We start from the raw sequence: 223445 nt of genomic DNA on the forward strand, positions 1-223445 counted from the left end.
CCTTCGGCCCGGAGGCGGACCTCGGCGACCTGGAGGCGGAGCTGGCGGTTCCCGCCTTGACGCGGCGCCGCCGGCCGTAGTCACAATCGGGCTTCGGGGTGCCGGAAGGAAACAGCCAGAACCGCCACCCGAGTCCGGAAGACAACCCAGCGCGAGCCAAAGCGCCGCACAGCCCGGAAGACCACCGAACGCGGGTCAAAGCCACCGCGGTCCGGAAGAGCACCCGAAGCCACCGCCCGATCCGGCAGTCCACCCGAAGCGGGCCGAAGCAACCATGCCCCGCTGACCGGGAACCACCCCCACCAGCACCGCAGCCCACACCCCACCTCCCACACACCCTTAATTCGGGTTGAAAAAAAATGACCACCCAACGGTTGCCCGGCTTGTCTGGACCATGCATACTTTGTTGCCAGGCACAACAAAGCGCCCGCCGTTGCTCGCCGAGTCCGACCCCGCCCAGGACAGCGAGCGCCGGCTGATCGGTCGCGCCTGCCGCCGCCCCGGCATGCGAGGCCAACCCCCTCCCCGCGTTCCGTGCTGCGCGCGGAACGCCGTCCCCCACGGTGAGAGAGGCGACAACGATGTCCACCTCCAAAAAGAAGCGCTGGGCGGCACTCTTCGCCGCCTGCTCGCTGCTCCTGCTCGGGCAGCAAGCCCTCACGATGGCCCCGGCGGAAGCGGCCGCCACCTTCACCGACGACTTCAACGGCCCCGCGGGGTCCGCCGTCGACGGGTCGAAGTGGCAGCTCGAAACCGGCGACAACGTCAACAACCACGAACGGCAGTACTACACCTCCGGCACCAACAACGCCCAGCTCGACGGGCAGGGCCACCTCGTCATCACCGCCAAGAAGGAAAACCCCGGCAACTACAACTGCTGGTACGGCCGCTGCGAGTACACCTCGGCCCGGCTCAACACCGCCGGCAAGTTCAGCCAGGCCTACGGCCACTTCGAAACCCGCATGAAACTCCCGCGCGGCCAGGGCATGTGGCCCGCTTTCTGGATGCTCGGCGGCGGGAACTGGCCCACCGACGGCGAGATCGACGTCATGGAGAACGTCGGCTTCGAACCGAACACCGTGCACGGCACCATCCACGGCCCCGGCTACTCCGGTTCCGGCGGCATCGGCGCGGCCTACAACGGCCCGAACTTCTCCGACGACTTCCACACCTACGCCGTCGACTGGGCGCCCAACCAGATCAAGTGGTACGTCGACGGCAACCTCTACCAGACGCGCACCCCGGCGGACCTCAACGGCAACCGCTGGGTCTACGACCACAACTTCTTCATCATCCTCAACCTCGCCGTCGGCGGGTACTGGCCCGGCGACCCCAACAGCAGCACGCAGTTCCCGCAGCAGCTGATCGTCGACTACGTGCACGTGACCAACTCCTCCAGCCAGGGCGGCGGCCGGACCGGCACGATCACCGGCATCGGCGGCAAGTGCGTCGACGTCGCCGGCGCGAACACCGCCAACGGCACGCCGATCCAGATCACCGACTGCAACGGCAACGCCGCGCAGAGCTGGACCGTCGGCACCGACGGCACCATCCGCGCCCTCGGCAAGTGCATGGACGTCTCCGGCGCGGGCACCGCGGACGGAACAGCCGTGCAGCTCTACGACTGCAACGGCACCGGCGCCCAGCAGTGGGTCGTGACCGGCGCCAAGGACATCGTCAACCCCAACGCGAACAAGTGCCTCGACGCCACCGGAAACTCCAGTGCGAACGGCACCCGCCTGCAGATCTGGACCTGCGGCGGCACCGCCAACCAGAAGTGGACCACTCCCTGATCGCCCGGGCCGGGAGCGCGTAGCTCCCGGCCCGCTCCCCAAGGAGAACTACCAGTGCGGCGAATCCTCGTCGCGCTAATGGGCTGTGCCCTGTTAGCGCTTTCCTTCCTCACGACCGGCTCCGCGCAGGCGGCGGTGAACGCCGGTCCGTCGGCGAGCCAACTGCTCGCCAAAACCCAATCCTGCCAACAGATCTCGAACGGGAAGTATTCCTTCGACGAAGGCGGCGCGGCCACCGTACCCGTCTGCCAGGCGAACGGTGCGGTGTTCTTCACGGCCGACATGGACATCGACTGCGACGGCGTCCGCACCACGCAGTGCAACGAGAACACCGACTGCTGCTTCTACCCCGACACCGCGTTCCACACCTCGACCGACCAGCCGCTCAACGCGGCGCAGCTGCCGTACATCGTGCTCCCGCAGCCGACGTCCACTTGGGACTACCGCAACTACGGCATCGACGGCGGATCGGTCGTCGCGGTGATCTACAACAACCAGGTCACCTACGCCGTGGTCGGTGACACCGGCCCGACGAGCATCATCGGTGAAGCGTCCTACGCCACCGCCGTCAGCCTCGGCATCAACCCCGACCCGAAGAACGGCGGCACCGAGGGTCCGGTGACGTACATCGTGTTCCCGAACACGCACGTCAACCCGATCGAGAACCACGCCAACGCGGTCAGCCTCGGCGAGCAGGTCGCGACGCAGTTCGCGGGCGGCACGACACCGCCGCCCACACAGAACGCCGGTGCGATCACCGGTATCGGCGGCAAGTGCGTCGACGTCGCCGGGGCCAGCAACGCCAACGGCGCCGCCGTCCAGCTCTACGACTGCAACGGCACCAGCGCTCAACAGTGGACGGTCAATTCGGATGGTTCCGCCCGCGCGCTCGGCAAGTGCCTCGACGTCACCAGCGCGGGCACCGCGAACGGAACGCAGATCCAGCTCTGGGACTGCAACGGCTCGGGTGCCCAGAAGTGGACCGCCAACTCGGCGAAGAACCTCGTGAACGCCGGCTCGGGCAAGTGCCTCGACGCGACCGGCAACTCCAGCGCCAACGGGACCCGGCTCCAGATCTGGACCTGCGGGTCCGGCGCGAACCAGAAGTGGACTCTGCCATGAGAAAGCGTTCTCTCCTCGCGGCGACAGCTGCCGTGGCGCTCACCGCGGCCACCTTCGCCGTCCCCGCGCAAGCCGCGGGCGAAACGGTCAACGTCTGGCTCACCACGACCAGCGACTCCGGCGGCCGGACCGTCACCCGCGGCCTCCAGCAGCAGACGCCGGTGACGTTCGCCGCCGGCACCGGCAGCGGCGGCGTGACCATCAACGTCAACGAAAACACGACCTACCAGCAGTTCGAAGGCGGCGGGGCGTCCTTCACGGACACCGCGGCGTGGCTGCTGAACTCCAGTGGCGCGCTGTCACAGGCCACCCGCGACGACACCATGCGCAAGCTGTTCGACCCGAACAGCGGCATCGGGCTGAGCTTCATCCGCAACCCGCTCGGCGCGTCCGACCTGGCCCGCTACAGCTACACCTTCGACGACATGCCGGCCGGCCAGACCGACCCGAACCTGACGCACTTCTCGATCGCGCACGACCAAGCCGACGTGCTGCCGCTGACCAAGCAGGCCAAGCAGCTCAACCCGCAGGCCAAGGTGATGGCGTCGCCGTGGAGCGCGCCACCGTGGATGAAGGACAACGACAGCTACTTGCTGGGCTGGGTCGAATCGCAGTACTACCCGGCCTACGCGCAGTACTTCGTCAAGTACCTGCAGGCCTACCGGGACGCCGGTGTGCCGATCGACTACGTCTCGATGCAGAACGAGCCGACGTGCTGCTCGAGCTACCCGTCGACCAACTGGAACGGCGCAGGCCTCGCGTACTTCGCGAAGAACAACCTGCTGCCCGCGCTCCAGAACGCCGGTCTGTCCACAAAGGTCCTGGCCCTCGACTGGAACTGGGACACCTACGCCTCCTACGGCGCGCCCACCCTGGACGACGCGGCCATCCGCAACCACCCGAACTTCGGTGGCGTGGCCTGGCACGGCTACGGCGGCGACATCGCGCAGCAGACGACCACGCACAACCAGTACCCGAACGTCAACGCCTACTCGACCGAGCACTCCGGTGGCACCTGGATCTCGAACCAGCAGGCCGAGGACATGAACAACATCGTGGACTACACCCGGAACTGGTCGAAGAGCTTCGTCAAGTGGAGCCTCGGCGTCGACCAGAACATGGGCCCGCACAACGGCGGCTGCGGTACCTGCACCGGCCTGATCACCGTCCACAACGGAGACTCGCGCAGCGGGCAGGTCGACTACACCGTCGAGTACTACACGATGGGTCACCTGACGAAGTTCGTGAAGCCGGGCGCGTACCGGATCGACTCGAACGACAACTCGACCGTCCGCAACGTCGCCTGGAAGAACCCGGACGGCTCGAAGGCCCTGATCGCGTACAACTCGAGCACGGGCAACCAGAGCGTGCGCGTCAACTGGGGCAACTCGTCGTTCACCTACACGCTGCCCGGCCACACCTCGGCGACGTTCACCTGGAACGGCACCCAGGGCAACGGCGGCACCACCGGCAAGACCGGCCCGATCACCGGTGTCGGCGGGAAGTGCATCGACGTGGCCGGGGCCAGTAGCACCAACGGCACCGCGGTCCAGGTCTACGACTGCAACGGCTCGAGCGCCCAGCAGTGGACCGTCGGCACCGACGGCACGATCCGCGCGCTGGGCAAGTGCCTCGACGTCACCGGACAGTCCACGGCGGACGGTGCGCAGCTGCAGCTCTGGGACTGCGGCGGGACGGCCAACCAGAGGTGGGCCGCGAACGCGGCCAAGGACCTCGTCGGCGCCGGCTCGAACAAGTGCGTCGACGCGACCGGCAACTCCAGCGCCAACGGCACCCGGCTGCAGATCTGGACCTGCACCGGCGCCGCCAACCAGAAGTGGAACGTGCCCGCATGAAGAAACTCGCAGCATTCGGTGCTCTCGTAGCAGCGGCATCGGCGCTGGTGCTCGCCCCCGGCGTCGCGCAGGCGGCGACCGGGCCCATCACCGGCATCGCCGGCAAGTGCGTCGACGTCAACGCGGCGAGCACCGCCAACGGCACGGCGATCCAGCTGTACGACTGCAACGGCACGAACGCCCAGCAGTGGACGGTCGGCTCCGACGGATCCCTGCAGGCGCTGGGCAAGTGCCTGGACGTCACGAGTGCGGGCACCGCGAACGGCACCACGGTCCAGCTCTGGGACTGCAACGGCTCGGGCGCCCAGAAGTGGACAGCCAACTCGGCGAAGAACCTGGTCAACGCCGGGTCCGGCAAGTGCCTCGACGCCACCGGCAACTCCAGCGCCAACGGGACGCGGCTGCAGATCTGGACGTGCGCGAGCACGGCCAACCAGCAGTGGACGCTGCCCAGCGGCGGCACCACCCCGCCGCCCGGGCCCGGGGTGATGGCCGTGGCGCCGTACCTCTACAACGGCTGGGGCGACCCGCCCAACCCGGCGACGATCCAGAACGCCACCGGCGTCAAGTGGTTCACGCTGGCCTTCATCCTGTCCAACGGCTACTGCAACCCGCAGTGGGACGGCGGCCGCGCGCTCACCGGCGGCGTCGACCAGAACACGATCAACACCGTCCGCGCGGGCGGCGGCGACGTCATCCCGTCGTTCGGCGGCTACTCCGGCAACAAGCTGGAGTCCTCCTGCGGCAGCGCGGGCGAGCTGGCGGCCGGGTACCAGAAGGTGATCAACGCCTACGGCCTCAAGGCGATCGACATCGACATCGAGGCCGACGCCTACAGCAACCCGACGGTGCAGCAGCGCACGGTCGACGCGCTGAAGACGGTCCGCGCGAACAACCCGGGCATCAAGATCTACGTCACCTTCGGCACCGGCCAGTCCGGACCGGACAACAGCCTGGTCAACCGGGCGGCGCAGGCCGGGCTCACGGTCGACGGCTGGGTGATCATGCCGTTCGACTTCGGCGGCGCGGGCCAGAACATGGGCACGTTGACGCAGCGGGCGGCCGAGGGCCTCAAGAACGTCGTCAAGAGCGCGTACGGCTACGACGACGACACGGCCTACCGGCACATGGGCATCTCGTCGATGAACGGCATCACCGACAACAGCGAGACGGTCACGCTCGACGACTTCACCACGATCCTGGGCTACGCGAACTCCCACCACCTGGCCCGGTTGACGTTCTGGTCGGCGAACCGCGACCGCCCCTGCCCCGGCGGCTACCCGAACAACGACACCTGTTCCGGTGTTTCCCAGCAGGCGTGGGACTTCACCAGGATCTTCGCCCGCTACGCCGGCTGACCCCGGCACCAGGAAGGCCCGGCCGGGTTCCGGCCGGGCCTTCGTGCGGTCGGGCTGCCGGGCCGCGGCCCTGGGGAAGCGGCGACCCGGCAGCGAGGGGCTCCGCCTGCCGCTGGGGGTCTCCGGCGGCGGAACCGCCACCGAGGTTATCGACCGCGTGTACCCCGCGGCGGGTGCTCGGACCGTCCGGACGCCAACCGTGCCCGAACTGACCTACTCCGCCGCCGCGCTGGCCGCCCGGGCCGCCTCGGCACGGTCGGCGTACGCGCCCACCAGCTGTTCTTCGGCGTCTTCGAGGTACTTCAGCAGCAGCTGCTCCGCGCCCGCGCCGTCGCCGGCCTCGATGCGGTCGAGGATTTCGTGGTTGCGCGGCAGGTAGCGCTCGTGGAAGCGCCGCGGCTCGGCCATGATGTGGAACACCAGCCGCAGCTCGGCGGTCAGCCGCCCGACCAGCTCGTTGACCCGCTCGCTGCCGGACAGCGCGGCGAGCTCCTGGTGGAACCAGACGTTCGCGGTACCGAGGTCCTTCCAGTTGCCGCTGCGCGCGGCCTCGTCCCCGATGTCGACCTTCTCCTTGATCCGCGCGAAGGACGCCGGCTTGGCCGTGACCCCGCGGACCGCCGCGCACTCGATGATCTTGCGCACCCGGTAGATGTCGGTGACGTCTTCGACGCTCGGGATGCGGACGAAGACCCCGCGGTTGAGCTCGTGTGCCAGCAGCCGCTCGTGCGTGAGCAGCCGGAACGCTTCGCGGAGGGTGTTGCGGGAGACCCCGAGCGCGTTGCCGATGTCCTGCTCCGAGAGCCGCCCGCCGGGGAGGAAGAAGCCCTCCGCGATGCGCTTGCGGAGGACGCCGGCGACCCGCTCGGCCGTGCTCTTGCGCGTGACCAGGCCGCGGTCGGCTTCGAGGCCCGTGACGACGCTGTCTTCGATGACCACGAGGACAAGGCTACCCGCCACTCGGGGGACGATCCAATTGGCATCTTGTGGAATTGTTCAACAATCCCTACCGTGTGAGGCACGCCACGATGAGAGACACTGGCCAGGAGGTGCCCCATGACTGCCACAACCGCAACCGAGGCCCGGCCGTTCGACTGGTTCCGCACACTCGGGAAACGTGGCCGCCGCGCCTTCCTGGGCGCGTTCGGCGGGTACGGCCTGGACTCGTTCGACTACCAGACCCTGCCGCTCGGCCTGGCCGCGATCACCGCCTACTTCGGCATTTCGAGCGGTGAAGCCGGCCTGCTCGGCACGACGACGCTGGTCGTGTCGGCCGTCGGCGGCGTCGGCGCCGGCATGCTGGCCGACCGGATCGGCCGCGTCCGGACGCTGCAGATCACCATCGCGATGTACACGATCTTCACCGTGCTCTGCGGCTTCGCGCCGAACTTCGAGACGCTGCTGGTCTTCCGCGCGCTGCAGGGCCTCGGCTTCGGCGGCGAGTGGGCGGCCGGTGCGGCTCTGGTCGCCGAGTACTCGCAGGCGAAGTACCGCGGCCGGACCGTGGCCTTCGTGCAGAGCGCGTGGGCGGTCGGCTGGGGCCTGTCGGTGATCGTCTACACCGTCGTGTTCAGCGTGGCCGGCGACGACGTTGCCTGGCGGATCATGTTCTGGACCGGCGTCATCCCGGCGCTGCTCGTGCTGTGGGTCCGCAAGAGCGTCCAGGACGCGCCGCGCGCCGAGGAGCGGCTGAAGGCCGAGCGCCCGAAGGGGACGCTCAAGCAGATCTTCAAGGCCGATCTCCTGCGGACGACGTTCTTCGCCGCGCTGCTGGCCACCGGCGTCCAGGGCGGGTACTACACGATCTCGACGTGGCTGCCGTCCTACCTGAAGAAGACGCGCGAGCTGACCGTGATCGGCACCGGCGGCTACCTCGCGTTCCTCATCACCGGCGCCTTCGTCGGGTACGTCTGCGGCGGCTACCTGACCGACCTGCTGGGGCGCAAGAAGACCTTTCTGACGTTCGCACTGCTGTCGGCCGCCCTGATCGTCGCGTACACGCAGATCCCCAAGGGGGCCAACGGCCTCGTGCTGGTGCTCGGCTTCCCGCTCGGCTTCTCGATGTCCGCGATCTTCAGCGGCTTCGGCGCGTTCCTCGCCGAGCTGTACCCGACCGCGCTGCGCGGCACCGGGCAGGGCTTCACGTACAACTTCGGCCGCGCGGTCGGGGCGATCTTCCCGACCATCGTCGGCTTCCTCGGTGCGGGCGGCGCGATCGTGTTCGGCGCGCTCGGGTACGGCATCGCGGTGCTGGCCCTGCTCGGGCTGCCGGAAACCCGCGGTATCGAACTCGTGGACTGAGGGGGCGAAATGACGACCTTCGACGAACCGGCCACCTACACCCCGGCGCAAGCGCGGGCGGCGTTCCGCACCGGCACCGCCCACCCGACGACGGGCTGGGCCAGCGGTTTCACCCAGACCAACCTGATCGCCGTACCCGAGGACTGGGCCTACGACGTCCTGCTGTTCTGCACCCGCAACCCGCAGGCGTGCCCGCTGCTCGACGTCACCGACCCCGGTGACCCGGCCACCAAGCTCGCCGAGGGCGCGGACCTGCGCACCGACCTGCCGCGCTACCGGATCTGGCAGAACGGCGTCCTGGCCGGCGAGGTGTCGGACGCGACCGGCCTGTGGCGCAGCGACATGGTCGCCTTCTCCATCGGCTGCAGCTTCACGTTCGAAACGGCGCTGGCCGCCGAGGGCGTCCCGCTGCGGCACGTCGACCAGGGCCGCAACGTCGCGATGTACGTGACGAACCGGCAGTGCGAGCCCGCCGGGCGCCTGTTCGGCCCGATGGTGGTGTCGATGCGGCAGATCCCGGAGGACCGGGTCGCCGACGCGATCCGGATCACCCGCGCGATGCCCGCCGTGCACGGCGGCCCGGTGCACGTCGGCGATCCGGGTGCGCTGGGCATCACGGACCTGTCCCGGCCGGACTTCGGCGATCCGGTGGCCGCCGAGCCCGGCGACGTCCCGGTGTTCTGGGCCTGCGGGGTCACGCCGCAGGCCGCGCTGATGGCGTCCCGGCCCCCCTTTGCGATCACCCACGCACCGGGGTACATGTTCATAACCGATCGGTACGACAGCGAATACCGGGTGGGCTGAAATGGACCTGAACAGCGACCTCGGCGAGGGCTTCGGCGCCTGGAAGATGGGCGACGACGAAGCCATGCTCGACATCGTGACCAGCGCGAACATCGCGTGCGGCTTCCACGCCGGCGATCCGTCGGTGATGCGGCGGGTGTGCGAGCTGGCGGCCGCGCGCGGCGTCGCGATCGGGGCGCACGTCGGCTACCGCGACCTGGCCGGCTTCGGCAGGCGCGCGCTCGACATCGCACCCGAGCAGCTGGCGGACGAAGTGCTCTACCAGATCGGCGCGCTCGACGCGTTCGCGCGCGCGGCCGGCAGCCGCGTGTCGTACGTGAAGCCGCACGGCGCGCTGTACAACACCGCGGCGGTGGACGTCGAGCAGGCGGCGGCGATCGTCGAGGGCCTCCGCCGGTACGACCCCGAGCTGGCGCTGCTCTGCCTGCCCGACTCGGAGATGCAGCGCGAGGCGGAGCAGGCCGGCGTCGTCGCGTACGCGGAGGCGTTCGCGGACCGGGCCTACACCGCGAGCGGCAAGCTCGTCCCCCGCGGGCAGCCGGGCGCGGTCCTGCACGACGCCGACCTGGTGGCCGAGCGCGCGGTCGGCATGGCGACCGGCGGCGTCGTGACGGAGAGCGGCGAGAAGCTGGAGCTGCGCCCGGACTCCCTGTGCGTGCACGGGGACACCCCGGGTGCGGTCGAGCTGGCCCGGCGGATCGAGGCCGCGCTGAGCGGAGCGGGCGTCCAGCTGGGCGCGTTCACCGGATGACCGTCCGGTTGCTGCCCAGCGGACGGCGCGCGGTGCTGGTCGAAACCACCGACGTGCTGGGGTTGCAGGCCGCGTTGACGCAGGCGCCGCCCGACGGCGTCGTCGAGCTCGTCCCGGCCGCGCGGACCCTGCTGGTCCGGTTCGACCCCGCGGTGACGAACCCGGACCGGCTGGGCGCGCTGCTGCGTCGGGTGTCCCCTGTGGACAGTGCGCCGACCGGCGCCGGCGAGGTGGTGATCCCGGTGGTGTACGACGGCGAGGACCTGGCGGACGTCGCCGCGGAGACGGGGCTGAGCGTGGCTTCGCTGGTCGCGCGGCACACGGCGGGTGCGTACGTCTCGGCGTTCTGCGGCTTTGCGCCGGGGTTCGCCTACCTGACCGGCTCGGATCCCGCGCTGCACGTGTCCCGCCGGTCGTCGCCGCGCACCCGCATCCCCGCGGGATCGGTGGCGATCGCCGGCGAGTACAGCGCGGTCTACCCGAGCGCGTCCCCCGGCGGCTGGCGGTTGCTGGGCCGGACGGACGTGCCGGTGTGGGACGTCGAGCGCGACCCGCCGAACCTGCTGCCACCGGGTACTCGCGTGCGGTTCGAGGCGGTGCGGCCGTGAAGCTCGAAGTCGTCCGGCCCGGGTTCGCCACGACGGTGCAGGACCTCGGCCGCCCGGGCCACGCCGCCCTCGGCGTCGGCCGGTCCGGCGCGGCCGACCGCGGGTCGTTCCGGCTGGCCAACCGGCTGGTCGGGAACCCTCCCGGAGCCGCTGCGCTGGAGGTGACGCTCGGCGGGCTGGTGCTGCGCGCGTCGAGCGTGACGACGGTGGCGGTCACCGGCGCCGCCTGCCCGCTCTCGAAGGGCGGCCTCGACGGGCCGATCACGCTGTGGCCCGGGGAGGAGCTGTCGCTGGGCACGGCGGTGTCGGGCCTGCGGTGTTACGTCGCGGTGCGCGGCGGCATCGACGTGGCGCCGGTGCTCGGCTCCCGGGCCACGGACACGCTCGGGAAGCTGGGGCCGCCCCCGGTGACGGCCGGGATGCTGCTGCCGATCGGCCCGGCGCCACGGGAGTTCCCCGCGGTGGACCTCGCGCCGCGGGCGCCGCTGCCGCCGGAACCGGTGTTGCGCGTGACGCCGGGCCCGCGGCGCGACTGGTTCACCGCACCGGACGCGCTGCTGTCCACTGTGTACACGGTGTCACCGGACTCCGACCGCGTCGGCATCCGGTTCACCGGCCCGGCGCTGGCCCGCGCCCGCCACGACGAGCTGCCGTCGGAAGCGTGCGTGCCGGGATCGCTGCAGGTGCCGCCGTCGGGCCGGCCGATCCTGTTCCACGCCGACCACCCGACGACCGGCGGGTACCCGGTGATCGCCGTCGTCGAGGAAGAGGACCTCGACCTGGCCGCCCAGCTGCGGCCCGGCCAGACCGTGCGCTTCCGTCCCGCGTCGTGAGTGGCAGGCGGTCAGCCCCGCCTGCCACTCACGGCCACCAGCCAGGCGACGTTCGTGACCGCGATCGCGAGCCACGCCGCCGTCATCAGAGATCTTTTTCGCAACTTTTCCCGCGCACGGCGATCACGAAGTTGCCCGAACAGTAACCGTACCAACATGGCCCCCGACATCACGAGGAGAGCACCGGTACCTCAGCTTCCATTGGAGCAGACTAGGGATTGCCATGTCGTATAACCTCGCCGACCGGCTTGTCGTAGGAGTGGCCTCAAGCGCGCTGTTCGACCTCAAAGAGTCGAACGCGATCTTCGTTAATCAAGGAGAGGACTCCTACCGCCGACACCAGGAGGAAAATCTCGAAAATCCGCTGACGCCAGGCGTTGCCTACCCTTTCATCAAACGACTACTGTCGCTAAATAACCTGGCTGTCCCTGAAGATCCACCAGTGGAAGTCATTGTGCTATCAAGGAACGACCCCGACACCGGAATGCGAGTGATGCGATCCATCGACCATCATCACCTTCCCATCACAAGAGCAATATTCACCCAAGGCCGCTCGCCATACAGGTACATGCACGCACTGAACATGTCGTTGTTTCTATCCGCCGATGACTCGGACGTGCGCGACGCGATCAGCCTAGGGCTCCCGGCTGGCCGAGTCATGGAGTCTTCTTTCGTGGACGACGACGACGAAGACTTGCGCATCGCCTTCGACTTCGACGGCGTCCTCGCAAGCGACGAATCAGAGCGAGTGATGCAGTCTGGGACGCTGGAGGATTTCCACAGCTACGAAGTAGCAAACTCAGTGACTCCCCACGCACCAGGACCACTCCATGACTTCCTGACCAGCATGAATCGTCTGCAACGCCTCGAGGAAGAGCGAAGACTGAATGACCCTTCCTATAAGATTCGTGTACGGATCTCAATTGTGACCGCACGAAACGCTCCTTCCCACGAAAGAGCCGTCACCAGCCTGAAGTCATGGGGCGTGACCGTCAATGAGGCGTTCTTCCTGGGCGGAATCGACAAGAGTGTCATCTTGGATGTAATGAAGCCCCACGTATTCTTCGACGACCAGGCACGACACCTTCGGAAGACAACTCAGATTCCCAGCGTCCACGTACCGTTCGGAGTTATCAATGAGCGATCACCCTTCGAACAGGAAAGCGATCAGTAAAATAGGACGTCGACGTTCGACGTAACGATCAACTATCACTTTTCACGCAAGACTCGTTCACGAAAATTTAATTCCGTCTTTCAGACGAACCAACATAAGGTCAGCCTGTCCGATTCCACGGCAGCGAATACCCCAGGTTCGCGACGGCGATCGCGAGCCACGCCGCCCAGGCCGCGCCCGGGACCAGCCAGGTGGTGGCGACCCCCAGTGCCACCGTCACCACCACGGGCCACGCGCGCCGCGGCCGCGGTGCGCCTCGCTCGGCGAGGTAGGCGTCCAGGGCCTCGGCGACCTGGTCGTCGATCTCGTCGCGCAGCCGCGCGTCCAGCTCAGACATGCGCCGGCACCGGCCGCGGCGGGGCGACCGACAGGCAGGCCAGCAGGCACGGCCCCGCGGCCCGGAAGAGCTTCTTCATGCGAACCCCCCAGTTCTCTCCCGACCCAAGGTAGCGATTGCAGAGATCCTTTGCAAACAATCTCTGTAGTAGTCTGGCGGCATGGTCGAACGTCCCGAGAAGCGCGTCCTGACCGGCGCGGACCTCAAGGCCTTCTACAAGGCACTCGCCAACCCGGTGCGCCGGGACATCCTCAGCTACCTGGGCAAACACGGCGAAGCGAACTCGACGAGCGTCGCGAAGGCCCTCGGCGAGAGCACCGGGACGACCAGCTACCACCTCCGCAAGCTGGCCGACCTGGAGCTGATCGAGGAGCTCACCGACCGCGGCGACGGCCGCGAGCGCTGGTGGAAGTCACGCTCGAAGGACATCTACACCCCACCCGGCCTCGAGCTGGCGCCGGACGAGCGCGAGGCGATGCTCAAGCTGGGCGCGCTCAAGCTGAGCCACGACCTGGGCCTGGTCACGCGGGCGTACGCCGGGTACGAGACTTCGGAGGGCTGGAACCAGATCCACCGCGCCGGGCTGCACCTGACGAAGGAGCAGGTCACCTCGTTCGTCGAGGAGTACCAGAACCTGGTGTGGAAGTACGCGACCGAGCCGGGGCAGCACCCGGCGGGTTCACGGGCGGTGGCCGTGCGGTTCATCGTGGTACCCGAAGAGGAGTCCACTGAGGACTAGAAGCCGGACACCCGTAGCGTGATGTTCAGCCGCCCGTTCAGGCCCAGTGCCGGGTCCGCGGTGCCCGGCAGCGTCTTCGGCACGCCGTGGTAGGCGAGCCGGGACTCCCCGCCGAACACGAACACGTCGCCCGAGCGCAGCTCGACGTCGGTGTACGGCCGGCCGCGAGTTTCGGTGTTGCCGAAGCGGAACACGCAGGCGTCACCGAGGCTGAACGACACCACCGGCTCCAGGCTGCGCTCGTCCTTGTCCTGGTGCAGCCCCATTTTCGCGGTGGCGTCGTAGAAGTTGACCAGCGCGATGTCCGGCGCGTACGACTCGGCAGGCTCGCCGTACGCGGCCGCCAGCGCCCGGCGGCCGAGGTCGCCGAGCCAGTCCGGGAACGGCAGCACCGGCTTGCCATCGCCGGTGGTGCGCGAGTAGCCGTACGCGTACCAGTGCCAGCCGAGGCAGACCGACTTCACCGACATCACGCCGCCGTTGGGCAGCCGCGTGTGGCAGTAGCCGGACCAGCCGCGGCAGGCGGCGACCAGGTCACGCTGCTCGTCGAAACCGAGCCAGTCGGGCAGGTGCACGGCTCCGGGCGCCAGTTCGGCGCGCGGGCGCGGCAGGAGGGCGTCCATCACCTCGATTGTGCCGGAGACTTCCGCCGGGCACGTTCGGTGATCGTCGAGGGCACGACCCGGTGGCCACGGAACGTGATCCCGGCGGCGGTGAACAGCCGCAGGGCCCGCCCCAACGGACCAACGGGACGGTCCTGCGGCCGCGTCCCCTCGCCCTGGGCCACCATGGAATAGACGTTCCCACACCTGAATGTCACAAGCCAGCGTGGATCAGCTACGAACGGGTCTCTTGACCGCGGCGCGGCCGATCAGTCACCGAAGGTGACGACGGTGACGCCCGCCTGCGCCGGGACGGGGTCGTTCATCGCCGCGAGCGCGGCCGGGACGTCGTCGAGGCCGATGCGCCGTCCGATCAGCGCGGCCAGGTCGATGCCCGCCGTCTCGACCACGCGCAGCAGCTCCGGGTACTCGTGCGCCTGCAGGCCGTGGATGCCGACCAGCTCCAGCTCGCCGCCGATGACGCGGTGCATCGGGATCGGCGCGATGCCCTGCGCGGGCGGCATCAGCCCGGCCTGGACGTGCCGGCCGCGCTTGCGGAGGCTGCCGACCGACGCCGCGCAGGTCGACGGCGAGCCGAGGCAGTCGAGCGAGACGTGCGTGCCGCCGCCGGTCAGCTCGCGGACGTGTTCGGCGACGGCTTCCGGGCCGTCGAACGCCGAGGAATCGACGGTGACCGCGGCTCCCGACTTCGCGGCGAGCTGCAGCGCCGCGGTCGAGACGTCGACCGCGACGACCTTCGCGCCCGCCGCCACGGCCAGCAGCACCGCGGAGATCCCCACGCCGCCGCAGCCGTACACCGAAACCCACTGGCCCGCGGTGACCCGGCCCTGCCGCAGCACCGCGCGGAACGCCGTGCCGAACCGGCAGCCCAGCGCCGCGGCCTCGGCGGCGCCGAGCGAGTCCGGCAGCGCGACCAGGTTCGTTTCGGCGTGCTCGATGGCGACGCGCTCGGCGAAGGACCCCCAGTGCGTGGCGCCGGGCTGGAACTCGCGGTCGCAGATCTGCCGGTCGCCGCGGGCGCACTGGGCGCAGCTGCCGCACGCGCAGACGAAGGGCACGGTGACGCGCGCGCCGAGTTCCCAGCCGCGGACGCCGTCGCCGAGCGCGACGATCCGGCCGGCGAGCTCGTGCCCGGCGACGTGCGGCAGCGTGACGGCGGTGTCGTGCCCCTGCCAGGTGTGCCAGTCGCTGCGGCAGACGCCGGTGGCGTCGACCTCGATCACCGCACCGCCCGGCGCGGCCACCGGCTCGGGCACGTCCCGCACGACGGGCGGGACGCAGAACTCCTCCATGACGACAGCTCGCATGCCGCGAGCCTAGCCGTCGCTCAATTGAGCGCGTGGAACCTCGTTCTGGCCCGCGGCGGGCCGAGCAGCTTGCTGAGCGAGCCGTCGGGCACGTTCAGGATGTCCTCGAGATTCCGCAACGCCTCCAACGATTCCGGCCGCTCGGGACGGCACCGCCCGGACTGCCAGTGGCTGAGGGTGGCCAGGCTGACCGTGGTTCCCCTGCCGCGCAAGCGATAGCGGATCCGCTCGAGGCCGAGGCCGCGGGCCCGGATCGCCGCCCGCAGGGCCACGTCGAACGGTCCGGCTGCCAGCAGCCGGCTCAGCTCCGCCTGTTCCCCCCGGTCGATGGTGCGTGTTCGCTGACCGGTCATCACAACGCTCCGAACCACTTCCGTTTACAGAACATTGGAGCGTAGGCGCAGCTTCCCAAGATCGGAAGGGCCCTCACCCACCTGCCTTGCGGGTCTCGTCGGCGATCGCGGCGAACGGTTCCGCGTAGCCGGAGTTGATCGTGACGTAGGAAATCCCCCACCGTTCCCGCCACCGGAGAAGGGTTTCCGTCGCCGCACCGGGATCCTCGGGCAGCACGGTGACGGCCCCGCCCGCGGCGAGCTCGGGCACGTCGACCCCCGCCCACCTCGCGATCCCCGGCGACGGCGCGGTCCCGACGGCCATCAGGTTCAGGCCGAGCTCGATCCCGGGGAGCCGTTCCCCGGCCAGTTCTCGGAATCGATCCACAATGGACTGCGCCTCGGTTTCGGTGGTTTTCGGCATCCAGGAGAACGTGACGGTGTCGGCTTCTTGCGCGGCGAGCGCCAGCATTTTCGGCCCCCCGGCGGCGAGCATCAACGGCGGCCGATCGGGTGTTCGCTTCAGGTGCGCGATGGTGGCGGCCATCCGTGTGATGCGCTCACCCGGTGAGGGGAACTCCCGCCCGAGGCTCTTCGCGTGTTCGCCCGCCCCGGGCCGCCCGACGCCGAGCCCGAGCTCGAACCGCCCGCGCGTCTGCCGGTGCAGGGTCTGCGCCTGCCAGTCGAGCGCTTCCGCGCTGCGGAAGGGGTCGGCGAGCACGAAGGTGCCGACGGTGAGATCGATGGTGACCGCGGCGGCCGCCCCGAGCAGCACGAAGGGATCGGCGGCACCGACGGGATCGGTGGCGAGCAGGGTGTCGAAGCCGAGCTTCTCGACCCGTTCGGCTTGGGCGGTCCAGGAGGTCAAGTCGGGCGCGTAACCGGCGACGACGCCGAAGCGGAAGGGTTTCATGGGGTGATGGTCGCGGGGCGGAGGTGGTCACCACATCCGCTTCACGACGTCACCCGCGCGTACGCCCCTCAGCGCAGGGTGACCGACAACGCCTGCGCGATCTCCTTGCCGATCGCGTGCGTCGCCGCGTCCGGCGGGGACCCCACCTTGACCACCATCGGTCCCCCGAACGGCTGGCGCTCCACGACCTCGATGCGTTCGCCCAGGTTGATCGCGTGTTCCGTCAGGTACCTCAGCAGCTCCGGGTCGGTGTCCCAGACCCGGACGATCTCGCCGACCGCACCCGGCGGGAGGTCGTCCAGGATGCGGACCGGCAGCTCCTCGACGCTGCCGTCCGGGGCCGGGATCGGGTCGCCGTGGGGGTCGCGGACCGGGTTGCCGAGCTTCGCCGCGATGCGCTCGACCAGCCTGTCCGACACCGCGTGCTCCAGCGCGTCCGCCTCCGCGTGGACCTCGTCCCACGTGTAGCCGAGCTCCGACACCAGGTACGTCTCGATCAGCCGGTGGCGCCGCAGCACCGAGCGCGCCAGGAGCCTTCCGTCGGCCGTCAGCTCGATGCCGCGGTACGGCACGTGGGTGACCAGGCCCAGCTGGGACAGCTTCGTGACCATCCCCGACGCCGAGGACGGGCTGACCTCCAGGCGGCCGGCGAGCGACGCGTTGGTGACCGCCTCTCCCCGCTCGACCAGGCCGTAGATCACCCGGACGTAGTCCTCGACCGACGAGGACCTCCGGACCGAACCATCTCCCATACCGCATACGATACGGGGCCGGGTTCTTTCTCGTGAAAGTTCACGGCCGCCAGCGGTAGCGGATCCAGCCGGGGACCGGCTCCGCGCCGAGCTGGGCGTAGAACGCCTCGCCCTTTTCGTTGCCCTCCTGCATGTCCCACTCGACGCGGCCGGTCGTGCGGTTGCGCAGCTCGTCCAGCAGCTCGCCGCCGAGGCCGTGGCGGCGGTGCGCGGGCCGGACGAACAGGTCGTCCAGCCAGATCCCCGGCCGCGCCTCCCAGGTGGAGAAGTTCCAGCTGCAGAAGGCGAAGCCGGCCACCGTTCCCGGCTCGCCCGGCGGGGTCGCGATCAGCACCCACGCCTTCGGGTCCGGCCCGAACAGGTGCCCGCTCATCTCGGCGCGGTCCAGCTTCAGGTCGTGGTTGTCCTCGTAGACGGCGTGCTCCTCGATGAGCGCGCAGATTTCCTCGATGTCTTCGAAGACGGCGTCGCGGACGGGCATCTCGCCTCCCGGTTTTGTCGGTGGTGGTCGTTACGGTCGTGGTCGGAGGTGGTCGATGGCACCAGAGGAGAAGTTCGAGGACCTGGTCGACGAGTTCACCGGACGTCCGGGCATCACGCCACCCGGCACGACCGGCGGGTTCGGGCGCACGGCGCTGCGCGCGCACGGCCGGATCTTCGCGATGTTCGTCCGCGGGCAGCTGGTGCTCAAGCTGCCCCGAGGCCGGGTGGACGAGCTGGTCGAAGGTGGGCACGGGGTGCGCTTCGACGCCAACAAGGGCACCCCGATGAAGGAATGGCTGGCGCTCGACCCGGGGTCGCCACACCCCTGGGCCGCACTGGCCGAGGAAGCACTCGAGTTCGCGGAGAGGAAGTGAGTCATCACGCTTGATAACGCAGTTCGCCGCCGACGGCGGTGCCTTGCACGCTGAGTTCTCCGGAAGCGAGCGCGTCCACAGCGGACTCGTCCAGCGGCGAACCGGACAGCACGGCGAAATCGGCGAGCTTGCCGGGCTCGAGCGTGCCCAGGTCGCGCTCGGCGAAGGTCGCGTAGGCCGAGCCGTACGTGTACGCGCGCAACGCCTGCTCCGGCGTCAGCGCCTCTTCGGGTGCGAAGGGCGCGCCTGACGCCGTGCGCCGACGCACCATGTCGGCCAGCGCGAGCAGCGGCGCGCCGTTCACGACGGGCCGGTCCGAGGACGCGGGCAGCACGCACCCCGCGTCGAGGACGCTGCGCAGCCGGTAGCACCACGGCACCCGGGCTTCCCCGAGCGCGGCGCGCATGCCGTCGCCGAGCTCGTTGACGAACCGGCCCTGCGGCGACGGGATGATGCCGAGCGACGCGAGCCGGGCCAGCTCCGCGGGCTGGAGCACCGCGCAGTGCTCGATGCGGTGCCGGTGGTCCGTGCGCGGCGAAGCGGCCAACGCGGCTTCGTAGGCGTCGAGGACGACGGTGATCGCGCGGTCGCCGATCGCGTGCGTCGCGATCTGCCAGCCCGCCTCGTGGGCGCGGCGGATCGTGCGGGTCAGCTCGTCCTCGGGCACCTGGAAGTAGCCGCGGTTGTCCGGCTCGCCGTCGAACGGGTCGTGCATCGCGCAGGTGCGCCCGACCAGGGAGCCGTCGGCGAACAACTTCATCGGGCCGATGCGCAGCCACTCGTCGCCGAGGCCGGTGCGCACGCCGAGGTCGAGGCCGAAGCCGGCGTCGTCGGGCAGGTCGTGCAGCACGCTCGCGGCGACCATCACCGTGCTGCGCACGCGCAGCACGCCGCGGTCGCGCGCCTGCTGGTAGGCGGCCAGTTCGGCGGGCGTCTCGCCGACCAGGCCACCGCCGATCCCGGCTTCCTGGACGCTGGTGATGCCCTCGCTCAGGTACCGCTCGGACGCGCGCTCGAGCCCGCGCACCACCCGGTCGGTGGGGGTCGGGTAGGTGAGCGGCCGCAGCAGCAGCTGGGCCTGTTCGCGCAGCAGGCCGGTCGGCGAGCCGCCGTCGTCGAACACGACGTCGCCGCCGACCGGGACGTGCGCCAGGTCGAGCCGGTCGAGCACGGCCGAGTTGACCACGGTCATGTGCCCGGACGTGTGCTTGAGCCGCACGAGCATCCCCGGCGCGGCGCGGTCGAGGCCGTGCCGATCGGGGTGGCCGCCCACGAGCTTGTTCTGGTCGTACCCGCTGCCGACCACCCAGCTCCCAGCCGGGAGCGTCGCGGCGCGCGCGGCGACGGCGTCGTAGACCTCCTCGACGCTGCGGCAGTCGCTGAGCGGGACGTCGTCGAGGCCCATGCCGAACCACGCCATGTGGTTGTGCGCGTCGTGGAAGCCGGGCACGACGAAGCCGCCGGCCAGGTCGACGCGGGTGCGCGCGGACAGCTCCAGGGCGTCGTCACCCAGCGCGACCACGCGGCCGTGCAGGACCGCGAGGGCGCTGGTCAGACCCGCGCCCGTCCAGACGGTGGCGTTTTCGTAGACCGCATCGACTCGCACGAGTCCAGAGGCTATCGATCGATCGATCGAACGTCTAGCATCGCCCTCATGCCCACCGTGGAGTTCGCCGTCGAGGACGGCATCGCGCAGATCCGGCTGAACCGGCCCGAGCGGCTGAACGCGGTCGCCGCCGTGCTGGTCGACGACTTCCTCACCGCCCTCGACGCGGCCGCGCGCAGCGACGCCCGCGTCGTCGTGCTGTCCGGCAACGGGCGCGCCTTCTGCGCCGGTCACGACCTCAAGGAACCCACCCCCGCGGGTGACTCGCGGACGCGGCTGGACCGGCTCCAGGACGTCACGCGGCGGCTGCGCGGGCTCCGCCAGCCGGTGATCGCGGCGGTGCACGGCTACGCGATCGGCGCCGGCGCGGAGTTCGCGCTCGGCTGCGACCTGATCCTGGCCGCCGAGGACGCCGTGTTCGCGTTCCCGGAGGTCTCGCTGGGCCTGAGCGTCACCGGGGCGGCGTCGCGGCTGCTCCCGCTGCTGGTCGGCCCGCTCAAGGCGAAGGAGCTCCTGCTGCTCGGCGAGCGCTTCGACGGCCGCAAGGCCGCCGAGCTGGGGATGGTCAACGCCGCCGTCCCGGCCGAGCAGCTGCAGGCCGAGGCGCTGAGCTGGGCCAAGCGGATCGCCGAGCACCCGCCGGCCGCCGCCGCCATGGCGAAGCGGGTCCTGGACGCGAGCACCGACCTCGAGCCCGCCCTGGAACTCGAGGTCAGCCACGCCCTGATCACCGAGCACTCGGCCGCCGTCGCCGCGTCCACCGAAGCGTTCCGGAGCCGGGCGTGACTCCGCTGGCGGAGATCGGGACGCTCGCGCAGCTCGTCACGCGGGCCGCCGCGCTGTGGCCGGAGCGCACGGCCTGGATCTTCGACCACCTGGACCGGACGTTCACGTTCGCCGAGGTCGACCGCGAAAGCTCCCGGATCGCCGCGGCGCTCGCCGAGCGCGGCATCGGCCCCGGCGACCGGGTCGCCGTCATGCTGCGCAACCAGCCGGAGTTCCCGCTGACCTGGCTGGCGCTGGCGAAGATCGGCGCGCAGCTGGTCCCGGTCAACACGAACTACCAGGAGTTCGACGGCGCGCACATCCTCCGGCACTCCGGTGCGAAGCTGGTCGTTGCCGCGGCCGAGTTCACCGAGCTCCTCGGCCGGATCGGCCTGACCGAGGTGATCACCCCGGACGAACTGCGCACCGACGCCACGCCGCCGGACTTCACCCCGGTGCCCGAACTGCCGGTCAACATCCAGTACACCTCCGGCACCACCGGCGCGCCCAAGGGCTGCGTCCTGCCGAACCGCTACTGGACGACCCTCGCGGTCAGCCTGGCCACCGACTTCCCCGCTGTCGGCGAGGACGACGTCATCCTGACCGCGCAGCCGTTCCACTACATCGATCCACAGTGGAACGTCGCACTGGGACTGGCCGGCGGCGCCACCCTCGTCGTCCTCGACCGCTTCCACCCCAGCACGTTCTGGGCGAAGGTGCGCGAGCACGGCGTCACCTGGTTCTACTGCCTCGGCCTGATGCCGACGCTGCTGCTCCGGCAGAAGCCGTCGGAAGCCGACCGCGACCACCGCGTCCGCGCGATCTGCGCGTCCGCGATCCCGCACGACCTGCACGCCGAACTGGAGGCCCGCTGGGGCGTGCCGTGGTACGAGGCGTTCGGGATGACCGAAACCGGCGGCGACATCCGGATGACCGCCGCCGACCACGACGAGACCGTAGGCACCGGCTGCATCGGGCGGCCGTCCCGCGACCGCGAGGTGCTGATCGCCGGCGACGACGGGAAACCGCTGCCGCGCGGGGAAACCGGGCAGCTGCTGATCCGCGGGATCGGCCTGATGCACGGCTACCACGACGATCCGGACGCGACGGCGAAAGCGTTCGAAAACGGCTGGTTCCACACCGGCGACCTGGCCAGGATGGACGCGGCCGGCCGCGTCCACTACGTCGGCCGCACGAAGGACATGATCCGCCGCAGCGGCGAGAACGTCTCCGCCGACGAGGTCGAGCGCGCCCTGCTGCTGCACCCCGCGGTCAAGCTGGCGGCCGTCGTCGCGGTGCCCGACGAGCTGCGCGGCGAGGAGATCAAGGCGTACGTCGTGTGTGACGGCGACCGGCCGGACCCGGCCGAGCTCGCCGCGTTCTGCGCCGGGAAACTGGCCTACTTCAAGGTTCCGCGGTTCTGGGCGTTCGCCGACGCGCTGCCGATGACGCCGTCGGAGCGGGTGGCCAAGGGTGAGCTGCGGAAGGTCGCCGACCCGCGCGCCGGGTCGTGGGACGCGAAGGCGGGAGCGTGGCTGTGAGCAGCCGGGAGCGGGTGCGCGCGGCGGCGGTGAAGCTGTTCGCCACCAAGGGCTTCCACGGCACCGGCATCCGGGATCTCGCGCAGGAGGCGGAACTCTCCTCGGCCAGCCTCTACCACTACATGGGCACCAAGGAGGATCTGCTCGCGGAGATCATGCACACCGCGCTGAACCGGCTCCTCGACGCCGCCCGCGAAGCGACCGCGGGCGGCGGGGACCCGGTGCACCGGCTGCGGACGCTGGTCGCGCTGCACGTCCTCGCGCACGCCGTGGGGCCGGCGGAAACCCGGGTGGTGGACAACGAAGTCGACGTGCTGTCCCCGGCCGCGCGCGAGCCGGTCGTCGCCCTGCGGGACGCCTACGAACGGCTGTGGGCCTCGACGATCGACGAAGGGGTGGCCGCCGGGGTGTTCCGGGTGGCGCACCCGGCGGTGACCCGGCTCGCCCTGCTCGAGATGTGCAGCGGTGTCGCGAGGTGGTATTCCCCACGTGGCCCGCTGGCGCTGGACGAGCTGGCCGAGCACTACGCGGAACTGGCGTCGAGGGCCCTGGGCTGCACGTCCACGCCCGGCGTCACCGACTTGCGACGGTGCCGGGAAATCGTCGCGAAAGAGTGGGGCGTGTCCGTTTAGCGGCGCTTTTACCTGTGTACGCCTTGCTCAGACGGCGCGGGTGGGGGACGCTCGAAGGGTGACTGAGGAAACGATCCAACTGGAACTGGACGACTCGGGTCTCGCGCCGGGCCTCCCGGCGCCGGCACACCCCCGCGATCAGGTGCAGGATGTCCCCTATCGCCCCGTCGAGTTCCGTGACGACGATCTCCCCGCGGCTCTGGAGCGCTGCGCCAAGTGGCTACGTCAGGCTCAGGAGTGGCTCGGTGAGCCGCTCGACGTCCTGGCCATCCACCTCGACTACGACGACCGTCAGGGTTCGCCGTACTACGACGTGAAGCTCTTGTGCAACGAAGAGGACCTCGCGGGCGTCCCGATCGCCATTCGCAACAAGAAGTAACCAGGTTGGACAGCCGTCAAGACCGCCGCGAAGGCGGTCTTGACGGCTTCTCGCGTTTCTGAGCGGGGTCAGCCCAGCGTGCCGCCGACCTTGACGTGCCCCTTGAGCAGGTTGCGCGCGATGGTCCGGCGCTGGATCTCGTCGGTGCCCTCGTAGATGCGCAGCAGCCGCAGCTCGCGGTACCACCGCTCGACCGGCAGCTCCCGCGTGTAGCCCATGCCGCCGTGGATCTGCAGGACGCGGTCGACGATCTCGTTGGCCTTCTGGCCGCCGTACAGCTTCGCCATCGACTGCGCGTGCCGCGAATCTAGGCCCTGGTCGACCTGCCACGCGGCGTGCAGCACCAGCCAGCGCAGCGCTTCCAGCTCGACACCGGAGTCGGCGATCATCCACTGGATGGCCTGCCGCTCGGCGATCTTCTGCCCGAACGTCTCGCGGGTGTTGGCGTGCTCGATGGCCATCGAGATCAGCCGCTCGCACGAGCCGATCGCGCGGGCGGGCAGCAGGTAGCGGCCCTGGCCGATCCACTGCATGGCGAGCTCGAAGCCGCGGCCCTCCTCGCCGAGGATCTGCGTCTCCGGCACGCGGACGTCCTGGAAGATCAGCGACGCCGGGCCCCATTCGCCCATGGTGTCGATGTACTCGGACTTCCAGCCGGCCTCGCGGTCGACGAGGAAGCAGGTGACGCCGCCGTTCGCGCCCTTCTCCGGGTCGGTGATGGCGAAGACCATGGTGAAGTCGGCCTCGTTGCCACCGGTGATGAAGGTCTTCTCGCCGTTGATGATCCAGTCGGTGCCGTCCTTGCGGGCGGTGGTCCGGATGGCCTTGGCGTCCGACCCGGCGCCCGGCTCGGTGATCGCGAAGCAGGACTTGCGCTCACCCGAGATGGTCGGCAGCAGGTAGGTCTGCTTCTGCTCTTCGTTGGCGTGGAACAGGATGTTGTCGGCGGCCCCGCCGAACCGGAACGGCACGAAGGTGCGGCCGAGCTCGGCCTCCAGCAGCGCGGCCATCACCGCGGACAGGCCCATGCCGCCGTACTCCTCCGGGGTCAGCACGCCCCAGAAGCCGGACTCCTTCGCCTTGAGCTGGAGGTCCTTCAGCTCCTCACCGGTCAGGCCGGGCTGGTGCGCGCGCTCGCGGCGGAGGACCTCCTGCTCGAGCGGCACGAGCTCCCGCTGGACGAACGTGCGGACCCAGTCGCGCACTTCCCGTTCTTCGGTGCTGAGAGAGAAATCCATGGCCTCGTTGCTCCTCCGACATGACTAAGCGCTCGCTTAGGGCCAGGGTACCTCCGGGTCGGGCATAACCCCAGACCTCGGCCGGAATTCGTGACAACGGCTGCCGGGCCCGGAAAGATCGGGGGTGTGATGGAGATCGAGGTCCGCTGGTCGTCGCCGTTGCCCACCGAAGATCGCTTCATGCGCCTGCTCGACGACGTCGAGCAGGGGCGGTTCGAGGCGTACCGGCAGGAGGCGGACAAGCGGCGATTCCTCACCGGCCGCGTCCTGGCGAAGACGGTCGCGGCCGAGCGGCTCGGCCTGGCCGTGGAGGCGGTGAAGTTCGACGCGACCTGCGAAGACTGCGGCAAGCCCCACGGACGGCCCCGCATCCCGGGCGCGGACCTGACGCTGTCGATCTCGCACTCGGGCGACCTGATCGGCCTGGCGGCGACCCCGTCGGTCCCGGTGGGCCTCGACGTCGAGACGGCCACCCGCCGCGCGGACGAGGGCCTGATCGAGTACGCGCTGAGCCCGGCGGAGGCGGCGCACCTGGCCGGCCTGGACGCCACGGAGAAGGCGGCGGCGTTCTTCGTCTACTGGACCCGCAAGGAAGCGGTGATGAAGGCCACGGGCAAGGGCCTGCGCATCCCTCTGCAGAGCATCACGTTCTCCCGCTACGACGAGCCGGCGAGCTTGGTGTCCTCAGGCGACCCGGCCCTCGACCCGGCAACAACCCGCTTGGCGGACCTGAAGGCAACGGACGGCTACCGGGCGGCCATCGCGGTGCTGACCACCGAGGAGCTGTCGGTCACCGAGGAGCACTGGCTACCGCGGCTATAGTTGCGGCATGTCCACACCGGCGAGCACGGACGAGCCGAAGTACCCGTCGGGCACCTCACCCGCGGCCATCCGGGCCGCGCTCCTGCCCGAGGACGTACCCCGGTTCGACCGCGACTACCGGCATGCTCTCGACGTCGCCCGCGAAGCTCTGAGCCTGACAGACCTCGTCGAAACGCTGGAGTCCTGGCGACGGATCGCCTGGAGCACCCAGGCGGACCCAGCCGCCCACCGGCGCATGGTGCAGGCGGCCGAGCACACTCAGCGCACCGGAGAACCGCCCGCCGGCACCCGGCCGTGGAACTCGCTCAAGTCGGAGCTCGGTCTGTAGCAGTGGCGTACGACATCGAGGTGTATCCCGACGTCCAGGACCAGATCCGCGCGTTGCCACAGCAGGCGCTCCACGCCTTGGCCGAGGCCATCTGCGTACTGGAGCTGGTACCCGGCAAAGGCGATCCGTACCACCGGTCGAACCCGGACGGCTCGATGCGCAACCTGGCGTTCGGGCCGCACGGGGAAGGGCTCCTCACGTACCTGATCCTGGAGGATCAGCACCGGGTCGACCTGCTTCGCGTCCTCTGGACCAGCTAAGCGACGTCCTCCAGGCCCATCGCCGTCAAGAGCGTGCGGAACTTCGCCGTCGTCTCGTCCAGTTCCGCCTGCGGGTCCGACGCCGCCACGATCCCTCCGCCCGCGTACAGCCGCATCGATGTCGATGCGATCTCCGCGCAGCGAATCGCCACCGCCCACTCGCCGTCGCCCGCCGCGTCCACCCAGCCCACCGCGCCCGCGTAGTAGTCGCGGTCGAACGGCTCCAGCTCCTTCACCAGTTCGCGGGCGTCCTCCGTCGGGGTGCCGCAGATCGCCGGGGTCGGGTGCAGGGCCGCGGCCAGGTCCAGTGCCGTGATCTCCGGGTCCGCCAGCTCGCCGGTGATCGGCGTGCGCAGGTGCCAGATCGCCGGGGTCGTCACCAGCTCCGGGCCGGCCGGGACGTCGAGAGTCCGGCAGAACGGCCGCAGCGCCTCGACCAGGTAGTCGATCACCACCGCGTGCTCGAGCTGGTCCTTGCGGGACGTCCGCAGCGCCTCGCCGTTCGCGCGGTCGGCCACCGGGTCCGCCGAACGCGGCATCGAGCCGGCGTGCGGTGAGGAGAACACCGTGCGGCCCGTCCGGCGCAGGAGCAGCTCGGGCGTGGCGCCGACGAGCGACCGGCCGCCCGGCAGCTCGGCCGCGTACGTGAAGTGCCGGGCATTCCCGACGGCCAGGTTGCGCACGATGCTCTCGGCGGGCACCGGCGCCGCGAAGTCGAGGTCCAGGGCACGGGCCAGGACGGCTTTGCGCAGGTCACGAGCAGCCAGCGCGGCAACCGCGGCGCGCACCGCCTCCATGTGCAGCACCGGAGACGGCACCGCACGTACCCGCACGGGCGCCGGGAGGGTTTCACGCGGGAAAGAAGGCGTCCCCGAGGAGCGGTGGACGGTCCGGGGCACGACGAGGTGGCCCGGCACCTTCGTGTCGGGCCCGGTGTCGAACGGCAGGACACCGACGGCCAGCGGGGCACCGGTCTCGGCGAGGACGCCGGGGATCGCCGAAGCGAGCCTTCGCGGGTCCGTCTCGGTGACGGTGCGGATCGCGCCCTGCGCGAGGAGTGCGCGCTCGGCCGTGGTGAAGAGGAAGTCGCCTCGCTGGTAGCGGGCGGCGAGGTCGAGTGCCGGGGTCGCCGGTTCCAAAGAACTCACAACTCCCAGCGTCCCAGGCTGCGGGAAATCCGCGAGGGAAGTGTCGCGAGCGACACTCCCCTCGCGGTCAGCTCCGGGTGACGAGCTACTTGAGCGCGTCGATGAGCGCCTCGCGCTGGCGCTCGCCCAGGCCGGCCGCACGCCGGTCCGGGTCGATGCCGGCCTGCTCGAGCAGGGCGGCGACCTTCACCGCGCCGAGGCCGGGGACGGCCTTCAGCAGCTGGGTGACCTTCGTCTTCCCGATGGTCTTGTTCTCCTTGGCCTGCTTGAGCACCTTTTCGATGCTCTCCTGGCCGGACTTGATCGACGCGAGCAGCTCCGAACGCGCCTTGCGAGCCTCGGCGGCCTTGGCCAGGGCCTCGGCGCGCTGCTCCGGAGTCAACGTAGGCAGAGCCAACGTAGTGTCCTTTCCTCTCAGTCTCCGCTTTCGCGGCCGACAGCTTTTGTGAGTGCTTGCTCCTGCAAGCGCTGCTCAGCCGTCTCTTGCCACGGGCCCAGTAAACGCCACCCGCTTCGTGGCCGTGCAACCGACACGCACTTATTACCCCCGGAGGTGATACCGGGCAACCCGCTCCGGCCTGCGGAAACGCTCCCAAGAAGGGCCCCGGGTGGCCCATCTCACCCGGAAGTGGAGCCTCCGTTACGCGCTGTTCTCGTGCACATTTCTTGGCACATAAGGGAAACCCGAAAAACGGATGATCTTGATCATCATCCGGTCGTCGCCCGATCGCGCGACGACCGTGACCGAACGGAGCCGTTGTTGACCATGCCCGCTTCACCCGATCCGCACTAGAGTCGGCGCAACCCCAGTTCACCGGCGAACGACCCCCGGGAGCGACCATGTTGAGCACCATGCAGGACGGCCAGCTGTCGCTGGCGAACCTGCTCCGCCACGGCACGTCGGTGCACTCGGCGAGCGAAGTCATCACCTGGACCGGTTCAGAAGCCCGGCGCGAGACCTACGGCGACCTGGGCAGGCACGCCGCCCGGCTGGCGAACGCCCTCCGCAGCCTCGGCGTGACCGGCGACCAGCGCGTCGGCACCTTCATGTGGAACAACGCCGAGCACATGGCCGCCTACCTGGCCGTCCCGGCCATGGGCGCCGTGCTGCACACCCTGAACATCCGCCTGTTCCCGGAGCAGCTGACGTTCGTCGCCAACCACGCCGAGGACCAGGTCGTCATCGTCGACGGCACGCTGGTCCCGCTGCTGGCCAAGCAGCTGCCGGAGTTCAAGACCGTCCGGCACGTCATCGTGGCCAACGGCGACGCGGCGGCGCTGCAGGCCCCGGACGGCATCCAGGTGCACGCCTACGCCGAACTGCTGGCCGGGCAGCCGGACACCTTCGACTGGCCGGACGTGGACGAGCGCTCGGCTGCCGCGATGTGTTACACGTCGGGCACCACCGGTGACCCCAAGGGCGTCGCCTATTCACACCGGTCGATCTGGCTGCACTCGATGCAGGTGTGCATGAGCGACAGCATGAACCTCGCGCAGAGCGACAAGGCACTGGCCATCGTGCCGATGTTCCACGCGATGGCGTGGGGCCTGCCCTACGCGGCGCTGATGGTCGGCGCGTCACTGCTGATGCCGGACCGCTTCCTCCAGCCGGCGCCGATCGCGGCCATGCTGGCCGCCGAGAAGCCGACGTTCGCCGGCGCGGTCCCGACCGTCTGGCAGGGCCTGCTCGCCCACCTCGAAGCGAACCCGCAGGACATCTCCCACCTGCGCGAAGTCGTCGTCGGCGGGTCCGCGGTGCCGCCGTCGCTGATGCACGCGTTCCAGGAGAAGCACAACGTCTCGATCCTGCACGCCTGGGGCATGACCGAGACGTCGCCGCTGGGCAGCGTCGCCCGGCCGCCGGCGGCCGCGACCGGCGACGAGATCTGGAAGTACCGCTACACGCAGGGCCGCTTCCCGGCGTCCGTGCGGGCCCGCCTGATCGACGACGACGGCGCGGTCCTGCCCTGGGACAACGACGCCGTCGGCGAGCTCGAGGTCCAGGGCCCGTGGATCGCGGCGTCCTACTACGGCGGCTCGGATGTCGACCCGGACAAGTTCCACGACGGCTGGCTCCGCACCGGCGACGTCGGCAAGATCAGCGCCGACGGCTACCTGACGCTCACCGACCGCGCGAAGGACGTCATCAAGTCCGGCGGCGAGTGGATCTCCTCGGTCGACCTGGAGAACCAGGTGATGGGCCACCCCGCGGTGGCCGAGGCCGCGGTCGTCGGCATCCCGGACGAGAAGTGGGACGAGCGGCCGCTGGTCGCCGTCGTGCTCAAGGAAGGCCAGAGCGTCACGCCGGCCGAGCTGCGCGACTACCTGAGCGACAAGGTCGCGAAGTGGCAGCTGCCGGAGAACTGGACGTTCGTGGACGAAGTCCCCAAGACCAGCGTCGGCAAGTTCGACAAGAAGCGCATCCGCGCGTCCTACTCAGAGGGAAAGCTCGACATCGCCCAGCTCTAACGGGTAAATCTCCGGCGAGTCTTCACGCTTCGAACGGCCACCTTGCGGGAACCTACCCCCAAGGTGGCCTTCGGAGCACGTCGGAGGGGTTCTGGGGATGCAGCGAAACAGGCGGAGCTTTCTGGCGCTCGCGGGCATGGGCGCGCTGGCGACGGCATGCGGGTCGAACACCGGGCGGCAGGGTGACCCGCCGCCCTCGACGGCGTACTCGGCGGGGCCACCACCGTCGGACGCCCCGAAGGTCCCGCTCCAGCAGTGGTACCACGCGTACGGTGAGGAAGGCGTCCAGGACGCCGTCAAGCGGTACGCCGCGAGCTACCCCGGCGCGGCCGTGACCGTGCAGTGGAACCCGGGCGACTATGACTCGAAGATCGTCACCGCGCTGCAGAACAGCAAGGTGCCCGACGTCTTCGAGGCGCAGGTCAAGATCGACTGGGTCCGGCAGAACCAGGTCGTCTCGCTCGACGACGTCATCGCGCCCGTGAAGGGCGACTTCAGCCCGGCCGTGCTGGCCGCGCAGACCGTCGAGGGCAAGGTCTACGGCATTCCGCAGGCCACGGACACGCAGGTGCTCTTCTACCGCAAGAGCCTGCTGCAGGCGGCAGGCGTGCAGCCGCCGCAGACGGTCGACGAGCTCGTCGACGCGGCCGCGAAGCTCACCAAGGACGGCGTCAAGGGCTTCTTCGCGGGCAACGACGGCGGTGTCGGCGTGCTCACCGGCCCGCTGCTGTGGTCGGCCGGGCTCGACTACCTGAAGAACGGCAACCGCGAGGTCGGCTTCGACGACCCGCGCGCGGCGACCGCGCTGGCGAAGCTGCACACCCTGAACGCCAACGGTTCCCTGCTGCTCGGCGCCCCGGCGGACTGGTCGGACCCCGGCGCGTTCATCGACGGGCTGACGGCGATGCAGTGGACCGGGCTCTGGAACGTGCCGAAGATCCGCCAGGCGTTCGACGACGACTTCGGCGTCCTGCCGTTCCCGAAGCTGGACGGCAGCGGGGCGCCGTCGGTGCCGGTCGGGGCGTACGGCGCGATGGTGAACGCCAAGAGCGCGCACGTCGCCGAGGCCAAGGCGTTCGTGAAGTGGCTGTGGATCGACCAGACGCAGGACCAGCTGGAGTTCGCGACGAAGTTCGGCTTCCACGTGCCGGCCCGGCAGAGCCTGATCGGCCGCGCGGACAACCTCAAATCGGGCCCGGCCGCCGACGCGGCCCGGTTCGTCAAGGAGAACAGCCACCTCGTCGGCGGTCCGGTGTGGACGCAGCAGTCGAACACCGCGTTGTCCGATGCGGTCGCGAAGATCGCAAAGGAGGGCGCGGACCCGGCGGCGCAGGTGAAGACGGCGGTCGAAGTTGCGAAGGCCGAGCTGAAGCGTCTCTTCGGATGAGCTGCGAGACTTATTCAGCCGTCGGCCGACGCAAGCCGGCGGTCGAGCTGTGAGCGCCAGTCCGTCGCGCCGGCCTAACCAGAATAAGTCTCGGCGCGATGCGCGCGCGTTCTGGCTGTTCGTCGGGCCGTTCCTGATCGGCTTGGCGGTCTTCGCGTACCTGCCGATCGGCTGGAGCGCGTACCTGTCGTTCTTCGACGCGCGCAACACGGTGACACCCACGGACTTCGTCGGACTGGACAACTACGGGCACATGCTCACCGACGAGCCGTTCCTGTCGGGCCTGGGGACGTTCAGCGTGTTCGCGCTGTTCATCGTGCCGCTGACGTTCGTGTTGTCGCTGGCACTGGCCCTCGGCGTGAACCAGCTGAAGTTCGCGCGCGCGTTCTTCCGGTCGGTGTTCTTCCTGCCGTTCGCGTGCTCGTACGTGGTGGCATCGCTGATCTGGAAGACGTCGTTGTTCTCGGGTGTCCGATACGGACTGGCGAACACCGTGCTCGGCCTGTTCGGCGCCGACCCGGTGGCCTGGACCGGGACGGTCGACCCGCCGCTGTACTGGATCGTGCTGGTGACCGCGCGGCTGTGGCTGCAGCTCGGTTTCTACATGATCCTGTTCATCGCGGCGTTGCAGCGCATCCCGCAGCACCTGTACGAAGCGGCGTGGCTCGACGGCGCCAAGCCGGGCTGGCAGGTGTTCCGGTACATCACGCTGCCGCAGCTGCGCGCGACGGCGGTGGCGGTGCTGCTGCTCAACCTGATCAACGCCTACCAGGCCTTCGACGAGTTCTACAACATCATGGGCGACGCCCGCGGGTACCCGCCGTTCGCCCGGCCACCGCTGGTCTACCTCTACTACACGTCGCTGGGTTCGGGCGGCCAGGACCTCGGCCGCGGCAGTGCCGGCGCGGTGATCCTGGCGCTCATCATCGCGCTGGTGACGGTGCTGCAGGGCCGGGTGCTGCGGTTCGGGCGGGCGTCATGAGGGCGGTCCTGCGCTGGGCTTGTCTCGTGCTGGCGGCGGTGCTGTTCCTGCTGCCGTTCTACCTGCTGCTGCGCAACGGCTTGGCCGCGCGCGCGGACCTCACTTCTCCACAGTGGACGTTCTTTCCGTCCACAGTGCACTGGGAGAACTTCTCGCGGCTGTTCTCGCTGTCGGACGTCCCGTTCGCCCGCAGCCTGCTGAACTCGGTGGTCGTGGCGGTCCTGCAGACCCTCGGCCTGCTGGCGATCTGCTCCCTGGCCGGCTACGGCCTCGCGCGGATCCCGTACCGGCATTCCGGGATCGTGTTCTACGCGGTGCTGGCGACGCTGATGATCCCGACGTCGGTGACGTTCGTGCCGAGCTTCGTCGTGGTGTCGTCGCTGGGCTGGCTGTCGGACTTCCGCGGCCTGGTGATCCCCGGGCTGTTCAGCGCGTTCAGCGTGTTCCTGTTCCGCCAGTACTTCCTCGACTTCCCGCGCGAGCTGGAGGAGGCGGGCCGGGTCGACGGTCTGACGCGCTGGGGCGTGTTCTGGCGGATCGTGGTGCCGAATTCGAAAGGCTTCTTCGCGGCGATCGCGGTGATCACGGTGATCGGCAGCTGGAACGCGTTCCTGTGGCCGCTGATCATCGCCCAGTCACCGGATTCGTGGACGGTCCAGGTGGCGCTGTCCGGGCTGCTCACGGCCCAGAACCCCCAGCTGAACCTGCTGTTCCTGGCGGCGGTGGTGTCGATCCTGCCGATCGTGCTGCTGTTCGCGTTCCTGCAGCGGTACCTGGTGCGCGGGGTGACGGAGTCCGGTTTGGGCGGGTCGTAACAAGCGGCGGCGCGGCGGCGACTTGGGGGCGTCTCTCAGGAAGCAGGTGTGCCATGACCAGTTCGACCCCCTACCCGCCGACCAACCCGGACGACCCGCAGTACCCCGCGTCGACGCCGATGCCCGTGCCGGCACCGGCCTACCCGGCGCAGTACGCGGCGGCACCGAGCCCGTACCCGATGCTGCGCAACAGCGGACTGGCCATCGCCGGCATGGTGGTCGGCATCCTGGCGCTGATCGGTTTCTGGATCCCCATCGGTGACGTGGTCATGGGCCTGATCGCGATCGGGCTGTCCTGGGCCGGCCTGCAGCAGAGCTCGCAGCCCGGCTACACCGGCCGTGGCATGGCCGTCGCCGGCCTGGTCTGCGGGGGCATCGCGATGATCCCGGCGATCATCGTGATGATCCTCTTCTTCACCGCGGCGACCGCCGTGACCACCTGCGGCGCCTTCTGCTGAGGCGCCTCACGGCGGAAATGACCACAACCTTCGGCGGTACACCCCCTCCCCGGGACTGTGACAGGGTGGACTGAACTGTCACGGTGAATGTTTTTCACGTTCACCTCGCGTCCACCCGAGTCCGGCAGCGTGCCGGTCAACCGAGAACACTGGGGAGCGAACTCATGGCCGAACTCACCCGGCGCACCTTCGCCACCGCGGGCGCCGCCGGTGTCGGGCTCCTGCTCTGCACGCCCACCGCGAACGCCCTCGACCGCGCCCTGCGGCTCACCAGCGCCCGTTCGGTCACCACCGCCGGCACCACGCTCGAACAGGTCGCCACCGGCGGGGGCACCGCCACCTACAGCCGGCTCGGTGCGGGCCCGGGCTGGCCGCTGGTCGTCCGGACCGACCTCGCCGCGGCGCAGAGCGGGCGCGACGACCGGCGCCGGGCGCTGTCCGCCTTCGTCCAGTTCACCGACCTGCACATCACCGACGCCGAAAGCCCCGCGCGCTTCGAATACCTGCACCCGTACATCGGCTCCGCGCACCGGCCGCAGGAGGTGCTCGGCACCGTCGCCACCAGCGCGCTCGTCGAGCGGGTCAACAGCGTGCGGCAGGGGCCGTTCACCGGGCGGCCGTTCGACCTGATGGTGACCACCGGCGACAACACCGACAACCACGAGCTGATCGAGCTCGACTGGTTCCTCAAGGTGCTCAACGGCGGCACGGTCACCCCGAACTCCGGCGACGCGAACGCCTACGAAGGCGTCCAGAGCTCGGGCAACGACGAGTACTGGAACCCCTCGATCCCCGGCGTGGGCGACAAGTACTCCGCGAAGGGCTTCCCGCAGCTGCCCGGCCTGCTCGAAGCGGCCACGCGGACCTTCACCGCGCCCGGCCTCGACGTCCCGTGGTTCTGCACGTTCGGCAACCACGACGACAGCATCGTCGGCTCGCTGCCTGCGCAGATCCCCGGCATCGACGCCTGGTACACCGGCCGGTACAAGGTGATCGGCAAGGACGAGACCACCGCGAAGAAGCTCGCCGACGCCATCCGCAAGCCGGGTTCCAGCGTCCCGGTGGCGGAGCTGTTCGGCGGCAGCGGCACCATCCGCGAGGTGACACCGGACCCGCGGCGGCGCCCGTTCAGCACCGCCGAGTTCGTCCGCGCCCACCTCGACGCGGCCAACACCGGCCCCGGCCCGGCCGGGCACGGCTTCACCAGCGCCAACGCCGACGGCAAGAACGTCTACTACACCTTCCGGATCGCGCCGGGCATCACCGGGATCAGCCTCGACACCACGACCGACGCCGGGTTCGCCGACGGCTCGATCGGCCTCGCGCAGTACACCTGGGTCGAGTCGACGCTCAAGCGCGGCAGCTCGACGTACTACGACTTCTTCGGCCGCAAGCTCACCCACGCCGTCACCGACGAGCTGTTCATCCTGTTCAGCCACCACACCAGCGGCTCGATGGGCAACCTGCTGCCGGACTCGCGCCACCTGCTCGACCCGCGCCTGGACGGCAACGCCTTCGTCGCGCTGCTCAAGCGGTTCCCGAACGTGCTGGCCTGGGTCAACGGCCACACGCACCTCAACAAGATCACCGCGCACGCCGGGGCGACGCCGCAGCAGGGCTTCTGGGAGATCAACACCGCCTCGCACGTCGACTTCCCGCAGCACGCGCGGATCGTCGAGGTCGCGGACAACGCGGACGGCACGTTGTCGCTGTTCACGACGCTGATCGAGGCCGAAGCCCCGTACGCCGTGGACTACGACGCCCGGACACCGCAAGCGCTTGCGTCGCTGTACCGCGAGCTGTCCTACAACGACATCCACACCAACCTGGGCCGCGTCGGCGCGGCCGAGGACCACAACACCGAGCTGCTCCTGGTGAACCCGCTGAGCTGAGGACCGGCGTGGAGTGGGGGGCCCGCCCCCCACTCCGCACCCGGGCGAAAACTGGTCAAAATGTTGACTCGAAGCGGGCACAAAGCCGTCCGTTCCGTTTCTTCTGCACACCGCGCGTTCGCTTCGCTAGACTGATTGGCCCGAGTCGGCGAGGTGAGCTTTGGTAAACCATGATCGTCCCCCGCATCGCGATCCCGGAATAGGCTTCTTCGACGAAGCCGACACGAAGGCCGCCATCCGGAAGATTGCCGGTGCACACAGGCTCACGATCTTCACCGGCGCCGGCATAGCGGCGGATCTTCACGTTCCGAACTGGTCCAAACTCGTATCCCGCCTGTTGGAGAACCTCGAGTCACGGTCCTATCGAGACGATCAGGAGTGTCGCGACACCGTCCACCAGGCCGTCGACTTCTTTCACCAGATGCCTGCAGCGTCGATAGTCGATGCGCTGTACGAAGAACGATTCCCTGGACACGCCAACGAACAACGCAACAAGGACATCGCACGCATCCTCTACGCCGGCCGGACCTCGGACCACGAAGCGGTCCCGGAAGACTCTCTGGCGGTGTACGTGCTTCGACTTGCGATAGCCAAGCGCCTGGCAGGCTGCGACATTCACATCCTCACCACCAATTACGACGACATGCTCGAGCAGATCGCGAACCACGACGTGACGTTCAGCGATCTGCATCTGAACGGCGTCGAGGTGTACACCAACTGGGACCCGGACGACAACCCGGCCTCCGGGGTGCCCATATCCCATCTTCACGGGTTCATTCCCCGTACCGGGACCGCTCGATCGGTGGTCTTCTCCGAGAGCGAGTACATCAAGTGGGACAGAGAGAGCACCTGGCGGGACTACCTGGCCCAACGGGTGACCGGAGAAGGGTTGATGCTCTTCGTCGGGGCGTCGTTGCGGGACTACAACATCGCCGCGATGATCCGCCGTTTCAGCAAAGGCGAGGTCTATGCCCTCCTGCCGGTGGAAGACGAGGTCGCGGACGCTCAGTCGAGGAGAAAACCGTGGTCGCCCCGCAGCGCGCGGTACGCCACCCTTCGTGGTCTCCACCTCGGCGTCAAGGTCCTGCGACCGGACTTCTACGGCCAAGTCTGCCAGTTCCTGAACGAGGCGACCATTCCGGCGGATTCCCGGATACCCGACTACTCGACCCGGCTGCGGAAGTGGTGGACGTCCTGGTCGGCACAGGAGCACGAACCGCAGGGACTCGAGTACCTGATCACTTGTTCGAAAGCTCTTCGGCAGTTCGCGTTCGACGAAGAGCAGCAACTCGATCGAGCGCCGTACGTCAAAGCGGAAGTGTGGGTCCGCCACAACCCGGATTCGCGCAGGCTCAGTCTCTACGCTTCGTCGCAGAGCGTGGTGCTGCCCGGCGAGGGGTACTGGCCGCACTCCGCGAAGATCGAACACCTTTCCCGCTACGCCGCCGTTTCGGCTTTCGCAGCACGTCAAGCCACCCAAGGGACGGTCGAATACCGGACCGATGGCCGGTGGACCCACTTCTTGGCGGTGCCCGTCATCCTGCCCGAGGCGCCGTATTACGAACTCCCGGTCGGGGTGGTGATCCTTCTCCTGCACGCACCGGACGTCCAGGACGACGTCTACTTCGGCGAAGCCGACAGTGAACGCATGCTCGATCTCTCGGTGCGGATGAAGACTCTGGGCCAGAACTTCCTGCGGCCGATTACTTCGCCTTGACTCCGTACCGTTCTTTCAACACCTCGCGAAGCCCGTCGGTACCGACCCGAGGTGTCGCCACCTTGACGACCCGGACCCCGGGCCGCTCCTGGCTTCGCATGCGCACCCGGCTGCCGGTCTCCGCCGAGAGCACCGGACGGTACTCGTAATCCTCGGCAGGTGCAGCGGCGTCGTCCATTCCGCTCACGCTCCATCCCGCAGCCAGCCCGAAACAGAAAACATCAACTCTACAGTACGTCAGCGCACGACGAAACCATGGAGCCGCGGCCGCACCCCACCGGAGTATTTCAGCAATCAACCCGCCGGGCCGACCGCGTTACCCCGGACGTAATCGCCCTCGGGCCCAGCCGTGCGGCACAGTGACCGCATGACCGATCCCGAGGGCACGCAGCTGTTCCACCGGTCCATGCCGTTCTCCGAACGCCTCGGTGTCGAGGTGCTGGAACACGGGCCGTCGCTCGTCCGCAGCCGGCTGAAGTGGGATGAGAGCCTCTGCACGCTCGGCGGTGCGCTGCACGGCGGCGCGCTCATGGCGCTGGCCGACTCGACCGGTGCGGTGTGCGCGTTCCTCAACCTGCCCGAGGGCGGCCAGGGCACGACGACCGTCGAGTCGAAGACGAACTTCCTGCGTGCGGTGCGTTCGGGCTACGCCGTTGCGTCGTCCAGACCACTGCACGCCGGGCGCAGGTTCGTCGTGGTGGAGACCGAGATCCACGACGACGACGGCAAGTTGGTCGCGAAAGTGACACAGACGCAGGCCGTGTTGTAGGTACCTGTTTACATACCCGGCCGAAGCGGCGAAAATCCCTGGCTACTGGGTGGGTCGATCAGGGAGCCGCGATGCGCGCACGCAAGTTGTTCACCTTATTGTCAGTGGTTGTGTTGTCCGCGGTAACCACGCAGGTCGCGGCGGCCGGCCCGGTCCGGCCCCGCGACGACGAGGCGATCGACTACCACGAGTGGACCGGCGGCCGCTTCCACGAAGGCGGCTTCGCCGGGCTCACGCTCACCCGCGACGGCCTGCGCATCACGCACCCCGTCGGCACGGTCGAGCACACCGAGCCCGAGCTGGGCACGACGAGAACGTACGAATACGGCCAGTGGACGTCACCGGAGTACCGGCAGGGCTTCGGTGCGACGCAGCTGGTCGCGTCGTGGAACGCGAAGACGCCGGCGAAGACCTGGCTGCAGGTCGAGGCGCGGGGCCGGACGTCGGCGGGCGCCGAAACCGCGTGGTACGTGATGGGGCGCTGGGCCGGCGGCGACGCCGACATCCTGCGCACCAGCGTCGACGGCCAGGACGACGCGAACGCGCTGGTCGACGTCGACACGCTGGTGCTGAAGACCGGCGTGACGCTGAAGTCGTACCACCTGCGGGTCAGCCTCTACCGCGAACGCGGCTCGGGCGCGACGCCGACGGTGAGCCTGCTGGGTGCGATGACCTCGGCGGTCCCGGACCGCTTCGACGTGCAGACGACGAAGCCGGGACGCGCCGCCGGGATCGAGCTGAAGGTGCCCGCGTACGCGCAGAACCTCCACAAGGGACAGTTCCCGCAGTACGGCGGGGGCGGCGAAGCCTGGTGCAGCCCGACGTCGACGGAGATGGTGGCCGAGTACTGGGGCAAGAAGCCGTCGGCCGAGGAGATGTCGTGGATCCCGGCGGACTACGTCGACCCGCAGGTGGCGTTCGCCGCGCGCTACACCTACGACCACGCCTACGACGGCACCGGCAACTGGCCGTTCAACACCGCGTACGCCGCGTCGCGCGGGCTGCGCGGCCACATCACGCGGCTGCACTCGCTGAACGAGCTCGAGGACTACATCGTGCGCGGCATCCCGGTGATCACGTCGCAGTCGTTCCTGTCCTCGGAGCTCGACGGCGCCGGCTACGGCACGTCGGGCCACATCATGGTCGTCGTCGGCTTCACCAAGGACGGGGACGTGATCGCGAACGACCCGGCTTCGAGCAGCAACGACCGCGTCCGGAACATCTACAAGCGCGACCAGTTCGAGAAGATCTGGCAGCGGACGAAGCGGTACCGCGCGGACGGCACCGTGGCGGGCGGCCCCGGCGGCGTCGCCTACATCATCACGCCTGCGTGAGCGGGCTCGGCGGGGCGCCGCGACCGGCGCCCCGCCGGGTTCACCAGGTCTTGCCCGCCTGCTCCCGGACCGCGCGGTTGATCCGGTTGAAGAAGCCGGTGAGCGCGATGTGCAGGACGATCGCGGACAGCTGCTTTTCGTCGAAGTGCGCGGCGGCGGCCGCCCAGACCTCGTCGGTGACGCCGGGCTGCCCGTCCTGGATCCGCGTCGCGGCTTCGGTCAGTTCGAGCGCGGCCCGCTCCGGCTCGGTGAAGAACGGCGTCTCCCGCCAGGTGACGACGCTGTGCAGCCGGTCGTCGGTCTCCCCCTGCTTCTTCGCGGCCTGGACGCCGGCGTAGGTGCAGGGCGCGCAGCCGTTGATCTGGCTGGCCCGCAGGTGGACCAGCTCGAGCAGCAGCGGATCGAGGCCGGCGCCGTACACGACCTTGAACAGCTGCTGGACCGCGCCGGTGACCTCGGGACTGCTCTGGCTCTTCAGCCGTGGTTCCATCGGTTTCCTCCATCGTTACCTGTGCCCCTCCGGGCCCGTCATGTCCACGACGGAGCGGGAGCGAGGAAGGTAACGACCATGTCCGACAGGTTGGCTTCGGTGTTCGAGGGACAGCGCGACCGGCTGCACGCGGTGGCCCGCCGCGTCCTGGGGTCCCAGACGGACGCCGAAGACGTGGTCCAGGAGGCGTGGCTGCGCCTGTCCCGCCAGGACGAGGCGACGATCGAGAACCTCGAAGGCTGGCTGACGACGGTGGTCGGCCGGCTCAGCCTGGACGTGCTGCGGTCACGCCGGGCGCGTCCGGAAGCGGCGTACGAGGAGGTCGTCGTGACGGTGGCCTCCCCGGAGGAGGACGCGGAGCTGGCCGACTCGGTGGGGCTGGCGTTGCTGGTGGTGCTGGAGTCACTCGGCCCGAGCGAGCGCCTGGCGTTCGTGCTGCACGACCTGTTCGCGGTCCCGTTCGAGGAGATCGGCCGAATCCTGGGCAAATCCACGGCGGCGGCCAAGATGCTGGCGAGCCGCGCCCGCCGGAAGGTCCGGACGCCCTCGCCGCCGACGGGGTCTTCGCAGCACGAGGTGGTTGAGGCGTTCTTGACGGCGGCCCGCGACGGCGACTTCGAGCAGCTGCTGAAGCTGCTGGACCCGGAGGTCCGCTTGACGGTCGACACCCCGGACGGAGTGGTGGTGGTCTTGGGGGCGACGAACGTGGCGGCCGGAGCCCGCATCGGCGCGGCCGCGGGCGGCCGGGCGGTGCTGGTGGGCGGGTTGCCGGGGGTGGTGGCGTGGCGCGAGGACGGGACGCCGATGTCGGTGGTGGCCTTCACGGTGGTGGACGGGCGGATCGTGAGCATCGCTTCGGTGGCGGACCCGGTGAAGCTGGTGTCGATGGAGCTGCCGGAGCCGCCCGGAACTGTCCGTGGTGGGCGATAAGCTGGCAGCCGGGGGCGGAGGCCCGCCCGCCGTGCCAGACTGCCGAGACCATGCGCCCGCCGCTGTTCCTCGACGTCGACGGCCCGCTGATCCCGTTCGGCCGCGCTGCCGGCGGCTACGAAACCTTCACGGACGCCGACCACGGCAATCCCCTGCTGTCCCGCATCGACCCGAGCCTCGGGCCGCGGCTGCTGGCCCTCGGGTGCGACCTCGTCTGGGCCACCACGTGGCTCGAAGACGCCAACGAGTGCATCGCCCCGCTGCTCGGCCTGCCCCCGCTACCGGTGCTCGACTTCCCGGACGAAGACCCACCCGGCGAGAACCTTCCCACCGCCGGGCCGCACTGGAAGACCGGCCCGATCGTCGCGTGGGCGGCCGGCCGCCCGTTCGCCTGGGTCGACGACGAAACGACCGACGCGGACCGGGCCTGGATCGCGAGCCACCACCCGGAGCCGGCCCTCCTGCACACCGTCGACCCGGCCACCGGCCTCACCGGCCAAGACTTGGCCACCATCGCCGCCTGGAGCGCCCACAGTTGCGCATGACGCAACACGTTGCACGAGCCTCACTCATGCGGATGTCGCCATCCCCGCATGATCCGTGATTAGCTGCGGGCAGGACGAGCCGGAGCCGGAAGGTGGATTCGCATGCCGTACGAGGTCCAGGGGGTTGTTTCGCGGGCGAAGGGCGAGCCCGTCTCGCTGGAGACCGTCCTCGTGCCCGATCCGGGGCCCGGCGAAGCCGTCGTGAACGTGCAGGCCTGCGGGGTCTGCCACACCGACCTGCACTACCGCGAAGGCGGGATCAACGACGACTTCCCGTTCCTGCTCGGCCACGAGGCCGCCGGGGTCGTCGAGGCCGTCGGCGACGGCGTCACCGATCTCGAACCGGGCGACTACGTCATCCTCAACTGGCGTGCCGTCTGCGGCACCTGCCGGGCCTGCCGGCGCGGCAAGCCGTGGTACTGCTTCTCCACCTTCAACGCCACCCAGCCCATGACGCTGAGCGACGGGACCAAGCTCTCGCCCGCCCTCGGCATCGGGGCCTTCCTCGAGAAGACGCTCGTCCACAGCGGACAGTGCACGAAGGTCGACCGGGCCGCCGAGCCCGCCGTCGCCGGGCTGCTCGGATGCGGTGTCATGGCCGGGCTCGGCGCGGCCATCAACACCGGCGCCGTCACGCGCGGGGACTCGGTCGCCGTCATCGGCTGCGGTGGGGTCGGCGACGCCGCCATCGCCGGAGCCAAGCTGGCCGGCGCCACCACCATCGTCGCGATCGACATGGACGACCGGAAGCTCCGCTGGGCCGAGGACTTCGGCGCGACCCACACGATCAACAGCCGCGGGCTGGCCGAAGACCAGGTCGTCGAAGCAATGCAGGAGGCCACCAACGGGTTCGGCCCCGACGTCGTGATCGACGCCGTCGGCCGCCCCGAGACCTGGCGGCAGGCGTTCTACGGGCGCGACCTGGCCGGCACGGTCGTGCTGGTCGGCGTGCCGACGCCGGAGATGCGGCTGGACGACCTCCCGCTGATCGACTTCTTCTCGCGCGGCGGCTCGCTCAAGTCGTCGTGGTACGGCGACTGCCTGCCCAGCCGCGACTTCCCGATGCTCGTCGACCTCTACCTGCAGGGCAGGCTGCCGCTGGACAAGTTCGTCACCGAGCGCATCGCCGTCGACGGCGTCGAGCAGGCCTTCGAGCGCATGCACCGCGGCGAGGTCCTGCGCAGCGTGGTGACGTTCTGACCCTGTTCACCGACGACGAGTACCCGGCCGAGCCGTACCCCGGCACCCGGCCGGGCCACTCGTTCGTGCACGTCGACGGCGCCGGGCTCGCCGCGGTGTGGGCGGCCGGCTTCCGCGTGGCCGACGACCAGCCGGCGGTCCTGGACCGCTGCGAAGCGGCCCGGCTCGAAGGCGTCGCGGCCGACGGCCACGGCGTGCCCTGCGAAGTGCTCACACCAGCTTCCCCGGGTTGAGGATCCCGGTCGGATCCACAGCGGACTTCGCCGCGCGCAGCACCTCCACGCCCAGCGAGCCGATCTCCGCGCTCAGGTACGGCGCGTGGTCGACCCCGACGGCGTGGTGGTGCGAAATCGTGCCCAGGCCGGCGATCGCTTCGCAGGCCGCCGCCTTCGCGCGCTGCCACTGGCCGACCGGGTCCGCTTCGTCGCGGGCCGTCAGCACCGTGAAGTACAGCGACGCGCCCGTCTCGTACGCGTGCGAAATGTGGCACATCACGATCGCACGGCCCAGCGAGGCCGTCAGTGCCGCGCGGACGTCGTCACGCAGCTCGTCCACATTGGACCAGTAGGCGGCCGTTTCGAGCGTCTCCACGCAGATGCCCATGTCCAGCAACGTATCGCGCTGCCGCGGCCCGGCGAACCGGCCGTGCCGCCACGATTCGCCGAGCGCCTTGCCGACGCGCACGGCGCCCGCGGCCTTGAGCCGCCGCGTCGTCTCGCGGCGGCGCAGCGCCACGTCGTGCGCCGTGCCTTCCCAGCCCACGATGAGGAAACACGGCCTTCGGACGCCGCGCGCGGCGAGGTAGCGGCGCAGCGCCGCCGTCTTCAGCCCGGCGTTCAGTGCGAGCGACACCTCGGTCTCGTCCACATCGGACAGCCGGGTGACGTCGGCGAGCGCGTGGTGCTGCGCGAGGTCCCGCACCGCCTCGGCGCCGGCCGCCCAGCCCGGCAGCGCGTACCCCTCGTAGCGCCGGACCGCGGGCGCCGGCCGCACCCGCAGCGCGACCTCGGTGATCACGCCGAGCGTGCCCTCGCTGCCGACGGCGAGCTGGCGCAGGTCCGGCCCGGCCGCGGACGCCGGCGCGACGCCGAGCTTCCACGGGCCGCGCGGGGTGGCCAGCCGGACGCCGGTGACCATGTCTTCGAACCGCCCGTAGCCCGACGACGCCTGACCGGCCGAGCGGGTCGCCGCGAAGCCGCCGATGGTGGCGCGCTCGTAGGACTGCGGGACGTGCCCGAGCGTCAGGCCGTGCCCGGCGAGCAGCCGCTCGGCTTCGGGGCCGCGGACGCCGGCCTGCAGGACGGCGATGCGTGATTCGGCGTCCACCGACACCAGCGCGTCGAGCCGGACGAGGTCCAGCGCGATCACCGCGGTCTTCTCGCCGGGCAACGCCGAGACGCCGCCGACCACCGACGTCCCGCCGCCGAAGGGCACGACTCCGACGTCGTGCCGCACGCAGACGTCGAGGACCGCCTGGACCTCGTCCGGGTCGGCAGGCAGCACGACCGCGTCGGGCACCGGGAAGTCCGCGGAGGGCGAACGGCGCCGCAGGAGGTCGAGGTAGGACAGGCCGGTCGCCCGCGCGAGCCGCGCCGCGCCGTCGACCAGCACGTTCTCCGCGCCGACGACCTCGGAGAGCGCTTCCCCTGCAGATTTCGACAAGTTCGGTGACGGTATTTTCACCGACACATCCGGCGCGGAGGCGGCGCCGGGGGCCGTCGGACCGATACGCTGTTCAAGCCACTTGGCCGCCCGCGCGGGCAGCGGGGCGGCGCCGGCGGCTTCCGCGGTCCACGACTGGCGGAGGCGGTGGTCAATGAGCGCGTTCACGACTACAGTGTGACACATGGACGTAAAACGTCACACCACGCAGACCGCGGGTTCCTCCGCGCTCGCCGACACCCGCAGCCGCCAGACGGCGACCCGGGTGGCCGATGACGTGCTGCTCGACGCCGCGCGCTCGTGCGTGCTGGCCGTCGGTGTGCGCCGCACCACACTCGCCGAGATCGCCCGCACCGCCCGGGTCAGCCGGATGACGGTCTACCGCCGGTTCCCGGACGTCCGCAGCGTGCTCGCGGCGCTGATGACCCGCGAGTTCAGCGGGCTGCTGCGCACGGCGAGCGAGCGCGGCGCCGACGCGGCGCACAGCCGCGACCGGCTCGTGCTGATCGCGGAGGCCGGCGTCCGCGCGCTGTCGACCGACCCGCTGTTCCGCACGCTGCTCGACGTCGACCCGGAACTGGTCCTGCCGTACATCGTGGAGCGGCTCGGCGCGACGCAGAAGTTCGCCGAGCAGGCCCTGCACCAGCTCCTGGAGGCCGGCCACCAGGACGGCTCGATCCGGCGGGCGCCGGTCGCGGTGCAGTCCCGGTCGGTGCTGCTGGTCGTGCAGTCCTTCGCGTTCTCGCTGCGGCCGGCCACCGCGGACCTCGACGAAGCGGCGCTGATCGCCGAGTTCAAGCACGTGCTCGACGCGGCCCTGCGGCCATGACGCCGGGCTCGCTCAACGCGCGGCGCCGCGAACGCGAACTGGCGGAGCTGGCCTCGGGCGAGCGCGTGGACATCGTCGTGGTCGGCGGTGGCGTCACCGGCACGGGTATCGCGCTGGACGCGGCTTCGCGCGGGCTGTCGGTGGCCCTGGTGGAGGCCCACGACCTGGCGTTCGGGACGTCCCGCTGGTCGTCGAAGCTGGTCCACGGCGGCCTGCGGTACCTGGCGCACGGCGAGCTCGGCCTGGCGCACGAGAGCGCGGTGGAGCGCGGGATCATGATGACGCGCACGGCACCGCACCTCACCCGCGCGATGCCGCAGCTGTTCCCGTTGTACCCCAGCACATCCCGCACGCAGGAGAAGGTGGTCGCGGCCGGCCTGCGAGCCGGTGACCTGCTGCGCCGGGCGGCGCGCACGCCGTCGTCGGTGCTGCCGCGGCCGCGTTCGATCCCCCCGGTGGAGGCCTTGGCGCTGGCGCCGGGCCTGTACGCACACGGGTTGCGCGGCGCCCTGCTGGCCTACGACGGAGCGTTGGTCGACGACGCCCGCCTGGTGGTGACCCTCGCCAGGACGGCGGCCTCGTTCGGCGCGCGGATCCTCACGCGGCTTTCGGCCACTTCGCTCTCGGCGGACCGCGTCCAGGCCCGCGACGGCCTCTCCGGCTCCACAGTGGACATCCACGCGCGGCAGGTGGTCAACGCGACCGGCGTGTGGGCGGGAACGCTGACGGGCGCGGTGCGGCTGCGTCCGTCACTGGGTTCGCACCTGGTGCTGGCGCCGGGGACGGTGCCGATGGGGACGACGTCGGTGAACATCGGCGTGCCCGGGGAGACGAACCGGTTCGTCTTCCTGCTGCCCCAGCCGGACGGCCGGGTCTACCTGGGACTGACCGACGAGCCCGTTTCGGGCCCGATCCCCCCGGTGCCGGTGGTTCCGGAGTCCGATGTGGACTTCCTGCTGACGCTGGCTTCCTCGGTTCTGTCGCGGCCGCTCACGCGCGCCGACATCGCCGGGTCGTACGCGGGCCTGCGCCCGCTGGTAGAGGGCGGCGGCCGGTCGGCCGACCTGTCCCGCAAGCACGCCGTCCTGGTGGGGTCCGATGGGCTGTTGACCGTGGTGGGCGGCAAGCTGACGACGTACCGCCGGATGGCCGAGGACGCCGTCGACGCGGCGGTTCGCCTCGCCGGGTTCGCGGCTCCCCCGTGCCGCACGGCCCGGTTGCCGTTGCTGGGCGCGGCTCCGCGGTCGGAGTTGTCCCTTGTGGACGCTTCGCCGCGCCTGGTGGCGCGGTACGGCACCGAGGCGCCGCGCGTGGCGGCACTGGGCGAGCTGGACGCGGAGTTCGCGACCCCGGTCGGACCGGGGACGGAGATCACCGCGGCCGAGGTCGTCTGGGCGGTCCGGAACGAAGGTGCGCTGGACGTGGCGGACGTCCTGGAGCGCCGGACGCGGCTGGCGCTGATCCCGTCGGACGCCGAAGCCGCGCGGGCACGGGTGGCGGAGCTCGTCGACAAATCGCTGGCCGGCCTCGGCTGAGCGTCAACCGGACTTGAGGTTCCCTTAAGTTGACGCGTCGTTGGGTTTTTGCAACAGTACGTTCATGAGTCCGGTCAGACGCGGCAAGGAGCTGCCGATCTACAACCGGCTTCCCGTGCTCCGGGCCGAGCGGGGGATGACCCGGGCCGCGCTGGCGAGCGCCGTCGACGTCAACCCGCAGACCATCGGCGCGCTCGAACGCGGTGACCACTACCCGAGCCTGGACCTGGCGTTCCGGCTCTGCGCGGTGTTCGACCTGCCCGTCGAGGCGGTCTTCAGCCGCGAACCGTTCACGCCTCTTTCCACCCAGGTCTACCGCGAGGGGGGAGCATGACCGAGCAACCGGGCCGTCTCGCTGCCTACTGGGAACGTCAGCTGGACAAGATGGACGCGCGGGAGCTGCGGCACGCCAAGCGGCTGCCCGGCTGGCGCACCCGGCGCCGCCGCCGGGCCCTCGCCGCGCTCCTGGGGCTCGCCGACCTCGGCCTGATCGCCGGCGCGTCGGTCTTCCCCACGGGCGGCGACGGGCTGTTCGGCGCGCTCTGGCTGGGCAGCGTGGTGGTCGGCGGCAGCACGTTCGTGCTGCTGCGGATCCTCACCGGCCGGATGAGCGGCGGCTTCTCCCGGCTGCTGGACGAACGCGAACGCGAGTGGCGCCACCGCGTCACCTACGTCGCCTTCCAGATCCTGAGCTACCTGATGATCGCCGCGATGATCTACAGCATCGTCGTCGCCCACACCGAAGAAGGCGGCCTGCGCGGCGCGATGATGCTGTCGGCGCTGCTGGTCACCGGCACCACCGTCCCGGCCATCGTGCTGGGCTGGGCGCTGCCGGACGACGACCCCGAGGATTTCGAAGAGGGGATGGGGAATGCCTGAGGGGACACTGGAGATCGACGGGATCTCCAAGCGCTACGGCGCCAAGGTCGCGCTGGACGGCGTCTCGTTCGACGTCCGCGCCGGCGAGCTGTTCGGCTTCGTCGGCAGCAACGGCGCCGGCAAGACCACCACCATGCGGATCGCGCTGGGCGTGCTCGCCTCCGACGGTGGCGAGGTCCGGTTCGACGGCAGGCCGGTCACCCACGAGACGCGCACCCACATCGGCTACATGCCGGAGGAACGCGGGCTGTACCCGAAGATGAAGGTGCTCGACCAGCTCGTCTACCTCGCCGAGCTGCACGGGCTGAGCGCGAACGAAGCCCACCGCAACGCCGAAACCTGGATCACCCGGCTCGGGCTGGCCGAGCGCCGCAAGGACGAGGTGCAGAAGCTGTCCCTCGGCAACCAGCAGCGCGTCCAGCTCGCCGCGGCGCTGGTGCACGACCCCGCCGTGCTGGTGCTCGACGAGCCGTTCTCCGGCCTCGACCCGCTCGCCGTCGACGTGATGAGCGCTGTCCTGCGGGAGAAGGCCGCCGCGGGGGTGCCGGTCGTGTTCTCCAGCCACCAGCTCGACCTCGTCGAGCGGCTGTGCGACCGGGTCGGGATCATCCGCGGCGGCCGGATGGTCGCCGTCGGCACGGTCGCGGAACTGACCTCCGGCGCACGCAGCAAGCTCGTCGTGACGGCGCCGGCCGCGGCCAACGGCTGGGCCGCGGGCCTGCCCGGGGTGCGCGTGCTGGAGCAGCACGGCACCACCACCGTGCTCGATCTCGAACCGAGCGCGGACGACCAGGCCGTGCTCGCCGCCGCGCTGGCGACCGGGCCGGTCACCGAATTCAGCCGGCGTCGCCGCTCGCTCACCGAGCTCTTCCGCGACGCCGTGTCCGCGCCGGCCGAGGGGGAACCGCGATGAGGACGTTGAGTGGCCGCCGCGCCGTCTGGCTCGTGCTGAAGCGCGAGCTGAACACCCGGCTGCGCACGAGGTCGTTCGTCGTCGGCACCGGCGTGCTGCTGGTGCTGCTGCTGGGGTACGTCTTCTTCCAGACGTCGCTGGCCAAGTCGTCGGACAAGAACACCGTCGGGCTGACCGGCCAGGCGATCGGGATCGCCCGGCAGCTGCAGACCGAAGCGGCGCTGTCGGGTCGCGAGATCAGCACGGTCGTCGTCACCGACCCGGCGGACGGCCGCAAGAAGGTCGAGGACGGCGACCTCGACGCGCTCGTCTCGGGCAGCGCGGCGCAGCTGACCGCGACCTACAAGTCCTCTTTGGACGACCAGCTGCGCCGGGTGCTCGACCAGGTCGCCCAGCAGCAGGTGCTCGACGGCGTGCTGTCGTCCGCGCAGCTGGAGCCGGCCGAGGTGATGGCCAGGGTCAACGGCACCCACGTGCAGGACGACGCGCTCTCGCCGCAGCCGGCGGATCAGACGCAGCGGCTGGTGGTCGGGCTGGTCGTGGCGTTCCTGCTGTACATGAGCATCATCACCTACGGGATGATGGTGGCACAGGGTGTGGTCGAGGAGAAGTCGAGCCGGGTCGTGGAGATCCTGCTGGCCAGCGTCCGGCCGTGGCAGCTGCTGCTGGGCAAGGTGATCGGGCTCGGCCTGGTCGGGCTGACCCAGCTGGTCATCCTCGCGGTGGTCGGCCTGGGCGCGGCGACGGCGACCGGCGTGTTCACGCTGTCCGGCTTCGCGACGGGTGCGGTGCTGTGGGGCCTGCTCTGGTACCTGCTGGGCTTCCTGTTGTACGCCACGATCTACGGCGCGCTCGGGTCGCTGGTGTCCCGGCAGGAGGACACCCAGTCGGTGGTCGGGCCGCTGAACATCATCCTGGTGGTCGGGTTCATCGCGGGGTTCAACCTGCTGGTCCAGAACCCGGCGGGCTCGGCGACGAGGATCGTCTCGCTGATCCCGCTGCTCTCGCCGATCCTGATGCCGGCCCGGATCTCGACGGGCGCGGCGGCGGGGTGGGAGATCGGGCTGTCGCTGGGGCTGACCGTCGCGTTGGTGGCGGTGCTGACTTGGGTGGGCGGGAAGATCTACGGCAACAGCGTGCTGCGGATCGGCAGCCGGATCAAGCTGTCGGAGGCTCTGCGCGGCTGACCCTCGTGAGGGCTCAGGAGGGTTCTGTCCTCCTGAACCCTCACGACGTGATCTTGCCGTACCGCTCCAGGGACACCTGGCGCTCGTGGCCGTGGTCGACCATCGGCTCCGGGTAGTCGGCGGGACGGTCCTTCAGCTTGTGCACCGCCTTGCCCGCCACCGATCGCAGCTCCGGCACGTACTTCCGCACGTAGTCCCCCTGCGGGTCGAACTTCTCCCCCTGCGTCGTCGGGTTGAAGATCCGGAAGTACGGGGCCGCGTCGGTGCCGCAGCCCGCGACCCACTGCCAGTTCAGCTGGTTCGAGGCCAGGTCGCCGTCCACCAGGTGCTTCATGAAGTGGCGGGCGCCCAGCCACCACGGCAGGTGCAGGTCCTTCACCAGGAAGCTCGCGACGACCATCCGCACCCGGTTGTGCATCCAGCCCTCGGCCAGCAGCTGCCGCATCCCGGCGTCCACGATCGGGTAGCCCGTGCGGCCCTCGCACCACCGCGTGAACGCCTCGGGGTCGTCGTCGTGCTTCATGCCGTCGAAGCGCTTGTCGTAGTTCTGCCGCGCCGTTTCCGGGCGGTGCCACAACACGTCGGCGTGGAATTCCCGCCAGCAGATCTCGCTGCGCAGCGACTTCGCGCCCACGCGGTCGTCGCCGGACAGGTCCGCCAGGATCGTCCGCGGGTGGATGCAGCCCCAGCGCAGGTACGGCGAAAGCCGCGTGGTCCCTTCGCGGTCCGGGCGGTCGCGATCCTCGTCGTAGGTCTCGATGCCGTCTTCGAGGAACGCGTGCCAGACGTCCAGCGCCGCCTTCTCCCCCGGCTCGGGCAGCGCGGCGGAGACCTTCGGCGCACGCGGGACCTTCAGCGAGCGCGGCGGTTCGACCCAGTCCACAAGGGACGGTCCGGTGTCGGCGGGCGAGTGCCAGCCCCGCGCGGTCCAGGCGCGGAAGAACGGGGTGAAGACGCGGTACGGGCTGCCGTCCGGCTTGGTGACCCGGCCCGGCGTCACCGCGTACGGCGAACCCGTCTCGACCCAGTCGATGTTGTGCTCCGCCAACGCTTTCGCGACCGCGTCGTCCCGGCGGCGGCCATAGGGACCGGTGTCCGCGCTGACGTGCACCGCGGCGGCGCCGATCTTGCGCGCCGCGCGGACGACCTCGGTCGCCGGGTCGCCGTGCACCAGCATCAGGCGGCCGCCGAGCTGGTCGTTCAGCTTTTCGAGACACCCGTACAGGAACGCTTCCCGCGGCGCGCCACCCGGCTTCAGCAGTGCCTCGTCGAGGACGTACAGCGCGAGCACGTGCTTGCTGTGCTTCGACGCCTCCAGCAGGGCGGCGTGGTCACCCAGCCGAAGGTCACGACGGAACCACAGGACAACGGGGGCTTCTCGGGTCACGCCGGTAAACGTAAACGTCCCGCCGGGCAAATGCACGGCGGGACGTTCGCTTGAATCGAATCAGCGCTCCGACCTCGGGACGTAGTCCCGGGTCGCGTGGCCGGTGTAGATCTGCCGCGGGCGGCCGATCTTGGTGGCCGGGTCGTTGATCATCTCGCGCCAGTGCGCGATCCAGCCCGGGAGCCTGCCCAGCGCGAACAGCACCGTGAAGAACTTCGTCGGGAAGCCCAGCGCCCGGTAGATCAGGCCGGTGTAGAAGTCCACGTTCGGGTACAGCTTGCGCGAAACGAAGTAGTCGTCGGAAAGCGCGACCTCTTCGAGCTTCTTCGCGATGTCGAGCAGCTGGTCGCCGCCCTTCAGCTTGCCGAGGATCTCGTCCGCGGTGTTCTTGATGATCTTCGCGCGCGGGTCGTAGTTCTTGTAGACCCGGTGCCCGAAGCCCATCAGCTTCACGCCCTTTTCCTTGTTCTTCACGCGCTCGACGAACTTGGCGACGTCGCCGCCGTCGGCCTGGATGCCCTCCAGCATGTCGAGCACCGCCGCGTTCGCGCCGCCGTGCAGCGGGCCGAACAGCGCGTTGATGCCGGCCGAGATCGAGGCGAACAGGTTCGCCTCGGACGAGCCGACCAGGCGCACGGTCGAGGTCGAGCAGTTCTGCTCGTGGTCGGCGTGCAGGATGAACAGCAGGTCGAGCGCCTTGACGACGTCCGGGTCGACGTCATACGGCTCGGCCGGGAAGCCGAAGGTCATCCGGAGGAAGTTCTCGACCAGGCCGAGCGAGTTGTCCGGGTACAGCAGCGGCTGGCCGACCGACTTCTTGTACGCGTACGCGGCCAGCGTCGGCACCTTGGCGAGCAGCCGGATCGTCGACAGCTCCACGTTCGGCTCGTCGAACGGGTTGAGCGAGTCCTGGTAGAAGGTCGACAGCGCCGACACCGCGCTCGACAGGACCGGCATCGGGTGGGCGTCGCGCGGGAAGCCGCTGAAGAACGCCTTCAGGTCCTCGTGGAGCAGCGTGTGCCGCTGGATCTTCTCGGTGAAGTCGGCCAGCTGGGCCTCGGTCGGCAGCTCGCCGTAGATGAGCAGGTAGGAGACCTCGATGAAGGTCGACTTCTCGGCCAGCTGCTCGATCGGGTACCCGCGGTAGCGGAGGATCCCGGCGTCACCGTCGATGTAGGCGATGGCGGACGACGCGGCACCGGTGTTGACGAAGCCGGGGTCGTAGGTGATGTACCCCGTCTGCGCCAGCAGCTTGCCCAGCTCGATCCCGGGCGCGCCCTCGACCGGGTGAACGATCTTGAACTCGTGCTCGCCACTCGGCAGGGTCAGCTTCGCGGTTTCGCCGCCGGACTGCCCCGCAGTCGTCGCGTCGGACATGCAAGTCCCTCTCACGTTGGGCACGGGCCGGCGGCGCCTGTACGTTCCACAGGTAGCCACGTGTTCACGCGAGGAAACACTGGCGCCTCGCTGCACACCGCCCCGCTGGGGTATGAAGAATGCCCCTCAACGTTAGTCGAGAAACCCGCCTTCGCGCAGCGGTGACGTTGCTCCCGGGGCCCCCTTTGGGACCAGGTTCACACGGTAGCCGCCATGTCGGCCGACGTGGGCGGCTCGGCGCCGCTGCGGGACACCGTGATCGACGCCGCTTTCGCCGCGAACGCGAGTGCCTCCCGCCACGCGCCGGCGTCGAGGGAGCCCAGGTCGGTGACCTCGCGGGTGTGCAACCAGGCCAGCAGCGCGCCGTGCACGGTGTCGCCCGCCCCGATGGTGTCCACGACGGTGACCTTCCGCGACGGCACGTGGGCCAGCTCACCTGCGGCGGTGATCACCGAAAGCCCGTCGGCGCCCCGGGTGAGCACCACGGCGTCCACACCGGACTCGATCCACGTCTTCGCGGCGGCGACCGGGTCGGCGCCTTCGGTCAGCCACGCGGCGTCGTCGTCGGAGATCTTCAGCAGCCGGACGTCCGGCAGCCAGGACGCGAACCGGGCCCGGTAGGCGGCCGGGTCGGCGATGAGCGCCTCGCGGATGTTCGGGTCGAGCACGGTCAGCACGCCGCGGGCCGCTTCGCGCCGCAGCATCGTCTCGTACGCCGAAGCGCCGGGCTCGAGGACCATGCCGAGCGTGCCGAGTGAGAGCGCTGTCACATCTCCCGCCAGCGGCCCGGGATCCGCGACCAGCCGGTCGGCGGTGCCCTCGACGTAGAACGTGTAGCGCGCGGCGCCCTTCGCGTCGAGCGCCACGACGGCCAGCGTCGTGGGCTCGTCACCGCGCTGCAGCAGCGACGTGTCGACGGCGGAGGCGTGCAGCCGCTCGACCATCGCGTCGCCGAAGCGGTCGGTCGAAACGCGCGAGAGGAACGAAGCCGGGACGCCGAGCCGCCCGGCGGCCAGCGCGACGTTGTACGGGCCGCCGCCCAGGCGGGGCAGCAGCGCGCGCAGCCCACCGTCCACAGTGGAATCCAGGGGGTCGCCGGGAACCAGGTCGACCAGAGCTTCTCCGCCTACGACGATCACGCCGGGAGTTTAATGGAGTTCCGGCTGACAATTCCTGTCCGCTATTTGTTCAACCCGCCGAGGAGCAGTTCCCCCAAAGCGGTGAACGCCTCGGCGTCGGAGACGTCGAGCCGGCCGCCGAGCACGCCGGTCTGGATGCCCTCGATGATCAGCCCGGCCATCTCGGCCACCAGCCGGGCGTGGACGTCGCGGAACACCCCGTCGGCGACGCCCTTGTCGATGAACTGCCGGAGCCGCCGCGCGGCGAACCGGCTGTTGAGCTGGTAGGCGTCGCGGGCCGGGCCGAACTCGGCGAGATCGCGCATGAAGGCCGCCGACGCCCGGTTGAGCTGCTCGGCGACCCCGGCCAGGTACTCGCCGATGAGCTTGCGGGCGTCGTCGATCCCGGCGACGCGCTCCTCGATCCGCTCGGCGGCGCCCCGGAAGAACCGGGTGACCACCTTGACGGCGAGCTGCTCCTTGCTGGGCGCGAGCGCGTAGAGGGTCGACTTCGAGCAGCGCAGGCGGCCGGCGAGGTCGTCCAGGGTGAAGACGGCGAAACCCTCGGCCAGGAAGAGCGCCTCGAGCTCGCCGAGCAGCGCCTGCTGGCGGGCGGTCGGCCGTCGTCGGGGTTCGGGGCGCATCGGCTCACTATCTCCTACGTCTTCCGGCGTCCCCAGTCCTGCCGTACAGTACTCTGAACTAGCCCACAGTACTGTTTTCAGTACCGTTTTGGAGGACGACGATGCCCGCCGAACGCCTGCTGCCTTCCTCGGAGGCCGAGGACCTGGTCGCCTTGGCCACCGAGATCGCGCGCGACGAGCTTGCGCCCCGGGCAGCAGCGGCCGAAGAGGCCGAGCAGTTCCCGCGCGAGCAGTTCCGGCTGCTCGGCAAGTCCGGCCTGCTCGGCCTGCCCTACCGCGAGCGCTGGGGTGGCGGCGAGGTGCCGTACGAGGTCTACCTGCAGGTCCTGGAGGAGATCGCGACGGCGTGGATGACGGTCGGCGTCGGGCTGTCGGTGCACACGATGTCCTGCTACGGGCTGGCTGAGTACGGCACCGACGAGCAGCGCGACCGGTGGCTGCCGGACATGCTCGAAGGCTCGCTGCTGGGCGCGTACGCGCTGTCGGAGACGAACGCGGGTTCGGACGCGGCGGCGCTGTCGACTCGCGCCCGGCTCGACGGCTCGGACTACGTCGTCAACGGCACGAAGGCGTGGATCACGCACGCGGGCGTGGCGGACTTCTACACGACGATGGTCCGCACGGGTTCGGACGAAATCTCGTGTCTCCTGGTCGACTCGTCGACTCCGGGGCTCTCGGCCGCACCCCGCGAGCGGAAGATGGGCCTGACCGGCTCCCCGACGGCCCAGATGATCTTCGACGGCGCCCGCGTGCCCGCCGAGCGGCTACTGGGCGACCCGGGTGCCGGGCTCCGCATCGCGCTGTCGTCGCTGAGCTCGGGCCGGCTCGGGATCGCGGCGTGCGCGGTGGGCCTGGCGCAGGCGGCGCTGGACGAAGCGGTGGCGTACGCGAAGGGGCGCTCGCAGTTCGGCCGCCCGATCATCGACTTCCAGGGCGTCGAATTCCTGCTGGCGGACATGGCGGCGGTGGTGGAGTCGTCCCGGGCCTGCTACCTGGACGCGGCCCGGCGCCGCGACCGCGGGATGCCGTTCCAGCGCCAGGCCTCGATCGCCAAGCTGGTGGCGACGGACGGCGCGATGAAGGTGACGACGGACGCGGTCCAGGTCCTCGGCGGCGCCGGGTACACGCGGGACTTCCCGGTGGAGCGGTACATGCGCGAGGCGAAGGTGCCGCAGATCTTCGAGGGGACGAACCAGATCCAGCGGATGGTCATCGCGCGCGAGCTGAAGAAGGCGTAACCCGATCCAGCGACCCGTGTCGCGCCTCGGTGACGGCTAGCGTTGTCCCATGGCCCTGCTGACCATCGAGGAGTACGCGGCGCTCGACGGCACCGGTTTCACGGAGCTGGTGGAGGGCCGCGTGGTGCCTTCGCCCGGCTCCGGCCGCCGTCACGACTTGGCGGTCTGCCTGCTGGCGGGCGCGCTCGAGCGGCAGCTGCCGCTCGGACTGGCGTTCGTCGTGGCCAGTGACCTGGATCTGGGGTTGTCTCCGGACGGCGGGCCCGGCTTCGCCCGCCGTCCGGACCTGCTGGTGATCGACCGGGCGGCGGTCGGCCGCGACGATCGGCTGTTCCGTGCGGAGGACGTGGTCCTGGTGGCCGAGGTGGTGGCACCGGGGTCCCGGCGGACGGATTACCGGGTGAAGCGGGACGAGTACGCCGACGCGGGGATTCCGCACTACTGGATCGTGGATCTCGGCGAGCCGGTGTCGCTGGTCGCCTGCCGGGGTGGCGGGTCGGGGTACGTCGACGCGCCGGCGGTCAGCGGGACCTTCACCACCGATGTCCCGTTCCCGGTCAAGATCGACCTCGACACCCTCCTCGACTGATCGGGCAGCACGCCGGAACCGCCCGGTCACCGGCGTGCCGCCCGAAGCTCAGCGGGTCTCCCGGTACCGGCGGTCCTTCGACACGCCCTCGCCCGTCGACTCGTCGAAGTGGTACACCTCGTCGCCGCGGATGAACACGCGCAGGGCTCGGTTCATCACGTCCAGCGGGTCGCCCGACCACAGCACCACGTCGGCGTCCAACCCCGGCGTGAGCGCACCGATCTGCTCGTCCAGCCCCAGCATCGACGCCGGGTTGACGGTCAGCGAACGCAGCGCCGTCGCCGGGTCGAGGCCGTCCTTCACCGCGAGGGCCGCCTGGTAGACCAGGAAGTTGATCGGGATCACCGGGTGGTCCGTCGTGATCGCGATCTTCACCCCCGCCCGCGCCAGGATGCCCGCCGACCGGAGGGTGCGGTTGCGCACCTCCACCTTGGACTTCGTGGTGAACAGCGGCCCCAGGATCACCGGCACCTCGCGCGAAGCCAGCAGGTCCGCGATCAGGTGCCCCTCGGTGCCGTGGTTGATCACCAGCTTGTAGCCGAACTCGTCGGCCAGCCGGATCGCCGTCACGATGTCGTCCGCGCGGTGGACGTGCTGGTCCCAGTACAGCTCGCCCTCGAGGACCTTCGACAGCGTCTCGAGCGTCAGGTCCACCTCGTGCGGCTTGCCTTCGGACTCCGCGTGCGCGCGCTTCGCCTGGTAGTTGCGCGCCTTGGTGAACGCCTCGCGCAGGATCGCCGCGACACCCAGCCGCGTCGAGGGTGTCTGCTTCTTGTCGCCGTACACGCGCTTCGGGTTCTCGCCGAGCGCGCTCTTGACGCTGACGTGCTCCGCGAACGTCATGTCGAGGATGCTGCGGCCCCAGGTCTTGACGCCGATCGTCTGGCCGCCGATCGGGTTGCCGGACCCGGGCTTGATGACGACGCTCGTCACGCCGCCCGCCAGCGCGTCGTCGAAGCCGGACTCGTACGGGTCGATGCCGTCGATCGCGCGGAAGCGGGCGCCGTTCGGGTCGGTCATCTCGTTGGTGTCGTTGCCGGCCCAGCCTTCGCCCTCCTCGTGGACGCCGAGGTGGGCGTGGGCGTCGATGAAGCCGGGCAGCACCCAGGTGCCCGCCGCGTCGACCAGTTCGGCATCCTCCGGGATGTCGACGTCGGCCTCGGTACCGACCGCGACGATCTTGCCGCCGTCGATCAGGACCGTGCCGCCCTCGATGGGTTCACCGTCGATGGGGACGACGTAGCCCCCGACAATTGCCTTCGCCATAGTTCGCCACGCTAACGAACTCACCCGGGGTCGCGCACGCGGGTCTTCTCCAAGTGCACCAGCTCGTGGTTGTTCTCGGGCGTCCGGTGCGTCTCCCGGTACCCGTGCTTGGCGTACAGCCGCAGCGGCACCACGCTGTTCGAGCCGGTGAAGAGCCGGAACAGCGTCACCTCCGGCGGGGCCGCCGACTCGGCGAACCGCAGCAGCGACCCACCCAGCCCGCACCCCTGCCGGTCCGGCGCGACGACCAGGCGGCCGATCACCGCGACCGGCCCGGTCACCGTCAGCCGCACCGAGGCCACCAGGCGACCGGACTCGCGCACGCCCCACGACAGCCCGGCCAGGGCCGCCCGCGTTTCGTCGAGCGTCTCCAGCAACGGCGGCAGGTCGAGGTCGCCGTGTGCCCGGGCCTCGGTGACGTACGCGGCCCGTTGCAGCGTCAGGACTTCGCCCGCGTCGGCGGGACCCAGCCGGATCACCGGACGCGGATGCCCCAGCTGCCCGACCAGGACGCCGACGGCGCCAGCTCGATCAGGTCGGTGCCCGTGTTGAGCGCGTCCGCCGGGCAGGTCATCGGCTCGATCGCCACCGCGCGGCCGCGGCCGACCAGGTCGTCCGGGGTGAACACCTGGGCCCAGTGGAAGTCGGGGCCGGTCCAGACCAGCAGTTCCCGGCCGTCGTGGCTGAGCACGATGTGGTGCGTGCCGTCCGCGGCCGCCGCGAGGCCGCCGAACGCCGTGTCCAGGTTGACGCCGGCCAGCACGCGGCTGGCGCGGAAGTCGTACTCCGTGCCTTCGACGTCCTGCTCCTCGGCGTACGGCATCTGCTCGTCGGGCAAGGACGGCCGGACGCGGCTCGCGGGCAGCGTGAGCGTCAGCTCGTCGGTCGGGACGTCGCCGATCCGGAAGTACGGGTGCGTGCCGACGCCGACGCCGATCGGCTGCTCGCCTTCGTTGCGGATCTCGTGGGTGACGGTCAGCTCGCGCGGCGCGAGCTCGTAGGTCACCGTCGCGCGCAGCGGCACCGGCCAGCCGGGCTGCACCGCGACGTCGACGGCCAGGGTGATCGACGACTCGGCGTGCTCCAGCAGCTCCCACTCGAGGTGGCGGGTCAGGCCGTGGATGGCGTTGCCGCGCGCCTCCTCGGTGATCTCCAGCTGCTTCTTCTCCCCCTGGAACGTCCACTGGCCGCCCTTGGTCCGGTTCGGCCAGGGCAGCAGCACCTGCCCGGCGCCCATCGGCGGCTTCGCGTCTTCGGGGAACTCCTCGACGTACGGCACGCCGCCGACTTCGAACGCGCGCAGCCCGGCACCGATTTCGGTGACGACGGCGCGCGCGTTGCCGCGGGTGATCTCGAACTGCTGACCGGTCGGGTTGCCCATGCGCACGACCTTACCGATCCACGAAGTCACTAGACCGGTCGTCATAGTTTGCGCTACGGTCAGGTCATGGTTCGCCGCACCGACACGCGGCAGCGGATGCTCGACACCGCCGCCGACCTGTTCCAGACCCAGGGCTACCACGCCACCGGCCTCACCCAGCTGACGACGGCGGGCGGCGCGCCCAAGGGGTCGCTCTACTTCCACTTCCCCGGCGGCAAGGAACAGCTCGCCGCCGAGGCCGTCCGGCTTTCCAGCGAGCGCACCGGCGCGCTCTTCGACGCCATCCTCCGCGACGCCCCCGATCCCGCGACCGGGATCGACCGCGCGATCGACGCGCTCGCGGGCGTCCTCACCGAGTCGGACTTCCAGCGTGGCTGTCCACTCGCGACAGTCGCACTGGACGCGGCCGCGGCGAGCGAACCCATCCGGCAGGCCTGCACGGACGGCTACGAGTCCTGGCACGTCGTCCTCGGCGATTACCTGGCCGGGCAAGGGCTTTCCGCCGGCCGGGCCGACGAACTCGCCACCATCGTGCTCGCCGCGATCGAAGGCGGGCTGCTGCTGGCCCGCACCCGCCGCGACCTCGCGCCGCTGCGCGCCGTCGCGACCCACCTGCACGCCACCCTCGAACGGGAGTTGTCCTGATGCGCGTCCACCACCTGAACTGCGGCACCATGCGCCCACTCGGCGGCAAGCTGATCGACGGCAGGCCGGGCCTGTTCCGGCGCGCCACCATGGTCTGCCACTGCCTGCTGCTGGAGACGGACACCGGCCTGGTGCTCGTCGAGACCGGCATGGGCACGCCGGCCGCGGTCGACCGGACCGCCTGGCTGGGCGCGGGTTTCGTCCGCCAGTCCAACCCGGTGCCCGACCCGGCGCAGACGGCGATCGCGCAGGTCCGCGCGCTCGGCTTCGACCCGGCCGACGTCCGCGACATCGTGCTGACCCACCTCGACCTCGACCACGCCGGCGGGCTCATCGACTTCCCGTGGGCGCGCGTGCACGTCTACGCCGAGGAGCTGCGGGCGTTCACCGACCCGCGCGACGACGGCGAGCGCGGCCGGTACCGCCGGATCCAGTTCGCCCATGGTCCACAGTGGACGTCCTATGCGGACACCGGCGAGCCCTGGTTCGGTTTCGACGCGGTCCGCTCGCTCGACGGGCTGCCCGAGGAGATCCTGCTGGTCCCGCTGTCCGGGCACACGCGCGGCCACGCCGGGGTCGCCGTCGACACCGGGCACGGCTGGCTGCTCAACGCGGGTGACTCGTACTTCTTCCACGGTCAGGTCGCCGCGACCCCGCACTGCCCGCCCGGGCTGAAGTGGTTCGAGGGCCACATGGAGACGGTCAAGGGTGCCCGGCTGGACAATCACCGCCGCCTGCGCCAGCTTGTTCAGGAGCACGGCGCGGAGGTCACCGTCTTCGCCGCGCACGACGAGACCGAATTCCTCCGGCTGAGCACCAGGAGCAGCGTATGAAGGTGCACCACCTGAACTGCGGATCGATGCACCCGGTGGGTGGCAAACTGCTCGACGGCGAACCCGGCCTGCTGCGGCGGTCGTCGCTGGTCGCGCACTGCCTGCTGATCGAGACCGGCGACAGCCTGGTGCTGGTCGACACCGGGTTCGGCCGCCAGGGCGTGACGCGACCCGGCGAGTGGCTGGGCCGCCCGTTCCTGGCGCTGGTCGGCGCGAAGCCGGCCGCGGCGGAGACGGCGGTGGCCCAGATCGAGGCACTCGGCCTCGACCCGGCCAACGTCCGGCACATCGTGGCGACCCACCTCGACGTCGACCACGCGGGCGGCCTGGCCGACTTCCCCAACGCGGTGGTCCACGTCCGCGCCGAGGAGCACCGCGCGGCGACGTCCCCGGCGAACGCGGCGGAGAAGAACCGCTACCGCGCGGCCCAGTTCGCGCACCGCCCGCTGTGGAGCACGTACGACGAGACGGGCGAGCCGTGGTTCGGCTTCGAGGCGGTCCGGTCGCTGAAGGGCCTGCCGGAGGAGATCCTCCTGGTCCCGCTGACGGGCCACACCCGGGGCCACACGGGCGTGGCGGTCGACACGGGCAACGGCTGGCTCCTGCACGCCGGAGACGCGTACTTCTTCCACGGCCAGCTGGACCCGGTGGCCCCGCACTGCCCACCGGGCCTGACGGCGTTCCAGAACATCGTCCAGACGCTGAGGGGGCCGAGGCTGGAGAACCTGGCGAGGCTGCACGAGCTGGCGCGGACACACCAGGACGAGGTCACGGTGTTCTCGGCGCACAGCCCGGTCGAGCTGGCGGCACTGCGCCGGTGAATCAGGGAACCGGATGATCTCCGCCCCATCGAACCTCCGGCCGAACGGGAAGTTCGATGGTGGCGCAGATCCGCGGCTCGATCTCTCCGGCGTTGTCCTGCGGCACCAGAACGAAGCCGGCCTCGACCAGGTCGCCTTCGGCGGCAGCTCGTCGGCTGGGCCTGATCAGCCGGCCGCGAGGGCCTGCTTGACCAGCGGCGCCAGCTGCTCCGGCGTCAGCTTCGCCGGGCCCGTGTAGTTGACCAGCACCGGCGTGCCCGCCACCAGCTCGGCCGCGGCGAGGGTCGCCGTCTTCTGCTCGTCGACGTAGTAGACCGCGCCGTCCGGGAAGCCCGGGACGTCCTTCGAGCCCGGCTTCGCCTTCTTGATCGACGCGACCATCTCGGCCGGCTTGCCCTTCTTGCCCTCGTAGCGCGTCACCGCGAGCGCGCCCGCGGCCTTGCCGTCGTGCTGGTACTCGCAGCTGCGTGCCTTGCCGCCGTTGGTCGCGTTGTCCTGGACCGGGCCCGGCACCGCCGTGAGGTTGTCGAGGAACAGCGCCTTGGAGACGGCCTCCGCGGGCAGCAGCTTGCACGGGTCGAGCGACGCCGCGGCGGCGTTCGTGCTCGGGGCCGGCTTGGGCGCGGCGGACGACGAAGGGGCCTTCGACGGCTCGTCTCCGGAGGAGCAGGCAGTCAAGGCGGCGAAAGCGACAAAAGCGACAACAAGGGTACGCATGTCCGCACCCTACCTATGCCGTCGGCGCCCGGTATCGCCAGAAGGCCGGGAGCACGAACATCGACGCGCAGACGAGCACGATGACCAGCAGCCCACCGACGCTCGCGGCGGCCGTCGTGCCGAAGGCGGCGGCACCCCAGCCGTGGGTGAGGTCGGCGATCCGCGGCCCGCCGGCGACGACGACCGTGAAGACGCCCTGGAGCCGGCCGCGCATCTCGTCGGTGGTCGCGACCTGCAGGATCGCCATCCGGTAGACGGCGCTGACCATGTCCGCGGCGCCGGCCAGCGCCATGAAGACGACGGCGAGCCACAGGGAGTGCGCGAGCCCGAACGCGGCCACCGCGGCACCCCACGCGCAGATCGCCACGACGACCGCGACGCCCTGGCGGTGGATGCGCGTCAGCCAGCCGGAGAAGAGCCCGATCAGCATCGCCCCGGCGGGCAGGGCGGCGTAGAGCCAGCCGAGGGCCGGGCCACCGCCGGGTGGGTCGCCGAAGGTGCGCTCGGCCATCTCCGGGATCAGCGCGCGCGGCATCCCGAAGACCATGGCGATGATGTCGGCGACGAAGGAGGCGAGCAGGATCTTCTGTCCGGCGAGGTACCGGAAGCCGTCGACGACGTCCCGCACCCCGGCGCGCCGCGAGGGGCCGTTGAGCGGCGGGATGGACGGCAGCCGCCAGACGGCGACGAGCGTGATCGTCAGGGCGATGACGTCGATGAGGTAGAGGGTGGAGAGGCCGAGGACGGGGATCAGCGCCCCGGCGAGCAGCGGCCCGAAGACGGCGCCGAAGGTGGCCATGGTCGAGCTGAGCGCGTTTGCGGCGGGCAGCAGCTCGGGCGGCACGAGCCGGGCGACGACGGCACCGCGCGTCGGCATGTTGATCGCGAAGAGCGCCTGGTTGACGGCGAGCAGGCCGAGCACGAGCCAGACGGAGCCGAAGTTGGCAAAGGCCTGCAGCCAGAGCAGCGCGGAGGTGACGGCGACGAGGACGTTGGTGACGACGAGCAGCTTCCGCCGGTCGACGGCATCGGCGACGGCGCCGCCCCAGAGCCCGAAGACGAGCAGCGGAACGAGGGCGACGAGCCCGGTGAGGCCGACCCAGGCGGAGGACCCGGTGAGGTCGAAGACCTGCTTGGGCACGGCGACGGCGGTGAGCTGGGTGCCGACGGAGGTGACCACAGTGGACAGCCACAGCCGCCGGAAGGCCGGGATCTTCAGCGGCCGGGTGTCCACGATGATGCGGCCGAGGAGCTTGCGTACACCCGAGCGGGGCGGCATCGTCCCCGGTTCACCAGTCACGACAGATCAGCTTAGCCGGGCTAAGTATCTCCGGTCGCGTGATTTTCCTCGCCCCGGTGAGTGGTTCCCGGTGTTGCGCGAGACGCAACACCGGGACCGGGAAACTCAGGGAGCCACGCGCTCGATGTGCCACCCGTCGTCGTTCCGCACGTACCGCAGCCGGTCGTGCATCCGGTCCTCGCGGCCCTGCCAGAACTCCACCAGGTCCGGCCGGATGCGCCAGCCGCCCCAGTGCGGGGGTGCCGGGATCCTCTCCACGTCCGCGAAACGCCTCTCGATGCCGTGCAACGCGTTGTCCAGCGCGCGCCGGCCGTCGACCACCCGGGACTGCGGGGATGCCCACGCGCCCAGCTGGGAACCGCGCGGGCGCTGGGCCCAGTACTCCGCCGTCTCCTTGACGCCGACCTTCTCGACCTCGCCGCGGACGTGGACCTGGCGGTGCAGCGGGTACCAGGGGAACGTCACCGACGCGTACCGCGTCGCCGTCAGGTCGTGGCTCTTCGACGACGTGTAGTTCGTGTAGAACACCACGCCGCGCTCGTCGAGGCCCTTGCACAGCACCGTCCGGGACGACGGGCGGCCTTCGGCGTCGGCCGTCGCGAGGACCATGGCGTTCGGCTCCGCGATGCCCGCCGCGACCGCCTGGTTCAGCCAGCCCTGCAGCTGATCGGTCCAGGTGGCGGCGAGCGCGGTTTCGTCGAACGCCGCGCCGTCGTAGGCCACGCGCATTCCGGGAAGGCGTACTACTGCGTCTTCCACCTGGTCCTCGATCTCCGGCATCATCGCCAAACCTCCACGCCCGGCCGGGGGCATCAGTCGACTTCGGCTCTAGGCACGTTAAGGGTTCGCGACCGGCAGCGGAACCCACCTAACGGTGACACCCGACACCCATTCCCCGCCATCCAGCCGTAACCGCAGGACAACAAGCCGTAACCGCCGCGTTACCCGCCGGACCAGGATCGATACAGGACCCGCCTACCTTCGGCCCGTTCCCCACCACCCCCGGAGGCAGGCATGACCGAGACCCTGTCCAGCGCAGAAAAGAGCATCCCGCCGAAACGCCGATACGCCCCGCTCGCGGCGAACGAAAACCGCGAGGACTACTCCCTCCGCTTCGCCGCACATTCGTTCCGGAAATGGTCCCCCTTCGTGGTCGCGACGACGGCGCTGGGCGGCATCGCCTACCTCGCCGACTTCGCGATCGGCGCCAGCATCGTCCTCTCCTACGGCTTCACCTCCGGCGTCCTGGCGATCCTCGCCGCGGCCGTCGTCATCTTCGTGACCGGCGTGCCCATCGCGGCCGCCTGCGCGAAGTCCGGAGTGGACATGGACCTGCTGACCCGCGGAGCCGGCTTCGGCTACTTCGGGTCGACGCTGACGTCGCTCGTCTACGCCAGCTTCACCGTCATCTTCTTCTCGCTCGAAGGCTCGATCATGGGCCAGGCCTTCGAGCTCGCCCTCGGCATCCCGCTGCCGATCGGCTACCTGCTCGCGACGCTCATCGTGCTCCCCTTCGCGCTCTACGGCATGGGCGCGGTCGCGAAGATGCAGACCTGGACGCAGCCGCTGTGGATCGCCGGCCTGGTGCTGCCCTTCGTCGTCGTGCTGGTCCGGGAGCCCGGGAAGTTCGCGGAATTCACCCACTTCGGGGGTACGGAAGGGGCCGGCGCCGGGTTCTCCGCCATCGGGTTCGGCTTCGGCATGGGTGTCGCGCTGTCGCTGATCGGGCAGATCGGCGAGCAGGCCGACTACCTGCGGTTCATGCCGGAGAAGACGGCGGAGAACAAGCGGTCGTGGTGGGCCGCCGTCCTCGCCGCCGGCCCCGGCTGGGTGATCCTGGGCGCCGCGAAGCAGATCGGTGGCGCGCTGCTGGCGTTCCTCGCCCTCGGCGTCGTCGGGAAGTCGCACGCGCTCGAGCCGATCGCGCCCTACCTCGAGGCGGTCAAACCCGCGCTCGGGCCGGTCGCGCTGACGTTCGCCGCGCTGTTCGTCGTCGTCTCGCAGATCAAGATCAACACGACGAACGCCTACTCCGGCTCGCTGTCGTTCGCGAACTTCTTCTCCCGCGTGCTGCACAAGCACCCCGGCCGGGTCTGGTACGTGCTGGTCAACTGCGGGATCGCGCTCGCGCTGATGGAGTTCGGGGCGTTCGGCTTCCTGAACAAGATCCTCGGCTTCTACTCGAACGTGGCCATCGCGTGGATCGGCGCGGTCTGCGCCGACCTGGTGATCGCCAAGCCGCTGGGCCTGTCCCCGCGCTACATCGAGTTCAAGCGGGCCTACCTGCACAAGATCAACCCGGTCGGGTTCGGCTCGATGATGGTCGCGTCGGCGGTGTCGATCGCGGCGTACTTCGGCGCGTTCGGGCAGTTCCTGGCCGCGTTCAGCCCGCTGCTCGCGCTGGTCATCGCGGTCGTGCTGGTGCCGGTGCTGGCCCTCGCCACGAAGGGCAAGTACTACCTGGCGCGGGAGAACACCGTCGCCGGGCCGGAGTCCGAGGTCGACCTGCTGGCGACGTACACCTGCTCGGTCTGCGGTGACCCGTACGAACTGCCCGACGTCGCCGACTGCGCGAAGCAGAACGGCCCGATCTGCTCGCTGTGCTGCACGCTCGACAACACCTGTCACGACATGTGCCAGGACTCCGGCCCGGTCGCACTCGGCCTGCCGACGGTCCGCACCACGTGATGTCCGTGAGGGCCCTTTCCCGCCAGTCCGCTGCCGGGAAAGGGCCCTCACGTGAGCCGGCGTCCCCCCGGTTCCCCCTCCCGGCTCTACTGTTCCACGCCGGAGGCCGCACCCGGGTTGCCCGGGATTCCCAAGATCTTTCCCGGCCGCATGATGGCCGCCAGCATCAGCGCGCGCAGCTCGGCGCCGACGTCCTCCACCGGTAGCGGCGGCTCGTGCGCCTGCCACTCGCGCAACAGCCCGGTGGCCGCGCCGACCAGTGCGATCGCCGTCAGCCGGTAGTCGCGGTCGGGTGCGACACCGTGCGCGGCCGCGCGCCGCGCCTCCGTCTCGATGAAGGTCGCCCAGCGGTCGACCCACACCTGGTGCTGCTCCTCCAGCTCCGCGCTGACGCCGACGGCTTCGACGTAGTTGAGCCGCGGCAGCCGCGGGTCGACGGTGACCGTGTCGATGAAGACGTCGAGCAGCGTGGCGATGCGGGTCATCGCGTCGGCCTCGGCGACCTTGTCGAGCGCGGCGGTGACGTGCTCCAGCGCGAGGCTGTTGATCCGGTCGTGGAGGGTGCGCAGCACGTGCTCCTTGCCGCTGAACTCCTCGTAGAAGTTCCGCGTCGAGACGCCGGCGCGGGCGCACACCTCCGTGATCTTCGTCTGCCGGAAGCCGGTGGTGGTGAACAGCTCGAGACCGGCCGTGAGCAGCCGCTCGCGGCGGTCGGCGCGACGTTGTTCGGGTGCGACGCCGCCGTACGTGCGAGCCAACGGTTGTGTCCTCCTTCTGAGGGATTGCCGGATCCTACCGGGCTGGTTAAGTTGTGAAAATCTCGATTACCACAGTGTGCCGATCAAAACGAACAGCCGGAGGCAATGATGCTTCGTCGGTTAGTGGTCGCCGTCGCGCTCCTTTTCGTGACAGCCGCCCCCTCCGCGCACGCGGATCCGGGTGTCCTCCTGGAACAGCGGCCGACGACGGTGTTCGTCGGCCCGTTCCCCGCCCCCGTCAAGGCCTGGCACCTGCTGTACCGCTCGACGTCGGCGACCGGCGAGCCGAACGCCGTCTCCGGCACGCTGCTGGTGCCGCCGACGCCGTGGCTGCGCGGCGGCCCGCGGCCGCTGGTCACGTACGCGGTCGGCACGCACGGCCTCGGCGACCAGTGCGCACCCTCGAACCTGCTGGCCCACGGCATCGAGAACGAAAGCGCGCTGCTGGCGCAGGCGCTGACGCAGGGCTGGGCGGTCGTCGTCACGGACTACGAAGGGCTCGGCACGCCGGGCACGCACACGTACGCGGTCGGGCAGTCCGAAGGCCGCGCGGTGCTCGACGCGGCGCGCGCCGCCGCGCGGGTGACCGGCGCGGGACTGTCGCCGTCCGGCCCGGTGGGCGTGTTCGGCTACTCGCAGGGCGGCCAGGCCGCGGCGTGGGCCGCCGAGCCGCGAGGCGGTGGCCCGGGTGTCGAAGGCGTGCACGGTGGAACTGGGCGCGGCGGCGCCGTTCGCGCACCTGCAGGACTTCGTGACGGTGCCGGACCCGATCCACGACCCGCGCTGGCAGGCCCGGCTGGCGGAGAACCACCTGGGCACGACCGCGCCGAAGCCGCCGGTGTACCTGTACCACGGAACGCTGGACGAGCTGATCCCGTTCAGCGTCGGAACGGCGTTGCGCGACCGCTGGAAGTCGCTCGGCGCCAAGGTGACGTGGCAGGAGTTCCCGCTGCTGGAGCACATCGCCGGGGTGTCGATCGGCGGCCCGGCGGCGATGACCTGGCTGGGCACGAAGTTCTGAGGGTTCCGCTCGCCGGGGAGGACGCAGGGGGTCCTCCCCGGCGAGCGGCACGGATGGGGATGAAGGAGATCGCCCGGAACCGCGTCGCCCGAAACGGTCGGTGGCCACCGGTAGCGTGGAAAACGGGGGCTGCTCAGGTCAGCTGCCGGCCGCGGCCAGGCCCTTCAGGGCCGTGACCGCGTCCGGCGCGAGAGAAGTGGTGAGGGTGCCGCCCGCGGCGAGGGGGCTGCGGGACCACCACTCACCCGACGCCGCCGGCAGCTCCGGGCCACCCACCACGAGATCCGTGGCCAGCACCCGCCGCCCCGCCAGCACCGCCAGGCTCCCGTCCAAGCCCGCATCCCCCACCGAAAGCGTCTGCCGCACCACCGGCACGGAACCCCACGTGACGGACAGCGAAGTCGACAGCGAACCGGGAGTTTCCCCGGCCCGCCCCAGCACCAGCACCTCCCGCGTGTGCAGGTACGCATCCGACGCCACCGAAGCCCGGAACACCGCGTTGTGCCGCGCCCGCGCGGTGACCACGGTCGGTTCCGGCAGGTACTCCAGCGACCCACCCGGCTCCACCACGACGTCCACAGTGGACAACGACGACTCGCCGTGCAGGCCCGGCAAAGCCAGCGTCGCCGCAACGCCGGAGAGCCGCAGCGACGCACCCGGGCCGACGTGGACCGACAGCAGCAGGTCGTCCCCGCCCAGCGGCGAGGTCGCCGAGTTGACCAGGTGCACCACCGCCGTCGAGCCGGACCGCCGGCGCGGGAACAGCGTCAGCGGCGCCATCGAACGCAGCTCGCGCAGCACCGTGCGCGAGCCGTCGAAGCACGCCGTCAGCCGCGCGTGGGCCTTCACAGCAGGGAACGGACCCAGCCCGCGACCGCCGGCGCGTCCGGGGTGTCCACCAGGGACTGGGTGATCACCGGCAGCTCGCCGCGCATCCGGTGCGCGTCCGCGGTCATCACCTCCATGTCCGCGTTGACCAGGTGGGCGATGTCGATCTTGTTGATCACCAGCAGGTCCGCCGTGGTGACACCGGGGCCGCCCTTGCGCGGCACCTTGTCGCCGCCCGCGACGTCGACCACGAAGATCTGACTGTCGGCCAGGCCGCGGCTGAACACCGCGGTCAGGTTGTCGCCGCCGCTCTCGATGATCACCAGGTCGAGACCGGGGAACTTCTCCTCCAGCCGCTCGACTGCGTCGAGGTTCGCCGTGATGTCGTCGCGGATCGCCGTGTGCGGGCACGCTCCCGTTTGGACCGCTTCGATCCGCTCCGGGTCCAGCACGCCGGCGCGACGCAGGAAGTCCGCGTCCTCGGTCGTGTAGATGTCGTTCGTGACGACGGCGAGGTTGATCTCGTCGCCCAGGGCGCGGCACAGCGCCGCGGTCAGCGCCGTCTTGCCGGACCCGACCGGGCCGCCGATGCCGATCCGGTAGGCGCGGCCCGCGGTGGGTGCCGCGTCGTAGTGGTCCGGCTCGCTGGCCGTCGGGTCGAAGCTGACCGGGTGGAAGTGACCGTGACCGTGGCCTTCAGCTGGCAAAGAGACGCACCTCTTCCTGGTGGTGCCGGGCGTGGGCCTCGGCGAACAGATCCAACCCCGGCGAACCGGGTGACGGCAGCGTCGCCGGGTCGTCTCCCGCGACTTCGGCCGCGGCCGAACAGACGGAAGCGAGATCCAGCCGCGCCACGACGGCGTTGACGGCGAAGGGATCCAGCCCCAGCAGCCGCACGGCCGCACTCGCCGGCCCGCTGACCGCCAGGTAGGCGACGGCCATCGCCGCGTCGTACGGCGACCCGCCCGCGACGCCGACCAGAGCACCCAGCACGATCGGGTGGTGGGGCCGCGGGGTCTCGGCCAGCAACGCGTCCAGGACCGGAGACGGCCACGCGATCCGCCCGGCCCGTGCGGTCCCGCGCCCCTGCGCCCGGGACGCTTCCCGCTGCGCGAGCGACGGAGTGCGCGCGTCCAGCTCACTGTCCAAAAGCGACCATTTCCCCCGCGCGACGGCCGCATGCGCGGAGGCCGCGGCGAACACCGCAGCCAGATAGCCCGCCGTCCGCAACCGTCCGGAAAGGAATCCCGGGAGATCGCGCACGGAAGTCACCAGCTTCCGCGAGACGACCTCCTCCAACCCGCCACTGTGGACGTGCCCGCCGCCGGGGAAGCGGGAGTCCGCGAGGATCAGTGCCGAAAGGTCCATCAGAACAGGAAGTATCGCTGGGTCATCGGCAGTTCGGCCACCGGCTGCGGTTCGATCAGCTCGCCGTCGACGTGCACCGCGAAGCTGTCGGGCTCGACGCGCACGTCCGGTGTGGTGTCGTTGAGCACCATGTCCGCCTTGGTCCGCGCGCGCATGTTCGACACCGCGACCAGCGGCCGGGTGATGCCGAACTGCTCGCGCAGCCCACTGTCCAAAGCGGACGGCGCGACGAAGTGCAGGCTCAGCGCCGCCCCGATGTTCGCCCCGAACATCGGCCGTGCCATGACCGGCTGCGGCGTCGGGATGGACGCGTTCGCGTCGCCCATCGCCGCCCACGCCGGGAAGCCGCCCTTCAGCACCACGTGCGGGCGGACACCGAAGAACTTCGGCTCCCACAGCACCAGGTCGGCGAGCTTGCCGACCTCGACCGAGCCGATCTCGGTCTCCATGCCGTGCGCGATGGCCGGGTTGATCGTGTACTTGGCGACATAGCGGCGGGCACGCAGGTTGTCGGCCGCGCCGTCGCCCGGCAGCGCGCCGCGGCGGCGTTTCATCACGTGCGCCGTCTGCCACGTCCGGATGATCACCTCGCCGATCCGGCCCATCGCCTGCGAGTCCGAGCTCATCATCGAGATCGCGCCCATGTCGTGCAGCACGTCTTCGGCGGCGATCGTGGTCGGCCGGATCCGGCTCTCGGCGAAGGCGAGGTCCTCGGGCACCGACGGGTTGAGGTGGTGGCAGACCACCAGCATGTCGAGGTGCTCGTCGAGCGTGTTCACCGTGTGCGGCCGCGTCGGGTTGGTCGACGACGGCAAAACGTTCGGCAGCGAGACGACCTGGATGATGTCCGGCGCGTGGCCGCCACCGGCGCCTTCGGTGTGGTAGGCGTTGATCGAACGGCCACCGATGGCGTCCACAGTGGATTCGAGGAACCCGGCTTCGTTCAGTGTGTCCGTGTGGATGGCCACCTGGACACCGGCTTCGTCGGCGACGGTCAGGCACGCGTCGATCGCGGCCGGGGTGGTGCCCCAGTCCTCGTGCAGCTTGAACCCGCCCGCACCCGCGGCCAGTTGTTCGCGCAGCGCCTCGTGCCGGACCGTGTTCCCCTTGCCCAGCAGCAGCACGTTGATCGGGTAACCGTCCATGGCGGCCAGCATCCGGCCCAGGTTCCACGCGCCGGGCGTGACGGTGGTGGCCTTCGTCCCCTCATTGGGCCCGGTGCCACCACCGACCAAAGTGGTCAGTCCGGCGGCCAAGGCCGTGTCGACGAGCTGCGGGCAGATGAAGTGGACGTGGCAGTCGATGCCGCCGGCGGTGAGGATCTTGCCGTTGCCGGACAGCACCTCCGTCGACGGACCGATCACCAGGGCGGGGTCGACACCGTCCATCGTGTCCGGGTTGCCCGCCTTGCCGATGCCGACGATCCGGCCGTCGCGCACGCCGACGTCGGCCTTGACGATGCCCCAGTGGTCGAGGATCACCGCGCCGGTGATGATCAGGTCCGGCGTGCCCTCCGCCCGGGTCGCCGTGGCCTGGCCCATGGACTCGCGGATGACCTTGCCGCCGCCGAAGAGCACCTCGTCGCCGGCGCCGCCGGGGCCCATCGAGCGGTCCTCGGTGACCTCGATCAGCAGGTCGGTGTCGGCGAGCCGGATCCGGTCGCCGGTGGTCGGGCCGAACAGCTCGGCGTAGCGCTCACGGTCGATCTGCGGCACTCAAAACTCCCCTGCGAACTCGGATCGGAGTCCGGGCACCCGGCGGGCGCCGGCCAGCGGCACCAGGTCGACCTCGCGTTCGACACCCGGCTCGAACCGCACCGACGTGCCCGCCGGGACGTCGAGCCGGTGGCCGCGGGCGGCGTCCCGGTCGAACTCGAGGCCGGGGTTCACGGCCGCGAAGTGGTAGTGCGAGCCGACCTGCACCGGCCGGTCGCCGAGGTTCCGCACCACGAGCCGGACGCGCGGGCGGCCGGGGTTCAGCTCGACCGGCTCGTCGCCGGGGATGATCTCGCCAGGGCGCATACCGCTCCTCACACGATCGGGTCATGCACGGTGACGAGCTTCGTGCCGTCCGGGAAAGTGGCTTCGACCTGCACCGAGTCGACCATCTCCGGCACCCCGTCGAGCACCTGTGCCCGGGAGAGCACCGTCCGGCCGCTGGCCACCAGCTCGCTGACCGTGCGGCCGTCGCGGGCGCCTTCGAGGACGTGGTCGGTGATCAGCGCGACCGCCTCCGGGTAGTTGAGCCGGACACCGCGGTCCAGCCGCTTCCGCGCGACGTCGGCCGCCACGTGGATGAGCAGCTTGTCGCGCTCCTGCGGGCTGAGGTGCATGCGCTAGGTCTATCACCCGAAACCGCGGAGCGCCTGGTTCGGAAACACAGGATTTACCTGGGCTTCGTCACACTGAGTGGTGAAAATTCTCCTGCCTGGGCCGACGTGTGACTGAATCGTTCTCGTAATCGTGACCGAAACCACCGCTTCTTTCGATTGCCAGTGGCCGGTCAAGAGAGCAAGGTCTATCCATCCGTGCGATGTGGCGCGCGTTCAGTGCGCTTGTCCCAACCGCGCGACCAGCACCAACCAGCCGGGGAAAAAGCGCACCGAAAGGTTCCGCGAAACAGTGACTACCTCCACGATCAGCAAGCCTCAGCCGTCCGGCCAACCCGACGACGGCTTCCGACCGGGTCTGGAAGGCGTCGTCGCCTTCCACACCGAAATCGCCGAACCCGACCGGGACGGCGGTGCCCTGCGCTACCGCGGCGTCGACATCGAGGACCTCGCCGGCAAGGTGACCTTCGGCGACGTCTGGGGCCTCCTCGTGGACGGCCGGTTCGGTCACGGCCTCCCGCCCGCCGAGCCGTTCCCGCTGCCGGTGCACACCGGTGACGTCCGGGTGGACGTCCAGGCCGCGCTGGCCATGCTCGCCCCGATCTGGGGCTACCGCCCGCTGCTCGACATCACCGACGAAGAGGCCCGCGAGCAGCTGGCCCGCGCCTCGGTGATGGCGCTGTCCTACGTGGCCCAGTCCGCGCGCGGCATCGGCCAGCCCGCGGTACCGCAGACCCGCGTCGACGAGGCCCACTCGATCACCGAGCGGTTCCTGATCCGCTGGCGCGGCGAGCCGGACCCGGCGCACGTCAAGGCCCTGGACGCCTACTGGGTGTCGGCCGCCGAGCACGGCCTCAACGCCTCGACCTTCACCGCCCGCGTCATCGCCTCCACCGGCGCGGACGTCGCGGCCGCCATGTCCGGCGCCATCGGCGCGATGTCGGGCCCGCTGCACGGCGGCGCCCCGGCGCGCGTGCTGCCGATGATCGAAGAGGTCGAGCGCACCGGCGACCCGGCGGGCCTGGTCAAGGGCATCCTGGACCGCAAGGAACGGCTGATGGGCTTCGGCCACCGCGTCTACCGGGCCGAGGACCCGCGGGCGCGCGTGCTGCGCCGCACCTGCCAGGAGCTCGGCGCGACCCGCTACGAGGCGGCCGCCGCGCTGGAGCAGGCCGCGCTGAAGGAGCTGCGCGAGCGGCGCCCGGATCACCCGATCGAGACCAACGTCGAGTTCTGGGCCGCGGTCATCCTGGACTTCGCGCAGGTCCCGCCGCACATGATGCCCGCGATGTTCAGCTCGGCCCGCACCGCCGGCTGGGCCGCGCACATCCTGGAGCAGAAGCGCACCGGACGTCTCGTGCGGCCGTCGGCCAAGTACGTCGGCCCGGCGCCGCGCAGCCCCGAGGACGTCGAGGGCTGGGAGCTCGTCACCAAGCACTGACGCTTTCTCACCTGCCGGCCGGTGCCTCCGCGGCGCCGGCCGGTTCGTGTTCCGCGGTGGCGCCGAGCATGGCCGTGAGCTGGTCGACGAGCCACGTGTCCAGTGACTCGCGCGGGACCGTGCGTTCCTGCAGCCAGCTCAGCAGCGCACCTTCGACGACCGCCGTCCAGCAGCGGAGGGTCAGCGACAGCAGCGGTGAGGGATCGGTGACGCCGAGGGCGTCCAGGATCAGGGCCACCGCACGGTTGCGGACCTCGTCGATGGCCGCGTCCGTCTCCGAGGTCGCGATCACCGAACCGGTGCGCAGCAGGGCGATGTACCCCGCGCGGTAGTGGTCGGCGACGTCGATCAGGCCGCGGACGGCCGCGCGCAGCCGCACCTCCGGCGGGCCCTCCTCGAGCCCGGCCAGTCCGTCGATCAGCCCGTCGGTGACCGTGCGCAGCGCCTGCACCTGCAGCTCGCGCAGGTTGGCGAAGTACCGGTAGAACAGCGGCCGCGACACCTCGGCGCGGGCGACGATGTCGTCCACGGTGACCAGCTCCGGCGCCCGGGAGCCGAACAGGTCGAGCGCGGCGCGGATCAGGTCGTCGCGGCGGGCCTGCGGCGACATCCGCCGCGGCCGGCTCACGGCGTCAGGTCCAGCTTCGCGGCCGTGCGCAGCAGGCCGGGCGTCAGTCGCGAAAGGACCAGCGCGGCCTTCGCCTCCGGGGTGGACGGCGCGATCGCGATGTCCTTTTCCACGGCGCGCAGGATGTCCCGCGCGACCCCCTCGGGGCCGAACCCGCGTCGCGCGTAGAGCTTCGAACTCGACAGCTGCCGCCTTCGCTGTTCCTCTTCGGACACCCCGACGAACGTCGTCGTGTTCGTGATGTTGGTCTTGACGATCCCCGGGCAGACCGCGGTGACGCCGATGTGGTGCGCGGCCAGCTCGGCCCGCAGGCAGACGCTCAGCGTCAGCACGGCGGACTTCGTCGTGGCGTAGGCGGAAAGGATCTTCGACGGCAGGTACGCGGCCGCCGAGGCGAGGTTGACGATCTGGCCGCCTTCGGCGCGCTCGGCGAGCATCGGCGCGAACGCGCGGCAGCCGTGGATCACGCCCCAGAGGTTGACGTCGATGACGCGTTCCCAGTCCGCGGCCGAGGTGTCGAGGAACGGGCCGGACATCCCGATGCCCGCGTTGTTGACCACGATGTCCGGGACGCCGTGGTTCTCCCGCACGTCCTGGGCGAAGCGGTGCACGGCGCCGCCGTCCGAAGAGTCCACTGTGTACGCACCGAGGCCGTGGTCGCCCAGGAGCTTCGAGGTCTCGGTGGCCGCGGCGGCGTCGACGTCGGTGATGACGACGTCGGCACCCCCGGCGGCGAAGGCGAGCGCGGTCGCCCGGCCGATGCCGCTGCCCGCTCCGGTGACCACGACGAGCTTGTGCGCGAACGGCCCGGCGTCGGGGCGGGCCCGGCGCAACGCCCGGCTTTCGGTGCCGGTCTCGGCGTATTCGATCAGCTCGGCGGCCGCGGCGGCGACCACCTCCGGCCGCGCCCTGGTCACCCAGTGCGTCCCGACGATTCGCCGGATCCGCAGGTCGGGCACCCAGCGGGCGACCTCGGTCTGCAGCGGCGGGGTGACGTAGGCGTCGCCGGTCGGGGCCAGCACCTGCACCGGGACGTCGGCGGGCCGGGGCGCGGGCCGCGAAAGCCGGGTGAACATGTTGGCCCGGTAGAGCTGGAGACCGTGCAGGCCGTCGGACTTCTCCGGCGGTGCCGCGTCCGGCTCCATGCGCTGGATCTGCTTGCCCAGCAAGCCGGTGCGCCAGAGCAGGTCCGGGATGAGCGGAATCTGGAACGCCAGGATGTACCACGAGTGCAGGAACTGGCTCAGCGCGTTCTTGAGCCGCTTCGGCGTCGGACGCCGCAACTGGGCGCGGAACCACGCGCCGGCGTGGTCGAGGCTCGGGCCGGAGATCGACGTGTAGGAGGCGATCCGCCCGCGCAGCCCGTCCCCGGTGACGGCGTGCCAGGTCTGGATCGAACCCCAGTCGTGGGCGACCAGGTGCACCTTGCCGGTGGGCTGCACCGCCTCGACGACCGCGCGGAGGTCGTCGGCCAGCTGGTCCAACCGGTAGGACGCGCGTCCTGACGGCTTGTCCGACTGTCCGGCCCCGCGGACGTCGTAGGTGACGACGCGGTGTTTCGCGGCCAGCCCGGCGGCCACCCCGCCCCACATCGAGCTGTTGTCCGGGTAGCCGTGCACGAGCACGACCGTGGGCCCGTCACTCCGGCCGTCGACGGTCACGGAGAGGCGGACACCGTCGCTGGCGGTCACCCACTTGTGAGACATTCCGTCATGTTAGACAACTTGTCAACAGCGGGTTCACCCACGCGGCGGTTCCCCGGGCTCGGGTGTTCGGATTTTTGCTTGTATGACAGCGTTTTCGTGGTTTCCCGTGGAACCAAGCCGCCGTGTCCACCGTTCGGTGGACAGCCGGATTCAGCCGCCTGTTGGTCGGATCCGGCGGTCCCGGCGGCCAGGCTTGAGCCATGACCACAGCAGTGAGCGTGCGCGGCCTGCGCAAGCAGTACCCCGGTCACCTCGCCGTGGCCGGGCTGGACCTGGAGATCTCCCAGGGCGAGGTGTTCTCCCTGCTCGGCCCGAACGGCGCCGGGAAGACCACGACGGTCGAGATCCTCGAGGGGCACCGGCAGCGGACGGAGGGCGAGGTCAGCGTCCTCGGCGAGGACCCGGGCCACGCCGGGCGGGCCTGGCGGGCGCGCCTCGGCATCGTGCTGCAGACGGCGACCGACGCCGCCGAGCTGAGCGTCGCCGAGACCGTCCGGCACTTCGCGAAGTACTACCCCGACCCGCGCGACCCCGACGAGGTGATCGACAAGGTCGGGCTCACCGAGAAGGCCGGGGCGCGGGTCAAGGCGCTCTCCGGCGGCCAGCGCCGCCGCGTCGACGTCGCCCTCGGCATCGTCGGACGGCCCGAGCTGCTCTTCCTCGACGAGCCGACCACCGGCTTCGACCCCGAGGCGCGGCGGCAGTTCTGGACGCTGATCAGCGACCTCGCCGCCGAAGGCACCACCATCCTGCTGACCACGCACTACCTCGACGAGGCCGAAGCGCTCGCCGACCGGGTCGCGGTGATCGCGCGCGGCGAGATCGTCGCCCAGGACACCCCGCAGAACCTGGGTGGCCGGGCCGCGGCCGAGGCCACCGTGCGCTGGGTCGACGAACGCGGTGAGCACGTCGAGCGGACGGCGTACCCGACCAAGCTCGTCACCGAGCTCTCGGCCGGGGGCCGGGAGCTCGCCGGGCTGACGGTGACCCGGCCCAGCCTGGAGGACATCTACCTGGACCTGATCGGAGACAAGGCATGACCACTGCGCCATCCGGGGCTTCGCCCCGGGCCGGGGGCTCCGCCACCCGGAACCCCCGAAGAGCAGCTGTCGCGCTCCCCGGCCCGCTTTCCCTCGGCCTCGCCAGAGGCGGGACCGAGCTGCGGCAGTTCTTCCGCAACAAGGAACAGGTGGTCTTCACCTTCTCCCTGCCCGCGGTGCTGATGATCCTGCTCGGGTCCATCCTGGACGGTCCGACACCGCTCGACGGCGTCACCTCCGGGCAGCTGCTCGCGGCCGGGATGATCGGCTCCGGCATCGTGTCGACGTCGTTCAACAGCATCGCGACCGGCGTCTCGGCCGACCGGGAAACCGGTGCCCTCAAGCGCCTGCGCGGCACGCCGATGCCGCCAGCGTCGTACTTCATCGGCAAGATGGCGCTGGTCGCGGTGTCGAGCCTGGCCCAGACGGTGCTGATGGCCACGGTCGCCGTGCTGCTGTTCGGGCTGCGGCTGCCGTCCGACCCGGCGAAGTGGCTGACCCTGCTGTGGGTGTTCGCGCTCGGCATCGTCTCGTGCACGCTGCTCGGGATCGCGATCAGCTCGCTGGCGAAGTCCACCAACGGCGCGGTCGCCGTCGTGCAGATGCTCTATCTGATCCTGCAGTTCATCTCCGGCGTGTTCGTCTCGCCGATCACGAACCTGCCGAAAGTTATGGTGGACATCGCGTCGTTCTTCCCGCTGAAGTGGATCTGCCAGGGGTTCCGGTCGGTCTTCCTGCCGGACGCCGCCGTGAGGATGGAGATGGCCGGAGCATGGGAACTGCCGCGAGTGGCGCTGGTGCTGGGGATCTGGTGCGTGGCGGGGGCGGTACTGGCGCGGCTGACCTTCCGGTGGTCCGACGCGAAGTGAAGGACGCCTGGGACCGGTTCAACTGGCTCTGGGAGATCCTCTTCGCCGTCGCCTACCTGGCCACGACCACGCTGGTGCTCCTCGACCACGGCGACCCGGCGCGGACGGCGATCGCGGTCGGGGCGCTCACCGCGCTCGCGCTGGGCTACCTGCTGTGGGGCCGCCGGATCGTCCGGGACGACGACTCGCCGTCCGGGCAGCGGTGGGCGTTCGCCGTCACGGTGCTGGTGCTGGTCGGGATCGCCCTGTTCGCCCAGGAGACGTCCGGCTTCATCCTCTTCATGGCCTGCCCGCTGCTGTTCTCGACGCTGGAGTTCCGGCCGGCGGCCGTCCTCACCACCGTCGCGATCCTGCTCAACCCCGCGTCGACCGTCGTCAACCAGGGGTGGCGGGGCCCGACCCTGCACATCATGCTGCCGATGACGGCGATCCTGGTCGTGTTCGGCCTGCTGTGCGGCAAGTTCATCGGGCACGTCATCGACGAGAGCCGGGGCCGCGCGGACCTGATCGCGAAGCTGGAAGCGAGCCAGGCCGAGGTCGCCCGGCTCTCCCGGGAGGCGGGCACCGCGGCCGAGCGCGAACGGCTCGCCCGCGAGATCCACGACACGCTCGCGCAGGGCTTCACCAGCATCGTCACCCTCGCCCAGGCCATCGAATCCGAATTGGACACCGATCCGGCGGCCGCGCGGCGGCACGCGGAGCTGGCCGCCCGGACCGCGCGGGACAACCTGACCGAGGCCCGCGCGATGGTCGCCGCGCTGGCCCCGGCGGACCTCGCCGCGGGCTCGCTGGTGGACGCCGTCCGGCGGCAGGCCGACCGGCTGGCCGACGAGACGGGCCTGCCGGTCGAGTACGAAGTAGACGGTGGGCTGCCCGCGCTCGGCACGGCCGGCGAAGTGGTCCTGCTGCGCGGCGCCCAGGAAGCGCTGAACAACGTCCGGCGGCACGCGGCCGCGTCCGCGGTTTCCGTCCGGCTGTCCGCTGTGGACGGTTCGGTGCGGCTGTCGGTGCGCGACGACGGCGCCGGCTTCGACCCCGACCGCGCCACCGGGTTCGGGCTGCGCGGGATGCGGTCCCGTGCCGAGCAGGTCGGTGGCAGACTGAGTGTCCGGAGTGGCCCCAGCGGCACCGAACTCACCCTGGAGGTGCCGGCTTGATCCGCGTCATGCTCGTCGACGACCACCCCGTCGTCCGCGAAGGCCTCCGCGGCATGCTCGAAGCGGAACCGGACCTGACGGTCGTCGGCGAAGCGGGTTCCGGGGACGAAGCCGTCGCGCTCGACCGGATCGCCGCACCCGACGTCGTGCTGATGGACCTGCGGATGCCCGGTCTCGACGGCGTCGGTGCCACCAAACGGATCCTGCGCGAGCAGCCCGGGCGCCGGATCGTCGTGCTGACGACGTACGAGACGGACGCGGACATCCTGCACGCGGTCGAGGCCGGCGCGTCGGGCTACCTGCTGAAGGACGCCTCGCGCGCGGAGCTGGCGAACGCGATCCGCGCGGCGGCCCGCGGGGAGACGGTCCTGGCGCCGTCGGTGGCGGGCAAGCTGGTCAACCGGGTCCGCAACCCGGAGCCGCAACCGCTGTCGGCCCGCGAGGTGGAGGTCCTCCGGCTGGTCGCCAAGGGCGGCACCAACGCCGACATCGGCCGCGCCCTGCACATCAGCGAGGCCACGGTGAAGACCCACCTGCTCCGGGTGTTCGGCAAGCTCGGCGTCTCCGACCGCACGGCCGCGGTGACCACGGCGATGGCGAAGAACCTGCTCGGCTGAGGACCAGGGCCTGCTTCGCCGGCCGGAGCGCGGCAGAATGCCCCCATGCTTGCCTCGACCGAACTCGCCCTGCTCCGCCGGATCGCCCACGAGCAGGCCGCCTGCCGGGCTCCGTCGCTGGTCGCCGCCGTGGTGCGGGACGGCGGGATCGTCTGGTCCGGTGCCCGGGGCTGCGTCGGCGGCGAAACGCCCGGCACCGACACCCAGTACCGGCTGGGTTCGATCACCAAGACCCTGGTCGCCACCGCCGTCATGCGGCTGCGCGACGAAGGCCTCGTCGACCTGAACGACCCGCTCGAAAAACACGTCCCCGGCACGCCGTTCGGCGCCGCCACCGTCGCCCAGCTGCTGTCCCACACCTCCGGCCTGACGTCCGAGTCGCCCGGCCTGTGGTGGGAGCGGACCCCGGGCGCCGACTGGGACGCGCTGGTCGGCAGCCTCGCCGAAGGCGCGACCAAGCACCGGCCGGGCGCGCGGTTCCACTACTCGAACGTCGGCTACGGCGTCCTCGGCGAGCTGGTCGCCCGCCACCGCGGCAAGGGCTGGCTGTCGGTGCTCGAGGAGGAGGTCCTCGGCCCGCTCGGGATGACCCGCACGACCCCGCACCCGGTCGGCGCGCACGCCGACGGCTTCGCCGTGCACCCGTTCGCCGACGTCCTGCTGCCCGAGCCGAGCCCGGACGCCGGCGCGATGGCCCCCGCCGGGCAGCTGTGGTCGACCGCGCGGGACCTCGGCCGCTGGACGGCGTTCCTCGGCGGCGACACCGGCGGCGTGCTCGCGCCGGAGACCGTCGAGGAGATGCGGACCATGGTCACCGTCGACGACACCGACGTCTGGACGACCGGGTTCGGGCTCGGCCTGATGCTCGTGCGCCACCGGGGCCGCCGGTTCGCCGGCCACACCGGCTCGATGCCCGGCTTCCTCGCCGTGACGCTGGTCGACCCGGCCGCGCAGACCGGCGCGCTGGTGCTGGTCAACTCGACGTCCGGGGTCGGCATCACCCAGCTCTGCCTCGACCTGATCACGATGACCGACGAGCTGGAGCCGCGGCTGCCCGCCGAGTGGCTGCCGTCGCCGGTCGACCCCGCGCTGCTCGCGCTGACCGGGCTCTGGCACTGGGGCCCGACGCCGTACCACCTGCGCGTCCAGGGCGACGGGCTGCTGCTGCTCGCACCGGTTGAAGGCGCCGGGCGCAGCTCGCGCTTCCGCGCCACGGGCGAGGACACCTACGTCGGCCTCGACGGCTACTACGCCGGCGAGACGCTCGTGGTGGGCCGGAACGCCGACGGCGTCGCCACCCACCTCGACCTGGCGACGTTCGTCTTCACCCGCACGCCCTACGACCCGGCCGCGCCGGTGCCGGGCGGCGTCGAAGACTGGCGGTGAACCGGGCCCCGCTCGCACCCCCAGGGTGGCGAGCGGGACCCTCAGTTCAAGGCGGCGGTGCGCGCCGCGTAGGCGACGGCGGCCGCGAACCGGGTGGCGAGGCGCTTGCCTTCGCCCCAGTCCCAGACGCCGAGCTTCAGCACGGTCATGATCGTGAGCGCCGAGCCGCCGTCGGCGTGCGACACGGTCACGTTGACGTGCTGGCCCCAGCTCAGCAGCGACATCCCGGTGCGGCAGGTGGCGAACCCGCGCGAGGGGTCGTAGACCGGCTGCCGCCCGCCGATCGCCGCGACCCCGGCCGGGAGGGCGTTCCACAGCACTTCGGGCGGCACCGGGTAGGTCTGCTGGAGAGTCGTCACGGCCGGGGACGCTACCGGGGGCCCGCAGGGCCGGGAACCGTGTTTTTACCCCCACCGACACGCCGGCCGATGCGTCCTACGGCGTAGCTGTTTCCGTCCGGAAGGCCGGTTACGAGGTCCTCCGAAGGCCACGCGGCGAGCCACAGCCGTCGCCGGTCGCGCAGCTCGGCGGCGACGTCGGCGGGCACCGGAGGCAGGTGGAAGCGGATGCGGACGTCGCCGGGCAGCACCGCCCAGCCGTCGACCGGCTCGCCCGGCCGCACGTCGAACGCGGCGGCCGTGACCGGCGTCCAGCTGCCGCTCGCCAGGCACCGGACCGGGACGGCGAGGTCCGCGCGCCGCACGGCGAGCGCCAGCAGCGCGACCACCGACGGCACCGGCAGGACCCACGGCAGCCAGCCACCGGTCACGACGACGGCCGCGACCTCGGCCGCGAGCGCGAAGGCACCCACCGCCCACACCGCCGCGGTGGCAAGCACGAACTTGGCCCGCAGGACCCGCCGCGTCGACGGCCGCTCCGGCAGCAGCTTGGCCAGGCCGTACAGCGAGGCGCCGGCGAAGAACGAGACGAACACTCCTGCGTAGACGACGTCGGCACCGTGCGGCGGGTGTTCGACGAGCCCGTCGACGAGCGCGGCGGCCACCAGGACCCACAGCACCAGCAGGCACGCCCGCAGCACACCGCGGCGGCCGTCCGGACGCGCCTCGCCAGTCGCCCACCACGGCAGCCGCGGGACGAAGACGAGCACCAGCGTCGCCGCGAACCCGACCGGCAGCCCGATGGCAGCGGTGTCCGTCCAGCCCTCGATCGCGAGGTGCACCGCGGCCAGCACGGCGAACCAGGCGAAAAAGTACCAACGGGGCTTCATCGATTCCACATGTCGGAACCCGCACCACCTGCGTTAGCTGCCTTCTCCCGACCTGAGAGACTGGCCACATGACCGACGCTGAGTTGACCATCCCCGCCGACCTCAAGCCGGCCGACGGCCGCTTCGGCTGCGGCCCGTCGAAGGTCCGCGCCGAGCAGCTGAGTGCGCTGGCGGAGTCCGGCTCCACCTACCTCGGCACGTCGCACCGGCAGAAGCCGGTCAAGTCCCTCGTCGGGCGCGTGCGGGCGGGCCTGTCCGAGCTGTTCTCGCTGCCCGAGGGCTACGAGGTGATCCTCGGCAACGGCGGCACCACCGCGTTCTGGGACGCGGCCGCCTTCGGCCTGGTCCGCGAGCGCGCGCAGCACTTCACCTACGGCGAGTTCTCCTCGAAGTTCGCCACCGTGACCAAGGGCGCGCCGTTCCTGGCCGACCCGATCGTCGTCAAGGCCGAGCCGGGCAGCGCCCCGGACATCGCCTACGAAGCCGGCGCCGACCTGGTCGGCTGGGCGCACAACGAGACGTCCACCGGCGTGGCCGTGCCCGTCCGCCGCCCCGAGGGCAGCGAGGGTGCGCTGGTCGCGATCGACGCCACCTCCGGCGCCGGCGGCCTGCCGGTCAAGGCCGAGGACTTCGACGTCTACTACTTCGCGCCGCAGAAGTCGTTCGCAGCCGACGGCGGGCTCTGGATCGCGCTGGCCTCCCCGGCCGCCGTCGAGCGGATCGGCGAGATCGGCGGCGGCGACCGCTGGATCCCCGAGTTCCTGTCGCTGACCACCGCGCTGGACAACTCCCGCAAGGACCAGACCTACAACACCCCGGCCGTGGCCACCCTGTTCTTGCTCGCCGAGCAGATCGAGTGGATGAACGGCCAGGGCGGCCTGGCCTGGACGACCTCGCGCACGAAGGACTCGTCCTCGCGGCTGTACGAGTGGGCCGAGAAGACGAGCTACACGACGCCGTTCGTCAAGGACCCGGAGCTGCGCTCGCAGGTCGTCGGCACGGTCGACTTCAGCGACGACGTCGACGCCGCCGCGGTCGCGAAGGTGCTGCGCGCCAACGGGATCGTCGACACCGAGCCGTACCGCAAGCTGGGCCGCAACCAGCTGCGCGTCGGCCTGTTCCCGGCGATCGACCCGGACGACGTCACCAAGCTGACGCAGGCGATCGAGTACGTGGTCGAGCGGCTCAGCTGACCTGAGGCTCCTTGGAGGGGACCTCCGCCGCGGCCGCGGCAGGGGTCCCCTTCTTCGTGCCGAGGCGACGGGCGCCGAACGCGGCGAGGGCCAGCAGGAGCACGCCGAACAGCTCGTAGGACTCGGTCGCCAGCCACCAGCCCGCCGACGGCGCGGGGCGCGGGGCGAACCACATCGGGCCGGCGATGAACAACGCCAGTCCCGCGACGACGACCCCGGCCGCCACCCACCGGACCGCCCGGTCGAAGCGCCACGCGTACCACCCGGCGAGGACGAGCAGCGGCACGCACCACGTCCAGTGGTGGGTCCACGAGATCGGCGAGACCAGCAGCCCGCCGAGCGCGCAGGCGGTGAGCCCGAGCACCGGCTCGGCGGCGCGCACGATGATCACCGCGACCACGGCCATCACGGCCAGCGCGGCCACCACCCAGGCGAACTCCGGCAGGCCGGCGCGCACGGTCAGGCCGTGCAGGGACTGGTTGCCGACGTAGTCGACGCCGCCGATACGGCCCGCGTCGAAGACGAGCTTCGTCCAGTACGTGAAGGACGCCGACGGCCGGATCAGCCACAGCAGCGCCCCGGCCACCACGAACCCGGCGACCACGCGCGCGGCCGAGCGGAAGTCGCGGCGGCACAGGAAGTAGACGACGAAGACGGCCGGGGTCAGCTTGATCGCCGCGGCCACGCCGATCAGCAGGCCCTTCGTCCGCTTCCGCTCGCCGGGCAGCAGGACGTCGAGCACGACCAGCACCATCAGCAGCGCGTTGATCTGCCCGAAGCCCAGCGTCGAGCGCACCGGTTCGAGGAGGGCACCCGCGAGCTGCGCACCGATCGCGACCAGCGCGGCCACCGTCCGGCCCCGGACGTTCGCGGGGTCGGTCAGCGAGCCGTTGAGCGTCGCGACGTAGAGGTACGCGACCACGCCGGTGGCGAGGATCGACGCGATGCTGACCAGCTTCATCGTCACCGCGAACGGCAGCAGCGTGCCGGGCAGGAACACCGCCGCGGCGAACGGCGTGTAGGTGAACGGCAGCAGGATCTGGTGCGTGGTGGGGACCCAGGCGTCGTACGGCGAGCCCTGCTCGGCGAGCGCCTTGGCGCCGCCGAGGTAGACCTCGAGGTCGAGGCCGTCGAACCGCTTGAGCACGAGCACCAGGACGACGGCCGCGATTTCGAGCACCCCAAGCGACCAAGCCAGTTTCCGCCCAGTCAACGCGCCCCCTCGAGCCAGGTCTTCGACCGGCCGAGATTACCCGGCGCTCAGCAGCAGCCGTGCACCGGCAACCGCACTGACCTGGCGTTCGCCGCCCCGGCGGGCCGGTTCGCCGCGGTTTCGGCGGCGGCCAGCAGCTCGTCGAGCGCGGCCCGGTCCAGGACCCGGCCCGCCGTGACGACGGTGTCGATCCGCCGGACCGCGCCGATGTCGGCGAGTGGGTCGGCGTCGAGCAGCACCAGGTCGGCGACCTTGCCGGGGGTGATGGTCCCGGCGCTGTCGGCCCGGCCGAGGAACGCGGCCGCGTCCCGGGTCACCGCCTGCAGCGCCCGCCGCGGGCCGAGCCCGGCCGCGACCAGGAAGGCGAGCTCGTCGTGCAGGCTGAACCCCGGGTAGACGTACGGGTTCAGGCAGTCGGTCCCGCCGAGGATCCCGACGCCGGCGCGGTGCGCCTCCCCGACGAGCCGCAACTGCGCCTCGAAGTAGGCGTCCTGCTGGGCGATCTGCTCGGGCGTGACCGGGGCGAACAGCGGCAGCTGGCGGGCCCAGAGGTCGAGGACCTCCCGCGGGACGTACTTGTTCCGCGAGTCGTGCGCGAACGCGCCGGCGGGCCGGGAGATGACCCGGTTGACCGTGAAGGTCGGGCTGAGCCGGCTGCCGAAGGCGTTGAGGCCGGCGAAGTGGCGGGCCGCGGTGGCCGGGTGGTAGGCCTGCGCGGCCTGCCGGTCGAGTTCGCGGGCCAGGTTGAAGAAGTCACGCGGGGCCTTCGGGTCGAACGGCTGCGCGTCGAGGCGGGCGAGGAACCCGTCCCGGTGGCTCGAAGTGGCGATCGGCAGCCCGAAGTTGTGCTCGAAGCTGCGCTGCCCGGCCCGGGCGGCTTCGAGCACCCGGAGCCGGTAGGGCCAGTGCCCGGCGAACGGCACGCCGTGGCGCCGGCACTCGTCGGCGAGGGCGGCGAAGACGTCCCGCGGCAGGTAGAAGTACACCTTGACGAAGTCGGAGCGCTGCTCGACGGCGGTCCGCACCGCGGCCCGCGCCTCCTCGGCGGTCCCGACCTTGGTGACCGACGACCCGAGCAGCGACACCGGGCCGTCGATGATCGAGCTGGCCAGCACGACCCGCGGGCCGAGCAGCTCGCCGCGGGCGATCTTGTCGCGGGTGACCCGGTTTTCGTCGTAGCCCTGCATTTCCCGGATGCCGGTGACGCCGTTGGCGAGGAACAGCGGCGGCCAGATGTCCTCGTAGTCGATGCCGTGGGCGTGCATGTCCCACAGGCCGGGAACGAGGTACCGGCCACGCCCGTCGACGACCCGCGCACCCCCGCACCGCGGCACCTCGGCGGCGGGCCCGACCCAGGCGATCCGGTCCCCGACGAGCACCACGGCGGACCCCGGCCGGGCGGGACCGTCGGTCCCGTCGACCACGGTCGCCCCGGTGACGACAACGACATCACGGCCGGCCGCGGCGGCTTCCTGGGCGAAGACGGCGGGAGCCACCCCGGCGGCCGCGAGACCCGCACCCGCTGTCGCGAGCCACCGAAGGAAATCACGCCGGTTCGCCTCGACTCGCAGCACAGCCGCCCTGCCCTTCGATCGGCTCTCCCTTCGGGTCATCCAACACCCGGGCGGAGGCGGTGGGGAATCTTCCAACGTGCTGAATGCCGGGTGAGGAGTAACTCCCCACCCGGCATCTGTGCATCCTCCCGCGCCACGCCTCAGGCCAGCGCCCGCGTGGGCGCCAGCCGAGCCGCCCGCACCGCCGGGTACGCCCCCGCCACCGCCCCCACCAGGGCCGCGATCCCGACACCTCCGGCCAGCGCCCCCTCCGGCAGCACCGCGGGCCACCCCTGGCTCAGCGCGTACCCCGCCGTCACCAGCACCCCGGCCAGCACCCCCGCCAGCCCGCCGAGCCCGGACAACAGCACCGACTCCGCCAGGAACTGCCCGCGGACCTGCCGTTTCGTCGCCCCCAAAGCCCGGCGCAGGCCGATCTCGCGCCGGCGCTCCAGCACCGAGATCACCATCGTGTTCGCCACCCCGACCCCGCCGACCAGCAGCGCGACCCCGCCGAGCCCGAGGAACAGCGCGCTGTACGTCGTGTCCGTCAGCTTCTGCGCCGCCAGGGCGTCCGACGGGCGCCGGACCTGGACCTCGTTGGGCGCCTGCGGGTTCAGCGTCGCGGCCAGTACCGAACGCACCGCGTCCACCCCGGACTCCTCCGCCCGGACGTACACAGTGGACGGATGGCCGTCGAACCCGAGCAGCCGCTTGGCGACGTCCCAGCCGACCAGCGCCGACCGCTCGACCTCCGGCGCCAGCGGCATCGGCGCCAGGATGCCCACCACGGTGAACCACTGCGTCCCGACCAGCACCTGCGGCGGCCGGGCCGGGTCGATGTGGTCGATGCCCAGCCGGGCCGCGGCCTGCGACCCGAGCACCGTCACCGGGTAGTCCTGGTTCCCGGCGGCCAGGAACGCACCCGCCCGCACCTTGCCGCCCAGCACGCCGAGCAGGTCAGGCCGCGCCGCGTACACCGCCAGCCCGGACGTGTCGTCCGCGGCGATCTTGTCGCTGCGGCGGACGCTCGCCGACGTCGTCCCGGTGCCGGCCGCCGCCTTCACCGGGCCGATCCGGCGGGCCATCGCGACGGCGTCGTCCGGCAGGGTCGCGTTGTCGCCGAACAGGGTCTGGCCCGGCCCGGCGGTGAGCAGGTTGGGGCCGAGCGCGGCCAGCCGGTCGTGCAGTGCCTGCGCGCCGGACGCCGGGATGGCCAGCACCGCCACCATCGCGGCGACGCCGATCGCGATGCCCAGCGCGGACAGCACCGCGCGCACCGGCCGCGTGCGCATGCCGTGGGCGCCGAGCGCGACGACGTCCGGCGGCTTGAGCCGGGCCGGTTCGGGCAGCTTGACTTCCGGTGGCGCGGTCATCGCGCACCCACCAGGCCGGTGTCCAGCCGCAGGCGCCCGTCGAGCAGCTCGATCCGGCGCGGCATGCCCGCGGCGATCTCGCGGTCGTGGGTGATCACGACGATCGTGGTGCCGTCCGCGGACAACTCGCCGAGCAGGGAGAGCACGGACGCGCCGGTGCCGGTGTCGAGGTTGCCGGTCGGCTCGTCGGCCAGCAGGATCGACGGCTCGTTGACCACGGCCCGCGCGATGGCGACGCGCTGGCGTTCACCACCGGAGAGCTCGCCGGGCCGGTGCCACGCCCGGTGCCCCAGCTTGACGCGGTCGAGGGCCGCGAGCGCCTGCGTGCGCCGCCGTCGCCGCGGCACGCCGGCGTAGAGCAGGCCGGTGCACACGTTGTCCACCGCGCTCATCCCTTCGTCGAGGAAGAACTGCTGGAACACGAACCCGATCCAGCGCGAGCGCAGCGCCGAGACCTTGCGGTCGGGCAGCGCGGCGACGTCGTGGCCGTGCAGCTCGATCCGCCCCGACGACGGCCGGTCGAGCGTGCCCATCAGGTGCAGCAGGGTGGACTTGCCGGACCCGGACGGCCCGACGATCGCCACCATCTCCCCGTCTTCCAGGGAGAGCGAGACGCCGTCGAGCGCGGCGACCCCGCCGGGGTAGGTGCGCGTGACCTCGTGCACGCGCAGCACGGGCGTCACGACGTCGTCACCACCCGCATGCCCGCGGTCAGGCCGTTGCCCGAGACCTCGACCTTGCCACCGCTGAACAGTCCGGTTTGGACGGCGATCAGCCGTCGCTGCCCGTTCTCGTCGACCTCGACCGCGTACCCGCCTTCGGCGAGCGCGAGCAGCGCGCCGACCGGCACCGCGAGCACGCCCTGGTGCACGTCCTTGGTGAACCGGACGGTGGCCGGGGACGAGTCGAGGCTGCCGCCGGCCGCCGGGTCGTCGAGCCGGACGGTCACGGTGATCTTGGGCTTGCCGTCGTCCTCGCCCGCCTGGTTCTTGCCCTCGACCGCGGTCCGCCCGACGTCGGTGATCGTGCCCGGCGTCGTCTTCCCGTTGATCGTCACCGACGCCTTCGCGCCCTGCTGGGCCAGGCCCTGCTTGGCCGCGTCGAGCTTCACCTGCACCAACCGGACAGTGCCGGTCGTCTTGAGGATCTCGCCCTGCGCGGGCGCGCCGAGCTTGGCCTGGACGGCCGAAACCCGCAGTTCTCCGGCCGCCAGCACGACGTCGCCCTGCCCGAACGTCCCGGTCTGCTCCAGGCCGAGGGACTTCTGCCACTTCTTCAGCGCGGCCGCGGTCGCCGCGGTGAACTTCTTGTCCGGCGTCCCGAACCCGCCGAAGCCGCACGCCTTGAGGTTTTCCTCCAGCTGCTTGACGTCGGCGCCGTCGTCCGCGCCGGTGGCGAGGTCGCGGTAGAACGGCAGCGTGCCGTAGAACAGCGGCACCGGCTTCGCGTCCACCCCGTACACCGTCTGGCAGCGGGTCAGGGTCGCCCCGGCGGCGGGCAGCGACGTGACCGTGCCGGGCTTGCGGCCGGCGACGACCGACTCGTCGCCGTAGCCGAGGGTGCCGTCGGCCTCTTCTTCCTCGCTGAGGTCGGTCTTGGCCACCTCCGCGGTCTCGACGGCGGGCGGCGCGGCTTCCTTGACCGGCGTCGCGCTCGACACCCGCGTCAGGATCACGACCGAGCTGGTGCCCAGCACCACGACGAGGACGGCACCGGCGATGAACCAGCGCGTCCGGCCCCGGCGGCGCGGCTTGAGGTGCGTCACGTCGTTCACTTGCCCGCCCTGGAGCTGATGCTCATGCCGAGCCCGCACGCTTTGGCGGCGTCTTCGAACTTCTTCGGGTCGTCGCCCATCCCGCCGATCCGCGTGGCGCCCTTGCCCGCCGGATCGGGGTCCGGCATGTCGATGCCGTGGTCCCGCATGCACTTGGCGTCCTTGCGCATCTTGTCCAGTTCCTCGGCGCTCGGCGGCTTCATCTCGCCGCCGTTGGGCATCAGGTGCTTGCACGCGTTCTGCGCGGCGTCGATCTTCCCCTTGTCGGCACCGTCACCCTGGATCCCGATCGCCACCCCGTTGCCGTCGCCTGCGGGCTTGGGATCGGGCATGTCGACGCCGTGCTCGCGCATGCACTTGGCGAACTCCCGCATCTTGTCCTCGTCGCTCTTGCCGCTGTTGTCGGCCGCGGTGGGGCCGCCCGTCTTCGACGGCGTCGAGATCGAAGCCACCTTCGACCCGTCGTCGGTCTTCGCGCCGCAGCCCGCGAGCAGCAGGGCCGCCCCGATCGCCGCGACGGCCGTCCGTGTCCGCATCGGCTCGCTCCTTTCGTCCGGATGGCTCCCAGGTCTACGGATCGGGGGATTCGGGCGCGCTAAGCGACGTCGCTTATGCGCTCCTTATGGCCTTCCGGCGCAGACTGGGCGGGTGCGCGTGCTGGTGGTGGAGGACGAGCGGTTGCTGGCCGACTCGGTCGCGGAGGGACTGCGGCGCTTCTCGATGGCCGTCGACGTCTGCTACGACGGCGAGCAGGCCATGGAACGCGTCGGCGTGCACGGCTACGACGTCGTGGTCCTCGACCGCGACCTGCCGAAGGTGCACGGCGACGACGTCTGCGCGGCGGTGGTCCGCGCGGGCGGCGAGGCGCGGGTGCTGATGCTGACCGCGGCCGCCGACGTCACCGACCGGGTGGCCGGCCTTGGCCTCGGCGCCGACGACTACCTGACGAAACCGTTCGCGTTCGCCGAGCTGGTCGCCCGGGTGCAGGCGCTGTCGCGGCGCGCGCGGCCGGCGTTGCCGCCGGTGCTGCAGCGCGACGGCGTCGTGCTCGACCTGCCGCGGCACCAGGCCGCCCGCGACGGCCGGTTCCTGCTGCTCTCGCCGAAGGAGTTCGCCGTGCTCGAGGTGCTCATGCGGGCGGAGGGCACGGTCGTCAGCGCCGAGGACCTGCTGGAGAAGGCGTGGGACGAGCACGCGGACCCGTTCACCAACGCGGTGCGCGTCGCGGTGATGACGTTGCGGCGCAAGCTGGGCGACCCGCCGGTGATCGAGACCGTGCCGGGCGCCGGCTACCGGTTCGGCACGCCGTGACCGGCTTTTCGGTCCGGACGAAGCTGACGGCCTGGTACGGCGGGCTGTTCCTGCTCGCCGGGGTGGTCCTGGTCGTCATCAACTACCTGCTGGTGCAGAGCACGCTGCCGGACCCGGCCCGGGTCGCCGACCGGACGATCAACACCGCCGAGGTGGCCTACGGCGTCTCGGGCCAGGCGGCCATCCCGTCCCCGGGCGTCGCGATCCAGCTGCTCAGCGGCTCGCTCGACACCTACCGCGCCTCGACGCTGTCGACGCTGGTGGTCGGCTCGGCGATCGCGCTGGTGGCCACGGCGGCGCTGGCGGTGCTGTTCGGCTGGCTGATGGCGGGCCGCGCGCTGCGGCCGCTGCACGACATCACCTCGGCCGCCCGCAGGCTGGAGGCGGGCAAGCTCGACCGGCGGATCAACCTGGAAGGGCCGCCGGACGAGCTGAAGGAGCTGGCGGACACGTTCGACGGCATGCTCGACCGGCTCGCGGAGTCGTTCGACAGCCAGAAGCGGTTCGTCGCGAACGCCTCCCACGAGCTGCGGACGCCGCTGGCGGTCCAGCGGACGCTGATCGAGGTGGCGATGGCGGATCCCGACGTCCCCGCGGAGCTGAAGAAGCTCGGCACGCACCTGCTCCACACCAACGAGCGCAGCGAGCGGATGATCGAGGGATTGCTGGTGCTGGCCCGCAGCGACCGCGGACTGCACGCGCGCACCCCGGTGCGCTTGGACGAGGTCACGGCGTCGGTGGTCCGGGCGACTTCCGCCCAGGCTGCGGCGGCCGGGGTGACGGTGGAGACGCGCCTGCGGCCGCGGACGGTCGCGGGCGACCCGGTGCTGCTCGAGCGGCTGGTGACGAACCTGGTGGTCAACGCGATCACGTACAACGCTTCCGGTGGCTGGGTGTACGTCGAGGTGCGCGGGGACCCGGCGCTGGAGGTGCGGAACTCGGGGCCGGCGGTGCCTCCGGAGGCGGTCCCGACGCTGTTCGAGCCGTTCCGGCGGCTGGGCGGCGCGGAGCGGACCGGGGACACGCGCAACGCGGGGCTCGGGCTGTCGATCGTCCGTTCGGTGACCCAGGCGCACGGGGGTCGCGCGGAGGCCCAGCCGGGACGGCGCGGCGGTCTCACGGTGACGGTCCGGCTGCCGCCCGCGTGATCCCCCCGCGCCGCCGTCTTGATCCACTCGATCGTGACGTTGCGTGTCCGGCGTGTCACCCCTTTGCCGCTGACCAGCGTGGTCGACGATGCAGAGGACACGAAATGAACAGTGGGCAGTTCGGTGCGGACTCGGCGCGCCTCGCACGTCAAGCCGACGCGCCGTTCTAACGTGGGCACCCACAACGGTGAAGAAGATCGGGGAGGCGAGAACAATGCGGGCGCTGCGAGTGGTCGGACTGCACGAGGACGGGAAGTCCATCGTGCTCGAAGACCCGGCGAGCCGTACTCGTTTCCTGCTCCCGGCTGATGAGCGTCTGCGCGCGGCGGCGCGGGGTGACATCACCCGCCTCGGCCAGATCGAAATCGAGTTGGAGAGCCAGATGCGGCCACGCGAGATCCAGCAGCGCATTCGCGCCGGCGAGTCCGTCGAACAGGTCGCCGCCGGCGCCGGTATCTCGACGCAGCGCGTCGAGCGCTACGCCTACCCCGTGCTGCTCGAGCGGTCCCGGACCGCCGAGCTGGCGCAGAGCGCCCACCCGGTCCGCGAGGACGGTCCCGACGTGCAGACGCTCGGCGAGGTCGTCGCCTACAGCTTCGGCGTCCGCGGCCACGACTACTCGCAGGCCACCTGGGACTCCTGGAAGGGCGACGACGGCCGCTGGGTCGTCGTGCTCCGCTGGAAGGCCGGGCGGTCGGACAACCGGGCGCACTGGGCGTTCTCCCCCGGCGCGCACGGCGGCACGGTCACCGCGCTGGACGAGAACGCCGAGGTCCTGCTGGACCCCAACGCCTACCGCGCCCCGCGCACGGTCCGCGCCCTCGCCCCGGCCCGCGAGACGGAGTTCCAGCCGACGCTGGATTCGGTCGAGCCGGAGCGCGCGCAGCTGCCCTCGGCCGAGCCGGACCCGGACGACGACACCCGCGAGATCCCGCGCGTCCCCACGGACCCGGACGAGGACACAACGGTGCCGGACCCGCGGCCCAAGGCGAAGAAGAACCACCCGATCGTGCCGTCCTGGGAAGACGTGCTGCTCGGGGTCCGCTCGCAGCGCGGCTAGACCACCCGCGCCGCGAGCGTCTTCGGCGCGACCAGCCGGTAGGCCTCGCGCAGGATCCGGTCGACCTCCGCCCAGTCGAGGTCGACGTCCAGCCGCACGCCCAGCCAGCCGCGGTGCCCGACGTACGCCGGCCGGAAGAACCGCTCCGGCTCGGTGCGCACCAGTTCCTCCTGCGCGCCCAGCGGCGCCGGGCACCAGAAGGCGAGCCTGCCGTCGCCGTGGTGGTCGTCGGCGAACATGGCGAGCGTCTTCTTGCCGCGCACGAACCACGCGGGAGAGCCGTGGCTGAGCCGCTCGGTCGTCTCCGGCAGCGCCAGGCACAACTTCCGCAACGCCTCCAGCTGCTCCATCCCCACGCTCCCCTAGAAGGCGATCACCAGCACGCCGATCCACGCGAGCACGACCCCGCCCGCCGCGCCGTAGGCGGCCCAGCGCAGGATCGGCGTGCGCCGGATCAGCCACAGCGACGGCGTGATCCCGGCCGTCACGATCACCGAGGCCGCCAGTGCGAGCCAGCCGCTGGTCTCGCGGGCCAGCGTCGAAGCCAGCGCCAGCATGGCGACCACGACCACGGCGGCGATGAACGCCGAGACGGTCAGCCCGGTCAGCCACGGCGTCGGCTCGCCGGGCGGGCCGGGCGGCCCGAGCACCGCGCGGACGAACCGGTGGCCGCGGTCGGTGGGCTGCAACGGCGGTTCGACCACGGTGTCGTCGCCGGTCACCGGATCGACGAACCGCACGGTCGTGCCCATCACCGAGGCCAGCCGGGTGGCCAGCTGGCGGCCGCGCTGCGAGACCACCGCGCCCGCCTCCGCGCCGGGGTCGGCGGTCACCGCGGACGCCACGCGCGCCCACTCGTGCAGGGCCTGGGCCAGGTCGGCACCGATCGCGAGGCTGTGCGGGTCCACCTCGCGCGCGTGCTCCCCGCCCGGGCCGGCCAGCACCGCGCGCTCGCCGCGGATCCGCAGCTCCATGTGTGTCCCTCCCCACCTCGGAAAGCAGAACTTTAGCCGCCCCGGGCCAGTTCGTAGAAGGCAACGGCGGCGGCCGTCGCGATGTTCAGTGAATCGACTCCGGCCGGCATGGGTATCCGGACGGCGTGATCAGCCGCCGCGAGCGCCGCCTCGGTCAGTCCCGGACCTTCGGCGCCGAACAGCAACGCCACCCGCCCGGGCGCGTGCGCGCGCAGTTCGGGCAGCGGGATCGAGCCCGGCCGCGGGGTGCACGCCACGACGGCGAACCCGCGCGCCCGCAGGTCGTCGAGCCCGCCCGGCCAGTCCGTCAGGTGCCCGAAGGGCACGCGCAGCACGTGTCCCATCGACACGCGCACGCTGCGCCGGTACAGCGGGTCGGAGCAGCCGGGGCCGAGCAGCACGCCGCCGACGCCGAGCGCGGCCGCGTTCCGGAAGAGCGCGCCGAGGTTTTCGTGGTCGCCGACGCCTTCCAGCACGGCGAGCGGGCCGGTGCCGCCGGCGACCTCGGCGACGGTGAGCGGCGCGGGCCGGTCGGCGACGGCGAGGATGCCGCGGTTGAGGTGGAACCCGACCACCTCGGCCATGGTGTCCGCGGAGGCGACGTACTGGGGAACGTCCAGTCCGGCCAGGTCTTCGGCCAGTTCGGCGAACCGGCGCGGCACTCCCAGCAGGGCCCGGACCGGGTAAGGGGAAGCCAGCAGCCGGGACACCACGACGGTGCCTTCGGCGATCACGAGGCCCCGCCCGCCGGGCCGGTCGGGGCGACGGTCCGCAGTGGACAGGTCGCGGAAATCGTCGACCCGGGGGTCGCCGGAGTGGTCGATGTGGATCACGCCCATCCGCCCAGTCTGTCACCCGCCTGCCGGGCGCCTCACTGGTCCGAACGTCCACCGGACCGTGGTACGAACGGGCTCTTTTTGCTGTGGGTTAACCGACCGTGACGGACTGCACCAGTTTGGCCGCTAGCCCGGGTGCATCGCCTGTGTAACGGTTGTCCGCCGGGGCCTGAAACACGTCCTAGTCCACGCCGACACGAAGCAGGGATGGTCATGGGGATGGACCTCGAGGCTCAGTCGTTCAACACGCTGGACCGAGGGAGGTACCGCCGGAAGGTGCAGCGTTGCCTCGACACGCTGGCCCGGATGCTCACCGACGGCAGCTTTTCCTTCCCCCGCAAGAACATCGGCCTCGAAGTCGAGCTGAACCTCGTCGACCGCGAGCTGCGCCCGTCGATGACGAACACCGCGGTGCTGGAGGCGCTCGACGACCCGTCGTTCACCACCGAGCTGGGCCAGCACAACATCGAGCTGAACGTCCCGCCGCGGCCGCTGGCCGGCGATTCGGCCCTCCAGCTGGAAGACGACCTCCGCGCGTACCTCGACACGGCGGCGACGAAGGCGCGTGACACGGGCTCGGCGCTGGCCATGATCGGCATCCTGCCGACGTTGAAGCACGAGCACTTCGACCAGAAGTGGCTCACCAACAAGACCCGCTACTCCACGCTGAACGACCAGATCTTCGCCGCGCGCGGCGAACGCACGGTGCTCGCCATGGAGGGCGCGGCGCTGCCGGGCCAGCAGCCGGAACGGTTGCGCAGCTTCGCGGAGTCGATCCTGCCGGAAGCCGCGTGCACGAGCGTGCAGCTGCACCTGCAGGTCGCGCCCGAGGAGTTCGCCGCGCACTGGAACGCGGCGCAGTGCCTGGCCGGGCTGCAGATCGCACTCGCGTCGAACTCGCCGTTCCTGCTCGGCAAGGCGCTCTGGCACGAGACGCGGATCCCGCTGTTCCTGCAGGCGACCGACACCCGGCCGGAAGAGCTGAAGAACCAGGGCGTGCGGCCGCGGGTGTGGTTCGGCGAGCGCTGGATCACGTCGATCTTCGACCTGTTCGAGGAGAACGTCCGCTACTTCCCCGGGCTGCTCCCGGAAACCGACGCCGAAGACCCGATCGAGGCGCTCGACGCGGGTCAGGCGCCGAAGCTCACCGAGCTGCGCATGCACAACGGCACGATCTGGCGCTGGAACCGGCCGGTGTACGACGTCGTCGACGGCCTGCCGCACCTGCGCGTGGAGAACCGGGTGCTGCCCGCCGGGCCGACGGTGGTCGACACGGTGGCGAACGCGGCCTTCTTCTACGGCGCCCAGCGCGCGCTGGCCGAGGCGGAACGCCCGGTGTGGAGCCAGATGTCGTTCCAGGCGGCCGAGGAAAACCTCTACGCGGGCGCGCGCCGCGGTTTCGACGGGCAGCTGTACTGGCCGGGCATCGGCTGGATCCCGCCGGACGAGCTGGCGCTGCGGGTGCTGCTGCCGCTGGCCCACGAGGGCCTGCGCCGCTCCGACGTCTCCGACGAGGCCCGCGAGCGCTACCTCGGCATCATCGAGCGCCGCTGCCTGGCCCGGCGGACCGGGGCGACCTGGCAGCGGGACTACGTAGTCCGCGCGCAGGAGCGCGGCCTGGACCGCGAGGCGGCACTCGGCCGGATGCTGGGGCGCTACCTGGAGCTGTCCGAGGCGGGCGAACCGGTGCACACGTGGCCGGTGGCCGATTGACGCTAGCCTGGGTGGATGCCGAAGATTCTCGGTGCGTCGCTGGAGGCGCACCGGCGTGAGGTGCGGGCCCGGGTCTTCGAAGTCCTGCGCGCGCAGCTCTACGAGCGCGGCTTCGACGCGATCACCCTCGCCGGCGTCGCTTCGGCGGCCGGGGTGGGCCGGACGGCGCTCTACAACCACTTCCCGGACAAGGAAAGCCTGCTCGTCGCGTTCGTCGAGGACGAAGCGGCCCAGTACGTCACACGGCTGACCGAGGCCGTCGAGGCCCAGGCGGACCCGGTGGACCAGCTGGCCACGTTCGTCCGGCTGCAGCTGCGCGTGCTGGCGGAGTACCACATGCCACCGGGGACGGCCCTCGCCTCGGCACTGGCCCCGGCGGCGTACCGGCGGATCAGCGCCCACGCCGACCCGATCACCGACCGCCTCCGGGCCATCCTCGCCGGCGGCGTCGACCTGGGCCGCTGGCCGGCCGAGGACCCGGACGTCCTGATCCCGATGATCACCGCGGCCCTGGGCAACCGCACCCTGGTCGACGGGCCGGCCGGACAGCTGGAGGACGTCGTCGAGGCGGCGGTGCGGTTCGTCCTCCGCGCGGTGGGCGCGACGGTTTAGGGTGGCCTAAGTCCGAATCATGCCCTACGATCTTTCTGACAGCCTGTCAGATCGATCGCCGGGAGGCCTGCCCATGTCGGTGACCACGGACGCCCGCCCCTTCTCGGCGACCCTGCGCGCGTCGACGCTCGAGGTCCACGACCGGGCGAACTACTCGACGTACATGCGCGCCCTGCTCGGCGGCGAGCTGACCCGCCAGGGCTACGCCGAGCTGGCGGTCCAGTACTACTTCGTCTACGGCGCGCTCGAAGCGGCGAGCGACGCGATGGCCGGCGACCCCGTCGGCGGCGAGTTCGTCTTCGAGGAGCTGCGACGGCTCCCGCTGCTCGAGCGGGACCTCGCCCACCTGGTCGGGCCGGACTGGCGTGAGACGATCACGCCGCTGGCGTCCACTCGCGAGTACGTCGCGCGGATCCGCGAAGCGTCGGCGTGGGCCGGCGGGTACGTCGCCCACCACTACACGCGCTACCTCGGCGACATCGCCGGCGGCCAGGCCATCCGGCGCCTGCTGGAGAAGACCTACGACGTCGCCGAGGCCGGCACGCTCTTCTACCACTTCGAGGGCATCGGCAGCGCTCCCCGCTTCCGGGACCAGTACCGCGCCAAGCTGGACAACGCGCCCTGGGACGAGGCCGAGCGCGCCCGGGTGATCGACGAGACGCGGGTGGCGTTCGAGTGCAACGTCGCCGTCTTCGAGGAGCTGGCGACGCGGCTCGACGAGTTCCGTGCTTGATCTCACAGGTCGTTGACCTCCAGTTAAGTCCAAGTTGCAGGCTCGGTTTCGGGTGTCGGACCCTCGGGTACGCCACTCGTGAGCCGCCGTCCCAAGTAGTGACGGCCACCCGCCCCCGCTCGCCGGGAAGGGGCGTGTGCTACTAGGTTCGGTACCGGAAACTTGTGTCGAAGACAGAAGGAGGGCCAATGGCCCGCTACGAGCTGCCCGATCTCGACTACGACTACGGCGCCCTCGCGCCGCACATCTCCGGCGAGATCAACGAGCTGCACCACAGCAAGCACCACGCGACCTACGTCAAGGGCGCGAACGACACGCTCGACAAGCTCGAAGCCGCCCGCGAAGCGAACGACTTCGGCTCGATCGTCGGCCTGGAGACCACGCTGGCCTTCAACCTGGCCGGCCACGCCAACCACGTCGTGTGGTGGAAGATCCTGTCGCCGGAGGGTGGCGACAAGCCGACCGGCGAGCTGGCCGCGGCGATCGACGAGGCGTTCGGCTCCTTCGACAAGTTCAAGGCGCAGTTCACCGCCGTCTCGACCACGATCCAGGGCAACGGCTGGGGCGCGCTCTCCTGGGACCCGATCGGCAAGACGCTGATCACCCAGCAGCTGCGCGACCACCACAACAACCTGATCCTGCCGACCGTGCCGATCCTGCTGGTCGACGTCTGGGAGCACGCGTTCTACCTGGACTACAAGAACGTGAAGCCGGATTACGTCAAGGCCCTGTGGAACATCTTCAACTGGGCGGAGATCTCCAAGCGCTTCGACAACGCCGTCGCCGGCGGCAACGGCCTGCTGCTCGGCTGAGCGGTTCGTCGTCAAACGGGGTCCTCCTCACGGAGGGCCCCGTTTTTCGTCGCCGGCGAAACCGCCTTGACCTCGAGTGCGGTCGAGGTGTTTCAGTGGACGGCATGGACATCGACGCGTACCTGGACCGCCTCGGCGTCGCCCGCCCCGCGGCGCCCGACCTCGCGACGCTGCGCCACCTGCAGGAACGCCATCTGGCCGCGGTGCCGTTCGAGAACCTGAGCAGTCACCTCGGCGAGCCGGTCGTCCTGGAGGAGGACGCGCTGTTCGCCAAGGTCGTGCACCGCCACCGGGGCGGATTCTGCTACGAGCTGAACGGCTTGTTCGCAGCCTTGCTGCGCGCGCTGGGCTACGACGCTTCCCTGCACGCGGCCCAGGTCTTCCACGCCGACGGCACCCCGGGCCCACCCCTGGACCACGCGGCGATCGTCGTCTCCCTGGACTCGCAGGACTGGCTGGTCGACGTCGGCTTCGGCCGGTTTTCCCGGTACCCGCTGCAGTTGTCCGCCGTGGACGCCCAGCGCGACCCGGACGGCGAGTTCCTGGTCCTGGACGCGCCGTACGGCGACTACGACGTGCTGCTGGACGGCAAGCCGCAGTACCGCCTGGAGCGCCGGCCGCGCCCGCTGGCCGACTTCGTCCCGATGGCGTGGTGGCAGACGACGTCCCCGGAGTCGCACTTCACCCGCTCGCTGACGTGCTCCCGGGCGACGTCCCAGGGCCGGGTGACCCTGGCGGGCGACAAGCTGATCGAGACGGTGGACGGCATCCGGAACGAGGTCCACCTGCCCACTCCGGCGGCGATCCGGCTGGCGTACCGCGTGTACTTCGGGATGGTGCTGCCGCGCCTGCCGGTACCACCGGGCGGGAATCCCTTGACCGGCAGCGCGGACCGGCCGGACACTGCCGTGCACGCGTCCTGACGTGAACGAAGCCCCGGCCTGGGGTTTCCCAGGGCCGGGGCTCCGTCCGTTCCCGAACTGACTGCCGCTCCCACCACGAAGCGGACGTGTATGAGGTTAGCCTAACCTCAGCTCTCCGGGCAAGAGGCCCGATCTCACTCTTCCGGGTGACCTCAGATGTGCGGGCCCCGGGTTTTGTCGGTGCGTGCCGATACGGTCACAGCGTGAACACGAGGGGGAACTCGAACCGCACCGCGGCGCTGGTCGTCGTCGCCGTCCTGGTCTTTCTGGCCACGCTCGGCGGCGGCGCCTGGCTGGTCCTGCGCAGCACCGTCTTCCGGCCGGTGGCACTGCCGGACCCGCCGAAGGACCTGCCCAGCCCGTGGCCGGAGAGCAAGGGGCGGAGCCGGTCCGGGTCTCCTACCCGCGTAAGTCCGGGGCGGAGCTGCGCACGTGGGCCGAGTCACTGGTGCCGAGGTTGCTCGGAACCTAGCGCAGGCGGTCCGGTTGCGGCGGCTTGTCGGCCTGTCCGGTGTGGACGCTCAGGCCTTCGCCCGCTTCAACACCCGCAGCCCCAGCCCCCGCTTCACCGGCCAAGAAACCCCACCACGCCGAATCAACACCACCGCGCAAACCACCGCGGCCAAAGCCGAAACTGCCCCACCGATGTAGAACGGAGACCGCCCGCCGAACTCCTGGGCCATCCACCCCACCATCGGCCCGCCGATCGGGTTGCCGCCGATGAGCACCAGCACGTACAGCCCCATCACGCGGCCGCGCATCTCCGGGCTGACCGACGTCTGCACCAGCGCGTTCGCCGTGTTGAGGAACGTCATCGTGGCGAAGCCCAGCGGGATCAGGCCGAGGCCGAACGTCAGGTACGTCGGCATGAACGCCGTGATCAGCTCGAACACGCCCAGGAAGAACGCCGACACCAGCATCAGCCGCACCCGGGGGCGGCCCTTCGTGCCACGGCGGGCCGACATGATCGCGCCGGTGAACGTGCCGACCGCGACCAGGGTCGACAGGAGCCCGTAGCCGTCGGCCGCCGTGTGGAAGACGTTCGCCGCGACGATCGGCAGCGAACTGAAGTACGTGATGCCGAACGTGCTGACGAACAGCACCAGGACCATCACCGTCATCAGGTCCGACCGGCGGCGGACGTACCGCAGCCCCTCGGCCAGCTGCCCCTTCTCGCGCGCCACCGCCGCGACGCGGAACAGCTTGTCCGGGTTCATCAGGACCAGCCCGGTGATCACCGCGACCGTGCTCAGCGCATTCGCGATGAACAGCCACCCGGTGCCGATCCAGGTGATCGCGAACCCGGCGATCGCCGGGCCGACGATCCGCGCCATGTTGAAGATCGACGAGTTCAGCGCGACGGCGTTGGCCACCTGGTCGCGGCCCACCATCTCGGCCACGAACGACTGCCGCGTCGGCACTTCCAGCGCCGCCGTCACGCCGAGGGTGAAGCACAGGACGTACACGTGCCAGAGCGCGGCGATCCCGGTCAGGTCGAGCACGCCGAGGATGACCGCCTGCGAACAGGCCGCCACCTGGATCCAGGTCAGCAGCCGCCGCTTGTCGACGCGGTCGGCGAGGACGCCGGCCCACAGCGAAAGGAACAACGTCGGCGTGAACTGCAGCGCGACCGCGATGCCGAGCGCGATCGGGTTGTTGCCGCTGAGGGTGAACACCAGCCAGTCCTGGGCGATGCGCTGCATCCAGGTGCCGATGTTCGAGATGACCTGGCCGGTGAAGAACAGCCGGTAGTTGCGCACGCGCAGCGACGCGAACATGCTGCGGCGCTTGGGAGAGGATGGCGGCGAGGCCGATTCCCGGGTAGCAGTGGTCTGGATCGAACGCTTTGTTTCGCTACCCGTGGCCGTCACCGTGGTTAGTTCCCCGCCATCCTGTCTATGATTTCGGCGGCTTTGGAGAGCACTTCACGCTCTTCGTCGCCGAGTTCCGCCAGTTGCCGGTCCAGCCACGCCTCCCGCACGGAGATGGCCTTCTGCACGTAGGCCAGCCCGCTCTCGGACAGCTCGACGATGGCCTGCCTGCCGTCGGTCGGGTGCGGGCGCCGTTCGACGAACCGCAGCTCCTCGAGCGCGGCGATCACCCTCGTCATCGAAGGTGGCTGGACGCCTTCCTTCGCGGCGAGCTGACCCGGGGTCAGCGCACCGCACTTGTGCAGGGTGGACAGCGCGGCGACCTGCGTGAGCGTGAGGTCGTCCCCGACGCGCTGTGCCCGCAGCCGGCGGTTGAGCCGGACCACCGCGAGACGCAGACGGCTCGCCAAGGAGCGCTCGTGCGTGTCGCCGGACATATAGTTAGCATACCTTACGAAACTTCGTCCGAGCGGGTGATCTCCGTCAATCCGCAACCCGGGACAACTTCGCGCGTCCTCACCAGCAGCAGAGCCTGGGGAGCGCGATGAACAAGAAGCTGGTGGGTACGGCCGTGATCGGCGCGGCGGTCCTGGCGGTCGTGGCGGCACAATTCCTGAGCGGCGGTGACGACACACCGGCGGCCGCACCGTCCTCGACGGGGCCGGCGCCGGCCATCACCCCGAGCACGCTGGAGATCTACCGGCTCCCGGACGCGTCCGGCCCCGGTTCGGCCATCGAGATCCCGGTGCCGTCCTGGGCCGTGAGCCGCGACAAGGAACGCGCGAGCTACCGCCAGGGCGAGCTCCTGCTCGAGACCGACCGGGTGCCGATCACGCAGGAGGATGCCCTCGGCGGGCTCTGGGCGGTGGCCGGCGGGCAGGGCGGCACCGTGGTGGCGCACGCCCCGATCGCCGACCGCGACGCCGCGGAATGGGACTACACCTACGAACGCGGCGGTGAGCCGCGGCGGGTGACCGTGGTCGGCCTCGGCGCCGGCGACGCCCTGGTGACGGTGCGGTTCGAGGCCCCGGTCGCCGAGTTCGAACGCAACCGGGGTGTCCTCGACGACGCCCTGAAGATCAGGGGCTGACTACTTGAACGCCGCCTGGATCGGGCCGACCGCGAAGTACGCCACGAAGGCCAGCGCGATCACCCACATGAGCGGGTGCACCTGCCGGGCCTTCCCGGTGGCTGCGCGGATCACGACGTAGCTGACGAACCCGGCGCCGATGCCGTTCGCGATCGAGTACGTGAACGGCATGACGACGATGGTCAGGAACGCCGGCAGCGCGATCGAGTAGTCGGTGAAGTCGATGTCGCGGACCTGCGACATCAGCATCGCCCCGACCACGACGAGCGCCGGCGCGGCCGCCTCGACCGGCACCACCTGGTACAGCGGCGTCAGGAACATCGCGGCGAGGAACAGCACGCCGGTGACGATGTTCGCCAGGCCGGTCCGCGCGCCCTCGGCGATGCCCGACGCCGACTCGACGAACACCGTGTTGGAGCTGGCCGAGCCGAAACCACCGGCCGCGCCCGCGAGGCCCTCGACGAACAGCGCCTTGCCGACGTTGGGCAGCTGACCGTCCTTCGGCAGCAGGTCGGCCTCCTTCGCGAGGCCGGTCATGGTGCCCATCGCGTCGAAGAAGTCGGCCAGGACCAGCGTGAACACCAGCAGGCAGACGGTGATGATCGGCAGCCGCGTCCAGGCGCCGAACGAGACGTCGCCGACGAGCGAAAGGTTCGGCAGGCCGAACACCTGGTCCGGCAGCGCCGGGTAGCCGAGGTTCCAGCCCTTCGGGTTCGTGCCCTGCGACGGCCCGGCCTTGACGATCGCCTCGACGACGATGGCCAGCACGGTCGACGCGAGCACGCCGATCAGGATCGCGCCCTTGACCTTGCGCACGACCAGGATGCCGGTGAGCAGCAGGCCGACGACGAACACCGCGGTCGGCCAGGAGGCGATCGAGCCGTTGATGCCGAGGCCCACCGGGACGGTGGTGTGCGCGGCGTCCGGCAGCCGTCGCACGAACCCGGCGTCGACCAGGCCGATCAGGCAGATGAACACGCCGATGCCAACGGCGATCGCGGACTTCAGCGCGGCGGGCACGGCCCGGAACACCGCGGTGCGGAAGCCGGTGAGCACCAGCAGGACGATGATCACGCCCTCGATGACGACCAGGCCCATCGCCTCGGGCCAGGTCATCTGCGGGGCGATGGTGACCGCGACCAGGCTGTTGATGCCCAGGCCGGTCGCGATGGCGAACGGGTAGTTCGCGACCAGGCCCATCAGGATGGTCATCACGCCGGCGACGAGCGCCGTCACCGCGGCGACCTGCGGTACCGGGAGGATGCCGCCGAGGAGGTCCTTGTGCGCGCCGGCGTCGTCGGCCGAGAAGCTGCCGATGATCAGCGGGTTCAGCACCACGATGTAGGCCATCGTGACGAAGGTGACCAGGCCGCCGCGCAGCTCGCGCGGCACGGTCGACCCCCGCTCGGTGATCTTGAAGAACCGGTCCAGTGTGGACGTCCCGGTGCGGGTCGTCTCCTGCTCCGCCATTCGCCTGCCCATTCTGTCGCTGCTGCGGAGTACCCTGCACCTCGTGAGTGAACCGATCAATCCACCGGAGGTTACGGGCTCGTTGCGGCACACGCCGGAGCTGCCCAAGAGGCTGACCGACCTGACGCCGGTGGTGATCGTAGGCACCTCGATCTGGGCTGTCGCGCTGGTGGTGCTCTTCTTCACGACTTCGGGGCTGTGGGTGCAGACGGCGCTGTCCGGTTTCGCGCTCGGTTTCGTCGGCATGGCGATCATCGCCTGGCAGCGCGCCGCCGCCCGTCGCGGGTCGAAGTCGGCCCAGCGGCTCTAAGCGAGCATCGTCCGGGGCGAGGGGTCGTCGAGCAGCGCCGTGATGAGGTGCCGGTCGGGCCAGCGCCCGGCCGCCCAGGCGAACGCCCGCGCGAGCCCTTCCGAGGTGTCGGCCGCGTGCAGCCGTCCGTCGGACCACCACTGGACGTCGTGGTCGGCGCCGTCGATGCGCACGGTGAGCGGGTCGTGGACGAGCAAGCCACCCTCGGGCAGGCCGACGCCGAGCTGGTCCGCGACGAGCTTCAGCGCGGGCAGCTCCGCCCAGGGCGCGTACTCGCCTTCGCTGGTCACCTCGGCGGCCGCGCCGCTCGCGAGCGGCAGGTCGAGCAGGTCCGCGAGCCGCTCCGGGTCCTCGGGGGCGACCACGTACCGGTCCGGCTCCAGCGCCCCGGCGACCCACGGCACGTCCAGCACCAGCGCGTCGTCCACGACGGACCCGTCCGCGGCCCGCACGGCCCGCGGCACGCCCGGCTCCAAGCCGGACTCGACGACGGCGTCGTAGGCACGCGTGGTCAGCCCGGGTGAGACCACCCGGTCCGGGTCGGCGAGCCGGGCGAGCAGGTCCGCCGCCTCGTCCACTGTGGACAGGGTGAGCCCGGCGCGCACGCCGGCGATCCTGAGGAGGTCTTCGCTGAGGCCGACGTCGGGGACCTCGTCGAAGAGCCCGGCGAGATCGGCGTCCGGCAGCCGCCATTCGTTCGGCGCGGCGCCGGCGAGCACCGCGTACTGGGCGATCCACCAGCGCGCATGCCCCTGCGGGGTGCGCAGGGCGTGCCAGGTTCCGGGCCGCGCGGCGAGCAGCCGGAGGGCCGCGGGCCAGGCGTCGTCGGCGACGAGGTCGAGGTCCCGGATCGCGACGAGCGTCGACGGCGGCTCCGGCAGCGAGTCCCACCAGGCTTCCTCGTCGGGGAGGTCGTGGTCGGGTTCGTGCGGCTCGTCGTCGACGACCACGGCGAAGGAGTCGAGCACGCCGGCGGCCTCGAGGGTGCTTTGCGGCCAGTCGCCGGCGAAGTCCTCGTCGAGGACGTCCATCGCGCCGTCTTCCTCGAAGACCTCTTCGTCGAAGACGTCGAGCAGCGGCGACGACGGCAGGACGAGTTCGTCGGCCCGGCGCCAGGTGTCGGTGCCCGGCAGGGCGAGCGCACCGACCCACCGCGGGGCGTCGTCGCCGCAGTCGGCGATCAGCCGGAGCACGGCACCCGCGAGGGTCGTGCCGTCCAATCCGGACTGGACGTCTTCGACACTGCGTTCGACGGCGTCCCGCAGCTGATCGGCGTTGAGCAGCTCACGAGCATCGGCGTGCTTGGCGCCCAACCGTTCCAGGAGCGGGTGCGACGCGGCGGGGTGCACCAGCCGCAACCCCGGGATGTCCACATCGGACAAAAGATCGAGCAGTTCGGCCGAGCCTTCGACGAGCAGGCAGCCCCGCGCACCGGGCAGCGTCCGCCCGTCGGAGAGCGGGACGGGAAGCCCGTCCAGCCGTTCCGCGGCGAGCACGTGCGACTCGACGGCGATCGCCAGCGCGCTGTAAACGTCCCGCCACCAGCCGGGCTCACGGGTGACGCCGGTCAGCGTCTCCAGCACCTCTTCGATGCCGATCACTTGCACCGAAACGGCTTTGAGCACCGACGCGGGTCCTTCGAGCAGACCCGGCACGAGCTCGACGAGCAGTTTGGACAGTCCAGGCACGTCGATGTCGAGCACCCGAGCCTGCCGCCCGGAGACTTCCGAGCCATCCTCAGTGGACAGCCAAGGCTCGACACTCAGCGCCGCAAGGACTTCGTCACGCAGCTTGGCATCCACAGTGGACTTCGGAAACCCGGGCGCCGGAACGAGCGCAAACCGTTGCGGGGCCGGCAACAGCCGGACGAGCCCGACGTACTCTTTCGCGGCCGCCTCGAGCGCTTGCGCCAGTTCGGGTCCCGGAAGCGCACGGCGTCGCGACGGTTCGACCGGAACGGAGGCGAGCAGCCGAGCGGGCAGGGAAAGCCCGTCGTCGGTGGGCGTCGGAGCGCGCAGAACGTCTTCTTCGAGAGGCCGCGGCGAACCATCGGCACCGACCGGGACGGCCCACACGACGTCACCACGGTGGGTCAGCCAGCGCGTCTCCTGCCCGGGCCCCCGGATGACGACTACGTTGCCGTCGGCCGCACGCGTCCAAACGCGACCGTCCACATCGAACTCACCCAGCCACGGCAGGGCGAGCAGCAGATCGGCGACGTCCCGGGCGAGTTCGTCGAGAAGAGAACGCCCGTCGACACCATCCCGAAGCGGCAGCCGCACTTCGGTGTCGAAGCCGGGAGGCACATCGGCGGCAACGGGCCAGGGAAGCCGGAGGACGGGAACGTCCCCCTCGACCCCGGCGGCGTCCCGGGTCCGCGCGGCGGAGAAGACAACCCCGCCGGTGCGCGAGACAACGCGGGGTTCATCGGTAACGGTCCGCACGGCGGCGAAGCCGACCCCGAACCGCCCGACGGTCTCGCCGGTCTTGCCGGAGGCCCGCAGGGAGGCGAGCGAGGCAACGCCCCGCGAGTCGAGCGGAGCACCGGTGTTGGCGAACCGAAGTTCGGAGTCCACAAGAGACACCCGGACCCGCCCCGGCTTCCCCTCGGCCATGGCGGCATCGGCGGCATTCTGGGCGAGTTCGACGAAGAGCCGATCCCGGTAGGCGCCGACCCGGAGGTCCCGTTCGACGTTGGTGTCTTCGGTGAGCCGGGTGGGCGAGTCCCGCCAGGACCGCAGGGTGGCCTCGCGAAGCCGGGCGGTCCCGAAGGGTTCACCCGGCTCGGTGACGTGCTCGGTCACCGGTCGGAGGCGCCGTCGCCCCGGGCTTCATCGGTGGTTTCGGACGGGGGGAGTTCGCTTTGGGGGGCCGAAACCTGGACGGCATCGGTCACCTCAGCCTGCGTGGGCTCGGCTTCCTCGGGATCCGGAACCTCGGCCACAACGGGCGCGCGGGCTTCATCGTCGCCCGAGGGCGGCTCGGCCTCTTCAGCTGCCGCGACGGCCTCACCAGCTTCGGCGGACTCGGCGGACTCGGCGGACTCGGCGGACTCGGCGGGCTCGGCGGGCTCGGCGGACTCGGCGGACTCGGCGGACTCGGCGGGCTCGGCGGGCTCGGCGGGCTCGGCGGGCTCGGCGGGCTCGGCGGGCTCGGCGGGCTCGGCGGGCTCGGCGGGCTCGGCGGGCTCGGCGGAGGAATCATCCGAAGCAACCGGCTCGACCTCCGGCGCAACCGGCTCGGCGACAGTCGGAACCGAGTCGGCCAGCTCCGAAGCCGCAGGCTCGGGAACCACCGAAGCTGCCGGTTCACCCGGCTCAGCGACCTCATCGGCCACTGCAGGCACCTCAGCCGCGGCTGCTGCTGCCTCGGGCTCGGCCACCACCGGCTCAGCGGCCTGATCAGCCACCTCGGCGGCGGATTCCTCCACAGCCACCGGTTCGGGTTCCACCGCAGCTGACTCCGCAGCCGCCGGAGCCGAGTCAGCCAGCTCCGAAGCCGCGGGCTCGGGAACTTCGACCGCCTCGGGCACTGCCGAAGCCACCGGCTCGACCGCATCCGCCACCACGGGTGCCTCAGCCGCCACCGGCTCGGCGACCTCATCGGCCACCCCAGGTGCCTCCGCAGCGACTGGCTCAACCGCGGCTTCCGCCGACTCGACCGCCGCCTCGGGCACCGCCGGAGCCGCAGGCTCGGCCGCTTCCGCCCCCACGGATGCCTCCGCCGCCACCGGCTCAGCCGCACCTTCGGCTGCCTCGGTTGCCTCCGGGACCAGCGGCTCGGCAACCGCGGCCGGGGTCGGCTCCGCGGGCGCCGGCGGCTCCACCTCGGCCGGCGACACGTCCGACTCCGCTATTGCCGTCTCCGGCTCGGCCGCTGCCGTCTCCAGGACCTCCGGGGCATCCGCCGGCTCCGCAAGCTCCGTGGCTTCCGGCGCTCCCGCGACCTGAGCACTCTCCGGCGCCTCCGCGGCCCCGGTAACCTCCGGCGCCTCCGCCGGCTCCGCAACCTCCGGCACCTCCACAGCACCGGCGGCCACCGCGACGCCAGAAGCCTCCGGCGCCTCGACCGCACCCGAAGCTTCCGCCGGCTCGACAACCTCCGGCGCCTCCACAGCACCCGAAGCCTCCGAGCCCCCGTCAACCTCAGCAGCCTCCGGCGCCGGCGCGAAGTCCAGCTGGGAATCGTCGTACACCAGCTCCGCCACCGGGACCGACGACGTCACCTCGACCTCGACCTCCGAGTGCGCTCCGCACCCGTACTCCACGTCCACCACGTGGCCGTCCGCCGGGGCGATGTCGTTGCTGCACACCCCGAACACCCCGCGCAGCGATCCCGCCAGCGGCACGAAGAACCCGCACGTCCCGCACACGTCCGGCGCGCTCCGGGCCATGTCCGACCGCGGTCCGAACTCGCCCGCGTGCCAGCGCGACGCCGCCTCTGTCCGGCCGAAACGGGACAGCACGTGTACTCGTCCCAAGCCCACCTCGTGGGCCGTCTCCTCCACCGCCGGGTCGTCCGACTGCAGGTACGCCGGGGCCAGGCGGGGGTCGTTCTCCGGGGTCGGGAAGATGTCGCCCACCCCGAGGTCGCCCGCGCGGACGCGGCGCTCCCACGGCACCCACGCCGGCGCCACCAGCGCCGACGGGCCCGGGACCAGCACGACCTCGCTGACCGTCACCGGCTCGTCCTCGGCCGCCACCGCGACCGTCACCGACCAGCGCCAGCCCCCGTAGCCCGGGACCTGGGCCTCGAACAGGTGACTTGCCGTGACCGCGTCCTCGCGGGTGACCCCCACGTGGGCGCCGAGCTGCTCCTCGGGTGCGTCCTCCAGCACCGCAGCCCGCGCGAACTCCACCGCATCGGCGAGTTTGCGCTGCACGGAACCGTCGTCGAGGGTCAGCAGCAAAGTCATGCGGCCAATTGTGCCGCACGCATCCGCGGCGCCCGTGCCAGGCTGTTCATCGTGCGCACGCCGATCGTCACCGCCCTGCTGCTGGCCTCCGTCCTGGGCGGCTGCGCCGGCGCCCCGGCACAACCCGCCGGGCCGGACCGGCTGACCGTCGAGGTCGTCGCGACCCTGCCGCACGATCCCGCCGCCTTCACCGAGGGCCTCGAGTTCGCCGGCGACACGCTGTACGAGAGCACCGGGCTCGCCGGGAAGTCCACGCTCACCGCGGGCCCGGCCGGCGGGCCGCCGCGGACCACCGCCACGCTGCCGTCGCCGCTGTTCGGCGAGGGTGTCACCGTCCTCGGGCCGACGCTGTGGCAGCTCACCTGGCAGGACGGCTTCGCCATCGAACGCGACTCGGCCACCCTCGCCGAGCTGCGGCGCGTCCCCTTCGAGGGAGAGGGCTGGGGCCTGTGCCACCAGGACGGCGGGCGGCTGGTGATGAGCAACGGCTCGTCGAAGCTCACCTTCCGGGACCCGCGGACCTTCGCCGTCACCGGCAGCGTCGACGTCGGCCGTGACCAGCTCAACGAGCTCGAATGCGTCGGCGGGGACGTCTACGCAAACGTTTGGCACACCGGCACCGTCCTGCGGATCGACGCCGCCACCGGACGCGTCACCGGGACCGTCGACGCAGGTCAGCTGCGTGCGAGGGTGAACGTGACCGACCCCGAAGCCGTGCTCAACGGTATCGCCGCCGTCCCGGGAACCGGCGATTTCCTGCTCACCGGGAAGCAGTGGCCGGTCACGTTCCGGGTGAGGTTCGTCCCGGCTCGGCCGTGAAAGCACGGATGAGCAGGCGGAACCGGCCCCCGGTAAGGCAGGATTGAACACGTGGCACTCTTCGGCTCCCGCTCCGACGGCACTCCGCCGGGTCAGCCGCGCGGCCGGAAGTCCAAACGGCGCTGGACGCCGGAACCGGGCGCCGCGCAGGCCAGGTCCTGGCGGGACGCCGCCGCCCCGCGCGCCGAGCACGGCAGCCCGCCGCCGCCCACGCGCGTGCAGCGGCCTGTCCCGCCGCGCGCCGGGTTCCACGACGGCCGCGTGCCGAACGCCGACGAGGCGCCCACCACCGCCGCGCCGACGAACCACCGGCCGCCGCCCCCGCGCGGGGCCCGGCCGTACGACCCGCACCGCACCGAACCCGTCCGCCGCGAGCCGCCCGGCGGCTTCTACCAGGGCGAACGCCACCCCGGCAGCGGCGAGTACGAGCACTACGACACCGGCGGCTACGCCGGCGAGCCTCGGCCGCCGGCACCCGAGCCGCCGCCGCGGGAGGAGCCGCGCACCCCGGGCGGCACGCCGAAGCTGCCGAAGAAGATCACCGTCACCCGGGTGGCGGCGATGCGCAGCCGGCAGCTGACCGGCCAGGCCGTCGGCGCCTTCCAGCGCGCGACCAAGGCCGACGGCGCCGAGAAGTCCGGCCTGACCTCGCTGACCTACGCCGTGATGCTGAACTACGCCAGCGACGCGGCGATGGCGATCGCGCTGGCCAACACCCTCTTCTTCGCCGCGACCAGCGGCGAGAGCAAGGGCAAGGTGGCGCTCTACCTGCTCATCACGATCGCGCCGTTCGCGCTGGTCGCGCCGGTGATCGGACCGGCGCTCGACAAGGTGCAGCGCGGCAGGCGGCTGGCGATGTGCGCGTCCTCGATCGGCCAGGGCCTGATGGCCGTGGTGATGGCGCTGCACTTCGACGACTGGCTGCTCTACCCGGCCGCGCTCGGGATGATGGTGCTGTCGAAGTCGTTCACCGTGCTCAAGGCCGCGGTGACACCGCGGGTGCTGCCGTCGGAGATCACGCTTTCCAAGACCAACGCCCGGCTGACCACGTTCGGCCTGGTCGCCGCAGGGGTGTTCGGCGCGCTGGCCAGCGGCGTCAACGCCATCACCGGCTCGGCGGGCGCGCTGTGGTTCACGGCGCTGATCTGCGTGGCCGCGGCCGTGCAGTCAATGCGGATCCCGGCCTGGGTCGAAGCGACCGAGGGCGAGGTGCCGACGTCCCTTTCGGCCCACCCGAAGGAGAAGAAGCGCCGTCAGCCGCTGGGCCGCCACATCGTCGTCGCGCTGTGGGGCAACGGCTCGGTGCGCGTGCTCACCGGCTTCCTAATGATGTTCGCCGCCTTCGCGGTCAAGGCGCAGACCGAGGGCAGCGGGCAGACGCCGTTCATGCAGCTGCTGCTGCTCGGCGTGATCGGCGCCGCGGCCGGTGCCGGCGGCTTCCTCGGCAACGCGCTGGGCTCGCGGCTGCACTTCGGCAGCCCGGACCAGGTGATCGTCGGGTGCGTGGCGGCCTGTGTGGCGGCGGCGCTGGTGGCGACGATCCTGCCCGGCCTGGCCACGGCCGCGATCGTCGGCCTGATCGGCGCGACGGCCAGCGCGCTGGCCAAGATCAGCCTCGACGCCGTCATCCAGGAGGACCTGCCCGAGGAGTCGCGCGCGTCGGCGTTCGGCCGCTCGGAAACCGTGCTGCAGCTGGCCTGGTGCCTCGGCGGCGCGGTCGGGCTGCTGCTGCCGCCGACGTACTGGATCGGGTTCCTGGTGATCACCGTCGTGCTGGCGGTCGGCCTGGCCCAGACGTACCTGGTGCGCCGCGGCGGCTCGCTCGTGCCCGGCCTCGGCGGCGACCGGCCGCTGCGCCCCGAGCCGACCGGCAGCTTCCCGGCCCAGGGCCTGACCGGGGACCCGAGGGCCCGCCGGTAGGGTCTGAGCCCATGCGACGTTCCCGGGTGGTGGCCCTGCTTGCGGCCGGTGGGTTCGCGGTGGCCGGCTGCTCGGCACCCGGCCCGGCCGAGGTCACCTTCTACGCCGACGGCCACACGATCAACACCGCGCCCGTGCTCACGTGCGACTACACGAAGAAGCTCGCGCAGCCGTGCAGCGCGCAGGGCTCGACGCAGACGCTGAAGGTCCGCCCGGGCAAGCCGGTGCAGATCTCGGTGCCCGGCGAAGTCGCCGAATCGCCGTGGCAGATCGTCTACGAGTACGTCACCCCTCAGGGCGAGTTCAAGCAGAGCGACCCGATCCCGTTCACGTCGCTGGACCGCTACGCCTATACGGTCACGCCGCCGACGCCCGCCGACCGCATTTCCGCGGTGGACGTGCAGAAGTACACGGCCGTGCTCAACGCCGACACCGGTGAGTCGGGCCTGCTGCCCAGCGACGTCTGGGGCCTGCGCCTGGAGGCGTAGGGCTCTTTAGGGATCGAGGTCCCGGGCGACCGCGCGCATGATCTCGCCGATCTGCTTGGTGTGCTTGCGGTCCGGGTAGCGGTTGCGCCGCAGGTCCGGTTGCACCTTCAGCTCGAGCAGCTTGATCATGTCCTCGATCAGGCCGTGCAGTTCCTCGGCCGGGCGGCGGCGCGCTTCGGCGACGGACGGCGGCGGGTCGAGCAGCCGGACGGAGAGCGCTTGCGGCCCGCGGCGGCCGTCGGCGACGCCGAACTCCAGCCGCTGACCGGCCTTGAGCCCCTCGACGCCCTGCGGCAGCGCGGCCTTGCGAATGTAGACGTCGGCGCCACCGTCCTGCGTGACGAACCCGAACCCCTTCTCCGCGTCGTACCACTTGACCTTGCCGGTCGGCACTTCCCTCACCAGTCCTTCTGCTGTCCGCTCACGACTAACGCGCCCGGGGCGTACCCAGGGCGCGCTGGGTAAAGGGTATCTCGCCACAGGCCCTGGGGAGAAGTCGATACCGGCGGATACCCTCATACGTCATGAAGAGCACGACGAAGGAGGCCGGCGTGGCCGCTCCCGGCAAACCGTTCCTGATGCGCGTCGGCATCGGCCTTTTCGGCCTCGGCATGCTCGCCGTGCTGGCCGTGTTCATCATGTTCGCCGCCGGTCTGGAGAACCTGCCGATCTGGCTTTCGGTCGCCGCCGGGGTCATCACGCCGCTGGGCCTGCTGCTCGGCTTGATCGCCCTGGTGATCGAGGCGCGCGCCAAGAATTGACAGCGCAGCTCCGCTGCTCCGTTGAGGGCGGCGGCGGGGGCATGGATGGATTAAGGCACCGTCGCGAACGTCTTCTCGAACCACGCCGGGAACTCCGTCAGCGACTCGAACACCACCTCCGCTCCTTCGCTCAGCAGGAGCGTGCGATCGCACGGCCCGGTGGTGACGCCGACCGGGATCGCCCCGGCCGCCAGCGCACCCCGGATGTCACCGGCGTGATCTCCGACATACACCCGGGCGTCGTGGGCCAGCAGCGCTTCGGCCTTCTGCGTCGACCACAGTTCGCCGACGACTTCGTCGACCTCCAGGCCGAGCGCGTCCACGTGCAGCTGCGCATTGGGCCCGTACTTCCCGGTGACGACCAGCGTGCGCCCGCCCGCGGCCCGGACCGCGCACAGCGACTCGACCGCGCCCGGCAGCGCGACCGCGCTCGGCACGACCACCTCCGGGTACATCGCGCGGAACCGGTCGACCAGCCCGGGGATGCGCTCCTCGGGCGCTTCGAAGCCGCGCAGGATGTCGTCCAGCGGCGGCCCGAGGTTGGCCGCGAACGCCTCGCCGTCCAGCGGCAGGCCGGATTCGACGCCCAGCGCGTTCATCGCCGCGGCCATGCCCGGCCGGGCGTCGATCAGTGTCATGTCGAGGTCGAACCCCACGGTGATGCCCACAACCGACACGTTAGCCGCCACCACCGACAGTTTTACACGTAAGCCGATCATGTCCAGCGCCTTGACAGTGACGTCATCTGTGTCAAGGTGAGGGTGTGACCAGCTTCACCGAACGGACGAAGGCGTCCCTGCGGGAGGCGCTGCTCGACGCGGCCGCCGACCTGCTGCCGGACCGCGGCCACGCGGGCCTGCGGATGGCCGACGTCGCCGCGAAAGCCGGGGTGAGCAGGCAGACGGTTTACAACGAGTTCGGGAACAAGGCGGCGCTGACCCAGGCGGTGGCGCTGCGCACCGCGTCGGAGTTCCTCGACGGGATCCGGCAGCGGTTCGAAACGGCGGACGGGCTCCTGGCGGGCATCCACCACGCCGTCGTCTACACGATCGAGCACGCGCGGGAGAACCGCCTGGTCGCGGCGGCGCTCGGCACCGAGGCGGGCGAGGACCTGCTGCCGCTGCTCACGAGCCGCGGCGAGCCGATCCTCACCGCGGCCGCGGATCTCGCCGCCGAGCAGTACCGCGAGTTCGAGCCCGGGCTCTCCGCCGAGGCCGCGGCCCTGCTCGCGGAGACCGTCGTCCGGCTCTCCCTGTCGCACCTGGTGCTGTCCACGCACTCGGCGGCCGAGGCGGCCGACGCCGTCACCGCGGTGCTGGAACCCGCCATCCGCCGATTCGTCCACTGAACCCTCTCTCGGAGTGAAACGATGACCGACATGCTCCCCGAACTCCGCTCCGGCTTCTCCTCACTGCGCAAGGGCGGGCTGAACTGGGACTCGTTCCCGCTGCGGCTGTTCGTCAAGGGCAACAAGAAGTTCTGGAACCCGGCCGACATCGACTTCAGCCGCGAACGGGAAGGCTGGGACACGCTCAACCCCGAGCAGCAGCGCAGCACGACCTACCTCGTGGCGCAGTTCATCGCCGGCGAAGAGGCGGTCACCGAGGACATCCAGCCGTTCATGCGGGCGATGTCGGCGACCGGCCGGTTCGGCGACGAGATGTACCTGACGCAGTTCTGCTTCGAGGAGGCCAAGCACACGGAGGTGTTCCGGCGCTGGATGGACGCGGTCGGGCTGACCCAGGACCTCCACCCGTTCGTCGCCGAGAACCCGCACTACCGCAAGCTTTTCTACGAAGAGCTGCCGCAGTCGCTGCGGGCGCTGGAGGACGATCCCAGCCCGCTCAACCAGATCCGCGCGAGCGTCACCTACAACCACGTCATCGAGGGCAGCCTCGCGCTGACCGGCTACTACTCGTGGCAGCTGATCTGCACCCAGCACGACATCCTGCCGGGCATGCAGGAACTGGTCCGCCGCATCGGCGACGACGAGCGCCGCCACATGGCCTGGGGCACGTTCACCTGCCGCCGCCACGTCGCCGCGGACGACTCGCTGTGGGACGCGGTGCAGCAGCGGATGGGCGAGCTGCTGCCGCACGCGCTCAACATGATCCAGTGGGTGCAGGACCAGTTCGAGGAACTGCCGTTCGACAACGACCCCCAGGAGATCATCCAGTACGCGGCGGACCGGGCGCAGCGGCGGCTGGGCGCGATCGAGTCGGCGCGCGGGATGCCGGTGGAGCAGATCGACGTCGACTACTCGCCGGAGCAGCTGGAGGAGACGTTCGGCGAAGAGGACGCGAAGGCGATCGCGGAAGCCGCCGCGGCGGTGGGCTGAGGACGCGCACCGCCCCGGCGGCGAAGCCCGTCAGCTCGCCGGCCAGTAGACGGCGTGCCAGCCGTAGGGCAGGTCGGACCGGCCGATGATCGTCCCGTCGCGGGCGATCCCGGTCGCCCAGCTGTAGTCACCGCCGGGCAGGGCGCCGAGGATCGTCTCGGTGCCGTCGGCCGCCCACCGGGCCGCCACCGATTCGACGTTGCCGACCGCCGTGCCCGAGTCGTTGATCGCCACCGCCTCGGACCGCCGGGCGCCCTGCAGCACGGTCACCCCGCTCGCGGACCAGCGAACCGCGCGGGACTGGGCGAATTCGGCCTCCCCGCTGCCGACGACCACCCCGGCCCGGTTGATCGCGCGCGGCGTGGCGGAGGCCGGCGGCGCCGGCCAGTCGAGCCGCACCTGCCTGCCGTCCCGCTTCCAGGCTACCGGGACGTGCTGGCCGGCCTCGGTGACGGTCCCGGCGATCACCCCGAAGTCGTTGATCGCGGCCGCCGTGGCGCCCGGGTTGCCCTGGTTGCCCGGCGAGAGATCGGTGATCGCGCCGGTGGCGCTCCAGCGGACCGCGTGCTGGTTGCCGGCGGCGTCCCAGGCTTCGCCGCTGATCAGCGAGCCGTCGGCGGTGATCCCGGTGACGACGGCCTGCCCGCCGCCGGGCAGCGACGCCAGCTGGGTGACCGAGCCGTCCGGGGCCCAGCGCAGCGCGACGTACGTGCTCTGCGGGGTGCTGCCGCCACCGGCGACCACACCGGTCCGGCTGATCACGGCCGCGTCGGACGACCCGGTCCACGGCAGCGCGGTGACCGTGCCGTCCGGGGCCCAGCGGACCGCGCGTGTCTCGCCCTGCGCGTCCTGGGCCCAGCCCACGGCCACCCCGTGGTCGTTGACGGCGACCGGCCGTCCCTGTTCGCCGCCCAGCGTCGGCAGGGCGCCGATCCGGCCCTGGCTGTCCCACTTCACCGGGTGGAACCGCATGCGCACGTCCTGCGGAAGCGACTCGCCGACCATGGTGCCGTCGGCGTTGATCGCGTTCACCGTGCTGAACGCGTCGCCCGGCAAGGTGCCGAGGTCGACCGGGCCCACCGTGGCCGCGGTCGCGACCCCCGGCAGGCCCAGCGCGGCCGCCGCGAGCAGCGTCCCCACGGTGAGCGGTTTCTTCAGGCTGGACAGCACGACTCCCCCTCCCGCGGCGGTTCCCGTCGCTCCCGTCCGGAAGCGCCCCCTCCGCCGCGCCGGGACAACGCCTGGCCACCCCGGCCGGTTTAGCCGCGCTCACCAGTCCCAGCTGAGAATGATCATCGGACACCTCCCTTCACGGAATCGCGAAGGGAGGTGTCCGGCCGTCCTCAGCGGTTTAGGCGTGCTTCGCCGAAGCCGCTTTCTCCAACCCCAGCAAGCTGATCGACTTCTCGCGCATCTCGACCTTGCGCACCTTCCCCGTCACCGTCATCGGGAACTCCTCGACGACGTGGACGTACCGCGGGATCTTGTAGTGCGCCAGCTTCCCGCTGCAGAACTCGCGCACCTTTTCCGCGTCCAACGGCGAAGCGCCTTCGCGCATCCGGATCCACGCCATCAGCTCTTCGCCGTACTTCTCGTCCGGGACGCCGATCACCTGCGCGTCCAGGATGTCCGGGTGCGTGTAGAGGAACTCCTCGATCTCGCGTGGGTACAGGTTTTCGCCGCCGCGGATGACCATGTCCTTGATGCGGCCGGTGATGTTGACGTAGCCGTCGGCGTCCATCACCGCCAGGTCTCCCGTGTGCATCCAGCGGGCCGCGTCGATCGCCTCCGCCGTCTTGTCCGGCTGCTCCCAGTACCCCAGCATCACCGAATACCCGCGCGTGCACAGCTCGCCCGGCTCGCCGCGCGGGACCGTCAGGCCGGTTTCCGGGTCGACGACCTTGACCTCCAGGTGCGGCCCGACCCGCCCGACCGTCGACACGCGGCGCTCGATCGAGTCGTCGGACCGGGTCTGCGTCGACACCGGGGACGTCTCCGTCATGCCGTAGCAAATGGACACTTCGGCCATCCCCATCCGGTCGATGACCTGCTTCATCACCTCGACCGGGCACGGCGATCCCGCCATGATCCCGGTGCGCAGCGACGACAGGTCGAACTCGCCGAAGTCCGGGTGGTTGAGCTCGGCGATGAACATCGTCGGCACGCCGTAGAGCGACGTGCACCGCTCGGCCGCGACCGCTTCGAGGGTGGCTTTCGGGTCGAACGCGGGTGCCGGGATCACCATGCAGGCGCCGTGGCTGGTGCAGGCCAGGTTGCCCATCACCATGCCGAAGCAGTGGTAGAAGGGCACCGGGATGCACACCTTGTCTTCTTCGGTGTAGTTGCACAGTTCACCGACGAAGTAGCCGTTGTTGAGGATGTTGTGGTGGGACAGCGTGGCGCCCTTGGGGAAGCCCGTCGTCCCGGACGTGTACTGGATGTTGATCGGGTCGTCGGCCGACAGCCCGGCCTGCAGGTGCGCCAGCTGCGCCGGGTCACCGCCGCGGCCGGCCGCCAGCAGCGCGTCCCAGTCCCCGCCGCCGAGGATCACGACCTGTTCGAGCGCCGCGCACTTCTCGCGCACCTCCTCGGCCATCGCGGGGTAGTCGGACGTCTTGAACTTGTCGGACGCCACCAGCAGCCGGATCCCGGCCTGGTTGAGGACGTACGCGAGCTCGTGCGCGCGGTAGGCGGGGTTGATGTTGACCAGGATCGCGCCGATCTTCGCCGTCGCGTACTGCAGGAACGTCCACTCCGCGCGGTTCGGCGACCAGATGCCGACCCGGTCGCCCTTGCCGATGCCCAGCGCGACCAGCCCCAGCGCCAGCGCGGACACCTCGGCGGCCAGCTCCCGGTAGGTCCACCGCTTCCCGGCGGCCCGGTCGACCAGGGCGTCCCGATCGGCGAACGCGGCCACCGTCCGGTCGAAGTTGTCGCCGATGGTGTCGCCGAGCAGCGGGACCTCCGAGGTCCCCGAGGCGTAGCTCGGCAGGGCGGGCGCGTCAGGCATGGCAGCTCCTCGGACGTCTTCGTCGGGCGTCTCGAGTCTAGGAAGCGAACCCGCTCGTGGCGACCGCTCGGAGCCGTTTCGAGACCAGGGGCGCTGGTAGTGTCCGAACGGACTTCGAGGGGGCGATCGATGGCCGGGTTCCGCGACGAGCTGACCCAGTTGCTGCAGGCGCGCTACCCGCTGCTCGTCGTCGAGACGCACGAAGAGCAGCGGGTGCTGCGGGAGATCCGCGCGGTCGCCGAGGACGCCCACCGGCTGCGGACGCCGCGGCGCGTGTACGTCTGGTCGTCCACCACCGGGCTGGCCCCCGCGGGCGGCCCGCCGATCACCGAGACGCGCACCGCGGCGGCCGCCCTCGAACGCGTCTACGGCTGGGGTGAACCCGCCGTCTTCGTCTTCGCCGACCTGCACCCGTCGCTGGTCTCCGAAGGCGGGCACCGGCCCGATCCCGACGTCGTGCGCCGGCTGCGGGAGCTCGCCGCCGCGTTCAAGACCCGGCCGGTGCCGCTGAGCGTGATCCTCGTTTCGCCGTCGCTGCCCGTGCCGCCGGAGCTGGAACACGACGCGACTGTCGTCGACTTCCCGCTGCCCGACCAGCGCCAGATCGGCGAACTGCTGGACAGCATGGTCGCCGCGCACCGGCAGAACGTCCGGATCAGCATCGACCGGGACGACCGGGACATGATCGTCGCCGCCGCGCGCGGGCTGACGCTGCCGGAGGCCGAAAACGCGTTCGCCAGGGCGCTGGTCGAGGGCGGCGGGCTCGACCCGAGCGACCTGGAGCTGATCCTGGCCGAGAAGCGCCAGGCCGTCCGGCGCTCCGGGATGCTCGACATCGTGCCGGCGGAGACGAGCTTCGACGCCGTCGGCGGCCTCGACCGGCTCAAGCGGTGGCTGACCAAGCGCACCGGCACCTGGACGCCCGCGGCCTCGGCGTACAACCTCGCGGCGCCGAAGGGCCTGCTGCTCACCGGCGTCCCCGGCTGCGGCAAGAGCCTGTCCGCGGTGTGCGTCGCGAACATGTGGCGGCTGCCGTTGCTGCGGCTGGACCTCGGGCGCGTCTTCGCCGGGCTCGTCGGGTCGAGCGAGAAGAACATCCGCACGGTCATCCGCACCGCGGAGGGCATCGCGCCCTGCGTGCTGTGGGTCGACGAGATCGAGAAGGGGCTCGCGGGGGCCGGCGGCGGGGGCGACGGCGGCACCGCGCGGCGCGTCTTCGGCACGTTCCTGTCCTGGATGCAGGAGAAGTCGGCCCCGGTGTTCGTGATGGCGACGGCGAACCAGGTCGGCTCGCTGCCGCCGGAGTTCCTGCGCAAGGGCCGGTTCGACGAGATCTTCTTCGTCGACCTGCCCTCGGCGCCCGAGCGCGCCGCGATCTGGCGGATCCACCTGGCCAAGCGCGTCACCGATCCGTTCGTGGGCAGCGAACTGCGGCTGGACGACGGGCTGTTCGCCGAACTCGCCGACGTCAGCGCGGGCTACAGCGGCGCCGAGATCGAGCAGGCCGTGCTGTCCGGGCTCGTGGACGCGTTCGCCGAGAAGCGGCCACTGCGCCGGGACGACCTGGTGCGGGCGGTCAAGTCCACCGTGCCGCTGTCGGTCACCCAGGCCGACGAGATCCTGGCCATCCGGAACTGGGCGGAGACCAGGGCCGTGGCCGCCACCGACACTTCATCGGGTTCGGAGCCGGTCGCGCCGCCGCCACCGGCTTCATCGGGCGGGAGGACGATCGACGTATGACGCACCGCGTGACCGTGACCATCGGCAAGGACGGCTCGATCAGCGCCGAAACCCACGGCGTGACCGGCTCGAAGTGCCTCGACTACATCCCGCTGCTGGAGGACCTGCTCGGCGCGGAGACCGAGACGTCGGAGTTCACCGAGGACTACCGGCGCACTTCCGCCTCCGTGGAGGACACCGCTTCGCAGCAGCAGTCGCAATGGAACTCCTGAACCTGCACCGGATCGTCGACGTCACCGCGGCCGAAGGCCCGGGCCTGCGGTGTGCCGTGTGGACGCAGGGGTGTTCGGTGCGCTGCCCGGGGTGCTTCAACCCGCAGACGTGGACGACTCGCGGCGGGTTTTCCTTGTCGTGGCCGGACTTGGCGTCACGCGTGCTCGCCGTCTCCGGGATCGAAGGCGTCACGTTGCTCGGCGGTGAGCCGTTCGACCAGGCGGAACCACTGGGGCGCTTCGCTTCCGCGGTGCGCTCGGCGGGGCTGTCGGTGATGACGTTCACCGGGCACGTCCTGGAGGACCTGCCGCCGTCCGAGCTGCTGGCCGCGACGGACCTGCTGGTGGACGGGCCCTTTCTGGCGGACCGGCCGGAGCCGTCCCGGCCGTGGGTGGGCTCGGCGAACCAGCGGTTCCACTTCCTGACCGGCCGCTACGACGAGTCGATCTTCGCCGCCCCGAACCGCCTGGAGCTGACGATCGCGACCGACGGCGCGATCGAGCTGAACGGGTTCGCCACCACCGAAGTCCTCGAAGCGCTGCTCGAAGGGGAACGCCGATGAGTGTCACGCTCAAGCTGCGCAGTGAGGCGCTGGCCCAGCTCGACGCGGCCACGGTCGCCGCGCACGCGCAGGCACGGCCGGGGGTCGTCACCGTGCGGACCCGGATGCGCCACCGCGACCTGCTGTCCCGGGCGCTCGTCGGGCTGCGTGCCCAGGTCACCGACGACGGCACGTCCGTCTTCGCCGCCTGGGAGGGGCGGCGGATCACGTTCGGTTACGGCGCCGAGGGTGTCCAGGTGGCGCACGTCGACGGGCCGGGTCTCACCGAGGCCGAGGCTGCGCGGCTGGTGCTGTCGGTCGACGAGGCGTACGCGGCCGAAGTGCAGCGCGCGGTGCTGGCCAGGCTGAAGGACCGGGCCGCGCAGGCCGGTATGCGCGTCGAATCGGAGCGGGTCAACGCCGACCAGTCGATCAGCGTCACGCTGGCCGCCACGTCGTGACCGAGACCAGGGTCGGGCTGATCGAGTTCGGCAAGGCGATCCACGACTCGGTCACCGTCCCCGGCCTCGGCGAGCTGCCCGGCGGCCAGGTCAGCGCGGGCCGCGCGACCCGCGGCGCCCGCGCGCGGCTGCTGCGGGGCGGCCGGGTCGTCGAGGACGACCTGCGCCTCGGGATCGTGGTGCGGAAGAAGTTCTTTTCCAGCGACGTCGAGCCGGTGACGGACGCGGGGTTCCTCAAGGACGTGTTCGTCGCCGTCGGCCGGCGCGACCTCGGCAACGGCGACTCGCTGGAGCTGTACACCGACGACACGGTCGGACCGGACCTGAGCCGGCCGGAGGCGGCGGTGTCGGTGGTGGCGCCGGCGTTCGACCAGCTGACCGGGTTCCGCGCGCAGGTGCACGTCCGGGAGGGCGTCCTGCGCTTCGGGGCGCTGTGCGCGTCGGCGCGGGGTGGCCAGCCGATGCGGGTGCTCGGGCTGTTCGGGCCGGCCGGGCCGCTCGAGGAGCTGCCGACGGGCCAGGTGGCGACGGTGCTGCTGGGCTTCCAGTGCGACGTGCCGCCGATGGCCGGGGACGTGCTGACGGCGTTCCCCACGCCGGGCTTCGTGGAGCACCGCGACGGGACGGCGGTGGTCCACGGCGTCACCGACCTCGGCCCCGGCGCACTGGTGGCGGCGGTCGAGGTGCCGGAGGGGCGCAGCGCGGCGTTCACGGTGGGGGTGCGGGTCCGGGTGCTGCGCCCGATCGGGACGACGTTCAACGAGCGCAGCACGGTCATCGCGGCGGGGTTGCCGGTGCTTTCGCTGGCGCGGAACGGGGTCGCGGTGCGGTCCACGGCGGGGTCGCGGGTGTTCACGGTGGGGCTGGGGACGCGGGATCTGCGGCAGAACGACGTGCTCGAGGCTTATGTGCCGGCGTCTTCTCCTGCTTTGGCGCCTCCTCTTGCTTTGGCACCTCCTCCTGCGCCGCCGGTGGCGTTGGTCGACGTCAACACGGCATCGGCGGCCGACTTGGCTCGCCTGCCAGGCCTCACGCCAGACCGGGTGACGACGGCGCTGGAGCTGCGCCGCCAGCAGGGCGGCTTCCCGGACGTGGAGGCGTTCGGAGTGGCAATCGGGTTACAGCCGCACGAGATCGTCCGCCTGCGCGGACGGGCGACGGCCGGCCGGGTGGCGTTGCCGGAGACGGGCGTTCGTCAGCTGGACATCTGACGGGTTCCGCTACGCTCGGACCCGTGCCGGAGGAATTCGCGCTGGGCTTGCCGGAGGTGACCGCCGCGGTCCGGCGCACGGGTCTCCCGGCGCACTGGGAGCCGTTCGAGATCCGCAGCCCGGGCCACACACTGGTGGAGCACGAGCAGATCCTGGCGGAGGCGTGGGAGTCGATGCGAGCCCGCGGCCTGGCGGGGCCGGAGAAGCTGGACATCGAGGTCGAGCAGACGCTGCGGGCGTGGACCCGGCCGGAGGTCCTGATCATCGTCCGAGCGGCGGAGCTGACGGAGAACCGCCAGGTGTTCTACCGAGCCACGATCGGCCACGGCCTCGGCGTGTACTCGGAGCTGGTGCCGGAGGGGATCAACTTCGTCCGGATCCGCCCCGACCACCTGGTCGACGCCCTGATCGGCATCCTCCCCGGCTACGCACCGCTACCGGTGGCCCCGGCCACGACAACGGTGGGCCCGAACCGGCCCCCGGACCCCGAAGCACTGCGCGACTACGCCCAGTGGGCCCCCCACCGCCACGGCACGTTCGAGCTGTCGACCCGCTTGGGCCAGGGCAACCTCCGCCCGGTGGGAACGGTGAATTTCGTGGACACGGACGGCGGCCGCTACCTGACGTTCACGGACCCACTGTCCGGCGGCGAGTCCCGGCTCAGGTTCGTCCCCTCGGACGGGGGACACCTGAGAGGGTGGCTGCACGAGCGCATCGCGGAGACGACCCACCGGTGACGTGCGTCCTCGCACGAGTGCGTGATCTACCCGTAGTGTGCAGAGCGTGACCCGAGCAGTTGTCCTCCGAGCCGTCCTCACTTCGGCGACTTTGGTGCTCGTGTTGAGCGCCTGTGACAGCAAGGTTGGGGGTACGCCGCAGGCTGCGAACACGCCTTCGGGCAGCGCCTCGTCGACCAAGCCGAGCGGCACCGGTGACAACCCGTTCACGGGCCTGAGCCCCTGCACGATCATCGACCAGGTCATGGCGGGCGAGGGGTTCCCGGCGGCGGCTCCCGGCACCGTGGACCGGGAACGAAGCTGCGCTTCGAACAAGCCGGGCGACGCCAACGTCGGCGTTGCCCTCCAGGACAACACCGGGTACGACCAGGGCATCCCCGACCCGTCGAAGGCTTCGCGCGGTCACGTCGGCGCCCGGAACGCGATCATCGAACGCGGTTCGATCGGCGCGGCGGGCCAGTGCACGATCTCCATCGAGGTCAAGCCGAATTCCCGCGCGCTCGTTTCGGTCTCCGGCAACGACACGACCGAACAGGCCTGCGACCGGGTCACCGCCATCGCGGTGAAGGTCGAGAAACTGCTCCCCCCGAACACCTGAGCCGCAGCCCACGAGTGACCTACGTCCGGCTGTCGCCCCTGCCGCCGGCCGCCGGTCACTACTACAGTAGGTCGTGGGCACCCAGAGTGTTGTTCGATGGGAGGGGAACCTGACGTGAGCTCGGGCGCGAGTTTCAGTGACCAGCCGATCGCCGCACCGGCCTCCGGCGACGCAGGGTCGAACTTCCTTTCCGGCCTCCTCAACACCCCGGCCGACCCGGAAGGCGCGAAGCGCCTCAACGAGGGTGCCGCAGGGCTGAAAAAACTGGCCATGGACGGCGGGTTCGCCATCAACCAGGCCGGGCTCGACAAGTACACGAAGGTCTGCGACGAGTTCATCGACGGTTACCGCGGAATCGAGTACGAGCTCGAGGTCCTCGCCTGGAAACCCCGGATGGGCTCGAGCGAGTACGCCGAGCAGGTGGCTCAGTTCAACGTGAAGGTCGCGGCCGGCGACGAGCAGTCACTCGTGCCGAACCTCGAGCTGCTCATCAAGGGATTCCAGCAGGTCAAAGAAGCACTGGCGATCGCTCGCAAGAACTACCGCGAGACCGAGGACGCCCACGCCCAGACCTTCGCCAAGCTGCGCGGGAGCGAGTGACGATGGCTCAAGAGCACGCTGGACACCGGCAGTACGAAGGCGACTTCTACGCCGAGACGCAGCAAAAGCTCCAGCAGAACGTGCACCACTTCGGCGCCGAAGACCAGGGCGACGCTCGCGAGGGCGTCGTACCGCAGACCCAGAACCAGGCGGCCCAGTACTCGGTCGAGCAGGGCAAGGTGCTCCTGCACAACCAGGCGACCCGCGGCGACGCGCCCGCACCCGGCCAGAACTACCCGGCCAGCACGCACGAGGACCTGTACAACATGGTCCACGACAACATGGACCCGAAGGACCTCGACGACCGGGGACGGCTGGCCAACCGGATCGGCAACTGGCTGGCCGACGTCTCCAACGCGGCGACCGACGCCGTCAACTCCAGTGAAATCCAGTGGCAGGGCTCCGGTGCCGCGCAGGCGCACAGCTTCTTCCAGAACACCGCCACCTACACGAGTGATACCGCCAACGCCGCCCAGCTCAGCTCCAACCGGTACTCGCAGCAAGCCGCCGCTGCTGATCATGCTCAGAAGAACATGCCCGAACCCACCGGGTTCAACCAGCAGACCGAAATCGACAAGGCGACCAAGCAGTACCTGGCCGGTGACGTCGCCGGGGCGACGCAGACCATGAACAACGTCGCCGCCAAGCAGCAGCAGGCTGATGCCGCTCATCAGCAGGCCGTTCAGGTGCTCCAAGACCTCGACTCCACCTACCACGAGACCGCCAGCACCCAGCCCACCTACACCCCTCCTCCCCAGCTCGGGCAGGGGGACTCCACCTCCGCCAGCGGGTTCCACGGCACCAGCAGCGCCGGCTTCACCGGCACCCCCACCATCGGCGGCGGAATCGGAAGCGGCCCCGGCGGCACGACCGGCACCTTCGTCCCCGGAGGACCAGGACCGGGCAGCCCAGGCGGCCCCGGACCCGGCCCCAACCCGCCCGGCTACGTCCCCCCGGGCACCAGCAGCGGGACCGGCACCTTCAGCGGCAACACCAACTTCCGCTCCGCCCCCGCCGCCGGCACCTTCGGGCGTGTCACCCCCGACGGCCTCGCCATGCCCGGGACCACCGGCGCGGGTGGCACATCCGGTGGCGACATCACCCGCGGCAAGGGCATCGGCTCCGGCCGCGCCGGCACCGGGTTCGCCGGGTCGCGCGTGTCCGGCAATGCAGGCAGCAGCACCGGCTCAGCCCCCAAGGAAGGCGAAGGCGCGAGGACCGGCAGCAAACCCGGCGAACGCCTCGAACGCGGCGCAACCGCAGCCGCCGCCGCGAAAGGCAAGGGGGGCAACGCGGCCGGTGCCCCTGGCGCCGCCGGTAAGAAGAAAGACGACGACAAAGAGCACAAGAACAAGTACGCCGTCGACGAGGATGTCTTCGACCTCAAGACCGAGCGCGGGCCCGATGGCGAAAAGGTCGTGCGGCCCACCATCGGGGACACCACCTAAGGGACAGACCCGAGGGAAACCCGGAAAACCACAGCTACATTGGTGGCATGCGCTTCTTCATCGTCGACGCCTTCACCGACCGCGCCTTCGCCGGGAACTCCGCCGGGGTCGTCCTGCTGGACGAACCCGCCGATCCGGCCTGGATGCAAGCCGTCGCCGCTGAGATGAAGCACGCCGAGACCGCTTTCTTCGTCACCACAACGAATTCGCTGAGGTGGTTCACGCCCGCCGTGGAAGTTGCCCTCTGCGGGCATGCCACCCTCGCCGTCACGCACGTTCTCGGCGGCGCGCAGACCTACCTCACCAAAAGCGGCGAACTCCGCGCCACCGCGAAAGACGGCTGGGTCGAGCTGGACTTCCCCTCCGACCCGCCGCGGCCGACCGACGACGACCTCTCCGGGATCCTCCCCGGCGTCGAGATCGAGTACACCGGCCGCGGCGTCGAAAACCTCTTCGCCGTCGTGAAAGACGCCGAGACCGTGCGTTCCCTCGAACCCGACCTCGGCAAGCTCGAGGACACCTGGACCGGACGCCTCCTGGTGACCGCACCAGGCGACGAAACCGACTACGTCAGCCGCTTCTTCGCCCCCGGCGTCGGCATCGACGAAGACCCCGTCACCGGCTCCGCGCACTGCATCCTCTCGCCCTACTGGTCCGAGCGCATGAACCGGAAAGAACTGACCGGCGAACAGGCTTCGTCACGCGGCGGGATCGTCAAAACCCGGCAGGACGGCGACCGCGTCCACCTCGCCGGCCAGGCCGTCACCGTCCTGAGCGGGGAGCTGCACGTCTGATGCGCACCCTGCTGAACATCATCTGGCTCGTCCTGTGCGGCTTCTGGATGGCCGTCGGCTACCTGCTCGCCGGCGTCATCTGCTGCGTCCTGATCATCACCATCCCGTTCGGGCTGGCGTCGTTCCGGATCGCGCGCTACGCCTTCTGGCCGTTCGGGCGCACGGTCGTCGACCGGCGGGACGCGGGCGCCGCCTCGTGCGTCGGCAACGTCATCTGGTTCGTCTTCGCCGGGTGGTGGCTCGCGCTCGGGCACGTCTTCACCGGCATCGCGCTCTGCATCACGATCGTCGGCATCCCGCTCGGCATCGCGAACTTCAAGCTGATCCCGGTCTCGCTCGTGCCGCTCGGCAAGGAGATCGTCGAGATCGCCTAGGACTCCGGGGAGAACGGCAGCTCGACCACCAGGCACGGCCCGCCGACGAACAGGCCGCCGTCGACGCCGAGGGCCTTGCCGCCCGCGTACAGGAACGGGCCCTCGATCTGCGTCGGGTGGATGCCCAGCTGGTCGGCGATGACGCTGTGCCCATGCACGATCCGCGACCCGCCGAGCGCGTCCATCAGCTTCTGGGCGTTCTCCTCGCCGTCCGGGCCGCGGAACGCGTACCGCGTGGTCATCCGGCGCCAGACGTCCCACCACGCCTCGATGTCGCTGCCCTCGAGGATGTCGCGAGCCGCCTCGTTGATCTCGTCGATCGACGAGCCCCAGTCGAGGTACTCGAGCGTGTCCGAGTGCAGCAGCAGGTGATCGGCGGCGACGGCGGCCAGCGGGCGCGCGGTCAGCCACTCGATGTGCTCGGGGGTCAGCCGGTCCTGGTCCGACAGCAGGCCGCCGTTGATCTCCCAGCTGCGGGCGAAGCTGCGCGGGCCGAAGTCGGACGGCACCGGCTCGTCGCCGAAGTGGTACATCCCCAGCGCCAGGATCTCGTGGTTGCCCAGCAGTGTCTGGACCTGGCCGCCGGCCTCGGCCGCCTGCGCTTCGAGCCGCATGACCAGGTCGATCGCGCCGACGCCGTCCGGGCCGCGGTCGACGAAGTCGCCGAGGAACCACAGCTGGTCCTCGCCGCCGGACCAGTTGTCCTCCTCGTCGACCAGGCCTTCGGATCTCAGCGCGTCGGCGAGTTCGTCACGGTGCCCGTGGACGTCGCCGACCACGTACGTCGACTTGCTCATCCGCTGACGATATGCCCTGCGGCCACCCGGTCGGCGATCAGCCTTCTCCGAACGGGTCTCCGGTTCGCCCGATCAGGTCGGCGACCGAGTCGATCACCATGGTGGGCCGGTACGGATAGCGTTCGGCCGACTCCGGGGTGGATATGCCGGTGAGCACCAGGATGGTCTGCAGCCCGGCCTCGATGCCCGAGTGCACGTCGGTGTCCATCCGGTCGCCGATCATCAGCGTCGACTCCGAGTGCGCGCCGAGCCGGCGCAGCGCCGAGCGCATCATCAGCGGGTTCGGCTTGCCGACGTAGTACGGCGAGCGCCCGGTGGCCTTCTCGATCAGCGCCGCGACGGACCCGGTGGCCGGCATCGAGCCCTCCAGGCTCGGGCCGGTGGCGTCGGGGTTCGTCGCGATGAACTTCGCGCCGCCCTCGATCAGCCGGATCGCGCGGGTGATGGCGCTGAAGCTGTACGTGCGGGTCTCGCCCAGCACGACGTAGTCCGGGTCGCGCTCGGTCAGCACGTAGCCGACCTCGTGCAGCGCCGTCGTGAGGCCCGCTTCGCCGATGACGTACGCCGAGCCGTTCGGCCGCTGCGACGAGAGGAACTTCGCGGTGGCCAGCGCCGAGGTCCAGATCGACTCCTCGGGGATGTCGAGGCCGGTGCGCTCCAGCCGCGCCCGCAGGTCGCGCGGGGTGTAGATCGAGTTGTTCGTCAGCACCAGGAAGTCGATGCCGTTCGCCTTCAGCTCGGCGAGGAACTCGTCGGCCCCCGGGACGAGGTGCTCCTCCTTCACCAGGACGCCGTCCATGTCGGAGAGGTACGTCCACCGGCGTTCGTTCATGGTGGGAGAACCTATCACGCGCGCGAGACACCTGCGTGATACGCCGAAAAGGGCTACCATCGGAATTACCGGTAACGCGAGGGGAGTCGCGCGCCCGGTCACAGAGGGGGTTCGGGGGAATACTTTTCGACGTCGACGGCGTGCGCGCCGCCGCGCCATTCTTCCTGCCCCCGGACAGAAGGGGGATAATCATGACCGAAATCATCGAGCGCCCGGCGGCTGCCGGGCCGATCACCGCGCCGAACTGGGGACTCACCAAGTTCCTCGACCCGCTGCCGGTTCCGCCGGTGTTCCGGCCGCGCGGCCGGGAATTGATCACCATTCCGATGGTCGCGAAGCGGCAGCGGCTGCACTCCGAATTGCCCGAAAGTACGTTGTGGACGTACGCGGGTCATTTCCCGGGCCCGACGATCGAAGTGCGCAGCGGCCGGAAGCTGCGGATTTCGTGGTCGAACGAAATCGACGGCGAGTTCCCCCTCGTGGCCGTTCAGGGGCCGCTCGCGGACGCACCGGCCAGCCGCCCCGGCCGCGAGCTGGACAAGAAGGACTACTCGATCGTCGAGGGCGTCGCCGACCTGCCGGCCTGGACGGTCGTGCACCTCCACGGCGCGCGCACGAACGCCGGCAACGACGGCTGGGCGCACAACGCCGGCCTCACCGGGACGGCCCAGCTGGCCGAGTACCAGAACCGCCAGCAGGCCATGCCGCTGTGGTACCACGACCACGCGATGGCGATCACCCGCTTCAACGTCCACACGGGCCTGGCCGGGATGTACCTGATCCGCGACGACGAGGAGGACGCCCTCCGCCTGCCGCACGGCGACCGGGAGGTCCCGTTGATCATCACCGACCGGAACCTGGACGTCGACCCGGCCACCGGGGCGCTCACCGGGCAGCTGCTGTTCAAGTTCCCGTTCATCCCGCCGTCCGGCCCGGCGATCCCGTTCTCGGGCCCGTTCAACCTGGTCAACGGCGTGATCTGGCCGCACCTGGACGTCGAACCGCGGTGGTACCGCTTCCGGCTGCTCAACGCGGCCAACTCGCGGTTCTACACGCTGAACCTGGTCGACGAGAACAACGCGGGAGTCAACGACGCCGTCCGCCTGATCGGCACCGACGGCGGCCTGCTGCCCGCGCCGGCGCCGCTGCCGAACGGCGGGCTGACCGTCGCCCCGGCCGAGCGCTTCGACGTCCTCATCGACTTCAGCCGCTTCAAGGGGCAGAAGCTGAAGCTGCGCAACGCCGACCCGCGGCTGGGCGTGGTCGAGCCGGACCTGATGGAGTTCCGGGTGGCCGGCGGCCCCGAGCACGACGGGTTCACCCTGCCGGAGAAGATTTCGACGTCGTACGTGCGGCTGCAGCACGGCACGACCCTGCCGGAGGACCACGACCACGTCTGGGTCGCGCTGCTGCTGAACAAGGCGGGCCACCCCGAGCTGTGGGACCTCGAGCAGGTCGAGGCCGACCCGGGCGGCGAAGGGATCATCCAGGTCCAGGACCCGAACGGCGGCCTGAAGACGTTCCGGATGGTCGGGCGGATCTTCGACGACACCACCGGCATCTTCATCGACCACGACCGGTGGGCGGTGTGGAACATCCTGCACGTCGCCAACGGCGGCCCGGCCCACCCGATCCACATCCACCTGACGGAGTTCCAGGCCCTGTTCCGGCGGCGCTTCACGACGACGTTCGACCAGGCCACCGAGCGGACGACGGCCCCCATCGACGGCTTCACCGACGTCCCGCTGGAGAAGTACGAGGAGGGCTGGAAGGACACGATCATCGTGAACCCCGGCCAGTGGGTGAGCGTCGCCGGGCGGTTCGGGGGCGGCACCGGCGAGTTCATGTACCACTGCCACATCCTCGACCACGAGGACGAGGGCATGATGCGGCCGTTCGTCGTGCACCCGCCGGCGGTGGCGAAGTTCCACGTCCACCCCGGCGGCGGCCACCACCATGACGACGCGGCCTGATCCCGCCGGTCAGGAGGCCGCGGCCGGGTGCACCGCCACGGTCGCGGCCTTCACCGACAGCGTCACCGCCGAGCCGGGCTCCAGCGCGAGCTCGGCGACGGCGGCCGGGGTGAGGTCGGCGGTGAGGCCGTGGGCCCAGCCGTCGCCCTCGGCCCGGAGGCGGATCACCGGCCCGTGCGGCTCCAGGGCCGCGACGACGGCGTCGGCCGTGTTGCGCGGGCTGCCGCGGTGCTCGCCGTCGTGCGGGTAGACCGCGACGGCGTTGGGCGGGAACACGGCCACCGCCGGCTCCCCCACGACCACGTCCGCCGCCGGGAGTCCGCTCACGACGTCGCCCGAAGGCGTCCGCAGGCCGTCGGCGACCGCGGTGCCGGCGACCAGGTTGAGGCCGGCGATCCGCGCGGTGAACGCCGTCCGCGGGGCTGAAAGCACGTCCCGGGTCGGGCCGCGTTCGACGATCCGGCCCTCGTTCAGCACCGCGACGTGGTCGGCGAGCGCGAGCGCGTCCAGCGGGTCGTGCGTGACGAGCACGGTCGTCGGCCCGGTCTTCAGCACCCGCCGCAGCAGGCCGCGGATCGCCGGGGCGGCGTCGACGTCGAGGGCGGCGAAGGGCTCGTCGAGCAGCAGCAGGTCCGGCTCGGCGGCCAAGGCCCTGGCGATGGCGACGCGCTGGGCCTGGCCACCCGACAGCTGCCCCGGCCGCCGGTCGGCCAGCGCGGCGGCGTCCACTTCGGCCAGCCAGTAGTACGCGCGCTCCCGGGCGGCGCGGCGGCCGGCGCCGGTCGAGCGCGGCGAGAAAGCGACGTTGTCCACTGCGGACAGGTGCGGGAAGAGCAGGGCGTCCTGGGAGAGCAGCCCGATGCCACGGCGGTGCGGCGGCACGCCGGCCAACGCGCGACCCGCCACCGTGATCTCCGCCGACGCCGGCGTGATCAGCCCGGCGAGGCAGCCGAGGACAGTCGACTTGCCGGAACCGTTCGGGCCGAGCAGGGCGAGCACGTGCCCGGCGGGGACGTCGAGCTCGACGTCGAGGCCGAACGAGCCGCGCACGGCGGTGATCCGGGCGGTGAGGCTCACCGGAGGCCGCCTTCCCACGAGCGCGGCCGCGCGACGGCGATCACGGCCACCGCCACCACGATGAGCAGCAGGGAGAGCGCGACAGCGCTGTCGATGTCCACTTCGGCCTGCGTGTAGACCTCCAGCGGCAGCGTGCGGGTGACGTCTTCGAGGCTGCCGGCGAAGGTGATCGTGGCGCCGAACTCGCCGAGCGCGCGGGCGAAGCTGAGGACGACGCCGGAGCCGAGCGCGGGCAGCAGCAGCGGCAGCGTGACCCGCCGGAAGACGGTCCACGGGCGCGCGCCGAGGGTCGCGGCGACCTGCTCGTAGCGGTCGCCGGAGCCGCGCAGCGCTCCTTCGAGGCTGACCACCAGGAACGGCATCGCGACGAACGTCTGCGCGATGACCACCGCCGTCGTGGTGAACGGGACGGACTCCCCGGTCAGCGCGGTGATCAGCATGCCGAGGAAGCCCTTGCGGCCGAGCAGGTAGAGCAGCGCGAGGCCGCCGACGACCGGCGGGAGCACCAGCGGCAGCAGCACGATCGAGCGCAGCAGCCGGACCCCGCGGAAGCGGGCCCGCGCGAGGACGACGGCCAGCGGGACGCCGAGCAGCACGCAGGCCAGCGTGGACATCGCGGCGGTGAGCAGCGACAGCCGCAGCGCGTGCCACGACGACGGCGTGGCGATCAGCGACGGCAGCCGCGTCAGGTCCGAGCGCACCAGCAGGCCGACGACCGGCAGCACGACCAGCGCCAGCGCGACGGCGGCGGGGATGCCCAGCACCCACGGGACGCGCGAACGGCCGGCCGGGACGGATCCCGGCCGGCCGCCCGAGGAGCGCCTACTGCGCAGGGCCGAACCCGACCTTGGTCAGCTCGGTCTTGCCTTCGGCGCCGAGGACGAAGTCGTCGAACTCCTTGGCCAGCGCGCTCTGCCCGCCCTTGACCACGGCGATCGGGTAGCTGTTGACCGCCTGGGCGGCCTCGGGGAAGTCGACCTTGTCGACCTTGCCCGCGGCCGACGTCGTGTCGGTGACGTAGACCAGGCCCGCGTCGGCGTCCCCGGAGGCGACCTTGTTCAGCACCTGCTTGACGTCCTGCTCCTCGCTCTTCGGCTTGAGCGTGACGCCGGTGGCCGTCTCGACCTTCTTGGCCGCCGCACCGCACGGCACCTGCGGCGCGCAGGTGATCACGGTCAGGCCGGCCTTGTTCAGGTCCGCGAACGACTTGATGCCTTTCGGGTTGCCCGGGGCGACCGCGATGGCGAGCTTGTTGGTCGCGAAGACCGTCGGCTGGCCGTCGATCACGCCACCCTGGACGGCCTTGTCCATGTTGGCCTGGTCGGCCGAGGCGAAGACGTCGGCCTTCGCGCCGTTCGTCAGCTGCTGGACCAGGCCGGACGAGCCCGCGAAACTGAACTTCACGGTCGTGCCCGGGTGCTTGGCCTCGAAGGCCTTGCCGAGCTCGGTGAACGACTCGGTGAGCGACGCGGCGGCGAACACGGTCAGCGTGCCGCCACCCGAGTTCGCGGCCCCCTTGGGCGCGGGCGCGGTGACCGACGCGCCGGGCTTCGTGCTGGGCTCGTCCGAGCTGCTGCAGGCGCCCGCGAACAGGGCGACGGCAGCCACGACGAGAGCGAGCTTCTTCATCTACTTCCTTCCGGTGTCTCCACCACGACGGTGGTCGCTTTGACCACGGCGACCGCGAGCACCCCCGGGCGCAGGCCCAGCTCGCGGACGGCTTCGGTACTCATCAGGGACACCACGCGGTGCGCCCCGCACTGCAGTTCCACCTGGGCCATCACCTTGTCGGCGATGACCTCGGTGACCAGCCCCACGAACCTATTGCGGGCCGACCGGCCGACCGCGGACGGGTCGTCGGGTGCGGCGGCCTGCGCCCTGGCGAACCCGGCGAGCTGGGCGCCGTCCACGACCTTGCGGCCGGCGGCGTCGTCGGTGGCGGTCAGCTGCCCCGAGCGCACCCACCTCCGGACGGTGTCGTCGCTGACCCCGAGCAGGCGCGCGGCCTCGGACAACCGAAATTGCGGCATGCCGCAGACATTATCTCCGCAGTTGAGGAAAAGCTACGCGGGACGCGAGTTGTCCATGACTTCGGCGCGGAGTTGTTCGAGGATGACGTTCTGATAACGCTCGATCGCTTTTCGCTCGGCCGGGGAAAACTGCGTGAGGACGTCACGAAGGGCTCCGAAGGCCGACTCGAAGAGCGGCGCGAAGCGTTCGGCGGCACCCGGGACCACCTCGACGAGGACCTTGCGGCGGTCCTCGGGGTCGCGCACGCGGCGGACCAGCCCGACCTTCTCCAGGCGGTCGACGACGCCGGTGACCGCGCCGGTGGACAGGCCGGTCAGCCCGGCGATCCGGCCCGCGGTGAGCGGCCCGTCGGCCTGGATGAGCAGGTCGAAGGTCTTGTGGTCGGTGCCGGACAGCCCCATCCGCTCGGCGATCCTGGCGTGCCGGAGGACGGTGAAGGTGCTGCCCTGGCGACCCAATTCCGCGAAGCGGAAGAGCTCCTCTTCGGTGACCGGGTAAGTCTTTTCCGTCACATGCCCTCGTTGGTTCGTCCGCTGAACAACTTACCGGGCAAAGTATCCCAGCACGCTCTTCCAAGAGCTACTCTGTGCGTAATGACAGCAGTGGATCTCGGGTTGCCTCGCGTCCCCGGCACACGAGGGTCATCTCGTGTGCCCCGGCCCGAGAACTCCCGCCTCATCGACACCTTCGGCCGGGTGGCCACCGATCTGCGGGTTTCCCTGACGGACCGGTGCAATCTGCGCTGCACCTACTGCATGCCCGCGGAAGGCCTCGACTGGATGCCGGGCGAGCAGGTGCTGACCGACGACGAGCTGGTCCGGCTGATGCGGATCGCCGTCGAGCTGCTCGGCGTCACCGACATCCGGCTCACCGGCGGGGAACCGCTGCTGCGGCCGGGCCTCGAGGACCTCGTCGCGCGGATCACGGCGTTGTCGCCCCGGCCTCGGTTGTCCATGACCACCAACGGGATCGGGCTCGCCAAGCGCGCGGCCGGGCTCGCGGCCGCCGGGCTGAACCGGATCAACGTCTCGCTCGACACCGTCGACCCCGAGCTGTTCAAGACGATCACCCGGCGCGACCGGCTCTCGCACGTGATCGCCGGCCTCGCCGCGGCGCGGGACGCCGGGATGGCGCCGGTGAAGGTCAACGCGGTGCTGATCCGCGGGCTCAACGAGTCCGAAGCCGTGCCGCTGCTGAAGTTCTGCCTCGACGAGGGCTACCACCTGCGGTTCATCGAGCAGATGCCGCTGGACGCCCAGCACGGCTGGAACCGCGGCGAGATGATCACCGCGGCGGAGATCCTTTCGATGCTGCAGGAGTCGTTCGAGCTGACGCCGGCCTCGGAGGCCCGCGGCGGCGCGCCGGCCGAGCGCTGGCTGGTCGACGGCGGCCCCGGCGACGTCGGCGTGATCGCGTCGGTGACCCGGCCGTTCTGCTCGGCCTGCGAACGGACCCGGCTGACCGCCGACGGCGCGGTGCGCTCCTGCCTGTTCAGCAACGACGAGACGGATCTGCGGTCCCTCGTGCGCGCGGGCGCGCGCGATGAGGAGGTGGCGGACGCCTGGCGGGCGACGATGTGGGGCAAGCTCGCCGGGCACGAGATCAACGACGCCGGGTTCGCGCAGCCGATCCGGCCGATGAGCGCGATCGGCGGTTGACGTGGCGACGATGACCATCGTGGTGCGGTACTTCGCTTCGGCACGGGCCGCGGCGGGCGTGGAAGAGGAGAAGGTGCAGTTGCCGGACGGGGCGTCGGTCGCCGACGCGGTCGCCGAGCTGGCCCGCCTGCACCCCACGTCGCTGCCGCGGGTCCTGGAGGCGGTCAGCTACCTGCTGGACGGCATCGCGGTCCGCGACCTGACCCGCCCCCTCCGCGACGGCGCCGAGCTGGACGTCCTCCCCCCGTTCGCCGGCGGCTGACGCTCCCGGACGCGCCGGCTCGCGCACCTGGACGGTCGGCCTGCGTACCTGGACGGTCGGCTCGCGTACCTGGACAGTCGGCTCGCGTGCCTGGGCGGGCGCGGGGGCTGGTCCGTCCGGCGCAGGCCCGGGACTTCGTACTCCCTGTAGAACCGCGACCGCTCGGGTACGGCGGCCGACCGCTCGCCGACCGGGTTTCCGGGACCCCGGCGTGGCGCGTCACCGATTCCGGGTGTTCGCGAGAAGCTGATTCCCGTTCGGCCACCACCCGTCCGGTGACCCGTTTGACCTGGTCCGTCGCCCTGCGTCGGTATCCGCGAATCGGGACGGCCGGTACCGGCGCTCCGACCGGGTCGGCAAACCGCACGAACAGGTGGGACTGCTGTGACTCTTGGGGCAACTGGGGCACGATTGTCAAGTCTGGCGCCGTCGCCGGAGCACCCATAAGATGCGCGCTCCAATCGCGATCCGGACGTCGCGAATGGCCCATTCGCGCCGCCGAACACGTGATGCAAGCCTCACGATCCGTGTTTTATCTCGGGGAGGAAACGGCCAGATAACGGCCGTCTGACCTGCACAAACATGCATATCGACAGGGGTTGCGTGTCGTTACTGTGACGTAGGTCACGCCCCGAATAATTTCCGATCACGGCGATCGTTACGTACCGTCGCTTTTCGGTTGGCCCCGACCGACCGACGCAAGACCGGGAATCCGTAGCGCCCAGCCCTGTCCGACGGAATCCCGGACCCATACCCCGAGCGAAAGCATTTCCGGACAGGGACGAGGGGACGACGAAGACGCGACGTGCGTCGGACTCGTCTGCCGGCCTGGGATGGCCGGCGCCAGGACCCCGATCCTGACCCGCACACCGGTTCGTAGGCGCTGGGAAACCGAGAAGCATCCAAATGTCTTACCGAGGCAAGCACCGCAAGATGTCCGCTGCCACCCGCACCGTCGCTCGCGTCGCCATCGCGGGCATCGCGGTCGGCGCCCCCCTCGCGATCGCCGCGACCCCCGCGTCGGCGACCAACTGGGACGCCATCGCGCAGTGCGAGAGCAGCGGCAACTGGAACACCAACACCGGCAACGGCTACTACGGCGGCCTGCAGTTCTCGCAGAGCACGTGGAAGGCCTACGGCGGCACCGGCAGCGCGGCGAACGCCTCCCGCGAGGAGCAGATCGCGGTGGCCGAGCGCGTCCTGCAGGGCCAGGGCATCGGCGCCTGGCCGGTCTGCGGCAAGAAGGGCGGCAGCGGTTCGTCGGCCCCCAAGGCCACCGGCAAGGTCACCAAGAAGGTGACCCCGAAGAAGAGCACCTCCGCGCCCGCCCCGAAGAAGGCGGCGGCCCCGGCTGCTGCCCCCGCGGCGACCGGCGTGAGCAGCTCCAACCCGGCCGGTGACTACACCGTCGTGGCGGGCGACACCCTGTCCAAGATCGCCAAGCAGTTCAACGTCCAGGGCGGCTACCAGAAGCTGCAGGAGCTGAACGCGAAGTACATCCCGAACGCGGACCTGATCCTCGTCGGGCAGAAGATCGCCACCAAGTGACGATCACGCAGTGATGCGCGAGTCCGGCCTCGAGCCGTGACCTGAAAGGGCTCCCACCGCCGATCCCCCGGGCGGTGGGAGCCCTTCACGCGTTCCACGGGTCCCGTCGGCGCGCCGGAACTGTCGGTCCCCGCCGGTAAGCTGGACACCGGGGGCCGGAGGCCAAGCCCGAGCCGGCGGCCAGAGGCGCCCGACGCGGCCGGATTCGCCACGCAGGCGCCCCCGACACGGCCTTAGCCCTCTCATGGCGCGCATCGCCCGCTCAGGGCGCGCAAACCGCCCAGCGCGGCCGAACGGGGACAGGCCGACGCGAAGCACCCAGCTCTCCGGATCCGTGACGCGCCTTCCAGCGGGAGGTGCTCACGGGCCAGCCACGCCGACAATGCGCAGGCCCGCCCACGCCACCGCCGCGCGAGCCGCCTCAGCAGCCCGTCCCGCCGGCTCGCGCCGGCTTACGGCGAGTTGACCCACTCATCAGTGCCGTCGGTGAAGTGCTGGTGCTTCCAGACCGGCAGCCGCGCCTTGACCTCGTCCACCAGCTCCGAGCACGCCGAGAACGCCTGCCCCCGGTGCTCCGCCGCCACCGCGCACGCCAGTGCGACGTCGCCGATCGTCAGCGCACCCAGCCGGTGGCTCACCGCCACCGCGCGCACGCCGCTCCAGCGCGCCGACAGGTCCGCGACCACGTCGGCGATCACCTGGCCCGCGCTCGGGTGGCCCTCGTACGTCAGGTCGCGGACGCCCTTGCCGCCGTCGTGGTCGCGGACCACGCCCGCGAACGTCACCACCGCGCCCGCCGCGTCGTCCTCGACCAGGCGGGCGTGCTCCTCGACCGACAGCGGCTCCTCGGTCACCGCCGCCCGCACCACCCGCACCGCGGGACCCCCCGCCGCCGGCCGGGGGTGGTCGCCGCCGGCCAGCTGGTCCACCGCGTGCTCGAGCACGCCGTCCAGCACGCCGAGGCCGTCCTTGACGCCGCCGGTGGAGCCCGGCAGGTTCACCACCAGGGTGCGGCCCGCCACGCCCGCCACGCCGCGCGAGAGCACCGCCGTCGGCACCTTCGGCAGGCCGGCCGCGCGGATCGCGTCCGCCACGCCCGGCAGCTCGTGGTCCAGGACCGCCCGGGTGACGTCCGGGGTGCGGTCGGTCGGCGAGATGCCGGTGCCGCCGGTGGTGAGGACCACGGCGACCCCCTCGGCCAGTGCCGCCCGCAGCGCCACGCCCACCGGGTCGCCGTCCTCGACGACGGTCGGCGCCGGGACGTCGTAGCCGCGGTCCGCCAGCCAGGCGGCGATCACCGGGCCGGTCTTGTCTTCGTAGACGCCCTTCGCGGCGCGGTTGGACGCCACGATCACGCGTGCGGTGCGCTTCACGGCCGCTCCCAGGTTCCGGTCTTGCCGCCGTCCTTGCGGAGCAGGCGGACCTCGTCCAGCGTCGCCGCCGGGTCGACGGCCTTGATCATGTCGTGCAGCGTCAGCCCGGCCACCGCCACCGCGGTCAGCGCCTCCATCTCGACCCCGGTGACGTCGGTGGTCTTCGCCGTCGCGCGGATGCCGACCTCGGCCTCGCCGAGTGCGAACTCGACCTTGACCCCGGAGAGCGCGATCTGGTGGCACAGCGGGATCAGCTCGGGCACCCGCTTGGCACCCATGATCCCGGCGATGCGCGCGGTGGCGAGGGCATCGCCCTTGGGCAGGCCGTCGGTGGCCAGCAGGCGGAGCACCTCGGCGGTGGTCCGGACGGTGCCGGCGGCGAGCGCGGTGCGCGCGGTGGCGGTCTTGCCGGAGACGTCGACCATCCGCGCGGCCCCGGTCTCGTCGACGTGGCTGAGTTCACTCACCTGCCGAGGCTACTTCCGCGGCCCGCGGTGGGGGTCGGCACCACCGGCGACGCCCGGCCGAGCCGCCTCGGGGTGCCACACCTCGGTGATCGTCGCGGTGCCCGCGACCGGTGGCCGCTCGTGCATGGTGATCGAGTCGCCCGGGGTGAGGTGGCGCCAGCTCGGCGGGGTGAGCGGGGCGAGCCGGACTGCGCCCCGTCCACCCGGCTCGAGCCCGGGAGCGGACTCGACCCAGATCTTCGCGACGTGCAGGTCGAAGGCGGACCGGCCGATCGCCCACATCGGCCGCAGCAACCCGTCCCCGGGGATCGGGAGGCGACGGCCGCCGGCTTCGGGGGCGATCAGCCGGAGATCGGCCCGGATGACGCCGTGCCGGGTTTCCCACCCTCGCCACCGGCACCAGGCGGCCCGGCGTTCGAGGTGCAGGTGCCGGGCGGCCTCCTCGAGGAGGTCCCAGTATTCGACGGTCTGCCACCCGAAGCCATCGACGTCCTCGAGGATGGCGAGCGCGAGGTCCCAGTCGTCGTCGCGGAGGCAGTCGAGGACGTCGGCGGCACCGAAGCCGGCAGCGCTCCGGGCGGTCTCGGGGACCAGCCCGGCGGCGCGCCGGAGAAGCTCGGCAGTTTCCACTCGGGGCTCAGCGCTCGGCGCGCACGGCCTTCCGCACGGCTTCCGCGACCGCCGGCGCCACCGCGCTGTCGAACACGCTCGGCACGATGAACGACGCGTTCAGCTTCCCGTTGTCCACCACGTCGGCGATCGCGTCCGCCGCCGCGAGCAGCATCGAGTCGTCGATGTTGTGGGCGTGGGCGTCCAGCAGGCCGCGGAACACGCCCGGGAACGCCAGGACGTTGTTGATCTGGTTCGGGAAGTCGCTGCGGCCCGTCGCCACCACCGCGGCGTGCTTCTGGGCCTCCAGCGGGTCGACCTCCGGATCCGGGTTGGCCAGCGCGAACACCACCGCGTCGGACTTCATGGTCGCCACCTGCTCGGCACCGAACAGGTTGGGTGCCGACACACCGATGAACACGTCCGCGCCCACGAGGGCCTCGTGCAGGGTGCCGCTGACCTGCTCCTTGTTCGTGTGCGAGGCGATCCAGGCCAGGTTGTCGTCGAGGTTGCCGCGCGCGGAGTGGACGATGCCGTCGATGTCCGCCGCGACGATGTCGCCCGGGTTCTTCTGCAGCAGCAGGCGGATGATCGCCGAGCCGGCCGCGCCGACACCGCTGACCACGATCTTGCAGTCCTCGATGTTCTTGCCCACCACGCGCAGGGCGTTGCGCAGCGCCGCGACGACCACGATCGCCGTGCCGTGCTGGTCGTCGTGGAACACCGGGATGTCCAGCTGCTCGCGCAGGCGCTTTTCGATCTCGAAGCAGCGCGGCGCGGCGATGTCCTCGAGGTTGATGCCCGCGTACACCGGGGCCAGCGCCTTGGCGATCAGGATGATCTCTTCGGTGTCCTGGGTGTCCAGGCAGACCGGCCACGCGTCGACGTCGGCGAACTTCTTGAACAGCGCCGCCTTGCCCTCCATCACCGGCAGCGCCGCCGCCGGGCCGATGTTGCCGAGGCCGAGCACCGCGGAGCCGTCGGTGAGCACCGCCACGGTGTTGCGCTTGATGGTCAGCCGGCGCGCGTCCTCGGGGTTGGCGGCGATCGCCTGGCAGACGCGGGCCACCCCCGGGGTGTAGGCGCGGGAGAGGTCGTCACGGTTGCGGAGCGCGACCTTCGGCGTGACCTCGATCTTGCCGCCGAGGTGGATCAGGAACGTCCGGTCGGAGACCTTGCGGACCTTGACGCCGGGCAGCGAGTCCAGCGTCTGGGTGATGTCGTTCGCGTGGTTCTCCGACAGCGCGTTGGCGCTGATGTCGACCACGATCGAGTCGGAGTGCGACTCGACGACGTCGAACGCGGTCAGCACGCCGCCGACGCGCCCGACGGCGGCGGTCAGGTCACCGGCCGCCGTGACCGAGGCCGGGGCCTCCACCCGGACGGTGATCGAATATCCGGGACCGGGAACCGGCATGGCACTACCCCCGTGTGGGAAAGAAGGTGGGCTGGGACGGGAGGAAACCTACTCCCGTGACCGCCCTCACGAGGGCCCGATACCGGTACTGACCAGTAACTATGTGCTCAGCGGTTGATCTCGGTCTCGGGGTGCACGTAAGGCACCGTGTCGAGCGGGAAAGTGACGTCACCGAACGGCGAAAGCGCGCCCTGGCGGTCGGACGCGAGCTCGGTCACGGGGTGCTCGCCGGCCTCGCCCGGCCAGGTCGGGTCCACGCCCTTGTGCTTCTTCTCACCCTTGGCCACAACGTCCTCCACAGCGGTGTCCGGTTCTCGTGAGACAGTCTGCCTGAGCCCCGCGGGCCCGGCGCAACCGCCCGGTACCCTGGTCTTCTATGCCCGCGACCTCTTTGGCGGACTGGCTGCGTGCGGAGTCCGACGACGCACTCGCCGAGCTGCTCCGCACGCGGCGCGACCTGTCCACGCCCCCGCCGTCCGACAGCACGGTGCTGGCCACCCGGGCCGGCACGCCGGGCTCGGTCGCGCGCGCCTGCGAGGACCTCGACACCTTCACCCTGGCCGTGCTCGAAGCGTGCCTGCTCGCCGGCGCGGACCGCGACCCGGTGCCCGTGGCCGAGGTCGCGAAGCTGGTCGGGGCCGACATCGCCGCGCCGCTGGCGTGCCTGCGCGCGCGGGCGCTGACCTGGGGCCCGGCCGACGCCCTGCGCGTACCGCCCGCGGCGCGGGAGGCCCTCGGGCCGTTCCCGGCCGGGCTGGGCGCGTCGGCGCCGTCGCTGGCCGGAGAAGACCTCAAGGCGCGGCTCGCCGAGCTGCCCGACGACGAGCGCGGCGTGCTGACCGCCCTCGCCGCCGGCCCGCCGATCGGCCGCACCCGCGACGCCGGGCTGGACGTCCCGCTCGAGAAGGCCGGGACGCCGGTGCAGAAGCTGCTCGCCCGCGGCCTGCTGCTGCGGCGGGACGACCAGACCGTCGAGCTGCCGCGCGAGCTCGGCATCGCGGTGCGTGGCGGGGTGTTCGCGCCCGGCACGCTCACCGAGCCCGAGCTGCCGGTCCACCCGCACCAGACGGCCACCCTGGACGAAGCGGCGGCCGGCGAGGCGATGGAGTTCCTGCGCCACACCGAAGCGCTGCTGCGGGCGTGGTCGGCCGCGCCGCCGCCGGTGCTCAAGTCGGGCGGTCTCGGCGTGCGGGAGCTGAAGAAGCTCGCCAAGGACCTGGAGATCGACGAAACCCAGGCGATCCTGCTGGCCGAGCTGGTCGTGGGCGCCGGGCTCGTCGCCGACAGCGAGGCGACGGCGCCCGAGTGGGTGCCGACGACGCTGACCGACTCGTGGCTCGCGTCGCCGACCGCGCAGCGGTGGATGACGCTCGCCCAGGCGTGGCTGGAGCTGCCGCGGCTGCCGGGGCTGGCCGGCGGCCGCGACGCCAAGGACAAGCCGATCGCCCCGCTGTCGGAGGACCTGCGCCGCCCGCTGGCGCCGGTCGCGCGGCGGCGGGTTCTGGCCGCACTGGCCGACCTGCCCCGCGGCGCCGGGGTGAAGAGCGTCGACGAGCTGGTCGCGGTGCTGGCCTGGCGGGCCCCGCGCCGGGGCGGGCGGCTGCGGGACGAGACCGTCCGCTGGACGATGGCCGAGGCGAGCGCCCTCGGGATCGTCGCTCTCGGCGGCCTCACGACGGCGACGCGGGCACTGCTGGCCGACGACCGGCCGGGCGCGGTCGAGGCGATCCTGGACGCGCTGCCCGCGCCGGTGGACCGCGTGCTGCTGCAGGCCGACCTGACGGTCGTCGCGCCAGGGCCGCTGGAGCCGGAGCTGGCGGCGGAGATCTCCGCGGTGGCCGACGTCGAATCGGCGGGGCACGCGACGGTCTACCGGATCACCGAGGGCTCGGTGCGCCGGGCGCTGGACACCGGCCGCACGGCCGACGAGCTGCACGCGCTGTTCAAGGCGAAGTCGGCCACCCCGGTCCCGCAGGGGCTGAGCTACCTGATCGACGACGTCGCCCGCAGGCACGGCCGGCTGCGCGGTGGCGTCGCGGCGTCGTTCCTGCGCTGCGACGACGAGGCACTGCTGGCCGAGGTGCTGGCCCACCCCGTCGCGGCGGAGCACGCGCTGCGCCTGATCGCGCCGACGGTGGTGATCAGCCCGGACCCGCTGCACGAGGTCCTGGCCGCCCTGCGCGGCGCCGGCTTCGCCCCGGCGGCGGAGGGCCCGGACGGCCGCGTGGTCGACATCCGGCCGGGCGGCCGCCGCCTGCCTGCCAAGGCCAGGGCGGCCCGCCGCAGCCCGGGCGAGCAGGCGGTGCTGACCGAGGACCAGGCGGCGCGGATCGTGTCGAACCTCCGGGCGGGCGACGCGGCCACGGTCCGCCGCCGCGGGTCCGCGGTGCGCGCACCGGTGGGCGGCGGCGCGGACACGTCGGCAACGCTGGAACTGCTGTCACGGGCGACCCTGGAGCGCCGCGAGGTGTGGATCGGGTTCGTCGACTCCCGCGGGACGGCGAGCCAGCGCGTGGTCCGGCCCGTGCGCGTCGGCGGCGGGGTGCTCGAAGGCGAGAACAACGAGCGGTACTCGCTGCACCGGATCACCTCCGCCGCGCTCGTGGAGGACTGACGCCGGATCCGGTGAATCCCGCATCGGACCGGCCGCGCCGGTGGTAGGCCTTGATCATGAAGCGGGGAACGCGGGTCACGGCGCTGGCGGTCGCGGCGGTGGTGAGCGGGACGGGCTTCGCCACGGCGGGGCACTCGGCGTACACCGTCCGCGGGACCACGCACATCGCGAAGCCGGACACCGATCTCGAGCTCGGTCCGGGCCGGGCCGAGCTGGACACCGGACCCGGCGCCTTCTCCGGGACGATCACGCTGCCCCCGGCCGTGGTGACCCGGTCGCTGCCCGGGGTCGGCCAGGTCAGCGGCACCGTCACGTTCGGACCCGGCCACGCCGAAGGCACGCTGGCCGGCGGCTTCTCCGGCTCGGCGACCTGGCCGGTGACGCTCACGGACGTCCGCGTCAACGGCGTCTCCTACGACGTCGGCGAATGCGGCACGGCCGAGCCGCTGACGACCGAGCTGACGTCGGACGACTTCACCCCCGGTACCGGCGGGCGCCTCGAATCGACGTACACGATCGGGGCCTTCGAGAACTGCGGCCCGGCGACGCCGATGATCAACGCCGTCGTCCCGGGGCCGGGCAACACCCTCACGCTCGACTTCACCGCGGCCGGTTAGAGCGCGCGGAGACCGGCCAGGACGCGTTCCATGAACTCGCGGGACGAGCGGTCGCCGAGGATGAGCTCGGTCTGGTGGATCAGCACCAGACCGATGTCGGCCATGTCGCCGACCAGCACCTTCACCACGCCCAGCGGCAGCCGCAGGTGGGCCGCGATCTCGGCGACGGACCGGGTGTCCAGGCACAGGTCGCAGATCCGGCGGTGCTCGACCGAACGCACCCCGCGGTAGCGGCGGCCGTCGTCCGACGTCGAGACCAGGGCCTCCAGGGCCAGGTTGTGGTCGGAACGGGTGCGGCCGCCCGTGCGGGCGTACGGGCGGACCCGCGAGCCCGGTGACGCGACCGGGACCGGGCTCGCCACCCGGGCCGGTTCGTTCCAGGCCGGGTCCTCCCACGGTTCCGGGTTCGGGATCCAGCGGGTCTCCGGGTCCGGCGGGGGTGTCCAGTCGGCGGGCGGCGGGGCCCACGACGGCGGGGGTGCCACCGGCGCGGGGTGCGGCCGCGACACCGGCGCGGGCGGCCGCGGGGCCGGCGGACGGGGCGCGGGCGGGCGCGGGGCGAGCGGCTGGTGGGACGGCGGCGCGGGCGGGCGGGCGCCCCGCGGCGGGGTCCACGCGGGCTCCAGCGGCGGCGGCTCCGGCTCGAACCGCTCGTCGTCCTGCCACTCCGGCTCGACGGGGTCGTAGCCGTCGTCGCCGACCACCGGCGAGTGGGTGCCCTCGAAGCCCAGCGGGTCGGCGGGCTCCGGGGCACGGCGGCGGCCCTGGTAGCCGCCGAACGCCGGGCGGGCCGGGGCCGGCTCGTCGTCGGCGTACCCCGGCGAATACCCGCCGGGAAAGCTCCCGGACTCCGGCGCACGTCCGCCCTGGTAACCCACCGGCTCGCCGGCGTGCTCCGCCGAGCGCCGGCCAGGAAGAGCCTCAGGACGCGCGTACTCCGGCGACGGCGAGCGCCTGGCCCGGCGGCCCGTCGGCTCCTCGGCGGGCTCCGCGTAGTCGTCCTCGTCGTCGGCCGACGAGCCCCACTCGCGGGTGTCCTCGTCGGTGTACCCCTGCGCGTCCGGCTGCGGCCGGGACGGCTTGCGCTTGGGCATGATCATCGACAACGTCGACATGTCGAACTTGCTGGGCGAATCGAAACCCTCGCGCTCGGTGCCGCGGTGCAGTGCGTCCCAGCCGCTGGAGTCCGGATCGTCGAATCCCGAAATCCTCATCTCGCCCTACCCACGCACGCCACCCTGCAGCTGGGCGCGCAGCTCGGGGGTGATCTGCTGGCCGACCCGCTCGACGAGCAGCGTCATCTCGTAGGCGACCGTGCCGATGTCGCACGTCGGCGCGGCCAGCACGGCCAGCGACGAACCGTCCGAAACGGACATCAGGAACAAGTAGCCGCGCTCCATCTCCACCACGGTCTGGTTGACGCCGCCCGCTTCGAAGCAGCGCGCCGCCCCCGCCGTCAAGCTGATCAGCCCGGACGCGACCGCCGACAGCTGTTCGGCGCGTTCCTGGGGCAGCCCTTCCGACGGCGCCAGCAGCAACCCGTCCGCGGACACCAGAACCGCGTGCGCGGCGCCGGGCACCCGGCGGACGAAGTCCGTGATGAGCCAGCCGAACGAACCCTGGCCGGAAGCCGTCACTCCTGCTCCTCCTTGCTCGTGCGGCGTCGCCCGCCGCACCCCGGAGCGCCCGGCACGGCCGGTCGGCGACGCCACGGTAAAGCGTATTCGCACCGCCGGTGGTGTCGAGCCCGCCACCGGCCGGCCGCTGCGCACCCTACGTGTGCTCGCGGCCGGGATCGGCGGCAGCCCAGCTCGCCTCCCCCGTCCGGGGGACACCCGGCGGCGCGCACCCGCTCGCCATCGGCGCAGGTCAGCCCGGGTGCCGGGGACGCCGGCACCCGGCGCCGCCGGACCGCGCCGGGAGGCTGCTCCTCCGGACGGTGACGGCGCTCCCCGAAGTGGGTGAAGCACGTGGAGTTCACTCCAACGGCCGCATCCGGTTCGGGGCGTCATGGGCTAGCCCGCGCGCAACGCCGAATCGTGCGCGATCGCGTGCTGGACGACCGAGATCAACACCTGCTTCGCGGACTCCCGCTCGCGCGCGTCGCACGCCATGATCGGGACCGACGGCGCGATGGTGAGCGCGTGCCGGACGTCTTCGATCTGGTGATGCAGCAGCCGGTCGAAGCAGTTGATGGCCACGACGTAGGGCAGCTTCCGGTTCTCGAAGAAGTCGATCGACGGGAACGCGTCGGCCAGCCGCCGCGTGTCCACCAGCACGACCGCGCCGATGGCGCCGACCGCGAGGTCGTCCCACATGAACCAGAACCGGTGCTGACCCGGCGTGCCGAACACGTACAGCACCAGGTCCGAGTCCAGCGAGATGCGCCCGAAGTCCATCGCCACGGTCGTGGTGGTCTTGTTGGGCGTTGCCGAGGTGTCGTCGTGTCCGACGCTGGCCTCGGTCATCATGGCCTCGGTGGTCAGCGGGTCGATCTCGGAGATCGCCCCGACCAGCGTTGTCTTCCCCGAACCGAACCCGCCGGCGACCACGATCTTGGCCGACGAGGTCGGACCCGTCACCTGCGGCGCGTTCGCGTCGGAGTCAAATTCTCCGAAGCCCACTGAGCACCCTTTCCATGAACTCGATACTCGGGCGGTCGCCCACGGTCGGGCTGCTGGAGTGCACCAGCACCAGCCCGAGGCCCGCCACGTCACCAATCAACACGCGCACCACGCCGAGCGGCAGGCGCAGCAGCGCCGCCACCTCGGCCACCGACCTGGTGTCGAGGCACAGGTCGCAGATCGACCGGTGCTCGGGCACCCGGACCCGGTCGAGCATCCGGCCCTGTTCGCTCGTCGAAATCAGCGCCTCGATCGCCAGGTCGAGGGTCGCCTTCGTCCGGCCACGGGTCCGGAAGTACGGCCGGACCAGCCCGGACGTCTCCATCTCCGTCGGCGGCGGCGCGTCGACGTACTCCTGGTGGGCCTGCTGCGGCAGCGCCGCGGCGAACTCACCGGAGTCCGGACCCGCCCCGAAGTCGCGCTCGGTCGTGTACGCCGCGAAGTCACGCGCGTCGTACAGCGGCCCGCTCGACCCGCCGAACAGCTCCGCGCCCGGACCGCCGAGGAGGCGGTCGCGGTACTCGGTGCCGCCGGCGATCGGCCGGATCGGCTCCTGCCCGGCGTTGCTGTCGGTCAGCCAGTTCGGTGGCTCCCGGACGGGGTCGCTGTCGGACGCCTGCACCCGCCGCGCACGCCACTCGCGGTCGACGCGGTCACGGAACGACTGCCAGTCCTCCCGGCTCTCGTCCGACTGGTCGGACCACCCGCCGGAGAAGTCGTCACCGAGCCGCCCATCACCCCTCAAGCGCCCGTCGTCCACGGCTCTCTCCTCGGTTCCCAGGTCCTCAGCGGCGGACGGCCGCACCCTGCAGTTGCGCCCGCATCTCCGGAGTCAGCTGCTGGCCGACCCGCTCCACCAGCAGGGTCATCTCGTAGACGACCAGGCCGATGTCACTCTCCGGCGACCCCAGAACCGCCAGACACGAACCGTCGGAAACCGACATGAGGAAGAGGAAACCGTTGGCCATCTCGACCACGGTCTGCGCCACCGTGCCGCCCTCGAACACCTTGGCCGCGCCGCGCGCGAGGCTGGTCAGCCCCGACGCCACCGCCGCCAGCTGGTCCGCCCGGTCCTTCGGCAGGCCACGCGAAGCCGCCAGGAGCAGGCCGTCGGCCGACACCACGACCGCGTGGGCCGCGCCGGGCACCCGGTGCACGAAATCCGTGATCAGCCAAGCGAAGCTGCCGGCATTGTTCGCCTTGGCATGCGCCTGGCCGTTCGGCTGCGCGGAGCCACCCGGCTGCATTGCACCCGCCCGTGTCACTTTCACTCCTCACTGCTGTCTGTGGTGTTGCCACGCCCCGGAACCCTGCTGCTTTCCAGCTGTTCTTCGCCCGGGAGTTCCTTCAAAGCGTGCCGTCCCGAGGTGTAGCCCCGCTGGAAGCTTGCCATCCTGCTCCGCGCCGCGGACGCCGAGCGGGTGATCGCACCCGTTCCGGGCATGCCCGCGGTGTTGTCCGCGAAGCTGTTCTGCGGCGGAGCGTCGACCGAAGGACTGCTGATCGAGCCCGGCACCAGGTAGGCGTTCGGGACGCGCTTGGGCAGCCCGGCCGGGGTGATCTCCTCGTTCTTCGACTCCAGCAGCGACTGCGCCGCCTGCCAGCCATCGTCGGAGGCGCTGTGCCAGCCGTCGTCGGCGGGGAGGAGCGGGTGCCGGGTGGCCGCGGTCGGCTGGAGCTCGTCACGAACCGGCTCGGCCTTCGGGGCGACCCTGGCCGGCTCGTCGATGCCGTTGAGCGGCGGCAGGTTGGGGTCTTCCCCGTCGCTCTGCGGCGGCACCGGATCGGCGGCCGAGTCGTCACCCTCACTGAACCAGCGTGACAGCACCGACTGGTAGATCGGCAACCGCCGGGTGGGTACATCGTCCTCGAGCGCCGACGAGCCGACCTCGTTCGCGGGCGGCGGCGGGGCCGGTGGCGGCTCCTCCGGCGGCACGAACTTCGGCTCGCGCTTGGGCAGCACCAGCGGCGCGAACTGCGTGTCGGCGGCCCGAGAGCTGGCCCCGTCACCGTTCGACGACGGCGTCAGCGGCGCCAGGTCCTCGGCGGTCGGCCAGGCGGGCGTCTCCGGCTTCGGCAGCTCGGGCGACAGGAACGGGCCCGCCGCGCGGCCGCCGCTGACCAGGTCGTCCAGGCTGATCGGCTGGTCGAGCGGCACCAGGCCGCCCTGGCTCGCCACCGGCTCGGGTGCGGGCGGCGGTGGCATTGCCGGCGTCGGGTTCGAGCGCGGCGGCGGTGTCTGCGCGAACGTCTGCGTCTGGTCGAAGTCCGAGCGCGCGGCCGGGATCGGCGGGATGCTCGGCATCGACATCGACGTCTCGGAGCGGTTCGCCGGCGGCGGCGTCTGCCGCTGCATGCCCGGGCGGAGCTGGGTCAGCAGCTCGGCCGGGACGACGACCCGCGCGATCACGCCGCCTTCGATGTCCTCGTTCTCGCGCAGCCGGACCTCGATGCCGTGGCGCTTGGCCAGCCGCGAAACCACGTACAGACCCATTCGCCGGGTCACCGACACGTCCAGGTCCGGCGGGTCGGCCAGGCGGGCGTTGACCTCGGCCAGCCGCTCCTCGCTCATGCCGACACCGTGGTCGGTGACCTGGATGGCCAGCGCCTTGCGGCGGGTCACCACGGCCCGGACGATGACCTTCGTCTCCGGCTCGGAGAAGTAGGTCGCGTTGTCCAGCAGCTCCGCGAGGACGTGCACGAGGTCGTGGATCGCCAGGCCCTGGACCGCGACGTCGGGCACGATGCCGACCTCGATCCGGGCGTACTGCTCGATCTCGGACACCGCGGCGCCGATGACGTCGGCGGCGGGCACCGGCTTGGGCACCGACTTGGCCAGGCCGGCGCCGGAGAGCACCAGCAGCGACTCACCGTTGCGCCGCAGCCGCGTCGCGAGGTGGTCGAGCTCGAACAGGCTGGCCAAGTGGTCCGGGTCCTGCTCGTCGGCTTCCAGCCGGTCGATGACGCCGAGCTGGCGTTCCACCAGCCGCTGCGACCGGCGGGACAGGTTCACGAAGATGCCGTTGACGTTCTCGCGCAGGAGGGCCTGCTCGGCGGCCATCTTGACGGCCTGTTCGTGGACGATGTCGAACGACCGCGCGACCTCGCCGATCTCGTCGCGGGAGGTGACGGGCACCGGCTGGACGGCCTTCTTGGAGGCGCCGACCGGGTCCGGGTCGTCGAGGATCGCCTGCACGGTTTCCGGCAGCCGGGTGTAGGCGACGTCCAGTGCGCTCTTCCGCAGCACCCGCAGCGGGCGCAGCATCAGGCGGGCGACGACGAGCATCAGCGCGACCGCGAGGGCCAGCGCGGCGAGGACCACGGCACCGCCGACCCACGCGGAGTTGACCGCCGCCGTGGCGAGGTCGTCGGCGCGGGTCTTCAGCTGGGCCAGCAGGTTCGACTCGACCGCGTGCAGCTTGTCGGCCGAGACGGTGCTGTCCTTGCCGAGCGCGGTCGTGTCGATGTTCGGCGGGTCACCCAGCTGGGCGAAGGAGAACGCCGACGTCTGGATCCGCCGCCGGTCGTCGACCTCCGGGCCGGAGTAGGTGTCGTTGTAGAGCTGGCGCTGGTCGTCGTCGGCGTTCGCGAGGAAGGCCGCGACCGAGGCGTCGGCACTGGACGCCGACGCGCGCGTCTGGTCGAGGAGGTCGCCGGGGAAGTTGCCGCGGAACGCGGCGATCTGCAGCTCGGCGTCGGAGCGGGTGGTGAACTCCTTGGCCTCGCTGATCGCCTGCGTGCTCGTGCCGAGGCGGAGCACGTCCCGGTCGGTGACCGCGGTGGTGACCTCGCGGCCCAGCTCGATCAGCGAGTCGATGATGCCCGAATAGGCGGTGAGGACCGTCATGTCGGGCAGGCTGTTCTGGGCGTTGAACGCCGCTCGCAGCGGACGCAGGGCGTCGAGGCGCTGGAGACCGCGGGCGTAGCGGTCCTTGGTCGCCTGGTCGTCGTAGCCGAGGGTGCCGGCCGCGCCGCGCAGGTCGGCGACTTCGCGGTCGACCTTGGCGATCTGCGAGTCGAGCCCGGTCTGCAGCAGCTGGTTGCCCGAAGAGATCCGGGCGACGGCCAGCGAGCGTTCGTTCTGCAGCTCGTGCACCACTGTGGTGACCTTGACGGCGAACGCGACCTGGTCGGCGGTGCGCTGGAACTCGGCCGCCTCGCGGGCGTCGTCGATCACGCGTACCGCGCCCAGTGCGAGCGCTGTGAGGGTCGGGATGATCAGGACCGCGGCCAGCTTGGACCGCAGCCGCCAGTCACGCATGCCGGAGAACAGCCCGGCCTTCCGGCCCGGATCCGCTCCGGGCGACTGCGCGGGGGCCCCTCCCACCCCCGCGGCGTCTTCGTTCGGCACCGCCGCTCCACCATCATCGTTCGTGCTCGGGAAACCCTGGTCGGTCCAGCGCCCGCCAGGGCGCATCGCGTTCTCCTCAGCCACTCGTCTGCACGCTCCCGGCGTTCCGGCGCTCCGGCCCATCGGAAGGAGCCCAGCGCAAGACGCTACCCGTACGGGTGAAAAGATCGTCTCCAGTGTCGACACTGGGGGTTCCTGAACCCCGTCCGGGCGGACGGAATCGGTTCAGCTCGAGCATCACGGTCGGGTCCCTGCGCTGGTCTTGCATCGGTCTGTTGGTTGGCCCTAACCCACCGGCGCGGCGGTTGTGCCCGGCCAGGCAGTGGTCTTCGCGGGGAAGATTCTCTCAGGAAAAGCACAGTGTGTGCTGGTACACCGAAGTGGGACTGCTTGATCGGCCATCCAGGCACTCTCTCTCACTACATCGGAGGTTGATACCTCCCCGCAGGTGCAGAGGGTAGCGAACGGCCGGGGAAGATGTAACCCTCCCGACAGGACCCGCTCAATCTTGCACAGCGTTCGCTCAGTCGGCGCACAGAAGTCATCGCTGATTCAGGAACCTCACCCTACGCTGGGTAAACCGTTACGGCGAGTGGAGCAGTGGGTCTAGACCAGAGGCCGAAAGAGTGACGTGCGCCACTCGGTCCGGTAGTCGTTCCACCCATTGTGAGCGAGCTGTCACGTTCTCTACAGTGGCCCGCGTGGCTCCCGAGAATGAGTCACGCACTTCCACTGAAATCGGTTCCCCAACCGTCACTTTCTTCAAGGAGCAGGCCTTGCTTGGAAACGCCATGAGCAGTGGCCGGGTTCGCACTCGCCGCGCCGCGCTCGGGCTCGCCCTCACGGTCGCAGCCGCCACGGCCCTCACCGGCTGCAGTGCGCTCGGCTCGGACAGCTCGAACGCCTCGTCGAACGGGGGCGGCCTGGAGAAGTCGAAGATCAAGGTCTCCATCATGCCGACCACCGACCTCGGGCCGTTCTGGCTGGCCCTGGACGGCGGCTACTTCAAGGCCGAGGGTCTCGACGTCGAGCAGATCGTCGCCAAGAGCGGCCAGGAGTCGATGCAGAAAGCGATCTCCGGCGAGGTCGACATCGCCCTCTCGACGTACACGCCGTTCTTCGTCGCCAAGGGCAAGGGCGAGGACATCCAGCTGGTCGCCGACGGCACGTCGGTGAACGCGAAGAGCAACGCCATCGTCACGGTGCCGAACTCGCCGGTCAAGACGGTCAACGACCTGAAGGACAAGCGAATCGCGATCACGGCCAAGAACACCGCGTCCGACATCCTCACCAAGTCCGTCATGAAGGACCACGGTGTCGACTTCAGCGGGGTCAAGTGGACCCTGGTCCCGCTGCCGAACATGGCGGCGGCGCTGAAGGACAACCAGGTGGACGCGGCCTACATGCCGGAGCCGATGCTCACGCAGGCGGCGAAGACCGTCGGCGCGACGCCGGTCATCGACATCAACACCGGCGCCAGCCAGGACTTCCCGCTGACCGGCTACGGCTCGACGACGAAGTGGGTCCAGGGCAACCCGAAGACCCTCGCGGCCTTCCAGCGCGCGATGAAGAAGGCCACCAGCGACGCGATCAACGACCGCTCGAAGGTCGAGCCGCTGCTGGTCAAGTACGCGAAGATCGACGAGGACACGGCCAAGCTGCTCACCCTGCCGGGTTACGGCTCGGTCCTGGACGCCCGGCGCCTGCAGCGGGTCCCCGACCTGCTGCTGCAGATGGGCGTCATCACCAGCAAGGTCGACGCGGCGCCGATGATCGCGCCGCAGGCCACCAGCTGATCACCTGTCCGACGTGAAGAAACTGCTCCGCGGCCTGGCCGGCCTGGTCGGCTTCCTCCTGTTCTGGGAGGTCGTCGTCCAGGTCGGCCTGGTCGACAAAACGTTCATCCCGCCGCCGAGCGTCGTGCTGGGCACCGTCTGGGACCTGCTCGGTGACCCCGAGTTCGTCCGGGACATCGTCGCGACGATGCTGGCCTGGCTGATCGCCATCGCGGTCGCGATCGTGATCGGCGTGCCCGCCGGCCTGCTGCTCGGCAGCATCCCGGCCCTGCGCACGGCCACCGCCGCGATCGTGGAGTTCCTCCGGCCGATCCCGGTCACCGCGCTGGTGCCGCTGGTGCTGATCGTGATCGGCTCCGGCCCGGAAGCGAAGATCATCCTCGCCGTGTACGCCTCGCTGTGGCCGATCATGTTCAACACGATCTACGGCATGGGCGAGATCGACCCGGTGCTGATGGAGACCGCCCGCGCGTGCGGGACCAGCCGGTTCCGCATCCTGTCGTCGGTCGCGCTGCCGCAGACCGCGCCGTTCGTCTTCACCGGCGTCCGGCTGTCGGCGACCATCGCGCTGATCGCCGTGGTCAGCGTCGAGTTCCTGGCCGGTTCCCAGGTCGGCCTCGGCAGCTTCATCATCGTGGCCAGCACCGGTTCCACCCGGTTCGACCTGGTACTGGCGGGCACCGTGGTGGCCGGGACGCTGGGCTACCTGATCAACGAAGGGCTCGACCAGCTCGGCCGGCGGCTGTTCCGGTGGAGCACGGTCGACCGGGAGGCGATCGCGTGACGGCGGCAACCCTTTCGGGCCGGGTGGGCAGGCGCGCCGCGCGCGGTGCCGCCACGGTCCTGCGCAACTGGCTGCTCTTCGCCCTCATGGTGGTCGTGTGGGAGTTCGCCGCGCGGGCCGGCGGGAGCAGGTTCTTCCCGCCGCCGACGGAGATCGCGACCACCGCGGCGAAGCTGTGGTTCACCGGGCCCGCGTCACACCTGTTCCTCACCGACGCGGTGTTCGACAACGTCGTCCCCAGCCTGGCCCGGATGCTCGGCGGGTGGGCGCTGGCCGCGGTCGTCGGCATCGTCCTCGGCGTGCTGATCGGCCGGTCGGAGACGGCGATGGATTACGTCGGCCCGCTGTTCGCGTTCTTCCGCTCGATCCCGCCGCCCACGCTGATCCCGGTGTTCGCGGTGCTGTTCGGGCTGAGCTCGGGCATGCAGATCGGGTCGATCATCTTCGGCGCGGTCTGGCCGGTGCTGCTCAACGCGGTCGACGGCGTCCGCTCGGTCGACCAGGTGAAGGTGGAGACGGCCCGGTCGTTCCGCACGCCCAAGGCGTATTGGCTCGGCATGGTCGTGCTGCCGGCGGCGGCCCCGAAGATCTTCGCCGGGCTGCGGGTCAGCCTGTCGATCTCGCTGCTGCTGATGGTCGTGTCCGAGCTCGTCGGTGCGTACAACGGCATCGGGCGGTCGCTGCTGAACGCCCAGCAGGACTTCGATTTCCCCACCATGTGGGCGTGGCTGGTGCTGCTGGGCATCCTCGGCTACGTCTTCAACATGGTTTTCCTGGCCGCGGAGCGGCGGGTGCTGGCCTGGCAGCCGACCCGCCTCGGCCGCGGCTGACGCTTCGAAAGGCCTCTCCCCATGACCACCATGCTCGAAGTGTCCGGCCTCAGCCACACCTACGGCGCCGGTGCGAAGGCGCACACCGCGGTGAACAACCTTTCGTTCACCGTCGAAGCCGGTCAGCTGGCCAGCATCGTCGGCCCGTCGGGCTGCGGGAAGTCGACGCTGCTGCGCTGCATCGCCGGGCTGACGCGGGCGACCGACGGCACGGTCAGCCTGCACGGCGACCGCGTCGCCGGCGTGCCGGACGACCTGGCCGTCGTGTTCCAGGACTACAGCCGGTCCCTGTTCCCCTGGCTTTCGGTGCAGAAGAACGTCGAGTTCCCGCTGCGGTGGCGGCCGATCTCCAAGGCCGAACGCCGGGCGCGGGCCGCCGAGGCGCTGGAGCACGTCGGCCTGTCCGGCGTCGGCGGCAAGTACCCGTGGCAGCTGTCCGGCGGCATGCAGCAGCGGGTGTCGATCGCCCGCGCGCTGGCCAGCCGCCCGGCGCTGCTGCTGATGGACGAGCCGTTCGCCTCGGTCGACGCCCAGACGCGCTTCGAGCTCGAGGACCTGACCCGCCGCGTGCAGCGCGAGCAGGGCAGCACGGTCCTGGTCGTCACCCACGACATCGACGAGAGCGTGTACCTGTCCGACCGGGTGCTGGTGCTGTCGAAGTCACCGGCGTCGATCGTGGCGGACCTGCCGGTGGACCTGCCCGCCGAGCGCGACCAGATCACCACGCGCGAGTCGGCGGAGTTCGTCACCCTGCGCGGCGAAGTGGCCCGCCTGCTGCACGGCGGCACGCCGGCGGAGGCCGTCAAGGCCGCGTCGGACGCCGCCGAGTGGGAGCTGGCCGAACAGGCCACGGACGTCCAGGAGAGCAAGACCCGCAGCTGACCCGCTGGTGGTCCACAGTGGATGTCCACTGTGGACCACCAGCGGTGGTCAGTACAGCGACTTGGACGAGGCCGCCACCTTGACGTGGACCAGCGTCGGCCGCGGGTCGGCGAGCGCCCTGGTGAGGCCGGGGACCAAGTCCGCCGGCTCGGTGATCGTCACGCCGTGGCAGCCCATGCTTTCGGCCAGTCCCGCGAAGCCGATGCCGCCCAGTTCGGTGCCCGGGAGCTTCGCGCCGCCGATCGCGTCGCCGAGGATGCGGACCGCCGCGTACTCGCTGTTGTCCAGGATCACGAACGTGACGGGGAGTTCTTCGCGCGCCGCCGTCCAGAGGGCCTGGATGCCGTACATGCTCGAGCCGTCGCCGATCACGCCGACGACCTTGCGGTCCGGGCGGGCGAGCGCCGCGCCGACCACGCCGGGGACGCCGTAGCCGAGCGTGCCGCTGGCCATGGTCAGGAAGCCGGTGTCGGTGGCCGTGATCGGCAGGTGGTCGTGCAGGATCCCGCGGTGGCTGGGCGCCTCCTCGACGACCAGGGCGTTCTCCGGCAACAGCTCCGCGAGCGTCGAGTAGACGAGTTCGCCGGTCAGCGCGTCGGCGCTCGGCTTGGCGGGACGCGGACGCGGGGCGGGCGCGGGCCGCGTGCTGCGCTCGACGACGTTCAGCAGCGCGCGGATGCCCAGCTTCGGCGTGGCACGGATGCCGGTGCCCTCGAAGGCGCGCGCGAGGACCTGCTCGTCGTCGCTGACGATGAACAGGGGTGGCAGCGGAGCTTCCCCGCGCCCGCGCTCGACGTGGTAGGTGAACGCGGGCGCCCCGAGCACGACGACGAGGTCGTACGGCGCGAGCGCGTCGGCGACGGCCCCGCGTTCGGGGTCGAGGAACCCTTGGAACAGCGGGTGGTCTTCGGGGAACGAGCACCGGAAGGACATCGGCGCGACCCACACGGCGGCGTTGAGCCGTTCGGCGAGCGCAACGGTCTCGATGACGGCCCCGTCCTGGTCGACGGCACCCCCGACGACGATCGCCGGCCGCTCGGCGGCTTCGAGGGCGGCGTTGAGCTCGTCGACGGCCTCGGGATCGGGCGCGTACCCGCGGATCCGCGGGCGCGAGACGATCGGCCGTTCGGTGGTGACGGACCAGTCATCGGCGGGGACGGAGACAAAGACCGGACCGGAAGGTGCTTGCGTGGCAACGTGGTAGGCCCGCGCAAGGGCGGCCGGGACGTCTTCGGCACTGGCGGGCTCGATGGACCACTTCACGTAGGGCTTGGGGAATTCGGGCGCTTCCAGCGCGCCGAGGAAGGGCTCGTGCGGCAGGAGGGACCGGATCTGCTGCCCCGCGACGACGATCAACGGCGTCCGGTTGCGGTAGGCGTTGAAGAGGCTGCCGAGCCCGTGCCCGACCCCGCCGGCGGAGTGCAGGTTGACCAGCACGGCGTGCCGGGTGGCTTGGGCATAGGCATCGGCCATCGCCACGACGGCGGATTCCTGCAGGCCTAGGACGTAGTCGAAGTCATCGGGCCAGTCGGTGAGGAACGGCACCTCGGTGGTGCCGGGATTGCCGAAGACCGTGGTGAGGCCGAGTTCGCGGAGGAGTTCACGGGTGGCGTCCAGCACCGTGCGCTTGATCATGCGGACAGGTTAACGCTTAGCCTTGCGAAGGAAAGCCCGCCAAGCGGCCGAACCGAGGGTCAGGGTGCCGCCGGAACGGTCCTTGGTGTCGCGGATCTGTGACACCGGCCCGAGCTTCACCTCGACACAGTTGGTCTGGACCCCGCTGTAACTCGACTTACGCCACATCACGCCTCCAACTCGGCGATCACCCCCTGGATGAATGCCCGCGACTCGGGCTCAGCCAAGGCCAAGCCGCGCATCCGCCGCACGGCGGCGCGATAGTCGGCCACCTCGCGATCATCATAAAGGTAGGCACTGCCGCGATAGCCCTCCAAATGGACGATCGACGGCAGGTTCCAGAAGTCGAGGATCGCAAACGGGCCGAACAGCCCGGGATGGCAGCCGAGCGCCACCGGCAGAACGCGAAGGCTCACGTTCGACCACAGCGACACCGCCACCAGATGGGCCAACTGGGCAACCATGATCCGCGAACCGCCAACTCCGCCGCGCAGAGCACCTTCGCCGATGAAGACCACGTAATTCAACGGGTCCGAGCCACGAAGGAGCCCACGGCGGCGAACCCGGATCGCCACCCGCTCCTCGACCTCTTCGGGCTTGAGCCCCTCGGCCGCGAAAAGCGCCCTGGTGTAGTCGGTGGTCTGGAAGATCCCGGGCACCAGAAGCGGTTCCCAGTTGATCACCGTGCTGGTGGTCCGCTCGTACTCGATGAATGCGGCCAACTCGGGAACTTTGGCGGGCTCCACCCAGTTGGGCTCTCGGGCGTTCTCGGCAAGGGCGAGCAACCGCTTCCACTCCGCCGGTTCCACCCTGAGCGCCCCCAGCAGCAGACCGACCTGCTCGACCTTCGGCACTCGCGTCCCGGCTTCCCAGTGGGAAATCTCCTGCGCGGCCACACCGATCACCCGGCCGAGCTGGCGCAGGCTGAGGTTCCGCGCCTTCCTCGCCGCCCGGAGGCCGAAGCCCAGCGCGCGGGACCTCGGTGTCGCTACCAGTACTGCCATGTGCACATTGTGTCATCGGGCACCGACAAAAACGGGCGACGGGGCTGTCACGAACTCGCGACAGCCCCGCCACCTCGGGCTTACCCGATCAGGCCGCTGAGGCCCGCCGCCTTGAACGAACCCCAGCCCGTGACCTGGTCATACCCCGTCGCCGCGGTGAAACCCGTTGTCCCGTGGAGGCTGTTGTTGCCCGATGTCACGTCGTGGAAGCCCGTGCCGTACGACGATCCGTTGCCGATCGAGTAGAACTTCGGGTTCAGGTTGCCCAGCGCCCCTCCGTGCACCTGGTTCTGCAGTGCCGCGAAGGCCGCCCACAGCGGCGTTGCGCCCGAGGTGCCGCCGACCGTCTCCCACGTTCCCGCGCTGTAGATGTAGTAGCCCGACGTCGGGGAGGCGTCCGCCGCCACGTCCGGGACCTTGCGGTACGTCGTGCTCTGCGAGGACTGCCAGGACGGCGCCGTGAACACCGTCGAGATCCCGCCGCCGGTCGAGCCGCCGCTGCTGCCGTCGTTCCACACCACTTCGCTGCTGTAGCCGTTGGACGACGTCACGCTCAGCTTCGTCCCGCCCACACCCGACACGTTCGGGCTCGACGCCGGGAAGTCGACCCCGCGGGCCGCCGAACCGGTCTGGCGGTAGCAGTCGGTCGTGCCGTCGTCGCCCGCCGCCGCGAAGTACGAAATGCCCTCCGCGGTGCCGGTCGCGATCGCGCTGCTGACGCTCTTCGCCGCGCTCGACCCTTCGGCCGCTTCGCAGGCGCCCCACGAAATCGAGACCACGTCGACCTTCGCGTCCGACGCGATCTTCTGGTACATCGCCAGTTCGCCGGCGCTCGAGTTCGGGGCCTCGTACACGTAGTCGTTGGCCGCCGCGGCCAGCGCGTGCACGACCTCGATGTCGAGCTCGACCTCGATCTGGCCGTCGCCCGGGGAGGAATCGTAGTTCGCGCCGCTGACCGGGACCGTCGTCACCGAGCCCGCGGACAGGCCGTAGGTGCTGTCGTACCTGGTGATGTTCGACTTCTGGTAGCCGTCGAACTCGACGAAGCCGACGTTCACGCCACTGCCCGTCGCCGAGAGGCTGCTGGTGCCGTAAGCGGTCTTGAGCACCGGCGGCGTCACCGATTTGACGACCTTCGGTTGCGCGAGCGGCTTCGCGGAATGCGTCCGCACCGCGTGGTCGTCGAGGCCGACGACACCGCCCACGACGTCCGAGACGCTCGCCGGCACGGCCGGGACCGCGTCGTTGGCGAAGAAGTCCCGCCCGGACGCCTGGTCGTGGTAGGTCCCGATGCGGGTGCGGAACGCCGACTCCAGCTGCGCCGCCGTGCCGGTGAAGGTGATCGCCTGCCGGTTGCCGGAAACCTCGATCCCGCTCACCCCTGCTTTCCCGAGAAATGAGACGGCCTTGTCAACGTCGGCCTGCGTCGGACCGAACCTCGCATTGAACTGCGCCGGGGTCAGAAACCGGTGGTATTGCGGCGATGCCGGATTCTGCACATCAGCGAGGAACTTCTCGAGCGCCTGCTGGTTGTGCAATTTCAGGGAAAGCGCGGCGGTGATCGGCCGATCGGCCGCGACGTCGCCGGTGCGGGCGCTGTTGACCAGCGGGGCGGCGTTGTCGGCCAGCGTGACCAGGGGTTCCGACGCCGCAGCGGCCGGGACGGCCACGGCGAGGCCGAGCAACGCAGGCAGCGGCACAGCGGCCGCGACGAGCTTGCGCAAGCGCATGGGGGGATTTCCTCTCGGCGGTGGGGACCGGGCCTGCGCGCAATGTCAGCCGCAGGTTGCCGAGAAGCATAAGAAGCCGAGATCGCGCCGAGGAACCTACTTTTGTCTGAGCTTCGACGGATCCCATTTTCATTTTCCGGCGGGTTTACCTTCCCATGGCAAACCGATTATTGTCCGGAATGCCCGACCGTTTCGACCCGTTCGACGAGCGCCCGCGCGTCCGCGTTGCCGGAGAACCGGCGGGCGGCCCGCGCCAGCGAGTCCAGCCGCTGCCGCACCCGCGGCGACCGCAACGCGCCGGCCAGCTCGACCGCCTCTTCGCCGACCGTGGTGGCGATGTCGAGATCGCCGTCCAGCGCGTGCACGGTGGCCAGCCAGATCAGGGTCAGCGAACGGCTGCGCGTCATGCCACGCGGGTAGCCCCTGATCGCCTCGACGAGGGCGGGGATCCCGTCGCGGCCGTGGCGGACGTCGACCACCTGCGCCAGCTCGCCGTGCACCGTCCCGACCATCGCCGCCATGTCGGTGGCCCCGAAGAACGCCGCCCACGGCGACGGCTCGCGCCCCTCGGCCTCCGCGAACTCCTGCCGGGCGCGGCGCAGGAAGGTCAGCGCTCCGCTGACGTCGGCCTTCATGGCGTGCGCCCACGCCTGGTTCGCCGACAGGATCGCCTGGGCCAGCTTGGAGTGCGCCGACACCGCCGCCTCCCGGCCCCGCGCGAACTCCAGCAGCGCCGCGTCGACCGCGCCGTAGTGCAGGTGCAGCCGCCCGACGCGGTAGCGGATGTTGGCCTGGAGGTCGTCGTTGCCCGCTTCGACGGCCAGTTCCAGCGCGCGGGCGAACGCCTCCAGCGCGGCGGCCGGGCGGTCCTGGTCGAAGTTCGTCCAGCCAGCCAGGTTGTACAGGTCGGCCACCGCGGTGTAGAGCCGCGCCAGTACGACCGTTTTCGTCACGCCGTCCAGCAGGGCCACCGCGGCGGGCAACCTCGATTCCACGGCGGCCCGGCACGAGCCGCCGCCGTAGCGGTAGTCCAGGGCCCGGAGCTCCGCGACGCTGTCTTCGAGCTGGCGCACGTCGGCGAGACCCACGCGCGCACCGCGCCGTTCTTCCCGCCCGTCACTGCCGGTCATGGCAGCCCTCCGTCCGTAGAGAGCTGCCGATCGGGGCAGCTCCGCTCATTCCCCGCCGGACCGGGCCGGAGCTCGTTCCGTCGGGGGATTGGCGCCGGGGAACACCCCGGCGGCGGTCAGCACCACACCCGTGGCGGTTTCCGCGATCTTGACGACGGCCAGCACCCCGGTGAGGGCGAGGGAACCGCCGAGCCCCAGTTTCACGAATTCGGCTTCCGAGGTTTCGGTTCCGCGTTGACGCGGTATCGCGCCGGTCACGATTCCGCCTTCCGGCTCAGCGCGGCCACGCCCGGGCGGCCGCCACGGGGAATCAACCGGCCCCAGGTGAGTGATATCCACCTGATTGTCGGAGTCCTGGTTTCCTGCTGTCCACGCAACGAGTTCTCGAACTGAATACGCGCGCACACGGCGCCGCCTCCCGCACTGCAGATCGATTCCTTGAAGATCGGCCGGATCGCGAAATGCGGGACAACCGTAGCCACCCGGCTGCCGGAAAATCAGCCACCAACCAGGTCAAAGCTGGAAACGCCCGTGCAGCGGCACGCGCAGCCGAGCACGGCGCTCTGCACCGGCCGGATGCATTTTCACGCACCGGCCCACGATTGCCGACCGCGCGCGAAAACGTCGGCAGAAATCGTTCTACTCCGCCGATTCGACGTGGGATTTGCGACGTTGCTTCAGGATTTGACGAGATCGACCCAGGTGCGCACGGCGTGCGCGTCGACCGGCGCCTGCCAGCCGCCCGGCCGCACCGCGCTGCCGACGTGGAACCCGCGCACCCCGCCCGCGCGCAGGAGGTGCACCTGCTGGGCGCGCAGGCCACCGCCGACGAGCAGCTCCGGCCCGCCGTCGCGCTGCGCGAGCCGCTGCAGCACCGAGAGGCCGCTCGCCACGCCGTTCGGGTGACCGGCGGCGAGCACGGTGTCACAGCCGAGCCCGGCCAGCTGGTCGTAGGCGCGCAACGGGTCGCGCGTGCGGTCGATGGCGCGGTGGAACGTCCACGGCAGGCCGTCGACCTCCTTGATCAGCGCCTCGCAGGCGTCGAGGTCGATCTCGCTGTCGACGTTGAGGAAGCCGAAGACGAACTCCCGCGCGCCCGCGTCGATCAGCCGGGCCGTGTCCGCGCGCAGCCCTTCCAGGTCGCCGACGGCGAAGGAACCGTTGTCCCGCAGCATGACCCGCACCGGGAGGTCGGTCGCCGAAAGCACGTCACGCAGGGTCTCGACCGACGGCGTCAGGCCGTCCTGCGCCATGTCCGCAACCAGTTCGAGGCGGTCGGCCCCGCCCGCCTGCGCGCTTTCGGCGTCCGCCGCGTCCAGCGCGATCACTTCCAGCAGGGGCGTCTTCGAGCTCATGCCTCAATCCGTTTCACTGGTTCCGGGTGTCGTCCCCCCTCGCATGCCGCCCTCGCCGGAAGCCGCCTTGAAGGCTCGTCATCCGCTCGCGCACCGCTTCCGGGGAAAGAGAGAGTATCGGCCGCTGCTCCGGCACCGATCCCGGGCTGGCCGCGGAATCCAGCGGCTGCAGGAACGGCCAGGTGTCCTCCGCGCCGTCCTCCTGCTCCAGTTCGGCGGGGGTGGGCCAGGCGTACACCGGCTCGGGCGGGGCGGGCGGCGCGACGGGTGTCAGCCGCGGTTCGGTGTCCTCGTCGTCCGGGTTCGGCACGCGGATTTCACCGGAAAGCGGTGTCTCGACGGGCGCCGGAGCGTTGTTCTCCCGTTGCGGCGGCGCTTCGGGAGCGGCGATCTCCCGGGACAGCGGCGGCGGGGGCGGGGGCGGCGGCGGTGCGGCGAGGGCGTGCCGCGGCCGGGGCTCGGCCGGCCGCGGCGCCTCGGCGACCGGGCGCGGCTCGGCCGGCTTCCGCGGCTGCTCGGGCGCGGCGGAGGCGTCGAACCAGCGGGACAGGACGTCCCGGTAGGCCGGCATCCGCTCGGTCGGGGCGTCGAGGTCAAGGTGGGCTTCCTCGTCCGCGGTCGGCCACTCCGGCGCGTGGTCGCGGGCCACCACCGGCGCCCGGCGCGGCGGGCCTGCCTCGATCGACGGCGGTGACAGCTCTTCCGGCTCCGGCTCGGGTTCGGGCTCCGGCGGCGTCAGCGGGGCGAGCGGCGCCAGCAGCTCCGGTTCCGGGGCGGCGGCAGGCTCCGCGGGCGGGGGCGGCGCCGGCATCGGCGGCAGCTCGACGATCAGGGCCGCGGGCACGAGCACGGTCGCCACCAGCCCGGATTCCGCGCCCGCGCTGAGGCTGACGTCGATGCGGTGGCGTGTGGCCAGCGTCGCGACGACGAACAGGCCCATCCGGCGCGACACCTCGACGTCGACGTCCGGCGGGTGCGCGAGGCGGGAGTTGGTGCGGTCGATCTCCGCCTGCGGCATGCCGGCGCCGTGGTCGATGATCTCGATCTGCCAGTCGCCGTCGTGGGTTTCCGCGCTCGACACGGTGACCACCTCGTCGCCGGAGTAGCGCGTCGCGTTCTCCAGCAGCTCGGAAACGACGTGCACGAGGTCGTTGACGGCCTCGCCGCGGACCGCGACCTGCGGGGCCGGGCCGAGCTCGATCCGCTGGTAGTGCTCGACCTCCGAGAGCGCGGCGCCGATGATCTCGTCGGCGGACACCGGGCCGGCGTCCTCGCGCGCGGAGTCGTGCCCGGAGAGCACCAGCAGGTTTTCGCTGTTGCGCCGCATCCGCGTCGCGAGGTGGTCGAGTTCGAAGAGCCCGGCGAGGGTGTCCGGGTCCTGCTCGTCGGCCTCCATCCGGTCGAGCACCGACAGCTGCCGTTCGACGAGGTCCTGGCTGCGCTGCGAGAGGTTGACGAACATCGCGTTGACGTTCTCGCGCAGCATGGCCTGTTCGCCGGCGAGCCGGACGGCCTCGCCGTGCACCGCGTCGAACGCCCGGGCCACCTGGCCGAGCTCTTCGCGGGTGAACACCGGAACGGGCGCGACGGCGAGCCGTTTCCGCAGGTTCTCCGGGGCGGGCTCGGGATCGGTGAGCAGGTTCTGCACGGCCGCGGGCAGCCGGTGCTCGGCCACTTCGAGCGCGGTCCGGCGCAGGATCCGCAAGGGGCGCAACAGGGAGCGTGCGATGACCACCGACAGCACGCCGGCGACGAGCAGGACGCCGAGGACCACGCCGCCGTCCCACAGCGCGGCCGTGCGGGCCTGGGCCGCCAGCGCGTCGGTGCGTTCCTGCAACTGGACCAGCAGCGCCTGCTGCACCTGGTGGGCCAGGTTCACCGTTTTCGTCGCCGAGATGTCCCACTGGTTCGGATCGAGACCCGAGAGGTTCTGGCCGTTTTCGGTGCGGGTGAGCGCGGATTCGACCAGGTCGTTGCCGATGTCGACGACCAGGCCGATCACCGTGTCGTCGAACATCCGCTGCTGGTCGGGGGTGGCGAAGGTGCGGTAGTCGCTGCGCGCGGCGGCCAGTTCGGCTTCCGCGCCGAGCAGGGCGCGCGTGCGGTCGCGGTTGAGCGTGCCCGCCGCGAGCGCCTCGGCCATCACCGCGCGCTTGACCGACATCTGGTCCTTGATCCGGGCCAGTGCGTTGCCCGCCAGCCGCATCCGCGCCAGTTCCGGGTCGGAGACGTCGGCCGCGGCGGAGTCGCTGATGTCGAGCAGGCCGGAGATCAGCTCGCTGTACGAGCGCAGCACGGCGTCGGCGGGAAACGCCGAGTGCTCCGCGGAAAACCGCAGGCCACCGAGCACGCGCAGCCGGTCGTCGGTCTGCTGCAGGCTTTCCGCGGCCTTCGCGTCCAGCCGCGGCCTGCTCTCGGCGAGCGTCCGCTCGAACGCGCCGATGGCCTGGTCGACTCGGGTGCGCTGGCCGGTGAGCTCCGCGGTGTCGCCCTGGCGGTTCTGCGCAACGAACCGGACGGTGAGGTCGCGCTCGCGTTGCAACTCGTGCAAGGCTTCGGCGACCGTGCTGTCGACCCGGCCGCGCGTCGCGAACTCGGCGAGCTGGCGGGCGTCGCGCAGGTCGGAGCTGATCCGCAGGCCGACGAGCGCGATCACGGCCAGCGCGGGGATGAGGAGGACGGCGAAGAGCTTCGTGCCGAGACGCCAGTTGCGCAGCCGCCACCGGCCGCCCGCCGGACGCGGATCCGCCGCGTCGCCGCCCTTGCGGGGACGCTTGTCGCGACGGGTCACCTGGTTTCCTTTTCCGCCGCGGGCGGGAACCCGCGGATCGAACGACACCTCGAACCTACTGGACGGTAGCCCGCCCCATGAAGATCCGAAAGCCGCGCCGGCACGTTACGGCCCTGCCCGCGATCGTATGGGGCCTGGACCATACGATCCAGCACGAGAACGAGATTCTCGCGGTAGGTGAAGGCTCATGATCGGACGCGGACTGCTGATTCCGCTGGTAGCGGCGCTTCTGGCGACCGCGGGGTGCAGTGTGTTCTCTTCCGGCACCCCCGCGGCCCCGCCGCCGCTGGAGCGGACCACGCTGCGCGTCGGTGTGGGCAACGCCATCGACACGGCCCCCCTGCGGATCGCCGTCGCGGCCGGGAAATTCGGTTCCGCGGGGCTGACCGTGCAGCTCGTCGAGCTCGGCGCGGACGACGGGCTGGCGAAGCTGGCCGCCGGCGACCTCGACGTCACCTTCGCCTCCGACATCGCGATCTTCCGCGCCGCGGCCGGCGGGACGGCGTTGCAGCTGCAGGGCGAGGCCTACACGTCCGGGCCGAACACGATGGCGCTGGTGACGTTGCCGGACTCGGACTACACCGTGCCGACGGCGAAGAAGTCACCCGAGATCGCGGTGAACACGCTGGACGACGTCGGCGCGCTCGTCGCGCGGTCGGTGCTGGTCACCGCGGGCGTCGACCCGGCGAAGATCAAGTTCAAGGCCATCCCGTTCGACCGGATGCCGCAGGCGCTGCAAGCCGGCGACGCCGACGCGGCGCTGATGATCGAGCCGTACATCACCCGCGCCGAGAAGGATCTCGGTGCGCACATCCTGGCCGACGGCGCCCGCGGGTCGACGCTGGACTTCCCCCTCTCCGGCTACGCGGCGGCCAAGCCGTTCGCGCAGGCCAACCCGCGGACCCTGCGGGCGTTCCGCACCGCACTCGGCGCCGCGCAGCAGAGCGCGACGGACCCGGCGACCGTGCGTGACGCGCTGCCGAAGTTCTCCGACATCGACGCGACCACGGCCGCGCTGATCTCGCTCGGCTCGTACCCGGCGTCGCTCAACGGCATCCGGCTGCAGCGGGTGGCCGACTTGATGCACAACTCGGGCCTGCTGGCCGACCGCCTCGACGTCCAGGGCCTGCTCCCCGACCAGGCCGGATATTAGCTACCGTCAAAATTGCACTTGGTCTACTTTTGCACTCAGTCTACTTGAGGAGTGCGCGATGACCGACGTCCTGATCGCCGGAGCCGGGCCAACGGGCCTGCTGCTGGCTGCCGAACTCGGTTTGGCCGGCGTGAGCGTGACCGTGTTCGAACGGCGGTCCGGGCCGGGGCTGCCGCGGCCGGTCGGGCTCCAGCCGCGGACCGCCGAGCTGCTGGACCTGCGTGGCCTGGGCCCGGCCGACCACGAGGTCGACGGCCCCAGCGGGCACTTCGCCGGGTTGCCGGTGCCGCTCGACCACAGCGTCTGGCAGACCCGCCACCCGCGGGTGCTCAACCGGACCCAGGACGACGTCGAGGCGATGCTGGCCGAGCACGCGGCCGGGCACGGCGTGGTGATCGACCGCGGGCACGAGGTGACCGCGGTCGAGGCCGACGCGGACGGCGTCACGGTCGACGGTGTCCGGGCCCGCTGGCTGGTGGCCTGCGACGGCGCGCACAGCACGGTCCGGCGGCTGCTCGGGGTGCCGTTCCCCGGCCGCACCGAGACCTACGTCGCCACGCTGGCCCACATCCGGCTGGCCGCCGCGTCCGAGCTGGTCCCCGCCCGCGCGGGGCACTTCGGCCAGGTGACCCGGCAGGTCGACGGCTACTGGTCGATGCTCACCCCGCTCGACGACGGCGGCCACCGGTTCGTCTTCGGCACCACGGCGAAGCAGCCCGGCCGCGACGCGCCGGTGTCGGACACCGAAGTCACCGAAGCCCTGACAGCGCTGTACGGCGCCGAGACGCGGCTGGGCGAGGTGTACGGCGCTTCGCGGTTCAACGACGCGACACGGCAGCTGGAGCGGTACCGGCACGGCCGCGTGCTGTTCGCCGGCGACGCCGCGCACATCCACCCGCCGCTCGGCGGCCAGGGGCTCAACCTGGGCGTCCAGGACGCGATGAACCTCGGCTGGAAGCTGGCGGCGACCGTCCGCGGCACCGCGCCGGCCGGGCTGCTGGACACCTACCACGCCGAACGCCACCCGGCCGCCGCCCGGGTGCTGCGGCACACCGCGGCCCAGCGCGTCTTCACCGCGCCGGACCGCAGCGAGAACGTCGAGGCCCTGCGCGAGATCGTCATCGACCTCATGCGGCTGCCGGACGCCAACCGCTACTTCAGCGGGCTGCTGTCCGGCCTCGGCCTTGACTACCCCGGCGCGCACCGCGTCCCGGACCTCGACCTGACGACGGCGGCCGGGCCGACGCGGCTCTCGGCGTTGCTGCACGGCGGCCGCGGGCTGCTGCTCGACCTCGGCGACCACGCGCTGCCGCCCGGCCGCACCGGCCGGGTCGACGTCGTCCGCGCGGCGACCGGCGCGGCGGAGTACCGCGGCCGGCTGCTGCTCGTGCGGCCGGACGGGTACGCCGTCGACCCGGCCGAGCTGAGCCGGTGGTTCGGCTAGATGTTCTCGCCGGTCTGGATCAGGCACACGGTCCGGGCCGGCGGACCGGAGTAGCTGAACACCTTGTCGGCGCCTTCGCACTTGTCGTCGCGGCCGTAGCCGGAGAGGATCTCGACCCGCTCCCGCGCCGCCGGGTCGGTGCAGAGGACCTTGGCGATGGTGCTCTCGTCGTCGACGTCACGCAGGCAGTCGCCGGCCTTGACGTTCAGGGCCAGGCAGAGCGTCAGCGCGGAGCCGGAACCGAGCCGGAACCGCACGTAGTCCCCGGAACCGCACGGGTAGGACCCGCCGCGGTAGGTGTCCTCGACCTTGTAGGTCGCGTTGTTCGCGGAGCAGCCGACGCGGTGGTAGGCGAGCTTGCCGGTGCTCTCGCGCGTCAGGTACAGGCAGTCGCCGTCCGACGGCGGCCCGCTGCGGTCGGACCAGTAGATGGCCATCGCGCCGAGCGCGCCCAGGCCCAGCGCGGCGACCACGCACGCGACCAGGGTGATCTTCACCTTCGTCGTGAACCAGTGCGGGATGGGCTGCTGCCCCGGTACCGGCGGCATCGGCGCGGGCTGCGGGTAGCCCGGCGACCGGAACGGGTTGTCGTCGAACGGCGGTGTGGTCAACGTGCCTCCCAGTGATCCCCTCGGCACCTCGTCCCACCGGCGGACCCGCGAGCGGAGCGGACCGGAGCGAGGCACGTATAACAGTAGTTGTGACTGATGGCCCGCTGATCGTCCAGTCCGACAAGACCGTGCTCCTGGAGGTCGACCACCCCCAGGCCGACGACGCGCGGATCGCGATCGCCCCGTTCGCCGAGCTCGAGCGCGCGCCGGAGCACGTGCACACCTACCGGATCACGCCGCTGGCCTTGTGGAACGCCCGGGCCGCCGGCCACGACGCCGAGCAGGTCGTCGACGCGCTGACGACGTACTCGCGCTTCCCGGTGCCGCAGCCGCTGCTGATCGACGTCGTCGACGTGATGGGCCGGTTCGGGCGGCTGCAGATCGCCAACCACCCGGCGCACGGGCTGGTGATGTCGACCACCGACCGCGCGGTGCTGGCCGAGGTCGTCCGGAACAAGAAGATCAGCCCGATGCTGGGCGCCCGGATCGACGAGGACACGGTGATCGTCCACCCGTCCGAGCGCGGGCGGCTGAAGCAGGCGCTGCTGAAGGTCGGCTGGCCGGCCGAGGACCTCGCCGGGTACGTCGACGGCGAGGCGCACCCGATCGCGCTGGAGGAGACGGACTGGCAGCTGCGCGACTACCAGCGCCAGGCGGCGGAGGCGTTCTGGGCCGGCGGCTCGGGCGTCGTCGTGCTCCCGTGCGGCGCGGGCAAGACGATGGTCGGCGCGGCGGCGATGGCGCGCGCCGAGGCCACCACGCTGATCCTGGTGACGAACACGGTGGCCGGGCGGCAGTGGAAGCGCGAGCTGATCGCGCGCACGTCGCTGACCGAGGAGGAGATCGGCGAGTACTCCGGCGAGAAGAAGGAGATCCGGCCGGTCACCATCGCCACCTACCAGGTGATCACCCGCAAGACCAAGGGCGAGTACAAGCACCTGGAGCTGTTCGACTCCCGCGACTGGGGCCTGGTCGTCTACGACGAGGTCCACCTGCTGCCGGCCCCGGTGTTCCGGATGACGGCGGACCTGCAGTCCCGCCGCCGCCTGGGCCTGACGGCCACGCTGGTGCGCGAGGACGGCCGCGAGGGCGACGTGTTTTCGCTGATCGGGCCGAAGCGCTACGACGTCCCGTGGCGCGACATCGAGGCGCAGGGCTGGATCGCGCCGGCGGAGTGCACGGAGGTCCGCGTCACGCTGACGGACGCGGAGCGGCTCGAGTACGCCACGGCGGAGGCGGACGAGCGCTACAAGCTGGCGGCCACGGCGTTGACGAAGACCCCGGTGATCAAGTCGATCGTGGCCAAACACGCGGGCGAGCCGACGTTGGTGATCGGCGCGTACCTCGACCAGCTCGAGATGCTCGGCGACGAGCTCGACGCCCCGGTGATCCAGGGAGCGACGCGCAACAAGGAGCGCGAAGAGCTGTTCGACAAGTTCCGCCGCGGCGAGATCCGGACGCTGGTGGTGTCGAAGGTGGCGAACTTCTCGATCGACCTGCCGGAGGCCTCGGTGGCGATCCAGATCTCGGGCACGTTCGGGTCGAGGCAGGAGGAGGCCCAGCGGCTGGGCCGCTTGCTGCGCCCCAAGGGGGACGGCAGGCAGGCCCACTTCTATTCGATCGTTTCGCGCGACACGGTGGACACGGAGTACGCGGCCCACCGGCAGCGGTTCCTGGCGGAGCAGGGGTACGCGTACCACATCGTGGACGCGGACGACCTGCTCAGGCCGCTCTGAGCGGGGTCAGCCGAAGAACTTCCGGACGTCGGAAGTGGCGATGAGCCGAGCCAGGCCGGCCGGCGTCTGCCCGGACCGGTTGGCCTGGAGCGGGTCCGCGCCGTGCTGCTGGAGCAGCTCGATGAGCTCGCCGCGGCCTCGGTAGGCGAAGACTGCCGCGAAGAGCGGTGAGTTCCCGTGTTCGTTGACCGGATCGACCCGGGCGCCTGCCTCCAGGAGCACGCCGGCCACCTCGACGTTCTCCTGCTGGGCGGCCAGGTGCAACGGCGTGAAGACCCTTTGGTCGCTCAGGTCGGGATCGTGCCCCGCGGCGAGCAGTGCCCGCGCCTGCGCGCCGTCACCCTCCAACGCGCAGTAGTGCAGCTCGGATCGCCCCAGCCGATCGACCACGTTCGTCCCCCTTCGGACCAGTGGATCACCGTACGCGTTCCGATCGGCGGATCCGTGCAGGTGAGCGGCCACCACCCCTTCGGCGCAGTGGCGTGTCTCAGCAACATCTTGCGTCACACGTGCCCCAGCAACGCCCTGACCTGCATATTTGCGGATTCACTCGAACGGATGAGCGGCCAAAACGCTGGAAATTGTCGGACCCTCGAACTACTGTTCGAGATGCAGGAACCGAACACAAGTTCGAGGGGACGTCCATGACGATCGCACCGCTCCGCCCCGGTACGCCGGCACCCCCGGTCCAGACGCTGCCACCCGGCTCGTGGCACGGCCGGCTGTGGGTGTCCGACCTGCCGCTGACCCGGCCCGAGCGCTACCTGGGCTGCGTGGCCGAGTTCGAGCGGTCCGGCCTGTGGCCGGTGCTGATCCCCCACGACCAGCGTTTCGCGGCCAACGGCGAGGACTGGATCGACGACCGGGGCAGGCTGGCCCCGGCAGGCCACCGAGTGGCAACGGCAGACGCGGCGGGGGCCTTGTCCCGCTGGTGGGACACCTCCTGCTGCGACGGCGCGTGCCTGAGGCCGTTCGGAGCACGGTTCCCGGGGCTGGCCAAGCGCAGCCCACGCAGGTCGGACCCGTTGGCGGAGGCGGGCAACACGGGATCGATCCTGGCAACCCGGGCCCCGCACCGCTTGGGCCTGGTCCAGACCGAGCGCCCGGCAGACATCCCGGCCCTGCTCGGCTGGACGGGGATGATCAAGTGCACGGACCAGGTGGCCGAGCTGTCGGCGGTGCTGCGCAGCTGGGAGGACAGGTTCGGAGCAACGTTGGTGGTGTTGGGGTTCGACGCGATGGAGCTGTCGGTGGCGGCCCCGCCGAGAAACCAGGCACGGGCACTGACGGTGGCGGCGGAGCACCGGGCGTTCAGTTTGCCCACGTTTGCCGGGCAGCCGGGGAATCTGCGGGAGTACGCGTCGGGTTTGGTGCAGTCGCGACATTGGAGGTTTTCCTGGGCTTGAGTTGGATGCGCCGGGCCGGCCGCGGGCCCGACTGGGAGCGGGCGAGGGTTGCGGCCGTCGGCAGGCTCGACCGTGATGGCCATGCCGGACGCCGGCGGGGCGGCGGACAGCGGGCAGCGGGCAGCGGGCAGCGGGCAGCAACCAACGCCCCAACCACCCCAAAAGAGCTGGGTGGTCATCCCGTCGCCTGAGGCCGTCAAATCACTTTGAGCCAGGCCCGCAACCCAAAGCCCAAGGCGAGAAAACAACCCAACCTTGCGGGCCTGGCTCAAAGTGATAGGCCTCAACCAGGCGACGGGATGACCACCCAGCGACCCAAGAACAAAAGGCGAGCCAAAAGCCAAACCCAAGGCCATCCCAGAGCCTGCCCGTCCGGCGAGGACAGTCTTTCCCCACGGCAGACCCACACGGCAGACCACCCACGGCACACCCGAACCCCGGCAGCGCCAAGCACGGGTAAGACACCCGTCCCCCAACCTGGGTCACCCGTCCCAACTCCCAGCCCACCAGCCCCACCGCCCCCGAGTTTGGCCCCCCAAACAACCGGGAATCACCGGAAAGAACCGGAGAGGCGGTGAGACAGATAGCCGAGATCCGAATAGGCACCTCAGGCTGGCGCTACCCCCCGTGGCGCGGTGTCTTCTACCCACCCGGCCTACCCCAGAGGCGAGAACTCGAGTACCTCTCGAGACGCATGAACGCCGTCGAAATCAACGGCTCGTTCTACTCCCTCCAACGCCCCGAACGCTTCCGGGCCTGGTTCGACGAAACCCCCGCCGACTTCCTCTTCGCCGTCAAAGGCGGCCGCTTCATCACCCACATGAAGCAGCTCCGCAACGTCGAGACCGCCCTCGCGAACTTCTACGCCTCAGGCGTCCTCGCCCTGGGCGCAAAACTCGGCCCCTTCCTCTGGCAGCTCCCGCCCAGGCTCACCTTCGACCCCGACCGGCTCGAGAACTTCTTCGCCCTGCTCCCCCGCACCACCGAGGAAGCCGCGCGGCTGGCCAAGAACCACGACGAGAAGCTCAAAGGCACCCCGCACCTCGAAGCCGGCGAGAAACGACCGTTGAAGCACGCCCTCGAAGTCCGCCACCCGAGCTTCGCCGACCCGGCCGCCAAACGCCTCCTCGAAGAACACCGCATCGCCCTGGTCGTCGCCGACACCGCGGGCAAGTGGCCGTTCCTCGAAGACCAGACCGCCGATTTCGCCTACGTCCGCCTCCACGGCGACGAAGAGCTCTACGTCAGCGGCTACTCCGACCGCGCCCTCCGCACCTGGGCCGAAAAGATCCGCACCTGGCACGACGACGGTCGCCGTGACGTGCACGTCTACTTCGACAACGACGTCAAGGTCGCCGCTCCGCGGAACGCCGAATGCCTCGCCGACCTGCTCGGCGTGGCCCCCGAAAACAGGACAGTGAGTGGACAGTGAGCGCAGTGGGCTTCACTGGCCCGTGCGGGCCGGACCGGCTCGCGTGCTGCCGCTGGGGGTCGGCACGTGCGCCGGTCCGGAGCCGAATACCTCTACGCCCCCACCACGACCAGAGCCGCCAGCTTCGCCCGCACGTCGTCCGCGTCCGGGTGGCCCAGCTCCGTCAGCAGCCGCACCGACCGCAGCCAGCACTCGCGGGCCAGCGCCGCGTCGCCGTGGCGGAGGTGGATCGTGCCCAGCTGGGCCAAGACGTCCGCCGCCTCGTACTGCTCGTCCATCGCGAAGAACATCTCCACCGATTCGTGGATGCAGGCGATGCCCTCCTCGAACCGGCCGAGGCCGATCAGCGCCAGGCCCCGCGTGTGCTGCGTGAACCGTGTGTCCACGGGGCGCCCCTCCGGGTCCAGGATCGCCAGCGCCGCGTCGGCCAGGCGCAGCGCCTGCTCGTGATCGCCCATCGACGTGCAGATGTCGCCCAGCGCCCGCAGCACGCTCGCCTCGAAGTGCCCCAGCCCCAGCTCGCGGACGATCGCCAGCGCCTGCACGCCGTGCTCGTACGCCCAGGCGCAGTCATCGAGGTTGTGCGCCGCCATCGCCAGGTTGTACTGCGCCCGCGCCTCGCCCTCGCGCGCCCCGAGCTCCCGCTGGATCGCGAGCACCTGCTCCAGGTACCGCCGGGACTCCGCGTACTGCCGGGCGACGCCGTTGACGACGCCGAGCCCGCTCAGGATCCCGGCCTCGCCCGGGCGGTGGCCGCTCGCCCGCGCGGCTTCGAGCGCCACCGCGAACACCGACCGCCAGTCGTCGAGCCGCGAGCGCGTCACGAAGTAGCTCTGCAGCAGCCAGGCGAGCTTCCAGCAGACGTCGTCGCGGCCCCGGCGCCGCGCCAGGTGCACCGCGGCGATCAGGTTGCCGTACTCCTCGCCGAACCAGTCCAGCGCCTCGTGGTACGACCCGAAGACCGCCCCGCCTTCGAGGTCGTCGAGCTCCAGCAGCCGGTAGTAGCGCTCCGGCCGCATCAGCCGTGACGCGTTCAGCGCCGACGCCAGGTACCAGCCCAGCAACCGGTCCAAAGCGGCGTCGCGCTCCGAAGCCGAATCGACCTGCGAAGCCGCCTCGCCCGCGTACGCCCGGATGAGGTCGTGGAACTGGTAGCGGCCCGGGCGCGGCTGGGCGAGCAGGTGCGCGGCGGCCAGCGTCTCCAGCATCGGCCGGGTCGCGGCGACGTCCAGCCCGGCGACCGCGGCCGCCGCCGGCACGGTGAAGTCGACGCCGGTGGACAGGCCGAGCAGCCGCAGCAGCCGGGCCGTCGACGGCGGCAACGCCTGGTAGGAGTAGGAAAACACCGACCGGATGTTGGTGCCTTCGCCGTCGCCGAGGTCGAACGAACCGAGCACGTCGCTGTCGGGGGAGCCGACGAACTCGTCGAGCGGCAGGTCGGGGAACGCCGCCGCGCGCACGGCGAGGATCCGGATCGCCAGCGGCAGGCCGCCGCAGTAGCGCACGAACCGCTCGGCCGCCGCCGGATCCCGGGCGACCCGGTCGTGGCCGATCGTGGCCGCGAGCAGTGCGACGGCGTCCTCGTCACCGAGTTCCTCCAGCGCGATCCGGCGCGCGCCGTGCGTGGCGACCAGCGCGCGCAGCTGCCAGCGGCTGGTGATCACGACCAGGCAGCCGGGCCCCGGCAGCAGCGGGCTCACCTGCTCGGTCCGGTTGGCGTTGTCGAGCAGGACCAGCAGCCGCCGTCCCGCGGTGTGCGTCCGCCAGCTCGCCGCGCGGCCGTCGAGGTCGCCGGGGATCTGATCGCACGGGACGCCGAGGGCGGTGAGCATGGCCTCCAGCGCCGCCGACGGCTCGACCGGCTCGCCAGGGCCGTAGCCGCGCAGGTCGAGGTGGACCTGCCCGCCGGGGAACCGGTCCGCGACCTCGTGCGCGAAGTGCACGGCCAGTGTCGTCTTGCCGATGCCGCCCATGCCCTCGACGGACGCGATCGGCGTCGACGCGCCGGCGTCGGCCGCCTCCGGCAGCAGCGCGTGCAACGCCTTGAGGTCGCACTCGCGCCCGGAGAAGCCCCGCAGGTCGGCGGGCAGCTGGTGCGGCACCTGCGGCTCGACGCCGAGCCGGTAGCGCGCCGGCGCGGGCGCCGCGCCGCCGCCGGTCAGGATGGCCTGGCGGGTGCGCTGCAGCGACGGCCCGGGGTCGAGCCCGAGCTCGTCGGCCAGCACGCCGCTGATCCGGCGGTACACCTCCAGCGCCTCGGCCTGACGGCCCGACCGGTACAGCGCGGTCATCAGCTGCTCGTGCAGCCGCTCCCGCAGCGGGTTCTCCCTGGTCAGCCGGGTGAGCTCGGGGACGACGGTGCCGTACTCGCCGACTTCGAGCAGCGCGTCGGCCCACTGCTCGCGCACCCGCAGCCGTTCCTCGGCCAGCTGGCCGGCCTCGTCGCGGTGCAGCGCGTCGGACTCGACGTTCAGCAGCGCCGGACCGCGCCACTGCGCGAGCGCGTCGGCGAAGTGCGCGGCCGCGCGGCGGCTCTCGCCGCGGTCCATCGCCGCCTTGCCGCGGACGGCCAGCGCGCGGAAGCGGGTCAGGTCGAGCAGGTCGTCGTCGAGTTCGAGGCGGTAGCCGCCGCTCTCGGTGCGGATGGCGACCTGGTCGCCGAGGGCGCGGCGCAGGCGCAGCACGTACGTCTGGAGCGCGCCCTTGGAGCGGCGGCGGTCGTCGGCCCAGAGCCAGCGGCCGAGCTCGTCGACCGGCACGACCCGGTTCGCGCGCAGCAGAAGGCCGGCCAGCACGATCAGCGGCCGGCTGCCCCCGAGCGGTACCGGGCGGCCGTCGGCCGTGACCTCGGCCGGACCCAGCACGCGGAAGTCGAGGACCACCGACCCATTCTTGCCCGAAACGCGCAGTTCGGCACCTGTTTGCGAGCCGCGGCACGGTGGCATGATCGGCCTCGATGAAGGTCTACGCGATCCCCCTGCGCACCCGGTTCCGCGGAATCACCGTCCGTGAGGGCGTGCTGCTGCACGGCCCGGCGGGCTGGGGCGAGTTCTGCCCGTTCGCCGACTACTCCGACGCCGAAAGCGTGCCGTGGCTGCGCGCCGCACTGGAGGCGGCCGAGACCGGCTGGCCCGCGCCGGTCCGCGACCGGATCGAGGTGAACACCACGGTGCCGGTGGTCGAGCCGGCGAAGGCGCACGAACTGGTCCGCGCCTCCGGCTGCCGGACGGCGAAGGTGAAGGTCGCCGACCCGCGCGTCTCCCTGGCCGACGACTGCGCGCGGGTGGAGGCGGTCCGCGACGCGCTCGGCCCCGGCGGAGCGATCCGCGTCGACGCGAACACGGCGTGGGACGTCGACACGGCGGTGCGCGCGCTCACGGACCTCGACAAGGCGGCGGGCGGGCTGGAGTACGCGGAGCAGCCGTGCCCGTCGATCGAGGACCTGGCCGCGGTCCGCCGCCGGGTCGACGTCCGGATCGCGGCCGACGAGTCGATCCGCCGCGCGGAGGACCCGCTCAAGGTGGCGGTCGCCGGAGCGGCGGACATCGCGGTCCTGAAGGTCGCCCCGCTCGGCGGCGTCCGGCGGGCGCTGGAGGTCGCCGAGGCGTGCGGGCTGCCGTGCGTGGTGTCGTCGGCGGTGGAGACGAGCGTGGGCCTGGCGGCCGGACTGGCACTGGCGGGCGCGCTGCCGTCACTGGAATTCGCTTGTGGACTCGGGACGCTTTCGTTGCTGGAGGGGGACGTCTGCGAGTCCTCACTGTCCCCTGTGGACGGATACCTGCCGGTCTTGCGCTCTGCCTCGGAACCCGGCGCGGCGTACGCGGCACCGCCCGGGGTTTCGGCGGCGTGGGCAGCCCGGCTGAGCCGGGTCCGCGCGCTGAGCTGAGCGCGGACCCGGCGTCAAGCCGCGGCGTAGGCGTGCACCAGCCACCGGTTCGCCCAGTCCCGATCGGGCTCTTCCGGCAGCGGCGACGCACCCCGGGTGAGCCGGTCGAGCCGGTCTTGCAGCTCGGCCGCCGCGGCGATGGCTTCGTCCTGGGTGTGCTTCCCGCGCCGCAGGTCGCGAAGCCAGCTCAGCCACGGTTCGGGGATCGGCAGCGTCATCCGGCCGGTCTCCAGCAGCTCGACGCCCTGGACCCCGAGACGGACCATGTGCATCGCGTACTTCGTGTCGAAGCCGTACTTCGCAATGAGTTCGGGCCGGTTGACCTTCAGCGAGCCTTCGAGCATCCGGGCGCGCTGCGTCCGCAGGTACCCGGCGAACCGCAGCCCGGCCTGCCGCGAGACGATCCGGCCGGAGTTGGCCCGCAGGTCGTGGCCGAGCTCGGTGATCGCGACGATCTCGTTGGCGGGCACGAACAACGGCAGCAGGACGGTGGGGTTCCCACTGAGCGCGAGGCGCATCCACTTGCGCAGCGAGTAGACGATGAGGTCGAGGTCACCGGGCCCGGACCGCACGCCTTCGGGCTGGGTGCGGAAGACGTACTGCTCGAACCGCTTCAGCCCGCTGACGTACTCGGCGGGTTCGACGCACAGCCCCATTTCGTCGCGGTCGTCCTGACCGTCGACGGCGGTCCCGTGCAGCCCGGACCCGACCTGGCACCGCAGGATGGTGCCCTGCGCGGCGATCGCGGCGAACTCGGGGGTGTCGTGCTTCATGGTGACCAGTTGTAGCTCGCCGGCTGGGGGTCGGGCACCTGATTTTCCTGCGGCAGGGCGAGTTCGCCTCAAGAGATCCCCCGCCGCAGACTCCGGTGCGGCTGCCCCGGGTGCGCTGCCGTTTGCGGCGGCGGCCCCAGAAGGTCCAGACATCCCCGCCCCCAGGGGCCTCCCCGGCTCCATCCTATCGACCCCCACCCACAAAGCCGGAAAAGTCCGATTTCATCGGCCGCCTGTCCACACCCCCGGCGACCTATCTGCCGCGGCAGACGCTTCCAGGTCGGCAGGAAAAGAATGTCCTCGCCGGACGGGCAGGCTCCGGGATGACCACGAGGAGCGCTTCCCTCTCACCTTCGCGGGTAAGCCGCTGGGTGGTCATCCCGTCGCCTGAACGAGGCCTATCACTTTGAGCCGGGCCCGCAAGCTTGCGTCTTCACCCGCCTTCGCCCTGAGGTTGCGGGCCCGGCTCAAAGTGATTTGACGGCCTCAGGCGACGGGATGACCACCCTGCTCCTTGATTTGAGGGCATCACCCGGTCACTGACCGAGTTACGCACTACTCGTCTAGGGGCACCGGCGGCCGACATGGTCATGATCGGCGATCGCCCGCGGAGGCCGCGGCCCGGGGCGGTGCCCGGACACTGGAAAAGCGACCTGATCATGGGGTGCCTTCAACCGCACGGCGATCAGGGACAACCGGGCGCGACAAAGCTCCCCGCGCCCAAGCCGGGGGAGCCCCCGAGGGCAAGTTCAGGGTCGGGGTCCGGGCCGTTCCCGATGTGGGTCACCGCCCCCGGGAGACACCATTGAGCCATGACGAACAGCGTGTACACCCCGGAAACCAAGAAGCTCCGCCGCAGCCGGAGCGACAAGATGCTCACCGGTGTCTGCGGTGGGTGGGCCACCTACCTCGGCGTCGATGCCAACGTCCTGCGGATCGGCCTCGTCGCCGCCGTTTTCCTCTCCGTCGGGATCGCCATTCCGATCTACGTCGCCGCCGCCATTCTGACGCCCGAAGAGGACTCCTGACCTCTGGCGGGCGCGGGCTCGCAGGGGGAGCCGGTGCCCGCCGGATGCCGGGGGTGCGCTGAAGACGCCCGCGTCGGGGGATGCGGGCCGAGGGGAATGCCGCCGTCGGGGGACGCGGCGAATCACCGGAAGAACGGCCCGGACGCCAGGGGACGTCCGGGCCGTTCGGCCGTGGGCGATGGGCCGGACGGCCCAAAACCACGACGCGAATCCCGTTCGAGGGGTTAGGGTTCGCGCTCGTGGATCACGGAAACACCGCGGCGAAGGTCGTCGTCGGGCTTTTGGGCGGGTTGTACCTGATCGCCGGGCTCGGACTGACCGCCTTCGCCGGCTACGCGGTTCTCTCTGGCGGTGACGCCAGCGGGGCCAAGGCCGCCAGAGTCGTGCTCTACACCGCCGCGGGGCTGGCGATCTGGGTCATGCTCACCGGGATCAGCGCCATCGTCGTCGGCCTGGAAGCCGGCCGGAAGAGCACCGCCTGGCTCGGGGGCCTCGGCGTGCTCGCGCTCGGCGTCGTCGTCACCGGCGCCTACGCCGTGTGGTTCTTCACGAAGCCGTCATAAGAAAAAGCCCGGCCCGCCGAAGCGGACCGGGCTTTTCCCGGGTGGATCAGAAGTCCATGCCACCCATGCCACCGGACGGGTCGGCGGGAGCGGCCGAAGCCTTCTCCGGCTTGTCCGCCACGACGGCCTCGGTGGTCAGGAACAGCGCCGCGATGGAAGCGGCGTTCTGCAGCGCGGAGCGGGTGACCTTCGTCGGGTCCGGCACGCCGGCGGCGAGCAGGTCCTCGTAGACACCCGTGGCGGCGTTGAGGCCGTGACCCTGCGGCAGGCCCTTGACCTTCTCCACCACGACGCCGCCCTCGAGGCCGGCGTTGATCGCGATCTGCTTGAGCGGGGCCTCGACGGCCACCTTGACGATGTTGGCGCCAGTGGCCTCGTCGCCCTCGAGCTTCAGGCCCGCGAACGCGGCTTCGGCGGCCTGGATCAGGGCCACGCCACCACCGGCGACGATGCCCTCTTCCACGGCGGCCTTCGCGTTGCGCACCGCGTCCTCGATGCGGTGCTTGCGCTCCTTGAGCTCGACCTCGGTCGCGGCACCGGCCTTGATGACGGCGACGCCGCCGGCCAGCTTCGCGAGCCGCTCCTGCAGCTTCTCGCGGTCGTAGTCCGAGTCCGAGTTCTCGATCTCGGCGCGGATCTGGTTGACGCGACCCTGGATCTGGTCGGCGTCGCCCGCACCCTCGACGATGGTCGTCTCGTCCTTGGTGATGACGGCCTTGCGGGCCTTGCCCAGCAGGGACAGGTCCGCGTTCTCCAGCTTGAGGCCGACGTCCTCGGAGATGACCTGGCCACCGGTCAGGATCGCGATGTCCTGCAGGATCGCCTTGCGACGGTCACCGAAGCCCGGGGCCTTGACGGCGACGGACTTGAAGGTGCCGCGCATCTTGTTGACGATGAGGGTGGCCAGGGCCTCGCCCTCGACGTCCTCGGCGATGATCAGCAGCGGCTTGCCGGACTGGATGACCTTCTCCAGCAGCGGCAGCACGTCCTTGACGGTGGAGATCTTGGAGCCGAAGAGGAGGATGTACGGGTCCTCGAGCTCGGCTTCCTGACGCTCCGGGTCGGTCACGAAGTAACCGGAGATGTAGCCCTTGTCGAAGCGCATGCCCTCGGTGAGCTCGAGCTCGAGGCCGAAGGTGTTGCTCTCCTCGACGGTGACGACGCCTTCCTTGCCGACCTTGTCCAGCGCCTCGGCGATCAGCTCGCCGATGGTGCGGTCAGCGGCCGAGATCGAGGCGGTAGCAGCGATCTGCTCCTTGGTCTCGATCTGGACGGCGGCCTTGTGCAGCTGCTCGGTGACGGCCTCGACGGCCGCCTCGATGCCACGCTTGAGGGAGATGGGGTCGGCGCCGGCGGCGACGTTGCGCAGCCCCTCGCGGACGAGGGCCTGGGCGAGCACGGTGGCGGTGGTGGTGCCGTCACCCGCGACGTCGTCGGTCTTCTTGGCGACCTCCTTGACGAGCTCGGCCCCGATCTTCTCCCACGGGTCCTCGAGCTCGATCTCCTTGGCGATGGAGACACCGTCGTTGGTGATGGTCGGCGCGCCCCACTTCTTTTCGAGCACGACGTTCCGGCCCCGCGGGCCGAGGGTCACCTTGACGGCTTCGGCGAGGGTGTTCAAGCCGCGCTCGAGACCGCGGCGGGCGTCCTCGTCGAACGCGATCAGTTTGGCCATTGCGGTGTGGTCCTCCGGTATTGGGCGCAGCCGCCGCGCTGTCTTTCTGCAGCGGCGGCAGCAGGACTCTTCCTCGGCCAGGCTCGGTGCCCGCGACGGACGACTGGACCCGGGTGGGGGTTCAGCCTCACCGTCCCGACCTTTGGCACTCGACGGCGTCGAGTGCCAAGACCGTGTTTAGCACTCTCGGGGGGAGAGTGCAAGAAGCCCAGCTCAGCGTCGCTCGATCAGGAGCTCGGCTTGATGCTGATCGACGGCGGCGGGGTGTTCAGCGACGAGGGGCTGTTGCTCTGCGAGTCACCCGGCCCGACCGGGATGTTCGGCGCGGGGGTCTGGCCGCCACCACCGCTGCCGCTGTCGCCGAAGAGGAAGATCGCTCCCACGATCAAACCCGCCACGACCACCAGGCCGAGCGCGAGGAAGATCCACTTCTTGCCGCCGCCGCTCTTCGGCTGCTCGAACGCGCCGGCGCCGCCCGCGGGCATCGGCGGGCGCAGCCGCATCGGGTCCTGGCCGTAGCCCGGCGGGGGCATGCCCGGCACGCCCTGCTGCTGCGGGTAGCCGTACCCCGGGGGCGGCCCCTGCGGCGGCATGCCCTGCGGCATCCCGGGCGGGCCCTGCGGAGCGCCCTGCTGGGGGTAGCCGTAGCCGGGCGGCGGACCCTGGGGCGGCGGGCCACCCGGCCCGTGCGGCCCCTGCCCGTAACCGGGCTGCTGCTGTCCTCCGTACGGGTGCACGGGGGCCCCCTCTCCCTGCGGTGCGCTGTTCTGGTGCGGCCCCTGTTGTACCTGACCAGCACGCTGCGGCGCGGGGATTCCGCCCGAATGGGACCCCGGCGGGCCCGGTGGGGTGTCCGACGTCGCCAGCGGGCCGAGCGCGCGGCGCGCGGCCGCCACCATCTCGACGCAGCTGGGGTAGCGGTCGGCCGGGTTCTTGGCCATGCCGCGCCGGATCACCTCGTCGATCGACGGCGGCAGCGCGACGACGCGGGAGATCGACGGCGGCTCGCCGTTGAGGTGGCCCTTGATCACCGTCGGGACGTCACCCTTGAACGGCGGGCTGCCGGTGAGGCAGGCGTAGAGGACGCACGTCAGCGCGTACTGGTCGGTGCGCCCGTCCAGCGGCTCCCCGCGCAGGTGCTCGGGAGCCGCGTACGTCGGCGAGCCGAGGAAGTCGCCGCCGCGCGTCCGGTGGCCGGTCGCGCCGCGCCGGGTCAGCCCGAAGTCGGCGACGTACACGTGCTCGCGCGAGGTCTCCTTCTTCGTCACCAGCACGTTCGCCGGCTTGACGTCGAGGTGGACCAGACCGCGGTTGTGCAGGGTGTCGAGGGCGTCGGCGACCTGGTCGAGCATCGTCAGCGCACGCGCGGGCGCGATCGGGCCCCCGGAGATCAACCCGGCGAGATCGCCGCCGTCGACCATCCGCATGGCGATGTAGAGCATGCCGTCGAGTTCGCCGAAGTCGTACAGCGGCACGACGTTGGCGTGGTCGATCGCCGAGGTGTTGCGCGCCTCGTCGACGAACCGCTCGCGGAACTCGGCGTCGGTCCCGAGGTGGTCACCGATGACCTTCAGGGCCACCTTGCGGCCGAGCCGCACGTCCGTGGCCTTGTAGGTCACGCTCATGCCGCCCTTGCCGAGCACCCCGTCGATGCGGTAGTTGCCCAGCCGGCGACCGGTGAGGTCCCCCGACACATCGCCTGTCACGCCCGCAGCCTAACGCCCCTGGTTCGACGCCTGCCGGGGGTTCACCGATCAGCGGAGGAGCGTGTTACGAAACCTTTCGGACGTCGGCTGCCTGGCTACGACCGTCGCGGCCCGACTGCACTTCGAACTCGACGCGGTCGCCTTCGTCCAGAGTGCGGAATCCTTCGGACTGGATGGCCGAATAGTGGACGAACACGTCCGGCCCCTCCGTGGATTCGATGAACCCGTAGCCCTTTTCCGAGTTGAACCATTTGACGGTGCCGACAGCCACGGCGCCCTCCCTCAGCACAAAGGATCCGCTGGCCCGAGCGGAGGCCAGCGGCGGAAGTGCCAATCACGCTACCGGAATTATTGTCCGCGGCAATGGGCAATTCGTCCGAAGATCACGAACCCGAAAGGCGTCTGTTCCGCGCGTGCACGAGCACGGTACCCGGGCCCGCGAAGTCGAGCGCCAGCCCTTCGCCGGTGCGCAGCGACTGCGGCCCGCCCGGATCGAGCGCCCGCAACCGGCACTGGATGGTGTCCGGGTAGGCCAGCAGGTAGTCCGGCCGGACCGTGACCAGCTCGCCCTGGCCGAGCTCGAACGCGTCCACCGGGCCCGGTGCGGCCAGCACGAGCGGCCCGGTCCCGCTGTAGTGCTCGAGGAAACCCGAGTCGGCGCCGAAGAGCTGCTGCAGCGGCACCCACCCGGTGTCGTGCCGGACCGACGAAGGTCGCACCAGCACCGCGTCCCGGTGCACCGACCAGCCCGTGCCGCCGCCCACGTCGAGCGGGTAGACGTCGCCGGGGCGCAGCGGCGCGAAGTCGATCCAGCCACCGTCGGAGGGCGCGGTGTAGACCGCGACCGTGCTCTTGCCGGTCCGGACACCGCTGCGCGTCGCCGGCGTCTCGGTGACCCCGAACCGGCTGGCCAGCAGGGTTTCCGGCGCGGCACGCACGGCCTCGCCCGGGTCCAGCAGGACGCGGGCGACGCCGAAGACCGGTGTGTGCCTGGTCTGGACGCGCATCAGCGTGACGGGACGTGGGAGATGATCCAGCTGATCAGCGCGGACGGGTTGCGCGTCTGCGTCATGATCTGGCCGGGGCCGACGAAGTCGAAGACGAGCCCTTCACCGCTCTTCATCGACTGGATGATGCCCTGCGCCACCTTCCGGATCTGGTACTGCACGGTGTCGGCGTAGGCGACGACGTGCCCGGTGTCGATGGTCACCATCTCGCCCTGCTGCAGCGTGATGGTCTCGACCGCGCCGTAGCAGGAGACGAGCAGCTGGCCCTGACCGGTGGCGTGGGTCAGGAAGCCGCCCTCGCCGCCCATCAGGTTCTTCATCCCGCCCCACTTGGTCTCGGTCTGCACGCCGTGCGACGACGCGAGCCAGCAGCCGCGGGTGACGGCCCAGCCGGTGCGGCCGTCGAGGGTGATCACCTGGATGTCACCGGGCAGGTTGGCCGCGACGTCGACCCAGCCGCCGTTCGGCGGGGCGGTGAAGGTGGAGATGAAGAAGGACTCGCCGGAGAGGAACGCGCGGCCGAGGCCCTTCATGATCCCGCCCTGCGCCTGCGACTGGACCTGCACGCCGTAGCTGGTGGCCATCATCGCGCCGGACTCGACCTGGCACGGCTCGCCGGGCGCCAGCATCAGCCGGGCGACGGCGAACGATGGCTGTTGACGGATTCCGACCTGCATGCGTGCTCCCCATCCGGCGTGCCTGTGACGGGGCAGAGTCTTGCACGCCCGCCCATGGCGGGGAGGATGGTCCGGTGATCTCCGTCGACGACTACCGCGACCGCGTCGCCGCGCTCCTCGGCACGGCCCCCGCGACCAGCTTGCCCCTCGCCGCCGCGGCCGGCCTCGTGCTGGCCGGAGACGTGCGCGCCGGCGTCTCGCTGCCGCCCTTCGACAACTCCGCGATGGACGGCTACGCGGTCCGCGCCGCCGACGTCGCCGAAGCCCCGGTGACACTGCCGGTGGCCGACGACATCCCGGCGGGCCGGGTCGACGTCCGGCCGCTGGAACCCGGCACCACGCACCGGATCATGACCGGCGCGCCGCTGCCGCCGGGCGCGGACGCCGTCGTGATGGTCGAGGACACCGACGGCGGAACGGAGACCGTGACGATCTCGGCGTCCGCCCGCGAAGGCGCGCACATCCGGCACACCGGCGAGGACGTCGTCGAGGGCACCGTCGCCCTGCCCGCGGGCACCGTGCTCGGCCACTCCCAGCTGGGCCTCGCGGCCGCGGTCGGGCTGGCCGAGGTGCGGGTGCACCGGCCGCTGCGGGTGGTGGTCGCCTCGACCGGCACCGAGCTGATCGACGCGCCCGCCCCGCTGCGCCACGGCCAGATCTACGAGTCCAACAGCGTGATGCTCGCCGCGGCGATCCGCGGCCTCGGCTGCGAGGTCGAGGTCGTCCGCAGCGTCGTCGACGACGTCGAGGAGTTCCGGAAGGTCATCGAGCCGAAGCTGGCCGATGCCGACCTGCTGGTCACCTCCGGCGGCGTCAGCGCGGGCGCGTACGAAGTGGTGAAGGACGCGCTGACCGGCCAGGGTGTCGAGTTCGCGAAGATCGCCATGCAGCCGGGCGGCCCGCAGGGCAGCGGGCGCTGGCACGACGTCCCGGTGGTGGCGCTGCCCGGCAACCCGGTCAGCGTGCTGGTGTCGTTCGAGGCGTTCCTGCGCCCGGCGCTGCTGACCGCCATGGGCCACACCGACGTCTCGCGACGGCGGGTACGGGCCCGGCTGACCGAGGCGATGACCTCGCCCGCCGGGCGCCGCCAGTACCGCCGGGGCGTGTTCACCCCGTCCGACGGGGAGGTCACCGGGGTCGTCGGGCCGCGCGGCGGGCCGGGCTCGCACCTGCTGGCCGCGTTCACCCAGGCCAACTGCCTGATCGTGCTCCCGGAGGACGTCACGTCGGCAGCGGAAGGGGAAGAGGTGGACGTCCTGCTGCTCTGACCGGGAAGTCCCGCAGCTTCCGGTAGGGCGCGAGCAGCGGCAGCGACAGGATCGAAACCCCCGCGGCCACCCAGAGCGTCTCGCGGATGCCGATCGCCTCGCCCAGCACGCCGCCGAGGACACCGGCCAGCGGGATCGTCCCGTAGTTGACGATCGACATGCTGGAGTTGACCCGGCTGAACAGCTCGGGCGGGCAGTATTGCTGCCGGAACGTCGTGACCAGCACGTTGCCGGCGACGACACCGGCGCACACGCCGAACAGCGCGAGCACGTACGGGACCACGCCCCAGCCGGGCCCGCTCAGCGGCCCGAGCAGCAGCATCGGCGCCGCGACGACCTCGCAGAGCAGCCACGCGCGCACGGCGCCGAGGCGCGCGGCGAGCCGTCCGGCCGCGGCCGCGCCGAGGATCCCGCCGGACGCGCCCAGCGCCAGTACCAGCCCCACGAGCCCGGGCGCGGTGCCCAGCGTCCGCGACAGGAACACGACCTGGATGGCGCTGTAGCCGGTGAGCGCGAGGTTCGAGACGGCGCCGAAGGTGATCAGCGACCGCAGGTACCGGTCGCCCGCGACGAACCGGAGTCCCTCGGCGATCTGGCTGCGCAGCGGCGAGCGCTCGGCGGGGACGACGGTTTCGCGCGCCCGGATCGCCCGCACGCACAGGACCGAGACGCCGAAGCTGACCGCGTCCGCCAGGATGCCGCTGACCGGGCCGAACGCCTGTGCCAGCAGCCCGGCCAGGCCCGGCCCGGCAACCTGGGTCGCCGACTCGCTGCCCTGCAGCTTCGCATTGCCTTCGAGCAGTTCGCCATCACCGACGAGCACCGGCAGGTAAGCGCGGTAGGCAAGGGTGAAGAACACCTTCGCGACTCCGCCGAGCAGGGCGGCGGCCAGGAGGTACGGCATGCTCAGCGCACCGAAGGCGGCGACGACCGGGACGCTGCCGAAGACGGCCATCGACACCGTGTTGCAGAGCACCATGACGGGGCGCTTCGGCAGCCGGTCGACCCAGGCACCCGCCGGCAGGCCGATCACCAGCCACGGCAGCCAGGCCACGGCCGTCAGCAAGGCGACCTGGAAGGTGCTCGCCTGCAGCGTGACCACCGCGACCAGCGGCAACGCCGTGGTCGCCACCATGCTGCCGAGCATGCTGGTGGTCTCGCCGGTCCAGAGCAGCCGGAAGTCCCTGTTCCCCCCGAGCCCCTTCACGGCTTGCCCAGCGACGCTCGCGCGGCGAAGAAGACCGGGCGGCGCTCGACGCCGTCGCCGGGTTCGGTGCGGTTTTCGAACTCGCTGATCAGCAGGAAGATCCGCTCGTTGAGCTCGTCGAGCTCCTCGCGCGACAGGCGCACCCACGTGTCGATGCTGAACGGCGCACCGCGCCACTCTTCGGGATAGGTTTCCCGGTTCGCGATCCATTCGCGGGCCACCGCCGTCTGGTGGTCGAGCACCAGGACCTCGGCCGCTTCGGCGACCGGGTCGCCGGGGAAGTCCGCCGCGGCCCAGCGCAGGGTCCTCGCGCTGCGCTTCCACCAGCGTTCCCGCTGGTCACGGGCCAGTTCCGGGGCCTCCTCGACCAGCTTCGCCGCGGCCAGCACCTTCATGTGGTGGCTGACGTTGCCGACCGCCTGCCCGGTCTTCGCGGCGAGCACCGACGCCGTGGCCGGGCCGTCGAGGTGGAGCAGTTCCAGGAGCCGGCGCCGCAGCTGGTGGGACATGGCGGCCAGCACCTTCGAATCCCGGATCTCCCGGATGTCGTCGCTCATGACGCACAAGAGTAGTTGTACAACAGTTCTTGTGCAATGGCGCTTGTACAACTGCTCCCGTAAACTCGGGCCATGGGTTTCGTCGCATGGGTGATCTTCGGCGCCATCGTCGGCTGGATCGCCAACCTGGTCGTCGGCGGGCGGGCGCGGCAGCGGCTGGGTTGCCTGGTCAGCGTGCTCGTCGGGGTCGTCGGCGCGGCCTTGGGCGGGCTGTTCTACCGGCTCGCGACCGGCCAGGCGAAGGCGTTCGACTTCGACTTCCCCAGCTTCGGCGTGGCCATCCTCGGCGCCGTCGTGCTGCTGGCGATCCTGCGGCTCGCGAGCGGCCTGGCCCGGCGTTCGGACGACCGTTGGTAACTATTGCCGTGGAGAACGGTGATCAAGAGGGCTTCGGCCGCTAAACTGCGTCCTCACGCGCATCTCCCGGTGGCCGGGTGCGTGCGCCGTCGGGGGGCGGATGCACCCGGCCCCGGTTTTCCCCCTTTCCCGCCTTCCTCGCCTCGATGACGACGTCGACCGCGCGCACCGCGTCGACGAGCGAAGGCACGGGCACCTCGTCGATCTCCCGGCGCCACGCACCCAGCAGCTCGCGAAGCCGGGCTTCGGCGGGATCGCGGCGGTCGTCCATCGGTCCTCACAGGTCAGGCGGGGCAGCGCCCCGAACGGCGGCAACTACTTAGAGTCATCGGTGAAATCGACCTTCCGTTACGACCGGACGATCATTCCCACCCGCCGCGGTGACCCCCTCCCGGAGGAGTCCGGCCAGGGGGCTCGGACACGCTCACCTGGGGCAGCGGTACCGTGAGGCCCGCCGTACGCGGCCGCCGGATCCCGGCGACCATCCGTTCTTCCGACACGAAACCAGGGGACCCGACCATGAGCGGCACCCGGCCGGAGCCCGCCGGCAACCCAGTCGCGCACGCCCTCCAGCTCGCCCGCGAAACGCTGCCGCCGATGCACCCCGCCGGCCGTCCGTTCGTGGCGGGCGGCATCGCCGCGACCCTGCTCGCCCGCCGGTTCTCCAAGCGCCTCGGCGTCGTCGGTGCGCTGGCGACCGTGGCGACGGCCGCGTTCTTCCGCGAGCCGAAGCGGGTCCCGCCGCCGCGTGACGGCGTCGCGCTCGCCTCCGCCGACGGCCTGGTGTCCCTGATCGAGGAAGCCGTGCCGCCCGCCGAGCTCGGCCTGCCCGCCGAGCCGCGGATGCGCGTCTCGGTGTTCCTCTCGGTGTTCGACGTGCACGTCCAGCGCGTCCCGGCGAACGGCGTGATCGAGCGGGTCGCCTACCGGCCCGGCAAGTTCCTGTCCGCGGACCTGGACAAGGCCAGCGACGACAACGAACGCAACTCCGTGCTGATGCGCACCGAAGACGGCCACGAGCTCGTCGTCGTGCAGATCGCCGGCCTGGTCGCGCGCCGCATCCTCTGCGAGATCCGCGAGGGCGACAAGGTCGCCGCCGCGTCGACCTACGGCATCATCCGGTTCGGCTCGCGGGTCGACCTCTACCTCCCGCCGGGCTCGACCGTGCTGGTCAGCAAGGGTCAGCGCACGGTCGGCGGCGAGACGGTCATCGCCGAGCTCCCCGCCGCCCCTGTGTCTTCCCCGAAGGGCTGATCGATGGTCCGCGTGACCACCCCGGGTGTCCGGCTGCTGCCGAACGCCATCACCGTGCTGGCGCTGTGCGCCGGCCTGTCGGCCGTGCAGTTCGCGCTGACGAAGAACTACGCGATGGCGATCGCCTCGATCGGCATCGCGGCGGTGCTCGACAGCCTGGACGGCCGGATCGCGCGGCTGCTGGACGCGACGTCGAAGATGGGCGCGGAGCTGGACTCGCTGTCCGACGGCATCTCCTTCGGTGTCGCGCCGGCGCTGGTGATCTACGTGTGGCAGACGGGCGCGGACCGGATCGGCTGGGTGGCGTCGCTGATCTTCGCCGTCTGCATGATCCTGCGGCTGGCCCGGTTCAACACGCTGCTCGACGACACCGAGCAGCCGCCGTACGCGAGCGAGTTCTTCGTCGGCGTCCCGGCGCCGGCGGGCGGCCTGCTGGGGATGCTGCCGCTGGTGGCGTACCTGCAGTGGGGCGAGGGCTGGTGGTCTTCGCAGTACGTCGTGTGGGCGTGGACGGTCGCCATCGCGGCCCTGCTGATCAGCCGCATCCCGACGCTGTCGCTGAAGACGGTGAAGGCGCCGCCGAGGGCGATCGCGCCCCTGCTGCTGGGTGTGGCGTTGCTGGCCGCGGCGATCATCCAGTTCCCGCTGGTCGCGCTGCTGGTGGCGATGGTCCTGTACCTGGCGCACATCCCGTATTCCGTCTACCGGCACCGCTGGCTGGCGGCCCACCCGGAGGCCTGGACGGTCCCGCCGAGCGAGCGCCGCGCGATCCGCCGGGCCCGCTCCACCCGCCGCCTCGGCCTCCGCCGCCCGCTGCGCCGCCGCGTCGCGGGAGCGGCGATCCGCGCGGTCCGCCTCCCCCGCGAGACGGTCCGCACCCCCCGCGTCACCTCCGAAAACGGCAACGGCCAGCGCCGCCGCTCCTGGCGCCGGATCGGCCTCCGCCGCAAGTAGCCGTGTCGCCCCTCCAATCACGCGAGATCGCTCCCCGATCACGCGAGTCACGCCTCCGATCACGCGAGATCCGGCCCGGGTCACGCGAGATCCGTCCCTGATCACGCAACCGACCCTCCAGGTACGCGAACCGACCCTCCGGGTACGCGAGTTCGCCGTTCCGGTACGGCGATCGCCCGTGATCCGGCGGGCTTCACCCGTGATCCGAGCGGCATCTCGTGTGATTGGAGGGGCATCGCGCGTGATCGGGAGGTCGACACAGGGGTGTGCGGAGGCGGCGGATCGCTAGGGTGAACGGCGTGAGCCACCCGCAGATCACGCTGACCGTCCGGCACACCCCGTCCGCGCTGGACACTCGCCGCGGCGTCGTCCGGCTGCATCCCGAAGTCCTCGACGCGCTGGGCCTGCGGGCCTGGGACGCCGTCCACCTCACCGGGGCGCGGGTCAGCGCCGCGCTCGCCGCGCCCGCCGATGAGGCCGGGGTGCCCGGGGTGGTGCTCACCGACGACGTCACCATGTCGAACCTCGGCATCACCGAGGGCTCGGAGGTCGTCGTCGCGCCCGCGGACGTCGCGGCCGCCAAGACCGTGACCGTCGCCGGGTCGCGGCTGGCCAGCGTCTCGGTCAGCCCGCACATGCTGCGGCTCGCGCTGATCGGCAAGGTGCTCACCGTCGGCGACGCCGTTTCGCTCCTGCCGCAGGACCTCGCGCCGACGCCGGGTTCGGACCCGGCCGGCCTGCGCGGGCAGCTCTCGCGGGCCATCGGCGCGACCTGGACGAACGAGCTGCTCACCGTCACGGCCACCGAGCCGGCGGGCACCGTGGCCGTCGGACCGTCCACTGTGGTCACCTGGCGGGACGGCGCCCGGCCGGGCACCGCCGAGCCCGCCGCGCCCCGGACGGCGACCGCACTGGTCCGCTCCTCCGCCGTCACCGCGGCCGAGGAGTGGATCGACGCCGAGATCGTCGAGGACGAGGTCGTGGCCACGGTCGAAGAGCCCGTGGTTCCGCTCGCCGACCTGGTCGGCGCCGAGAGCGCCGCGCGCAAGCTCGGCGAGTGGTTCGACCTGGCCTTCCACCGCCCCGAGCTGCTGGCCCGCCTCGGCGCGCCCGCCCACCTCGGCGTCCTGCTGTCGGGCCCCGAAGGCGTCGGCAAGGCGACGCTCGTGCGGTCGGTGGCCCACGAAGCCGAGATCACGGTCATCCCGCTGGCCGCGCCGAACCTCGCGGTGCTGGACCCGAACGTCGCGGTCGCGCGCCTGCGCGAGGCCATCCGCGACGCCGAAGGCCCGTCGGTCCTCCTGCTCACCGACGTCGACGCGCTGCTGCCCGCGACGACTCCCCCGCCGGTCGCCACGGTCGTGCTGGAGGAGCTGAGGACCGCCCTCAAGCGGGAGCGCTTCGCCGTCGTGGCGACGACGGCCCGCGCCGAGTCGGCCGACCCGCGGCTGCGTGCCGCCGACCTGCTGGACCGCGAGCTCGGCCTGGCCCTCCCGGACGCGAAAACCCGCCGTGAGCTGCTGAACGTCCTGCTCCGCGACGTCCCGCTCGACGCCGGCATCGACTGCGGCGTGCTCGCCGAGCGGACGCCGGGGTTCGTCGCGGCGGACTTGATCGCGCTGCGCCGGGACGCCGCGCTGCGGGCGGCGCTGCGCCAGCGTGACGCCGACGAGCCGCGCATCTCGCAGCAGGACCTGCTCGACGCGCTGGCCACCGTCCGGCCGGTCTCGCTGTCCACTTCGGACAACCTGGCCACCGGCGGGCTCACCCTGGACGACGTCGGCAACATGGTCGACGTCAAGCAGTCCCTGACCGAAACCGTGCTCTGGCCGCTGCGGTACCCGGACTCGTTCGCCCGGCTCGGCGTCGAACCGCCGCGCGGGGTGCTGCTGTACGGGCCGCCCGGCGGCGGCAAGACGTTCCTCGTGCGGGCTCTGGCCGGCACCGGCGCGCTGAACGTCTTCGCGGTCAAGGGCGCCGAGCTGATGGACAAGTGGGTCGGCGAGTCCGAACGCGCGGTGCGCGAGCTGTTCCGCCGGGCCGCGGAGGCGGCGCCCGCGCTGATCTTCCTGGACGAGATCGACGCGCTGGCCCCGCGCCGCGGCCAGTCGTCCGACTCCGGTGTCGCCGACCGCGTGGTCGCGGCCCTGCTCACCGAGCTCGACGGCGTCGAGCCGATGCGCGAGGTGGTCGTGCTGGGCGCGACGAACCGGCCCGAGCTGGTCGACCCGGCGCTGCTGCGGCCCGGACGGCTCGAGCGCCGCGTCTACGTGCCGCCGCCGGACGCCGAGGCCCGCGCGGCGATCCTCGCGGCCAGCTCGAAGAACACCCCGCTGGCCGACGACGTCGACCTCGAAGCGGTGGCGTCCACTCTGGACGGTTACTCGGCGGCCGACTGCGCGGCCCTGATCCGCGAAGCGGCGCTGACGGCGATGCGCGAGTCACTGGAAGCCCGCGAGGTCACCTCGGCGCACCTGGAAACGGCCCGGAAGACGGTCCGGCCGAGCCTCGACCCGGCCCAGCTGGCCGCGCTGGAGGCCTACGCGAAGACCCAGGCAGGCGAATGAAAGAGGCGGCCGTCACCGGCGGCCGCCTCTTTCGGAACCTCAGCTGCCCTTGTGGCCCGACTCGTATTCCTTCGTCACGATGACGATCACGCCGGGGGTCGCGGCCTGGATGCCTTCGAAGCGGGGCTCGGCCTTGATGCCGAACTCCTGCGCGAGCTGCTTGGCCGCGGCTTCCTCGTCGGTGCCCGGGCGGTAGTACGCCGTCGTCGTCGGGATGACGCCCTGCGAGTAGTTGCCGACCTCGTTGACGTTCCAGCCGCTGCCGCGGAAGTCGTCCGCGGCCCGGTCCGCCAGGCCCTTGATCGTCGAGTTGTTCAGCACCCGGACGGTCACCCACTTGTTGGACGCCTGCTGGTCACCACCCGGCTGGCCGGGCTGACCGGGGCCGGCCGAAGTCGGCTGGCCGGGAGCCGGAGCCGAGGTCGACGGCGGCGTGGGCGACGACGGACTCGCCGAGGGCGAAGACGTCGAGGAAGAGGAAGCCGACGACGAGGTCGACGGCGGCACCGAGGACGAGCCCGGCGACGTCGGCGTGCCGCTCGGCCCGGCCTCGTTCGACCCGTCACCCCCGCCCAGCGCGGTGATCCCGCCGATGACGGCGGCGATGATCGCCACGCCGACCAGCGCGACGCCCGCGGCCTTCATCGGCCGGGACATTCCGGAAAACACACTCATTTCAGCTCGATCCCCAGTCGCCGGGCGCCTCGCTTGCGCTGGCGGGCGGCGCGGGTCTTGCGCAGCCGCTTCACCAGCATCGGGTCGGCTTCGATCGCCTCCGGCTTCTCCAGCAGCTTGTTGAGCAGCTGGTAGTAGCGCGTCGCAGACAAGTCGAAGCGTTCGCGGATGGCGTTCTCCTTCGCCCCGGCGTGTCGCCACCACTGGCGCTCGAAGGCGAGGATCTCGACCTCGCGTTCGGTCAGGCCGGGCACGGGCTTCGGCGGCGACGGCTGCGGCTCAGCCATCGACTCCGCGGCGTCCATCCGAGTCCCTCTCAATCGGGCGTCATGGCGAATCAGACCTAGCTCTTCCGCGGGCGCCATTCAACCACGGAAGCACGCACCGACGTGGGCATCGACCCCGGCGCGTCACGGTCTGATGCAGGTCTACCAGAGGGGTCCGACTAAACTGGCTCGCCGTGACCATCCACCCCATCGTGATCGCCGGCGAACCCGTGCTGCACCAGCCGACTCGGGAGATCACCGAGTTCGACGAGAAGCTGCGCACGCTCGTGGACGACATGTTCGAGACGATGTACGCCGCCGAGGGCGTCGGCCTCGCGGCCAACCAGATCGGCCTCGACCTGCGGGTGTTCGTCTACGACTGCCCGGACGACGAAGGCGTGCGCCACAAGGGCGTCGTCGTCAACCCGAAGCTCGAGACGTCGGAGATCCCGGAGACCATGCCGGACCCGGACGACGACTGGGAGGGCTGCCTCTCGGCGCCCGGCGAGTCGTACCCGACGGGCCGCGCGAAGTGGGCGAAGGTGACCGGCGCCGACCTCGACGGCAACCCGATCGAGGTCGAGGGCACCGGCTACTTCGCGCGCTGCCTGCAGCACGAGACCGATCACCTGGACGGGTACCTCTACCTGGACCGCCTGGTCGGACGGCACGCGCGCGCGGCGAAGAAGATGCTCAAGCACAACAAGTGGGGCGTCCCCGGCAACTCATGGCTGCCGCCCAAGACCCCCGAAGACGACGGCGCCGTCATCTGAAACCCACGAAGGGCCCCTCGCGCACGAGGGGCCCTTCGGCGTTTCAGCAGCCGAGGAAGTGGCAGCGGACGACGCGAGGCGTCTCCAGTACCGAACCGGCCTTGACGTCCCAGGCGAGCCGGACGTACTGGGCGTGCGTCCAGGCCAGCGGGGTCGCCGAGGTGTTCGGCGTGCCGGCCGGGAAGCCGGTCTGCCCGGACGGCGGGTTCTCGTCCCACACCTGCTCCGGCATGGTCTCCGCCGAGCTGCTCACCCGGCCGAGGTCACGCAGCCGCCGCGCGGCCGACGCCGGATCGCCGAGCGCCAGTTCGTACTCGCCGCGCTCGCCGGCGAGCAGCGGCCAGAGCCGGCCGAACGTGGTGCGGCTCTCCGCCGGGAACGTGTAGTCCCACGGCGAGCCGTCGGCCTGCTCGCCGTAGCCGTCCTTCGTGTAGCGGTGCCAGAACTGGCCGGTCGGCGTGGTGAACGCGATGTCGGAGTCGGTCACGCGCACGCTGTTGCGGACCACCGGGTCGTCGGCGCGGTAGACGCCGAGCCGGACCAGGTCGAGGAAGCCCGCGTCGGTGACCGCGCGCTGGTCCATCGTCACGCTCGAGTTGCCGAGGTTGTACGTCGTCCCGTTGTTCGCGTTGGCGTCCTTCGTGAGCCGGACGAAGTACGGGTCCTTCGACAGCGGCCCGTTCGTGGTGATCGTCTGCTTCGGCAGGTCGGCCTTCATCTTGTCGGCCGCGGCGAGGTACCGGGCGGCGTCCGCCGCGGCGCCGTTGTGCTGGGCCAGGTCCGCGGCGCAGACGAGCCCGGCGATCACCGAGGCGATGGTCGACGGGGACCAGCCGTCCTGCTCCTCCCAGCGCTCCTGCTGGGTGTACGGCGAGGGCTGCCCGTTCGGCCCCCGGTACCCGAGGATGAACTCGGCGGCCTTGCGGACGCCGGGCCACAGGTCGTTCCGGCCGAGCTGCTGGGCGAGCACGATCGGGAACGCGGTCTCGTCGAGCTGGACCGACGTCCAGTACGGGACGCCGTCGACCCGGCTGTTCTGCGGCAGGTGCCCGTCGGGCTGCTGCTGCGTGCCGAACATGTAGGTCACCGCGCGGTTCGCCGCGGCCGTGTCGCCGCCGGCGGCCAGGCCGGTGGCGATCTGGTAGAGGTCGCGCGGCCAGACGAGGTGGTAGGTGCCCGACGGCGACCACTCCGGGTCGTTGTTCCCGAACCGCCACGGCATGCTCGGCGACGCGATGAAGGCACCCGGGTGGTGCTTGTCCTCGCTCGCGGCGAGCGTGAGCATCGACGCCTTGTACAGGTCGCGCTCGGCGTCGGTCTTCAGCGACGACGGCGGCTTGCCGACCCCGCGCAGGTACTGCTCCCACCCGCGGTCGTACGCGCGCGTGATGTCGCGGACGCCGCGCCGCTGCGACGCCTGCGCGCTCTTCAGCGCGTCGGCGGCCTTCGCGCCCATGCCGAGGGCGAGGGTGACGTGCCGGTTGCGCAGGCCGTCGGCGTTCGTCTGCCCGGTCAGCACGACGTTGCCCTTGGTCGCCGTGTCGTATTCGGCCAGCTTGAAGGTCTTGGCGAGCTGCGTGTTCCCGTCGGACGCGCCCGCGTACCCGACGCTCGTCTTCGTGAACGCGGGCTTCGCGGTGAGCGCAGCGGCGTTGGTCGCGTCCTGGGCGGTGACGGCGTCACGGGCCCGGGCGGCCGAGTCGTCGGAGCCGTCGTTGGTCAGGTCCGGGTCGGCGACCGCGTAGAGCTGGTAGGGCCGGCCGGTCAGCGACTGGAAGTCGACGTCCACCAGCACGGTCGTGGCGGCGGGATCGGTGACGTAGGTCTTGCGGAGGCGCCAGCGGTGCTGGTCGTCGGTGATCGTCTGCTCGTAGGTCAGGCTGTCGTCATCGGTCCGCCGCACCTGCTGCGACTTCGCCGAGTAGTCGGTGACGGCGAAGCTCCGGCCGTCGGTGACGACGAAGTCCATCGACCGGACACTCGGTGTCGACAGGTCCGGGTAGTAGACCTCGGACAGCTGCCCGCCCTGGAGGGTGAACCAGACGTTGCTGGACCGGTCGTGGGCGGTCCCGAAGCCGGTCTTGTTCGCGGGCAGCCAGCTGGGATGGGTCCCCGGGGCGCCGGGAGCCTCGCCCTGAGCCGCCGCGGTCCCCGGGATCAGGCCGGTGACCAGCAGCCCGGCGAGGGCGCCGAACATGAGTTTTCGCATATCAACCCCACAGAAGATCGCTTCTGCACCGTTACAGAAGCGACTTGGGAGTCTGCCGCCGATCCTTCACCGGCGCATGGTCCGATCCGGTGAACCACTGACCGTCACTGGTCCGGTGAACCGGTTCACGGACAGCGAACGGACTTCCCGCCCGAGCGGGCGCAGAATTGTATTACCTGCAACGGTGTAATCGAGGTGCCCTCATGGAAGACGCGATGGACGCCTACTCGCGCGCGGTCAGCACCGTCGCCGCGACCGTCACCCCGCACGTCGCCGGGGTGCAGCTCGCGCGGGGCAGCGGCTCGGCCGTCGTCTTCGCCGACGACGGCCACCTGCTCACCAACGCCCACGTCGTCAGCGACCACCGGAAGGGCGTCGCCACCTTCGCCGACGGCCGCGAAGTGCCCTTCGACGTCGTCGGCGCCGACCCGCTGTCCGACCTCGCCGTGCTGCGCGCCCGGGGCGAGACACCGGCGGCGGCCCGGCTGGGCGACGCCGACCGGCTCGTCGTCGGGCAGCTCGTGGTCGCGGTCGGGAACCCGCTCGGCTTCTCGGGGACCGTCACCGCCGGGGTCGTCAGCGCGCTCGGGCGGGCGCTGCCGGTGCGGCAGGGGCGCGCCACCCGCGTGATCGAGGACGTGATCCAGACCGACGCCGCGCTCAACCCCGGCAACTCCGGCGGCGCGCTCGCCGACTCCGCCGGGCGGGTCGTCGGCGTCAACACCGCGGTCGCCGGCGTCGGGCTCGGGCTGGCCGTGCCGATCAACGCGACCACGCGGCGGATCATCGACACGCTCGTGGTCGAGGGGCGGGTGCGGCGGGCGTACCTCGGTGTCGTCGGCGTGCCCGCGCCACTGCCGGACGACGTCGCCGAGCGCACCGGGCAGAGCGCCGGGCTCCGGGTGCGCGAAGTCGTCGCGGGCGGGCCCGCGGACCGGGCCGGGCTGCGCGCGGGGGACCTCGTGCTGACCGTCGGCCGCACGCGCGTCTCGGACGCGCAGGGCATCCAGCGGCAGCTGTTCGCGGAAGTGATCGGCACCGCACTGCCGATCACCGTGCTGCGCAACGGCGCCATGGTCGACGTCTACGCCACACCGGCAGAGTTGGTCGGGTGACTTGAGTATCGCGCCCCAGCGTGGCATGGTCGGTGGCACAACACCAACGCGGGAGCTCGCGCCATGGCGGGCTGAGAGGGTGACTTGCGTTTCGCAGGCGTCACCGACCGCATGAACCTGACCGGGTAATGCCGGCGTAGGGAGTGAAAGTCGTTGACGACGCTGGAGAATTCTGCTGCCGTTTCGGTGACGACCGGGCCGATCACCGGCTCGCGCAAGGTGTACCACCAGACCGAATCCGGGCTGCGGGTTCCGGCCCGCCGGATCGATCTGTCCAACGGTGAACACTTCGACGTCTACGACACTTCGGGCCCGTACACCGATCCCGAAGCTTCGATCGACGTCCACAGTGGACTGCACCGGCTACGGGCCGGCTGGGCCGACGGGCGCGAGCACAACACGCAGCTCGGCTGGGCCAAGCAGGGCGTCATCACCCGCGAAATGGAGTACGTCGCGGCGCGCGAACGGGTTTCGCCCGAGTTCGTCCGCGACGAGGTCGCCCGCGGCCGCGCGGTGATCCCGGTCAACCGCAGGCACCCCGAGTCCGAGCCGATGATCATCGGGAAGAACTTCCTGGTGAAGATCAACGCCAACATGGGCAACTCGGCCGTCTGGTCGTCGGTCGAGGAAGAGGTCGACAAGATGGTGTGGGCGACCCGCTGGGGCGCCGACACGATCATGGACCTCTCGACCGGCAAGCGGATCCACGAGACGCGGGAGTGGATCATCCGCAACTCGCCGGTGCCGGTCGGCACCGTGCCGATCTACCAGGCGCTGGAAAAGGTCAACGGGGAGCCGGAAAAGCTGTCGTGGGAGGTGTACCGCGACACGATCGTCGAGCAGTGCGAACAGGGTGTCGACTACGTCACCGTGCACGCCGGCGTGCTGCTGCGGTACATCCCGCTGACCGCGCGGCGCGTCACCGGGATCGTCAGCCGCGGCGGGTCGATCATGGCCGCGTGGTGCCTCGCGCACCACCAAGAGTCCTTTTTGTACACGCACTTCGAGGAGCTCTGCGAGATCCTCCGGCAGTACGACGTCACGTTCTCCCTCGGCGACGGCCTGCGCCCGGGTTCGATCGCCGACGCCAACGACCGCGCCCAGTTCGCCGAGCTGGAGACCCTGGGCGAGCTGACGCACATCGCGCGTTCGCACGACGTCCAGGTGATGATCGAAGGCCCCGGCCACGTGCCGATGCACAAGATCAAGGAGAACGTGGAGCTCGAGGAAAAGCTCTGCGGCGAAGCCCCGTTCTACACCCTCGGTCCACTCGCGACGGACATCGCCCCGGCCTACGACCACATCACGTCGGCCATCGGCGCGGCCCAGATCGGCTGGTACGGCACGGCGATGCTGTGTTACGTGACGCCGAAGGAGCACCTCGGCCTGCCCAACCGCGACGACGTGAAGACCGGCGTGATCACGTACAAGATCGCGGCGCACGCGGCGGACCTAGCCAAGGGGCACAAGTACGCGCAGGAGTGGGACGACGAGCTGTCGAAGGCGCGCTTCGAGTTCCGCTGGAACGACCAGTTCAACCTGTCGCTCGACCCGGACACCGCGCGTTCGTTCCACGACGAGACGCTGCCCGCCGAGCCGGCCAAGACCGCGCACTTCTGCTCGATGTGCGGCCCGAAGTTCTGCTCGATGCGGATCACGCAGGACGTCCGCAAGTACGCCGAGGAGCACGGCCTGTCCACAGTGGAGGCCATCGAGGCCGGTATGGCGTCGAAGTCGGCCGAGTTCACCGAGTCCGGCGGGCAGGTCTACCTGCCGGTGGTGCAGCCGTGACACCGAGGACCGCCCTCACCATCGCCGGCTCGGATTCCGGCGGTGGTGCGGGCGTCCAGGCGGATCTCAGGACGTTCTTCGCGCACGGGGTGCACGGGCTGGTCGCGCTGACCGCGGTCACCGTGCAGAACTCGCTGGGCGTGCAGGGTTTCACCGAGATCCCGGCGGACGTGGTCTCGGCGCAGATCAAGGCGGTGGCCTCGGACATGGGCGTCGACGCGGCCAAGACGGGCATGCTGGCGTCCGCCGAAATCATCCGCGCGGTGGCGAAGACCCTCGACGAGGTCGAGGTCGGCCCGTTCGTGGTCGACCCGGTCGCGGCCTCGATGACGGGTGATCCGCTGCTGCGCGAGGACGCCCTGGAGGCGATCCGCACGGAGCTGTTCCCCCGCGCGACGCTGATCACGCCGAACCTGGACGAAGTCCGGTTGCTGACGGGCGTTTCGGTGGTCGACGCGGCTTCCCAGCGAGCCGCGGCCGAGGCCCTGCTGGAGTTCGGTTCCCAGTGGGTCCTGGTCAAGGGCGGCCACATGCAGGGCACCGCCGAGTGCGTGGACCTGCTGACGGACGGCCACGAGTACATCGCGCTGAGCGGCCCGCGGTACGAGACGGACAACACCCACGGCGGCGGCGACACCTTGGCGTCGGCGATCACGGCGTCACTCGCGAAGGGCGCCTCGGTGCCGGACGCGGTGGCGGCGGGCAAGAAGTTCATCGAACGCTGCGTCGCGGAGGCTTACCCGCTGGGCGCTGGTGTGGGCCCGGTCTCGCCGTTCTGGGTGCTGGACAAGAACTAACGGACCGGCTGCAGCTCCCGGCCGTCGTACTCCTCGCGGGCCGTGCGGATCCGCCCGAAGTTCGCCTGTGACCAGTTGCTCAGCGCGATCAGGTGCGCCCCGACCTCCGCGCCCATCTCCGTCAGTGCGTACTCCACCGTCGGCGGCGTTGTCGGGTACACCGTCCTCGTCACGAAGCCGTCGCGCTCCAGCTGGCGGAGGTTCTGGGTCAGCATCTTCTGGCTGATTCCGTCCACCGCGCGGCGCAGCTCGCCGAAGCGGTGCGGGCCGCGGGCCAGTGCGCCCAGGACCAACGCCGTCCACTTGTTGGCCAGCAGGTCCAGCACGTCCCGGCACGGGCAGTTGCGGAGGTACACGTCCCAGGGTCCGCCCTGGTCACAGGTGGTATCCATCAGGTACCTACTGTACCAACTAGTGCCTTCTGGCGAAAAGTGACCAAGGACCCGAGGATGGGGGTGCACCCGAACAGAAGGAGAAAGACCGATGCGCATCGTGACCCAGCAGGCACTCGGCGGGCCGGAGGTGCTCCGCGTCACCGAGGCACCGCGCCCCGAACCCGGGCCGACCGAGGTCCTGGTGCGGGTGAAGGCCGCCGGGATCAACCCCGTCGACTGGAAGGTGCGGCGGGGCGGTGGGTTCCTCGGCGAGCCGCCGTTCACCGTCGGCTGGGACGTGGCCGGCGTCGTGGAACAGGCCGGCTTCGGCGCGACCGGCGTCCAGGAGGGCGACGAGGTACTCGGCATGCCGTGGTTCCCGCGGCCGGCCAGCGCCTACGCCGAGTACGTCACCGCGCCTTCGCGGCACTTCGTGCGCAAGCCGGCCGGGCTGTCGTTCGCCGAGGCCGCCGCGCTGCCGCTGGCCGGGCTGACCGCCTGGCAGGGCCTGATCGACGTCGCCGGTGTCCACAAGGGACAGCGGGTGTTCGTCGACGCCGCCGCGGGCGGGGTCGGGCACCTCGCCGTGCAGATCGCCAAGGCGCGCGGGGCGCACGTCATCGGCACCGCCAGCGCGAAGAAGCACGACTTCCTGCGCGAACTCGGCGTCGACGAGCCGATCGACTACCACGACGAAAACGCGACCACGTCCGATGTGGACGTCTACTTCGGACTCGTCGGCGAGGAGAGCGACCTGCGCTGGCTGCCCGCGATCACGGAGGGCGGCCTCCTGATCGGCGTGCCCAGCGGGGTCGGTGACCGCGTGGAAAAGGCCGCCGCGGAAAGGAAAGTGCGGACGAAACGGATCCTCGTCGAACCCGACCGCGGCGGGCTGACCGGCCTCGTCGAACTGATCGAGGCCGGTCAGCTGAAGGTCCACGTCGAACGGACGTTCCCGCTGGAAGCCGCCGCCGAGGCGCACGAGCTGGGCGAATCCGGCCGGGTGTCCGGCAAGCTCGTGCTGACCGTCTAACCGCGCGCGAGCACCTGGGGCAGCACCGTCGTGAGCCCGGTCCAGTCCGCGGTGACCACCGACGCGTGCTGCTTCGCCAGGTCGGCGACGCGCTGGTTGGCCTGGTCGACCGTCGGGTTGTGGGCGTCGATGGCCGGCGCGACGTTCTGCCCGTCGGTCATCACCACGTAGTAGTGGTTGGCGTCGTACCACCACGGCCCGGTCTGCGTCACCCACGCGTTCGCGTCGCCGTCGAACACCACGAACCACGGCTTGAGGTCGGCGGTGTACTTGTCCCGCGGGTCACCGCCGGCCGCGCCGTGCACGGTCGGGAAGATGTTCGCGTCGCCGAGCTTGCCCGCGTTCTTGAGGCCGACCAGATAACGCGCGTATTCGACATCCGTGTGAAGCGTGTCGGTCGGGTTTCCCTCTTCGACCGTGCCCGGGATGATCTCGGTGATCACCCGGCCCCGCAACGCGTCCACCGACGGCCAGTTGTCCGCCTTGGCCGCGTCGTCGAGCGTCGCGTACCCACCGAGCAGCTCGGCCGGGCGGAAGGCGACGCTGCCGAGGTGCGAGCGGAACGTGGCGTCCAGCTCGTCCGGGCCCATGCCGGTGTTGTCCGAGAAGCCGGTCTTCATCTCCAGCTTGAGCGTGATCGGCGTGTGCCCCGGGTGGGCGGCCAGCCAGATCCGGATGTCGTCGAGGCAGTACTCCAGGTTCTTGTTCTTCCCGCCCGAGTACAGCTGCGCCGCCGAAGTCGCCGCGACGCAGTTGTTGTTGTTCCCCAGCGGGTTCGAGTGGCTGACCTTCCACTCGTGGGTGAAGAAGTCCGGCCAGACGTCCAGCTCGATCAGCGACGAGCCGGCGTCGAGCGCCTGGGCCAGGTAGCCGTAGGCCGCCGGGTCGTAGGTGTTGTGCACGCCGACGGTCGTGACGTGGGACAGCTTGGGACTGTCGGCGTTGGCCGCGGTCGCCCCGGAGAGGGTCAGCGCCGCCGCGAGGAGTACCACCGAGAAGAGCTTCATCCAGGCTCCTTCGAACGTGAGTAACGTTCACAATGTCCCACCGTGGTTGACTGTTGATGAAGCAAAAGAGGCTGATTGGCCTAGACCAGAAGTCGGGAAACCACCATGACGACGAGCCTTCCGACCGCGTTGACGATCGCCGGGTCGGACTCCGGCGGCGCCGCCGGGCTCCAGGCGGACCTGCGCACGTTCCTGACCTGCGGCGTGCACGGCCTGGTCGCGGTCACCGCCGTCACCGTGCAGAACACCCTGGGCGTGCACGACCGCGCCGACCTGCCGCCGCACATCGTGGCCGGGCAGATCGAGGCGGTGGCGGCGGACATGGGCGTCGGCGCGGCGAAGACCGGCATGCTGGCCTCGGCCGAGATCATCCACGCCGTCGCGGCGGCGTGCGACAAGGCCGGAATCGGGCGGGACGAGAAGATCCCGTTCGTCGTCGACCCGGTGGCGGCGTCGATGCACGGCCACCCGCTGTTCGACGAGGCCGGGCTCCACGCCCTGCGCGACGAGCTGCTCCCGCGCGCGACCGTGCTGACGCCGAACCTCGACGAGGTCCGGCTGCTCACCGGGATGACCGTGACCGACCGCGAAGGCATGCACACCGCGGCGGTGGTGCTGCACCGGATGGGCCCGCGGTACGTCCTGGTCAAGAGCGGCCACCTGCAGGCCGACCCGGAGTGCGTGGACCTGCTCTTCGACGGCTCGACGTTCGTGGAGCTGCCGGGCAGGCGCTATTCGACGCCGCACACGCACGGCGCGGGCGACACGATGGCCTCGGCGCTCACGGCGGGCCTGGCCAAGGGCATGTCCGTGGTCGAAGCCGCGCGCTACGGCAAGTGGTTCGTCTCGCACGCGGTCGAGCACGCGTACCCGATGGGCGCGAAGGTCGGCCCGGTCTCTGCCTTCTGGCGACTGGCTCCCGAGGAGCGCTGAGTACGCGTCCGGCTACCATCCCTGCGTTTACTGATCCTTGACCAACGCGAGGGGCGGCCTTGACCGGACGCGAGCGGGTGGCGAAGGTCCTCGAGGGCCGCCGCTTCCAGAACTTCATCATCGCGGTGATCGTCTTCAACGCCGTCACCCTCGGCATGGAGACGTCGACGTCGCTCATGGACGGCTACGGCGGCCTGCTGCACGCCCTCGACCACATCGCACTGGGCATCTTCGTCGCGGAGCTGCTGGCCAAGTTCTACGCCTACCGCGGCAGCTTCTTCCGCGACAACTGGAACGTCTTCGACCTGCTGGTGGTCGGCATCGCGGTGATCCCGGCGACCGGCCCGTTCGCCGTGCTGCGGTCGCTGCGCGTGCTCCGGGTGCTGCGGCTGATCTCGGTCGTGCCGTCGATGCGCAAGGTCGTCTCCGGGCTGCTCGCGGCGATCCCCGGCATGGCGTCGATCGCCGCGCTGCTCGCGCTGATCATCTTCGTGGCCGGGGTGATGGCGACGAAGCTGTTCGGCGCGATCGACCCCGGCGACTTCGGCGACCTCGGCACTTCGCTGTTCACCCTGTTCCAGGTGATGACCGGCGAAGCGTGGCCGGACATCGCGAAGACCATCATGGAACAGGCGCCGCTGGCCTGGATCTTCTTCGTCGTCTACATCCTGGTGTCCAGCTTCGCGGTGCTGAACCTGTTCATCGCCGTCGTGGTCAGCGGCATGGAGGACGAGCTGCGCCAAGACATCCGCGAAGAGGAGGCGAAGCAGGCCGAAGCGCAGGCCGCGGCGAACCAGGAGATCCTCGACGAGCTCCGCGCCCTGCGCGCGGAGCTGGCCGAACTGCGGCAGGAGAAAGCGGCTTAGTCGTCCGCGATCAGGGCTTCGAGCGCCGGCAGGGCCGCCAGCAGCGCTTCCCGGTGGTCCGGCGAGAGCCGGTCGAGGCGGCGGTTGAGTTCCTGGACCCGCGTCGACCGGACGCCCGACACCAGCCGCTCGCCCTCTTCGGTCGCTTTCGCCAGCCAGGCGCGGCGATCGACCGGGTCGGACTCACGGCTGACGTACCCCGCTTCGACCAGGGACGCGATGATCCGCGACATCGTGGCCGCGGCCACGCCCTCCTTGGCCGCGAGGTCACCGAGGCGCAGCTGGCCCGCGTGCACCAGCGTCGCCAGCGCCGAGATCGCGCCGTGGCCCGGGCCCGGCACGCCGGCCTGGCGCAGTGACCGGGACAGCCTGCCCACGGCGAGGTACAACCTGCCCGAGACGTCCTGGACCGATGTGCTCGTCACGGCTGGCTCCTTCTGCCCTCGCCCCGCCGCGGGTGCGCCGGAAAGTGCCGTCCACCTTACGGGTTCCAGGTCACGCTCCGCGTTAAGGCGCCGTGTTATACCGGGGCTTCGCCACCCGGAGCCCCCCAAAGCAGCAGTGGTTCACCGAGGTGGACTCGACGCTTGCGCCCAGAAGCGCTGCGGCACCCGGCCGGCCTCGCGGGCCAGCCGGCCGGCGACGACACCGGCGCGCATCGCCGCGGCCATCCGCTCCGGATCGGCCGCCCGGGTGACCGCCGTGGACAGCAGGACGGCGTCGCAGCCGAGCTCCATCGCCAGTGTCGCGTCCGAGGCCGTGCCGATTCCGGCGTCCAGGATCACCGGGACGCCCGCCCGCGACACGATCAGCTCGATGTTGTGCGGATTCCGGATCCCGAGGCCGGTGCCGATCGGCGCGCCCAGCGGCATCACCGCGGCGCAACCCGCCTCCTCCAGCCGCAGCGCGAGCACCGGGTCGTCGTTCGTGTAGACGAACACGGTGAACCCGTCGGCGACCAGGCGTTCGGCGGCGTCGAGGGTCTCGATCGGGTCCGGCAGCAGCGTCCGGTCGTCGGCGTGCACCTCGAGCTTGACCAGGTCGGTTTCCAGCGCCTCGCGCGCGAGCTGGGCGGTGAGCACGGCCTCGGCGGCCGTGCGGCAGCCCGCGGTGTTCGGCAGCAGCTCGATGCCGAGCCGCTTGAGGAGCTCGAGGACGCCCGAGCCGCCTTCGGCGTCGGCGCGGCGCATGGCGACCGTGGTCAGCTCGGTGCCGGACGCCACCAGCGCACGTTCCAGCACGGCGAGGTTGGCCGCGCCGCCGGTGCCGATGATCAGCCGGGACGTCAGCTTGGTCGTGCCGATGACCAGCGGTTCCACGTCCATTTCAGCCTCCCTGGACCGCGGTGAGCACGTCGAGGACCGCCCCCTTGGGCACGGCCGTGGCCGCCCAGTCGGCGCGGCGGACGACCACGCCGTCGACCGCGACGGCGATGCCCGGCCGTGCGCCGCCGGTGCGGTCGAGGACGTCGGCGACGGTGGCGCCGTCCGGGAACTCCGTCCACTCGCCGTTGAGCTTGATCTCCATCACACGTGCTCCTTCTGGTGCAGGCGGGCGGGGGACGCGGCCGCCGTGCCCTCCGGCGGCTCGTCCCCGTCGAGCCAGGCGACCACGGCGTCCGCGGTCACCGGGGCCATCAGCAGGCCGTTGCGGTGGTGCCCGGTCGCGGCGAACACCCGGCCGTCCAAGGCACCGAGGTACGGCAGCGCGTCCCGGCTGCCTGCCCGCAGGCCGGCGGCGGTCTCGGTCAGCTCGTACTCGGTGATCGCGGGGAAGACGCGCTCGGCGCCTTCGAGCAGCTCGCGCACGCCGCGGGCGGTGACGGCCCGGTCGAACCCGGCCTCGTACTGGGTGGCGCCGAGGACGAGCTCGGCGTCACCGCGCGGGACGAGGTAGATCGGGCGGCCTTCGACGACGGCCCGGACGGTGTGCGTTGGCGGCGGCAGGCAGCCGCGACGGGGCTTGAGCCGCAGGATTTCGCCCTTGAGCGGGCGGACGGCGTCGGCGAGCAGCGGGTGCAGCCGCCCGGTCCAGGCGCCCGCGGCGAGCACGACGGCTTCGGCGTCCGGGAGCTCTTCGACGCGCTCCCGGACGAACCGGACTCGGTGTTCGACGCAGGCGGCGTAGAGGGCGTCGAGGAGTTTCCGGTTGTCCACGGCCAGGTCACCGGGCACGTGGAGTCCACTTCGGACGGATCCGAGACCGGGCTCGAGCCGCTTGGCCTCCCGGCCGGTGAGCCGCTCCGCCGCGCGGCCGAGCCCGTGCAGGTGACCGGCCAGGATGTCCAGGTGACCGGCGTCGGCGCTGTCGAAGGCGACGACGAGCGTGCCGTGCGCGGCCAAGCCGGGGTCGAAGCCCTCTCCGGCGAGGTCACGGGCGAAGCCGGGCCAGCGTTCGAGCGACTCTTCGCCGAGGCGGAGGACGTCCTCCTCGCCCGGCCAGGCCTCGGTGACCGGGGCGAGCATGCCCCCGGCCAGCCAGGACGCGCCGCCGTGGGCGGGTTCGGGGTCGTGGAGGGTGACGCTGCGGCCGGTGCGCGCGGCGCGCCACGCGGCGGCGAGGCCGATCACGCCGCCGCCCACCACTGCCAGGTTCGTCATGGAATCACGCTCCCTGCGCCGGCATGACCCGGATCAGGTTCCACGGTCGGAGCGGCAGCTCCCTCTCAGCCCGTGCCTCGGGCTCCCGTGCGGACACCTTCACCCTACTGCGCCGTTCGTCGATAATCCAACCGCGGGCGCGGCCGGATGGCTTTCGTGGCAACGGGCGCGCGACGCCTGCTTCGGTCGGCGCGGGGTACGGTCGCCGCTATGCCCGCCCTCTCCGGTGACAAGATCCGCGCCCGCCTCGACTCGGCGCGCCTGTACCTCTGCACGGACGCCCGCACGACCCGCGGCGACCTGGCCGCCTTCGCCGATGCGGCCCTGGCCGGCGGGGTCGACATCATCCAGCTGCGCGACAAGACCGGTGCGCTGGAGGCGGCCGGCGAGATCGCGGCGCTGGAGGTGCTGGCGGAGGCGTGCGCCCGGCACGGCGCGCTGCTGTCGGTGAACGACCGCGCCGACGTGGCCTTGGCCGTCGGCGCCGACGTGCTCCACCTGGGCCAGGACGACATCCCGGTGCCGCTGGCCCGCCGGATCCTCGGCGACGACGTGGTGATCGGCCGCTCGACGCACTCGCTGGACCAGGCCCTCTCCGCGGCCGCGGAGCCGGGCGTCGACTACTTCTGCACGGGCCCGTGCTGGCCGACGCCGACGAAGCCGGGCCGCCCCGCGCCCGGCCTCGACCTGGTCCGCGACACGGCGGCGTGGGCCCCGGACCGGCCGTGGTTCGCCATCGGCGGCATCGACGGCGACCGGCTGCCGTCGGTGCTGGAGGCCGGGGCGTCGCGGATCGTGGTGGTCCGGGCGATCACCGAAGCCGAGGACCCGGAGGCGGCCGCCCGCGAGCTGCGGGCGCGCCTGGCCTGAGTCACGGCGTCGGTGTCGTCGCGGCGGCGCCCTTGCTGGTCGGCGGGGTCGCAGTGGTCGACGGGACCTCGGTCGACGGCTGTTCCGTCGTCGTGCTCGGGGTGGTCGTCGGGGTCTCGGACGACGTCGCCGGCGCGGTCGAGGTCGGCGTCGTGGTCGTCTCCGTCGGGGACACCTGCGTGTCGTCCGTGCTGGTCGGCGGGGTGGTCGACGGCGTCTTGCCCTGGTGGCCGCCGGTGCCGCCGAGGATCCTGCCGATGCTCGAACCCGTTCCGCCGCCGATCTGGGTGCCGGTGGCCGACTCGAAGCCGACGATCGACAGGATCGCCACCGCGAACGCCGCCAGGCTGGTGCCGATGATCAACGGCCAGCGCAGCTTGCGCAGCCGCGACGGCTCGGGCTTCGCCAGCCGGACGGTCGGCTGGTCGGTGATCGGCACCTCCGCAGGTGCCTCCGCCGGCGCCTCCGCCTGCCCGCGCCGCCGGATCCCCGACGTCGCCAGCTGGCGCGCCCGCAGCGCCGCCTCGCGGGTGCGCTCCAGCGAGCGCAGGTACAGCTCGCTGCCGACCGTCGACACCACGCTCGCCACGCCGGCCCCGATCACCGTGCCCGCGACACCCAGCGTCGAACCGAGCAGCGCCGCTGTCACCGCCGCCAGCGCCGCCGCCAGCACCTGTGCGAGCCGCAGGCCCTTCTTCTCTTCCTTCTCCTCGGAAGCCGCTTCTTTCTCCTTGGTCATGATCCCGATTCAGGTAGTCCGTGTTCTCCCCTGTCCAACGTTTCAGGCGCGTGAGGCACTCCCCGCGTTGCCACGGCGTGAGGAGGACCACTCCGTCTGTCCATAATAGACACTCCGAACCGAACGTTTTCTTGACATACTCGGCACATGGAACTGGTGACGATCTCTGACATCGAGGCCGCCGCGAAGCGCGTCGCGGATGTCGCCGTACGCACACCCCTGCTGCTCCAGACCTGGGATCCCCGCGGAACCCTGTGGCTCAAACCCGAAAACCTGCAACCGGTCGGGGCGTTCAAGGTGCGGGGCGCGTTCAACGCCATCGCGGGCCTCGACGACGCGGCCCGTGCCCGCGGCGTGATCGCCTACTCCAGCGGCAACCACGCGCAGGCAGTCGCGTACGCGGCGCAGCGGTACGGCGTGCCCGCGGTGATCGTCGTGCCCGACGTCACGCCGCGGATCAAGGTCGAGGCCACCCTGTCGTACGGCGCCGAGGTGATCGAGGTTCCGATCGGCGAACACGAGGGCAAAGCGCGCGAACTGGCCGCCGAACGCGGGCTGACCCTGGTCCCGCCGTTCGACGACGCGGCCATCATCGCCGGGCAGGGCACGGCGGGTCTGGAGATCGCCGAGGACCTGCCGGACGTCGACGTCGTCCTGGTGCCGGTCAGCGGCGGCGGGCTGGCGGCCGGCGTCGGCACCGCGATCCGGGCCCGCTGCCCGCGGGCCCGCGTGATCGGCGTCGAGCCCGCGCTGGCCGGGGACGCCGCCGACAGCCTCCAGCGGGGCGAGCTGGTCCGGTGGCCGCAGGCCGACCGCGCCCGCACGATCGCCGACGGCCTGCGTTCCCAGCCGTCCGAGCTGACCTTCGCCCACCTGCGGAAAGTCGTGGACCAGATGGTCACGGTCTCCGAAGACGAGATCCGCGAAGCCGTCCGCGTCCTCGCCCGCAAGGCCCGGCTGGTCGCCGAGCCCAGCGGCGCGGTGACGACGGCGGCGTACCTGTTCCACGCCGAGGAGCTGCCGTCCGGGAAGACGGTCGCGCTCGTCTCGGGCGGCAACGCCGACCCGGCGCTGTTCGCCGAGATCCTCGCCGGCTAGGAACCGGCGACCGGGGTCCCGCCGCCGCGGATGTGCGTCGGCGGGCCCTCGACACCGCAGTGGTAGCACTCGCCGAGGTGGGGGCACTCGTCGTCCGGTTCGGCCTGCTCGGCCGGCGGTGGCGCGAGGACGCCGTTGTGGATGCCCAGCGCGATCAGGCCGCCGGCGATCGCCAGTGCCGCGCAGATGACCAGCGCCGTCCGCCAGCCCGCCGTCAGCGCCACGGGGTCCGCGTACGCCTCGCCGGTCAGCCCGGCCGCGGCGGGCAGCACCGCCACCGCCAGCAGGCCGCCCGAGCGGGCGATGGCGTTGTTGACGCCGGACGCCACGCCGGCGTAGCGGTCCGGCGCGGCGGCGAGCACCGTCGCCGTCACCGGGGCCACCACGGTCGCCAGGCCGAGCCCGAACACGACCACCGCGGGCAGCACCGTGCCGAGGTAGGACGCGCCGGGCGCGATACGCAGCATCAGCAGCATCCCGATGCCGACGACGATCGGCCCGATCACCAGCTGCGCACGCGGGCCGATGCGCTGCGCGAGCGCGCCGGAGCGGCCGGAGAGCAGCAGCATGATCACCGTCAGCGGCAGCCCGGCCAGCCCGGACGCGGTCGGCGAGTAGCCGAGCGACACCTGCAGCTGCATGACCAGCAGCATCATCACGCCGCCGAGTGCGGCGTAGACGACGAAGGTCAGCGCGTTCGAGAGGGTGAACGTGCGGTCGCGGAACAGCGACGGCGGCACCAGCGGCTCGTGCGAGCGGTGCTGGACGACGACGAACGCGGTCAGCCCCGCGATCCCCAGCAGGCCCGCGACCAGCACGATCGGGTCGCCGATGCCGCGGGCGGGCGCTTCCACCAGCGCGCCGGTGATCCCGGCCAAGCCGAGGGCGCCGAGCGCGGCGGCGCCGAAGTCCGGGTGCCCGGTGGCGTCCGGGTCACGGGATTCGGGGACGAACCTGCGGGCCATCAGCACCACGGCAAGCGCGATCGGCACGTTGATCAGGAACGCCAGCCGCCACGACCACACCTGCACGAGGAAGCCGCCGAGCAGCGGCCCGGCGGCGGCCGCGATGCCGCCGAGGCCGGACCAGGCGCCGATCGCGCGGGCGCGGGCGTCGTGCGCGAAGGAGGACTGGAGGATCGCCAGCGAGCCCGGCGTCAGGAGCGCGCCGCCGATCCCCTGGAGGATCCGCATGGCGACGAGCATCTCGGTGGACTGCGCCGCGGCGCACAGCCCGGACGCGACGCCGAACCAGACGACGCCGACGAGGTACATCCGGCGCCTGCCGTACCGGTCGCCGAGCGAACCGGCGACCAGGATCAGCGCGGCGAGCGCCAGCAGGTAGCCGTCGAGGATCCACTGGAGCCCGGCCACGGAGGCGTTCAGCTCGGCGCCGATGCGGGGCAGGGCGACGTTGACGATGGTGCCGTCGAGCATCGCCATGCCCGAGCCGAGGATGGTGGTCGCGAGCACGCCGCGGGCGGCGCCGGTACCCCACCGGATCCCGGTGTCTTCAGTGGCAGTCACCCGGCCAACTTCACCTTGACCGGGGACCCCCGTCAACCGCGCGCCTACGGCAGCAGCGTCGTCACGAACTTGTAGCGGTCGCCGCGGTAGACCGAGCGGGCGAACTCGACCGGCTTGCCGTCCGTGGCGAACGAGTGCCGGGTCAGCATCAGCACCGGCATGCCGACGTCCGCGCCGAGCATCTCGGCTTCCTGCGGCCCCGCCAGCGACGTCTCGATCGTTTCTTCCGCGCGTTCGAGTTCGACGCCGTAGTGCTCGCGTAGAACGGCGTACAAGGAACCGCCGGCCGAGACGTGCTTGCGCAGTCCGCGGAAACGGCCGAGGGGAAGGTGCGTCGTCTCCAGCGCCATCGGCTGCGAGTCCGCCAGTCGAAGCCGTCGAAGACGAAGGATTTTCGCGCCGGCCCGGATTCCGAGCAGCTTCGCGAGGTCGCCCTCGACCGGCAGTTCCTCGACTTCCAGCAGTTTCGACGACGGCTTCAGGCCCTGCTTGCGCATGTCCTCGGTGTAGGAGGACAACTGCAGCCGCTGGGCGAGCTTCGGCTCGGCGGCGAAGGTGCCCTTGCCCTGCACCCGGTGCAGCCTGCCCTCGGCGGTCAGGTCGGCCAGCGCCTGGCGCACGGTGGTGCGGGAGACCGTGAACTCCCCGGCGAGCGCGCGTTCGGTCGGGATCGGCGACCCCGGCGGCAGCACGTCCAGCAGATCGAGGAGGTGCTGCTTCAACGCCCAGTATTTGGGCTCGCGCTGCCCGCGCATCCCGGCGACGGCGCCCGCCTCGCCCGTGGTGGTGGTCTCCAACATGCCCGGCTCCCTATGTCTTCCCTCATCGCACGCCACGTCCCCGTAAGAAACGTACCCTTTTCCCCAAACGCGCCGCCCCTATAACATTGGTCTAGACCTGACCGACGCCGCCTGAGTCCGGTACATAATGCCGGAGGTGGAGAGGAAAATGATGACCGAACAACGGCCCGGCGCGCACATGGCCGCGGAGATCGCCCAGCAGCCGGACGTCCTGGCCGGACTGGTGGCGCGTCAGGCGGAAATCGCCGAAGTGGCGGAAAAGATCTCACAACGGCCGCCGCGGTTCGCGTTGCTCGCGGCGCGTGGATCGAGCGACCACGCAGCGTTGTACGCGAAGTACCTGATCGAGGTACTCCTCGGCCTTCCGGCGGGTCTGGTTTCCCCGTCCACGGCCACGCTGTACGGCGCGCGGCCCGACCTGCGGGACGTGCTCTTCGTCACGGTCAGCCAGAGCGGCGGCTCCCCCGACCTGATCGAGGTCACCGAAACGGCGCGCCGCCAGGGCGCGCTGACGGTGTCCGTCACCAACACCCCGGACTCCCCGCTGCGGGCGGCGTCCGAGCTCGGCGTCGACATCGGCGCGGGTGTCGAGAAGGCCGTCGCGGCCACCAAGACGTACTCCGCGACGCTGATGGCGCTGTACCTGCTGATCGACGCGGTGCGCGGCGGCAAGGCGGCCGACGCCGAGAAGATCGGCGAGCTGGCGCAGCAGACCCTCGACGGCGCCACCGAGGGCGTGCAGCGCGCGGTCGACCGGTACCGGTTCGTCAACCGGGTCCTCACCACCGCCCGCGGCTACTCGTACGCGACCGCGCTGGAGGCGTCGCTCAAGCTCGCCGAGACCAGCTACCTCGCGGCGCGCGCGTACAGCGGCGCCGACCTCCTCCACGGCCCGGTCGCGGCGGTCGACGACCAGACCGCCGTCCTCGCGGTGACCAGCGCCGGGCACGGCGCCGACGCGATGCGCGAGGTCATCGACGCGGTCGGCAAGCGCGGCGCGGACGTCGTCGCGGTCGGTTCGGCGTCGGCCGAGACCCCGGCGGCGCTGCGCATCGACGTGCCGCAGACCGTCGAGGAGCTGGCGCCGATCCTGGAGATCCTGCCGATCCAGCGGATCGCGCTCGGCCTGTCGCTGGCCCGCGGCGGCGACCCGGACAGCCCGCGCGGCCTGCTGAAGGTGACCAAGACGAGGTGAGCTTCGCGATCGGCGTCGACGCCGGCGGAACGTCGACCAGGGCCGCGCTGGTCGACGCCACCGGCGCGGTGCTGGGCACCGGGCGTGGCGAAGGGGCCAACCCGAACGCGCACGCGCCCGAGGTCGCCGCGGGCCGGATCGCCGGCGCGATCACCGCGGCGCTCGGCGCCCGCGACCCCGGGGCCGTGCGGGCGTGCGTCGTCGGCATGGCCGGGGTCAGCAAGCTGAGCGACCCGGGCGTGGCGGCGGTGTTCGACGCGGCGTGGACGCGAATCGGTCTCACGTGTGCCGTCCGGACCGTCGCCGACGCCGAAGTGGCGTACGCGTCGGCGACCCCGGCACCGGACGGGACGGTCGTCGTCGCCGGCACCGGCTCGATCGTCGGCCGGATCCGCGAGCGGCGGCTGGCCGGCACGACCGGCGGCTACGGCTGGCTGCTCGGCGACGAAGGGTCCGCGTTCTGGCTCGGCCGCGAAGCCGTCCGTTCCACTTTGGAGGCACTGGGCCGCGGGAAGCCGCTCGACGGGCTGCCGTCGGCGGTGCTCGAGGCCGCCCTCGGACTGTCCGTTTTGGACATCCGGGACGAAGCCGGGCGGCTGGCCGCCGCCCGCGCGCTGATCACGGCGGCCAACGCCGAGGCGCCCGTCCGGCTCGCCCGGTTCGCCCCGCTGGTGAGCGCGGCGCACGACGCGGGCGAGCCGGCGGCCCGGGAGATCGTCGCCCGCGCGGCCGGGCACCTGGCCGAGAACGCCCTCGCAGCCCGCGAGCCCGGCGAGTCGACCCCGGTCGTGCTCGTCGGCTCGGTGCTCACCGGGGCGAGCCCGGTCGGCGAGCTCGTCCGCCGCCGGTTGGCCGGGCTCGACGTGCTGACCAGCTCCGATGGGGTGCTCGGGGCGGCTTGGCTGGCCGCCGTGGACGCCTTCGGCGAGGGTGCGCCGCGGCCCCCGGCGTAAGGATCTCGAGCAAAACGCGGCGCAAAGACGCGAAAACGTCGACTGAACCCGGGTAGTCCGGGTACCGTAGGCAGTGGCCCCCGGACCCTCCCCCCTCGCCGGGGGCCGCCTTATGTCCGCGGTAGGTCGTCCGGGCCGGTCTCCGGCGCCAAGCGCAGCCCGGGATGCTCCGGCGGTAACGCCCGGTAGAGCACCCAGCCACTGACCGCGACGGTGAGGGCGACGAGCGGCCAAGACAGCACTGTGCGGGCCACGCCGAGGGCGATGACCTGGCCGGCCCACCACAGCAGGCCGTAGACGACCACGCGCAGCGTGTACTGGAGCACCCACACCCAGCTGGCCCGTGAGTAGGCCTTGAGCAGCACGGCGTCACGGCGCCAGCGCGTCTTCTGGCCCAGCAGCAGGCCGACGACCACGCCGAGCAGCGGCCAGCGCACGACGACGCTGGCCGCCCAGAGCAGCGCGCTGGCCACATTGGACATCAGCTGCAGCAGGAAGAAGTCCTGGGCCCGGCCCGTGTGCAGGGCGATCAGCGCGGCCACGACGACGGCGGCCAGGCTGACGACCAGCGCGCGCACCTTGCCGCCGCGGGCGACCCGGTAGGCCCCGACGGCGAGGGCGACCACGACGGCGGCCCCGGCACCCCAGGCGACGGACTGGCCGGCGGCGAGCCAGCCGGCGACGAAGCCGACGGGCGGGATGCTGGCGTCGAGCGCGCCCCGGCGGCCACCGAGGATCTGCGCGAGCGATTCACGGGGTTCGGCGGACACGTGTCCAGCCTGCCGGATGGGGCCCGGGACGCCCCGCGCGGGGAGATTTTCGCCACATCGGGTGCCGGGTTTGCCTCCGAGTGTGCTGTTTCACGGCATGCCGAAGGTGAAGACTGCGTAATAAGGAGGCGCAGAAGGCCGACAAGATAAGACACTGTTACCGCAGGCTGAACGCCCGGGGGTGGAGCGGGTTTGCGGCCGACGCTTAGTTGAGGTGTACAACTACATGTCGGGGTGTGTCGGTCGCAGGGATGGGAAGGGGACCCACGTGTACGGATTCGACAGCTACGTAGCCCTGGGTGACAGCTTCACCGAGGGACTCAACGACGACCTGCCGGACGGCTCGTTCCGCGGGTGGGCGGACCGCCTCGCCGAGGTGCTGGCCGCCGGGCGCAGCGACTTCCGCTACGCCAACCTGGCCCTGCGGGGCAAGATGCTCGACGAGATCCTGGACGAGCAGCTGCCGATCGCCCTGGACCTGAAGCCCGACCTCGTCACGCTGTGTGCCGGCGGCAACGACATCATCGTGCCGGGCGCGGACGTCGACGCGGTGACCGAGCGCTTGGAGGAGGGCGTCGCGAAGCTGCGCGAAGCGGGCATCCCGGTGCTGATGTTCAACGGGCCGGACACGAAGGTCCTGTCGGTGATGTCGGTGCTGCGCGGCAAGGTGGCGATCTACAACACGAACCTGTGGGCGATCGCCGAGCGCCACGGAGCCCGCATGGTCGACCTGTGGACGATGGGGCCGCTGCACGACCGCCGCGCCTGGAGCGACGACCGGTTGCACTTCTCCCCGGACGCCCACCGGCGCATCGCCCTGAAGGCGGCGGAGGTGCTGGGGATCCCGGTGGAGTCGGACTGGCGCGAGCCGTGGCCCCTGGAGGAGACGCCCAGCCGCTGGATCGACTCGCGGCGGTCGGACCTGACGTGGACGAAGGTCCACCTGCTGCCGTGGATCCGGCGGCAGTTGAAGGGTGAATCCATGGGGGACGGGCTGTCGCCGAAGCGGCCGCAACTGGCGCCGCTGGTGCCGTTGGACGTGCCCTTGGAGGTACTCGAGGTGCCGGAGAGCGCGCGGCAGCAGGCCAGCTGAGGTTTGTGAGGCATTCGGCGCGGCTGAGGGGTCGGCACGCCGAAGCTTGGCCATGGGCTCGCCGCAGCGCCGGGGCGGCTCATGGCGGCTGAGGATCGCGGTACTCGGGCACTGATGGCGGGCGCGCGCCACCGGCACGCGTAGCGGCTTGCGGGCGAGCAGGCGCCCCCCAGACCTGACCCGCCCTCCCAGGGGGAGCCACCCGCTTCCAGCGTACCGACCACCTCCGACAGAAAGTGCCCACCCGAACACGATCCCCCGAGTTGTCCACATGTCGACTTACCTGGGGACAACTTGTGGACTACCACCCGGATTCAGCTCGCCAACCCGCGGCACCCGGCTTACAGTCCCCTTATGCGTCAGCGCTGGATCCTCGTGGTCCCGGTTGCGGTGCTGGTCACAGCGCTGCTCGCGGGGGTCGCCACCTGGACTGCGTCCGGCGGCATCGAGCGTGACCTCACCGCACGGGCCCAAACCGCCCTCTTCGAAGCCGGCCTGCCCACCGGGGACGTGCGATTCGACGGCCGGGATGCCACCCTCAGCGGCTTCCCGCCCGGCCAAGCTCTCCGCGCCCTCGAAATCGTGCAGAACGTCGACGGCGTCCGGGCGGCCAAGGTCAACGGCGACGTCACCCCCATCGCGCCGAGCAGCAGCGCCACCGCAAGCCCGCCGCCGACAAGCACCACCACCACGAGCCCGCCGCCGACCACCAGCACCACCGCTCCGCCTCCCACCGACAAGGCCGGCGTGCAAGCCGAGATCGATCGGATGCTCACCGAAACGCCCATCGCCTTCGAGCCCGACAGCGCCCGCCTCACCCCCGAAGGGGAGCAGGCCGCGCGCAGCATCGCGGTCGCCCTCGCCAAGGCGCCCGCCGGCTTCCGGTACCGCGTCACCGGGCACGTTGCGCGGGGGCCCGGCGGCGAAAGCGCCGCACTGAAGCTTTCCCGGGACCGCGCCCGGGCCGTCGCGCGGATCCTCACCACCAACGGCCTGACCACCGGCCGCGTGACCTACCGGGGGCTGGGCGACACCCGGCCGGCCACCGGCGGCGAGGAAGACCGGCGTGTCGAGATCACGGTCGTTTGAGGGGTGATGAGCTGATGTTCTGGCTGTTCGGGCAGATCTGGCTGTGGCTGATCGTCGCCTTCGCCCTGGGTGCGCTGACCTCCTGGGTGGTGCTGCGCGCCGCGGCTCGGCCGCGGTCAGAACCCGTCCGGGACGTCGAGCCCGAGCCCGATGACCACGAGCCGCCGCCTCCGCTGTCGACCGAGCAGACGCAGTTCATCCCCGCCGCCTGGGCGCAGCACGCGCCCGAGCGGCGGGGCGGTCTCCACGACGACGAGGAGGCCGAGCCCGTCGGCCACCGCGAAGGCCACCTGCCGCTGCCGCCGCAGCGCGGGGCCCAGGACGAACAGTGGCCCACCGAAGACGAGCCCGCGTGGCCGGAGTCCGAAGAGGCCACCCCGCAGTGGCCGCAGCAGCCTGGGCGCAGTGGCTGACACCCATCCTGGTAAGTTCGGCTACGCACTGTGAGCGAGGGCTGAGGAGGGGGTGGAGTGGCGCTCCCCCATTGGACGCCGCAGCAGGTCCTGCCGCCGGGCCGGCACGCGGGTGACCTCGCCGACGTCTACGAACGCCTGGTGTTCGACGCCCCGCACCAGAACGACCGGGAGATCCTGTTCAGCGCGCTCAACAGCTACCTCGGCGTCGCCCGGCGGATCATCCCATCCGGCCGCGCCTGGATCGGCGGCGAGCTCATCACCCGGACCGCCCACCCGCCGCGCGGCCTCGACGTCGTCCTCATCCCGGACGAGTGGGGCGCGCTCAAGCGGCTCGACGACGCCGGCCGCTCGGCGCTGTACGGCCTGCTGACGCTGCGCGGGGTGATCGTCGGGCAGCCCGCCATGTACCTCGACCAGGTGCAGCCGGTCGGCGGCATGCTGGACGGTTTCCTGTGCCGTCCCGGGGACGAAGACGTGTGGGCCGAGGTCTGGGCCGAAGGCGGCAGGGGTTACCCGGAGATGATCTGGTGAGGAACGAGTTCCGGCGCATCGCCGACGAGATCCCCGGCGGCACGTGGCTCGACGACCTGGCCCGCGCCTCCGCGATGGCGGCCAACGCCAAGTTCGAGCGGACGTCCCGCTCGCCGCTGCTGCACGTCTCGGTGATCGGCGAGCAGACGATCGACGCCTACACCTTCTCCGACATCAGCCGCGCGCTGCAGGACGCGACGGCGAAGATCGGGCACATCATCCGGAACCCGTCCGGCGAGGTCACCCAGGTCCAGCAGACCGACCGGGACAAGGCTCCGCTGATCCAGCGCGGCCAGGCGGGCAACGCGATCTTCTTCGGCTTCCCGGAGCCGCTGGCCGACGACGCCCTGATCGTCGACGGCATCGAGACGCTGTCCGAGCGCGCGGTCAAGGAGCTCTGCGACTTCCTGCCGGCGAACGGCTCGGACGACGGCGCGCTCGACGCCGTGCTGCTCCAGCGGGACACCGTCCGCAACGCGGTGAGCGACATCGTCAACGCCGTCGCGAAGAACGCCGGCATCGGAATGGCGCTGACCCCGACCGCGGGCGAGCAGGTCACCCGCAGCATGACCACCGAGCAGGCCCGGATCCTGCAGGGCAGCCTCCGCGAATCCCGCGAGGAGGTCGGCTACGAGACCGTCCGCGGCCGGCTCGACGGCGTCCGCACCCGGCGGCGCATCTTCTACCTCGACCGCGAGTCGGGCGGCACGATCCAGGGCGCGGTGGCGCCGGACCTGCTCGACCAGATCAAGGAGAACCTCGACCGCCCGGTGACCGCCCGGTTGCGCGTGGTGCGCACGACGACGATCGACGGGCGCCGCGGCCGCCCCGTTTTCGAACTGCTGGAAATCACTCCGGAAGTGAGCCTTTTCGACTGAGAAGTCCGGTATGCGACTTTCGTCTTGAACGCCGATACCGACCGTCGTCGTGGGCCGAACGGCCACGAAAACCGTGGGAACTCCGATATTCTTCCCATTGATCACCGGGCCACGTCATGCCCGGGATGTCAGGAAATATCGATACCTGGCGCCAAATGGTGGGACAATGACTTTTTCCAGAATGTAACAATTTCGTTCTGGGCCACACTTATGGGTTAACGTCGTCGCACTCCCACCCGAAGGGGTTCGCATGATGACCGACCCGCAGTACCCGCCGGCCACCGCGCGCCACGGACGGCCCGCGCCGCCGGTGACGGCCACGGAGCGTCGTCAAGCCAATGCGAAGCCCGCACGGAACATCCTGGCCATCGTCGGCCTGCTGTTCGGCGTGGCCGCGCTGGTCGTCACGTTCGTGCCGGACATCGAGTTCGTCGCGTGGCCGCTGGGCGGGGTCGGGCTCGTCCTGGCGATCGCCGGGCTGGTCCAGGCCAGGAAGGGCGCGGTCGGCGACCGCGGGGTGGCGGTCACCGCGACCTGCGTCACCGTCGCCGCGCTGCTCACCACGGCCGGGATGCTGCTGTACTCGACCTTCTTCGGCGGCGGCGAGTCCGGGCTGCACCTGCCCGCCGTGGCCACCGACAAGCACGCCGTCACCTTCCAGGTGACCTCGGCAGGCGGCGCGACCGTGCGCTACGGCAGCCTCAACGACCAGCGCACCGAAAACGCTCCGGCCAGCACCGACGCGTGGCTGGGCCAGGCGTCGTACAACAATGGCTCGTACCTGCTGACGCTCACCGCCGACACCCGCAATGCGACGGTCAGCAACGAAATCAAGTGCGCCATTCTCGTCGACGGCAAGAAGGTCGCGGAAAACAGCGGCACGACGATCGCGCTCTGCACGGCCAACGTCGGCTGAACGGTCCCGGTACCCCGCCTGGCGACCGGCCGGCCTACCCCCAAGTCGGCCGGCCGGGCCGCCACGAGCCGCTCCTGGCGGCTCCGGGTCCCACGCGGGGTTTCCCGCGCGGGGCCTGGCACCGGCTTCTCCGCCTGCCCCTCCCCTAGGGCTCCGCCGGCACCGCCGAACCTACGCGGACGGCGCCCGCGCCCACTAAGAATCCACTAAGGATTGAGCGGGCGGACGGGGTCGTGACCCATTCGCAACGAAATTCCGGCCGTTCGAAACTGTCGGAATGCGGTTCACAGCAGTTCGGCGAGTTCCGTCCGTACCTCACCGACGAGCTTCGGGTGCACGCGTTCGTAAATGCGCACCGACAACGCCAGTTGTTCACGGGCGCCGTCGATGTCGCCGCGGGCCCGAAGCACCCGGCCCAGCGTCAGCCGCAGGGTGCCTTCCCGCGCGACGAACTCGCGGCTGATCGCCAGGTCGATCGCCTCCCAGACGAAACGCTCGGCCGCTTCGAGGTCGCCGGACCGCAGGCTGAGCTCGGCCAGCTCGTCGAGCGAGACGACGACCTGGTCGTCGTCACCGAGTTCGCGGTCGATCCGCAGGGCGCCCCGCTGGTGGGCGATCGCGTCGGCCAGCCGGCCCGCCCGCTTCTCCGCCTGCGCGCAGTTGCCGAGCGCCAGCCCGCGCAGGGTGACGTCGGGGGCATTCGCGACGGCCTCGGTGAGCCGCTCGATGGCGGTTCCGTGCTCGCCGAGCCGGCTCAGTGCGCGCCCGAGGTGCAGGTCCACCGCCGTCCGCAGCCGCCGGTCGGCCGTCTCGGCGGCCAGCTCCGCCGCCCGTTCGGCGTCGGCGAGGCCGTACCCGGGCAGCTCGAAGGCGAGGGCGATCTCGCACCGCGCGAGCCACATCCAGCTCTGCCCCGCGACGTCGCCCGCGGCTTCGGCGGCGGCGACGCCGAGGTCGGCCATCCGCGTCCACTCGTCCAGCAGCGGGCACGTGACGCGGTAGGTGTGGGCCACCCGGGCCAGCCGCCAGACGTCGTCGTGGCGACCGGCGGCGTACGCGGCGTCGAGGACGGCCAGCAGGTTCGGCCACTCGGCCGCGAACCAGTCGTGCGCCTCGGCGAAGCCGGTGAGCGGCGGCATCACGTCTTCGGCGAGCACGCGGGAGAAGTCGAGCGGGTCGGCGACCCGGCCCAGCAGGCGGCGCGCCCGGTCGGCGACCGCCTGGTAGTAGCGGACCGTCCAGCCGAGCGCCTCGTCGCGTTCCTTGTCGCCGAGCTCCTGTTCGGCGAGCTCCCGCAGGTACAGCCAGACGAGGTCGTGCGGCACGAAGACGTCCCGCTCGGTCTCGGTGATGAGGTTGTGCGCGGCCAGCGTGCGCAGCCGGCGCCGGGCTTCGGCCACGGTGATCTGCGCGACCGCGGCCATCACGTGCGGCCCGACCAGCACCCCCGGGATCGCGCCCAGCTGCAGGAACGTCTCGGCGACCTCGCCGGGCAGGCCGCGGAAGGAGACGTCGAACGCCGCGCGGACGCTGTCGTCGGCGCCGTCGACCTCCAGGCCGGCGAGCCGGGTGCGTTCGTTGCCGAGCTCGTCGACCAGCTCCTCCGCGGTCCGCTGCGCGCTCGCCGAAAGCCGGGCACCGGCGATCCGCAACGCCAGCGGCAGGTAGCCGCAGAGCCGCGCGAGGGCGTGGTTGAGGACGGCCGGGCCGGCGAGCTCCTCGATCAGCGCCACGGCGTCGTCGGGCGCGAGCGTGCCGAGCACGCGCTGCTTGGCCGCGTTCGACACGGCGAGCCCGTCGAGGCGCGAGCGGCTGGTCACCACCGTCATCGTCCGCGCGCTCGGCGGCAGCAGCGGGCGCACTTGCTCGGCAGTGCGGGCGTCGTCGAGCAGCACCAGCATCCGCCGCCCGGCGATCAGCGACCGGTAGAGCGCGACGCGCTCGTGCAGCAGCTCCGGGATCTGCGCGGTTTCGACGCCGAGGCCGAGCAGGAACTGGGTGAGCAGCTCGGCCGGCTCCAGCGGCGGGTGGTGCGGGTCGAAGCCGCGCAGCGACGCGAACAGGACGCCGTCCGGGAACCGCGGCGCGACCCGGTGCGCCCACCACACGACCAGGGTGCTCTTGCCGACCCCGGCGGTGCCGGTGACCACGGCGATGGTCGTCTGCCCGGCTTCGGCGCGGGTCACCAGGCCGTCGAGCCAGGCCAGCTCCTCGGTGCGCCCGGCCAGGCTGGGCACCGCCGCGGGCAGCTGCGAAATCGCTTTCGCCTGCTCGTCGCCGCCGGCCGGGGCGACGACGTCCCGCGCCGGGAGGTCGTCGTTGAGGACGCGTTCGTGCAGCCAGCGCAGCTCGGCACCGGGTTCGACGCCGAGGGTGCGCAAGGTCGCGCGGGAGACGGTCCGGTACAGCTCGAGCGCGTCCCCGCGGCGGCCCGCGTGGTACAGCGCCCGCATCAGCTGCCCGGCGGTCCGCTCGGCCAGCGGATCGGCCCGGACGATCGGGCTGAGCTCGACGATCAGCTCCGCGTGCCTGCCCAGTTCGAGGTCGGCGTCGACGCGGGCGCCGTGCACGGCGAGGCGCAGGTCCTCCAGCTCGGGGGCGCGCAGGGAGTCCGGCACCCCGCCCAGCGCGGGACCCTGCCAGAGCGCGAGCGCCTCGGCGAGCAGCGCGGCGGCGACCTCGGGGGTGGCCACCGAAGCGCGCTCGAGCAGCGTGCGCGCCCGGTGGACGTCGATCCGGTCGGGCTCGACGTCCAGCCGGTAGCCGGGGGGTGTGGTGAGGATCCGCAGGCCGTCGAGGTCGCGCAGGATCCGCCGCAGGTGCGAGACGTTCCCGTGGACGATGGTGCGGGCGGTGGCCGGAGGGTCGTGACCCCACAGGGCGTCGATGATCTCGTCGAGCCCGACGACCTTGCCGGGTCGCAACGCCAGCAGCGCGAGCAGGCCGCGGACCGCGGGACCGCCGATCGGGACGGGCTCGTCGCCGTGGCAGAGCTGGACGGGCCCGAGCAGCTGGAGCCGGGTCTGGGCCATGCTCGCGCCCACCTCCCCGGGTCCACGGTGCCCCGGCGTCGCCCCCGCCGGGAAAATCAACCTACCGTGACGGCCGGCTGGCGAATACCGCCCCACCGGGCCGGGACCAGGAGGTTTCGTGACGCTCCGGATTCCGCGGCCACGGCCGGGTGCGCCTGCGATCGGCGCCGGTACGACAGGACCCCGCACCACCGGTCCCGATCCGGTGGTGCGGGGTCACTGGCAAAACTCCCGGCCGGGCCGCCAGGGGGCCGGTCCGCCCGTCCGCCGCCGAGGGCAACCGGGCGGGTGAGCTCACCCCGAGCGAAGTACCCGCCGCCGGCCGTCCGCGAAGACGTGTTGCGCGGGCCACACACCCACGCGGTGGCGACACGGTAACAAAGCGGAACGAGTCAGTCACGGGCGGGTCCGGACTTTTTCCGGGGCTTCCGGCGCTCGACGCGGGCAAGACGCGGCCGGGCGATAGCTGCCCGCGGGATCGCGCGCGGCCAAGCCTGCTGAGGAGCACGCGCGCTCGACGAGCCGCGCACGGCGAAACCCCGGGCCGGAGACGCAGCTCGCGTCCCCGGCCCGGGGCGAAGTCCCGCGGAACCTCAGCGCGTGATCGGCGCCGGGTTCCGCCCCGCGATGAACGCCGGCCGCGGTGTGCTGGCCGCGAACGGCTCCTGCAGGGCGTTCTCCACGCTGTTGAACACCAGGAAGATGTTCGAGCGCGGGTACGGCGTGATGTTGTTGCCGGAGCCGTGCATGATGTTCGAGTCGAACCACAGCGCCGAGCCCGCCTGGCCGGTGAACTGGTCGATGCCGTGCTCGGCTGCCATCTTCGTGATGTCGTCCTCGCTCGGCACGCCCACCCGCTGGTCCTTGAGCGAGCTCTTGTAGTTCGCCTCCGGCGTCTCGCCCGCGCACTGGACAAACGTCCGGTGCGAGCCCGGCATGATCATCAGCCCGCCGTTGAACGGGTGGTTGTCCGTCAGCGCGATGGAGCAGCTGACCGCGCGCGGGGCCGGCATGCCGTCCTCCGCGTGCCAGGTTTCGAAGTCCGAGTGCCAGTAGAAGCCGGTGCCCTTGAAGCCGGGCATGTAGTTGACCCGGCTCTGGTGGATGTACACCTCCGAGCCGAGCAGCTGCCGCGCCCGGTCCAGCACGCGGGGGTCGCG

226 protein-coding genes, 1 pseudogene and 2 riboswitches (1 of these 229 running past the window's edge) are annotated in these 223445 nt (G+C 71.2%); of the genes and pseudogenes, 119 read left to right on the forward strand and 108 right to left on the reverse strand.

Features of this window, described 5'->3' with window-relative positions:
* Window positions 1-581 precede the first annotated feature (581 nt).
* From ABZX11_RS08060 to ABZX11_RS08075, 4 genes are read left to right on the forward strand one after another with little or no spacing between them, the layout of a single operon-like run.
* Window positions 582-1793, forward strand: a complete 1212-nt coding sequence (locus tag ABZX11_RS08060; RefSeq protein WP_354910933.1) for a family 16 glycosylhydrolase — start codon at window positions 582-584, stop codon at window positions 1791-1793.
* Between the two features lie 54 nt (window positions 1794-1847).
* Window positions 1848-2915: a ricin-type beta-trefoil lectin domain protein gene (locus ABZX11_RS08065; RefSeq protein WP_354910936.1), complete on the forward strand. Its 1068-nt coding sequence runs from the start codon at window positions 1848-1850 to the stop codon at window positions 2913-2915.
* Window positions 2912-4771, forward strand: coding sequence for a ricin-type beta-trefoil lectin domain protein (locus tag ABZX11_RS08070; RefSeq protein ID WP_354910938.1), 1860 nt, complete (start codon window positions 2912-2914; stop codon window positions 4769-4771). The genes ABZX11_RS08065 and ABZX11_RS08070 overlap by 4 nt, the downstream gene beginning before the upstream one ends.
* Complete coding sequence (locus ABZX11_RS08075; protein ID WP_176174673.1) at window positions 4768-6129, forward strand: chitinase; 1362 nt, start codon at window positions 4768-4770, stop codon at window positions 6127-6129. Before ABZX11_RS08070 ends, ABZX11_RS08075 begins: the two co-directional genes overlap by 4 nt.
* Window positions 6130-6342: 213 nt before the next feature.
* Here the strand turns inward: ABZX11_RS08075 and ABZX11_RS08080 are convergent, their stop codons facing one another.
* Complete coding sequence (locus tag ABZX11_RS08080) at window positions 6343-7068, reverse strand: GntR family transcriptional regulator (RefSeq protein WP_176174672.1); 726 nt, start codon at window positions 7066-7068, stop codon at window positions 6343-6345.
* A gap of 117 nt (window positions 7069-7185) precedes the next feature.
* Between ABZX11_RS08080 and ABZX11_RS08085 the strand changes: the two genes are divergently transcribed.
* From ABZX11_RS08085 to ABZX11_RS08110, 6 genes are all read left to right on the forward strand, one after another.
* Window positions 7186-8430: an MFS transporter gene (locus ABZX11_RS08085; RefSeq protein WP_354910941.1), complete on the forward strand. Its 1245-nt coding sequence runs from the start codon at window positions 7186-7188 to the stop codon at window positions 8428-8430.
* Between the two features lie 9 nt (window positions 8431-8439).
* Window positions 8440-9234: a putative hydro-lyase gene (locus ABZX11_RS08090; RefSeq protein WP_176174670.1), complete on the forward strand. Its 795-nt coding sequence runs from the start codon at window positions 8440-8442 to the stop codon at window positions 9232-9234.
* Between the two features lies 1 nt (window position 9235).
* The gene (locus ABZX11_RS08095) at window positions 9236-9985 is read left to right on the forward strand and encodes a 5-oxoprolinase subunit PxpA (RefSeq protein WP_217709655.1); all 750 of its coding nucleotides are present in this window, start codon (window positions 9236-9238) and stop codon (window positions 9983-9985) included.
* Window positions 9982-10593: an allophanate hydrolase subunit 1 gene (locus ABZX11_RS08100; protein ID WP_354910946.1), complete on the forward strand. Its 612-nt coding sequence runs from the start codon at window positions 9982-9984 to the stop codon at window positions 10591-10593. The genes ABZX11_RS08095 and ABZX11_RS08100 overlap by 4 nt, the downstream gene beginning before the upstream one ends.
* Window positions 10590-11426, forward strand: a complete 837-nt coding sequence (locus ABZX11_RS08105) for a biotin-dependent carboxyltransferase family protein (RefSeq protein WP_354910948.1) — start codon at window positions 10590-10592, stop codon at window positions 11424-11426. The genes ABZX11_RS08100 and ABZX11_RS08105 overlap by 4 nt, the downstream gene beginning before the upstream one ends.
* A 223-nt stretch (window positions 11427-11649) precedes the next feature.
* Window positions 11650-12600: a 5'-nucleotidase gene (locus ABZX11_RS08110; RefSeq protein WP_354910950.1), complete on the forward strand. Its 951-nt coding sequence runs from the start codon at window positions 11650-11652 to the stop codon at window positions 12598-12600.
* Between the two features lie 100 nt (window positions 12601-12700).
* Here the strand turns inward: ABZX11_RS08110 and ABZX11_RS08115 are convergent, their stop codons facing one another.
* Window positions 12701-12937, reverse strand: coding sequence for a hypothetical protein (locus tag ABZX11_RS08115; RefSeq protein WP_354910953.1), 237 nt, complete (start codon window positions 12935-12937; stop codon window positions 12701-12703).
* A gap of 160 nt (window positions 12938-13097) precedes the next feature.
* Here ABZX11_RS08115 and ABZX11_RS08120 point away from each other — a divergent pair, with 160 nt between their 5' ends.
* The gene (locus ABZX11_RS08120; RefSeq protein WP_354910955.1) at window positions 13098-13676 is read left to right on the forward strand and encodes a winged helix-turn-helix domain-containing protein; all 579 of its coding nucleotides are present in this window, start codon (window positions 13098-13100) and stop codon (window positions 13674-13676) included.
* Here ABZX11_RS08120 and ABZX11_RS08125 read toward each other — a convergent pair.
* The 6 genes from ABZX11_RS08125 to ABZX11_RS08150 form a co-directional block, all read right to left on the reverse strand.
* Window positions 13673-14299: an alpha-ketoglutarate-dependent dioxygenase AlkB gene (locus ABZX11_RS08125; protein ID WP_354910958.1), complete on the reverse strand. Its 627-nt coding sequence runs from the start codon at window positions 14297-14299 to the stop codon at window positions 13673-13675. The genes ABZX11_RS08120 and ABZX11_RS08125 overlap by 4 nt on opposite strands.
* A gap of 248 nt (window positions 14300-14547) precedes the next feature.
* Window positions 14548-15606: an alcohol dehydrogenase catalytic domain-containing protein gene (locus tag ABZX11_RS08130; protein WP_354910961.1), complete on the reverse strand. Its 1059-nt coding sequence runs from the start codon at window positions 15604-15606 to the stop codon at window positions 14548-14550.
* A 20-nt stretch (window positions 15607-15626) separates the two neighbouring features.
* Window positions 15627-15959, reverse strand: coding sequence for a transcriptional regulator (locus tag ABZX11_RS08135; protein ID WP_167384931.1), 333 nt, complete (start codon window positions 15957-15959; stop codon window positions 15627-15629).
* A gap of 73 nt (window positions 15960-16032) precedes the next feature.
* The gene (locus ABZX11_RS08140; RefSeq protein WP_354910964.1) at window positions 16033-16851 is read right to left on the reverse strand and encodes an LLM class flavin-dependent oxidoreductase; all 819 of its coding nucleotides are present in this window, start codon (window positions 16849-16851) and stop codon (window positions 16033-16035) included.
* Window positions 16852-16919: 68 nt separating this feature from the next.
* Window positions 16920-17603: a metal-dependent transcriptional regulator gene (locus tag ABZX11_RS08145; protein ID WP_013230121.1), complete on the reverse strand. Its 684-nt coding sequence runs from the start codon at window positions 17601-17603 to the stop codon at window positions 16920-16922.
* 40 nt (window positions 17604-17643) lie between these two features.
* On the reverse strand, window positions 17644-18084 hold the full coding sequence (locus ABZX11_RS08150) for a GNAT family N-acetyltransferase (protein ID WP_086860184.1): 441 nt from the start codon (window positions 18082-18084) through the stop codon (window positions 17644-17646).
* A 55-nt stretch (window positions 18085-18139) separates the two neighbouring features.
* Between ABZX11_RS08150 and ABZX11_RS08155 the strand changes: the two genes are divergently transcribed.
* Window positions 18140-18460: a hypothetical protein gene (locus ABZX11_RS08155; protein WP_354910968.1), complete on the forward strand. Its 321-nt coding sequence runs from the start codon at window positions 18140-18142 to the stop codon at window positions 18458-18460.
* A 4-nt stretch (window positions 18461-18464) separates the two neighbouring features.
* Here ABZX11_RS08155 and ABZX11_RS08160 read toward each other — a convergent pair whose 3' ends face one another.
* Complete coding sequence (locus ABZX11_RS08160; protein ID WP_354910971.1) at window positions 18465-20066, reverse strand: amidohydrolase; 1602 nt, start codon at window positions 20064-20066, stop codon at window positions 18465-18467.
* A gap of 48 nt (window positions 20067-20114) precedes the next feature.
* Here ABZX11_RS08160 and ABZX11_RS08165 point away from each other — a divergent pair, with 48 nt between their 5' ends.
* Genes ABZX11_RS08165 through ABZX11_RS08180 form a run of 4 tightly spaced genes read left to right on the forward strand, consistent with a single transcriptional unit; the run spans window position 20115 to window position 23383 of the window.
* Window positions 20115-20852 carry an enoyl-CoA hydratase/isomerase family protein gene (locus tag ABZX11_RS08165; RefSeq protein ID WP_354910974.1) on the forward strand — a complete coding sequence of 246 codons (738 nt, stop codon included), beginning with the start codon at window positions 20115-20117 and terminating at the stop codon, window positions 20850-20852.
* Window positions 20849-22372 carry an ATP-dependent acyl-CoA ligase gene (locus ABZX11_RS08170; RefSeq protein WP_354910977.1) on the forward strand — a complete coding sequence of 508 codons (1524 nt, stop codon included), beginning with the start codon at window positions 20849-20851 and terminating at the stop codon, window positions 22370-22372. The genes ABZX11_RS08165 and ABZX11_RS08170 overlap by 4 nt, the downstream gene beginning before the upstream one ends.
* Window positions 22369-23004 (forward strand): TetR/AcrR family transcriptional regulator, encoded by a 636-nt coding sequence (locus ABZX11_RS08175; protein ID WP_176178126.1) that lies wholly within the window; start codon window positions 22369-22371, stop codon window positions 23002-23004. The genes ABZX11_RS08170 and ABZX11_RS08175 overlap by 4 nt, the downstream gene beginning before the upstream one ends.
* 58 nt (window positions 23005-23062) lie before the next feature.
* Window positions 23063-23383 (forward strand): hypothetical protein, encoded by a 321-nt coding sequence (locus tag ABZX11_RS08180; RefSeq protein ID WP_004561305.1) that lies wholly within the window; start codon window positions 23063-23065, stop codon window positions 23381-23383.
* 68 nt (window positions 23384-23451) lie between these two features.
* Here the strand turns inward: ABZX11_RS08180 and ABZX11_RS08185 are convergent, their stop codons facing one another.
* Complete coding sequence (locus ABZX11_RS08185; protein WP_176174658.1) at window positions 23452-24621, reverse strand: acyl-CoA dehydrogenase family protein; 1170 nt, start codon at window positions 24619-24621, stop codon at window positions 23452-23454.
* 129 nt (window positions 24622-24750) lie between these two features.
* Here ABZX11_RS08185 and ABZX11_RS08190 point away from each other — a divergent pair, with 129 nt between their 5' ends.
* The 3 genes from ABZX11_RS08190 to ABZX11_RS08200 are packed head-to-tail and all read left to right on the forward strand — an operon-like array spanning window position 24751 to window position 26031.
* Window positions 24751-25443 (forward strand): 4'-phosphopantetheinyl transferase superfamily protein, encoded by a 693-nt coding sequence (locus ABZX11_RS08190; RefSeq protein WP_354910980.1) that lies wholly within the window; start codon window positions 24751-24753, stop codon window positions 25441-25443.
* 7 nt (window positions 25444-25450) lie between these two features.
* Window positions 25451-25771: a DUF6247 family protein gene (locus ABZX11_RS08195; protein WP_176174656.1), complete on the forward strand. Its 321-nt coding sequence runs from the start codon at window positions 25451-25453 to the stop codon at window positions 25769-25771.
* Window positions 25772-25773: 2 nt separating this feature from the next.
* Window positions 25774-26031, forward strand: a complete 258-nt coding sequence (locus tag ABZX11_RS08200; protein WP_254897109.1) for a hypothetical protein — start codon at window positions 25774-25776, stop codon at window positions 26029-26031.
* Here the strand turns inward: ABZX11_RS08200 and ABZX11_RS08205 are convergent.
* Entirely contained in the window at window positions 26028-27179 is a 1152-nt protein-coding gene (locus ABZX11_RS08205; RefSeq protein ID WP_354910984.1) for an isochorismate synthase, read from the reverse strand. The genes ABZX11_RS08200 and ABZX11_RS08205 overlap by 4 nt on opposite strands.
* Before the next feature lie 85 nt (window positions 27180-27264).
* On the reverse strand, window positions 27265-27576 hold the full coding sequence (mihF, locus tag ABZX11_RS08210; protein ID WP_167344432.1) for an integration host factor, actinobacterial type: 312 nt from the start codon (window positions 27574-27576) through the stop codon (window positions 27265-27267).
* Window positions 27577-28019: 443 nt separating this feature from the next.
* Here mihF and ABZX11_RS08215 point away from each other — a divergent pair, with 443 nt between their 5' ends.
* The 7 genes from ABZX11_RS08215 to ABZX11_RS08245 all read left to right on the forward strand — a co-directional run bounded on the left by ABZX11_RS08215 (window position 28020) and on the right by ABZX11_RS08245 (window position 36899).
* Entirely contained in the window at window positions 28020-29648 is a 1629-nt protein-coding gene (locus tag ABZX11_RS08215; protein WP_176174654.1) for a long-chain fatty acid--CoA ligase, read from the forward strand.
* 97 nt (window positions 29649-29745) lie between these two features.
* Window positions 29746-31035 carry a sugar ABC transporter substrate-binding protein gene (locus ABZX11_RS08220; protein ID WP_354910988.1) on the forward strand — a complete coding sequence of 430 codons (1290 nt, stop codon included), beginning with the start codon at window positions 29746-29748 and terminating at the stop codon, window positions 31033-31035.
* 49 nt (window positions 31036-31084) lie between these two features.
* On the forward strand, window positions 31085-32017 hold the full coding sequence (locus tag ABZX11_RS08225) for a sugar ABC transporter permease (protein WP_354910990.1): 933 nt from the start codon (window positions 31085-31087) through the stop codon (window positions 32015-32017).
* Entirely contained in the window at window positions 32014-32832 is an 819-nt protein-coding gene (locus ABZX11_RS08230) for a carbohydrate ABC transporter permease (RefSeq protein WP_354910993.1), read from the forward strand. The genes ABZX11_RS08225 and ABZX11_RS08230 overlap by 4 nt, the downstream gene beginning before the upstream one ends.
* A gap of 53 nt (window positions 32833-32885) precedes the next feature.
* A complete protein-coding gene (locus tag ABZX11_RS08235) occupies window positions 32886-33290 on the forward strand; it encodes a DUF4190 domain-containing protein (RefSeq protein ID WP_354910996.1) in 405 nt (134 codons plus the stop codon).
* A 164-nt stretch (window positions 33291-33454) separates the two neighbouring features.
* Window positions 33455-35182: a TIGR03767 family metallophosphoesterase gene (locus ABZX11_RS08240; protein WP_354910998.1), complete on the forward strand. Its 1728-nt coding sequence runs from the start codon at window positions 33455-33457 to the stop codon at window positions 35180-35182.
* Between the two features lie 160 nt (window positions 35183-35342).
* Window positions 35343-36899 (forward strand): SIR2 family protein, encoded by a 1557-nt coding sequence (locus tag ABZX11_RS08245; protein WP_354911000.1) that lies wholly within the window; start codon window positions 35343-35345, stop codon window positions 36897-36899.
* Here the strand turns inward: ABZX11_RS08245 and ABZX11_RS08250 are convergent.
* The gene (locus ABZX11_RS08250) at window positions 36886-37077 is read right to left on the reverse strand and encodes a hypothetical protein (RefSeq protein ID WP_354911002.1); all 192 of its coding nucleotides are present in this window, start codon (window positions 37075-37077) and stop codon (window positions 36886-36888) included. The two genes, ABZX11_RS08245 and ABZX11_RS08250, sit on opposite strands and share 14 nt — an antisense overlap.
* A 189-nt stretch (window positions 37078-37266) precedes the next feature.
* On the opposite strand from ABZX11_RS08250, the gene ABZX11_RS08255 reads away from it, so the two are divergent.
* Entirely contained in the window at window positions 37267-37668 is a 402-nt protein-coding gene (locus ABZX11_RS08255) for a PaaI family thioesterase (RefSeq protein WP_354911005.1), read from the forward strand.
* Window positions 37669-37739: 71 nt separating this feature from the next.
* A complete protein-coding gene (locus ABZX11_RS08260) occupies window positions 37740-39002 on the forward strand; it encodes a peptidase C39 family protein (RefSeq protein ID WP_354911007.1) in 1263 nt (420 codons plus the stop codon).
* A 40-nt stretch (window positions 39003-39042) separates the two neighbouring features.
* Here the strand turns inward: ABZX11_RS08260 and ABZX11_RS08265 are convergent, their stop codons facing one another.
* On the reverse strand, window positions 39043-39492 hold the full coding sequence (locus tag ABZX11_RS08265) for a carboxymuconolactone decarboxylase family protein (RefSeq protein WP_176174647.1): 450 nt from the start codon (window positions 39490-39492) through the stop codon (window positions 39043-39045).
* Between the two features lie 78 nt (window positions 39493-39570).
* Between ABZX11_RS08265 and ABZX11_RS08270 the strand changes: the two genes are divergently transcribed.
* The 4 genes from ABZX11_RS08270 (at window position 39571) to ABZX11_RS08285 (ending at window position 42400) form a co-directional block, all read left to right on the forward strand.
* Complete coding sequence (locus tag ABZX11_RS08270; protein WP_354911010.1) at window positions 39571-40422, forward strand: sigma-70 family RNA polymerase sigma factor; 852 nt, start codon at window positions 39571-39573, stop codon at window positions 40420-40422.
* Between the two features lie 50 nt (window positions 40423-40472).
* Window positions 40473-40967 carry an HAD domain-containing protein gene (locus tag ABZX11_RS08275; protein WP_354911012.1) on the forward strand — a complete coding sequence of 165 codons (495 nt, stop codon included), beginning with the start codon at window positions 40473-40475 and terminating at the stop codon, window positions 40965-40967.
* A gap of 102 nt (window positions 40968-41069) precedes the next feature.
* Complete coding sequence (locus ABZX11_RS08280) at window positions 41070-42167, forward strand: S-(hydroxymethyl)mycothiol dehydrogenase (protein ID WP_354911015.1); 1098 nt, start codon at window positions 41070-41072, stop codon at window positions 42165-42167.
* Between the two features lie 65 nt (window positions 42168-42232).
* Entirely contained in the window at window positions 42233-42400 is a 168-nt protein-coding gene (locus ABZX11_RS08285) for a hypothetical protein (RefSeq protein ID WP_354911018.1), read from the forward strand.
* Here ABZX11_RS08285 and ABZX11_RS08290 read toward each other — a convergent pair.
* Complete coding sequence (locus tag ABZX11_RS08290) at window positions 42378-43997, reverse strand: FAD-binding oxidoreductase (RefSeq protein WP_354911020.1); 1620 nt, start codon at window positions 43995-43997, stop codon at window positions 42378-42380. The genes ABZX11_RS08285 and ABZX11_RS08290 overlap by 23 nt on opposite strands.
* Before the next feature lie 97 nt (window positions 43998-44094).
* Between ABZX11_RS08290 and ABZX11_RS08295 the strand changes: the two genes are divergently transcribed.
* The 6 genes from ABZX11_RS08295 to ABZX11_RS08320 all read left to right on the forward strand — a co-directional run bounded on the left by ABZX11_RS08295 (window position 44095) and on the right by ABZX11_RS08320 (window position 49172).
* Window positions 44095-44658, forward strand: coding sequence for a helix-turn-helix domain-containing protein (locus ABZX11_RS08295; protein WP_354911484.1), 564 nt, complete (start codon window positions 44095-44097; stop codon window positions 44656-44658).
* Window positions 44655-46193 (forward strand): glycerol-3-phosphate dehydrogenase/oxidase, encoded by a 1539-nt coding sequence (locus tag ABZX11_RS08300; protein WP_354911021.1) that lies wholly within the window; start codon window positions 44655-44657, stop codon window positions 46191-46193. The genes ABZX11_RS08295 and ABZX11_RS08300 overlap by 4 nt, the downstream gene beginning before the upstream one ends.
* 64 nt (window positions 46194-46257) lie before the next feature.
* A complete protein-coding gene (locus ABZX11_RS08305; protein WP_176174640.1) occupies window positions 46258-46527 on the forward strand; it encodes a helix-turn-helix transcriptional regulator in 270 nt (89 codons plus the stop codon).
* The gene (locus ABZX11_RS08310) at window positions 46524-47072 is read left to right on the forward strand and encodes a hypothetical protein (protein WP_176174639.1); all 549 of its coding nucleotides are present in this window, start codon (window positions 46524-46526) and stop codon (window positions 47070-47072) included. The genes ABZX11_RS08305 and ABZX11_RS08310 overlap by 4 nt, the downstream gene beginning before the upstream one ends.
* Entirely contained in the window at window positions 47065-47985 is a 921-nt protein-coding gene (locus ABZX11_RS08315; protein WP_354911025.1) for an ATP-binding cassette domain-containing protein, read from the forward strand. The genes ABZX11_RS08310 and ABZX11_RS08315 overlap by 8 nt, the downstream gene beginning before the upstream one ends.
* The gene (locus ABZX11_RS08320) at window positions 47982-49172 is read left to right on the forward strand and encodes an ABC transporter permease (protein ID WP_354911028.1); all 1191 of its coding nucleotides are present in this window, start codon (window positions 47982-47984) and stop codon (window positions 49170-49172) included. The genes ABZX11_RS08315 and ABZX11_RS08320 overlap by 4 nt, the downstream gene beginning before the upstream one ends.
* A gap of 40 nt (window positions 49173-49212) precedes the next feature.
* Here the strand turns inward: ABZX11_RS08320 and ABZX11_RS08325 are convergent, their stop codons facing one another.
* The 4 genes from ABZX11_RS08325 to ABZX11_RS08340 form a co-directional block, all read right to left on the reverse strand.
* Window positions 49213-50559, reverse strand: a complete 1347-nt coding sequence (locus tag ABZX11_RS08325) for a deoxyribodipyrimidine photo-lyase (protein WP_354911031.1) — start codon at window positions 50557-50559, stop codon at window positions 49213-49215.
* Between the two features lie 60 nt (window positions 50560-50619).
* Window positions 50620-51936, reverse strand: a complete 1317-nt coding sequence (locus ABZX11_RS08330) for a citrate synthase (protein WP_354911033.1) — start codon at window positions 51934-51936, stop codon at window positions 50620-50622.
* Window positions 51937-52133: 197 nt separating this feature from the next.
* Window positions 52134-53075: a carbohydrate kinase gene (locus ABZX11_RS08335; protein WP_354911036.1), complete on the reverse strand. Its 942-nt coding sequence runs from the start codon at window positions 53073-53075 to the stop codon at window positions 52134-52136.
* 41 nt (window positions 53076-53116) lie between these two features.
* Window positions 53117-53698, reverse strand: a complete 582-nt coding sequence (locus tag ABZX11_RS08340; RefSeq protein WP_354911038.1) for a TetR/AcrR family transcriptional regulator — start codon at window positions 53696-53698, stop codon at window positions 53117-53119.
* A 101-nt stretch (window positions 53699-53799) separates the two neighbouring features.
* Between ABZX11_RS08340 and ABZX11_RS08345 the strand changes: the two genes are divergently transcribed.
* A complete protein-coding gene (locus ABZX11_RS08345; protein WP_354911041.1) occupies window positions 53800-54936 on the forward strand; it encodes an acyl-CoA dehydrogenase family protein in 1137 nt (378 codons plus the stop codon).
* A gap of 49 nt (window positions 54937-54985) precedes the next feature.
* Entirely contained in the window at window positions 54986-55525 is a 540-nt protein-coding gene (locus ABZX11_RS08350; protein WP_354911044.1) for a Uma2 family endonuclease, read from the forward strand.
* Between the two features lie 48 nt (window positions 55526-55573).
* Here ABZX11_RS08350 and ABZX11_RS08355 read toward each other — a convergent pair whose 3' ends face one another.
* The 3 genes from ABZX11_RS08355 to ABZX11_RS08365 are packed head-to-tail and all read right to left on the reverse strand — an operon-like array spanning window position 55574 to window position 58172.
* Window positions 55574-56791 carry an amidohydrolase gene (locus ABZX11_RS08355; RefSeq protein WP_176174630.1) on the reverse strand — a complete coding sequence of 406 codons (1218 nt, stop codon included), beginning with the start codon at window positions 56789-56791 and terminating at the stop codon, window positions 55574-55576.
* Between the two features lie 20 nt (window positions 56792-56811).
* A complete protein-coding gene (locus ABZX11_RS08360) occupies window positions 56812-57300 on the reverse strand; it encodes a GNAT family N-acetyltransferase (protein ID WP_176178123.1) in 489 nt (162 codons plus the stop codon).
* Window positions 57267-58172: an aldose 1-epimerase family protein gene (locus ABZX11_RS08365; protein ID WP_354911046.1), complete on the reverse strand. Its 906-nt coding sequence runs from the start codon at window positions 58170-58172 to the stop codon at window positions 57267-57269. The genes ABZX11_RS08360 and ABZX11_RS08365 overlap by 34 nt, the downstream gene beginning before the upstream one ends.
* A gap of 66 nt (window positions 58173-58238) precedes the next feature.
* On the opposite strand from ABZX11_RS08365, the gene ABZX11_RS08370 reads away from it, so the two are divergent.
* Genes ABZX11_RS08370 through ABZX11_RS08380 form a run of 3 tightly spaced genes read left to right on the forward strand, consistent with a single transcriptional unit; the run spans window position 58239 to window position 60471 of the window.
* Window positions 58239-58817, forward strand: coding sequence for a TetR/AcrR family transcriptional regulator (locus ABZX11_RS08370; RefSeq protein ID WP_354911049.1), 579 nt, complete (start codon window positions 58239-58241; stop codon window positions 58815-58817).
* A complete protein-coding gene (locus tag ABZX11_RS08375) occupies window positions 58817-59650 on the forward strand; it encodes an MBL fold metallo-hydrolase (RefSeq protein WP_354911052.1) in 834 nt (277 codons plus the stop codon). Before ABZX11_RS08370 ends, ABZX11_RS08375 begins: the two co-directional genes overlap by 1 nt.
* Window positions 59647-60471, forward strand: a complete 825-nt coding sequence (locus ABZX11_RS08380; protein WP_354911055.1) for an MBL fold metallo-hydrolase — start codon at window positions 59647-59649, stop codon at window positions 60469-60471. The genes ABZX11_RS08375 and ABZX11_RS08380 overlap by 4 nt, the downstream gene beginning before the upstream one ends.
* A 165-nt stretch (window positions 60472-60636) precedes the next feature.
* On the opposite strand, the gene ABZX11_RS08385 is transcribed toward ABZX11_RS08380, so the two are convergent.
* The 3 genes from ABZX11_RS08385 to pdxH form a co-directional block, all read right to left on the reverse strand.
* Entirely contained in the window at window positions 60637-61188 is a 552-nt protein-coding gene (locus ABZX11_RS08385) for a DUF3558 family protein (RefSeq protein WP_354911057.1), read from the reverse strand.
* Between the two features lie 13 nt (window positions 61189-61201).
* Complete coding sequence (locus tag ABZX11_RS08390; RefSeq protein WP_176178122.1) at window positions 61202-62467, reverse strand: MFS transporter; 1266 nt, start codon at window positions 62465-62467, stop codon at window positions 61202-61204.
* A 126-nt stretch (window positions 62468-62593) separates the two neighbouring features.
* Complete coding sequence (pdxH, locus tag ABZX11_RS08395) at window positions 62594-63271, reverse strand: pyridoxamine 5'-phosphate oxidase (RefSeq protein WP_176174624.1); 678 nt, start codon at window positions 63269-63271, stop codon at window positions 62594-62596.
* Window positions 63272-63502: 231 nt separating this feature from the next.
* Between pdxH and ABZX11_RS08400 the strand changes: the two genes are divergently transcribed.
* Entirely contained in the window at window positions 63503-65176 is a 1674-nt protein-coding gene (locus ABZX11_RS08400) for a hypothetical protein (protein ID WP_354911061.1), read from the forward strand.
* Between the two features lie 86 nt (window positions 65177-65262).
* Here ABZX11_RS08400 and ABZX11_RS08405 read toward each other — a convergent pair whose 3' ends face one another.
* Window positions 65263-65934, reverse strand: coding sequence for a TetR/AcrR family transcriptional regulator (locus tag ABZX11_RS08405; protein ID WP_354911063.1), 672 nt, complete (start codon window positions 65932-65934; stop codon window positions 65263-65265).
* 108 nt (window positions 65935-66042) lie between these two features.
* Between ABZX11_RS08405 and ABZX11_RS08410 the strand changes: the two are divergent.
* A pseudogene (locus ABZX11_RS08410) lies at window positions 66043-66955 on the forward strand (lipase family protein).
* Window positions 66956-67093: 138 nt separating this feature from the next.
* Here ABZX11_RS08410 and ABZX11_RS08415 read toward each other — a convergent pair.
* From ABZX11_RS08415 to ABZX11_RS08440, 6 genes are read right to left on the reverse strand one after another with little or no spacing between them, the layout of a single operon-like run.
* Window positions 67094-67804: an urease accessory protein UreD gene (locus tag ABZX11_RS08415; RefSeq protein ID WP_354911066.1), complete on the reverse strand. Its 711-nt coding sequence runs from the start codon at window positions 67802-67804 to the stop codon at window positions 67094-67096.
* Complete coding sequence (gene ureG, locus ABZX11_RS08420) at window positions 67801-68490, reverse strand: urease accessory protein UreG (RefSeq protein WP_354911069.1); 690 nt, start codon at window positions 68488-68490, stop codon at window positions 67801-67803. Before ureG ends, ABZX11_RS08415 begins: the two co-directional genes overlap by 4 nt.
* Window positions 68480-69151, reverse strand: coding sequence for an urease accessory UreF family protein (locus ABZX11_RS08425; RefSeq protein WP_354911072.1), 672 nt, complete (start codon window positions 69149-69151; stop codon window positions 68480-68482). Before ABZX11_RS08425 ends, ureG begins: the two co-directional genes overlap by 11 nt.
* Window positions 69151-70866, reverse strand: a complete 1716-nt coding sequence (locus tag ABZX11_RS08430; RefSeq protein WP_354911074.1) for an urease subunit alpha — start codon at window positions 70864-70866, stop codon at window positions 69151-69153. The genes ABZX11_RS08425 and ABZX11_RS08430 overlap by 1 nt, the downstream gene beginning before the upstream one ends.
* A complete protein-coding gene (locus ABZX11_RS08435) occupies window positions 70867-71172 on the reverse strand; it encodes an urease subunit beta (RefSeq protein WP_354911076.1) in 306 nt (101 codons plus the stop codon).
* Between the two features lie 8 nt (window positions 71173-71180).
* On the reverse strand, window positions 71181-71483 hold the full coding sequence (locus ABZX11_RS08440) for an urease subunit gamma (RefSeq protein ID WP_020641633.1): 303 nt from the start codon (window positions 71481-71483) through the stop codon (window positions 71181-71183).
* 289 nt (window positions 71484-71772) lie between these two features.
* On the opposite strand from ABZX11_RS08440, the gene ABZX11_RS08445 reads away from it, so the two are divergent.
* Window positions 71773-72921, forward strand: coding sequence for a citrate synthase 2 (locus ABZX11_RS08445; RefSeq protein ID WP_176174616.1), 1149 nt, complete (start codon window positions 71773-71775; stop codon window positions 72919-72921).
* 7 nt (window positions 72922-72928) lie between these two features.
* On the opposite strand, the gene ABZX11_RS08450 is transcribed toward ABZX11_RS08445, so the two are convergent.
* On the reverse strand, window positions 72929-73531 hold the full coding sequence (locus tag ABZX11_RS08450) for a TetR/AcrR family transcriptional regulator (RefSeq protein ID WP_176178121.1): 603 nt from the start codon (window positions 73529-73531) through the stop codon (window positions 72929-72931).
* A 14-nt stretch (window positions 73532-73545) separates the two neighbouring features.
* Complete coding sequence (locus tag ABZX11_RS08455; RefSeq protein WP_354911488.1) at window positions 73546-75240, reverse strand: SDR family oxidoreductase; 1695 nt, start codon at window positions 75238-75240, stop codon at window positions 73546-73548.
* Between the two features lie 215 nt (window positions 75241-75455).
* Here ABZX11_RS08455 and ABZX11_RS08460 point away from each other — a divergent pair, with 215 nt between their 5' ends.
* From ABZX11_RS08460 to ABZX11_RS08480, 5 genes are read left to right on the forward strand one after another with little or no spacing between them, the layout of a single operon-like run.
* On the forward strand, window positions 75456-76295 hold the full coding sequence (locus tag ABZX11_RS08460; RefSeq protein ID WP_354911079.1) for an ABC transporter ATP-binding protein: 840 nt from the start codon (window positions 75456-75458) through the stop codon (window positions 76293-76295).
* The gene (locus ABZX11_RS08465) at window positions 76292-77164 is read left to right on the forward strand and encodes an ABC transporter permease (RefSeq protein WP_254897108.1); all 873 of its coding nucleotides are present in this window, start codon (window positions 76292-76294) and stop codon (window positions 77162-77164) included. The genes ABZX11_RS08460 and ABZX11_RS08465 overlap by 4 nt, the downstream gene beginning before the upstream one ends.
* Window positions 77161-78321, forward strand: coding sequence for a sensor histidine kinase (locus ABZX11_RS08470; protein ID WP_354911490.1), 1161 nt, complete (start codon window positions 77161-77163; stop codon window positions 78319-78321). The genes ABZX11_RS08465 and ABZX11_RS08470 overlap by 4 nt, the downstream gene beginning before the upstream one ends.
* Window positions 78318-78938, forward strand: a complete 621-nt coding sequence (locus ABZX11_RS08475; RefSeq protein WP_176174614.1) for a response regulator transcription factor — start codon at window positions 78318-78320, stop codon at window positions 78936-78938. The genes ABZX11_RS08470 and ABZX11_RS08475 overlap by 4 nt, the downstream gene beginning before the upstream one ends.
* A 45-nt stretch (window positions 78939-78983) precedes the next feature.
* The gene (locus ABZX11_RS08480) at window positions 78984-80324 is read left to right on the forward strand and encodes a serine hydrolase domain-containing protein (protein ID WP_354911083.1); all 1341 of its coding nucleotides are present in this window, start codon (window positions 78984-78986) and stop codon (window positions 80322-80324) included.
* Window positions 80325-80365: 41 nt separating this feature from the next.
* Here the strand turns inward: ABZX11_RS08480 and ABZX11_RS08485 are convergent, their stop codons facing one another.
* Together ABZX11_RS08485 and ABZX11_RS08490 are read right to left on the reverse strand one after the other, a co-directional pair.
* Window positions 80366-80683, reverse strand: coding sequence for a hypothetical protein (locus tag ABZX11_RS08485; protein ID WP_354911085.1), 318 nt, complete (start codon window positions 80681-80683; stop codon window positions 80366-80368).
* Between the two features lie 11 nt (window positions 80684-80694).
* Complete coding sequence (locus ABZX11_RS08490) at window positions 80695-81552, reverse strand: hypothetical protein (RefSeq protein ID WP_354911087.1); 858 nt, start codon at window positions 81550-81552, stop codon at window positions 80695-80697.
* 68 nt (window positions 81553-81620) lie between these two features.
* Here ABZX11_RS08490 and serC point away from each other — a divergent pair, with 68 nt between their 5' ends.
* A complete protein-coding gene (serC, locus tag ABZX11_RS08495; protein WP_176174610.1) occupies window positions 81621-82745 on the forward strand; it encodes a phosphoserine transaminase in 1125 nt (374 codons plus the stop codon).
* On the opposite strand, the gene ABZX11_RS08500 is transcribed toward serC, so the two are convergent.
* The 6 genes from ABZX11_RS08500 to ABZX11_RS08525 form a co-directional block, all read right to left on the reverse strand.
* A complete protein-coding gene (locus tag ABZX11_RS08500; RefSeq protein ID WP_354911089.1) occupies window positions 82738-83925 on the reverse strand; it encodes a glycosyltransferase 87 family protein in 1188 nt (395 codons plus the stop codon). The two genes, serC and ABZX11_RS08500, sit on opposite strands and share 8 nt — an antisense overlap.
* An 80-nt stretch (window positions 83926-84005) precedes the next feature.
* On the reverse strand, window positions 84006-85532 hold the full coding sequence (locus ABZX11_RS08505) for an amidohydrolase family protein (RefSeq protein WP_354911091.1): 1527 nt from the start codon (window positions 85530-85532) through the stop codon (window positions 84006-84008).
* Window positions 85533-85672: 140 nt separating this feature from the next.
* Entirely contained in the window at window positions 85673-86887 is a 1215-nt protein-coding gene (locus ABZX11_RS08510) for an ABC transporter permease (RefSeq protein ID WP_354911094.1), read from the reverse strand.
* Entirely contained in the window at window positions 86884-87570 is a 687-nt protein-coding gene (locus ABZX11_RS08515) for an ABC transporter ATP-binding protein (RefSeq protein ID WP_176174607.1), read from the reverse strand. Before ABZX11_RS08515 ends, ABZX11_RS08510 begins: the two co-directional genes overlap by 4 nt.
* Window positions 87567-88661 carry a peptidoglycan-binding protein gene (locus tag ABZX11_RS08520; protein WP_354911096.1) on the reverse strand — a complete coding sequence of 365 codons (1095 nt, stop codon included), beginning with the start codon at window positions 88659-88661 and terminating at the stop codon, window positions 87567-87569. The genes ABZX11_RS08515 and ABZX11_RS08520 overlap by 4 nt, the downstream gene beginning before the upstream one ends.
* Window positions 88658-89197 (reverse strand): hypothetical protein, encoded by a 540-nt coding sequence (locus tag ABZX11_RS08525; RefSeq protein ID WP_354911099.1) that lies wholly within the window; start codon window positions 89195-89197, stop codon window positions 88658-88660. The genes ABZX11_RS08520 and ABZX11_RS08525 overlap by 4 nt, the downstream gene beginning before the upstream one ends.
* Window positions 89198-89309: 112 nt before the next feature.
* Here ABZX11_RS08525 and ABZX11_RS08530 point away from each other — a divergent pair, with 112 nt between their 5' ends.
* The 3 genes from ABZX11_RS08530 to sepH all read left to right on the forward strand — a co-directional run bounded on the left by ABZX11_RS08530 (window position 89310) and on the right by sepH (window position 92180).
* A complete protein-coding gene (locus ABZX11_RS08530) occupies window positions 89310-89972 on the forward strand; it encodes a response regulator transcription factor (RefSeq protein ID WP_354911102.1) in 663 nt (220 codons plus the stop codon).
* Window positions 89969-91120 carry an ATP-binding protein gene (locus ABZX11_RS08535; protein ID WP_354911105.1) on the forward strand — a complete coding sequence of 384 codons (1152 nt, stop codon included), beginning with the start codon at window positions 89969-89971 and terminating at the stop codon, window positions 91118-91120. Before ABZX11_RS08530 ends, ABZX11_RS08535 begins: the two co-directional genes overlap by 4 nt.
* Window positions 91121-91334: 214 nt before the next feature.
* On the forward strand, window positions 91335-92180 hold the full coding sequence (gene sepH, locus ABZX11_RS08540) for a septation protein SepH (protein WP_176178116.1): 846 nt from the start codon (window positions 91335-91337) through the stop codon (window positions 92178-92180).
* Here sepH and ABZX11_RS08545 read toward each other — a convergent pair.
* Genes ABZX11_RS08545 through ABZX11_RS08555 form a run of 3 tightly spaced genes read right to left on the reverse strand, consistent with a single transcriptional unit; the run spans window position 92177 to window position 93993 of the window.
* Entirely contained in the window at window positions 92177-92530 is a 354-nt protein-coding gene (locus tag ABZX11_RS08545) for an MmcQ/YjbR family DNA-binding protein (protein ID WP_354911108.1), read from the reverse strand. The genes sepH and ABZX11_RS08545 overlap by 4 nt on opposite strands.
* A gap of 12 nt (window positions 92531-92542) precedes the next feature.
* On the reverse strand, window positions 92543-93154 hold the full coding sequence (locus ABZX11_RS08550; protein WP_176174601.1) for a DUF2537 domain-containing protein: 612 nt from the start codon (window positions 93152-93154) through the stop codon (window positions 92543-92545).
* 32 nt (window positions 93155-93186) lie between these two features.
* Window positions 93187-93993, reverse strand: coding sequence for an RNA methyltransferase (locus tag ABZX11_RS08555; protein WP_354911110.1), 807 nt, complete (start codon window positions 93991-93993; stop codon window positions 93187-93189).
* A gap of 210 nt (window positions 93994-94203) precedes the next feature.
* On the opposite strand from ABZX11_RS08555, the gene ABZX11_RS08560 reads away from it, so the two are divergent.
* The 5 genes from ABZX11_RS08560 (at window position 94204) to ABZX11_RS08580 (ending at window position 98783) form a co-directional block, all read left to right on the forward strand.
* Window positions 94204-95703, forward strand: coding sequence for a glutamate-cysteine ligase family protein (locus ABZX11_RS08560; protein WP_254897106.1), 1500 nt, complete (start codon window positions 94204-94206; stop codon window positions 95701-95703).
* A 15-nt stretch (window positions 95704-95718) separates the two neighbouring features.
* Window positions 95719-96315 (forward strand): TetR/AcrR family transcriptional regulator, encoded by a 597-nt coding sequence (locus ABZX11_RS08565; RefSeq protein ID WP_176174598.1) that lies wholly within the window; start codon window positions 95719-95721, stop codon window positions 96313-96315.
* Between the two features lie 73 nt (window positions 96316-96388).
* On the forward strand, window positions 96389-97048 hold the full coding sequence (locus tag ABZX11_RS08570) for a biliverdin-producing heme oxygenase (RefSeq protein WP_354911114.1): 660 nt from the start codon (window positions 96389-96391) through the stop codon (window positions 97046-97048).
* Between the two features lie 188 nt (window positions 97049-97236).
* Window positions 97237-97860: a superoxide dismutase gene (locus tag ABZX11_RS08575; RefSeq protein ID WP_003088226.1), complete on the forward strand. Its 624-nt coding sequence runs from the start codon at window positions 97237-97239 to the stop codon at window positions 97858-97860.
* 104 nt (window positions 97861-97964) lie between these two features.
* On the forward strand, window positions 97965-98783 hold the full coding sequence (locus ABZX11_RS08580; RefSeq protein ID WP_354911117.1) for an arylamine N-acetyltransferase: 819 nt from the start codon (window positions 97965-97967) through the stop codon (window positions 98781-98783).
* A gap of 196 nt (window positions 98784-98979) precedes the next feature.
* Here the strand turns inward: ABZX11_RS08580 and ABZX11_RS08585 are convergent, their stop codons facing one another.
* From ABZX11_RS08585 to ABZX11_RS08595, 3 genes are all read right to left on the reverse strand, one after another.
* Complete coding sequence (locus tag ABZX11_RS08585) at window positions 98980-99159, reverse strand: hypothetical protein (protein ID WP_354911119.1); 180 nt, start codon at window positions 99157-99159, stop codon at window positions 98980-98982.
* Window positions 99160-99304: 145 nt separating this feature from the next.
* Window positions 99305-100561: an MFS transporter gene (locus ABZX11_RS08590; protein WP_354911122.1), complete on the reverse strand. Its 1257-nt coding sequence runs from the start codon at window positions 100559-100561 to the stop codon at window positions 99305-99307.
* A 98-nt stretch (window positions 100562-100659) separates the two neighbouring features.
* Complete coding sequence (locus tag ABZX11_RS08595; protein ID WP_086844964.1) at window positions 100660-101091, reverse strand: MarR family transcriptional regulator; 432 nt, start codon at window positions 101089-101091, stop codon at window positions 100660-100662.
* 107 nt (window positions 101092-101198) lie between these two features.
* On the opposite strand from ABZX11_RS08595, the gene ABZX11_RS08600 reads away from it, so the two are divergent.
* On the forward strand, window positions 101199-101744 hold the full coding sequence (locus ABZX11_RS08600; RefSeq protein ID WP_354911125.1) for a hypothetical protein: 546 nt from the start codon (window positions 101199-101201) through the stop codon (window positions 101742-101744).
* Here ABZX11_RS08600 and ABZX11_RS08605 read toward each other — a convergent pair whose 3' ends face one another.
* Complete coding sequence (locus ABZX11_RS08605) at window positions 101745-103214, reverse strand: NCS2 family permease (RefSeq protein ID WP_176174593.1); 1470 nt, start codon at window positions 103212-103214, stop codon at window positions 101745-101747.
* An 82-nt stretch (window positions 103215-103296) separates the two neighbouring features.
* Between ABZX11_RS08605 and ABZX11_RS08610 the strand changes: the two genes are divergently transcribed.
* Window positions 103297-103524, forward strand: a complete 228-nt coding sequence (locus ABZX11_RS08610; RefSeq protein WP_003088242.1) for a DUF2530 domain-containing protein — start codon at window positions 103297-103299, stop codon at window positions 103522-103524.
* Here ABZX11_RS08610 and ABZX11_RS08615 read toward each other — a convergent pair.
* A complete protein-coding gene (locus ABZX11_RS08615; protein ID WP_354911128.1) occupies window positions 103521-106328 on the reverse strand; it encodes a molecular chaperone Hsp90 in 2808 nt (935 codons plus the stop codon). The genes ABZX11_RS08610 and ABZX11_RS08615 overlap by 4 nt on opposite strands.
* On the reverse strand, window positions 106325-108439 hold the full coding sequence (locus tag ABZX11_RS08620) for a DUF3027 domain-containing protein (protein WP_354911131.1): 2115 nt from the start codon (window positions 108437-108439) through the stop codon (window positions 106325-106327). The genes ABZX11_RS08615 and ABZX11_RS08620 overlap by 4 nt, the downstream gene beginning before the upstream one ends.
* 51 nt (window positions 108440-108490) lie before the next feature.
* Between ABZX11_RS08620 and ABZX11_RS08625 the strand changes: the two genes are divergently transcribed.
* From ABZX11_RS08625 to ABZX11_RS08635, 3 genes are read left to right on the forward strand one after another with little or no spacing between them, the layout of a single operon-like run.
* Window positions 108491-109258 (forward strand): glutaminyl-peptide cyclotransferase, encoded by a 768-nt coding sequence (locus tag ABZX11_RS08625; protein ID WP_354911133.1) that lies wholly within the window; start codon window positions 108491-108493, stop codon window positions 109256-109258.
* 51 nt (window positions 109259-109309) lie between these two features.
* A complete protein-coding gene (locus ABZX11_RS08630) occupies window positions 109310-111178 on the forward strand; it encodes an MFS transporter (RefSeq protein WP_354911136.1) in 1869 nt (622 codons plus the stop codon).
* An 11-nt stretch (window positions 111179-111189) separates the two neighbouring features.
* Entirely contained in the window at window positions 111190-111666 is a 477-nt protein-coding gene (locus ABZX11_RS08635) for a DUF2771 family protein (RefSeq protein ID WP_176174589.1), read from the forward strand.
* Window positions 111667-111672: 6 nt separating this feature from the next.
* Here ABZX11_RS08635 and ABZX11_RS08640 read toward each other — a convergent pair whose 3' ends face one another.
* Entirely contained in the window at window positions 111673-112059 is a 387-nt protein-coding gene (locus ABZX11_RS08640) for a cold-shock protein (RefSeq protein WP_086861937.1), read from the reverse strand.
* Window positions 112060-112190: 131 nt separating this feature from the next.
* Here ABZX11_RS08640 and ABZX11_RS08645 point away from each other — a divergent pair, with 131 nt between their 5' ends.
* On the forward strand, window positions 112191-112427 hold the full coding sequence (locus tag ABZX11_RS08645) for a hypothetical protein (protein WP_176174588.1): 237 nt from the start codon (window positions 112191-112193) through the stop codon (window positions 112425-112427).
* 50 nt (window positions 112428-112477) lie between these two features.
* Here ABZX11_RS08645 and ABZX11_RS08650 read toward each other — a convergent pair whose 3' ends face one another.
* Window positions 112478-113095 (reverse strand): HAD family hydrolase, encoded by a 618-nt coding sequence (locus ABZX11_RS08650; protein WP_354911140.1) that lies wholly within the window; start codon window positions 113093-113095, stop codon window positions 112478-112480.
* Window positions 113096-113190: 95 nt separating this feature from the next.
* Here ABZX11_RS08650 and ABZX11_RS08655 point away from each other — a divergent pair, with 95 nt between their 5' ends.
* Both ABZX11_RS08655 and ABZX11_RS08660 read left to right on the forward strand, forming a co-directional pair.
* Window positions 113191-113775 (forward strand): TetR family transcriptional regulator, encoded by a 585-nt coding sequence (locus tag ABZX11_RS08655; protein WP_176174586.1) that lies wholly within the window; start codon window positions 113191-113193, stop codon window positions 113773-113775.
* A 21-nt stretch (window positions 113776-113796) separates the two neighbouring features.
* Window positions 113797-114765, forward strand: a complete 969-nt coding sequence (locus tag ABZX11_RS08660) for a R2-like ligand-binding oxidase (protein ID WP_354911142.1) — start codon at window positions 113797-113799, stop codon at window positions 114763-114765.
* Window positions 114766-114795: 30 nt separating this feature from the next.
* Here the strand turns inward: ABZX11_RS08660 and ABZX11_RS08665 are convergent, their stop codons facing one another.
* Window positions 114796-115935: a hypothetical protein gene (locus ABZX11_RS08665; RefSeq protein ID WP_354911145.1), complete on the reverse strand. Its 1140-nt coding sequence runs from the start codon at window positions 115933-115935 to the stop codon at window positions 114796-114798.
* A gap of 181 nt (window positions 115936-116116) precedes the next feature.
* Complete coding sequence (locus ABZX11_RS08670; RefSeq protein WP_354911148.1) at window positions 116117-117775, reverse strand: AMP-binding protein; 1659 nt, start codon at window positions 117773-117775, stop codon at window positions 116117-116119.
* 129 nt (window positions 117776-117904) lie between these two features.
* On the opposite strand from ABZX11_RS08670, the gene ABZX11_RS08675 reads away from it, so the two are divergent.
* The 11 genes from ABZX11_RS08675 to ABZX11_RS08725 all read left to right on the forward strand — a co-directional run bounded on the left by ABZX11_RS08675 (window position 117905) and on the right by ABZX11_RS08725 (window position 126492).
* Window positions 117905-119515, forward strand: coding sequence for an AAA family ATPase (locus ABZX11_RS08675; RefSeq protein ID WP_176174580.1), 1611 nt, complete (start codon window positions 117905-117907; stop codon window positions 119513-119515).
* Window positions 119512-119727, forward strand: coding sequence for a DUF2997 domain-containing protein (locus tag ABZX11_RS08680; RefSeq protein WP_176174579.1), 216 nt, complete (start codon window positions 119512-119514; stop codon window positions 119725-119727). The genes ABZX11_RS08675 and ABZX11_RS08680 overlap by 4 nt, the downstream gene beginning before the upstream one ends.
* On the forward strand, window positions 119715-120290 hold the full coding sequence (locus ABZX11_RS08685; protein ID WP_354911150.1) for a 4Fe-4S single cluster domain-containing protein: 576 nt from the start codon (window positions 119715-119717) through the stop codon (window positions 120288-120290). Before ABZX11_RS08680 ends, ABZX11_RS08685 begins: the two co-directional genes overlap by 13 nt.
* Window positions 120287-120730, forward strand: a complete 444-nt coding sequence (locus ABZX11_RS08690) for a hypothetical protein (protein ID WP_354911152.1) — start codon at window positions 120287-120289, stop codon at window positions 120728-120730. The genes ABZX11_RS08685 and ABZX11_RS08690 overlap by 4 nt, the downstream gene beginning before the upstream one ends.
* Complete coding sequence (locus tag ABZX11_RS08695; RefSeq protein WP_354911154.1) at window positions 120727-121941, forward strand: helix-hairpin-helix domain-containing protein; 1215 nt, start codon at window positions 120727-120729, stop codon at window positions 121939-121941. The genes ABZX11_RS08690 and ABZX11_RS08695 overlap by 4 nt, the downstream gene beginning before the upstream one ends.
* 23 nt (window positions 121942-121964) lie before the next feature.
* Window positions 121965-122678 (forward strand): ESX secretion-associated protein EspG, encoded by a 714-nt coding sequence (locus ABZX11_RS08700; protein ID WP_354911156.1) that lies wholly within the window; start codon window positions 121965-121967, stop codon window positions 122676-122678.
* Between the two features lie 46 nt (window positions 122679-122724).
* The gene (locus tag ABZX11_RS08705) at window positions 122725-123276 is read left to right on the forward strand and encodes a DUF3558 family protein (RefSeq protein ID WP_354911158.1); all 552 of its coding nucleotides are present in this window, start codon (window positions 122725-122727) and stop codon (window positions 123274-123276) included.
* 96 nt (window positions 123277-123372) lie between these two features.
* Window positions 123373-123876, forward strand: coding sequence for a hypothetical protein (locus tag ABZX11_RS08710; protein ID WP_176174573.1), 504 nt, complete (start codon window positions 123373-123375; stop codon window positions 123874-123876).
* Window positions 123877-123878: 2 nt separating this feature from the next.
* Window positions 123879-125324: a hypothetical protein gene (locus tag ABZX11_RS08715; protein WP_354911161.1), complete on the forward strand. Its 1446-nt coding sequence runs from the start codon at window positions 123879-123881 to the stop codon at window positions 125322-125324.
* Window positions 125325-125371: 47 nt separating this feature from the next.
* The gene (locus ABZX11_RS08720; protein WP_354911164.1) at window positions 125372-126118 is read left to right on the forward strand and encodes a PhzF family phenazine biosynthesis protein; all 747 of its coding nucleotides are present in this window, start codon (window positions 125372-125374) and stop codon (window positions 126116-126118) included.
* The gene (locus ABZX11_RS08725; RefSeq protein ID WP_354911167.1) at window positions 126118-126492 is read left to right on the forward strand and encodes a YccF domain-containing protein; all 375 of its coding nucleotides are present in this window, start codon (window positions 126118-126120) and stop codon (window positions 126490-126492) included. The genes ABZX11_RS08720 and ABZX11_RS08725 overlap by 1 nt, the downstream gene beginning before the upstream one ends.
* Here the strand turns inward: ABZX11_RS08725 and ABZX11_RS08730 are convergent.
* The gene (locus ABZX11_RS08730; RefSeq protein ID WP_176174569.1) at window positions 126489-127289 is read right to left on the reverse strand and encodes a metallophosphoesterase family protein; all 801 of its coding nucleotides are present in this window, start codon (window positions 127287-127289) and stop codon (window positions 126489-126491) included. The two genes, ABZX11_RS08725 and ABZX11_RS08730, sit on opposite strands and share 4 nt — an antisense overlap.
* 37 nt (window positions 127290-127326) lie before the next feature.
* Window positions 127327-128121 carry an HAD-IIA family hydrolase gene (locus ABZX11_RS08735; protein ID WP_091318495.1) on the reverse strand — a complete coding sequence of 265 codons (795 nt, stop codon included), beginning with the start codon at window positions 128119-128121 and terminating at the stop codon, window positions 127327-127329.
* 191 nt (window positions 128122-128312) lie between these two features.
* On the opposite strand from ABZX11_RS08735, the gene ABZX11_RS08740 reads away from it, so the two are divergent.
* On the forward strand, window positions 128313-130094 hold the full coding sequence (locus ABZX11_RS08740; RefSeq protein WP_176174568.1) for a multicopper oxidase domain-containing protein: 1782 nt from the start codon (window positions 128313-128315) through the stop codon (window positions 130092-130094).
* A 9-nt stretch (window positions 130095-130103) separates the two neighbouring features.
* On the opposite strand, the gene ABZX11_RS08745 is transcribed toward ABZX11_RS08740, so the two are convergent.
* The 5 genes from ABZX11_RS08745 to ABZX11_RS08765 are packed head-to-tail and all read right to left on the reverse strand — an operon-like array spanning window position 130104 to window position 133714.
* The gene (locus tag ABZX11_RS08745; RefSeq protein ID WP_354911171.1) at window positions 130104-131171 is read right to left on the reverse strand and encodes an ATP-binding cassette domain-containing protein; all 1068 of its coding nucleotides are present in this window, start codon (window positions 131169-131171) and stop codon (window positions 130104-130106) included.
* Window positions 131168-131935, reverse strand: a complete 768-nt coding sequence (locus tag ABZX11_RS08750; RefSeq protein WP_354911174.1) for an ABC transporter permease — start codon at window positions 131933-131935, stop codon at window positions 131168-131170. Before ABZX11_RS08750 ends, ABZX11_RS08745 begins: the two co-directional genes overlap by 4 nt.
* A 58-nt stretch (window positions 131936-131993) precedes the next feature.
* A complete protein-coding gene (modA, locus tag ABZX11_RS08755) occupies window positions 131994-132800 on the reverse strand; it encodes a molybdate ABC transporter substrate-binding protein (RefSeq protein WP_176174565.1) in 807 nt (268 codons plus the stop codon).
* Window positions 132797-133201, reverse strand: coding sequence for a TOBE domain-containing protein (locus ABZX11_RS08760; RefSeq protein ID WP_176174564.1), 405 nt, complete (start codon window positions 133199-133201; stop codon window positions 132797-132799). Before ABZX11_RS08760 ends, modA begins: the two co-directional genes overlap by 4 nt.
* 33 nt (window positions 133202-133234) lie before the next feature.
* Window positions 133235-133714 (reverse strand): MarR family transcriptional regulator, encoded by a 480-nt coding sequence (locus ABZX11_RS08765; protein ID WP_176174563.1) that lies wholly within the window; start codon window positions 133712-133714, stop codon window positions 133235-133237.
* Between the two features lie 138 nt (window positions 133715-133852).
* Between ABZX11_RS08765 and moaA the strand changes: the two genes are divergently transcribed.
* The 3 genes from moaA (at window position 133853) to ABZX11_RS08780 (ending at window position 136670) form a co-directional block, all read left to right on the forward strand.
* Window positions 133853-134860 (forward strand): GTP 3',8-cyclase MoaA, encoded by a 1008-nt coding sequence (gene moaA, locus ABZX11_RS08770; protein ID WP_354911178.1) that lies wholly within the window; start codon window positions 133853-133855, stop codon window positions 134858-134860.
* A 10-nt stretch (window positions 134861-134870) separates the two neighbouring features.
* Window positions 134871-135122, forward strand: coding sequence for a MoaD/ThiS family protein (locus ABZX11_RS08775; RefSeq protein ID WP_176174561.1), 252 nt, complete (start codon window positions 134871-134873; stop codon window positions 135120-135122).
* A 906-nt stretch (window positions 135123-136028) separates the two neighbouring features.
* Window positions 136029-136670 (forward strand): transglycosylase family protein, encoded by a 642-nt coding sequence (locus tag ABZX11_RS08780; RefSeq protein ID WP_176174560.1) that lies wholly within the window; start codon window positions 136029-136031, stop codon window positions 136668-136670.
* Between the two features lie 452 nt (window positions 136671-137122).
* On the opposite strand, the gene ABZX11_RS08785 is transcribed toward ABZX11_RS08780, so the two are convergent.
* The 5 genes from ABZX11_RS08785 to ABZX11_RS08805 all read right to left on the reverse strand — a co-directional run bounded on the left by ABZX11_RS08785 (window position 137123) and on the right by ABZX11_RS08805 (window position 140823).
* Window positions 137123-138043, reverse strand: coding sequence for a molybdenum cofactor biosynthesis protein MoaE (locus ABZX11_RS08785; protein WP_354911181.1), 921 nt, complete (start codon window positions 138041-138043; stop codon window positions 137123-137125).
* Window positions 138040-138510: a cyclic pyranopterin monophosphate synthase MoaC gene (gene moaC, locus ABZX11_RS08790; RefSeq protein WP_091318516.1), complete on the reverse strand. Its 471-nt coding sequence runs from the start codon at window positions 138508-138510 to the stop codon at window positions 138040-138042. Before moaC ends, ABZX11_RS08785 begins: the two co-directional genes overlap by 4 nt.
* Window positions 138511-138519: 9 nt before the next feature.
* Complete coding sequence (locus tag ABZX11_RS08795; RefSeq protein ID WP_354911184.1) at window positions 138520-139140, reverse strand: hypothetical protein; 621 nt, start codon at window positions 139138-139140, stop codon at window positions 138520-138522.
* A 7-nt stretch (window positions 139141-139147) separates the two neighbouring features.
* A complete protein-coding gene (locus ABZX11_RS08800; RefSeq protein ID WP_176174557.1) occupies window positions 139148-140536 on the reverse strand; it encodes an NAD-dependent malic enzyme in 1389 nt (462 codons plus the stop codon).
* Window positions 140537-140643: 107 nt separating this feature from the next.
* On the reverse strand, window positions 140644-140823 hold the full coding sequence (locus tag ABZX11_RS08805; protein ID WP_354911186.1) for a hypothetical protein: 180 nt from the start codon (window positions 140821-140823) through the stop codon (window positions 140644-140646).
* Between the two features lie 89 nt (window positions 140824-140912).
* Here ABZX11_RS08805 and ABZX11_RS08810 point away from each other — a divergent pair, with 89 nt between their 5' ends.
* Both ABZX11_RS08810 and ABZX11_RS08815 read left to right on the forward strand, forming a co-directional pair.
* Entirely contained in the window at window positions 140913-143150 is a 2238-nt protein-coding gene (locus tag ABZX11_RS08810; RefSeq protein ID WP_354911188.1) for a helicase-associated domain-containing protein, read from the forward strand.
* A 56-nt stretch (window positions 143151-143206) separates the two neighbouring features.
* Complete coding sequence (locus ABZX11_RS08815; RefSeq protein ID WP_354911191.1) at window positions 143207-143767, forward strand: hypothetical protein; 561 nt, start codon at window positions 143207-143209, stop codon at window positions 143765-143767.
* On the opposite strand, the gene ABZX11_RS08820 is transcribed toward ABZX11_RS08815, so the two are convergent.
* The 6 genes from ABZX11_RS08820 to ABZX11_RS08845 form a co-directional block, all read right to left on the reverse strand.
* Window positions 143764-144981, reverse strand: a complete 1218-nt coding sequence (locus ABZX11_RS08820) for a DUF742 domain-containing protein (protein ID WP_354911193.1) — start codon at window positions 144979-144981, stop codon at window positions 143764-143766. The genes ABZX11_RS08815 and ABZX11_RS08820 overlap by 4 nt on opposite strands.
* Before the next feature lie 6 nt (window positions 144982-144987).
* A complete protein-coding gene (locus ABZX11_RS08825) occupies window positions 144988-145404 on the reverse strand; it encodes a roadblock/LC7 domain-containing protein (protein ID WP_043776340.1) in 417 nt (138 codons plus the stop codon).
* A gap of 378 nt (window positions 145405-145782) precedes the next feature.
* Window positions 145783-146391, reverse strand: coding sequence for an ATP/GTP-binding protein (locus tag ABZX11_RS08830; RefSeq protein WP_043776338.1), 609 nt, complete (start codon window positions 146389-146391; stop codon window positions 145783-145785).
* A complete protein-coding gene (locus ABZX11_RS08835; protein ID WP_176174552.1) occupies window positions 146372-147151 on the reverse strand; it encodes a DUF742 domain-containing protein in 780 nt (259 codons plus the stop codon). The genes ABZX11_RS08830 and ABZX11_RS08835 overlap by 20 nt, the downstream gene beginning before the upstream one ends.
* Window positions 147152-147176: 25 nt before the next feature.
* Window positions 147177-147638: a roadblock/LC7 domain-containing protein gene (locus ABZX11_RS08840; protein WP_003085376.1), complete on the reverse strand. Its 462-nt coding sequence runs from the start codon at window positions 147636-147638 to the stop codon at window positions 147177-147179.
* A 20-nt stretch (window positions 147639-147658) separates the two neighbouring features.
* Window positions 147659-150808 carry a nitrate- and nitrite sensing domain-containing protein gene (locus ABZX11_RS08845; RefSeq protein WP_354911198.1) on the reverse strand — a complete coding sequence of 1050 codons (3150 nt, stop codon included), beginning with the start codon at window positions 150806-150808 and terminating at the stop codon, window positions 147659-147661.
* 725 nt (window positions 150809-151533) lie between these two features.
* On the opposite strand from ABZX11_RS08845, the gene ABZX11_RS08850 reads away from it, so the two are divergent.
* The 4 genes from ABZX11_RS08850 to ABZX11_RS08865 are packed head-to-tail and all read left to right on the forward strand — an operon-like array spanning window position 151534 to window position 155034.
* Window positions 151534-152538 carry an ABC transporter substrate-binding protein gene (locus tag ABZX11_RS08850; protein WP_176174550.1) on the forward strand — a complete coding sequence of 335 codons (1005 nt, stop codon included), beginning with the start codon at window positions 151534-151536 and terminating at the stop codon, window positions 152536-152538.
* A 13-nt stretch (window positions 152539-152551) separates the two neighbouring features.
* Window positions 152552-153322: an ABC transporter permease gene (locus ABZX11_RS08855; RefSeq protein ID WP_354911201.1), complete on the forward strand. Its 771-nt coding sequence runs from the start codon at window positions 152552-152554 to the stop codon at window positions 153320-153322.
* The gene (locus tag ABZX11_RS08860) at window positions 153319-154152 is read left to right on the forward strand and encodes an ABC transporter permease (RefSeq protein WP_176174548.1); all 834 of its coding nucleotides are present in this window, start codon (window positions 153319-153321) and stop codon (window positions 154150-154152) included. Before ABZX11_RS08855 ends, ABZX11_RS08860 begins: the two co-directional genes overlap by 4 nt.
* Before the next feature lie 21 nt (window positions 154153-154173).
* The gene (locus ABZX11_RS08865; protein ID WP_176174547.1) at window positions 154174-155034 is read left to right on the forward strand and encodes an ABC transporter ATP-binding protein; all 861 of its coding nucleotides are present in this window, start codon (window positions 154174-154176) and stop codon (window positions 155032-155034) included.
* A 48-nt stretch (window positions 155035-155082) separates the two neighbouring features.
* On the opposite strand, the gene mdlC is transcribed toward ABZX11_RS08865, so the two are convergent.
* The 8 genes from mdlC to ABZX11_RS08905 form a co-directional block, all read right to left on the reverse strand.
* Entirely contained in the window at window positions 155083-156669 is a 1587-nt protein-coding gene (gene mdlC / locus ABZX11_RS08870; protein WP_176174546.1) for a benzoylformate decarboxylase, read from the reverse strand.
* Between the two features lie 9 nt (window positions 156670-156678).
* Window positions 156679-156837 (reverse strand): DUF397 domain-containing protein, encoded by a 159-nt coding sequence (locus tag ABZX11_RS08875; RefSeq protein WP_354911206.1) that lies wholly within the window; start codon window positions 156835-156837, stop codon window positions 156679-156681.
* On the reverse strand, window positions 156837-157673 hold the full coding sequence (locus tag ABZX11_RS08880) for a helix-turn-helix transcriptional regulator (protein WP_354911208.1): 837 nt from the start codon (window positions 157671-157673) through the stop codon (window positions 156837-156839). Before ABZX11_RS08880 ends, ABZX11_RS08875 begins: the two co-directional genes overlap by 1 nt.
* Window positions 157674-157753: 80 nt before the next feature.
* The gene (locus ABZX11_RS08885) at window positions 157754-159403 is read right to left on the reverse strand and encodes a S53 family serine peptidase (protein WP_176174544.1); all 1650 of its coding nucleotides are present in this window, start codon (window positions 159401-159403) and stop codon (window positions 157754-157756) included.
* 167 nt (window positions 159404-159570) lie between these two features.
* Window positions 159571-160533: a hypothetical protein gene (locus ABZX11_RS08890; RefSeq protein ID WP_354911210.1), complete on the reverse strand. Its 963-nt coding sequence runs from the start codon at window positions 160531-160533 to the stop codon at window positions 159571-159573.
* Window positions 160534-160578: 45 nt separating this feature from the next.
* Complete coding sequence (locus ABZX11_RS08895; RefSeq protein ID WP_254897104.1) at window positions 160579-160737, reverse strand: hypothetical protein; 159 nt, start codon at window positions 160735-160737, stop codon at window positions 160579-160581.
* A gap of 473 nt (window positions 160738-161210) precedes the next feature.
* On the reverse strand, window positions 161211-161888 hold the full coding sequence (locus tag ABZX11_RS08900) for a copper homeostasis protein CutC (RefSeq protein ID WP_176174541.1): 678 nt from the start codon (window positions 161886-161888) through the stop codon (window positions 161211-161213).
* Window positions 161889-161901: 13 nt separating this feature from the next.
* Entirely contained in the window at window positions 161902-164679 is a 2778-nt protein-coding gene (locus tag ABZX11_RS08905) for a nitrate- and nitrite sensing domain-containing protein (RefSeq protein WP_354911214.1), read from the reverse strand.
* Window positions 164680-164866: 187 nt separating this feature from the next.
* On the opposite strand from ABZX11_RS08905, the gene ABZX11_RS08910 reads away from it, so the two are divergent.
* Window positions 164867-165832 (forward strand): ABC transporter substrate-binding protein, encoded by a 966-nt coding sequence (locus ABZX11_RS08910; protein WP_354911217.1) that lies wholly within the window; start codon window positions 164867-164869, stop codon window positions 165830-165832.
* A 58-nt stretch (window positions 165833-165890) separates the two neighbouring features.
* On the forward strand, window positions 165891-167276 hold the full coding sequence (locus ABZX11_RS08915) for an FAD-dependent oxidoreductase (RefSeq protein WP_176174539.1): 1386 nt from the start codon (window positions 165891-165893) through the stop codon (window positions 167274-167276).
* Here the strand turns inward: ABZX11_RS08915 and ABZX11_RS08920 are convergent.
* Window positions 167273-167887 carry a hypothetical protein gene (locus ABZX11_RS08920; protein ID WP_176174538.1) on the reverse strand — a complete coding sequence of 205 codons (615 nt, stop codon included), beginning with the start codon at window positions 167885-167887 and terminating at the stop codon, window positions 167273-167275. The two genes, ABZX11_RS08915 and ABZX11_RS08920, sit on opposite strands and share 4 nt — an antisense overlap.
* An 89-nt stretch (window positions 167888-167976) precedes the next feature.
* Here ABZX11_RS08920 and ABZX11_RS08925 point away from each other — a divergent pair, with 89 nt between their 5' ends.
* Window positions 167977-169623 carry a DNA repair helicase XPB gene (locus ABZX11_RS08925; RefSeq protein ID WP_176174537.1) on the forward strand — a complete coding sequence of 549 codons (1647 nt, stop codon included), beginning with the start codon at window positions 167977-167979 and terminating at the stop codon, window positions 169621-169623.
* A 6-nt stretch (window positions 169624-169629) separates the two neighbouring features.
* Here the strand turns inward: ABZX11_RS08925 and ABZX11_RS08930 are convergent, their stop codons facing one another.
* Window positions 169630-170013 (reverse strand): ankyrin repeat domain-containing protein, encoded by a 384-nt coding sequence (locus tag ABZX11_RS08930; RefSeq protein WP_354911220.1) that lies wholly within the window; start codon window positions 170011-170013, stop codon window positions 169630-169632.
* Between the two features lie 254 nt (window positions 170014-170267).
* Here ABZX11_RS08930 and ABZX11_RS08935 point away from each other — a divergent pair, with 254 nt between their 5' ends.
* Both ABZX11_RS08935 and ABZX11_RS08940 read left to right on the forward strand, forming a co-directional pair.
* Window positions 170268-171029, forward strand: coding sequence for a DUF4253 domain-containing protein (locus ABZX11_RS08935; RefSeq protein WP_176174535.1), 762 nt, complete (start codon window positions 170268-170270; stop codon window positions 171027-171029).
* A 574-nt stretch (window positions 171030-171603) separates the two neighbouring features.
* Window positions 171604-172461, forward strand: coding sequence for a DUF72 domain-containing protein (locus ABZX11_RS08940; RefSeq protein ID WP_176174534.1), 858 nt, complete (start codon window positions 171604-171606; stop codon window positions 172459-172461).
* Between the two features lie 92 nt (window positions 172462-172553).
* Here the strand turns inward: ABZX11_RS08940 and ABZX11_RS08945 are convergent, their stop codons facing one another.
* On the reverse strand, window positions 172554-175343 hold the full coding sequence (locus ABZX11_RS08945) for a BTAD domain-containing putative transcriptional regulator (RefSeq protein ID WP_354911225.1): 2790 nt from the start codon (window positions 175341-175343) through the stop codon (window positions 172554-172556).
* Between the two features lie 74 nt (window positions 175344-175417).
* Here ABZX11_RS08945 and ABZX11_RS08950 point away from each other — a divergent pair, with 74 nt between their 5' ends.
* Window positions 175418-176347 (forward strand): o-succinylbenzoate synthase, encoded by a 930-nt coding sequence (locus ABZX11_RS08950; RefSeq protein ID WP_354911228.1) that lies wholly within the window; start codon window positions 175418-175420, stop codon window positions 176345-176347.
* 14 nt (window positions 176348-176361) lie between these two features.
* On the opposite strand, the gene ABZX11_RS08955 is transcribed toward ABZX11_RS08950, so the two are convergent.
* A complete protein-coding gene (locus tag ABZX11_RS08955) occupies window positions 176362-177120 on the reverse strand; it encodes a nucleotidyltransferase domain-containing protein (protein ID WP_354911231.1) in 759 nt (252 codons plus the stop codon).
* An 812-nt stretch (window positions 177121-177932) separates the two neighbouring features.
* On the opposite strand from ABZX11_RS08955, the gene ABZX11_RS08960 reads away from it, so the two are divergent.
* Window positions 177933-178148: a PspC domain-containing protein gene (locus tag ABZX11_RS08960; RefSeq protein ID WP_176174530.1), complete on the forward strand. Its 216-nt coding sequence runs from the start codon at window positions 177933-177935 to the stop codon at window positions 178146-178148.
* A gap of 239 nt (window positions 178149-178387) precedes the next feature.
* Window positions 178388-178711, forward strand: coding sequence for a hypothetical protein (locus ABZX11_RS08965; RefSeq protein WP_354911234.1), 324 nt, complete (start codon window positions 178388-178390; stop codon window positions 178709-178711).
* Window positions 178712-178757: 46 nt separating this feature from the next.
* Here ABZX11_RS08965 and groL read toward each other — a convergent pair whose 3' ends face one another.
* From groL to ABZX11_RS08990, 5 genes are all read right to left on the reverse strand, one after another.
* On the reverse strand, window positions 178758-180386 hold the full coding sequence (gene groL, locus ABZX11_RS08970) for a chaperonin GroEL (RefSeq protein WP_086857657.1): 1629 nt from the start codon (window positions 180384-180386) through the stop codon (window positions 178758-178760).
* 227 nt (window positions 180387-180613) lie between these two features.
* Window positions 180614-182092 (reverse strand): serine/threonine-protein kinase, encoded by a 1479-nt coding sequence (locus ABZX11_RS08975; RefSeq protein ID WP_354911236.1) that lies wholly within the window; start codon window positions 182090-182092, stop codon window positions 180614-180616.
* Window positions 182093-182156: 64 nt separating this feature from the next.
* On the reverse strand, window positions 182157-182363 hold the full coding sequence (locus ABZX11_RS08980) for a cold-shock protein (protein WP_003085446.1): 207 nt from the start codon (window positions 182361-182363) through the stop codon (window positions 182157-182159).
* A gap of 112 nt (window positions 182364-182475) precedes the next feature.
* Entirely contained in the window at window positions 182476-183099 is a 624-nt protein-coding gene (locus ABZX11_RS08985; protein ID WP_354911238.1) for an AIM24 family protein, read from the reverse strand.
* Window positions 183099-183776, reverse strand: coding sequence for a TIGR00266 family protein (locus tag ABZX11_RS08990; protein WP_354911240.1), 678 nt, complete (start codon window positions 183774-183776; stop codon window positions 183099-183101). Before ABZX11_RS08990 ends, ABZX11_RS08985 begins: the two co-directional genes overlap by 1 nt.
* Before the next feature lie 74 nt (window positions 183777-183850).
* Between ABZX11_RS08990 and glp the strand changes: the two genes are divergently transcribed.
* A complete protein-coding gene (gene glp, locus ABZX11_RS08995) occupies window positions 183851-185044 on the forward strand; it encodes a gephyrin-like molybdotransferase Glp (RefSeq protein ID WP_354911243.1) in 1194 nt (397 codons plus the stop codon).
* Here glp and ABZX11_RS09000 read toward each other — a convergent pair.
* Together ABZX11_RS09000 and ABZX11_RS09005 are read right to left on the reverse strand one after the other, a co-directional pair.
* Entirely contained in the window at window positions 184998-186251 is a 1254-nt protein-coding gene (locus ABZX11_RS09000; RefSeq protein WP_354911245.1) for an MFS transporter, read from the reverse strand. The genes glp and ABZX11_RS09000 overlap by 47 nt on opposite strands.
* Window positions 186248-186808 (reverse strand): helix-turn-helix domain-containing protein, encoded by a 561-nt coding sequence (locus ABZX11_RS09005; protein ID WP_176174522.1) that lies wholly within the window; start codon window positions 186806-186808, stop codon window positions 186248-186250. Before ABZX11_RS09005 ends, ABZX11_RS09000 begins: the two co-directional genes overlap by 4 nt.
* Before the next feature lie 72 nt (window positions 186809-186880).
* Between ABZX11_RS09005 and ABZX11_RS09010 the strand changes: the two genes are divergently transcribed.
* On the forward strand, window positions 186881-187165 hold the full coding sequence (locus ABZX11_RS09010) for a GlsB/YeaQ/YmgE family stress response membrane protein (protein WP_176174521.1): 285 nt from the start codon (window positions 186881-186883) through the stop codon (window positions 187163-187165).
* A 40-nt stretch (window positions 187166-187205) separates the two neighbouring features.
* Here ABZX11_RS09010 and ABZX11_RS09015 read toward each other — a convergent pair whose 3' ends face one another.
* On the reverse strand, window positions 187206-187436 hold the full coding sequence (locus ABZX11_RS09015; protein WP_354911248.1) for a hypothetical protein: 231 nt from the start codon (window positions 187434-187436) through the stop codon (window positions 187206-187208).
* Between the two features lie 248 nt (window positions 187437-187684).
* Between ABZX11_RS09015 and ABZX11_RS09020 the strand changes: the two genes are divergently transcribed.
* The 3 genes from ABZX11_RS09020 (at window position 187685) to ABZX11_RS09030 (ending at window position 191940) form a co-directional block, all read left to right on the forward strand.
* On the forward strand, window positions 187685-188419 hold the full coding sequence (locus ABZX11_RS09020; protein WP_354911250.1) for a phosphatidylserine decarboxylase: 735 nt from the start codon (window positions 187685-187687) through the stop codon (window positions 188417-188419).
* A 3-nt stretch (window positions 188420-188422) separates the two neighbouring features.
* Entirely contained in the window at window positions 188423-189373 is a 951-nt protein-coding gene (gene pssA, locus ABZX11_RS09025) for a CDP-diacylglycerol--serine O-phosphatidyltransferase (protein ID WP_176174518.1), read from the forward strand.
* Between the two features lie 299 nt (window positions 189374-189672).
* Window positions 189673-191940, forward strand: a complete 2268-nt coding sequence (locus ABZX11_RS09030) for an AAA family ATPase (RefSeq protein WP_354911254.1) — start codon at window positions 189673-189675, stop codon at window positions 191938-191940.
* A gap of 39 nt (window positions 191941-191979) precedes the next feature.
* Here the strand turns inward: ABZX11_RS09030 and ABZX11_RS09035 are convergent, their stop codons facing one another.
* Together ABZX11_RS09035 and ABZX11_RS09040 are read right to left on the reverse strand one after the other, a co-directional pair.
* Window positions 191980-192615 carry a LytR C-terminal domain-containing protein gene (locus ABZX11_RS09035; RefSeq protein WP_354911257.1) on the reverse strand — a complete coding sequence of 212 codons (636 nt, stop codon included), beginning with the start codon at window positions 192613-192615 and terminating at the stop codon, window positions 191980-191982.
* Window positions 192612-192920, reverse strand: a complete 309-nt coding sequence (locus ABZX11_RS09040) for a DUF3263 domain-containing protein (RefSeq protein WP_003101701.1) — start codon at window positions 192918-192920, stop codon at window positions 192612-192614. Before ABZX11_RS09040 ends, ABZX11_RS09035 begins: the two co-directional genes overlap by 4 nt.
* Window positions 192921-193075: 155 nt before the next feature.
* Between ABZX11_RS09040 and ABZX11_RS09045 the strand changes: the two genes are divergently transcribed.
* Window positions 193076-193654, forward strand: coding sequence for a peptide deformylase (locus ABZX11_RS09045; protein WP_176174516.1), 579 nt, complete (start codon window positions 193076-193078; stop codon window positions 193652-193654).
* A gap of 43 nt (window positions 193655-193697) precedes the next feature.
* On the opposite strand, the gene ABZX11_RS09050 is transcribed toward ABZX11_RS09045, so the two are convergent.
* Window positions 193698-195863: a glycoside hydrolase family 15 protein gene (locus ABZX11_RS09050; RefSeq protein WP_354911260.1), complete on the reverse strand. Its 2166-nt coding sequence runs from the start codon at window positions 195861-195863 to the stop codon at window positions 193698-193700.
* 203 nt (window positions 195864-196066) lie between these two features.
* Between ABZX11_RS09050 and ABZX11_RS09055 the strand changes: the two genes are divergently transcribed.
* The 3 genes from ABZX11_RS09055 (at window position 196067) to thiD (ABZX11_RS09065) (ending at window position 199566) form a co-directional block, all read left to right on the forward strand.
* Window positions 196067-196978 carry a trypsin-like peptidase domain-containing protein gene (locus tag ABZX11_RS09055; protein WP_176174514.1) on the forward strand — a complete coding sequence of 304 codons (912 nt, stop codon included), beginning with the start codon at window positions 196067-196069 and terminating at the stop codon, window positions 196976-196978.
* Window positions 196979-197016: 38 nt separating this feature from the next.
* A riboswitch (TPP riboswitch) is annotated at window positions 197017-197138 on the forward strand.
* Window positions 197132-198769: a phosphomethylpyrimidine synthase ThiC gene (thiC, locus tag ABZX11_RS09060; protein WP_303246989.1), complete on the forward strand. Its 1638-nt coding sequence runs from the start codon at window positions 197132-197134 to the stop codon at window positions 198767-198769. It overlaps the preceding riboswitch by 7 nt.
* Window positions 198766-199566, forward strand: coding sequence for a bifunctional hydroxymethylpyrimidine kinase/phosphomethylpyrimidine kinase (gene thiD / locus ABZX11_RS09065; protein WP_354911265.1), 801 nt, complete (start codon window positions 198766-198768; stop codon window positions 199564-199566). Before thiC ends, thiD (ABZX11_RS09065) begins: the two co-directional genes overlap by 4 nt.
* Here the strand turns inward: thiD (ABZX11_RS09065) and ABZX11_RS09070 are convergent.
* Window positions 199563-199958: a helix-turn-helix domain-containing protein gene (locus ABZX11_RS09070; RefSeq protein WP_354911267.1), complete on the reverse strand. Its 396-nt coding sequence runs from the start codon at window positions 199956-199958 to the stop codon at window positions 199563-199565. The genes thiD (ABZX11_RS09065) and ABZX11_RS09070 overlap by 4 nt on opposite strands.
* Window positions 199959-200049: 91 nt before the next feature.
* Here ABZX11_RS09070 and ABZX11_RS09075 point away from each other — a divergent pair, with 91 nt between their 5' ends.
* Window positions 200050-200973, forward strand: a complete 924-nt coding sequence (locus tag ABZX11_RS09075; protein ID WP_354911270.1) for an NADP-dependent oxidoreductase — start codon at window positions 200050-200052, stop codon at window positions 200971-200973.
* On the opposite strand, the gene ABZX11_RS09080 is transcribed toward ABZX11_RS09075, so the two are convergent.
* Entirely contained in the window at window positions 200970-201980 is a 1011-nt protein-coding gene (locus ABZX11_RS09080; protein WP_354911273.1) for a phosphatidylinositol-specific phospholipase C domain-containing protein, read from the reverse strand. The genes ABZX11_RS09075 and ABZX11_RS09080 overlap by 4 nt on opposite strands.
* Before the next feature lie 105 nt (window positions 201981-202085).
* Between ABZX11_RS09080 and thiD (ABZX11_RS09085) the strand changes: the two genes are divergently transcribed.
* Window positions 202086-202913, forward strand: a complete 828-nt coding sequence (gene thiD / locus ABZX11_RS09085; RefSeq protein WP_176174507.1) for a bifunctional hydroxymethylpyrimidine kinase/phosphomethylpyrimidine kinase — start codon at window positions 202086-202088, stop codon at window positions 202911-202913.
* Window positions 202914-202972: 59 nt separating this feature from the next.
* On the forward strand, window positions 202973-203779 hold the full coding sequence (locus ABZX11_RS09090) for an ion transporter (RefSeq protein WP_176174506.1): 807 nt from the start codon (window positions 202973-202975) through the stop codon (window positions 203777-203779).
* Here ABZX11_RS09090 and ABZX11_RS09095 read toward each other — a convergent pair.
* From ABZX11_RS09095 to thiO, 4 genes are all read right to left on the reverse strand, one after another.
* On the reverse strand, window positions 203776-204204 hold the full coding sequence (locus ABZX11_RS09095; protein ID WP_086846856.1) for a MarR family transcriptional regulator: 429 nt from the start codon (window positions 204202-204204) through the stop codon (window positions 203776-203778). The genes ABZX11_RS09090 and ABZX11_RS09095 overlap by 4 nt on opposite strands.
* A 141-nt stretch (window positions 204205-204345) precedes the next feature.
* A complete protein-coding gene (locus ABZX11_RS09100) occupies window positions 204346-205104 on the reverse strand; it encodes a thiazole synthase (RefSeq protein WP_354911276.1) in 759 nt (252 codons plus the stop codon).
* A gap of 1 nt (window position 205105) precedes the next feature.
* Window positions 205106-205306: a sulfur carrier protein ThiS gene (thiS, locus tag ABZX11_RS09105; RefSeq protein WP_176174504.1), complete on the reverse strand. Its 201-nt coding sequence runs from the start codon at window positions 205304-205306 to the stop codon at window positions 205106-205108.
* Window positions 205306-206379 carry a glycine oxidase ThiO gene (gene thiO / locus ABZX11_RS09110; RefSeq protein ID WP_354911280.1) on the reverse strand — a complete coding sequence of 358 codons (1074 nt, stop codon included), beginning with the start codon at window positions 206377-206379 and terminating at the stop codon, window positions 205306-205308. The genes thiS and thiO overlap by 1 nt, the downstream gene beginning before the upstream one ends.
* Window positions 206373-206478: riboswitch (TPP riboswitch) on the reverse strand. Its footprint overlaps the gene before it by 7 nt.
* Window positions 206479-206589: 111 nt before the next feature.
* Here thiO and thiE point away from each other — a divergent pair.
* Window positions 206590-207249 (forward strand): thiamine phosphate synthase, encoded by a 660-nt coding sequence (thiE, locus tag ABZX11_RS09115; protein WP_354911283.1) that lies wholly within the window; start codon window positions 206590-206592, stop codon window positions 207247-207249.
* Window position 207250: 1 nt separating this feature from the next.
* On the opposite strand, the gene ABZX11_RS09120 is transcribed toward thiE, so the two are convergent.
* Window positions 207251-207988 (reverse strand): hypothetical protein, encoded by a 738-nt coding sequence (locus ABZX11_RS09120; RefSeq protein ID WP_354911286.1) that lies wholly within the window; start codon window positions 207986-207988, stop codon window positions 207251-207253.
* Between the two features lie 147 nt (window positions 207989-208135).
* On the opposite strand from ABZX11_RS09120, the gene ABZX11_RS09125 reads away from it, so the two are divergent.
* Window positions 208136-209086, forward strand: a complete 951-nt coding sequence (locus ABZX11_RS09125; RefSeq protein ID WP_354911288.1) for a threonine/serine dehydratase — start codon at window positions 208136-208138, stop codon at window positions 209084-209086.
* Here ABZX11_RS09125 and ABZX11_RS09130 read toward each other — a convergent pair.
* Both ABZX11_RS09130 and ABZX11_RS09135 read right to left on the reverse strand, forming a co-directional pair.
* Window positions 209083-210612, reverse strand: coding sequence for an MFS transporter (locus ABZX11_RS09130; protein WP_176174499.1), 1530 nt, complete (start codon window positions 210610-210612; stop codon window positions 209083-209085). The two genes, ABZX11_RS09125 and ABZX11_RS09130, sit on opposite strands and share 4 nt — an antisense overlap.
* Window positions 210613-210656: 44 nt before the next feature.
* Window positions 210657-211412, reverse strand: a complete 756-nt coding sequence (locus ABZX11_RS09135) for a GntR family transcriptional regulator (RefSeq protein WP_354911291.1) — start codon at window positions 211410-211412, stop codon at window positions 210657-210659.
* Between the two features lie 148 nt (window positions 211413-211560).
* Between ABZX11_RS09135 and ABZX11_RS09140 the strand changes: the two genes are divergently transcribed.
* Both ABZX11_RS09140 and ABZX11_RS09145 read left to right on the forward strand, forming a co-directional pair.
* A complete protein-coding gene (locus ABZX11_RS09140; protein WP_176174498.1) occupies window positions 211561-212607 on the forward strand; it encodes an SIS domain-containing protein in 1047 nt (348 codons plus the stop codon).
* Window positions 212604-213560 carry a BadF/BadG/BcrA/BcrD ATPase family protein gene (locus ABZX11_RS09145; RefSeq protein WP_354911294.1) on the forward strand — a complete coding sequence of 319 codons (957 nt, stop codon included), beginning with the start codon at window positions 212604-212606 and terminating at the stop codon, window positions 213558-213560. The genes ABZX11_RS09140 and ABZX11_RS09145 overlap by 4 nt, the downstream gene beginning before the upstream one ends.
* A gap of 110 nt (window positions 213561-213670) precedes the next feature.
* Here ABZX11_RS09145 and ABZX11_RS09150 read toward each other — a convergent pair whose 3' ends face one another.
* The gene (locus ABZX11_RS09150) at window positions 213671-214330 is read right to left on the reverse strand and encodes a DUF3159 domain-containing protein (protein ID WP_176174496.1); all 660 of its coding nucleotides are present in this window, start codon (window positions 214328-214330) and stop codon (window positions 213671-213673) included.
* A gap of 268 nt (window positions 214331-214598) precedes the next feature.
* Between ABZX11_RS09150 and ABZX11_RS09155 the strand changes: the two genes are divergently transcribed.
* From ABZX11_RS09155 to ABZX11_RS09180, 6 genes are all read left to right on the forward strand, one after another.
* A complete protein-coding gene (locus ABZX11_RS09155) occupies window positions 214599-215423 on the forward strand; it encodes an SGNH/GDSL hydrolase family protein (protein WP_354911297.1) in 825 nt (274 codons plus the stop codon).
* A gap of 354 nt (window positions 215424-215777) precedes the next feature.
* Complete coding sequence (locus ABZX11_RS09160) at window positions 215778-216512, forward strand: OmpA family protein (RefSeq protein WP_254897102.1); 735 nt, start codon at window positions 215778-215780, stop codon at window positions 216510-216512.
* 14 nt (window positions 216513-216526) lie between these two features.
* Complete coding sequence (locus ABZX11_RS09165; protein WP_176174494.1) at window positions 216527-216925, forward strand: hypothetical protein; 399 nt, start codon at window positions 216527-216529, stop codon at window positions 216923-216925.
* Between the two features lie 57 nt (window positions 216926-216982).
* The gene (locus ABZX11_RS09170; RefSeq protein ID WP_176174493.1) at window positions 216983-217459 is read left to right on the forward strand and encodes a hypothetical protein; all 477 of its coding nucleotides are present in this window, start codon (window positions 216983-216985) and stop codon (window positions 217457-217459) included.
* A complete protein-coding gene (locus ABZX11_RS09175; protein WP_086852001.1) occupies window positions 217456-218337 on the forward strand; it encodes a hypothetical protein in 882 nt (293 codons plus the stop codon). The genes ABZX11_RS09170 and ABZX11_RS09175 overlap by 4 nt, the downstream gene beginning before the upstream one ends.
* A 250-nt stretch (window positions 218338-218587) precedes the next feature.
* Complete coding sequence (locus tag ABZX11_RS09180) at window positions 218588-219253, forward strand: DUF4190 domain-containing protein (protein ID WP_176174492.1); 666 nt, start codon at window positions 218588-218590, stop codon at window positions 219251-219253.
* Between the two features lie 284 nt (window positions 219254-219537).
* On the opposite strand, the gene ABZX11_RS09185 is transcribed toward ABZX11_RS09180, so the two are convergent.
* Both ABZX11_RS09185 and thpD read right to left on the reverse strand, forming a co-directional pair.
* The gene (locus ABZX11_RS09185; protein WP_354911300.1) at window positions 219538-222285 is read right to left on the reverse strand and encodes a BTAD domain-containing putative transcriptional regulator; all 2748 of its coding nucleotides are present in this window, start codon (window positions 222283-222285) and stop codon (window positions 219538-219540) included.
* Window positions 222286-222878: 593 nt separating this feature from the next.
* Window positions 222879-223445, reverse strand: the 3' portion of a protein-coding gene (thpD, locus tag ABZX11_RS09190) for an ectoine hydroxylase (RefSeq protein WP_354911303.1). The gene runs 336 nt beyond the window's last position; only the last 567 of its 903 coding nucleotides appear in the window; the start codon falls outside the window, past its right edge; the stop codon is at window positions 222879-222881.

Origin of the sequence: Amycolatopsis sp. NPDC004169 (assembly GCF_040610315.1) — a bacterium.
GTDB lineage: Bacteria > Actinomycetota > Actinomycetes > Mycobacteriales > Pseudonocardiaceae > Amycolatopsis.

Excerpts from the sequence above, each read along its gene's own strand:
- serC (WP_176174610.1), top strand. The coding sequence starts at position 81,621 with ATGACCGACGCTGAGTTGACCATCCCCGCCGACCTCAAGCCGGCCGAC.
- ABZX11_RS08710 (WP_176174573.1), top strand. The coding sequence starts at position 123,373 with ATGGGAGGGGAACCTGACGTGAGCTCGGGCGCGAGTTTCAGTGACCAG.
- ABZX11_RS08885 (WP_176174544.1), bottom strand. The coding sequence starts at position 159,403 with ATGCGCTTGCGCAAGCTCGTCGCGGCCGCTGTGCCGCTGCCTGCGTTG.
- ABZX11_RS08220 (WP_354910988.1), top strand. The coding sequence starts at position 29,746 with ATGCAGCGAAACAGGCGGAGCTTTCTGGCGCTCGCGGGCATGGGCGCG.
- ABZX11_RS08545 (WP_354911108.1), bottom strand. The coding sequence starts at position 92,530 with ATGGAGCAGCTGGAGGCGTTGCGGAAGTTGTGCCTGGCGCTGCCGGAG.
- ABZX11_RS08315 (WP_354911025.1), top strand. The coding sequence starts at position 47,065 with ATGCCTGAGGGGACACTGGAGATCGACGGGATCTCCAAGCGCTACGGC.
- ABZX11_RS08735 (WP_091318495.1), bottom strand. The coding sequence starts at position 128,121 with ATGAACGAACGCCGGTGGACGTACCTCTCCGACATGGACGGCGTCCTG.
- modA (WP_176174565.1), bottom strand. The coding sequence starts at position 132,800 with ATGAAGAAGCTCGCTCTCGTCGTGGCTGCCGTCGCCCTGTTCGCGGGC.
- ABZX11_RS09140 (WP_176174498.1), top strand. The coding sequence starts at position 211,561 with ATGATGACCGAACAACGGCCCGGCGCGCACATGGCCGCGGAGATCGCC.
- ABZX11_RS08070 (WP_354910938.1), top strand. The coding sequence starts at position 2,912 with ATGAGAAAGCGTTCTCTCCTCGCGGCGACAGCTGCCGTGGCGCTCACC.
- ABZX11_RS09075 (WP_354911270.1), top strand. The coding sequence starts at position 200,050 with ATGCGCATCGTGACCCAGCAGGCACTCGGCGGGCCGGAGGTGCTCCGC.
- ABZX11_RS08270 (WP_354911010.1), top strand. The coding sequence starts at position 39,571 with ATGTCCGACAGGTTGGCTTCGGTGTTCGAGGGACAGCGCGACCGGCTG.
- ABZX11_RS08265 (WP_176174647.1), bottom strand. The coding sequence starts at position 39,492 with ATGGAACCACGGCTGAAGAGCCAGAGCAGTCCCGAGGTCACCGGCGCG.
- ABZX11_RS08570 (WP_354911114.1), top strand. The coding sequence starts at position 96,389 with ATGTCGGTGACCACGGACGCCCGCCCCTTCTCGGCGACCCTGCGCGCG.
- ABZX11_RS08935 (WP_176174535.1), top strand. The coding sequence starts at position 170,268 with ATGACGATCGCACCGCTCCGCCCCGGTACGCCGGCACCCCCGGTCCAG.
- ABZX11_RS09010 (WP_176174521.1), top strand. The coding sequence starts at position 186,881 with ATGGGTTTCGTCGCATGGGTGATCTTCGGCGCCATCGTCGGCTGGATC.
- ABZX11_RS08305 (WP_176174640.1), top strand. The coding sequence starts at position 46,258 with ATGAGTCCGGTCAGACGCGGCAAGGAGCTGCCGATCTACAACCGGCTT.
- groL (WP_086857657.1), bottom strand. The coding sequence starts at position 180,386 with ATGGCCAAACTGATCGCGTTCGACGAGGACGCCCGCCGCGGTCTCGAG.
- ABZX11_RS08620 (WP_354911131.1), bottom strand. The coding sequence starts at position 108,439 with ATGACTTTGCTGCTGACCCTCGACGACGGTTCCGTGCAGCGCAAACTC.
- ABZX11_RS09165 (WP_176174494.1), top strand. The coding sequence starts at position 216,527 with ATGTTCTGGCTGTTCGGGCAGATCTGGCTGTGGCTGATCGTCGCCTTC.
- ABZX11_RS08820 (WP_354911193.1), bottom strand. The coding sequence starts at position 144,981 with ATGAGGATTTCGGGATTCGACGATCCGGACTCCAGCGGCTGGGACGCA.
- ABZX11_RS08255 (WP_354911005.1), top strand. The coding sequence starts at position 37,267 with ATGACCGATCCCGAGGGCACGCAGCTGTTCCACCGGTCCATGCCGTTC.
- ABZX11_RS08635 (WP_176174589.1), top strand. The coding sequence starts at position 111,190 with ATGCGACGTTCCCGGGTGGTGGCCCTGCTTGCGGCCGGTGGGTTCGCG.
- ABZX11_RS08240 (WP_354910998.1), top strand. The coding sequence starts at position 33,455 with ATGGCCGAACTCACCCGGCGCACCTTCGCCACCGCGGGCGCCGCCGGT.
- ABZX11_RS09035 (WP_354911257.1), bottom strand. The coding sequence starts at position 192,615 with ATGAGTGTGTTTTCCGGAATGTCCCGGCCGATGAAGGCCGCGGGCGTC.
- ABZX11_RS08235 (WP_354910996.1), top strand. The coding sequence starts at position 32,886 with ATGACCAGTTCGACCCCCTACCCGCCGACCAACCCGGACGACCCGCAG.
- pdxH (WP_176174624.1), bottom strand. The coding sequence starts at position 63,271 with ATGATGCCGGAGATCGAGGACCAGGTGGAAGACGCAGTAGTACGCCTT.
- ABZX11_RS08550 (WP_176174601.1), bottom strand. The coding sequence starts at position 93,154 with ATGGAGCTGCGGATCCGCGGCGAGCGCGCGGTGCTGGCCGGCCCGGGC.
- ABZX11_RS09135 (WP_354911291.1), bottom strand. The coding sequence starts at position 211,412 with ATGTTGGAGACCACCACCACGGGCGAGGCGGGCGCCGTCGCCGGGATG.
- ABZX11_RS09040 (WP_003101701.1), bottom strand. The coding sequence starts at position 192,920 with ATGGACGCCGCGGAGTCGATGGCTGAGCCGCAGCCGTCGCCGCCGAAG.
- ABZX11_RS08845 (WP_354911198.1), bottom strand. The coding sequence starts at position 150,808 with ATGCGCCCTGGCGGGCGCTGGACCGACCAGGGTTTCCCGAGCACGAAC.
- ABZX11_RS08085 (WP_354910941.1), top strand. The coding sequence starts at position 7,186 with ATGACTGCCACAACCGCAACCGAGGCCCGGCCGTTCGACTGGTTCCGC.
- ABZX11_RS08400 (WP_354911061.1), top strand. The coding sequence starts at position 63,503 with ATGACCGAGACCCTGTCCAGCGCAGAAAAGAGCATCCCGCCGAAACGC.
- ABZX11_RS08580 (WP_354911117.1), top strand. The coding sequence starts at position 97,965 with ATGGACATCGACGCGTACCTGGACCGCCTCGGCGTCGCCCGCCCCGCG.
- ABZX11_RS08215 (WP_176174654.1), top strand. The coding sequence starts at position 28,020 with ATGTTGAGCACCATGCAGGACGGCCAGCTGTCGCTGGCGAACCTGCTC.
- ABZX11_RS08155 (WP_354910968.1), top strand. The coding sequence starts at position 18,140 with ATGGCACCAGAGGAGAAGTTCGAGGACCTGGTCGACGAGTTCACCGGA.
- ABZX11_RS08195 (WP_176174656.1), top strand. The coding sequence starts at position 25,451 with ATGTCCACACCGGCGAGCACGGACGAGCCGAAGTACCCGTCGGGCACC.
- ABZX11_RS08660 (WP_354911142.1), top strand. The coding sequence starts at position 113,797 with ATGACCGACATGCTCCCCGAACTCCGCTCCGGCTTCTCCTCACTGCGC.
- ABZX11_RS08850 (WP_176174550.1), top strand. The coding sequence starts at position 151,534 with ATGAGCAGTGGCCGGGTTCGCACTCGCCGCGCCGCGCTCGGGCTCGCC.
- ABZX11_RS08355 (WP_176174630.1), bottom strand. The coding sequence starts at position 56,791 with ATGGCGAAGGCAATTGTCGGGGGCTACGTCGTCCCCATCGACGGTGAA.
- ABZX11_RS08525 (WP_354911099.1), bottom strand. The coding sequence starts at position 89,197 with ATGCGGACACGGACGGCCGTCGCGGCGATCGGGGCGGCCCTGCTGCTC.
- ABZX11_RS08140 (WP_354910964.1), bottom strand. The coding sequence starts at position 16,851 with ATGAAACCCTTCCGCTTCGGCGTCGTCGCCGGTTACGCGCCCGACTTG.
- ABZX11_RS09055 (WP_176174514.1), top strand. The coding sequence starts at position 196,067 with ATGGAAGACGCGATGGACGCCTACTCGCGCGCGGTCAGCACCGTCGCC.
- ABZX11_RS09160 (WP_254897102.1), top strand. The coding sequence starts at position 215,778 with ATGCGTCAGCGCTGGATCCTCGTGGTCCCGGTTGCGGTGCTGGTCACA.
- ABZX11_RS09120 (WP_354911286.1), bottom strand. The coding sequence starts at position 207,988 with ATGACCAAGGAGAAAGAAGCGGCTTCCGAGGAGAAGGAAGAGAAGAAG.
- ABZX11_RS08675 (WP_176174580.1), top strand. The coding sequence starts at position 117,905 with ATGGCCGGGTTCCGCGACGAGCTGACCCAGTTGCTGCAGGCGCGCTAC.
- ABZX11_RS08510 (WP_354911094.1), bottom strand. The coding sequence starts at position 86,887 with ATGACCGCGCCACCGGAAGTCAAGCTGCCCGAACCGGCCCGGCTCAAG.
- ABZX11_RS08440 (WP_020641633.1), bottom strand. The coding sequence starts at position 71,483 with ATGCACCTCAGCCCGCAGGAGCGCGACAAGCTGCTCATCCACGTGGCG.
- ABZX11_RS08185 (WP_176174658.1), bottom strand. The coding sequence starts at position 24,621 with ATGGATTTCTCTCTCAGCACCGAAGAACGGGAAGTGCGCGACTGGGTC.
- ABZX11_RS08120 (WP_354910955.1), top strand. The coding sequence starts at position 13,098 with ATGGTCGAACGTCCCGAGAAGCGCGTCCTGACCGGCGCGGACCTCAAG.
- ABZX11_RS08680 (WP_176174579.1), top strand. The coding sequence starts at position 119,512 with ATGACGCACCGCGTGACCGTGACCATCGGCAAGGACGGCTCGATCAGC.
- ABZX11_RS08840 (WP_003085376.1), bottom strand. The coding sequence starts at position 147,638 with ATGCAGCCGGGTGGCTCCGCGCAGCCGAACGGCCAGGCGCATGCCAAG.
- ABZX11_RS09080 (WP_354911273.1), bottom strand. The coding sequence starts at position 201,980 with ATGAAGCTCTTCTCGGTGGTACTCCTCGCGGCGGCGCTGACCCTCTCC.
- ABZX11_RS09070 (WP_354911267.1), bottom strand. The coding sequence starts at position 199,958 with ATGGATACCACCTGTGACCAGGGCGGACCCTGGGACGTGTACCTCCGC.
- ABZX11_RS08425 (WP_354911072.1), bottom strand. The coding sequence starts at position 69,151 with ATGGACCTTTCGGCACTGATCCTCGCGGACTCCCGCTTCCCCGGCGGC.
- ABZX11_RS08725 (WP_354911167.1), top strand. The coding sequence starts at position 126,118 with ATGCGCACCCTGCTGAACATCATCTGGCTCGTCCTGTGCGGCTTCTGG.
- ABZX11_RS08365 (WP_354911046.1), bottom strand. The coding sequence starts at position 58,172 with ATGGGCAACCCGACCGGTCAGCAGTTCGAGATCACCCGCGGCAACGCG.
- ABZX11_RS08565 (WP_176174598.1), top strand. The coding sequence starts at position 95,719 with ATGCCGAAGATTCTCGGTGCGTCGCTGGAGGCGCACCGGCGTGAGGTG.
- ABZX11_RS08990 (WP_354911240.1), bottom strand. The coding sequence starts at position 183,776 with ATGCAGGTCGGAATCCGTCAACAGCCATCGTTCGCCGTCGCCCGGCTG.
- ABZX11_RS08880 (WP_354911208.1), bottom strand. The coding sequence starts at position 157,673 with ATGGCAGTACTGGTAGCGACACCGAGGTCCCGCGCGCTGGGCTTCGGC.
- ABZX11_RS08465 (WP_254897108.1), top strand. The coding sequence starts at position 76,292 with ATGACCACTGCGCCATCCGGGGCTTCGCCCCGGGCCGGGGGCTCCGCC.
- ABZX11_RS08375 (WP_354911052.1), top strand. The coding sequence starts at position 58,817 with ATGCGCGTCCACCACCTGAACTGCGGCACCATGCGCCCACTCGGCGGC.
- ABZX11_RS08685 (WP_354911150.1), top strand. The coding sequence starts at position 119,715 with ATGGAACTCCTGAACCTGCACCGGATCGTCGACGTCACCGCGGCCGAA.
- ABZX11_RS08720 (WP_354911164.1), top strand. The coding sequence starts at position 125,372 with ATGCGCTTCTTCATCGTCGACGCCTTCACCGACCGCGCCTTCGCCGGG.
- ABZX11_RS08775 (WP_176174561.1), top strand. The coding sequence starts at position 134,871 with ATGACCATCGTGGTGCGGTACTTCGCTTCGGCACGGGCCGCGGCGGGC.
- ABZX11_RS08460 (WP_354911079.1), top strand. The coding sequence starts at position 75,456 with ATGACCACAGCAGTGAGCGTGCGCGGCCTGCGCAAGCAGTACCCCGGT.
- ABZX11_RS08690 (WP_354911152.1), top strand. The coding sequence starts at position 120,287 with ATGAGTGTCACGCTCAAGCTGCGCAGTGAGGCGCTGGCCCAGCTCGAC.
- ABZX11_RS08320 (WP_354911028.1), top strand. The coding sequence starts at position 47,982 with ATGAGGACGTTGAGTGGCCGCCGCGCCGTCTGGCTCGTGCTGAAGCGC.
- ABZX11_RS08740 (WP_176174568.1), top strand. The coding sequence starts at position 128,313 with ATGACCGAAATCATCGAGCGCCCGGCGGCTGCCGGGCCGATCACCGCG.
- ABZX11_RS08810 (WP_354911188.1), top strand. The coding sequence starts at position 140,913 with ATGCCCGCGACCTCTTTGGCGGACTGGCTGCGTGCGGAGTCCGACGAC.
- ABZX11_RS08125 (WP_354910958.1), bottom strand. The coding sequence starts at position 14,299 with ATGGACGCCCTCCTGCCGCGCCCGCGCGCCGAACTGGCGCCCGGAGCC.
- ABZX11_RS08340 (WP_354911038.1), bottom strand. The coding sequence starts at position 53,698 with ATGCGCCCCGAACCCCGACGACGGCCGACCGCCCGCCAGCAGGCGCTG.
- ABZX11_RS09180 (WP_176174492.1), top strand. The coding sequence starts at position 218,588 with ATGATGACCGACCCGCAGTACCCGCCGGCCACCGCGCGCCACGGACGG.
- ABZX11_RS08760 (WP_176174564.1), bottom strand. The coding sequence starts at position 133,201 with ATGCCGCAATTTCGGTTGTCCGAGGCCGCGCGCCTGCTCGGGGTCAGC.
- ABZX11_RS08380 (WP_354911055.1), top strand. The coding sequence starts at position 59,647 with ATGAAGGTGCACCACCTGAACTGCGGATCGATGCACCCGGTGGGTGGC.
- ABZX11_RS08075 (WP_176174673.1), top strand. The coding sequence starts at position 4,768 with ATGAAGAAACTCGCAGCATTCGGTGCTCTCGTAGCAGCGGCATCGGCG.
- ABZX11_RS08165 (WP_354910974.1), top strand. The coding sequence starts at position 20,115 with ATGCCCACCGTGGAGTTCGCCGTCGAGGACGGCATCGCGCAGATCCGG.
- ABZX11_RS09050 (WP_354911260.1), bottom strand. The coding sequence starts at position 195,863 with ATGCGAAAACTCATGTTCGGCGCCCTCGCCGGGCTGCTGGTCACCGGC.
- ABZX11_RS09005 (WP_176174522.1), bottom strand. The coding sequence starts at position 186,808 with ATGAGCGACGACATCCGGGAGATCCGGGATTCGAAGGTGCTGGCCGCC.
- ABZX11_RS08145 (WP_013230121.1), bottom strand. The coding sequence starts at position 17,603 with ATGGGAGATGGTTCGGTCCGGAGGTCCTCGTCGGTCGAGGACTACGTC.
- mdlC (WP_176174546.1), bottom strand. The coding sequence starts at position 156,669 with ATGATCAAGCGCACGGTGCTGGACGCCACCCGTGAACTCCTCCGCGAA.
- ABZX11_RS08480 (WP_354911083.1), top strand. The coding sequence starts at position 78,984 with ATGCTTGCCTCGACCGAACTCGCCCTGCTCCGCCGGATCGCCCACGAG.
- ABZX11_RS08385 (WP_354911057.1), bottom strand. The coding sequence starts at position 61,188 with ATGCGTACCCTTGTTGTCGCTTTTGTCGCTTTCGCCGCCTTGACTGCC.
- thiO (WP_354911280.1), bottom strand. The coding sequence starts at position 206,379 with ATGACGAACCTGGCAGTGGTGGGCGGCGGCGTGATCGGCCTCGCCGCC.
- ABZX11_RS08230 (WP_354910993.1), top strand. The coding sequence starts at position 32,014 with ATGAGGGCGGTCCTGCGCTGGGCTTGTCTCGTGCTGGCGGCGGTGCTG.
- ABZX11_RS08280 (WP_354911015.1), top strand. The coding sequence starts at position 41,070 with ATGCCGTACGAGGTCCAGGGGGTTGTTTCGCGGGCGAAGGGCGAGCCC.
- ABZX11_RS08095 (WP_217709655.1), top strand. The coding sequence starts at position 9,236 with ATGGACCTGAACAGCGACCTCGGCGAGGGCTTCGGCGCCTGGAAGATG.
- thiE (WP_354911283.1), top strand. The coding sequence starts at position 206,590 with ATGCCCGCCCTCTCCGGTGACAAGATCCGCGCCCGCCTCGACTCGGCG.
- ABZX11_RS08950 (WP_354911228.1), top strand. The coding sequence starts at position 175,418 with ATGAAGGTCTACGCGATCCCCCTGCGCACCCGGTTCCGCGGAATCACC.
- ABZX11_RS08715 (WP_354911161.1), top strand. The coding sequence starts at position 123,879 with ATGGCTCAAGAGCACGCTGGACACCGGCAGTACGAAGGCGACTTCTAC.
- ABZX11_RS09020 (WP_354911250.1), top strand. The coding sequence starts at position 187,685 with ATGAGCGGCACCCGGCCGGAGCCCGCCGGCAACCCAGTCGCGCACGCC.
- ABZX11_RS09100 (WP_354911276.1), bottom strand. The coding sequence starts at position 205,104 with ATGGACGTGGAACCGCTGGTCATCGGCACGACCAAGCTGACGTCCCGG.
- ABZX11_RS08110 (WP_354910950.1), top strand. The coding sequence starts at position 11,650 with ATGTCGTATAACCTCGCCGACCGGCTTGTCGTAGGAGTGGCCTCAAGC.
- ABZX11_RS08955 (WP_354911231.1), bottom strand. The coding sequence starts at position 177,120 with ATGAAGCACGACACCCCCGAGTTCGCCGCGATCGCCGCGCAGGGCACC.
- ABZX11_RS08780 (WP_176174560.1), top strand. The coding sequence starts at position 136,029 with ATGTCTTACCGAGGCAAGCACCGCAAGATGTCCGCTGCCACCCGCACC.
- thiS (WP_176174504.1), bottom strand. The coding sequence starts at position 205,306 with ATGGAGATCAAGCTCAACGGCGAGTGGACGGAGTTCCCGGACGGCGCC.
- sepH (WP_176178116.1), top strand. The coding sequence starts at position 91,335 with ATGCGGGCGCTGCGAGTGGTCGGACTGCACGAGGACGGGAAGTCCATC.
- ABZX11_RS08915 (WP_176174539.1), top strand. The coding sequence starts at position 165,891 with ATGACCGACGTCCTGATCGCCGGAGCCGGGCCAACGGGCCTGCTGCTG.
- ABZX11_RS08115 (WP_354910953.1), bottom strand. The coding sequence starts at position 12,937 with ATGTCTGAGCTGGACGCGCGGCTGCGCGACGAGATCGACGACCAGGTC.
- ABZX11_RS08960 (WP_176174530.1), top strand. The coding sequence starts at position 177,933 with ATGACGAACAGCGTGTACACCCCGGAAACCAAGAAGCTCCGCCGCAGC.
- ABZX11_RS08575 (WP_003088226.1), top strand. The coding sequence starts at position 97,237 with ATGGCCCGCTACGAGCTGCCCGATCTCGACTACGACTACGGCGCCCTC.
- ABZX11_RS08330 (WP_354911033.1), bottom strand. The coding sequence starts at position 51,936 with ATGTCCGACGCGACGACTGCGGGGCAGTCCGGCGGCGAAACCGCGAAG.
- ABZX11_RS08595 (WP_086844964.1), bottom strand. The coding sequence starts at position 101,091 with ATGTCCGGCGACACGCACGAGCGCTCCTTGGCGAGCCGTCTGCGTCTC.
- ABZX11_RS09185 (WP_354911300.1), bottom strand. The coding sequence starts at position 222,285 with ATGGCCCAGACCCGGCTCCAGCTGCTCGGGCCCGTCCAGCTCTGCCAC.
- ABZX11_RS08250 (WP_354911002.1), bottom strand. The coding sequence starts at position 37,077 with ATGGACGACGCCGCTGCACCTGCCGAGGATTACGAGTACCGTCCGGTG.
- ABZX11_RS08260 (WP_354911007.1), top strand. The coding sequence starts at position 37,740 with ATGCGCGCACGCAAGTTGTTCACCTTATTGTCAGTGGTTGTGTTGTCC.
- ABZX11_RS08435 (WP_354911076.1), bottom strand. The coding sequence starts at position 71,172 with ATGCGCCCTGGCGAGATCATCCCCGGCGACGAGCCGGTCGAGCTGAAC.
- ABZX11_RS08890 (WP_354911210.1), bottom strand. The coding sequence starts at position 160,533 with ATGACCGGCAGTGACGGGCGGGAAGAACGGCGCGGTGCGCGCGTGGGT.
- ABZX11_RS08300 (WP_354911021.1), top strand. The coding sequence starts at position 44,655 with ATGACGCCGGGCTCGCTCAACGCGCGGCGCCGCGAACGCGAACTGGCG.
- ABZX11_RS08670 (WP_354911148.1), bottom strand. The coding sequence starts at position 117,775 with ATGCCTGACGCGCCCGCCCTGCCGAGCTACGCCTCGGGGACCTCGGAG.
- ABZX11_RS08190 (WP_354910980.1), top strand. The coding sequence starts at position 24,751 with ATGGAGATCGAGGTCCGCTGGTCGTCGCCGTTGCCCACCGAAGATCGC.
- ABZX11_RS08490 (WP_354911087.1), bottom strand. The coding sequence starts at position 81,552 with ATGAAGCCCCGTTGGTACTTTTTCGCCTGGTTCGCCGTGCTGGCCGCG.
- thiD (WP_176174507.1), top strand. The coding sequence starts at position 202,086 with ATGACGACGAGCCTTCCGACCGCGTTGACGATCGCCGGGTCGGACTCC.
- ABZX11_RS08555 (WP_354911110.1), bottom strand. The coding sequence starts at position 93,993 with ATGGGCGTGATCCACATCGACCACTCCGGCGACCCCCGGGTCGACGAT.
- ABZX11_RS08370 (WP_354911049.1), top strand. The coding sequence starts at position 58,239 with ATGGTTCGCCGCACCGACACGCGGCAGCGGATGCTCGACACCGCCGCC.
- ABZX11_RS08130 (WP_354910961.1), bottom strand. The coding sequence starts at position 15,606 with ATGCGAGCTGTCGTCATGGAGGAGTTCTGCGTCCCGCCCGTCGTGCGG.
- ABZX11_RS08590 (WP_354911122.1), bottom strand. The coding sequence starts at position 100,561 with ATGTTCGCGTCGCTGCGCGTGCGCAACTACCGGCTGTTCTTCACCGGC.
- ABZX11_RS08450 (WP_176178121.1), bottom strand. The coding sequence starts at position 73,531 with ATGTCGCCGCAGGCCCGCCGCGACGACCTGATCCGCGCCGCGCTCGAC.
- ABZX11_RS08135 (WP_167384931.1), bottom strand. The coding sequence starts at position 15,959 with ATGACCGGTCAGCGAACACGCACCATCGACCGGGGGGAACAGGCGGAG.
- ABZX11_RS08645 (WP_176174588.1), top strand. The coding sequence starts at position 112,191 with ATGAAGAGCACGACGAAGGAGGCCGGCGTGGCCGCTCCCGGCAAACCG.
- ABZX11_RS08100 (WP_354910946.1), top strand. The coding sequence starts at position 9,982 with ATGACCGTCCGGTTGCTGCCCAGCGGACGGCGCGCGGTGCTGGTCGAA.
- ABZX11_RS08275 (WP_354911012.1), top strand. The coding sequence starts at position 40,473 with ATGCGCCCGCCGCTGTTCCTCGACGTCGACGGCCCGCTGATCCCGTTC.
- ABZX11_RS08875 (WP_354911206.1), bottom strand. The coding sequence starts at position 156,837 with ATGTGGCGTAAGTCGAGTTACAGCGGGGTCCAGACCAACTGTGTCGAG.
- pssA (WP_176174518.1), top strand. The coding sequence starts at position 188,423 with ATGGTCCGCGTGACCACCCCGGGTGTCCGGCTGCTGCCGAACGCCATC.
- ABZX11_RS09015 (WP_354911248.1), bottom strand. The coding sequence starts at position 187,436 with ATGGACGACCGCCGCGATCCCGCCGAAGCCCGGCTTCGCGAGCTGCTG.
- ABZX11_RS08150 (WP_086860184.1), bottom strand. The coding sequence starts at position 18,084 with ATGCCCGTCCGCGACGCCGTCTTCGAAGACATCGAGGAAATCTGCGCG.
- ABZX11_RS09125 (WP_354911288.1), top strand. The coding sequence starts at position 208,136 with ATGGAACTGGTGACGATCTCTGACATCGAGGCCGCCGCGAAGCGCGTC.
- ABZX11_RS08730 (WP_176174569.1), bottom strand. The coding sequence starts at position 127,289 with ATGAGCAAGTCGACGTACGTGGTCGGCGACGTCCACGGGCACCGTGAC.
- ABZX11_RS08910 (WP_354911217.1), top strand. The coding sequence starts at position 164,867 with ATGATCGGACGCGGACTGCTGATTCCGCTGGTAGCGGCGCTTCTGGCG.
- ABZX11_RS08600 (WP_354911125.1), top strand. The coding sequence starts at position 101,199 with ATGAACAAGAAGCTGGTGGGTACGGCCGTGATCGGCGCGGCGGTCCTG.
- ABZX11_RS08060 (WP_354910933.1), top strand. The coding sequence starts at position 582 with ATGTCCACCTCCAAAAAGAAGCGCTGGGCGGCACTCTTCGCCGCCTGC.
- ABZX11_RS08815 (WP_354911191.1), top strand. The coding sequence starts at position 143,207 with ATGAAGCGGGGAACGCGGGTCACGGCGCTGGCGGTCGCGGCGGTGGTG.
- ABZX11_RS08350 (WP_354911044.1), top strand. The coding sequence starts at position 54,986 with ATGGCCCTGCTGACCATCGAGGAGTACGCGGCGCTCGACGGCACCGGT.
- ABZX11_RS08985 (WP_354911238.1), bottom strand. The coding sequence starts at position 183,099 with ATGCGCGTCCAGACCAGGCACACACCGGTCTTCGGCGTCGCCCGCGTC.
- ABZX11_RS08090 (WP_176174670.1), top strand. The coding sequence starts at position 8,440 with ATGACGACCTTCGACGAACCGGCCACCTACACCCCGGCGCAAGCGCGG.
- ABZX11_RS08900 (WP_176174541.1), bottom strand. The coding sequence starts at position 161,888 with ATGAGCTCGAAGACGCCCCTGCTGGAAGTGATCGCGCTGGACGCGGCG.
- ABZX11_RS08865 (WP_176174547.1), top strand. The coding sequence starts at position 154,174 with ATGACCACCATGCTCGAAGTGTCCGGCCTCAGCCACACCTACGGCGCC.
- ABZX11_RS08800 (WP_176174557.1), bottom strand. The coding sequence starts at position 140,536 with ATGCCGGTTCCCGGTCCCGGATATTCGATCACCGTCCGGGTGGAGGCC.
- ABZX11_RS08310 (WP_176174639.1), top strand. The coding sequence starts at position 46,524 with ATGACCGAGCAACCGGGCCGTCTCGCTGCCTACTGGGAACGTCAGCTG.
- ABZX11_RS08560 (WP_254897106.1), top strand. The coding sequence starts at position 94,204 with ATGGGGATGGACCTCGAGGCTCAGTCGTTCAACACGCTGGACCGAGGG.
- ABZX11_RS08605 (WP_176174593.1), bottom strand. The coding sequence starts at position 103,214 with ATGGCGGAGCAGGAGACGACCCGCACCGGGACGTCCACACTGGACCGG.
- ABZX11_RS08345 (WP_354911041.1), top strand. The coding sequence starts at position 53,800 with ATGCCCGCCGAACGCCTGCTGCCTTCCTCGGAGGCCGAGGACCTGGTC.
- ABZX11_RS08390 (WP_176178122.1), bottom strand. The coding sequence starts at position 62,467 with ATGCCGCCCCGCTCGGGTGTACGCAAGCTCCTCGGCCGCATCATCGTG.